Source organism: Vibrio sp. 10N.286.52.C3, from assembly GCF_041468865.1.
Taxonomy (GTDB): Bacteria; Pseudomonadota; Gammaproteobacteria; order Enterobacterales; family Vibrionaceae; genus Vibrio; species Vibrio crassostreae_C.
The window spans coordinates 1-172601 of record NZ_JBFRJM010000054.1 but is presented as its reverse complement, the minus strand read 5'-3'; the positions used below and the strand labels follow the sequence as shown (position 1 = coordinate 172601).

At 44.8% G+C, this 172601-nt stretch carries 145 protein-coding genes, 1 other RNA gene, 5 pseudogenes and 1 riboswitch; of the genes and pseudogenes, 98 read left to right on the top strand and 53 right to left on the bottom strand.

Annotated elements, in window-relative coordinates; translation table 11 throughout:
- The first annotated feature begins 114 nt into the window (after nucleotides 1-114).
- Nucleotides 115-954 carry a penicillin-insensitive murein endopeptidase gene (gene mepA, locus AB4138_RS17685; protein ID WP_372307037.1) on the top strand — a complete coding sequence of 280 codons (840 nt, stop codon included), beginning with the start codon at nucleotides 115-117 and terminating at the stop codon, nucleotides 952-954.
- A 273-nt stretch (nucleotides 955-1227) separates the two neighbouring features.
- Nucleotides 1228-1536 (top strand): hypothetical protein, encoded by a 309-nt coding sequence (locus tag AB4138_RS17680; protein ID WP_017062536.1) that lies wholly within the window; start codon nucleotides 1228-1230, stop codon nucleotides 1534-1536.
- Between the two features lie 42 nt (nucleotides 1537-1578).
- Here the strand turns inward: AB4138_RS17680 and AB4138_RS17675 are convergent, their stop codons facing one another.
- From AB4138_RS17675 to rdgC, 3 genes are all read right to left on the bottom strand, one after another.
- Complete coding sequence (locus AB4138_RS17675) at nucleotides 1579-1833, bottom strand: YfhL family 4Fe-4S dicluster ferredoxin (RefSeq protein WP_004735061.1); 255 nt, start codon at nucleotides 1831-1833, stop codon at nucleotides 1579-1581.
- Nucleotides 1834-1867: 34 nt separating this feature from the next.
- Nucleotides 1868-3271 (bottom strand): tRNA 5-hydroxyuridine modification protein YegQ, encoded by a 1404-nt coding sequence (gene yegQ, locus AB4138_RS17670; RefSeq protein ID WP_372307033.1) that lies wholly within the window; start codon nucleotides 3269-3271, stop codon nucleotides 1868-1870.
- Nucleotides 3272-3477: 206 nt separating this feature from the next.
- Nucleotides 3478-4392, bottom strand: a complete 915-nt coding sequence (gene rdgC, locus AB4138_RS17665; RefSeq protein WP_372307030.1) for a recombination-associated protein RdgC — start codon at nucleotides 4390-4392, stop codon at nucleotides 3478-3480.
- Nucleotides 4393-4586: 194 nt separating this feature from the next.
- Between rdgC and phoB the strand changes: the two genes are divergently transcribed.
- The 3 genes from phoB to AB4138_RS17650 are packed head-to-tail and all read left to right on the top strand — an operon-like array spanning nucleotide 4587 to nucleotide 7582.
- On the top strand, nucleotides 4587-5276 hold the full coding sequence (gene phoB, locus AB4138_RS17660) for a phosphate regulon transcriptional regulator PhoB (protein WP_004735064.1): 690 nt from the start codon (nucleotides 4587-4589) through the stop codon (nucleotides 5274-5276).
- 33 nt (nucleotides 5277-5309) lie between these two features.
- Complete coding sequence (phoR, locus tag AB4138_RS17655) at nucleotides 5310-6608, top strand: phosphate regulon sensor histidine kinase PhoR (RefSeq protein ID WP_004740365.1); 1299 nt, start codon at nucleotides 5310-5312, stop codon at nucleotides 6606-6608.
- Between the two features lie 17 nt (nucleotides 6609-6625).
- Nucleotides 6626-7582 carry a PstS family phosphate ABC transporter substrate-binding protein gene (locus AB4138_RS17650; protein WP_008223911.1) on the top strand — a complete coding sequence of 319 codons (957 nt, stop codon included), beginning with the start codon at nucleotides 6626-6628 and terminating at the stop codon, nucleotides 7580-7582.
- A 77-nt stretch (nucleotides 7583-7659) separates the two neighbouring features.
- Here AB4138_RS17650 and ppx read toward each other — a convergent pair whose 3' ends face one another.
- Together ppx and ppk1 are read right to left on the bottom strand one after the other, a co-directional pair.
- Nucleotides 7660-9171, bottom strand: coding sequence for an exopolyphosphatase (gene ppx, locus AB4138_RS17645; RefSeq protein ID WP_372307028.1), 1512 nt, complete (start codon nucleotides 9169-9171; stop codon nucleotides 7660-7662).
- Nucleotides 9162-11258, bottom strand: coding sequence for a polyphosphate kinase 1 (gene ppk1, locus AB4138_RS17640; RefSeq protein ID WP_372307025.1), 2097 nt, complete (start codon nucleotides 11256-11258; stop codon nucleotides 9162-9164). The genes ppx and ppk1 overlap by 10 nt, the downstream gene beginning before the upstream one ends.
- A gap of 200 nt (nucleotides 11259-11458) precedes the next feature.
- Here ppk1 and AB4138_RS17635 point away from each other — a divergent pair, with 200 nt between their 5' ends.
- From AB4138_RS17635 to phoU, 4 genes are all read left to right on the top strand, one after another.
- Complete coding sequence (locus AB4138_RS17635) at nucleotides 11459-13675, top strand: ABC transporter permease subunit (protein WP_372307021.1); 2217 nt, start codon at nucleotides 11459-11461, stop codon at nucleotides 13673-13675.
- Nucleotides 13676-13786: 111 nt separating this feature from the next.
- Nucleotides 13787-15496, top strand: a complete 1710-nt coding sequence (gene pstA / locus AB4138_RS17630) for a phosphate ABC transporter permease PstA (protein WP_372307043.1) — start codon at nucleotides 13787-13789, stop codon at nucleotides 15494-15496.
- Nucleotides 15497-16315: a phosphate ABC transporter ATP-binding protein PstB gene (pstB, locus tag AB4138_RS17625; RefSeq protein ID WP_009848269.1), complete on the top strand. Its 819-nt coding sequence runs from the start codon at nucleotides 15497-15499 to the stop codon at nucleotides 16313-16315.
- 74 nt (nucleotides 16316-16389) lie between these two features.
- Entirely contained in the window at nucleotides 16390-17088 is a 699-nt protein-coding gene (phoU, locus tag AB4138_RS17620; protein WP_372307018.1) for a phosphate signaling complex protein PhoU, read from the top strand.
- A 9-nt stretch (nucleotides 17089-17097) separates the two neighbouring features.
- Here phoU and AB4138_RS17615 read toward each other — a convergent pair.
- From AB4138_RS17615 to AB4138_RS17605, 3 genes and pseudogenes are all read right to left on the bottom strand, one after another.
- Nucleotides 17098-17361: pseudogene (locus tag AB4138_RS17615) on the bottom strand (hypothetical protein); the annotation flags it as partial.
- Nucleotides 17362-17507: 146 nt separating this feature from the next.
- A complete protein-coding gene (locus AB4138_RS17610) occupies nucleotides 17508-18251 on the bottom strand; it encodes a copper homeostasis protein CutC (RefSeq protein ID WP_017062527.1) in 744 nt (247 codons plus the stop codon).
- Between the two features lie 311 nt (nucleotides 18252-18562).
- Entirely contained in the window at nucleotides 18563-19171 is a 609-nt protein-coding gene (locus tag AB4138_RS17605) for a peroxiredoxin C (protein ID WP_017062526.1), read from the bottom strand.
- 210 nt (nucleotides 19172-19381) lie between these two features.
- Between AB4138_RS17605 and AB4138_RS17600 the strand changes: the two genes are divergently transcribed.
- Nucleotides 19382-20287, top strand: coding sequence for a hydrogen peroxide-inducible genes activator (locus tag AB4138_RS17600; RefSeq protein WP_017062525.1), 906 nt, complete (start codon nucleotides 19382-19384; stop codon nucleotides 20285-20287).
- Nucleotides 20288-20356: 69 nt separating this feature from the next.
- Here AB4138_RS17600 and AB4138_RS17595 read toward each other — a convergent pair whose 3' ends face one another.
- Entirely contained in the window at nucleotides 20357-20803 is a 447-nt protein-coding gene (locus AB4138_RS17595) for a CBS domain-containing protein (protein ID WP_017062524.1), read from the bottom strand.
- A gap of 334 nt (nucleotides 20804-21137) precedes the next feature.
- Here AB4138_RS17595 and queA point away from each other — a divergent pair, with 334 nt between their 5' ends.
- The 5 genes from queA (at nucleotide 21138) to secF (ending at nucleotide 26802) form a co-directional block, all read left to right on the top strand.
- Nucleotides 21138-22190 (top strand): tRNA preQ1(34) S-adenosylmethionine ribosyltransferase-isomerase QueA, encoded by a 1053-nt coding sequence (queA, locus tag AB4138_RS17590; RefSeq protein WP_017062523.1) that lies wholly within the window; start codon nucleotides 21138-21140, stop codon nucleotides 22188-22190.
- A 195-nt stretch (nucleotides 22191-22385) separates the two neighbouring features.
- Nucleotides 22386-23522 carry a tRNA guanosine(34) transglycosylase Tgt gene (gene tgt / locus AB4138_RS17585; RefSeq protein WP_017056177.1) on the top strand — a complete coding sequence of 379 codons (1137 nt, stop codon included), beginning with the start codon at nucleotides 22386-22388 and terminating at the stop codon, nucleotides 23520-23522.
- Between the two features lie 111 nt (nucleotides 23523-23633).
- Nucleotides 23634-23963, top strand: coding sequence for a preprotein translocase subunit YajC (yajC, locus tag AB4138_RS17580; RefSeq protein ID WP_010440492.1), 330 nt, complete (start codon nucleotides 23634-23636; stop codon nucleotides 23961-23963).
- 20 nt (nucleotides 23964-23983) lie between these two features.
- Nucleotides 23984-25840, top strand: a complete 1857-nt coding sequence (secD, locus tag AB4138_RS17575) for a protein translocase subunit SecD (RefSeq protein WP_080582261.1) — start codon at nucleotides 23984-23986, stop codon at nucleotides 25838-25840.
- 14 nt (nucleotides 25841-25854) lie between these two features.
- On the top strand, nucleotides 25855-26802 hold the full coding sequence (secF, locus tag AB4138_RS17570) for a protein translocase subunit SecF (protein WP_017062837.1): 948 nt from the start codon (nucleotides 25855-25857) through the stop codon (nucleotides 26800-26802).
- Nucleotides 26803-27083: 281 nt separating this feature from the next.
- Here the strand turns inward: secF and suhB are convergent, their stop codons facing one another.
- Nucleotides 27084-27887 (bottom strand): inositol-1-monophosphatase, encoded by an 804-nt coding sequence (gene suhB, locus AB4138_RS17565; RefSeq protein WP_017062836.1) that lies wholly within the window; start codon nucleotides 27885-27887, stop codon nucleotides 27084-27086.
- 181 nt (nucleotides 27888-28068) lie between these two features.
- On the opposite strand from suhB, the gene trmJ reads away from it, so the two are divergent.
- The 34 genes and pseudogenes from trmJ to ureG all read left to right on the top strand — a co-directional run bounded on the left by trmJ (nucleotide 28069) and on the right by ureG (nucleotide 60418).
- Complete coding sequence (gene trmJ, locus AB4138_RS17560; RefSeq protein ID WP_017062835.1) at nucleotides 28069-28797, top strand: tRNA (cytosine(32)/uridine(32)-2'-O)-methyltransferase TrmJ; 729 nt, start codon at nucleotides 28069-28071, stop codon at nucleotides 28795-28797.
- Between the two features lie 116 nt (nucleotides 28798-28913).
- Nucleotides 28914-29435, top strand: a complete 522-nt coding sequence (gene iscR / locus AB4138_RS17555) for a Fe-S cluster assembly transcriptional regulator IscR (RefSeq protein ID WP_010440512.1) — start codon at nucleotides 28914-28916, stop codon at nucleotides 29433-29435.
- Nucleotides 29436-29462: 27 nt separating this feature from the next.
- Nucleotides 29463-30677 (top strand): IscS subfamily cysteine desulfurase, encoded by a 1215-nt coding sequence (locus AB4138_RS17550; RefSeq protein WP_010440514.1) that lies wholly within the window; start codon nucleotides 29463-29465, stop codon nucleotides 30675-30677.
- 33 nt (nucleotides 30678-30710) lie between these two features.
- A complete protein-coding gene (iscU, locus tag AB4138_RS17545) occupies nucleotides 30711-31088 on the top strand; it encodes a Fe-S cluster assembly scaffold IscU (RefSeq protein WP_004735094.1) in 378 nt (125 codons plus the stop codon).
- 98 nt (nucleotides 31089-31186) lie between these two features.
- A complete protein-coding gene (gene iscA / locus AB4138_RS17540) occupies nucleotides 31187-31510 on the top strand; it encodes an iron-sulfur cluster assembly protein IscA (protein WP_010440519.1) in 324 nt (107 codons plus the stop codon).
- Nucleotides 31511-31594: 84 nt separating this feature from the next.
- Nucleotides 31595-32110 (top strand): co-chaperone HscB, encoded by a 516-nt coding sequence (gene hscB, locus AB4138_RS17535; protein WP_372307015.1) that lies wholly within the window; start codon nucleotides 31595-31597, stop codon nucleotides 32108-32110.
- A gap of 22 nt (nucleotides 32111-32132) precedes the next feature.
- A complete protein-coding gene (hscA, locus tag AB4138_RS17530; RefSeq protein ID WP_017062518.1) occupies nucleotides 32133-33983 on the top strand; it encodes a Fe-S protein assembly chaperone HscA in 1851 nt (616 codons plus the stop codon).
- 20 nt (nucleotides 33984-34003) lie between these two features.
- Nucleotides 34004-34342, top strand: a complete 339-nt coding sequence (gene fdx, locus AB4138_RS17525; protein ID WP_010440525.1) for an ISC system 2Fe-2S type ferredoxin — start codon at nucleotides 34004-34006, stop codon at nucleotides 34340-34342.
- 134 nt (nucleotides 34343-34476) lie between these two features.
- On the top strand, nucleotides 34477-34677 hold the full coding sequence (gene iscX, locus AB4138_RS17520; protein WP_004740335.1) for a Fe-S cluster assembly protein IscX: 201 nt from the start codon (nucleotides 34477-34479) through the stop codon (nucleotides 34675-34677).
- 206 nt (nucleotides 34678-34883) lie between these two features.
- Nucleotides 34884-36179 (top strand): aminopeptidase PepB, encoded by a 1296-nt coding sequence (gene pepB, locus AB4138_RS17515; protein ID WP_017062517.1) that lies wholly within the window; start codon nucleotides 34884-34886, stop codon nucleotides 36177-36179.
- Between the two features lie 106 nt (nucleotides 36180-36285).
- Nucleotides 36286-36720, top strand: coding sequence for a nucleoside-diphosphate kinase (ndk, locus tag AB4138_RS17510; protein WP_016797173.1), 435 nt, complete (start codon nucleotides 36286-36288; stop codon nucleotides 36718-36720).
- Nucleotides 36721-37161: 441 nt separating this feature from the next.
- The gene (locus AB4138_RS17505) at nucleotides 37162-38304 is read left to right on the top strand and encodes a bifunctional tRNA (adenosine(37)-C2)-methyltransferase TrmG/ribosomal RNA large subunit methyltransferase RlmN (protein WP_017062516.1); all 1143 of its coding nucleotides are present in this window, start codon (nucleotides 37162-37164) and stop codon (nucleotides 38302-38304) included.
- 440 nt (nucleotides 38305-38744) lie between these two features.
- The gene (gene rodZ / locus AB4138_RS17500) at nucleotides 38745-39701 is read left to right on the top strand and encodes a cytoskeleton protein RodZ (RefSeq protein ID WP_372307013.1); all 957 of its coding nucleotides are present in this window, start codon (nucleotides 38745-38747) and stop codon (nucleotides 39699-39701) included.
- A 7-nt stretch (nucleotides 39702-39708) separates the two neighbouring features.
- Nucleotides 39709-40830 (top strand): flavodoxin-dependent (E)-4-hydroxy-3-methylbut-2-enyl-diphosphate synthase, encoded by a 1122-nt coding sequence (ispG, locus tag AB4138_RS17495; RefSeq protein WP_009848294.1) that lies wholly within the window; start codon nucleotides 39709-39711, stop codon nucleotides 40828-40830.
- Nucleotides 40831-40900: 70 nt separating this feature from the next.
- Nucleotides 40901-42169: a histidine--tRNA ligase gene (gene hisS / locus AB4138_RS17490; RefSeq protein ID WP_372307010.1), complete on the top strand. Its 1269-nt coding sequence runs from the start codon at nucleotides 40901-40903 to the stop codon at nucleotides 42167-42169.
- Nucleotides 42170-42248: 79 nt separating this feature from the next.
- The gene (locus AB4138_RS17485) at nucleotides 42249-42863 is read left to right on the top strand and encodes a YfgM family protein (protein ID WP_017062513.1); all 615 of its coding nucleotides are present in this window, start codon (nucleotides 42249-42251) and stop codon (nucleotides 42861-42863) included.
- A 10-nt stretch (nucleotides 42864-42873) separates the two neighbouring features.
- The gene (bamB, locus tag AB4138_RS17480) at nucleotides 42874-44034 is read left to right on the top strand and encodes an outer membrane protein assembly factor BamB (protein WP_017062512.1); all 1161 of its coding nucleotides are present in this window, start codon (nucleotides 42874-42876) and stop codon (nucleotides 44032-44034) included.
- Nucleotides 44035-44192: 158 nt separating this feature from the next.
- Nucleotides 44193-45674 carry a ribosome biogenesis GTPase Der gene (der, locus tag AB4138_RS17475; protein ID WP_017062511.1) on the top strand — a complete coding sequence of 494 codons (1482 nt, stop codon included), beginning with the start codon at nucleotides 44193-44195 and terminating at the stop codon, nucleotides 45672-45674.
- 131 nt (nucleotides 45675-45805) lie between these two features.
- Complete coding sequence (locus AB4138_RS17470; protein ID WP_372307007.1) at nucleotides 45806-46708, top strand: alanyl-tRNA editing protein; 903 nt, start codon at nucleotides 45806-45808, stop codon at nucleotides 46706-46708.
- 289 nt (nucleotides 46709-46997) lie between these two features.
- Nucleotides 46998-47938, top strand: a pseudogene (locus AB4138_RS17465) (sensor domain-containing diguanylate cyclase).
- A gap of 84 nt (nucleotides 47939-48022) precedes the next feature.
- Complete coding sequence (locus tag AB4138_RS17460) at nucleotides 48023-48250, top strand: zinc ribbon domain-containing protein (RefSeq protein ID WP_017056199.1); 228 nt, start codon at nucleotides 48023-48025, stop codon at nucleotides 48248-48250.
- A 294-nt stretch (nucleotides 48251-48544) separates the two neighbouring features.
- Nucleotides 48545-49831, top strand: a complete 1287-nt coding sequence (gene urtA, locus AB4138_RS17455; RefSeq protein ID WP_004735113.1) for an urea ABC transporter substrate-binding protein — start codon at nucleotides 48545-48547, stop codon at nucleotides 49829-49831.
- 160 nt (nucleotides 49832-49991) lie between these two features.
- Nucleotides 49992-51620, top strand: coding sequence for an urea ABC transporter permease subunit UrtB (gene urtB, locus AB4138_RS17450; RefSeq protein ID WP_372307003.1), 1629 nt, complete (start codon nucleotides 49992-49994; stop codon nucleotides 51618-51620).
- A gap of 10 nt (nucleotides 51621-51630) precedes the next feature.
- Entirely contained in the window at nucleotides 51631-52803 is a 1173-nt protein-coding gene (urtC, locus tag AB4138_RS17445; RefSeq protein ID WP_017062507.1) for an urea ABC transporter permease subunit UrtC, read from the top strand.
- Entirely contained in the window at nucleotides 52800-53642 is an 843-nt protein-coding gene (gene urtD, locus AB4138_RS17440; RefSeq protein ID WP_017062506.1) for an urea ABC transporter ATP-binding protein UrtD, read from the top strand. The genes urtC and urtD overlap by 4 nt, the downstream gene beginning before the upstream one ends.
- Nucleotide 53643: 1 nt before the next feature.
- A complete protein-coding gene (urtE, locus tag AB4138_RS17435; RefSeq protein WP_008222775.1) occupies nucleotides 53644-54339 on the top strand; it encodes an urea ABC transporter ATP-binding subunit UrtE in 696 nt (231 codons plus the stop codon).
- A complete protein-coding gene (locus AB4138_RS17430; protein ID WP_372050940.1) occupies nucleotides 54336-55283 on the top strand; it encodes an urease accessory protein UreD in 948 nt (315 codons plus the stop codon). Before urtE ends, AB4138_RS17430 begins: the two co-directional genes overlap by 4 nt.
- Nucleotides 55284-55416: 133 nt before the next feature.
- Nucleotides 55417-55719, top strand: coding sequence for an urease subunit gamma (gene ureA, locus AB4138_RS17425; RefSeq protein ID WP_004735119.1), 303 nt, complete (start codon nucleotides 55417-55419; stop codon nucleotides 55717-55719).
- An 11-nt stretch (nucleotides 55720-55730) separates the two neighbouring features.
- A complete protein-coding gene (locus tag AB4138_RS17420) occupies nucleotides 55731-56066 on the top strand; it encodes an urease subunit beta (protein ID WP_017062503.1) in 336 nt (111 codons plus the stop codon).
- A 39-nt stretch (nucleotides 56067-56105) separates the two neighbouring features.
- A complete protein-coding gene (gene ureC, locus AB4138_RS17415) occupies nucleotides 56106-57809 on the top strand; it encodes an urease subunit alpha (protein ID WP_372136391.1) in 1704 nt (567 codons plus the stop codon).
- 77 nt (nucleotides 57810-57886) lie between these two features.
- Nucleotides 57887-58339, top strand: a complete 453-nt coding sequence (gene ureE / locus AB4138_RS17410; protein WP_048614367.1) for an urease accessory protein UreE — start codon at nucleotides 57887-57889, stop codon at nucleotides 58337-58339.
- Between the two features lie 74 nt (nucleotides 58340-58413).
- On the top strand, nucleotides 58414-59010 hold the full coding sequence (locus AB4138_RS17405) for a HupE/UreJ family protein (protein WP_372307000.1): 597 nt from the start codon (nucleotides 58414-58416) through the stop codon (nucleotides 59008-59010).
- Nucleotides 59011-59052: 42 nt separating this feature from the next.
- Nucleotides 59053-59733, top strand: a complete 681-nt coding sequence (locus AB4138_RS17400) for an urease accessory protein UreF (protein WP_065584651.1) — start codon at nucleotides 59053-59055, stop codon at nucleotides 59731-59733.
- 46 nt (nucleotides 59734-59779) lie between these two features.
- Nucleotides 59780-60418, top strand: coding sequence for an urease accessory protein UreG (ureG, locus tag AB4138_RS17395; RefSeq protein WP_372306997.1), 639 nt, complete (start codon nucleotides 59780-59782; stop codon nucleotides 60416-60418).
- Nucleotides 60419-60511: 93 nt separating this feature from the next.
- On the opposite strand, the gene xseA is transcribed toward ureG, so the two are convergent.
- Nucleotides 60512-61858, bottom strand: a complete 1347-nt coding sequence (xseA, locus tag AB4138_RS17390; RefSeq protein ID WP_065584650.1) for an exodeoxyribonuclease VII large subunit — start codon at nucleotides 61856-61858, stop codon at nucleotides 60512-60514.
- Between the two features lie 244 nt (nucleotides 61859-62102).
- On the opposite strand from xseA, the gene guaB reads away from it, so the two are divergent.
- The 5 genes from guaB (at nucleotide 62103) to AB4138_RS17365 (ending at nucleotide 70470) form a co-directional block, all read left to right on the top strand.
- Nucleotides 62103-63566 carry an IMP dehydrogenase gene (gene guaB, locus AB4138_RS17385; RefSeq protein ID WP_017062496.1) on the top strand — a complete coding sequence of 488 codons (1464 nt, stop codon included), beginning with the start codon at nucleotides 62103-62105 and terminating at the stop codon, nucleotides 63564-63566.
- Between the two features lie 378 nt (nucleotides 63567-63944).
- A complete protein-coding gene (gene guaA / locus AB4138_RS17380) occupies nucleotides 63945-65498 on the top strand; it encodes a glutamine-hydrolyzing GMP synthase (RefSeq protein ID WP_017059729.1) in 1554 nt (517 codons plus the stop codon).
- Nucleotides 65499-65822: 324 nt separating this feature from the next.
- Entirely contained in the window at nucleotides 65823-67520 is a 1698-nt protein-coding gene (locus tag AB4138_RS17375) for a glycoside hydrolase family 19 protein (RefSeq protein WP_372306995.1), read from the top strand.
- A 274-nt stretch (nucleotides 67521-67794) separates the two neighbouring features.
- Entirely contained in the window at nucleotides 67795-69345 is a 1551-nt protein-coding gene (locus tag AB4138_RS17370) for a Na+/H+ antiporter NhaC family protein (protein WP_372306992.1), read from the top strand.
- A 531-nt stretch (nucleotides 69346-69876) separates the two neighbouring features.
- On the top strand, nucleotides 69877-70470 hold the full coding sequence (locus tag AB4138_RS17365; protein ID WP_010440610.1) for an acetate uptake transporter: 594 nt from the start codon (nucleotides 69877-69879) through the stop codon (nucleotides 70468-70470).
- A 145-nt stretch (nucleotides 70471-70615) separates the two neighbouring features.
- Here the strand turns inward: AB4138_RS17365 and AB4138_RS17360 are convergent, their stop codons facing one another.
- The 4 genes from AB4138_RS17360 to AB4138_RS17345 all read right to left on the bottom strand — a co-directional run bounded on the left by AB4138_RS17360 (nucleotide 70616) and on the right by AB4138_RS17345 (nucleotide 76055).
- Nucleotides 70616-72163: a sodium:alanine symporter family protein gene (locus AB4138_RS17360; protein ID WP_048669206.1), complete on the bottom strand. Its 1548-nt coding sequence runs from the start codon at nucleotides 72161-72163 to the stop codon at nucleotides 70616-70618.
- Between the two features lie 471 nt (nucleotides 72164-72634).
- Nucleotides 72635-74005 (bottom strand): MBL fold metallo-hydrolase, encoded by a 1371-nt coding sequence (locus tag AB4138_RS17355; RefSeq protein WP_372306990.1) that lies wholly within the window; start codon nucleotides 74003-74005, stop codon nucleotides 72635-72637.
- Between the two features lie 147 nt (nucleotides 74006-74152).
- Nucleotides 74153-74920 (bottom strand): 1-acylglycerol-3-phosphate O-acyltransferase, encoded by a 768-nt coding sequence (locus tag AB4138_RS17350; protein WP_065584647.1) that lies wholly within the window; start codon nucleotides 74918-74920, stop codon nucleotides 74153-74155.
- Between the two features lie 196 nt (nucleotides 74921-75116).
- Nucleotides 75117-76055: a hypothetical protein gene (locus AB4138_RS17345; protein ID WP_136974081.1), complete on the bottom strand. Its 939-nt coding sequence runs from the start codon at nucleotides 76053-76055 to the stop codon at nucleotides 75117-75119.
- A gap of 270 nt (nucleotides 76056-76325) precedes the next feature.
- Here AB4138_RS17345 and AB4138_RS17340 point away from each other — a divergent pair, with 270 nt between their 5' ends.
- The 4 genes from AB4138_RS17340 to AB4138_RS17325 all read left to right on the top strand — a co-directional run bounded on the left by AB4138_RS17340 (nucleotide 76326) and on the right by AB4138_RS17325 (nucleotide 81902).
- On the top strand, nucleotides 76326-78038 hold the full coding sequence (locus AB4138_RS17340) for a class I SAM-dependent methyltransferase (protein ID WP_372306987.1): 1713 nt from the start codon (nucleotides 76326-76328) through the stop codon (nucleotides 78036-78038).
- A 58-nt stretch (nucleotides 78039-78096) separates the two neighbouring features.
- A complete protein-coding gene (locus AB4138_RS17335; RefSeq protein WP_372306984.1) occupies nucleotides 78097-78825 on the top strand; it encodes a DUF429 domain-containing protein in 729 nt (242 codons plus the stop codon).
- Nucleotides 78826-78906: 81 nt separating this feature from the next.
- Nucleotides 78907-79716 (top strand): M15 family metallopeptidase, encoded by an 810-nt coding sequence (locus tag AB4138_RS17330; RefSeq protein WP_136979526.1) that lies wholly within the window; start codon nucleotides 78907-78909, stop codon nucleotides 79714-79716.
- A gap of 305 nt (nucleotides 79717-80021) precedes the next feature.
- Complete coding sequence (locus tag AB4138_RS17325; RefSeq protein ID WP_372306980.1) at nucleotides 80022-81902, top strand: ATP-dependent zinc protease; 1881 nt, start codon at nucleotides 80022-80024, stop codon at nucleotides 81900-81902.
- Nucleotides 81903-82026: 124 nt separating this feature from the next.
- Here the strand turns inward: AB4138_RS17325 and AB4138_RS17320 are convergent, their stop codons facing one another.
- The 5 genes and pseudogenes from AB4138_RS17320 to AB4138_RS17300 form a co-directional block, all read right to left on the bottom strand.
- Nucleotides 82027-83343, bottom strand: a complete 1317-nt coding sequence (locus AB4138_RS17320; protein WP_048658807.1) for a type II toxin-antitoxin system HipA family toxin — start codon at nucleotides 83341-83343, stop codon at nucleotides 82027-82029.
- Nucleotides 83343-83591 carry a type II toxin-antitoxin system antitoxin HipB gene (gene hipB / locus AB4138_RS17315; RefSeq protein ID WP_171732553.1) on the bottom strand — a complete coding sequence of 83 codons (249 nt, stop codon included), beginning with the start codon at nucleotides 83589-83591 and terminating at the stop codon, nucleotides 83343-83345. Before hipB ends, AB4138_RS17320 begins: the two co-directional genes overlap by 1 nt.
- A gap of 1045 nt (nucleotides 83592-84636) precedes the next feature.
- Nucleotides 84637-84879 (bottom strand): hypothetical protein, encoded by a 243-nt coding sequence (locus AB4138_RS17310; protein ID WP_372306976.1) that lies wholly within the window; start codon nucleotides 84877-84879, stop codon nucleotides 84637-84639.
- Between the two features lie 85 nt (nucleotides 84880-84964).
- Nucleotides 84965-85321, bottom strand: a complete 357-nt coding sequence (locus AB4138_RS17305; RefSeq protein ID WP_372306973.1) for a hypothetical protein — start codon at nucleotides 85319-85321, stop codon at nucleotides 84965-84967.
- Between the two features lie 193 nt (nucleotides 85322-85514).
- Nucleotides 85515-85674 (bottom strand): annotated as a pseudogene (locus AB4138_RS17300) (IS5/IS1182 family transposase); the annotation flags it as partial.
- A 7-nt stretch (nucleotides 85675-85681) separates the two neighbouring features.
- On the opposite strand from AB4138_RS17300, the pseudogene AB4138_RS17295 reads away from it, so the two are divergent.
- Nucleotides 85682-86353: pseudogene (locus AB4138_RS17295) on the top strand (tryptophan--tRNA ligase); the annotation flags it as partial.
- Nucleotides 86354-86697: 344 nt separating this feature from the next.
- Here AB4138_RS17295 and AB4138_RS17290 read toward each other — a convergent pair.
- Nucleotides 86698-87165, bottom strand: a complete 468-nt coding sequence (locus AB4138_RS17290) for a hypothetical protein (RefSeq protein WP_372306971.1) — start codon at nucleotides 87163-87165, stop codon at nucleotides 86698-86700.
- A 56-nt stretch (nucleotides 87166-87221) separates the two neighbouring features.
- Between AB4138_RS17290 and AB4138_RS17285 the strand changes: the two genes are divergently transcribed.
- Nucleotides 87222-87458, top strand: coding sequence for a helix-turn-helix domain-containing protein (locus tag AB4138_RS17285; RefSeq protein WP_372187501.1), 237 nt, complete (start codon nucleotides 87222-87224; stop codon nucleotides 87456-87458).
- A gap of 220 nt (nucleotides 87459-87678) precedes the next feature.
- Here AB4138_RS17285 and AB4138_RS17280 read toward each other — a convergent pair whose 3' ends face one another.
- The 6 genes from AB4138_RS17280 to smpB all read right to left on the bottom strand — a co-directional run bounded on the left by AB4138_RS17280 (nucleotide 87679) and on the right by smpB (nucleotide 92062).
- Nucleotides 87679-88467: a hypothetical protein gene (locus tag AB4138_RS17280; RefSeq protein WP_372306968.1), complete on the bottom strand. Its 789-nt coding sequence runs from the start codon at nucleotides 88465-88467 to the stop codon at nucleotides 87679-87681.
- A gap of 290 nt (nucleotides 88468-88757) precedes the next feature.
- Nucleotides 88758-88964, bottom strand: a complete 207-nt coding sequence (locus AB4138_RS17275) for an AlpA family transcriptional regulator (protein ID WP_102326965.1) — start codon at nucleotides 88962-88964, stop codon at nucleotides 88758-88760.
- An 84-nt stretch (nucleotides 88965-89048) separates the two neighbouring features.
- On the bottom strand, nucleotides 89049-89717 hold the full coding sequence (locus tag AB4138_RS17270) for a hypothetical protein (RefSeq protein WP_372306965.1): 669 nt from the start codon (nucleotides 89715-89717) through the stop codon (nucleotides 89049-89051).
- Entirely contained in the window at nucleotides 89710-90957 is a 1248-nt protein-coding gene (locus AB4138_RS17265; RefSeq protein ID WP_372306962.1) for an integrase domain-containing protein, read from the bottom strand. The genes AB4138_RS17270 and AB4138_RS17265 overlap by 8 nt, the downstream gene beginning before the upstream one ends.
- A 186-nt stretch (nucleotides 90958-91143) precedes the next feature.
- Nucleotides 91144-91510, bottom strand: a transfer-messenger RNA (tmRNA) gene (ssrA, locus tag AB4138_RS17260).
- 66 nt (nucleotides 91511-91576) lie between these two features.
- The gene (gene smpB / locus AB4138_RS17255) at nucleotides 91577-92062 is read right to left on the bottom strand and encodes an SsrA-binding protein SmpB (RefSeq protein WP_004735156.1); all 486 of its coding nucleotides are present in this window, start codon (nucleotides 92060-92062) and stop codon (nucleotides 91577-91579) included.
- A 119-nt stretch (nucleotides 92063-92181) separates the two neighbouring features.
- Here smpB and AB4138_RS17250 point away from each other — a divergent pair, with 119 nt between their 5' ends.
- Together AB4138_RS17250 and AB4138_RS17245 are read left to right on the top strand one after the other, a co-directional pair.
- Nucleotides 92182-92610: an SRPBCC family protein gene (locus tag AB4138_RS17250; RefSeq protein WP_010438915.1), complete on the top strand. Its 429-nt coding sequence runs from the start codon at nucleotides 92182-92184 to the stop codon at nucleotides 92608-92610.
- A gap of 3 nt (nucleotides 92611-92613) precedes the next feature.
- On the top strand, nucleotides 92614-92922 hold the full coding sequence (locus AB4138_RS17245; RefSeq protein WP_016796754.1) for an RnfH family protein: 309 nt from the start codon (nucleotides 92614-92616) through the stop codon (nucleotides 92920-92922).
- A 178-nt stretch (nucleotides 92923-93100) separates the two neighbouring features.
- Here the strand turns inward: AB4138_RS17245 and bamE are convergent, their stop codons facing one another.
- The 3 genes from bamE to nadK form a co-directional block, all read right to left on the bottom strand.
- Nucleotides 93101-93460: an outer membrane protein assembly factor BamE gene (gene bamE / locus AB4138_RS17240; RefSeq protein WP_010438918.1), complete on the bottom strand. Its 360-nt coding sequence runs from the start codon at nucleotides 93458-93460 to the stop codon at nucleotides 93101-93103.
- A gap of 167 nt (nucleotides 93461-93627) precedes the next feature.
- Nucleotides 93628-95292 carry a DNA repair protein RecN gene (recN, locus tag AB4138_RS17235; RefSeq protein WP_372306959.1) on the bottom strand — a complete coding sequence of 555 codons (1665 nt, stop codon included), beginning with the start codon at nucleotides 95290-95292 and terminating at the stop codon, nucleotides 93628-93630.
- Nucleotides 95293-95584: 292 nt separating this feature from the next.
- Nucleotides 95585-96469 carry an NAD(+) kinase gene (gene nadK / locus AB4138_RS17230; protein ID WP_017066747.1) on the bottom strand — a complete coding sequence of 295 codons (885 nt, stop codon included), beginning with the start codon at nucleotides 96467-96469 and terminating at the stop codon, nucleotides 95585-95587.
- Between the two features lie 143 nt (nucleotides 96470-96612).
- On the opposite strand from nadK, the gene grpE reads away from it, so the two are divergent.
- The 5 genes from grpE (at nucleotide 96613) to dnaJ (ending at nucleotide 103894) form a co-directional block, all read left to right on the top strand.
- Entirely contained in the window at nucleotides 96613-97194 is a 582-nt protein-coding gene (gene grpE, locus AB4138_RS17225) for a nucleotide exchange factor GrpE (protein WP_017069543.1), read from the top strand.
- 388 nt (nucleotides 97195-97582) lie between these two features.
- Nucleotides 97583-98857, top strand: coding sequence for a dicarboxylate/amino acid:cation symporter (locus AB4138_RS17220; protein ID WP_371722135.1), 1275 nt, complete (start codon nucleotides 97583-97585; stop codon nucleotides 98855-98857).
- Between the two features lie 258 nt (nucleotides 98858-99115).
- Nucleotides 99116-100153 (top strand): polysaccharide lyase family 7 protein, encoded by a 1038-nt coding sequence (locus tag AB4138_RS17215; protein ID WP_372306956.1) that lies wholly within the window; start codon nucleotides 99116-99118, stop codon nucleotides 100151-100153.
- Nucleotides 100154-100542: 389 nt separating this feature from the next.
- Nucleotides 100543-102456 (top strand): molecular chaperone DnaK, encoded by a 1914-nt coding sequence (gene dnaK / locus AB4138_RS17210; protein WP_019823919.1) that lies wholly within the window; start codon nucleotides 100543-100545, stop codon nucleotides 102454-102456.
- A gap of 289 nt (nucleotides 102457-102745) precedes the next feature.
- Nucleotides 102746-103894, top strand: a complete 1149-nt coding sequence (gene dnaJ / locus AB4138_RS17205) for a molecular chaperone DnaJ (protein ID WP_048608049.1) — start codon at nucleotides 102746-102748, stop codon at nucleotides 103892-103894.
- Between the two features lie 186 nt (nucleotides 103895-104080).
- Here the strand turns inward: dnaJ and AB4138_RS17200 are convergent, their stop codons facing one another.
- A complete protein-coding gene (locus tag AB4138_RS17200) occupies nucleotides 104081-104512 on the bottom strand; it encodes a type IV pilin protein (protein WP_372307040.1) in 432 nt (143 codons plus the stop codon).
- Between the two features lie 102 nt (nucleotides 104513-104614).
- Between AB4138_RS17200 and AB4138_RS17195 the strand changes: the two genes are divergently transcribed.
- The 7 genes from AB4138_RS17195 (at nucleotide 104615) to tadA (ending at nucleotide 111575) form a co-directional block, all read left to right on the top strand.
- The gene (locus AB4138_RS17195; RefSeq protein WP_372306952.1) at nucleotides 104615-105163 is read left to right on the top strand and encodes a Tfp pilus assembly protein FimT/FimU; all 549 of its coding nucleotides are present in this window, start codon (nucleotides 104615-104617) and stop codon (nucleotides 105161-105163) included.
- Entirely contained in the window at nucleotides 105147-105773 is a 627-nt protein-coding gene (locus AB4138_RS17190) for a PilW family protein (protein WP_029236419.1), read from the top strand. The genes AB4138_RS17195 and AB4138_RS17190 overlap by 17 nt, the downstream gene beginning before the upstream one ends.
- Nucleotides 105770-107080, top strand: coding sequence for a hypothetical protein (locus AB4138_RS17185; RefSeq protein ID WP_017059873.1), 1311 nt, complete (start codon nucleotides 105770-105772; stop codon nucleotides 107078-107080). The genes AB4138_RS17190 and AB4138_RS17185 overlap by 4 nt, the downstream gene beginning before the upstream one ends.
- Complete coding sequence (locus AB4138_RS17180) at nucleotides 107070-107519, top strand: prepilin-type N-terminal cleavage/methylation domain-containing protein (protein ID WP_017059874.1); 450 nt, start codon at nucleotides 107070-107072, stop codon at nucleotides 107517-107519. The genes AB4138_RS17185 and AB4138_RS17180 overlap by 11 nt, the downstream gene beginning before the upstream one ends.
- Before the next feature lie 298 nt (nucleotides 107520-107817).
- Complete coding sequence (locus tag AB4138_RS17175) at nucleotides 107818-109380, top strand: AbgT family transporter (RefSeq protein ID WP_136982763.1); 1563 nt, start codon at nucleotides 107818-107820, stop codon at nucleotides 109378-109380.
- A 214-nt stretch (nucleotides 109381-109594) separates the two neighbouring features.
- A complete protein-coding gene (locus tag AB4138_RS17170; RefSeq protein ID WP_017059876.1) occupies nucleotides 109595-110884 on the top strand; it encodes a hemolysin family protein in 1290 nt (429 codons plus the stop codon).
- 85 nt (nucleotides 110885-110969) lie between these two features.
- Nucleotides 110970-111575 (top strand): tRNA adenosine(34) deaminase TadA, encoded by a 606-nt coding sequence (tadA, locus tag AB4138_RS17165; RefSeq protein ID WP_032545688.1) that lies wholly within the window; start codon nucleotides 110970-110972, stop codon nucleotides 111573-111575.
- Between the two features lie 61 nt (nucleotides 111576-111636).
- Here tadA and AB4138_RS17160 read toward each other — a convergent pair whose 3' ends face one another.
- Complete coding sequence (locus tag AB4138_RS17160; RefSeq protein ID WP_017059878.1) at nucleotides 111637-111768, bottom strand: hypothetical protein; 132 nt, start codon at nucleotides 111766-111768, stop codon at nucleotides 111637-111639.
- 316 nt (nucleotides 111769-112084) lie between these two features.
- Nucleotides 112085-113653: a membrane-bound lytic murein transglycosylase MltF gene (gene mltF / locus AB4138_RS17155; RefSeq protein WP_371725091.1), complete on the bottom strand. Its 1569-nt coding sequence runs from the start codon at nucleotides 113651-113653 to the stop codon at nucleotides 112085-112087.
- 329 nt (nucleotides 113654-113982) lie between these two features.
- On the opposite strand from mltF, the gene purL reads away from it, so the two are divergent.
- Nucleotides 113983-117891 carry a phosphoribosylformylglycinamidine synthase gene (purL, locus tag AB4138_RS17150; RefSeq protein ID WP_017068539.1) on the top strand — a complete coding sequence of 1303 codons (3909 nt, stop codon included), beginning with the start codon at nucleotides 113983-113985 and terminating at the stop codon, nucleotides 117889-117891.
- 372 nt (nucleotides 117892-118263) lie between these two features.
- On the opposite strand, the gene AB4138_RS17145 is transcribed toward purL, so the two are convergent.
- From AB4138_RS17145 to dapD, 4 genes are all read right to left on the bottom strand, one after another.
- Entirely contained in the window at nucleotides 118264-121368 is a 3105-nt protein-coding gene (locus AB4138_RS17145) for an efflux RND transporter permease subunit (protein ID WP_372306949.1), read from the bottom strand.
- Nucleotides 121365-122687, bottom strand: a complete 1323-nt coding sequence (locus AB4138_RS17140) for an efflux RND transporter periplasmic adaptor subunit (protein WP_032545691.1) — start codon at nucleotides 122685-122687, stop codon at nucleotides 121365-121367. The genes AB4138_RS17145 and AB4138_RS17140 overlap by 4 nt, the downstream gene beginning before the upstream one ends.
- A 124-nt stretch (nucleotides 122688-122811) precedes the next feature.
- Nucleotides 122812-123162: an EF-hand domain-containing protein gene (locus AB4138_RS17135; protein ID WP_372306947.1), complete on the bottom strand. Its 351-nt coding sequence runs from the start codon at nucleotides 123160-123162 to the stop codon at nucleotides 122812-122814.
- A 516-nt stretch (nucleotides 123163-123678) separates the two neighbouring features.
- On the bottom strand, nucleotides 123679-124710 hold the full coding sequence (gene dapD, locus AB4138_RS17130) for a 2,3,4,5-tetrahydropyridine-2,6-dicarboxylate N-succinyltransferase (RefSeq protein ID WP_017059885.1): 1032 nt from the start codon (nucleotides 124708-124710) through the stop codon (nucleotides 123679-123681).
- A 505-nt stretch (nucleotides 124711-125215) separates the two neighbouring features.
- Between dapD and ushA the strand changes: the two genes are divergently transcribed.
- Nucleotides 125216-126916: a bifunctional UDP-sugar hydrolase/5'-nucleotidase UshA gene (gene ushA / locus AB4138_RS17125; protein WP_017064205.1), complete on the top strand. Its 1701-nt coding sequence runs from the start codon at nucleotides 125216-125218 to the stop codon at nucleotides 126914-126916.
- Nucleotides 126917-127000: 84 nt separating this feature from the next.
- Here ushA and AB4138_RS17120 read toward each other — a convergent pair.
- From AB4138_RS17120 to AB4138_RS17100, 5 genes and pseudogenes are all read right to left on the bottom strand, one after another.
- Nucleotides 127001-127633: pseudogene (locus AB4138_RS17120) on the bottom strand (MarC family protein).
- A gap of 228 nt (nucleotides 127634-127861) precedes the next feature.
- On the bottom strand, nucleotides 127862-128851 hold the full coding sequence (locus AB4138_RS17115; protein WP_372306944.1) for a GGGtGRT protein: 990 nt from the start codon (nucleotides 128849-128851) through the stop codon (nucleotides 127862-127864).
- A gap of 25 nt (nucleotides 128852-128876) precedes the next feature.
- Nucleotides 128877-129569 (bottom strand): iron-sulfur cluster assembly scaffold protein, encoded by a 693-nt coding sequence (locus AB4138_RS17110; protein ID WP_017071044.1) that lies wholly within the window; start codon nucleotides 129567-129569, stop codon nucleotides 128877-128879.
- A gap of 194 nt (nucleotides 129570-129763) precedes the next feature.
- A riboswitch (Fluoride riboswitch) is annotated at nucleotides 129764-129848 on the bottom strand.
- Between the two features lie 155 nt (nucleotides 129849-130003).
- On the bottom strand, nucleotides 130004-130297 hold the full coding sequence (locus AB4138_RS17105; RefSeq protein ID WP_008223840.1) for a YebG family protein: 294 nt from the start codon (nucleotides 130295-130297) through the stop codon (nucleotides 130004-130006).
- 88 nt (nucleotides 130298-130385) lie between these two features.
- Complete coding sequence (locus AB4138_RS17100; protein ID WP_017059889.1) at nucleotides 130386-131282, bottom strand: LysR family transcriptional regulator; 897 nt, start codon at nucleotides 131280-131282, stop codon at nucleotides 130386-130388.
- A gap of 208 nt (nucleotides 131283-131490) precedes the next feature.
- Between AB4138_RS17100 and AB4138_RS17095 the strand changes: the two genes are divergently transcribed.
- From AB4138_RS17095 to recD, 4 genes are all read left to right on the top strand, one after another.
- Nucleotides 131491-132441: a TDT family transporter gene (locus tag AB4138_RS17095; protein WP_017071043.1), complete on the top strand. Its 951-nt coding sequence runs from the start codon at nucleotides 131491-131493 to the stop codon at nucleotides 132439-132441.
- A 127-nt stretch (nucleotides 132442-132568) separates the two neighbouring features.
- Nucleotides 132569-136063, top strand: a complete 3495-nt coding sequence (recC, locus tag AB4138_RS17090) for an exodeoxyribonuclease V subunit gamma (RefSeq protein WP_372306941.1) — start codon at nucleotides 132569-132571, stop codon at nucleotides 136061-136063.
- A gap of 409 nt (nucleotides 136064-136472) precedes the next feature.
- Nucleotides 136473-140147: an exodeoxyribonuclease V subunit beta gene (gene recB, locus AB4138_RS17085; protein WP_372306938.1), complete on the top strand. Its 3675-nt coding sequence runs from the start codon at nucleotides 136473-136475 to the stop codon at nucleotides 140145-140147.
- Complete coding sequence (gene recD / locus AB4138_RS17080) at nucleotides 140147-142357, top strand: exodeoxyribonuclease V subunit alpha (protein WP_372111445.1); 2211 nt, start codon at nucleotides 140147-140149, stop codon at nucleotides 142355-142357. The genes recB and recD overlap by 1 nt, the downstream gene beginning before the upstream one ends.
- Before the next feature lie 81 nt (nucleotides 142358-142438).
- On the opposite strand, the gene AB4138_RS17075 is transcribed toward recD, so the two are convergent.
- Nucleotides 142439-142630: a hypothetical protein gene (locus AB4138_RS17075; protein ID WP_046224581.1), complete on the bottom strand. Its 192-nt coding sequence runs from the start codon at nucleotides 142628-142630 to the stop codon at nucleotides 142439-142441.
- A gap of 283 nt (nucleotides 142631-142913) precedes the next feature.
- Complete coding sequence (gene argA / locus AB4138_RS17070) at nucleotides 142914-144251, bottom strand: amino-acid N-acetyltransferase (protein WP_017064194.1); 1338 nt, start codon at nucleotides 144249-144251, stop codon at nucleotides 142914-142916.
- A 161-nt stretch (nucleotides 144252-144412) separates the two neighbouring features.
- On the opposite strand from argA, the gene AB4138_RS17065 reads away from it, so the two are divergent.
- From AB4138_RS17065 to csdE, 4 genes are all read left to right on the top strand, one after another.
- A complete protein-coding gene (locus AB4138_RS17065) occupies nucleotides 144413-144886 on the top strand; it encodes a DUF2850 domain-containing protein (protein WP_017064193.1) in 474 nt (157 codons plus the stop codon).
- Nucleotides 144887-144967: 81 nt separating this feature from the next.
- A complete protein-coding gene (gene mltA / locus AB4138_RS17060; RefSeq protein WP_017064192.1) occupies nucleotides 144968-146080 on the top strand; it encodes a murein transglycosylase A in 1113 nt (370 codons plus the stop codon).
- A 113-nt stretch (nucleotides 146081-146193) separates the two neighbouring features.
- Nucleotides 146194-147003: a tRNA cyclic N6-threonylcarbamoyladenosine(37) synthase TcdA gene (gene tcdA, locus AB4138_RS17055; protein WP_017065783.1), complete on the top strand. Its 810-nt coding sequence runs from the start codon at nucleotides 146194-146196 to the stop codon at nucleotides 147001-147003.
- A gap of 37 nt (nucleotides 147004-147040) precedes the next feature.
- Nucleotides 147041-147469: a cysteine desulfurase sulfur acceptor subunit CsdE gene (gene csdE, locus AB4138_RS17050; protein ID WP_372306934.1), complete on the top strand. Its 429-nt coding sequence runs from the start codon at nucleotides 147041-147043 to the stop codon at nucleotides 147467-147469.
- Between the two features lie 69 nt (nucleotides 147470-147538).
- On the opposite strand, the gene csdA is transcribed toward csdE, so the two are convergent.
- The 3 genes from csdA to AB4138_RS17035 form a co-directional block, all read right to left on the bottom strand.
- Nucleotides 147539-148750: a cysteine desulfurase CsdA gene (gene csdA, locus AB4138_RS17045; protein WP_372126774.1), complete on the bottom strand. Its 1212-nt coding sequence runs from the start codon at nucleotides 148748-148750 to the stop codon at nucleotides 147539-147541.
- Nucleotides 148751-148809: 59 nt separating this feature from the next.
- Nucleotides 148810-149730, bottom strand: a complete 921-nt coding sequence (panE, locus tag AB4138_RS17040; RefSeq protein ID WP_372306931.1) for a 2-dehydropantoate 2-reductase — start codon at nucleotides 149728-149730, stop codon at nucleotides 148810-148812.
- 110 nt (nucleotides 149731-149840) lie between these two features.
- A complete protein-coding gene (locus AB4138_RS17035; RefSeq protein ID WP_372050946.1) occupies nucleotides 149841-150575 on the bottom strand; it encodes an outer membrane protein OmpK in 735 nt (244 codons plus the stop codon).
- 705 nt (nucleotides 150576-151280) lie between these two features.
- Between AB4138_RS17035 and AB4138_RS17030 the strand changes: the two genes are divergently transcribed.
- A complete protein-coding gene (locus AB4138_RS17030; protein ID WP_372133001.1) occupies nucleotides 151281-152627 on the top strand; it encodes a DUF4397 domain-containing protein in 1347 nt (448 codons plus the stop codon).
- 66 nt (nucleotides 152628-152693) lie between these two features.
- Here the strand turns inward: AB4138_RS17030 and AB4138_RS17025 are convergent, their stop codons facing one another.
- From AB4138_RS17025 to AB4138_RS17010, 4 genes are all read right to left on the bottom strand, one after another.
- Nucleotides 152694-154052: an AmpG family muropeptide MFS transporter gene (locus tag AB4138_RS17025; RefSeq protein WP_372131412.1), complete on the bottom strand. Its 1359-nt coding sequence runs from the start codon at nucleotides 154050-154052 to the stop codon at nucleotides 152694-152696.
- 53 nt (nucleotides 154053-154105) lie between these two features.
- Nucleotides 154106-154654: a peptidylprolyl isomerase gene (locus AB4138_RS17020; RefSeq protein WP_017059906.1), complete on the bottom strand. Its 549-nt coding sequence runs from the start codon at nucleotides 154652-154654 to the stop codon at nucleotides 154106-154108.
- Complete coding sequence (locus tag AB4138_RS17015) at nucleotides 154654-155223, bottom strand: YajG family lipoprotein (protein ID WP_017059907.1); 570 nt, start codon at nucleotides 155221-155223, stop codon at nucleotides 154654-154656. Before AB4138_RS17015 ends, AB4138_RS17020 begins: the two co-directional genes overlap by 1 nt.
- A gap of 66 nt (nucleotides 155224-155289) precedes the next feature.
- Nucleotides 155290-156441, bottom strand: coding sequence for a methyltransferase (locus tag AB4138_RS17010; RefSeq protein ID WP_017068516.1), 1152 nt, complete (start codon nucleotides 156439-156441; stop codon nucleotides 155290-155292).
- Between the two features lie 174 nt (nucleotides 156442-156615).
- Between AB4138_RS17010 and bolA the strand changes: the two genes are divergently transcribed.
- From bolA to nqrM, 9 genes are all read left to right on the top strand, one after another.
- Nucleotides 156616-156924, top strand: coding sequence for a transcriptional regulator BolA (gene bolA / locus AB4138_RS17005; protein ID WP_004737616.1), 309 nt, complete (start codon nucleotides 156616-156618; stop codon nucleotides 156922-156924).
- Between the two features lie 521 nt (nucleotides 156925-157445).
- On the top strand, nucleotides 157446-158786 hold the full coding sequence (locus AB4138_RS17000; protein WP_032545690.1) for a Na(+)-translocating NADH-quinone reductase subunit A: 1341 nt from the start codon (nucleotides 157446-157448) through the stop codon (nucleotides 158784-158786).
- A gap of 5 nt (nucleotides 158787-158791) precedes the next feature.
- Nucleotides 158792-160036 carry an NADH:ubiquinone reductase (Na(+)-transporting) subunit B gene (locus AB4138_RS16995; protein ID WP_010439046.1) on the top strand — a complete coding sequence of 415 codons (1245 nt, stop codon included), beginning with the start codon at nucleotides 158792-158794 and terminating at the stop codon, nucleotides 160034-160036.
- Nucleotides 160026-160793, top strand: coding sequence for a Na(+)-translocating NADH-quinone reductase subunit C (locus AB4138_RS16990; protein WP_004735209.1), 768 nt, complete (start codon nucleotides 160026-160028; stop codon nucleotides 160791-160793). Before AB4138_RS16995 ends, AB4138_RS16990 begins: the two co-directional genes overlap by 11 nt.
- The gene (locus tag AB4138_RS16985) at nucleotides 160793-161425 is read left to right on the top strand and encodes an NADH:ubiquinone reductase (Na(+)-transporting) subunit D (protein ID WP_008223083.1); all 633 of its coding nucleotides are present in this window, start codon (nucleotides 160793-160795) and stop codon (nucleotides 161423-161425) included. The genes AB4138_RS16990 and AB4138_RS16985 overlap by 1 nt, the downstream gene beginning before the upstream one ends.
- Nucleotides 161426-161432: 7 nt before the next feature.
- Nucleotides 161433-162029, top strand: a complete 597-nt coding sequence (gene nqrE, locus AB4138_RS16980; RefSeq protein WP_009848375.1) for an NADH:ubiquinone reductase (Na(+)-transporting) subunit E — start codon at nucleotides 161433-161435, stop codon at nucleotides 162027-162029.
- 29 nt (nucleotides 162030-162058) lie between these two features.
- A complete protein-coding gene (nqrF, locus tag AB4138_RS16975; protein ID WP_017059912.1) occupies nucleotides 162059-163285 on the top strand; it encodes an NADH:ubiquinone reductase (Na(+)-transporting) subunit F in 1227 nt (408 codons plus the stop codon).
- Between the two features lie 174 nt (nucleotides 163286-163459).
- The gene (locus AB4138_RS16970) at nucleotides 163460-164464 is read left to right on the top strand and encodes an FAD:protein FMN transferase (protein WP_017059913.1); all 1005 of its coding nucleotides are present in this window, start codon (nucleotides 163460-163462) and stop codon (nucleotides 164462-164464) included.
- Between the two features lie 16 nt (nucleotides 164465-164480).
- Nucleotides 164481-164735: a (Na+)-NQR maturation NqrM gene (gene nqrM, locus AB4138_RS16965; protein ID WP_009848378.1), complete on the top strand. Its 255-nt coding sequence runs from the start codon at nucleotides 164481-164483 to the stop codon at nucleotides 164733-164735.
- A 135-nt stretch (nucleotides 164736-164870) separates the two neighbouring features.
- Here the strand turns inward: nqrM and AB4138_RS16960 are convergent, their stop codons facing one another.
- Nucleotides 164871-166109, bottom strand: coding sequence for a response regulator (locus AB4138_RS16960; RefSeq protein ID WP_102333772.1), 1239 nt, complete (start codon nucleotides 166107-166109; stop codon nucleotides 164871-164873).
- A 162-nt stretch (nucleotides 166110-166271) separates the two neighbouring features.
- Here AB4138_RS16960 and dinB point away from each other — a divergent pair, with 162 nt between their 5' ends.
- Nucleotides 166272-167348, top strand: a complete 1077-nt coding sequence (gene dinB / locus AB4138_RS16955; RefSeq protein WP_029235195.1) for a DNA polymerase IV — start codon at nucleotides 166272-166274, stop codon at nucleotides 167346-167348.
- 64 nt (nucleotides 167349-167412) lie between these two features.
- On the opposite strand, the gene AB4138_RS16950 is transcribed toward dinB, so the two are convergent.
- The gene (locus tag AB4138_RS16950) at nucleotides 167413-169347 is read right to left on the bottom strand and encodes an ATP-dependent DNA helicase RecQ (protein ID WP_017059916.1); all 1935 of its coding nucleotides are present in this window, start codon (nucleotides 169345-169347) and stop codon (nucleotides 167413-167415) included.
- Nucleotides 169348-169492: 145 nt separating this feature from the next.
- Between AB4138_RS16950 and AB4138_RS16945 the strand changes: the two genes are divergently transcribed.
- From AB4138_RS16945 to AB4138_RS16935, 3 genes are all read left to right on the top strand, one after another.
- Nucleotides 169493-169966, top strand: coding sequence for a GreA/GreB family elongation factor (locus AB4138_RS16945; RefSeq protein WP_372306927.1), 474 nt, complete (start codon nucleotides 169493-169495; stop codon nucleotides 169964-169966).
- An 84-nt stretch (nucleotides 169967-170050) separates the two neighbouring features.
- Nucleotides 170051-170845 (top strand): YggN family protein, encoded by a 795-nt coding sequence (locus tag AB4138_RS16940; RefSeq protein ID WP_372306923.1) that lies wholly within the window; start codon nucleotides 170051-170053, stop codon nucleotides 170843-170845.
- A 289-nt stretch (nucleotides 170846-171134) separates the two neighbouring features.
- Nucleotides 171135-172496 (top strand): sodium-dependent transporter, encoded by a 1362-nt coding sequence (locus AB4138_RS16935; protein WP_017059919.1) that lies wholly within the window; start codon nucleotides 171135-171137, stop codon nucleotides 172494-172496.
- Nucleotides 172497-172601 lie beyond the last annotated feature (105 nt).

Here is a 172601-nt window from a genome sequence, read left to right as displayed (position 1 = left end):
TTTTACTTTAATTGGTATAATTCACTAGCTACCACCAAAAACTTAAGTACGATATGCACCTAATCCTAAATGGCGACTAATATAATGAGTAAGCGTCAGTAATTTGGGATTATTATGAGGTTCTTTTTTGCACTGGTTGTATTCTTTTGTTCATTTTCTCTATCAGCAACTTCGTGGGAAAAAGAGAGTCACCCTACTAAAAACTCACCCTCATCAATTGGAAGCTATGCTAATGGCTGTCTAGACGGCGCGCAGGCCTTGCCAATTAATGGGTTGGGGTATCAGATTATTCGCCCCCAAAGAGAGCGCTACTATGGCCATACAGAAGCTATTAAGTTTATTGAGAGGTTAGGTGTCACGACCAGCGAGAAACTCAATACTAATTTATTGATCGGTGATATTTCTCTTCCTAGAGGAGGGCGCTTTTCTTCGGGTCATTCAAGTCATCAAACAGGGTTAGATATCGATATATGGTTAAGGTTAACCAGTAAGAGGTTGTCAGAGAACGAGTTAGCTGTGCCTAAACCTGTGAGCGTTGTGGATCTTACTAACTACAAATTGCGTGAATCGAATTGGACCGATGATCATTTTCAAGTTATTCGCTATGCAGCGAAAGATGAAAAAGTGGTGCGTATTTTTGTTCATCCAGTCATTAAGCAAACCCTTTGTGAACAAGAAAAATCTGAAATTAATGATAGAGCTTGGTTAGGTAAAATAAGACCTTGGTGGGGACATCATTCCCACTTTCACGTTCGTTTAAAGTGTCCTGAAGGCAGCTTAAACTGCATAGCTCAAGCGAGCCCTCCTCAAGGTGATGGTTGTGGAGACGAACTTGCAAGTTGGGCTCCGCAGACTGTTCCAGTTCCACCTCCTAAAAAAGTAGCGAAAACTAAGAAAAAGAAAAAAGTTAAAGTGATGCCAAGTCAATGTTTGGCCTTGATATCTAAGAAGTAATCCTGTTTATCGAGGCTTTTTGCAGTGGTACTGCCACTGGTTTTTTCGACTCTAAAACTGGAGAAATATCACACTTTTGTCTAGAGTTTATAAACACGAGATTAAGAACATCGTTTGATATTAATAAAAGCAATAACGGTATCAGCAAGGGCGATGGCGAATTTGACAAGGTTTGGTCAGGGATTGAGTGTTTTGGGGTGAAAGATGCGGCTTATATGCAGTATGCGAAATCAGAGTCTGATACCCGTCGATAGATAATTCAAGGATAAGACTATGACTATGATTTGTGCGAAGGAATTTTCAGAATGGTTAAGACATAGGTTCAACGCTGAAAGCTCGGGTATTTCAATTTCAAGAGATGACATCAATCAGCTAACAGGCAGACAACGTTTAGATCCTAGTTTCGTAAATGATGTTCACTATGAATTGATGCAGTATGGAATGGCATTTGTGACCGATACCAGCAGGGAAAACTTTTATCTTGTTCCGATAGCTCAATCAATAAACTGGCGAGAACGACTCGAATATCAATTTGAAAAAGAGCTCTTCTGCAATATTTATCCAATCGGAAAATCAGGATGAAAAAAAAGGTTCAACTTATGGTTAAGTTGAACCTTTCTTCTTTTAGGTCAAGCCTTGAATGATAACAAACTTCTCAAGTAGCTCATCATCAGTTTCAATATGGTTTGGGTCAGTGATGATGCATTTTGTAATCGGACACACTGACTGGCATGTTGGCTTTTCATAGTGACCTTTACACTCTGTACATAAATCAGGATCGATCTCGAAGATGCTGTCGCCCATAGTGATTGCACCATTTGGGCATTCAGGATCACACATATCGCAGTTTATGCACTTGTCAGTAATTAACAGAGCCATTATTTTCTTCTCAAGTAAGTCGCTTAAGTAAAAATTATTTGCCTGATGCGTTACGTGTATCTTGGCCTTCGCTCAAGTTACGCATCAGCAAGCCGTACTCTAGATCTAGATCTGCTGGTACAGGAATAAATACAAAGTGACCGTTACCTTTCGCATCGTCGACCGCTTCAGATTTACGGTTTTCCATAACTTCCAGTTTGAAAACAACGTTACCTTTCGGTGTCATCATTTCTAAGCTGTCGCCTACTAGAAACTTGTTCTTCACTTCTACTTCCGCTAGGTCGCCACGGCGCTTACCTGTGAACTCACCAACAAACTGTTGAGTGTCAGAGATAGAGTAACCGTACTCGTAGTTTTGGTAAGTATCGTGAGTATGACGACGTAAGAAGCCTTCAGTGTAACCGCGGTGAGCTAGGCTCTCTAGTGTACCCATTAGGCTTTCATCGAATGGTTTGCTTGCCACTGCATCGTCAATAGCTTTACGGTAAACCTGAGCAGTACGTGCACAGTAGTAGAAAGACTTAGTACGACCTTCGATCTTCAGAGAGTGAACACCCATCTTCGTTAGGCGCTCAACGTGTTGGATTGCACGAAGGTCTTTTGAGTTCATGATGTAAGTACCATGTTCATCTTCAAACGCTGCCATTTTCTCTTCTGGCTTGTGTGATTCAGAAAGCAGAACCACTTCGTCTGTTGGTTTACCAAGACCTAGTGTGTTGTCTGGACGTTCATCTTGAACTTCAACTTCTTGAATAGCGACACCAGTTGGATTAGCTTCAACGATCTGACCGTTTTCGTCTTCTTTCGCTGCTTCAGTTTTGTATTCCCAGCGGCACGCGTTGGTGCAAGTACCTTGGTTTGGATCGCGCTTGTTCATGTAACCAGAAAGCAGACAACGGCCTGAGTAAGCCATGCAAAGTGCACCGTGAACAAAGATCTCTAGCTCTGTTTCTGGGCAGTGTTCGCGAATCTCTTCGATCTCTTCAAGCGATAGCTCACGAGATAGGATTACACGCTCAACACCTTGGGTTGACCAGAACTTAACGGTCGCCCAGTTTACTGCGTTTGCTTGAACCGAAAGGTGGATTGGCATTTCAGGGAATGCTTCACGAACCATCATGATAAGACCAGGATCTGACATGATAAGCGCGTCAGGGCCCATATCTACAACTGGTTTAAGGTCGCGAATGAATGTTTTTAACTTAGAGTTGTGCGGCTGAATGTTACATACAACATATAACTTTTTGCCTTGAGCATGAGCTTCATCGATACCGATTTGTAGGTTTTCGTGATTGAACTCGTTGTTACGAACACGAAGGCTGTAACGTGGCTGGCCTGCGTATACTGCATCTGCGCCGTAGGCGAATGCGTAACGCATGTTTTTAAGGCTTCCTGCCGGTGATAATAGTTCAGGTACAAATGGTTTTTGTGTAGTCATTGCTTCGTTCTCTAATCTGATCTCAAGTCAGGTTGATACCACCAAGTGATATCAAAGGGGCGCAAATTTTACGCTAAAATGAGTTTGGTTGATAGCCCTAAAGATAGCAATGACATTAACAAGAGGGCAGAGAGGTAGATATAAGCGAGAACTTAGTGAGAAATAAGCTCAGATACCCTTAGCACCTGAGCTTATAGTTTGACTGATTAAGCGTTAGGTTGAGTTAACCCGCCTAATGATTCAAATAGGTTCGGAAGGAAAACACTGAACTCACCGCATAGGAGTGAGAAGTCTGCATCAAAACGCGCAGCTTGATCTTCACGAGGAATATCGTCGTTTTCGTCTTTGAGATCATCACTGAATTTTAGGCGTTTGATGCTGCCATCTTCTGCAAGAATGAACTCAATACGGTCTTGCCAGTTGATAAGAAGTTTCGTCACCATCTTATTGGCTTCGATGTGGTTTTTAATCTCATCCGCTTCTAGTTCTTGTTTCTTAACTCGAACAATACCGCCGTCTTCTTGAATAGATTTTAGTTCTGCTTCATCAAGCATAGTGATACCTTGAGGTGTATCACCTGATTTCACCCACTCCGTCAGTGTTGTTTCAATCGCTTGCTCTGGAATAGCAGGCACTACTGGCAGGCTACCCATTGTCTTACGTAGTAATGCCAATACATCTTCTGCTTTTTTGTAGCTGCTCGCATCAACCACAATGAAACCTTCTTTTGGCATGATCAGCGCGTAAGTGAAGTTGCTGCGGCTGAATGCTCGAGGAAGTAGATCAATGATGATGTCTTCTTTTAGGCTGTCTTTCTCTTTCTTTTTCAGAGGGGTACCAGACTCTGCCTCAAGCGTTTCTACTTTTGCGTTCAATGATTCTTTGATCACAGAAGCGGGTAGCATTTTCTCTTCTTTCTTTGCACAGATAAGAATGCGGTTTTCTGATACGTGCGTCATCATATCGCCATGTCTACCCATTGCGTGTACCCAACCAAACTTCTGTTTGTCTTGGCTACCACAAGGAGTAAAGCGGAATTCTTCAAGTTGTTTCTCTAGCTGATCTGCGTTGAAATCAATATCACGGTTGAAGCGATAGACTAGGCAATTTTTAAACCACATAAATTTTTCTCATACCTTTTTAGAAGTGCTTCATGATATGAGATCTAATTCGATTTGTCCCTAGCTCTGTATCAAAAGTTATAAAGTGAAATGTTTGAGACAGTTATATGAAAATTTGTTTTCAAAGGTCACAAAAGTGTCATAATTAACTCAGATAATGCAATGCGTTGATTAAATACAAAGGCTATTCAATTATGTCGAGAAGGATTCTGGTCGTTGAAGATGAAGCACCTATTCGTGAGATGCTGTGCTTCGTGCTTGAACAAAAAGGCTACCAAGCAGTAGAGGCTGAAGATTACGATACAGCGGTAAACAAGCTATGTGAACCTTTCCCAGATCTAGTATTACTAGATTGGATGCTACCTGGTGGTAGCGGGATAAACTTTATCAAGCACATGAAGCGTGAAGAGTTAACTCGCAACATCCCAGTGGTGATGCTAACAGCTCGTGGTGAAGAAGAAGATAAGGTTCGCGGTTTAGAAGTTGGCGCTGACGACTACATTACCAAACCGTTTTCGCCAAAAGAGCTTGTTGCTCGCCTTAAAGCGGTGATTCGTCGTGTAACACCAACGGCATTGGAAGATGTGATTGATGTACAGGGCCTTAAATTAGACCCAGTATCACACCGCGTGACCGCAAGTGAAGGTCCAGTTGATATGGGACCAACAGAATTCAAAATGCTGCATTTCTTTATGACGCACCAAGAGCGTGTATACAGCCGAGAGCAGCTGCTTAACAACGTTTGGGGTACCAATGTTTACGTTGAAGACCGAACGGTTGATGTACATATTCGACGCCTGCGTAAAGCACTTGAATCTGCAGGTCACGACAAGCTAATCCAAACGGTTCGCGGCGCTGGCTACCGTTTTTCTACAAAGGCTTAATGTGGCTTCGCTGCCCAGTTTACGGAGTCCTGAATGGTTGAAAAGTTAACCTGGAAAAAGCTGGCTTGGGAGCTGGCTTTTTTTTACGCACCATGGGTTTTAGTCGGATGGATATTCGGTTACCTACCTTGGTTGCTGCTGGCTGCTACGGTATTGCAGCTCGGCTGGCATCTACACAACCAAATGCGTTTGTCCGCATGGCTGTGGGATGAGAAGCGTCTAACTCCACCTTCAGGCTCTGGGAACTGGGAATCTCTGTTTAACGGTATTTATCGTATGCAGCAGAGACAGCGTCGCAAACGTAAAGAACTGACCAACCTTATCCGCCGTTTCCGTAACGGTGCAGAATCGCTTCCCGATGCCGTTGTGGTATTTCGCGGTGAAGGCAATATCGTTTGGTGTAACAAGCTAGCTCAGTATTTGCTGGGCTTTCGTTGGCCAGATGATTCAGGTCAACCGATCTCGAATTTGATTCGTACTCCAGATTTTATTAAGTACCTTAATAAGCAAGATTTCTCTGAGCCATTAGAGATGCCTTCTCCATTGAATGTGGAGCGTATGCTCGAGCTGCGTATTGTGCCGTATACCGAGGGTGAACACCTGATGGTGGTACGTGATGTGACCCAGCTTAAGCAGTTAGAAGGCATGCGCCGTAACTTCTTCGCTAACGTTTCTCATGAATTGCGTACGCCGATGACCGTCCTTCAAGGTTACCTTGAAATGACCGAAGATCCAGACATGATCGTTGGCCCAATGTGGACCAAGGCGCATGGCGTAATGACTGAGCAGCTCAATCGAATGAACAGTTTGGTTAATCAACTACTCACGCTTTCGAAAATTGAAGCGGCGCCAATGCATGAGTTGGATGAAGTGGTCAACGTTCCGGCGATGCTTGAGGTTCTTGAGAAAGAAGCGGCGAGCCTTAGCGGTGAGCGCGAACATAAGCTTGAGTTTGATATCGATAAGAGCCTACGAGTTCTTGCCGATGAAGACCAATTGAGAAGTGCGATATCGAATTTGGTTTATAACGCGGTTAAATACACACCCGCAGGTGCAACGGTCAAAGTGCGTTGGTATCAAACCAGCCAAGGCGCGTGCTTAGATGTGTCAGATACTGGTGATGGTATTGAGCCTCAACACTTACATCGACTCACAGAGCGCTTCTATCGTGTAGATAAAGCCCGCTCTCGTGATACCGGTGGTAGTGGTCTTGGATTAGCGATTGTAAAGCATGCGCTTAGCCACCACGATTCACATCTCGAAATTCAAAGTGAAGTGGGCGTCGGCAGTCGTTTCCATTTCACGTTGCCAAACCGATTGACTGTGTCATGAGTGACTTAATACGCAGGATGCGTTTGCCAATTGGTTCACTGTTAGCGATGGTATTGGCGTGTCCAAGCTTCGCTGAGCAGAGTGTTGAGTCATTGCCTGATTATTCCAAAGTTCCTGGTATCTCTGGAAGCTTGTTATCGGTCGGGTCTGATACTTTGGCTGGGATGACGACATTGTGGGTAGAGGAGTTTAAATCCTACTACCCGAATGTGAACGCTCAGGTCCAAGCATCGGGCTCTTCTACTGCGCCTCCTGCATTGACGGAAGGGACTGCTCACCTTGGTCCTATGAGCCGACCAATGCGTTTACGTGAAGTGGAAGCCTTTGAAAGAGAGCATGGTTATAAGCCAACTGCATTACGAGTCGCTATTGACGCAATCGGGCTGTTTGTCCACCGAGATAATCCTATTGAAGGGCTTAACTTTCGTCAGATTGATGGCATTTTTTCTGAGACATTACGCTGCGGAGCAACAAGGCCCCTCAATAACTGGCAAGATCTCGGAATCGATCAGCCATGGGCGAAACATCGATTCCAATTGTTCGGTCGCAATTCTGTATCGGGGACTTATGGATACTTCAAACAGAATGCACTGTGCGGCGGTGACTTTAAAAATCGTGTGAATGAGCAACCTGGTTCGGCTTCAGTCGTTCAGTCGGTCGCTTCATCCATCAGTGGGATTGGCTACTCGGGCATTGGCTACCGCGTAGCAGGTGTTAAGCTGATTCCTATTGCAGAGCACGGCTCTAATTATGTTGAGCCTACGCGTGAGAATATCTTGAGTGGTGATTACCCTCTATCTCGTTTTCTCTATGTGTATGTGAATAAGCATCCGGATAAACCACTTTCTCCGGTTGAGAGAGAGTTCCTTACTTTTGTATTCTCAAAGCAGGGACAAGAGCTTGTAGAAAAAGATGGTTATTTAGCGATACCGTCTGAGTTCGCAGAGCAAGAATTGGCAAAAGTCGGGCTCTAATTCAGGCTGCGATAAACTTAGATAAGAAACGTATGAACAGCTTGCGCGTCGCAGGCTGTTTTAATTTTGACTGTTCGTTATTTTAGCTTTAACGACCATCCTGCATTTTGCCAACGTTGTTGCTCTTCTCTGAGCTCATAATCAAGCAGTTGGTTTTGGGCCAACCAATCGCTGTTAGTTCCTTTCAATTCCCAGTTATCCTGTTGTTCAATCGTTAGAGTCGCGTCTGGGGCCAGTGCTTGATTTCGCTGACGGTTGAGTAAGATAGCGAGTCTCAATATACGAATCAGCAGGGTGACTTGTTGCTGAGTAAACAGAGAAAGTTCCGGCAAATCTTGTAGTTTGAGCGCTTTTCTTTGATAGCGAACCAATGCTGATATAAGGCGTTGTTGCTCAGTATTAAAGCCTGGCATTGTCGTATGCTTAAGCAGATAAGCCGAATGGCGGTGATAGCCTTGGAATGCAATGCTTTGTCCTACCTCATGAAGTACTGCAGCCCAACCAAGCAGATCATACAGCTCATTAGTGACCGCAGTTGTCACTTGAGGCTGTACTTGTTTCAGCAATGAAAGAGCGAGCACTTTCACTTTCTCGCCATGAGTTACGTCTACATGGTATCGAGAGACGAGCGTTTCGGCAGTTCTTGTTCGAATATCAATATCTTTAAACCTATCCTCCATGTCATAAAGAACGCCTTCTCTCAGGGCACCATCAGAAAAATGTAACTCCTTGATGTCTAGCGTATCCATTGCTGCTGAAAGAATGGTGACGCCTGCAGCAAACACAGGCTTTCTCTCATCACTTAAGCCTGAAAGATTTACGGTGTTGGATGATGAAAACTCACATAAGTGATTCTTTAAATAGGACAGGCGTTGGGGCGTAATGAGACCATCGGTGAACCCTAAGCCAATGAGTACTTCTTTTATTGATTTCGTGGTACCAGATGAGCCAAAAGCGATTTCCCAAGGGGCTTTTGTGTATTCTTTAATCAATGGCATCAATAGACGAGTAGCTGCGGTATAAGCATCTGAGAAGTGTCGCGAAGTTAGCCCTTCGTCAGCAAAGAAACGTTGAGTGAAGTTGACGCATCCCATCGGTAAACTGCGCATAATTAGAGGAGTAAAGCCTTGTCCGGCGACGAGTTCCGTACTCCCTCCACCGATATCAATAACCAACTTAGATTCAGAAGCGGTTTGAGTGTGTTCTGCTCCGTTATAGATTATTCGAGCTTCTTCTTGACCGGAAATGATCTCTATTGGAAAAGGAAACAGTGGCTTGGCTTGCTCTAAGAAGTCTTTAGCGTTTTTGGCTTTTCTTAGGGTATGAGTCGCAACAACTCTGACATCATCAAGCTCAAAATCCGCTAGTCGTTCTGCGAACACCTTGAGGCATTCTAGGCCTCGCTCGATAGCGCTTTCGGATAGGAAGTTACGTTCATCCAATCCATCACCTAATCTCACTTTCTGTTTGTGTCTGCTGACTAATTGCAGGTGTTGATCGAATACTCGGGCAACCACCATGTGGAAGCTGTTCGAACCTAAGTCGATAGCGGCAATACATCGAGAATGTTCGTTATCAATTAGCGGCATGATTTCTTCTCTTGTTTGTACTTCTTGCGAGTAAGTTTCTCCATACGTTTAATATAGTGGTAAGTGGAGAGTTGTGACGTTGGGTAATCAAGTGGGGTTGCTGGTGGTTGTATGTAAGGGTTGCTCATCGATTGGTCTAACACTCGAGCTTTGTTGCCGTCTTCAAAATGAAACTCGGTGATATCGATAATGGTTTGCTTGATCTTTGGATCTAAAATTGGGGCAGCAACCTCGATGCGGTGATCAAAGTTTCGAGTCATCCAGTCAGCAGAGGAGATATAGACTTTCGGCTTTCCAGCATTACCAAATATCATCACTCTCGGATGTTCGAGAAAACGATCGACCACACTGACAATCTCAATATGGTCACTGATGTTGGGTATGCCAGAGACAAGGGAGCACATACCACGAATGACCATTCTTACTTTTACATTGGCTTGGCTAGCCTGATAGAGCTTTTCGATGATCTCTCGATCGACCAAGTTGTTGAGTTTTAGAGTGATGCTTGCAGGTTTACCTTCTATCGCGTTTTGTATTTCATTATCTATCAATTGGTACAGACGTTTTCTAGTATTCTTTGGTGACACAATCAGTTGCTTGAACTGGGACTTTTGATAAGGGTTTTCAATATACTTAAAGACTTGTCTCACCTCTTGAGTCAAATCTTCATTCGCAGTGAGCAGAGAAAAATCGGTATACACGCGCGCTGTAACTTCATGGAAGTTGCCAGTGCCAATATGGGCATAATGCTCGGTATGCTTGCCTTCTTTTCGTTTGATGAGCAGCAACTTGGAATGGATCTTCAAACTTGGGATGCCATGGATGACTTTTACACCCGCTTCTTGAAGTTTCTTGGTCCATTGAATGTTGGCTTGCTCATCAAAGCGTGCTTGCAGCTCGACAACCACAGTGACCTTTTTGCCATTGTGCGCCGCATCGATGATCGAGCTGAGGAGTTTTGAGCCTTCCGCAACACGGTAAACGTTTATTTTGATGGAGGTTACCTTCGGGTCAAAGGAAGCCTGCCTAACCAGTTCAGTGATGTGACTAAAGGTGTGATAAGGATAATGCAGTAAGATGTCGCGAGCTTTGATCGCTTCGAAATAGTTTGGGTAATGGCTGAAATGCACGCACTTAATCGCGGGTAGAGGACGATTAACTAAATCACGTCGGTTAAGGCTTGGGAACTCAGAGAAATGTTTGAAGTTATGATAGCGACCACCTGCGATGACACTGTCATAGTCAGACAGTTTAAGTCTGACTTGTAAGAAGTTGAGCATTTCAGTTGGCATTTCAGATTCATAGATCAGACGTATCGGCAGTGCCGTTAAGCGCTGTTCTAAACCTAAAGACATCGATTCTAATAGGTTATTTTCATTGTCCTCTTGCAGATCATAATCGGCATCACGTGTCATTTTTATCGCAAAACAACGCAATGAGTCATACTCAAAGAATCCTTTAAGTAAGTCATCCAAACAAAATCGAACTATATTATCTAACAAGATCAAAGTTGTACGCTGCGAACCCGAAGTTTCCGGTAACTTAACAAATCGAGGGAGTGCTTCTGATGGGATTTCGAGTAAGACATATTGAGATGATGCATCACGCTCGATGTCGATGGCTAAGTAACTTTGTTCATCTTTGAGAATATTAAGTAACTGGCTATCTTCGTTCAAGAGAATCGGAGTTAAGTGTGGCAGCACTTTTTTCTTAAAGTACTTTTTTATCCAGCCACTTTGTTCTTCGCTGATTTGTTGTTCGTTGACCAGAAAAATACGATTGCGTACCAATTCCAATAGCAAGTCGTTATACAGTTCATGGAATTGAGCATCGAGCTTGCTTGCTTTGCTCTGCATTTTAGTCAGTAGGCTTTTCGGCGAGTTGGAGGTTAGCTGTGGATCTTGAAGTAAGATCTTTCGCTTCACATCAGCAAATCGGACTTTGTAAAACTCATCGAGGTTTTTCGAGTAAATACCTAAAAAACGAACTCTTTCGATTAAGGGGACTGACTTATCTGCCGCTTCTTGGAGCACTCTTTCGTTGAAGGATAACCAGCTAAGTTCTTTTGTGACATAGTCTTTTTCCATCGAGATGAGAATCCTTGAGTACTGGCTATAGAGCTGATTACTTTAAATTAGAATGGCAAAATTCACAAAATCTATGATCTTACTTTAAGAAATATGGCTAACAAACTTGTTATTAGTTTCAGTTGTTTAACGTAACTTGTAATATAATTGTCATCTAACGTACATATTATGTCAGTAGCTAAAAAAAGGTAGATAAACAGATGGCATCAGCCCAATTTTCATTGAAAGAGCGCGACAAAAAAAGATGGTTGAAAGATCGTCTCGTCCGTTTTTCGGTGACATGTGGCGCGGTCAGTGTTCTAGCTGCCCTAGTATTGATCTTTGTTTACTTGGCGATGGTCATTTTACCGGTATTTTCTGATACTGGTTTAGAGACAGACCAAGCTGTAAAGACCGTTGCCGTAGAAAAACCTATCGTCTTATCGGTTGATGAATACGGTCAGCATGCATTTACTATCGAAAAATCTGGTTTGGTACAGTTTTGGGATTTAGAGTCTCAAAATACACACTCTTACTTTGAGCGTGATGTTGTAGCCAACCCCATCGCCTTTTCTCGAAACACCCCATCTGAAAACTGGTTTGCCTTTGCCGACAGCGCAAGCAATCTTACTTTTTTCTATCCTGAGTATAGTGCGCCTGTGCTGAAAAAGGGCAGCGAAGCCGAACCTAAAATTGAGCAAATCACTCTCCCTGAACCGTTTTTAAATGATGAACCCTCAAATGGGGCGACGATCGACAAATTCGCATTCTCTAAAAATGGACGTGGGATTACGGTTGCCGCGCAGTTAAGTGACCAACGAGTCTTGGTTAAGTGGTATCAGAGTGACCTTACTGGTCAGTATGTTTTTCAGAAGAGCCAATGGCTATCGGATAAGTTGGGCTTGCAGCAGCAACTGCTTGTCACACCTGATGGGCAAACCTTATACCTACGAGCACAATCGGATTTGGTTGTTTTGAAACTATCAGATAACGGTTTTGATGTTCGTGAAGTGATTGATCTTAGCTTAAATGATGCGAAGCATTCCGTGAAAAGCATCGATTTATTGTCTGGCGCATACTCGTTGTTGGTTACGCATGAGGACGGACAGGTTTCTCAATGGTTCGATGTACTCAAAGATGAAAAGCGTAGCCTGACCCATATTCGAGACTTCCAACTTGCTGAACAAGTGCAATTTATTCTTCCTGATACTTATAGAAAGGGTTTTTATAGCTTCTATAAGAACGGCACATTACAAAGCCACTATACGACCAGTGAAAAGCTGTCGTTGTTTGAACGCGCATTTGATAAATCACCACAACTAGCCGCTATGTCTGCCAATGAACTGCATCTGGCAACGTTGATTGATGGCATCATCAGTGTGGCTAAAGTCGACAATGAATACCCACAAATCTCATTCTCCTCGCTTTGGCAAAAGGTCTGGTATGAAAGTTACCCTGAGCCGCAATACGTTTGGCAATCAACATCGGCGAATGATGACTTTGAAGAGAAATTCAGTTTAGTACCTATCACATTCGGTACTATCAAAGCCGCTCTGTTTGCGATGATGTTTGCCGTGCCGGTTGCTGTGCTCGGAGCTATTCACACCGCTTATTTTATGTCTCCACGCATGCGAAGAGTGGTGAAGCCTTCGATAGAGCTGATGGAAGCTCTTCCAACCGTGATCATCGGATTTTTGGCTGGGCTTTGGTTTGCTCCAATCGTTGAAACACATTTAACGGCTGTCTTCTCATTAATGATGCTATTACCACTGAGCACACTGTTGACTGGACTTGTTTGGTTCTGTTTACCGAAGAGGGTAACGGGTCGCTTCTCTAACGGTTGGCATGCTCTGATATTGATTCCGGTATTGGTGATTACAGTGGTTGCGGTGTTTGCTGGTGGAAACAACATTGAAGCCTTGTTATTTGGTGGTGATATTCGTACCTTCTTGGCTAGCTATGGTATCGACTTTGACCAACGCAATGCGCTAGTGGTTGGTTTTGCTATGGGCTTTGCGGTCATCCCAACGATTTTCACTATTGCTGAAGATGCTATTTTCTCTGTACCTAAACATTTGTCTGATGGGTCATTAGCGTTGGGTGCGACGGCGTGGCAGACGCTTATTTATGTGGTGCTATTGACGGCGAGTCCAGGTATCTTTTCTGCGGTTATGATGGGCCTAGGGCGAGCAGTTGGTGAAACCATGATCGTCTTGATGGCGACAGGTAACACCCCAATTCTTGACTGGAATGTTTTGGAAGGGATGAGAACTTTATCGGCAACGATTGCTGTTGAGCTGCCAGAATCAGAAGTGGGTGGTTCTCATTTCCGCTTGCTGTTCTTGGCTGCACTCTTGCTGTTTATCTTTACATTCGCGGTGAACTCAGTTGCTGAGTGGGTTAGACAAAGACTGAGAGATAAATATCGTGCGCTGTAGTTTTAAAGGTTTGCCTCAATGTGTATCAATGGCTTTTAGTGGCTTGACTAGCGTGTCTCTTGATCTTTGCAGCTCCTTGATTTCAGAACGCCAAGAGCAAGGTCGATCATGATGAATAAACTGAAGTCATTATTATCTTGGGTTAAATCGGGCTCTCCGTGGATATGGCTTACGGGCGGGGCGGTGAGCATCAGTATGCTTTCTGTTCTTGGCCTAATGCTGCTGATTGGTTGGAAGGGCTTAACCTATTTTTGGCCCGCACCTTTGTATCAATGGCAAGTCGACTCCAAAGACCTATCGTTAGTGGTCGATCTTGACGAAACGGTATCAAAGCAAGATGTATTGATTGGCCAGTTGTATGAACGTAAATACATCCCGATAGAGCAAGTTCCACAAGTACACGACCTCTTGTCGCCTCAAAATTTGTCGACGGGACTAATTCAGCGCTTAAGTATCAAAGTCGCCAACAGAGAACTGTACCCTGCGGATTTTGTTTCCATTCTGGATGTCAATTTACGTGAACCAACAACGCCGCTTGATTGGATTGTGATTGAACGAAGTCGAGGTGGTTATTTCTTTGGTAAGCCTGTGGGTTTTAAAACCGCTTCTGGCACCTTTAATTCGAACATAGACCAAAAGCTCGAACAAGGCTTGGCGTTCGCTGATACGTTACGTAAAGAAACGTCGCGTGTTGTGAACCAAGAAATCCGCAATATCAGTTGGCAATTGGAAAATCTGCGCTTAGAAAAACGTAAGCTTGAACTCAATGAGTCAGTGAGCGATGAATACCTTAAAACCTATACTCAAACTAAACTGGAATTAAATAGCCAGTTAGCGGAAGCAGAAGTAAAGCTTGAGCATCTTAGAACACAGCTCAATGTTGAAAGCTTGTTGGTGGAAGATATGACAGGAGAGCAGGTTGAAATTTCGCTCAGTCATATCTTGGATTATTGGTACCCAAATAATATGTCTTATCTTGAAAAGGTTGGGCATTGGGGCAAACAAGTTTGGAAGTTCTTATCAGAGAACCCACGAGACTCAAACTCTGAAGGTGGGGTGTTTCCTGCAATTTTCGGCACTGTGCTGCTAGTTATTCTCATGTCGATCGTAGTGATGCCACTTGGTGTAGTTGCTGCGATATATCTTCATGAATATGCAAGAAACAACGCATTAACACGTTTGATTCGTATTGCCGTGATTAACTTAGCGGGTGTGCCGTCGATTGTGTATGGCGTATTCGGCTTAGGATTCTTTGTGTATACCATCGGTGGCTCAATCGATTCTTTGTTTTACGCAGAGCGATTACCCGCTCCGACATTTGGTACACCGGGCCTATTATGGTCTGCTCTGACCTTAGCGGTATTAACATTACCCGTTGTTATTGTAACTACGGAAGAGGGCTTAACGCGTATTCCTAGTTCGGTGAGGCACGGTTCATTAGCGCTTGGGGCTACTCAATTTGAGACGCTTTGGCGCATTGTTTTACCGATGGCAAGCCCAGCGATTATCACTGGTTTAATTTTGGCAATCGCGAGAGCCGCGGGGGAAGTTGCACCACTTATGCTGGTGGGTGTTGTTAAATTGGCATCTAGCTTGCCAGTCGATGGTCAGTTTCCGTATTTACACTTAGATAGAAAGTTCATGCATTTAGGCTTTCATATCTATGATGTTGGTTTTCAAACCTCTAATATCGAAGCGGCACGACCTTTAGTGTATGCGACTTCATTTTTATTGGTTACGGTGATTGTTGGGTTGAACTTAACAGCCATCAATATCCGTAATAACTTGCGTGAAAAATACCGAACCTTAGGACAAGATTAGATGTTCTCGATTAATGAAACCTTGGGTTACCAAGCACCACTTGATGTTCACAATCTGAAGGATGAGCAAATTGCTATCTCGATCGAAGGGCTAAATCTTTACTATAAAGAGAGCCAAGCACTTGATGATATCTCGATGCAGATCCCGAAGGGGCAGGTGACGGCGTTTATCGGCCCTTCTGGGTGTGGTAAGTCGACTCTGCTGCGCTGCATTAATCGCATGAACGATCTTGTTGAAGGCTGTAAGGTTTCCGGGAAAGTGAAGCTTCATGGCAAGAACGTCTATCACCCTAAGGTGGATGTTGCGACCTTACGACGCCGTGTGGGTATGGTATTCCAGCGTCCAAACCCTTTTCCTAAATCTATCTATGAGAATGTGGTTTATGGCTTGAGGCTACAAGGCGTTAGCAACAGCCGAGACCTTGATGATGCGGTTGAACGCTCTCTGCGCGCTGCTGCGTTATGGGATGAAGTGAAAGATCGGTTGCATGAGAATGCTTTTGGTTTATCTGGCGGTCAACAGCAGCGTTTGGTTATCGCTCGTGCGGTTGCGATTGAGCCTGAAGTGCTGTTGTTAGATGAGCCGACATCGGCACTCGATCCGATTTCTACTTTGACGATTGAAGAGTTGATCAACGATCTCAAAACGCAATACACAGTGGTGATTGTTACCCACAACATGCAACAAGCCGCGCGTGTAAGTGACCATACTGCCTTTATTCATATGGGAAAATTGATCGAGTACTCAGATACGGACTCAATTTTTACGTCTCCATTGAAAAACCAGACGGAAGACTACATTACTGGTAGATATGGCTAACCTCTCCAAAGGTGTCATCTAGAGCTAAGTCACTCTACAAAAATGGCTTTCTTCATTTCTTTCAAGGAGCAAGTATGCATTTCGGTCGCCACATTTCAGGGCAATTCAATGTCGAGTTAGAATCGATCCGTACTCATGTATTGACCATGGGCGGGTTAGTGGAGCAACAACTCTCGTTTGCAATGCAGGCGCTTCATAAAGACGATGTTGAATTGGCCAAAAAAGTGATTCGTGATGACCATAAAGTGAATACGATGGAAGTGTCGATTGATGAGGCGTGTACTCGAATCATTGCAAAGCGTCAGCCAACAGCGAAGGATCTGCGTTTGATTATGGCGATCATCAAAACGATTACCGATCTGGAACGTATTGGTGATGTTGCCTCTAAAATTGCTCAAGGTGCGATAGAGATCCCTTCAACCAAAGAGCAGAAATTCCACGTATCTTTAGAGCCTCTTTGCCGTCAGGCAATCACCATGCTTCACCAAGTATTAGATGCTTTTGCTCGTATGGATGTTGATGCAGCAGCAGAAGTTCACAAGCTTGATGATAAGTTGGATGCGGAGTACGAGGCCGTTATTCGTCAGTTAATGACCTATATGATGGAAGATCCTAAGAACATTCCTAATATTTTGCAGGTGATGTGGTCTGCTCGTGCGATTGAGCGAGTTGGAGATCGTTGCCAAAATATCTGCGAATACATTATTTATTTTGTGAAGGGTAAAGATGTACGTCACCTAGGCGATCAAAGCCTTGATGACGCACTCAAATAGAGCTTATCTTTAGAAGCTAATTATTGCACCAAGATTGAAATTGACCGTTGTGTCGTAAGGCACAAAGGTTTTGTTGTGATCAAAAATATTCATATCAACACCAGCACGTAATCCAAGCATTGGTGTCGCTTGGTAAACGTAGGCCCCGCCTAGGCTTATACCATGTGTTGTTTTCTCTTCTACTTCGCCTGAGCGCGTTTTCGTACCGTCATAACTTGCCACGCCAATTTCAGCCTGAAAGCCGTGGATTTGGTTTCTTCCAAACATGTTTTGCTTCGTAACAGGTTTAAATCAAGAGAGCTGAATAAGTCTTTAGCCATATCTATCCATGAAAATTTTCTGCGCTATTAAATCTAATATACGTCAGTCAGTTAGATTAGTCAGCGAGGTTCTCTGGATTTATGCTGGCGACTATTGCCCTAAGCGGTGAGGGCGGCTCTCACATCAGATATCTTACTCGCATCTGTCACAGGGATCTGATAATCATCAATATTATCACTGCCCATTTGAGCACTTGAGTTGTTTTCCATTAGACTCGGCCTTGTCGATTTACCTGAAAGGTGAAGAGCAGGTACTTGGGTAGCGCTTTGAATCATTTTGGCATTCGCAGCGTTAACGCCAGCCCCCGCCATGATATCAATTCGTCCATCGGCTTGTTTGACCATTGCAGCCAATACATCGATACCTTGCTCAGCATTAGCAGCAAGCCCTGATGTCAGGACTCTTTCGCATCCAAGTGTAATGATTTGTTCTAATGCTGCTTGGAAATCAGAGCTTTGATCGATGGCTCTGTGGAAGGTAATCCCAAGCTTTAACGAGTGCGCTTTGTCAGCCAGTTGTTGCATCTTTGGCATATCAATACTTCCGTTCGGCGCTAACACACCAAGTACGACCCCATCCAATCCTGCATTTGCGCAAGCTTCAATATCTTCAAGCATACAGAGCATATCGTCGTTATCGAAAATGAAGTCGCCTTGTCTTGGGCGTATCATAGCGTAGACCGGAACCGACGAAACTATTGCCGCTTGTTTCATCATTCCGAAGCTTGGAGTTAATCCGCCAAGTGCTAATGAAGAGCAAAGCTCAATTCGATTCGCGCCACCAGATAGTGCGGTATGAAGAGATTCTAAGTTATCGATACAGACTTCAATTTCGGTGTTCATCGTGTTTATCCGTTCAAAAAGATACTGATGAAATAATAGCAATCTAGGTGTGATTCTGAATAGATGGGGATAAGGGAAAATAGAGGTAAAGTTTAGGTTTATCGCTACCTCAATTATCTATTACAAGAGTCAGTCTAGGGGAGCGAGGAGGGGGAAAACAAAAAGCCCGAAGCGTTAACTTCGGGCTTTTAATAGGACTTTACTTCTTAACTGATTGGCGGTGCGCTTTGCGCTATTAGCTTATGCTTTATGTCTCTTTAAAGAGAATCTTCCAACCATTAACCCGCGTTGAGTTCGGGCTTAAGAGGTAATTACTTGCTTAGGTCGTCAGCGTGCTCAGATAGGAATGCTGCAACACCTTTTGGAGATGCGTCCATACCTGATTTGCCTTCTTCCCATTGTGCAGGACAAACTTCACCGTTCTTCTCGTGGAAGTTTAGTGCGTCTACCATGCGTAGCATTTCGTCGATGTTACGACCTAGTGGAAGATCGTTAACTACTTGGTGACGTACAAGACCGTCAGCGTCGATTAGGAAAGAACCACGGAAAGCAACGCCTGCTTCTGGGTGCTCGACATCGTATGCTTTGCAGATCTCGTGCTTAACGTCAGCAATTAGAGGGTATTTAACTTGACCAATACCGCCATCAGCGATAGCAGTGTTACGCCATGCGTTGTGAGAGAATTGAGAATCGATAGAAACACCGATTACTTCAACGCCTTTAGCTTGGAAATCTTCAAGACGGTTGTCGAAAGCGATTAGCTCTGAAGGACAAACGAAAGTGAAGTCTAGTGGGTAGAAGAAAACTACAGCTTTCTTACCTTTAGTGAATTCTGCGAAGTTGAAGTTATCAACGATCTCACCGTTACCTAGAACAGCTGCTGCAGTAAAGTCAGGGGCTTGACGACCTACTAGTACCATTTTGGAATCTCCTAAAAAATTAGTTGGCCCAACACATCTTTGTTTGGGCTCCGTTTCTACGGGACAAACTATAGTACAATCGGTACTATAGAAAAAAGCGAATTAAATAGATTAAGTTAATCGAAAAAAGCGATAAGCTTATTCTTTGTCCTGTCCTTAGGTCGAATGACCTTTACCTAACTTATCCTACTCATATTACAAAGTAATTTCATGAATAAATGGCCAAGTCTTAAGCAACTTCACTATCTTGTTACTCTTCACGAAACTCGTCATTTCAGTGATGCCGCAGATCGCTGTTTCGTCAGTCAATCTACGCTAAGTAAAGGCATTCAAAACCTAGAAGAGCTGATTGGTTGCCCGCTTTATGAGAAGAAAGATAAAAAGAGCCCGCTAGTTTTCACGCAAGCAGGTGAGCTGGTGGTCAAGCACGGTCGAGAGCTACTAGCGAAAGGACAAGATCTCGTAGAGCTTGGAAACCTATGTAACGGGGATGCGATGCAAGGGCAGCTGCGAGTCGGGTGTATTCCTACTATAGCGCCGTTCCTTTTGTGCGATTTGGTACAGGAAGCCAACCAGCGCTTTCCACAATTAAATTTGCTGTTACGTGAAGACACAACGACCAACCTATTGGCTGCGCTGCGTCATGGAGACTTAGATGTGCTGATTCTGGCTTTGCCTGTCGATATCGACAATATGGAAAGCCAAGTTGTTGGGCAAGACCCTTTCCGGATGGTGATCAGTCGCAATCAAGCTGATGGTATTCGCGTTCCGATTAAATACGATGACCTGCCAGACGAATCTGTATTTTTGTTGGAGAACGAGCATTGCTTAACCGAGCATGCTGTGTCGGCTTGTAAGTTAACGGATAAAGAGAAGATCAACCCGTTCACTGCGACGAGCCTTCACACATTGGTGCAAATGGTGGCCAATGGTTTAGGAACCACCTTTATTCCGCAAATGGCGATCGACCACGGTTTATTGGAAAACCAGAATCTCGTTGTGATCGATCCTCCTGGTCAGCAGGCCTACCGAGATATTGGCCTTGTCTGGCGACCAAGCTCTTCGCGTCGTGAGACATTCCATCAATTAGCGGATGTGGTATCTGAGCTTCTATAATAATCCGCTGCGACAACAATCCCTCTGAGCGGCTGAATTGGCCGCTCTTCTTTATATCAATTCCGAGCGTTACTCTACTTCTGCTTCTTCTGGCTCTACTTCTTCTTGCAGCTCCAGTAAATTGATCGCTATCGTGACAAAATCGCTGTCTGTAATAATGCCTACTAGTTCGTGGTTTTCTACGACAGGTAAACAGCCCACTTTATGTTTCTGCATGTAGATAGCCGATTCTTTTAATCCTGCACGCGGCTCTACCGACATAACACTTTTGTGCATGATGTCGTTGAGGGGAGTAGCAAGAGTAAAAGATTGAGCTTGTGGGATGTTTTGTAGGCTGGATTCTTGAGCGGCGAGAACGTCTCGTTGTGTGACGACACCTAGTAGTTGCCTGTCGGAATCGACGACCGGAATATGGCGGATATCAAGTGCTTCCATCATGTGCTTAGCATCGGCCAGTGAGTGTGAGCGCAATAGGGTATGAGGGTTGCGAGTCATCATATCTTCAACCTTGATCATACGAACCTCCTTCTTTTTTATTTGTTGCTATTACTATAGTTTTTTATCCAAAAAATAACTGAGATCTGACGCATTCTTGGGTGAGTTTTATGCAACTAATTCTTTAGCTTGAGGAGGTGAATCAGTCGCATTATTTTACGCCTCTTTACAATAATCCAGTGCTGTAAACCTTGCTATTGCGGCTCGTGTGCCTATACTAGCCCACTGCGAAATTTTTAGTCGTGTTTGCGATGTGTTTCTGGTAACGATTGACTTACCGTAACGATTATCCAGCAACTACGATTTATGATTCGTCAACGGCACAAATCTCATCAACTAAGACAAGACTAGACACATGCAAGTTTCAGATTTTCACTTTGACCTACCAGATGAACTCATTGCTCGCTACCCTCAAGAGGAGCGTACAGCAAGCCGCCTGCTTAAATTAGATGGCAACAGCGGTAACCTAGCTGATGGTTCGTTTAAAGACGTTTTAGACTTGGTTGAGCCAGGCGATCTTGTTGTTTTCAATAACACTCGAGTGATTCCAGCTCGTGTATTTGGTCGCAAGGCATCAGGCGGTAAGCTTGAAGTGCTGGTTGAACGTATGCTTGATGAGAAAAGCATTCTTGCGCATGTTCGTTGTTCTAAATCACCGAAGCCGGGTACCAAGTTGTTCCTTGGTGAGAACGATGAATATGAAGCTGAAATGGTGGCGCGTCACGATGCGTTATTCGAAATCCATTTCACATCTGATCAAAGCGTTTTAGAGATTCTTAACAGTGTTGGTCACATGCCACTGCCTCCTTACATCGATCGTCCTGATGAAGATGCAGATAAAGAGCGCTACCAGACGGTCTATAATGAAAAGCCGGGTGCGGTTGCAGCGCCAACAGCAGGCCTTCACTTTGATGACAAGCTAATGGCTGACATGAAAGAAAAAGGTGTTGAGTTTGCTTACGTGACGCTTCATGTTGGTGCTGGTACGTTCCAGCCAGTAAAAGTTGATAATATTAACGATCACCACATGCATGCTGAGTACGTTGAAGTGCCGCAAGAAGTGGTTGACGCCGTAGCTGCAGCAAAAGCCCGTGGCGGCCGTATTATTGCTGTTGGTACAACATCAGTACGCTCACTAGAAAGTGCAGCTCAAGATGCATTGAAGAAAGGCACTGAGCTCGTTCCTTTCTTTGGTGATACAGAAATCTTCATCTTCCCTGGCTATGAATACCAGTTGGTGGATTGCTTGATTACCAACTTCCACTTGCCAGAATCAACACTGATTATGTTGGTGAGTGCATTTGCAGGTTACGACAACGTGATGGGCGCATACGATCACGCAGTGAAGAGCGAATATCGTTTCTTCAGCTACGGTGATGCCATGTTCATCAATAAGAAAACAAGCTAATTTAAGCTAGTTATAAACGATATACATTAGAATTTACGGGTGCTAGCAGTAAGCTAGGAGTCGGGCAGGGTGTCTGTCTAATCTCTCGCAAGGAATACGCGACCGCTCCTCATAGAACCCACTAGACTGAACTTTTGTTTGGCCTAAGGTTCTGAATTAACAGTCAGATTGTTTCTCTGGCATATTGGAGGCTTCGTGAAATTAAAATACGAACTTAAAAAAACTAATAGCGGCGCACGTCGTGGTCAACTTCAGTTTGAACGCGGTACCGTTGAAACCCCAGCATTCATGCCTGTAGGTACTTACGGTACTGTTAAAGGTATGACACCTGAAGAAGTAAAAGACACAGGTGCTGAAATCCTATTAGGTAACACATTCCACCTATGGCTACGTCCTGGTCAAGAAATCATGAAAATGCACGGTGACCTGCACGATTTCATGAACTGGCACGGTCCTATCCTGACTGATTCAGGCGGCTTTCAAGTATTCAGCCTAGGTGCAATGCGTAAAATCACTGAAGAGGGTGTTCATTTCCGTAACCCTGTAAACGGTGACAAGATCTTCATGGACGCTGAGAAGTCTATGGAAATCCAAAAAGATTTAGGTTCAGACATCGTAATGATCTTCGATGAGTGTACGCCTTATCCTGCGACACACAAAGAAGCAAAAGACTCAATGGAGATGTCTCTTCGTTGGGCTGAGCGTTCACGTAACCACTTCGACAAACTTGAAAACCCGAACTCACTGTTCGGTATCGTTCAAGGTGGCGTGTACGAAGACCTTCGTGATGTATCCGTTAAAGGCCTAACAGAAATTGGTTTTGACGGTTACGCAGTAGGTGGCCTAGCAGTAGGCGAACCAAAAGAAGATATGCACCGCATTCTTGAGCACACATGTCCTCAACTGCCAGAAGATAAGCCACGTTACCTAATGGGCGTAGGCAAACCGGAAGACTTGGTTGAAGGTGTTCGTCGCGGTATCGACATGTTTGACTGTGTAATGCCAACGCGAAATGCACGTAACGGCCACCTGTTTGTGACTGAAGGTGTGATCAAGATCCGTAATGCGAAGCATAAAACCGATACAACACCACTAGATTCAGAGTGTGACTGTTACACTTGTAAGAACTACAGCAAGTCGTACTTACACCATTTGGATCGTTGTAACGAAATCCTAGGTGCTCGACTGAACACGATTCATAACCTGCGTTTCTACCAACGAGTAATGTCAGACATTCGTCAGTCTATCGATGAAGACCGCTTTGAAGAGTTCGTTGCAGAGTTCTACGCAAGAATGGGGCGTGAAGTGCCACCACTAGGTAAAGAATCTTAGTATTTCTTTTTTGCGAGCCCTATCTCTCTTCCGAGTGATGGGGCTTGAAAATAAAGGGATGCAACCCAATTAGACAAACAATTACGAAAATATAAATAGAGGATGTTTTAAATGTTTATTTCTCAAGCTCACGCAGCAGCAGAAGGTGCACCAGCAGGCGGCGGTTTCGAAATGCTTATCATGCTAGGTATGTTCGCTGTGATCTTCTACTTCATGATCTACCGTCCACAAGCTAAGCGTGTTAAAGAGCACAAGAACCTTATGTCTTCTATGGGCAAAGGCGATGAAGTTCTTACAAGCGGCGGCCTAATCGGCAAGATCACTAAGATTGCAGAAGACAGCGACTACGTTGCTATCGAACTGAATGCAAACAACGAAGTAGTTATCAAGAAAGACTTCGTTACAGCAGTGCTACCAAAAGGTACTCTGAAATCTCTATAAACAGCTAGAGGATCCTCGCTGTGCTAAACCGTTACCCGTTATGGAAGTACCTGATGGTGGTGTTTACTATCGCCATCGCTGCGTTGTACGCACTTCCGAATATATACGGTGAAGATCCGGCAGTTCAAGTTACAGGGGCGCGCGGCGCCTCTGTAGATATGTCTACGCTGGATGCTGTCACCAATGCTCTTGAAGCTGAAAACCTTTCTACTAAATCCGTTGCTCTAGAAAACGGTTCCATTCTTGTTCGCTTTAACGATACAGACTCTCAAATCAGTGCCCGTGATGTCATCACTGAAGCATTAGATGAAGATGTAATCGTTGCTTTAAACTTAGCGGCTTCAACTCCTGATTGGCTTGAATCTATTGGTGCTGCACCAATGAAGCTTGGTCTTGACCTACGTGGTGGTGTTCACTTCTTGATGGAAGTGGATATGGACGCTGCGATGCAAAAGCTGGTTGGCCAACAAGAAGAAGCGTTCCGTAGTGAACTTCGTGAAGAGAAAATCCGTTACCGTGCAATTCGCCCGTCTGGTAAAGATGCGGTTGAAGTGATTCTACGTAACGCCGAGCAACTTGCTGAAGCTAAATCGCTACTGCAATCTAAGCACCAAGACATGACGTTTGTAGATTCTGAATCTAATGGTCGTTTTTCTTTGGTTGCTAGCTTCACAGAGACTCGTCTTCAAGAAATCCGCAACTATGCGGTAGAGCAAAACATTACCATTCTACGTAACCGTGTTAACGAACTTGGTGTTGCTGAACCTTTGGTTCAACGTCAAGGCTCTAGCCGTATCGTAGTGGAATTGCCTGGTGTTCAAGACACGGCTCGCGCTAAAGAAATTCTTGGTGCTACCGCGACGCTTGAGTTCCGTGAAGTGGATAGCAGTGCTGACTTAGCCGCTGCCGCTTCTGGTCGTGCCCCTGCGGGTAGCGAAATCAAGCAAGATCGTGATGGTCGTCCTGTGGTACTTAAGAAGCGCGTTATTCTAGGCGGCTCAAGTATTACTGATGCAAGCTCAAGTGTTGATGAATATGGTCGTCCTCAAGTTAACATCTCGCTAGACAGCGAAGGTGGTAGCAAGATGTCTGCATTCTCTCGTCAGAATATCGGTAAGCTAATGGCAACGGTATTTGCAGAGTACAAAGACAGCGGTCGTAAAACACCGGAAGGTCGAGTTATCTTGAGTAAGCACGAAGAAGTGATTAACCAAGCGACGATTCAATCTGCGCTAGGCCGTAACTTCCGTATTACTGGTATCGATTCAACGGCTGAAGCTCATAACTTGGCACTTCTACTGCGTGCTGGTGCATTGATTGCGCCTATCTCGATTGTAGAAGAACGTACCATTGGTCCATCTATGGGTCAGCAAAACATCGATATGGGTATCATGGCGATGGTTTGGGGTATGGCTGCTGTAATGCTGTTTACGCTGCTCTACTACCGTAGCTTTGGTCTGATTGCGAACGTTGCGCTAATGGCTAACTTGGTGTTGATTATCGGTGTTATGTCGATGATTCCGGGGGCTACCATGACCCTACCGGGTATTGCCGGTATCGTATTAACGGTCGGTATGGCGGTTGATGCGAACGTTCTAATCTTTGAGCGTATACGTGAAGAGCTTCGAGATGGACGCAGTCCACAACAAGCGATTCACCAAGGTTACGCGAACGCATTCAGCACAATCGCCGATGCCAACATCACCACACTACTAACAGCAATCATTCTATTTGCTGTGGGTACGGGTGCTATCAAAGGCTTCGCGGTAACGCTGTCTATCGGTATCTTGACTTCAATGTTTACAGCTATTGTCGGAACACGTTGTATCGTGAACCTGATGTATGGCGGCAAACGCGTTAAAAAACTGTCGATCTAAGGCTAGGAATTAATATGTTTCAGATTCTAAAAGCAGACAAAATGATCGACTTTATGCGTTGGTCAAAGGTTGCCTTTGTTTTTTCTATCTTGATGATTGGTACTGCTATCTTCACCCTAACAACGAAATCGTTGAACTGGGGTCTAGATTTTACTGGCGGTACTCTGATTGAAGTTGGTTTTGAACAACCGGCACACCTTCCTGATATTCGTAGTGCACTAGAAGCCGAAGGCTTTGGTGATGCAACGGTACAGAACTTCGGTTCAGCTCGTGATGTGATGGTTCGTTTACGTCCACGTGATGGCGTAGCGGGCGAAACTCTTGGTAACCAAATCCTTTCTGCTATTGAGAATGGTACTGGTGAGCAAGTTGAAATGCGTCGTATCGAGTTCGTTGGTCCTAACGTGGGTGACGAATTAACAGAAGCGGGTGGCCTTGCTATTCTAGTTTCTCTTATCTGTATCTTGATCTACGTATCAGTGCGATTTGAATGGCGTTTGGCTGCGGGTGCAGTATTAGCACTGGCGCACGACGTTATCATCACTCTGGGTGTGTTTTCTCTAATGCAAATTGAGGTCGACCTTACCATCGTAGCAGCCTTGCTAACGGTCGTCGGTTACTCCCTCAACGATACCATTGTTGTATTCGACCGTATCCGTGAGAACTTCCGTAAGATGCGTAAGGGTGAAGCACCTGAAGTACTGAACAGCTCAATCACACAAACATTGAGCCGTACATTGATCACTTCTGGTACCACGTTATTCGTAGTTATCGCACTGTTCGTTCAGGGCGGCGCTATGATTCACGGCTTCGCGACTGCACTTCTACTGGGTATTACGGTTGGTACTTACTCTTCTATCTACGTTGCATCTGCACTGGCTATGAAGTTAGGTATTACGCGTGAACACCTAATGCCACCACAAGTGGACAAAGAAGGTGAAGAGTTTGACGAGATGCCTTAGGCCTTGGCTTAATAAGTTTCGCTAAACCAAAAAAACCGCTAGGCAACTAGCGGTTTTTTTACGTCTGTTTATTGTCGATAAGATCAACGTAACTTATCGGCAAGTTGAGTTGAATATACTGTCACTAAGAGCACCATTTTCGTATTTCGTATTTCGTATTTCGTATTTCGTATTTCGTATTTCGTATCTCAAATCGCAGATACAAAAAAGCCTCGCTATCTAGCGAGGCTTTGGAGTTTTTATGCGCCCTTAAAACAGAGAGCTTTAACGTAAGGTCTGAATTATTTCAGCATACCTTCGTTAGCGTTCTCACGAACGTGCTTAAGAATAGACTTAACACCACGTGCGCTTGAAGCAACAACATTACCAGAAGTCATGTAATCAGTACCGCCAGCGAAGTCAGTCATGATAGCACCAGCTTCACGAGCGATTAGGTCACCAGCTGCTAGATCCCATGGCTTAAGGCCTAGTTCTAGGTAACCATCAACACGGCCAGCTGCTAGGTAACATAGGTCAAGAGCAGGAGAACCTGTACGACGGAAATCAGCACAGTCGATGAATAGACCAGAGATGATCTTCATGAAAGATTCAGAGTGTTGTTTTTGCTTGAATGGGAAACCAGTCGCTAGAACAGTACCTTGAAGGTCTTTTAGTTGAGTAACACGCATACGAGCGTTGTTAAGTTGAGCGCCAGCGCCACGTTGAGCTGTGAATAGCTCGTTTAGCATTGGGTCATAAACACAAGCAACTTCTGTACGACCGTTCATGCGAACAGCGATAGATACAGAGAAGTGAGGGAAACCTTTTACAAAGTTGTTGGTGCCATCCAGTGGGTCAACGATCCATTGTACATCAGAGTCTTTACCTTCAGTCAGGCCTTTCTCTTCAGAAATAATGCTGTGCTCTGGGTAAGATGCTTTGATTGTCTCAATGATCATGTACTCAGCTTCTTGAGCAATGTTAGTAACGTAATCGTTGTTACCTTTTAGAGACGATTCGATCTTATCAGTTGTTTCTAGAGATTTAGCAATATGGTTGCCAGCTTTACGCGCAGCGCGTATCGCAATGTTTAGCATTGGATGCATATGGTTTTTCCCACAAGATGTTAAAGAACAATTTAAAGCGGCGGCGAGTATACCAAAGTTTTACCAAAAGGGAAGTGGTTATTTTTTGAACTCTTGGTTTCACATTACGCGAAGGGTCTGACCATTTTACTTTGCTATGTGTTAATATCTCGCGATTATTTTTAAAGTGGTGTCATATAGCATGTTAGACAATGTAAAAGTCGTTCTGGTTGGTACGTCTCATTCGGGAAATATCGGATCAGCAGCTCGCGCAATGAAAGTGATGGGTTTGAGTCAATTAGTTCTTGTAGACCCTCAATGTGAAGTTGACGAGCAGACCTTAGCACTGGCTGCGGGTGCAGGTGACATCGCAGAAAACGCGACCATCGTTTCTACATTAGACGAAGCCGTAAAAGACTGTGGTTTAGTGGTTGGTTCGAGTGCACGTTCACGTACGCTTGAATGGCCAATGCTTGAGCCTCGTGAGTGTGGACAAAAGTTTGCGATTGAAGGTCAAAAGCACCCAGTCGCATTAGTGTTCGGCCGTGAACGTACTGGCTTGACTAACGATGAGCTTCAGAAGTGCCACTTCCATGTATGTATCCCAGCTAACCCTGAATACAGCTCGCTAAACCTAGCAATGGCAGTGCAGACTCTGAGCTACGAAGTGCGTGTAGCTCACCTTGATATGGTCGCTAGCCAATATCAGCCACAGCAACAAGATGAGTACCCTCGTCACGAAGAACTAGAAATGTTCTATGAGCACCTTGAAAAAGTGATCATTGATACCCAATTTATCTCTAAGGATAAGCCAGGTCAGGTGATGAATAAACTACGTCGTCTGTTCAGTCGAGCTCGTCCAGAGTTGCAAGAGATCAACACTCTACGCGGCATTTTGACTTCAATTGAGAAGAGCAAAAACGACAAATAAAAACCACACAAACCCTAAGGGTGAATACTTGACTAAAATAGTCAACTAAATACTTGACCAATTTAGTCGGGTATGGGAAGATTCCAACCACATAAACAATGTGGATTCGGTGTGATATGAAACTTACATCTAAAGGAAGATATGCGGTAACAGCTATGCTAGATGTAGCACTGCATTCGCAAAAAAGCCCAGTTCCTCTGGCTGATATTTCAGAGCGACAGGGCATCTCATTATCTTACTTAGAACAGCTATTTTCTAAGTTACGTAAAGCTGGCTTAGTTGCTAGTGTTCGTGGTCCTGGCGGTGGTTACCGTTTAGGTGCTGAAGCGAGCGACATCGCTGTCGGAACTGTAATTGCTGCAGTAGACGAATCAGTTGATGCAACTAAGTGTCACGGTCGAGCAGATTGCCAAGGTGGTAGTCGTTGTTTAACTCACACTCTTTGGCGTGATTTAAGCTCCCGAATCAGCAGCTTCTTAAATGACATTACGCTCGGTGAGCTAATGAAAGATAACGAAGTTTTAGAGATTTCTGATCGTCAAGATATCGATCTTGCGGTTAATAATGGTTTTGCACATAAAAATACGAGCACTACAACGATTAGTGCAGCACCTCACGGTGTTAATGCCCGCTCTTAGCGGTCAGTTTTTACATTGGAGTAGAAAATGAAACTGCCTATTTACTTTGACTATTCAGCTACATGCCCAGTCGATCCACGTGTTGCTGAAAAAATGGTTCAGTGCATGACGATGGACGGTAACTTCGGTAACCCTGCATCTCGTTCACACCGTTACGGCTGGCAGGCAGAAGAATCAGTAGATAATGCTCGTGAGCAAATTGCCGATCTACTAAATGCAGACCCACGTGAGATTGTTTTCACGTCAGGTGCTACAGAGTCAGACAACCTTGCTATCAAAGGTGCAGCGCACTTTTACGAGAAGAAAGGTAAGCACGTAATCACGTGTAAAACAGAACATAAAGCGGTTCTTGATCCATGTCGCCAACTAGAGCGTGAAGGTTTTGAGGTGACTTACCTTGAGCCTGAAGCAAACGGCATCATTGATTTAGACAAGCTACAAGCAGCAATGCGTGAAGATACGGTTCTTGTTTCTATCATGCACGTAAACAACGAGATTGGTGTAATCCAAGATATCTCTGCAATCGGCGAATTATGTCGTTCACGCAAGATCATCTTCCACGTTGATGCGGCTCAGTCTGCGGGTAAAATCCCACTAGATGTAAAAGAGATGAAAGTTGACCTTATCTCTCTTTCTGCACACAAAGCATACGGCCCTAAAGGCATTGGTGCTTTGTACGTTCGTCGTAAGCCACGTATTCGTCTTGAAGCACAGATGCACGGTGGAGGTCACGAACGTGGTTTCCGTTCTGGTACGCTTGCTACTCACCAAATCGTGGGTATGGGTGAAGCTTTTGCTGTCGCTAAACAAGACATGCAGAAAGATTATGACCACGCACTAGCACTTCGCGAGCGTCTATTGAAAGGGGTTCAAGATCTAGAAGCAGTAACGGTAAATGGCGACTTAGATCAACGTGTACCACATAACCTAAACGTGAGCTTTGCTTTCGTTGAAGGTGAATCTCTGCTTATGTCTTTAAAAGACTTAGCGGTATCATCAGGTTCTGCATGTACATCAGCGAGTCTTGAGCCTTCATACGTTTTACGCGCTCTTGGCTTAAACGATGAACTGGCACACAGCTCAGTACGTTTTTCATTCGGCCGTTTCACTACGGAAGAAGAAATCGACTACGCGATTGCACAAATCCGTGTAGCAGTAAATAAATTACGCGACATGTCTCCTCTATGGGATATGTATAAAGAAGGGATTGATTTGAACACTGTTGAGTGGGCTCATCACTAATCTCACGGAAATAGAGGATTCGAGGTAACTATCATGGCATATAGCGAAAAAGTAATTGATCACTACGAAAACCCACGTAACGTAGGTTCGTTTGATAAAGAAGATCCAAGTGTAGGTAGCGGCATGGTTGGCGCACCAGCTTGTGGTGACGTAATGAAACTGCAAATCAAAGTATCTGCAGAAGGTATTATTGAAGACGCAAAATTCAAGACTTACGGTTGCGGTAGCGCAATCGCTTCTAGCTCATTAGTCACTGAGTGGGTTAAAGGTAAAAGTATTGATGAAGCAGCTGCTATTAAAAACTCTGAAATCGCAGAAGAGCTAGAGTTGCCACCAGTGAAAGTTCACTGTTCAATTCTTGCTGAAGATGCAATCAAAGCAGCGGTTGCGGATTACAAAAAGAAGCACTAATCGTTTCTACAACGTAATCACTTCAAAAAAGTAATATTTGGGAGCACCCTTTGTGCTCCCCCTGAGTTCTCAATTTATATAAAACACAAGGTTGTAGTATGGCCATCACCATGACAGATACGGCAGCAAGCCGAGTTCAAGCTTTCCTAGATAACCGAGGTAAAGGTATCGGGTTGCGCTTAGCGGTAAAAACTACTGGCTGTTCGGGTATGGCGTATGTACTGGAATTCGTTGACGAGCTCAACGAAGAAGACGAAGTGTTCGAGCATTCAGGTGTTAAGGTCATCATTGATCCAAAGAGCCTAGTTTACCTAGACGGTACTGAGCTTGATTACGTAAAAGAAGGCCTAAACGAAGGTTTTGAATTCAACAACCCTAACGCGAAAGGCGAATGTGGTTGTGGTGAGAGCTTCAATGTATAAACGCCTCAATCGTTGAGCGTTTATAATGAGCGAAGAATAAAATTAGGCTCTAAGTAAAGAGCCTAAACTTAGGACCACCGTTACATGAATCATTTCGAATTATTTGGGCTACCACTTCAGTTTCAACTGGATGGTAGCCTTCTTTCTTCTCAGTTTAGAGATCTGCAACGCCAATTCCACCCTGATAAATTTGCCACGGCTTCTGAGCGAGATCGCTTGCTGGCTGTGCAAAAAGCTGCGCAAATCAATGATGCGTACCAGGTGTTGAAAAATCCAGTCAGCCGCGCTGAATACCTGTTAGTTCAACATGGTGAGGATATTCGTGGTGAGCAGCAGACTATGCAAGATCCTATGTTCCTGATGGAGCAAATGGAATTGCGTGAAGAGCTGGAAGATATCGCCGACAGTTCTAATCCTGAAGATGCTTTGTTTGCATTTGAAGGAAAGGTTAGCAAAATGTATAAACAACAATTAAGCGCTATCCAACAAGAACTCGACAGCGAAGCTTGGTTAGAAGCTGCAGACCGAGTAAGAAAGCTTAAGTTTATTGCAAAATTAAAGAATGAAATCGAGTTAGTTGAAGATCGTTTGATCGGCTAGTTCGTATAACAAGGACACATCCATGGCACTACTTCAGATTGCAGAACCAGGGCAAAGCGCCGCTCCTCACCAGCACAAGCTTGCAGTGGGTATTGATTTAGGTACAACAAACTCATTGGTTGCGTCAGTGCGCAGTGGTGAGGCAAGCACGCTTGTTGATCAACAAGGTCGCAGTATTCTCCCTTCCGTTGTTCACTATCAGTCAGAGTCGTACACCACTGGTGATGAAGCGCGTGTAAATGCACAAACTGATCCTAAAAATACCATTATCTCAGTTAAGCGATTAATCGGTCGTTCACTGTCAGATATTCAACAGCGATACCCATCTCTGCCATATCAGTTTGAAGAAAGTGATAATGGCCTGCCTGTGATTAACACAGCGCAAGGAAATAAGAACCCAATTCAAGTATCTGCAGATATTCTTCGTGCACTCGGTCAACGTGCTGAGTCGACGTTAGGTGGTGAATTGGCTGGTGCCGTGATTACTGTCCCTGCGTACTTTGATGATGCACAACGTGCAGGTACCAAAGACGCAGCGCAACTTGCTGGTCTTCATGTGTTACGTCTTCTTAATGAACCCACTGCAGCTGCGATTGCTTATGGCTTGGATTCAGGTAAAGAAGGGGTAATCGCTGTTTATGACTTAGGCGGTGGTACGTTTGATATCTCTATCCTACGCCTGTCTAAAGGTGTCTTCGAAGTTTTAGCAACCGGTGGTGACTCTGCATTAGGCGGCGATGACTTTGACCATTTAATTGCGGATCATTTCCAAGAGCAAATGGGCTTGTTAGAGCTGACAGCAGAGCAGAACCGTATTCTTCTAGACGCAGCAACAGAAGCGAAGATTGGCTTATCTGAAGCTGAAAGCGTTAATGTTGAAGCACTAGGTTGGTCTGGCTCTTTAACTCGTGAAGAGTTCGAAGAGATCATCAAACCGCTCGTTAAGAAAACGCTGCTTTCGTGCCGCCGAGCACTGAAAGATGCGGAAGTTGACGCGGATGAAGTACTAGAAGTCGTGATGGTAGGTGGTTCAACTCGTACCTTACTTGTTCGTGAAATGGTCGGTGGCTTCTTTGGTCGTACTCCATTAACCAGTATTAACCCTGATGAAGTGGTTGCGATTGGCGCATCGATTCAAGCGGATATCTTAGTTGGCAACAAGCCTGACTCTGAGATGCTGCTATTGGATGTTATCCCTCTGTCACTGGGTATCGAAACCATGGGTGGCTTAGTCGAAAAGATCATCCCTCGTAATACCACGATCCCAGTTGCTCGTGCACAAGAGTTTACCACGTTCAAAGACGGTCAAACTGCAATGACAGTACACACCGTGCAAGGCGAGCGTGAGATGGTTGATGACTGTCGTTCACTGGCTCGATTTGCTCTGAAAGGCATCCCGCCGATGACTGCAGGTGCTGCTCATATTCGTGTTACTTACCAAGTGGATGCTGATGGCCTGCTATCGGTTACCGCAATGGAGAAGAGCACTGGCGTTCAAGCTGAAATCCAAGTTAAGCCTTCTTACGGTCTAAGCGACAACGAAGTGGCTAGCATGCTGAAAGATTCGATGACGTTTGCAAAAGAAGACATGCAAGCGCGTGCTCTTGCTGAGCAACGCGTAGAAGCGGATCGCGTTATCGAAGGCCTTATCGCTGCAATGCAAGCCGACGGTGACGAGCTACTTGATGAGCAAGGCAAACAACAACTTGTTCAAGCGATTGAAGCACTGATTGAAGTGCGTAATGGCGACAACGCTGATGCTATTGAACTAGAAATTAAGAATACCGACAAAGCGAGCCAAGACTTTGCTTCTCGTCGTATGGATAAATCAATTCGTGCTGCACTGTCAGGTCAGTCAGTCGATAATATTTAATAGTTAGAGAATAGATAAACATGCCAAAGATTATTGTTTTACCTCACGAAGATCTATGTCCAGAAGGCGCTGTTTTAGAAGCAAAAACTGGTGAGACGGTTCTTGATGTTGCACTGAAGGCCGGTATTGGTATTGAACACGCATGTGAGAAATCGTGCGCATGTACAACATGTCACGTTGTGATTCGTGAAGGTTTTGATTCTTTAGAAGAGAGTGATGATCTAGAAGACGACATGCTAGATAAAGCATGGGGCTTAGAGATGGAATCTCGCTTGGGTTGCCAAGCTAAAGTGGCTGATACGGATCTTGTTGTAGAGATTCCAAAGTACACGTTGAACCTGGCTTCTGAAGACCATTAAGAACCTGTTCTCAGTCATGGCTAATACAGCGATGACTGAGAGAGTTATTGCTTAGACAAACATACTAAGAAAACTGGCCTAGAATATAGATCATAAAGGTGACCAAGCGTCGCTGATAAATATAAGGAAGTGTTATGAGCTTGAAGTGGATTGATTCGCGAGATATCGCAATTGAGCTATGTGATTTGTACCCTGATACTGATCCTAAAACGGTACGTTTTACCGATCTGCATCAATGGGTGCTAGACCTTGAAGAGTTCGACGACGAGCCTAACCACTCGAATGAGAAAATCTTAGAGGCTATTATTTTGTGCTGGATGGATGAGATGGATTAATCCTCTTGTCTAATGATTTGGTCGCGGGTTGGTATCAGTCCAATATAAAACGCAGCCAAGTTAACAATTCTTACTAAAAAAAGCGGACCTTATGGTCCGTTTTTTTATCAAAATGACATTTTCCTCCTACATAATGCTAACATCAGTGAGCTAATAAAAAATAATCAGAATCACACTCTCGAAGTGGTTCATGACAAGGAGAAATCATGTCTACACAGATGTCAGTATTTTTAAGTCAAGAAGCTGCCCAGCCTCAGTGGGGAGCAAGAGCTATTTTATCGTTCTCAGAAGCGGGAGCGACAATTCACATTGGTGAAGGCCACGATCTAGGCGCAGTTCAACGTGCGGGTCGTACGCTTGACGGACAAGGTATCGCATTCGTTTCACTTCGTGGTGAAGGTTGGGATCTAGAAAGCGTTTGGGCTTTCTACCAAGGCTACCGTGGACCAAAGAAAAAGAATGCATTGGAATGGGATGCACTTTCAGAAGCCGATCAAACTGAGCTTGAAGCTCGTATTCGCGCAACTGACTGGACGCGTGACATTATCAACAAAACCGCTGAAGAAGTGGCACCTCGTCAACTTGCGACAATGGCTGCAGAATACATCAAGTCAGTGGCACCAGCGGGCACTGTTAAAGCGAAGATTGTTAAAGACAAGGATCTACTAACCGAAGGTTGGGAAGGCATCTACGCGGTAGGTCGTGGCTCTGAGCGTACATCAGCAATGCTGCAACTGGACTTCAACCCAACAGGCGATGAAAACGCACCTGTATTTGCCTGTTTAGTCGGTAAAGGTATTACGTTCGATTCGGGCGGTTACAGTATCAAGCCAGGCCAATTCATGACAGCGATGAAAGCTGACATGGGTGGCGCAGCAACGATTACTGGTGGTTTAGGTCTTGCGATTGAACGCGGTCTTAACAAGCGCATCAAGCTTATTCTATGTTGCGCAGAGAACATGATCTCTGGTCGCGCATTGAAGCTTGGCGATATCATTACCTACAAAAACGGTAAAACAGTTGAGATCATGAACACTGATGCGGAAGGTCGCTTAGTGCTAGCTGATGGCCTGATGTACGCAAGTGCACAAAGCCCTGAGCTGATCATCGACTGTGCAACGCTAACAGGCGCGGCTAAAAACGCATTAGGTAACGACTACCACGCACTATTAAGCTTCGATGATGAGTTGTCTCACCAAGCGCTAACAGCGGCAAACCAAGAGAAAGAAGGCTTATGGCCACTGCCTCTTGCTGATTTCCACCGTGGTATGTTGCCTTCAAACTTTGCTGATCTTTCAAACATCAGCACAGGCGATTACACACCGGGTGCAAGTACAGCAGCGGCATTCCTTTCTTACTTTGTAGATGATTACAAAAAAGGTTGGATTCATATGGATTGCGCGGGTACTTACCGTAAGTCAGCAAGTGACAAGTGGGCGGCAGGCGCAACGGGTATGGGCGTTCGCACACTGGCTCGTCTTCTTATCGACCAAGCAAAATAATAATAAGGGTGAGCGGTATTTTGTGCCGCTCATTCATAAAGCTCAGATCGAAAGATCTCAGCAATTTCAGTATTTAATAACAAAAAAATGAAGTGAAGGAATCCCTATGGCTCTAGAAAGAACGTTCTCAATTGTTAAGCCGGATGCAGTTAAGCGTAACCTTGTTGGTGAAATCTACCACCGTATCGAAAAAGCAGGCCTAGAAATTATTGCTGCTAAAATGGTTCGTCTTACTGAAGAGCAAGCGAGTGGCTTCTACGCTGAACATGAAGGCAAAGAGTTCTTCCCAGCTCTTAAAGAGTTTATGACTTCTGGTCCTATCATGGTTCAAGTGCTTGAAGGCGAAAACGCTATCGCTCGTTACCGTGAACTTATGGGTAAAACAAACCCAGAAGAAGCGGCATGCGGTACTATCCGTGCTGACTACGCAATCAGCATGCGTTACAACTCAGTTCACGGCAGCGACAGCCCTGAGTCTGCAGCTCGCGAAATCGAATTCTTCTTCCCAGAATCTGAAATTTGCCCACGCCCAGCTCAATAATCGGCACTGCAAATTATTCTAAAGGCTTCACCTCGGTGAGGCCTTGTTTGTAAGTGGATTTTACGCTCTCGGTAATCAATTTAGTCGTCATTCTCGAAAGCGACGAAGGAGCGTAATCGGGAATCTGTTTTTGTTATTGGAGATTCCAGATACTTCGTTCCTCAGTTCTGGAATGACGGGGAACTTTGGAGCAACCATCTCGTGGTAAATATTATCGAGCAATTGGTGATTATTTACGTCATTCCCGAAAGCGACGAAGGAGTGTAATCGGGAATCTTTGTTTAAATTGGGTAATCTCAGGCCGATAAATACAATTGTTCAAATTTTAATCGCTTAAGTTTGAATGTCTTAATAAACACAGGGTTTTACAATGCTTGTTGAAGTTGCGTAAAGCCTGTACAATTCGCGCCCTTAATTATTGTTCCGTCATTGAGAGGCATCATGACCACAGCTAAAGTCAATCTACTCGATTTTGATCGTAAAGGTCTTCGTAAATTTTTCACAGAAGAACTGAATGAGAAAGCGTTTCGAGCAGAGCAAGTGATGAAGTGGATTTATCACTTCGGTGTCGATGACTTCGAACAAATGAATAACATCAACAAAAAGTTACGTGAGAAACTTCAACGTCGCTGTGAGATTGTTGCACCTGTTGTTTCTGAAGCTCAACACTCTTCAGATGGCACAATTAAATGGGCGATGAGCGTTGGCGACCAAGACGTTGAAACGGTATACATCCCAGATGGTGACCGTGCGACGCTATGTGTATCTTCACAGGTTGGTTGTGCACTTGAATGTAAGTTCTGTTCTACAGCTCAACAAGGCTTCAACCGTAACCTAAAAGTTTCAGAGATTGTTGGCCAAATCTGGCGTGCATCTCGCGAAATCGGCCTAGAAAAAGAAACCGGTCGTCGTCCAATTACTAACGTTGTAATGATGGGTATGGGCGAGCCTCTATTGAACATGAAGAACCTAATGCCATCATTAGAAATCATGCTTGATGATCTAGGTTTCGCACTGTCTAAGCGTCGTGTAACCGTATCAACTTCTGGTGTTGTTTCTGGCCTTGACCAAATGACAGACAACATCGATGTCGCATTGGCTATTTCTCTACATGCGCCAAACGATGCACTACGTAGCCAAATCATGCCGATCAACGACCGTTGGGATATCCAAGACTTCCTAGCATCTGTTCGTCGTTACATTGCATCTTCAAATGCTAACCGCGGTAAAGTAACGGTTGAGTACGTGTTATTGGATCATGTGAATGATGATATGGACCACGCACGTGAACTTGCTGAGCTAATGAAAGAGACGCCTTGTAAGATCAACTTGATTCCATTCAACCCTTACCCGGGGTCGCCTTATAAGAAGCCAAGCAACTCTCGTATTGATCGCTTCCAAAAAACGCTGATGGAATACAACTACACAGTAACCGTTCGTAAGACTCGTGGTGATGATATTGATGCCGCGTGTGGTCAGTTAGTCGGTGATGTGATTGATAGAACCAAGCGTACTAAAATGCTTAAAGCAGCCTCTGAAGCGAACTTGATTGCCGGTGGTGTGATTGAAGTAAAAGCGGTATAAAACGCGATTAGAACCTAAACAAGCCAGAAGTCTTACTTCTGGCTTGTTGCTTTTCTGGGGTGCAGTTTTTGATTTTTTGGACTTCTTGCCCACGCTTTCTTACATTTTTCGTCAAATTTTGGACAAAACCATGAGCTGACGGTAAATTTTGTTTAAAGTGTTTTTGCCTTGTAATGGCATTAGCTTATGATTAACTAATCTTAAATTAATTTAAGTGCTCGCTTGCTACTGATCATCAATATGTCTATTTAGGTTGGCTACTTGATAAACTAGCTTCCTGAGAAGGTCATCCATAATAAATGAATGATGTTCGCCTTTAAGGGTTGATGATTTAGATAGCAGGAAAAATTCCACATAACGTGGGTTGTTAGATTGAGCTTAAACGACAATAAGAAAACGCTCTCCTCAACCTGCGATAATACTTTAGAAGTTCACTCTCTATGAACACAGAACAAGATACACAAGCGCAAGAAAACGTAGCTCCAGCTTTGGAAGCGGGAACGCTGCTTAAGAACAAACGAGAATCTCTTGGTTTAACGCAAAAGCAGATTTCTGATCGCTTGAAACTTCGCGTTACTCTGATCCAACAAATTGAAGAAAACCAATTCGAGTCAGATCAAGTGGCGACGTTTATGCGTGGCTATATTCGTTCATACGCGAAATACGTCAATCTTGACGAAAAAGTCGTATTGAGTGCGCTGCATCATGCCGGTGATGCTCAGCATCAAGAGCAAGAAATGTTGAGCTTTTCTCGTAAGACCAAAACCGAGAAGCACAACAGCCGTATTATGATCCTGACTTGGAGTATTTTTGCGGTCATTGCGGGTATCTCCTCACTTTGGTGGTGGCAGAACCAACAACAAGACACCCTATCTCAATCTTTAGCGAATACTGAAAGCTCAGAAGAGCTAGCGGTAGAAGAATCACTTGCCCCTGAATTCACCTCTTTAGAAGTGATTGAAGCTGAACAAAACGAAGCGGGTGCTTCTGTTGTTGAAGGTACTGAAGGCCTTGCTGCAATAAGCGATGCGGAAGATACTTCAGGTGCTGTTATTCCAGCTGACGAAACTCCTGCACAGCAAGCAACAGAGACTGAACCAACTGCTGAAGTTACTGCTAATGCAGAAGCGGTTGAAGCTAGCACGGCTCCTGAAGCTGTGGCTAACGAGCTAGTGATGCAGTTCACCGCTGATTGCTGGATCCAAGTAAAAGATGCAACGGGTAAAACCTTGTCGACTGGCATCAAAAAAGCAGGTCAGTCGTTAAATCTATCAGGAACTGCGCCATATAAAGTGATTCTAGGTGCGCCAGAAGGCGTATCAATGACATTTGCAAGTGAACCTGTCGACCTTTCTGGGTATACTTCAGGCAAAGTAGCTAGAATAACCTTACCTTAGAGTTAATATGCAACACGAATCTCCTATTATTCGTCGCAAATCAACCCGTATTTATGTGGGTGATGTGCCGATCGGTGATGGTGCACCAATTGCTGTGCAATCCATGACCAACACAAGAACAACAGATGTAGCCGCGACCGTTGCTCAAATTAGAGCTCTGGAAAAAGTTGGCGCTGATATCGTTCGCGTATCTGTACCGACTATGGATGCCGCTGAAGCCTTTAAGCTAATCAAGCAGCAGGTCTCTGTTCCTTTGGTTGCTGATATTCACTTCGACTACCGTATCGCACTTAAAGTGGCGGAATACGGCGTTGACTGTCTGCGTATCAACCCAGGTAACATCGGTAACGAAAGCCGTATCCGCTCAGTTGTTGATTGTGCACGTGATATGAATATTCCGATTCGTATTGGTGTTAACGGCGGTTCTCTTGAGAAAGAGATCCAAGAGAAATACACAGAACCTACAGCAGAAGCGCTTGTTGAATCAGCAATGCGTCACGTAGATATCCTAGACCGTCTGAACTTTGATCAATTCAAAGTCAGCGTTAAGGCGTCTGATGTATTCCTTGCTGTCGGTTCTTACCGTTTGCTGGCTAAGCAGATTGATCAACCTCTCCACCTTGGTATTACCGAAGCGGGTGGTGCGCGTGCAGGCTCTGTGAAGTCAGCGGTAGGTTTAGGTATGCTTCTTTCTGAAGGTATCGGCGATACGCTGCGTATATCGCTAGCGGCTGATCCGGTTGAAGAGATCAAAGTTGGCTTTGATATTCTTAAATCTTTGCGCATTCGTTCGCGTGGCATCAACTTCATTGCGTGTCCGAGCTGTTCTCGTCAAGAGTTCGATGTTATTAACACCGTTAATGCCCTTGAAGAGCGCCTAGAAGACGTGATCACTCCAATGGACGTATCTATCATCGGTTGTGTGGTTAACGGCCCTGGTGAAGCTGAAGTGTCTCACTTAGGTTTAGCTGGTAGTGCACGTAAGAGTGCCTTCTACGAAGATGGTAAGCGTCAGAAAGAGCGCTTCGACAACGATGACCTTGTCGACAAACTTGAAGCTAAGATTCGTGCAAAAGCGTCAGTGCTTGATAAAGCAAATCGCATTGATGTAGAAAACTTAGAAGATTAATACAACGCGATGGGGTGTGATTGTCTATTCGCACTAACACCTGGTCGTGAGAAATTACGGAATAAATACTGTGGCTAAAAATATTCAAGCAATTCGAGGCATGAACGACTGCCTTCCAACTCAATCACCACTGTGGCAGAAAGTAGAAAGCGCAGTTAAAAACGTGGTGAGTGCATACGGTTACAACGAAGTACGTATGCCTATCGTTGAAGAAACAAACCTATTTAGCCGTGCAGTTGGTGAAGAGACAGACGTTGTTTCTAAAGAGATGTACACCTTTGACGACCGCAATGGCGATAGCCTAACGCTGCGTCCAGAAGGCACAGCAGGTTGTGTTCGTTCATGTATTCAAAACAGCCTTATCAACCGTGATGAACAGCGCCTATGGTACATGGGCCCTATGTTCCGTCACGAGCGTCCTCAAAAAGGTCGTTACCGTCAATTCCACCAATGTGGTGTTGAAGTGTTTGGCCTAGACGGTCCAGACGTTGACGCAGAACTTATCATGATGACAGCACGTCTATGGCGTGAGCTAGGCATCGACAAGCACGTTCGCCTAGAGCTGAACTCAATCGGTTCTCAAGAAGATCGCGTTAGCTACCGCACTGCGTTAGTGGCTTTCCTTGAGCAACATATTGATGTGCTTGACGAAGACTGCAAACGTCGCATGCACACTAACCCTCTACGTGTACTTGATACTAAGAACCCTGATGTTCAAGCTATCTTAGGTGACGCACCTCGACTATCTGAATATCTAGGTGAAGAATCGAAGCAACATTTTGCTGGTTTGTGTGAACTTCTTGACGCTGTTGGTATCGAATACCAAGTTAATGAGCGTCTAGTACGTGGCCTAGATTACTACAACCGCACCGTATTTGAGTGGATCACAGACAGCCTTGGTGCTCAAGGTACAGTATGTGGCGGCGGTCGTTACGATGGTCTTGTTGAGCAACTAGGCGGCAAAGCAACAAATGCAGTTGGCTTCGCAATGGGTCTAGAGCGTCTGGTTCTGATGATGGAAACGCTAGAGCTAACAGAAGTTCGTCGTAGCGTTGATGTATACGTAGTTGCTGCTGGCGAAGGTACTATGATCGCGGGCATGCAGTTAGCGAATCAGTTACGCGACACCGTTGAAGGCGTGCGTGTAATGAACCACTTCGGTGGTGGTAACTTCAAGAAGCAATTCAAACGTGCTGACAAAGTAGGTGCTGTTGTGGCGCTGGTACTTGGTGAGAACGAAGTTGCTGGCAATACAGTTGTGTTAAAAGATCTGGTTGGCGGCGAGCAAGAAACCGTGTCTCAAACGGAAGTTGCAGAGAAAGTTGCTGCGCTAATCTAATTAGCCATTGAGCAAACGCTCATAATGAATACTAACGTCAGCACTATGCTGGCGTTTAAAGAATTAAAGAGGACAGGAAGTGGAACTTTACGATAGCGAAGAGCAACAAGTTGAAGCCATTAAAGATTGGTGGAAAGAGAACGGTAAAGCCGTAATCTTTGGTGCGGTTATTGGTTTAGGTGGTCTATTTGGCTGGCGCTATTACCAAGATTCAGTAGTTGAAGCGCGTGAAGCAGCTTCAGAAAGCTACACCTCTGTAATTTCAGCTCTTGATGTTAAGGGTGTTGATGCTCAATCTGATATTCAAGCTTTCATCGACGCAAACAAAGATGCTGAGTACTCAGTACTTGCTGCTATGCAACTAGCAAAAGTACAAGTACAAGCAGGCGATCTAGCGGCGGCACTTGAACAGCTCGAGTGGGCAAAATCGGCAACTAAGGACGCGGCACTTGCGCCACTACTTACTTACCGTGTTGCACGTATTAAAGCTGAGCAAGGTGAATTTGACGCAGCACTGACTGATCTTGCTGCTATGACAGACGAATCTTGGAAAGGCCGTGTTGCTGAACTGCGTGGTGATATCTCACTTCGTAAAGGCGACACAGACGCAGCATACAGTGCTTACACAGAAGCACAGCAAGCTGTTGACGCTAGCCAAACGCTTCAAATCAAACTTGACGACCTAGCTAAATAAGGCGCTTTGAATGAAGAAGATGTTTCCAAAAGCGGCGTTGTGTGCGATTGCTCTTGGCCTACTAGCTGGCTGTGCGGGTGAAGAAGACACCGTAATCATGGCTCCAGTCCCAACGGTAAACAGCGAGTTCACTCCTAGTCAGGAATGGTCTACGTCGGTTGGTGATGGTGTTGGTCACTACTTTTCAAAACTAACGCCAGAATTGGCTTACGACAAAGTGTTTGTTGCAAGCCGTGAAGGTATGGTTAAAGCGCTTGATCCTGATACAGGTAAAGCGCTGTGGAAAGTCGATCTTGAGAAAGACGTATTGGCTCGTTTATCGGGTGGCTTAACGGCGGCTTACGGTAAAGTTTTTGTTGGTTCTGAAAATGGCGAAGTGATCGCACTGGAAGAATCGACCGGTGAAGAGCTGTGGCGTGTATCAGTCAATGGCGAGGTGCTTGCATCCCCAGCAACTGATAGCAACATGGTCATTGTTCATACCAGTCGCGGTATGTTGATCGCGTTAGATCAAGCAAGCGGTGAACAAAAATGGACCATCAGTACGGAAGTACCAAGCCTAACACTGCGTGGCGATAGCTCGCCTGTTGCAGTTTCTGGTGGTGTATTCTGGGGTACAGCAAATGGTCGTCTAGCTGCGGCTATCGTTGATCGTGGTCAGCTTATTTGGCAACAGCCAGTAGGCACACCAAAAGGTGCAACGGAAATTGATCGTTTGGTTGATGTTGATGCATCTCCAATTGTTCTTGGTGGCACCCTGTATACCGTAGGTATCAATGGTCAGCTGATTGCTATCGACCTTCGTTCTGGTAAGCCAATTTGGAAACGTAACTACTCATCAGCGATTGATTTAGCAAGTGATGGTAGCCGTTTGTTCGTTGTTACCGACAAAGACCATGTGGTTGCGGTTGATGCGCGTAGTGGTACTGAACTGTGGAGCACTCCATTGTTAGAAAACCGCTTACTGACAGCACCTGCTATTATTAATGGTTATGTAGTCGTGGGTGATACTGAAGGTTATCTGCACTGGTTGGATCGTTCATCGGGTGAGTTTGTTGCTCAACAGCTTGTCGATGATAGCGGCTTTGCGGTTGCACCAATTGAACTGCCTGAAGGCTACTTAGTGACGACTCGCAATGGCGATGTAAAGAAACTAACGATTAGCCAATAAAAGCGTGATATAATTCACAGTCGGCTCCTGGTTGGTAACAGCCAGGAGCCGTTTTGTTGTTAAAAATTAATAAACCGTGTGGTTATAGGTAAGAGTTTAAACTTGCGAACAAGTGCTTACCTATAACTACATTTAGAGAAGAAATTGTAGAGGTTGTTATGGTACCTGTTGTTGCTCTAGTAGGGCGTCCGAACGTAGGTAAATCTACGTTATTTAACCGATTGACTCGAACTCGTGATGCATTGGTTGCGGATTTCCCTGGCTTAACGCGTGACCGTAAATACGGTCATGCTCATTTTAGCGAGCATGACTTTATTGTTATTGACACTGGCGGTATCGACGGTACTGAAGAAGGTGTTGAAACTAAAATGGCTGAACAGTCGCTAGCGGCGATTGATGAAGCTGATGTCGTTCTATTTATGGTAGATGGCCGTGCGGGTCTAACACCTTCAGACGTGGCGATTGCTAAGCACCTACGTCAACTAGAAAAGCCTTCAATGCTAGTAGTAAACAAGGTTGACGGTATCGACCCTGATGCTGCAAGTGCTGACTTCTGGCAACTAGGTGTAGAAGACATGTACCAAATCGCTGCGGCGCATGGTCGTGGTGTTACTGCACTTATTGACCTTGCTCTTAACCCATTCGCAGAAGCGCTAAAAGCTGAGAATGGCGAAGTAAGCGACTTAACTGAGTTTGAAGACGAAGAAGAAGAGCAGGTTGAATTTACAGAAGAAGAAGCTGAAGCAGAATTCAAGCGTCTTCAAGATCAACCGATCAAACTAGCGATCATTGGCCGTCCTAACGTAGGTAAATCAACGCTAACGAACCGTATTCTTGGTGAAGAGCGTGTGGTTGTTTACGATATGCCAGGTACGACTCGTGACTCTATCTACATCCCAATGCAGCGTGACGAGCGTGAATACGTTCTAATCGATACTGCGGGTGTTCGTCGTCGTAAAAACATCAACGAAACGGTAGAGAAGTTCTCAGTGGTTAAAACACTGAAAGCGATTGAAGATGCTAACGTTGTATTGCTGCTTATCGATGCTCGCGAAAACATCTCTGATCAAGATCTAAGCTTGCTAGGCTTTGCGTTGAACGCTGGTCGTTCAATTGTTATTGCCGTAAACAAGTGGGATGGCCTAGATAACGACGTTAAAGAACGCGTTAAGAAAGAGCTAGACCGTCGCTTAGGCTTCGTTGATTTCGCACGTATTCACTTTATCTCTGCACTTCACGGTACAGGTGTTGGTCACTTGTTTGAGTCTGTACAAGAAGCTTACAAGTCAGCGACTACTCGTGTTGGTACTTCTGTGCTAACTCGTATCATGAAGATGGCGACTGATGATCACCAACCGCCTATGGTTCGTGGCCGTCGTGTGAAACTGAAATACGCGCACGCTGGTGGCTACAACCCACCGATTATCGTTATCCACGGCAACCAAGTTCGTAACTTGCCAGATTCATACAAACGATTCTTGATGAACTACTACCGTCGTTCACTAGAAATCATGGGTACACCTATTCGCATTCAATTCCAGAACAGCGAGAACCCATTTGAAGCTAAGACTAACAAGCTGACAATTTCTCAAGAACGTAAACGTAAACGTATGATGAGCATGGTTAAAGGTCGTAAGTAAACCTTTCCAATAGATTTGATACCCGAGCCTGTCTCGGGTATTTTTTTAAGCAAAATTCACGTTAAGCCATAACAATACGTTTTTATCATCATGGCTCAACGAATCAGACTAGATTCCAGAAGAAGAACGATATGACTACTAGCGATTTGATTACACCTGTGTCAGCAATCACACCAACCATCACTCAATTTTGTCATCAGGCTTGGCAGCTCAATGCTAAAGCGCAGTACGTTGAAAGCGATGACAACAAAACTTACCTGATCACCGACGTGACACCCTTCCACCCAGTGAGTCACATTTGGCCAGATCACCCTGCAGACCAAGGCTTTGTGAGTGTTGGTGACGTGCTATATCCAGTTGAAGACTGCCTTGTTGGTGCTATAGAACAATCTACTGGCAAGCTTCATATCGCAGCAGATATCCCTGTTAAGCGTGATACGGAAGGGTGGGCGTTTGTTGTTGTCCACCAGCTACCTACATCTGCTTCTATGATTAAGGTTAACGACGAAGTCGTGTTGTCGGTTGATAAAGAGTACCAAGCCAGTTTGAGCCGTGGTCACAGTGCTGGTCACATCGCTTTCCTAGCCTTGAATAAAGTATTGGCTGAAAGCTACTGGCGTAAAGATGCGGACAGAAAAGATCCGCTTGGCAGTTACGACTTCAATAGCTACGCACAAGTGACGAGCTTTGTGACTCCAGAGCTGTGTACCGATAAGTATCGCTTAGGCAAAACCCTGAAGAAGCGTGGTTTGAACGTTGCAGATATGCTAGCAAGTCTTGATGACATCGAAGCTGATATCAACCAAATGATTGCGGGCTGGTTTGCAGAGCCGACGCCAGTTGCAATGCGACTGGAAGGCGAAGCATTAACAGACTCTCGCTATTGGGAATGGCAGTTGGATGCCGACACTTTAGTGTCTATTCCGTGTGGTGGTACTCACATTGAGAACACCTCAGAACTTAAGGCATTATCCGTTAAGTTAACCCAGTTAGATGACCAGCATATTGAAATGCTGACGCATGTAATTCGATGATCTAGACTACAGATCGAAATGGCTTGTGCTGTTTGTTTTGTTTTTGCATGTCACTTTTAATATAAATAACTGTTTAAAATTGAAATGCAGCACATGTAACTTATGCTTTCGGTGTGTGGTGATATAAATATTCTTTTTGGGGTAGATCGCTGATCAAAATAGATAAAGCGAAAGATCAACCTATGATCTTCGATTGTGTGTCGTACTAATTTAGTGTGCTATTATTAACCAATAACAAGCTTGCATAAGAACAAGCTGTACCCGATTACACAATTGAAAGCCTTAGTGAATGGAACAACAATTTTTATTAGAAGGTCATCGAGCCGTCAATAGTTTGCTGCGGAAGCTTGCGCTTGGGATGGATCGCAAAGATTTAAATCACAAGATTATTCAGCTTACCGAGCAGCGCATGGCTTCAATTTTACTGCTCAACTCAGAGTCTAAACGTTACACCTTGAGTATGCCCCAAACCTGCCTGATTTTTACAATCAACAGATTGAAGGGATAGGAATTGGTGCGGGGATAGGCTCTTGTGGCGAGGCAGCTGCGCTTAAGAAAGCAGTGATGGTCTCCAACATAAATGCACACCCAAACTGGGCACCTTTTCTGGTCTTAACCAATCAAGCGAATTTACATGCCTGTTGGTCGGTCCCCATTATCTCGTCACGCGGTAATGTGTTGGTTACCTTCGCTATTTATAGCCAGTACATCTCTGAACCACATGAATTTGAGCTCGAGATCTTAGAGCTACTGGCTTCCCTGTATTCGGTAGCACTAGAGAAGTTTGAGCTGGAGAACCAGCTAAACTTTTTCGCTAATCGAGATTCTTTAACCCATTGCTTGAATCGTCGCGCATTGTTTAATGAAGCGGAGAAAGTGTTGGCCAAGCGATGCTTTTCTGAAAAGGTGATGGCGTGTTTGTTTGTTGATGTCGATAAGTTCAAATCGATAAATGATACCTATGGCCACAGTTTCGGTGACGATGTGCTGTTGGCGGTTGCCGAAGTTCTTGATGAGGCAACCACAGCATGTGCCAAGATAGGCCGTTATGGTGGCGATGAGTTTGTGGTGTTCTCTTGCTTTGATGATCAAGAAAGCGTTGTTAGCTTCTACCACAGCTTAGAGAAAGCACTGCAACAAGCGCTTTATATCAATGATGTGCAGTTCTCAGTGAGTGTTGGGTTGTCTTGTGACAAAGATCCTCAAGGATTAGACCAGTTGATCGCATAAGCTGATAAGAACATGTACCAAATCAAGCAAGCGAAGTCTCAGCGGTAGTAGATTGTAAAAATAGTAGTGAATTAGGAAATGCTAATGAGTGAAAATATCTGCCCTAAGTGCCAGTCTGAGCTAGCTTGGGATGGCAAGTATCATTGTGAAAGTTGTCAGGCTCACTTTACTAAAGTTGGGTTTTGCCCTGAGTGCAGCAGCCAACTTGAGAAGCTTCAAGCCTGTGGTGCGGCGAGCTATTTTTGCAACGGTGATTGCAACGAGTTGAAATCAAAGTCGAGAGTAAAATTCGAATTTCAACCTGCGGAATAGCCTTAAACTACATGGTTTGAACGACCATCGGTGATGTTATACCAGAGACTCAATACTAAAGTGTTGGGTCTTTTTTGTATCTGAAGAACAGGAATGTGTCATCTTGGTTCATTCCCACCGTCACTGCACCAGTATGAAACATAGTTACATGATTGCTATGCACTCTATTGGTGTGAGTTTCTTTTAAATTCTATTAATACAATTACTTATAAACAATTTCGTTGGTTTATAAGTTTGGCACTCTTCTTGTAACTCTGTAATTGAATAACAAAAATACAATTATGGAGTAATATCATGAACAAGGTGTTCAATTTATCGCTAGCTGCACTGTGTACAACACTTTCATTTTCTTCTGCAACAGTGTTTGCTGCTGATGAGACCATCAAGGTCGGTGTTCTACACTCACTCTCTGGCACCATGGCGATCAGTGAGACAACGCTAAAAGATACCGTGCTAATGCTCATCGAAGAGCAGAACAAAAAGGGTGGTTTGCTTGGTAAGAAGCTAGAGCCTGTCGTGGTTGACCCTGCGTCAAACTGGCCGCTATTTGCTGAGAAAGCGCGTGAGCTTATCGAAAAAGAGAAAGTGGATGTGGTGTTCGGTGGTTGGACGTCGGTATCACGTAAATCCATGCTACCTGTCTTTGAAGAACTCAACAGCATCCTTTTCTACCCAGTACAGTATGAAGGTGAAGAGTCTTCTAAAAACGTTTTCTACACCGGTGCCGCGCCAAACCAACAAGCGATCCCAGCAGTGGATTACTTGATGGAAGAGCTTGAAGTCGAGCGCTGGGTACTTGCAGGTACCGATTACGTTTATCCACGTACAACCAATAAGATCTTAGAAGCCTACCTAAAAGATAAAGGTGTCGCAGAAGAAGACATCATGATCAACTACACGCCATTTGGTCACTCTGATTGGCAATCTATCGTTTCAGACATCAAAAAGTTCGGTGAAGCTGGCAAGAAAACCGCTGTGGTTTCTACTGTAAACGGCGATGCGAACGTACCTTTCTATAAAGAGCTAGGCGCTCAAGGCATTTCATCTGAAGACATCCCAGTTATTGCATTCTCTGTTGGTGAAGAAGAACTGTCAGGCATGGACACAGAACCATTGGTTGGTCATCTAGCTGCATGGAACTACTTCATGAGTGTTGATACTGAAGCTAATGAAGAGTTCGTTGAAACGTGGCAGTCGTTCATCAAGAGTGAAAAGCGTGTCACCAATGACCCAATGGAAGCGCACTATGTTGGCTTCAATATGTGGGCTCAAGCGGTCACTAATGCGGGCACAACCGATCCTGAATCTGTGCAAGATGCCTTGATTGGCGTGTCTGTACCTAACCTTTCTGGCGGCTACTCTACCATGCTGCCAAACCACCACATTACTAAACCAGTCCTGATCGGTGAAATCCAAGACGATGGTCAATTCGATATCGTTTGGGAAACCACTGGACTAGTGGCGGGTGATGCTTGGTCGAGTTACTTACCTGAATCGGCAAAACTGTTCTCTAGCTGGTCGAAGCCATTCTCATGTGGTGCGTTTAACGTCGAAACGAAGAAGTGTTCTGGCGGTAACTAGATCGTCAATTAAGGAATATTGAGCCTTCCGGTTTGGGAAGAACGCGTCTGTTTAACGGGCGAAGCGAATGGAAGGCTCATCGTTTCAGGTAACAACCACTATCCACACATCCTCCAAGTAAAAATAACAATATCTAACTTGGTTGGTTAAGGAAGCAGGGATGAAAAACGTATTAAACGTATTTAAAGTGCTGTTGCTCATGGCAGTCAGTGCTCAGTTGGCTTTTGCTGGAATAACGGATGAAGCTAGCTTTACCAAGGCGCTAGTTGGTAAGAAAACATCGGATAAAGAATTAGCTATCGATTGGGTGATTGAGACGCAAACGGGAGACGTGTCGAAAGCTATTTTAGATGGCTGGTTAAACGGAAACCTTTACTACTTCAATGAGAAACAGAGCGAGCAGTACAAACAGCTCTACCTCATTCAAAGTATCAAAACAGCGACGTCAGCTCAGTCAGTATGGGATGATTCAACGCTTAATATCGAGAATGCGAGACAGTTTAAAAAGGTTCGTGTGAATAACAAACTTCGCGGGATATTACGCGGGGAAATAGCCTCGATTGGACTGAACAGCGGCAACCCTGATGTGCGTTATAAGGCGGTTTTGGATTTGTTAGGAACCAAAGACGCTGACATTATCGAACGACTAACTGAACTCAGAGCCAATGAATCAGATGGCAAAGTAGCTGAGCTAATGGATTTGTCGTTAGCGATTGCCACTTCTCTTAATAACAGTGCCACCATTGAAGATCGTGTGGCTTCAATTGAACGAGTTGGTGACTTCAAACACTCGGTGGTTCTGAAAACACTGAATCAACTGTTAAACACTGAGCAAGATCCAAGCATTACCGCTGCAGCAGAACGTGCGATGGATAGCTATCAACAAAGCCAAGCACTCTATTCGGGTGTAGAAACCGTATTCTTCGGTTTGAGCTTAGGCTCGGTATTGGTACTGGCAGGCATTGGCTTAGCGATTACCTTTGGTGTGATGGGCGTTATCAACATGGCTCATGGCGAGCTGATCATGATTGGCGCTTACACCACCTACGTATTGCAGTTGTTGATGCCGAATCATATTGGCCTAGCGCTGATACTTTCCATTCCAGCGGCATTCATTGTTTCTGGCTTAGTGGGCATTGCGATTGAGCGAAGTGTGATTCGTCATCTTTATGGTCGCCCATTGGAAACCTTACTCGCGACCTTTGGTATTAGCTTAATCTTGCAGCAGGCTGTTCGTTCTATTTTCTCTCCTTTGAACCGCTCAGTGAGCACGCCTGAATGGATGTCTGGAGCACTTCAATTAAACCCAATGTTGTCCCTGACCTACAACCGCCTTTACATCATTCTCTTCTGTGGTTTGGTGTTTATGGGCTTATTAATGGTTCTGAAAAAGACACCACTAGGTTTGCAGGTTCGTGCGGTTTCTCAAAACCGTGGCATGGCTCGTGCGATGGGTATTCGTTCAGAGCGAGTTGATGCGATGACCTTCGGTTTAGGCTCTGGCGTTGCGGGTGTTGCAGGCGTGGCACTGTCTCAACTGACCAACGTTGGCCCTAATATGGGACAGGCGTACATCATCGACTCATTCATGGTGGTGGTATTCGGCGGTGTTGGCAACCTATGGGGCACGCTAGTCGCAGGCTTAAGCCTTGGTCTGTTCAATAAAATTTTAGAACCATGGGCTGGTGCGGTTCTCGCCAAGATTTTGGTACTGGTTTTCATCATTCTATTTATTCAAAAACGCCCACGCGGACTCTTCCCGCAACGTGGTCGTGCGGCTGAAGGTTAAGGACAACATCATGCAGTCAAAATCATTTGTACTTTCGGCAATGCGTGGTGACAAAGGTGGCCAACTGACCATCCTTGCCATTCTAGCGGCCGTTATTCTTATCCCACTGGCTAACACCATGTTACCAAGTGGGCACCCGCTCCATGTAGAGACTTTTACTATCTCGCTGATGGGCAAATATCTGAGCTACGCAATGTTGGCGTTGGCGCTCGATCTGGTGTGGGGCTATCTCGGAATCTTGAGCCTTGGCCACGGTGCTTTCTTTGCGCTTGGTGGTTATGCGATGGGCATGTACTTGATGCGTCAGATTGGTGACCGTGGGGTTTATGGTGATCCAGTCTTACCAGATTTCATGGTGTTCCTTGATTGGTCTGCGTTGCCGTGGTTCTGGCAGGGCTTTGACCAGTTCTGGTTTGCTTGCCTGATGGTGGTGCTAGTGCCGGGCGCATTGGCTTACTTGTTCGGTTATTTAGCTTTCCGCTCTCGTGTGTCCGGGGTGTATCTTTCTATCATGACTCAGGCATTAACTTACGCATTGATGCTGGCATTTTTCCGCAACGAAATGGGCTTTGGTGGCAACAACGGACTGACGGATTTCAAAGACATCATCGGTCTGAGTTTGCAGAGTGATGCGGTCAAGATAGGTCTGTTTGTCGCGACTGGTATTGCGCTTATTCTCAGCTACATAGCTTGTCGCATGGTGGTGACCAGTCGATTAGGTCGTGTGGCATTAGCGATTCGTGATACGGAATCACGCACTCGCTTTATGGGCTATGACGTCGATGGCATCAAGCTGTGGGTCTTCGTTCTTTCTGCGGTTATCGCCGGTATTGCCGGGGCTTTATATGTCCCTCAAGTGGGTATTATCAATCCGGGAGAATTTGCTCCTCTTAACTCGATTGAGATTGTGGTTTGGGTAGCCTTAGGCGGTCGTGCCACTCTGTTTGGTGCCATTGTCGGTGCATTGATCATCAACTACGCCAAGAGTTGGTTTACGGTTGAGTTCCCGGAGGTGTGGCTGTTTGCTCTGGGTGGACTATTCGTACTCTCAACCATGTACTTCCCACAAGGTGTGATTGGCTTTGTCAGTGAAAAGTGGCAGCAGCTGCGCAAGGCATCAAATGGGAAAAACCAAGATAAAGATAAGGATGATCAGCACAAGGCCAAGGAGGTGATCGCATGACCACATTTAATAGCGTAAAGGAATCGGTTCAGGCGTTCACTCGTCGAGACGAAGTCTTTGATTACCTCAAACCCGATATTCATCCTGCCATCGATACTCGACATAACGTGCTGTTGTATGTCGAAGGCGTCAACAAAAGCTTCGATGGTTTCCAAGCGATAAACGACCTCAACCTCTACATCAAAGAGGGAGAGCTACGCTGTATCATAGGTCCTAATGGCGCAGGTAAAACCACCATGATGGACATTATCACAGGTAAAACTAAGCCAGACACCGGCGAGGTGTGGTTGGGTTCTAACATCAACTTATTGAAGATGAACGAAGCCGAAATCGCCAATGCAGGCGTTGGGCGTAAATTCCAAAAACCGACCGTGATTGAGTGTTTAACTGTGTGGCAGAACCTTGAATTAGCCATGGCCGGTGACCGCTCAGTGTGGGCGACGTTCACCGCTGTGATGTCTGGTGAACAGAAAGACAAATTGACCTCGGTACTTGAGCTGATTCATTTAAAAGACGAAGCGGCGAATTTGGCAGGTAACCTGTCTCACGGACAAAAGCAGTGGTTAGAGATCGGCATGCTATTGATGCAAAACCCTAAGCTGTTGCTGGTGGATGAACCCGTGGCAGGTATGACTCACCAAGAAATGGACCGCACCTCTGAACTTCTTAACTCGCTAGCAGGTAAGCACTCGGTGGTTGTAGTTGAACACGATATGGATTTCGTTCGTTCGATTGCTAGCCACGTCACCGTGCTTCATCAAGGTCACGTGCTGGCAGAAGGCACCATGGATCAAGTGCAGGCTCACCCTGAAGTTAAACAAGTTTATCTCGGAGAATAGGATGTTAGAGGTTAAATCAGTTAATCAATATTACGGTGAGAGCCACACGCTGTGGGATTTGGATATGCAGATCCCAGAAGGTAAATGCACGGTGCTAATGGGGCGAAATGGTGTCGGTAAAACCACCTTACTGCAATGCATTATGGGGTTGGTGAAGGTTGAAAGCGGTGACATCTCCTTATCGGGTGAGTCACTTTTGAAAACCGATGCCGAGGACCGTCCACGCCAAGGGATCGGCTATGTACCGCAAGGTCGCCAGATCTTCCCAATGCTCACTGTTCAAGAAAATCTAGAGGTCGGTTTACCGATTCGTAAAAAGGGTGACCGCAAGATCCCTGAATTCATCTTCGATATTTTCCCAGTGTTAAAAGAGATGCTACATCGTCGCGGTGGTGATTTATCGGGTGGCCAGCAGCAACAGCTAGCGATTGGGCGTGCGCTGGTGGTGAATCCAAAGCTATTGATCTTGGATGAGCCGACGGAGGGTATTCAACCCAATATTGTGCAAGAGATTGGCGACATCATTCGCATGCTCAACGAGAAAATGGGACTCACGGTGTTGTTGGTTGAGCAGAAGTTGCCATTTGCGAGAAAGGTCGGTGACCGCTTCTGTATTCTCGACCGTGGGCGTCAGGTGGCTGAAGGTGAAATGACAGGGCTCGATGAGTCCTTGATTAAGGAGTATCTAACCGTATGAATTCTCTCTTTTCTCCGAATGAAGTAAGCAAGGCTTCTTTAGTAGAAGCTTTATCTCTGAATGAAACCATCGAACAAGATATTCGAGATGGTTGGCAAGCAAGCCTAAATCTCACTTTTGTCGACCGCGGTGATAAAACCGTATTAAAGAATCGTCAGCAGTCTGGTCCGCTTGCGGTGCAACGCCCCCTGTATCCTGATGGGGAAACGTGTCACACCTACTTACTCCATCCCCCCGGCGGAGTGGTAGGTGGTGACACTCTCAATATTAACGTGAATCTTGAGCACGGTGCTCACGCGTTGATTACCACACCCGGTGCGACCAAGTTTTATCGCTCAAACAACAAGTACGCCAAGCAGAAGCAGACCCTACGAGTGAAGAAAGATGCACGCTTGGAATGGATGCCGCAAGAGAACATCTTTTTCCCCAATGCACACGTTCGTTTAGATACTGAAATTCGCCTAGAAAAGGGCGCACAGTTTTGGGGTTGGGAGATGCACTGTTTTGGACGCCCTGCACAGAATGAGGGATTCGAGCATGGTCATCTCGTTGGGAAAACAGAAATCTATCTTGATAATCAAAGGCTTCTGACTGAAGGCTTTAATTTTCATGGTGGCGATAAGTTAATGATAAATATGGGGTTACTTGATTATTCAATGATGGGTACCTTTTATCTCACCTCAAATGAGAAGCAAGATTTAGAGTTGGTACAGAGCTTGCTCTTATCTATTACACAGCAAGCTTCACAGCAATCAGTTACATCAAAAACGTCGAGTGAACCCACATTAATATTGGGTGCGACACAGATAGAAGGATTGATTGTGGTGCGAGCCTTGGGTTATTGGAGTGAAGACATCCTCCAGGCCTTTGGTCAGATATGGCAAGCAACTCGCTCTCATTTATGTGGTACGACTCCTGATTTACCAAGGATTTGGGCGACTTAGCGATTAGCCCTATTTGTACCGAGGGCGACTTCCGGCCCTCGGTACATTTTTTCAAGCTTGCTGTGATTGAATCCCACTTACTGCTCATGCGTTTCTGAGCACTAAGAAAACAACACTAACAGCGGGCAGCTAAATGGAATTAACACCAAGAGAAAAAGATAAGCTACTTATCTTCTGCGCAGGAATGCTGGCACAGCAGCGTAAACAGAAAGGCTTAAAACTCAACTACCCAGAATCTATCGCACTGATCAGCAGTGCCATTCTCGAAGGTGCCCGCGAGGGTAAAACCGTTTCAGAATTAATGGATTTTGGACGCACACTTCTTACTGTCGATGACGTTATGGAGGGGATCCCTTCCATGATCCCTGATGTACAAGTCGAAGCCACTTTTCCTGATGGCACCAAGCTGGTGACCGTTCATGAACCTATCGTGTAGGGAGAAGTAATATGGCTGGTTCCACAAAACAATACTCAGGATTCGTTCCCGGAAAAGTAGAAACCGCACCGGGTGACATCACTCTCAATGAAGGCCGAGACACAACGTCCGTTAAGGTGCAAAACATTGGCGATCGTCCTGTCCAAATTGGCTCTCATTACCACTTCTATGAAGCAAACCCTTCGCTGATCTTTAACCGAGAAGTCACTAAAGGCTTTCGACTCAATATTCCTGCGGGTACTGCAACCCGCTTTGAGCCGGGTCAGTCGCGTAGCGTCGAGTTAGTGCGTTACGCCGGTAAGTTAGAGATCTATGGCTTCCAAGGAAAGGTGATGGGCAAGCTCTAAGCGCTCCCACGGAATAATGAAAATAACAAAGGATTGAACATGGCGACGATATCCAGACAGGCTTATGCCGAAATGTTTGGGCCAACAGTCGGTGACCGAGTGCGTCTTGCTGACACTGATTTATGGCTAGAAGTTGAAAAAGATTACACCGTATACGGCGACGAAGTGAAATTCGGCGGCGGCAAAGTTATCCGTGATGGACAAGGGCAAAGCCAACGTCCAAGTGCCGAAACTCCAGATTTGGTGATCACTAACGCGATTGTGTTGGATTACTGGGGCATCGTAAAAGCCGATGTCGCAGTCAAAGATGGTCGAGTTCAGGCATTGGGCAAAGCGGGCAACCCAGATGTTCAACCGGGCGTTGATATTGTGATTGGCCCAGGCACGGAAATTTTAGCCGGCGAAGGTTCAATCCTGACTGCTGGTGGCATTGATTCACACATCCACTTTATCTGCCCGCAACAGATTGAAGAAGCATTGGCGTCGGGTGTGACAACCATGATTGGCGGTGGCACTGGGCCAAACACAGGAACTAACGCGACCACATGTACACCGGGGCCTTGGAACATGCACCGCATGTTGGAATCACTCGATCAATTCCCAATGAACTTTGGTTTGTTAGGTAAAGGCAATGCAAGTCAGCCAGAAGCTCTACGCGAACAAGTCGCAGCAGGTGCAGTCGGTTTGAAGTTGCACGAAGACTGGGGAACAACCCCCGCTTCAATCGATACCTGCTTAAGTGTTGCTGACGAGATGGACGTACAAGTTGCGATTCATACCGACACTCTGAATGAATCTGGTTTTGTTGAATCGACACTTGGCGCAATCGGCGACCGCGTGATTCATACCTATCACACCGAAGGTGCGGGCGGTGGTCACGCTCCTGATATTATTCGTGCTGCAGGTGAACCGAATGTTCTGCCTTCTTCGACTAACCCAACACGACCTTACACCATAAACACCGTCGATGAGCATTTGGACATGTTGATGGTATGTCACCACCTTTCCCCGTCTATTGCTGAAGATGTGGCGTTCGCCGAGTCGCGTATTCGTCGTGAAACCATTGCCGCTGAAGACATTCTTCATGATTTAGGTGCGTTTTCTATGATCGCTTCGGATTCTCAAGCTATGGGACGAGTAGGCGAGGTAGTAACACGTACTTGGCAAACCGCGCACAAGATGAAAGTTCAGCGCGGTAGCTTAAAAGAAGATTCAGACTACAGCGATAACTTCCGATTAAGACGCTATGTCGCTAAGTACACCATCAACCCAGCGATCACTCATGGTATGTCTCATGAAATCGGTTCTATCGAAGCAGGGAAATTAGCAGACTTAGTGTTGTGGAAGCCCGCTTTCTTTGGTGTGAAACCTAGTGTGATTTTGAAAGGCGGCATGATCGCCATGGCGCCGATGGGTGACCCAAATGCTTCAATCCCAACACCTCAGCCAGTCCATTACCGTTCAATGTTTGGTAGCTATGGCAAGGCATGTCAGAACACATCAATGTTGTTTGTTTCCAAAGAAGCCAAGGCGCAGAACATCGACAAGCAATTGGGTCTGCAGAGCTTGATTGGTGTTGTGAGCAACTGCCGAAACATCAGCAAAGCCGACATGAAGCTCAATGATTGGATGCCGAAGATTGAAGTCGACTCTCAGACGTACCAAGTGCGCGCCGATGGTGAACTACTCACGTGTGAGCCTGCTGAAGAGCTGCCAATGGCTCAGCGGTACTTTCTATTCTAAGCCTTTGACTAAAGAATCTTATTTTAGTGACCCTATTTTGAACGTTATAAATCTCACAAGGAGATTGAGGTAATAGCATGATTGAACTGACTCAACTGAATACTCAAATACAAAATGCACCGGACGGCTATTTGAGCCTGCCGATCGATAGTCGCATCAAAAGCCGCCTTAAGGTGATGCTAGATGACGGGCGCAATGCAGGGCTGTTTCTACCACGAGGTCATATCTTGCGTGGCGGCGAACAACTCTCAAGTGAATGTGGTTTAGTCGTAGAAGTGAAAGCGGCACCGGAAACTGTTTCGACTGTTTATTGTGAAGACCCACACTTGCTAACGCGAGTGGCGTATCACCTTGGCAACCGTCATGTTCCGCTGCAAGTGGAAGCGGGTTGGGTTCGTTACCAACACGACCATGTTTTGGATGAAATGGTTGAAGGCTTAGGCGCGAAGGTGACCACCGAGAAACAACCGTTTGAACCAGAAGGCGGCGCTTATGGCGGTCGCTCAGGTGGTCATCATCACCATCATTAATCGAGTCATTGATGGCTCACTAAACGATTTATATAACAACAAATATTAATAACTATAAACGCAAGGAACTCGCGATGAACTTTAAAACAGCTGCAGGCTTATGCACTTTCACAATAGCTTCTCTAACAACATCAACATTGGCTTTCGCTCACCCAGGACATGGAGCGCACTCAGTTCATGAGTCTCACTCATTTATGTCTGGCTTAACTCACCCTGTGACTGGCATGGATCACCTGATCATGTTGATCGCTTTTGGTCTGTTAATTGGCGCACTTTTATTCTCCACCAAGACAAAAGCCGCTCTGATTGGCGGCGGATTGGTGTCTTTGGTGGTAGGGCTTATCGCAGGCCAAGCCCTAGGCTTCTCTATGATTGTTGAACCTGCAATCATCGCTTCTCTATTCGTTGTCAGCTTATGTTTATGGCACGTGTTCTCACCATCGACTAAGCGAGTGAACAGTGTATTAGCGGCTTCGATTGCTATGTTGTTTTTCCATGGTTACGCACACGGCGTTGAAGCCGCGAGCAACCTGACTCAGTTCGCAACAGGCATGAGTATCAGTGCTTTGGCTCTGATGGTTATCGGTACTTTTGTTGGCCGCGCGGTTTACTCTAAATGGTTGTCAGTCGGCGTGGCTTCAGCAAGCGCACTATTGCTGTTAGGCGCGTAGGCTCTCGAACTTATTTGATTCTGGAAGACTGAGGGCACGATTATGACCACAACAGAAAATGTAGCCGTCTATCGTCTGTTTCAATTGATCAGTCCATCGTTGCCGATTGGTGGGTTCACTTATTCGCAAGGCTTAGAGTTAGCGGTTGAAGCGGGGTGGGTGACCGATCGCAACAGCATGGAACAGTGGCTTAATACCATCGTCAGTTCCAGTGTCGCAACTTTGGAATTACCTATCTTAGAGCGTCTTTATCACGCGCTAGAAAAGGGTGAAATCGATGAGATTGAGCATTGGTGTAACTACTTATACTCAAGCCGTGAAACCAGTGAATTGCGAGCGGAAGAAAAGCAGCGTGGGCATGCATTGAACACCTTGTTGAAGCGCTTGGATATCGATATTTCGCTGGTGGATTCTGTTGATAGTCATCCAAACCAATTGTTGGGCATGTGTATGGCGGCTCAGCATTGGGGTATTGATTTAGAGAGCCTCAAGCAGGGTTATTTATGGAGTTGGCTTGAAAACATCGTTACCGCAGGGGTCAAGTTAGTGCCTTTAGGTCAAACCGATGGTCAGTTGGCATTGATTAATATCACCAACACCTTTCCTGAGGTGATCGAAAAGGCCCGCACGATAGAAGATTGGATGATAGGCAGCTTTTCGCCTTCGATGGCATTAGCGAGTTCATTGCACGAAACACAATACACACGACTATTTCGTTCGTAGCGGTTAGCGCGAACGATGTAGCAAAAAGAATATAAGGAAGTAGACAATGGAAAGTTATAAGCAACCACTTCGAATTGGTATTGGCGGCCCGGTAGGGTCTGGTAAAACAGCGCTATTAGAAGTGCTTTGTAAAGCGATTCGCGACAAGCTCAATATCGCAGTGGTAACCAACGACATCTACACTCAAGAAGATGCCAAGATACTTACGCGAGCAGAGGCTCTAGAACCAGATCGTATTATTGGTGTTGAAACGGGTGGCTGTCCGCACACGGCGATCCGTGAAGATGCGTCGATGAACTTAGCTGCGGTAGAAGAGCTTGCCAAGCTGCATAAGAACCTCGATGTGGTATTCGTCGAAAGTGGCGGTGATAACTTGAGTGCGACGTTCAGCCCTGAATTAGCCGATCTTACCATCTACGTGATTGATGTAGCGGAGGGGGAGAAGATCCCACGTAAAGGTGGTCCGGGTATTACGCGTTCTGATCTGCTGGTTATCAATAAGATCGATTTAGCACCATATGTGGGTGCGTCACTTGAGGTGATGGAGCTAGACACACAACGCATGCGTCCAACCAAGCCATACGTGTTCACCAATCTCAAAGAGAGCCAAGGGCTAGACTTCATCATCAACTTTATTGTGACTGAAGGGATGCTAACCATGAAGGAGCCTTCTACTACTGAGTAGGGTTGGAATAGGTTAGTTTTTTGAAAGCGTTAGATACTAAAAAGCCCTGTCGATTATCGATAGGGCTTTCTGGTTTGAAACGTTAGGTCGAACTTAAAGCTCGCTCTTAGTCACTCTTGTGGTCACTTGCGACTCAATCACACCGTCTTCAACTTGAGTGGTGATCACTTCACCGACTTCGACATCGTTAATCGATGATACCGTCTTGCTCGATTCTGAATGAGTAATGCTGTAGCCACGCTTTAGGGTTGCCAGTGGACTAACGGTCTCTAACTTCTCTGCAGCCATAGCGAGCTGGTGGCGAGTGGTTAGTAATGTCTTGTCCATTGCATCCAATAGCTTTTGCTCTGAACGTTGCAGATGCAGTTTCTGTTCGCCAAGGCGTTTCACTGGCGAGTTCAATTGAAGCTGGTGCTGTTTACGTTCAACACGCTGTGCATGCTGTTTTAGGTATTGAGTCATACCACGACGCAAACGCATATCTAGGTCATCAAGCTGCTGACTCTGCTTTTGAAGTTGGTAGCTAGGGTGTTGCTTCTCTAAGCGGTATTTCAACGTTTGAGTTGATTGCGCCTGTTTGATTAACACATGACGAATCGCACTGACTAAGCGAGCACGTTTAGACGCGAAAGCTTGTTCTTTATGACTGTTATCACGGCTAACCAATTCTGCGGCAGCTGATGGCGTTGGGGCACGCATATCGGCAACGAAATCAGCGATAGTGACATCCACTTCGTGGCCAACGGCGCTGATAATCGGGATTTGGCTTGCTGCGATTGTGCGAGCTACGATCTCGTTATTGAAGCACCATAGGTCTTCCAGTGAGCCGCCACCACGGCCGACGATTAACACATCACATTCATTGCGTTCGTTAGCGCGTCCAATCGCTTGGGCAATCTGAATCGCCGCCTCTTCGCCTTGAACCATGGTCGGGTAAACCACAACCGGTAGCGAAGGATCGCGCCTTTTTAGTACATCAAGAATATCAAACAGCGCTGCACCGGTTTTAGATGTGATAACGCCAACACGTTTTGGGTGTTCAGGAAGAGCTTGCTTACTTGATTGAGCAAACAGTCCTTCTGCGGCAAGGTTCATCTTCAGCTTTTCAAATTCTTGCTGAAGTTTACCGTCACCCTCTGGCTGCATGCTTTCGATGATCAGTTGGTAGTCACCGCGTGGCTCGTAAAGAGATAGGCGAGCTTTGACTAAAACTTGATTGCCGTTCTGAGGCTTAAAGGTCACACGGCGGTTATTGCCACGAAACATGGCGCATTTAACTTGAGCGCGAGAGTCTTTTAGCGTGAGGTACCAGTGACCAGAGACAGGTGCAGAGAAGTTTGAGATTTCACCAACGAGCCAGACTATTCCCATTTCGTTTTCTAATAGGAGACGAACCTCTGAGTTGAGGCGAGAAACAGTAAAGATGTTTGGATTAGTCATAGAAGCACTATCTTTCCTTGAAGGAAGGTCTTTCTTGGAATCTCACAGGGCGTGAGTATGGAAGATAGCGGCAATATAATACATAGCAAGGGGGTAAATGCAAATTAAAAATACAAAAATGTGTAGCCAAGCGATTTCGCCGTGCGTATAATCCGTCTGCAATATCAAATCCAAATCACTTTATTATGCGAAACGATAAAGTTGGGTTTACTCCTTTTAACACCTTTGTTGTGAGATATTGCAAATGCTACGAATCGCAAAAGAAGCTTTAACTTTTGATGACGTTTTACTCGTCCCAGCACACTCAACCGTTCTTCCGAACACAGCTGATCTTCGCACTCAGTTAACGAAAAACATTTCTTTAAACATCCCAATGATCTCTGCATCGATGGATACTGTTACGGAAGCACGCCTAGCAATTGCCCTTGCGCAAGAAGGTGGTATTGGCTTTATTCATAAGAATATGTCAATCGAGCAGCAAGCTGAAATGGTTCGCCAGGTTAAAATTTACGAAGCTGGTGTGGTTTCTCACCCAGTAACTGTAAGCCCTGACGCGACAATCGCTGATGTTGTAGCCCTTACTCAAAAACACGGCTTCGCCGGTTTCCCTGTTGTTACTGAAACAAACGAATTGGTTGGTATCATTACTGGCCGTGACGTTCGCTTTGTTACTGACCTTTCTAAGAAAGTTGATGTAGTAATGACGCCTAAAGCTCGCCTTGCTTCTGTTAAAGAAGGTGCAACTCGTGAAGAAGTTCAAGAGAAAATGCACGAAGCGCGTGTTGAAAAAGTTCTTGTTGTAAATGATGACTTCCAACTGACTGGAATGATCACTGCAAAAGATTTCCACAAAGCAGAACGTAAACCAAACGCATGTAAAGATGAGCGCGGCAGCCTACGTGTAGGTGCAGCTGTTGGTGCTGGCGCTGGTAACGAAGAGCGCGTTGCTGCTCTAGTTGAAGCTGGCGTAGACGTTCTACTTATCGACTCTTCACACGGTCACTCTGAAGGCGTACTTAACCGTATCCGCGAAACTCGCGCTGCATACCCTGATCTACAAATCATCGGTGGTAACGTAGCAACTGGCGCTGGTGCTCGTGCTCTTATCGAAGCTGGTGTTAGTGCGGTTAAAGTTGGTATCGGCCCAGGTTCAATCTGTACGACTCGTATCGTTACTGGTGTTGGTGTTCCTCAAGTAACAGCCATCGCAGACGCAGCGGAAGTGGCTAACGAATACGGTATTCCAGTAATCGCAGATGGCGGTATCCGCTTCTCTGGCGATATCTGTAAAGCTATCGTTGCTGGCGCATCTTGTGTGATGGTTGGTTCAATGTTCGCTGGTACTGAAGAAGCACCGGGTGAAGTTATCCTTTACAACGGTCGTTCTTACAAGTCTTACCGTGGTATGGGTTCTCTTGGCGCTATGTCTCAAGGCTCTTCTGACCGTTACTTCCAATCTGACAACGCTGCAGACAAGCTTGTTCCAGAAGGTATTGAAGGTCGTATCGCATACAAAGGTCGTCTAAAAGAGATCGTTCACCAACAGATGGGCGGTCTACGCTCAAGCATGGGCCTAACGGGTTCTGCAACTGTTGAAGACATGCGTACTAAAGCTGAGTTTGTTCGTATCTCTGGTGCGGGCATGAAAGAATCTCACGTACACGATGTTCAAATCACGAAAGAAGCACCTAACTACCGTTTAGGTTAATAATACGTCCAAACGTTTGAATAATGTGCTGATTTAGTCGGCACATTAATATACCAATCGTAGTAAATAACTGGTCATCCTAGCTTGTTAAAAACCTCGATAACTTCGTTAGAATTTTTGATTGTAGAATAACTACTTATCAGAACTCTTTGTCGAATAGAGCTGCCTCGTTCTCAGGCTTTTTTCCTACGCTATTCCTGAACACTTACTTACTGTGATTGGTATTATATCTACCGCCTGTTTTGTTAAAAGTCCGATTGTCTCAAAACACGTGGTTAAAGATATCTAACGAAAACGTTTGCTTTATTTCTTGAAGAGTTAATCAGAGGTGAGTAAACTCACCTCCGTTTTATCACATAGCCAATAAGACTGCTTACAATGACTAAAAATATTCATGACCAACGTATTCTAATTCTAGACTTCGGTTCTCAATACACACAGCTAGTAGCTCGTCGTATTCGTGAGATCGGTGTTTACTGTGAACTTTGGAGCTGGGACGTAGAAGAAGCGGATATTCGTGAATTCAATCCAGACGGCATCATCCTATCTGGTGGTCCTGAAAGTGTAACGGAGGAGAACTCTCCACGTGCACCTCAGTACGTATTTGATTCAGGTGTTCCTGTATTCGGTATCTGCTACGGCATGCAAACTATGGCTGAGCAACTTGGCGGTAAAGTAGCAACGTCTACTGAGCGCGAGTTCGGCTACGCAGCGGTACAAGTGACTGGCGAATCTGCACTTTTCGCTGACCTTGAGTCTACTCAAGATGTTTGGATGAGCCACGGCGACAAAGTAGTTGAGATTCCAGCTGATTTCACAAAGATCGCTGAAACAGACACTTGCCCATACGCTGCAATGGCAAACGAAGAGAAGAAGTACTTCGGTGTTCAATTCCACCCAGAAGTAACACACACTAAAAACGGCCTGAAAATGCTTGAGAACTTCGTTCTTAACGTATGTGGTTGTGAAGGTCTGTGGACTTCAGCTTCAATCATTGAAGATGCAGTTGCACGTATTAAAGAACAAGTAGGTGACGACGAAGTTATCCTTGGTCTTTCTGGTGGTGTTGATTCATCTGTAGTTGCGATGCTTGCTCACCGCGCTATCGGCGACAAACTAACATGTGTATTTGTTGATAACGGCCTTCTTCGTCTAAACGAAGCTGAGCAAGTTATGGATATGTTTGGTGACCAGTTCGGCCTAAACATCATCAAAGTCGATGCAGAAGATCGTTTCCTTAAAGCTCTGGAAGGCGAAGCTGAACCAGAAGCTAAGCGTAAAATCATCGGTCACGTATTCGTAGATATCTTCGATGAAGAGTCTAAGAAACTATCTAATGCTAAATGGCTTGCTCAGGGTACTATCTACCCAGACGTAATCGAGTCTGCAGCATCTAAGACAGGTAAAGCACACGTAATCAAATCTCACCACAACGTTGGTGGCCTTCCTGATGATATGGAAATGGGTCTTGTTGAACCTCTACGTGAGCTGTTTAAAGATGAAGTACGTAAGATCGGCCTTGAGCTTGGTCTTCCATACAACATGCTTTACCGCCACCCATTCCCGGGTCCTGGTCTAGGTGTTCGTGTTCTTGGCGAAATCAAGAAAGAGTACTGTGATCTACTGCGTCGCGCAGATGCTATTTTCATTGAAGAGCTTCACGCTGCTGACCTTTACCACAAAGTATCTCAAGCATTCACGGTATTCCTACCAGTACGTTCAGTTGGCGTAATGGGCGATGGCCGTAAGTACGATTGGGTTGTATCTCTACGTGCCGTAGAAACTATCGACTTCATGACTGCTCACTGGGCACACCTACCATACGACTTCCTAGGTAAGGTTTCTAACCGTATTATCAACGAAGTTAACGGCATTTCACGTGTTGTTTACGATATTTCTGGTAAGCCACCAGCAACTATCGAGTGGGAATAATCTCTTAGAGATTTAACCAGCTTTGATTAAGATCTTAAGCCTCGAACTCAGTTCGGGGCTTTTTTCTTTTCGATTGATTATATTGATTCATTACATTAAAGGCTTATGAGCAATACCTCGAAATCAAATGAACAATAACTAGAAACCAAATGAGTTGGAAACTAGATATCAGCTCAAGAAACCATGAGACGCTTTGTTGTGCTGAGCCATGTATCAAAAAGATCACTCGCACTTTTTATAAATTCACACAGCTACAGCTAGGCCATTCCACATGTGAAGCATACTCTTTGATGGACTTATTAAGGACAGATAAGAGAATCCATCATGTTAAAAATCAAATATTTGGCGACAGTACTGGGCTGCACATTAGCAGCGCAAAGTCATGCGTCTTTGAACATTCAACCTGATCCGCAAAACCCGAATGGTTACCTTGTTGAAAAGTCGGCTCTACAAGCTGCTGAACAAGCGAAAACATCCGATCCTATGTATGCGATCTGGTCACAGGCCCTTCAAACTCGCCCGAATACAATCGTTGAAGCGATTGAACCCGGTTCCCCCTCGAATCCTGAAAACATAAAGCGTGTAGAGCGCGTGTTCCCTCAATCTGAATGGGACTTCCTCACTCAGATGGCAGCGCCAGAATACACCTACACTCGCTTCTTACGTGCGATCGGTAAATTCCCAGCGTTCTGTGGAGAGTACACCGATGGCCGTGACTCCGATGCCATCTGTAAGAAATCCATCATCACGGCCTTTGCTCACTTTTCACAAGAGACGGGTGGGCACATCGCGATAGGCAACACCTCTGATAATCCATTAGCTCTAGAAGAGTGGCAGCAAGCGCTGGTGCATGTTCGCGAAATGGGTTGGTCTGAAGGCCAAGAAGGTTACACCACAGGTTGTGGTCAGAATGATTGGCAGAATGCCCGTTGGCCATGTGCTGCGGGGCAGGGTTACTTCGGACGTGGTGCTAAACAGCTTTCTTACCATTTTAATTACGGCGCGTTCTCTGAAGTGATGTTCGATGGCGATGCGACGGTGCTTCTCAACAATCCGGGCTTAGTGGCGGATTCTTGGTTGAACTTAGCGTCTGCTATCTGGTTCTTTTTAACACCACAAGCGCCTAAACCGGCAATGCTGCATGTAATTGACCGAACATGGACACCATCTCAACGTGAATTGGATGCGGGTATTGGCTATGGCTTTGGTACCACAATCAACGTGATCAATGGTGGTATTGAATGTGGCGAGCAGAACAAAGACAAAGGCCAACCCGTTAACCGTATTCGTTACTGGGAAGGGTTAGCCGCGCACTATCAGATTCCTGTAGAAGCCGATGAAGCCAATACATGTTGGCAGCAAACGCCTTACGGAAGCTTGAATCTCAACGGAGCAACGGATGTGTTGTACACCAACTGGGATGGTAACTGGAAATACTACGCAGACCGCCCAGAAGGGTATTCATTTGAGTGTGAGCTAGTGGGCTTTCAAACTGCTTATTCCGCACTGGTGGCTGGCGATTACGAGAAGTGTGTGACCAACTTTTATGGTTCTCATGCGAGTTGGCCTGAAGTGAAAGTGGTCGATAAGCTGGATCCGGTAGATCCTGGTACTGATCCGGGTGGTAATGGTTGGAGTGCGACCAAGGTTTACAACGCGGGTGACCAAGTGACTCACAACGGTGCAACCTATGAAGCGAAATGGTGGACACAAGGGGATGACCCTACCAATGGCGGCCCTTGGAAATTGATTGCTGGAGAGCCAGCACCACCGGTAGTGACAGATCCATCGCCTGTTGATCCTGCTCCGGTAGACCCAACACCAGTTGAACCGCCAGTTACCGAGTCACCTGTCGTTGTTGACCCATCTGTGTTTATCACGTGGCAAGCGGGCGTTAGCCAAGTGAGTAATGGCGACAAAGTGACGCATAACGGCAAGTGCTTCGTGGCTAAAAACGGCCCAGGTGTTTGGGAAAGCCCAGTTCAATCGAATTGGTTCTGGGATGAAATCAGCTGTAATTGATAGTCTGAATACTGAAGAGGTGGCCTAAGTTACGAGCTCAGTAGTACGACCATAGCGATATAAATAATCAAAAGCCGAAAGTTTCTACTTTCGGCTTTTTTCCGTTTCGAACTTGGCTATTTAAGCAGGGTGATTGGTCTATTTGGCTATGTTGAAGCGCATTTAAAGACTAATTATCCAGTTAGAGGATAAAGTTCTGTACAAATGATGTTTGTGAATTTATATTCAAATTTAATTTATATTTATTCTTTTATTTTAGGGTTAAGGTGTACCTATGGAACAGACAGATATCACGTCACTCATCCCCATTGTGATTACTTTGGTGTTGTCATTGGCGACAAGGAATGTGGTGATAGGCCTTTTTGCTGGTGTGCTGAGTGGTGTTGCAATGCTGACTGGCATGTTTAGCGAACTTAACCCGCTTGATACGTTTGGTACCATGGTTAAAGGTTACCTAGTCCCTCAGCTTACAGATAGCTACAACGCTGGCGTGATTATGCTGTTGGTGTTCATCGGTGGTTTTGTCGCTTTGATGGAAAAGTCGGGTGGTGGTGTTGCGTTTGCTAAGCGAGTGACGGAGTGGGTAAGCAACAAGTGCCAAGCTCAATTGTCTGCGTGGTTTGGAGGAATCGTGATATTTTTCTCTGACTTAGGTACTCCGTTGATTGTTGGTCCTGTCTTTCGCCCTCTTTTCGATAAACTGAAACTTTCTAGACAGAAGTTGGCATTCATCATCGACTCTACATCATCACCCGTCGCGATCCTTATCCCTTTTATCGGGTGGGGCGTGTATATCATGAGCCTGATTCAGAAAGAGTTTACGGCGTTGAATGTCAATATGTCTGATTGGGATGCGTTCATCGGTGCGATTCCTTTTCAGTTCTACGCATTCCTCGCGATTTTCATCGTTCCGCTCGTGTCCGTTAAAGGTTTAGATTTTGGGCCAATGGCAAAAGCTGAGCGTGATTGCCAGGCGGGAATTAACTCTGGCGTGAATAACGAATCACTAAATCCGTTCTCGCATAAAAATGCAAAGGCATCTTTTGTCTGGGCACCATTGTTAGTGATGCTGGTGGTGTTGTGTGCCATGCTGGTACCACAAGGTTTCCCGTTCCAAAAGGTCGCAGGTTCATCATTTAGAGCGGCGTTATCATCGGCTTATTTCTTTGCGGCGATTACATTAATTTCGTTAATGGCTTACTACGGTGTAAGAAAGTTGTCTGATGGTGTTTCTGTGTACTTAAAAGGCATGGGAAACATGATGCCAGTCGCGATCATCTTGGTATTGGCTTGGGCATTAAGCACCGTTGGTAAAGAGTTGGGTGCGGCAGCTTATATTGCTGAGCAAGCACAGAGCGGCTTTCCATATTGGTTAGTACCTGCGGTCGCGTTTTTATTATCGGCTATCATTTCATTCGCAACGGGATCGTCGTGGGGAACCTTCGCGATAATGATGCCATTGGTTATTCCAACCGCGATTGCGATAGATGCTCCCCTTCTCGTCGCAATTGGCGCTGTGTTGTCTGGTGGCTTGTTTGGTGACCATTGCTCACCGATTTCTGAAACCACGATTCTTTCTTCAACCGGGGCAGGGTGTGATCAGTTTGAACACTTTAAGACGCAGCTTCCTTACGCATTGATGAACGGCTCTATTGCTCTGATTAGTTTTGTAGTCGCAGGCTTTACGGGAAGTGCATTGGTTGTGTTAGGTGCTCTTGTTGCTCAGTTGATTGTCGTGACGTTGTTAGCCAAGCGCGATGCGAGTAAAAACGCTTCTTCAGACGTTCAATCTCAAGTGTCTGAGTCTAAAGCTCAACAAGCATAATTTAAGATAACAGGTGAGTGAGTAGATACGGGATGCGAGTAAACGAGTAACGAAAAGCTCGCCATCTGTTGCCTACGTTTGCTATTAAGGGGGCGCTTACTCAAATCTAAAGACTCTTTTCGCATCCCCATCTCGTTTATCGTACCTAAAAAAAACTCGTCATTCCCCACAGTAAGTAACGAACGTGACAGAGGGCTCTTGTGTGCCGCAAGTGCTCATATCGAAGAGTAGATTCCAGATATCCCGTCCCTCGATTCTAGAGTGACGTAGCACCAGGCTTTGTCTCATGGCCTCAACACTTACCTCACTCGTCATTCCTTACAGTGAGGAACGAACGTGATAGGGAACCTGTTTATTGATAGTTTCGGTGAATTGAATAGATTCATTATGAAACCTATTTTCCATAAGATCATTTACACAATCTTAGTTTTCGATAACTGGATTACCTAGTTGTACGGTTTATAGATTAAAATTTTCTGATAATTTTTATCGCTTTTTTTTAATCAACCACTTTAATAAGGTAAATTCGCAATGTCGACCAAACTAGCTAACCCAGCGCCACTAGGCTTAATGGGTTTCGGTATGACCACTATTCTTCTTAATATCCACAACGCAGGTTTCTTTCCAATCGATTCAATGATTCTTGCTATGGGTATTTTTTACGGTGGTTTGAGCCAAGTTATCGTGGGCACAATGTGTTTCAAACGTGGTGACACGTTCGGTACAACTGCGTTTACTTCTTACGGCCTATTCTGGTTGTCTTTGGTTGGTTTAATCGTGATGCCTTACATGGGCCTACCTGCAAGCCCTGCAGCATTCATGGGTTGGTACCTACTACTATGGGGCATCTTCACAGGCTTCATGTTCATCGGCTCTCTATGCTACCCAGTGGCGAAGCAAGTAGTATTCGGTTCACTAACTATCTTGTTCTTCCTACTTGCAGCTCGTGATTTCACTGGCAGCGAACTAATCGGCACTATCGCTGGTTTTGAAGGTATCTTCTGTGGCGCTTCAGCTATCTACTTTGCAATGGCACAAGTAATCAACAACGAATACGGCCGCACAGTACTGCCTATCGGTGAGAAGAAAGCGCCTCAAATGGCAACACAAGAAATCGCTGCTTAATACTCTAACTCGGGAACAGTTAGTTTGTTATAAGCCATTTATTGGTTATGAATAAAACAAAAGGGGTTAGCCGAAATAGCTAACCCCTTTTTTATGCGTTATTAATAGCACTATTTGTTAAAGCGATCTATTTGCTAAGGAAAGCTTAAGCTGAAGGTTGCTCTACAGGTTTAGTGTCTGCAGCTTCTGCTTCTGGAGACTTGCCTGTTTTACGCTTGTACTTCTCTTCCCAGTAAGTTGCACCTTTAATGCCTAGTTTTACAGGGTTGAATGTGTACTCAGTTACGCCTTGTTTCTGCTGTTCTTCGTAGTCAGCTAGAGCTTTAAGCGCAGGCTTAGACATGAAGAAGATGATCAGAATACCAACGATGTTTAACCATGCCATCAAGCCAACACCAACATCACCCATTGCCCATGCAAGGTTCGCTGTTTTAACTGTGCCATAGAAAACGGCAGTGATAAGAACAAGCTTAAGTACGAACATCATGCCAGGGATCTTGATGGTACGACGTAGGTAAGCAATATTCGTTTCTGCAATGTAGTAGTAAGCAAGAATCGTTGTAAATGCGAAGAAGAACAGAGCAAATGCGATGAATGGCTTACCAATGCCTGGTAGTGCACTTTCAATAGCAAGCTGTGTAAATACAGGACCATTCGCACCAACGTTTGCTGCTAGGTTCTGAACAAGGAATACACCCTCAGCACCGCCGTGAACGTTGTAAGCACCAGTGATGATGATCATGAACGCTGTAGCTGAACATACTAGAAGTGTATCGATGTAGATAGAGAACGCTTGTACTAAACCTTGCTGAGCTGGGTGATCAACACTTGCAGCCGCTGCCGCGTGAGGACCAGTACCTTGACCTGCTTCGTTTGAGTAAACACCACGCTTAACACCCCAACCAATTGCAGCACCGAAGCCTGCCATAGGTGTGAATGCATCACCAACAATCATTGCGAAAACAGTTGGCACTTGGCTGATGTTTAGCAGAATGATAACGAACGCGATGATGATGTAAGCCAATGCCATGAAAGGAACAACGATCTGTGTGAAGTTCGCAATACGTTTAACACCACCAAAGATGATGAAAGCAAGGATGATAGCAACAACAGTACCGGTGAAAATTTTAGCGAAACTGAATGTACCGACAGCTGTTTCAATCATGTCACCTGAACCAAATGCAGCTTCTACAGCATTACCAATACTGTTTGACTGAACACCTGGAAGCAAAATACCACATGCAAAAATAGTCGCGATTGCGAAGATCCATGCGTACCACTTCTGACCCATTGCTTTTTCAATGTAGTAAGCCGGACCACCACGGAACTGGCCTTCGTCTTCTTCTTTGTAGATTTGCGCTAGCGTAGATTCTGCATAAGCAGTCGCGGCGCCAAAGAAGGCTACAACCCACATCCAGAATACTGCACCTGGGCCACCGAAACCGATAGCGGCAGCAACACCAGCAATGTTACCTGTACCTACACGGCCAGATAGCGAAACGGCTAGAGCTTGGAAAGACGAGATGCCTTTTGATGAGCTTTTACCCGATAGTAGCAAGCGCCACATTTCAAAGAAGTGACGGATTTGAACAAATCGAGTCATGATGGAGTAGAACAAACCTGCACCTAAACATAGGTAGATAAGTACTGGGCTCCAGATTATTCCATTCAAAAAATCAACGAATGACTGCATGAGTATTTTCCCTGTTAGTTTTGCTTATGATTGTTTTTCGAACAACACAATACTTCACTTGTAACCCGAGTGTTAAATTATTTAACTGCCTATTAGGATTACTGTGACATAAAGCATGTTACAGGGGGGAGGTTGTTAACGCTTAGTGCTAATTTGATAATCGTTCCATTAAAATTGATATGCAATTAGTTGTTTTTAGTGTCGGTTTGTAAAGTGAATAAATAGTGATTAATACAAATTTTCGAAACTCACAATATGTGTCAGAAGGGAAAATAGAAGAAAAATGAGAGGAAACGTTGTTCAGTACTAATGACTGTTAACACATTACGACGGTAAAGACGCAAGAATATATCACCGATATAGTGAAATTAGGCAGGTTTAAGGGGAGGTATTATTTAAAATGTCAGTAGTGATTTTTAGAACTTTCCGTAAGGATTACCGCAATCAGAAATCGTGAATCAATCGCCTGTTTTAAACGACTTTAAATCCTTTTCCAACCAAAGCTTGAGCGAACTCAGACTGAGTGTTTGGATCTCCGTGAATCAAATGTACCTCTTTGGGTGGCACGGTTATTTCTTCTATAAATCGATTGAGATCATCTTTATCAGCATGAGCAGAGTAGCCAGACATACTATGGATCTGAGCCTTCACCTCAACGTGTTGGTTATCGATGGAAACCTGTTTTTCTCCTTGTTGTAGCTCTCGCCCGAGCGTTCCGTGAGCTTGATAGCCTGCTAAAATCACATCGGTTCGTTTATCGGGAAGTAAGGTGGATAAGTAGTTCATTATCCTGCCGCCCTGACACATTCCAGAAGCTGCGACCACAATTGCGGGTTCACCTGTCGACTTGAGGCGGTTAACGATTTTCTTGTGCATTCTATGCCCATCAACAGTAATGCATTGCTCAAAAGCGAGTGGGTGACGTTTCAGTTCAAGGCGCTGCTTTGCTTCTTGTCCCCACAACTCTTTAAAGCGTCGGTAGGATCGCGTTACTTTATCTGCCATAGGTGAGTCGAGAATAATAGGAATATCGCCGCTGAGTTGATGCTCAAAGATCAGATTTTCGATATCAAACAGCAGTTCTTGTGTTCTGCCGATGCTAAAAGCCGGAATTAAAATAACGCCACCATCAAGCAGCGAACGATCAATGATCGCCTTCAAGCGCTCCGATCTCGTTGCAATATCGTCATGTTTACTGGTGCCGTAAGTTGATTCGATAAATAGGTAATCGGCTTGTCGTGGTGGCTTAGGATCTGGCAGTAGTGGTGTGTTACTTGGGCCTAAATCGCCAGAGAAGACTACCACCTCTTGGTTGGGTAACTTAATCTCGATATAGGCAGAACCTAAGATGTGCCCCGCAGGTTGAAAGCGAGCATACAGAGTATTTGGCCTATCATGATCCTTTCCGTTGTTTTGCTGTTTAGACGTGATTGGAAACCATTCCCCGTAAGGCTTGGGAGCAATTAACGAATGAATCTTTTTGAGTATCAGCTTCGACTGTTTATTGCTGAGTCCTTGCAGCTTTAAGCCATCCTCAATCATTAAAGGGGCAAGTTCAGCGGTGGCTTGCGTGCAATAAATCGGTTGGTTAAACCCACTGGCGAGTAACCAAGGTAATCGGCCAATATGATCAATGTGAGTATGGGTCAGCAGCAGAGCGTTGAGGTGGGATGTTTCAAATTCAATATCAAGAGGGCGTGCATCTTCTCCTTGAAGCTTTTTACCTTGAAGATCTAAACCTTGAAAAAGGCCACAATCGATGAGCACCGCTTGGCCTGAATCTCTTAGCTCGTGACAAGATCCTGTGACAGTATGTTTGCCGCCATGGTGAATCACTTCCATCGTTTACTCCCATTGCTCTATAAAGCCGTTAACGCCTGTTTTTATTTTGCGGATAAGCGCCAGCAAGTAAAACAAGAACAATGAGAGTTGCGATCGTTGAGTGTCTTTTTAAGTAACTGAGCGATGACTCAGTGGTTTCGTTGCGAGTTAGTTCGTAGAAGAACGATCTGAATCCAACTCTGTTTTTTGCTGCGCCTCTAAACGAGCCACTTCGGCATCAAGCTCTGCTATTTTCTCTGCCATGAGTGCGTGACAGCGATTGGCCAACTCTCTCGCATCGCTAAGCTTGTATCCGGATACATCGATAGGTTCCAACATCTCGGTGATCACAATGCCATTATTGGCACGATTAAAGTCGATCTTATTGTGCGTGGTGCTGGTACACATCGGGGTGATAGGCACACCAGCTTCGATTGCCATTCGGAAAGCGCCCGTTTTGAATGGCAATAGTCCACGCCCTTTACTACGGGTTCCTTCCGGGTAAACCCAAACAGACAGATCTCTCTGATGAATCGCTTCCGCCACTTGCTTGATGGTATCGCGTGCTTTGGACTTATCTTCGCGGTTAATCATGATGTTACCGGTGATCCAATACAGCAGGCCAAAGAAAGGCACGTACAACAAATCGCGCTTGCCCAATGAAACGGTGCGTGGTCTTAGCATTCCTGGATCGGTCACAAAATCCAATATGCTTTGGTGGTTAGAGATGTAGACGCTGTTTTCTGGTGTCGGGGCATTGTCTAGGCCGCGTTGCACCAGTTTTACACCGATGATCTTTTGGAGTTGGTTGAACCAACGACAGAAAACGTACACATGCTTGGGGTTCTTGGGGCTAAACAAGCAGTAAACAAAAGCACATAGAGTGGTGAAAATAATAAACACCGTAGCCAAAATAATACGAAGAACAGCAAGCACAATTCACTCCTTACTCACCGCAGATGGCAGTGATTAAATAGTTTTAGATGCTTGAAGTTTTCACTCTATTTAACCGAATTGCAACAATTAACTGTTATAGGGTTCTGTTTTTAGATCTTTATATAAAACAATGACTAACAATGGGTGTTTGACACGATTATCGAGCTTACACGTGTTCACCAGTAGCGAGGCATGTTCACCAATACTGTTTATTTGGATCCAACTCTTCTACCCATTCAGGATCTTGACGCGACTCTAAATAGAGTTGTAGGCCGTTATAGGACATGAAAGCTGCAGGGCCGCCGAGGTGCTCGAAATAGTCAAAATACTCATCTTCGAGAGCACAAAGGTGGGCTAAATCTTTAACCTTGTTAGCCAGCGCCCACTGAATGGCAAATACAGGCGCTATTGAGCCTGAAATATTCACCTCTTCGACGTTTGGGTTAAACATTGAATTAGCTTGCTCAAGCAGTATCTCTTCTTGTTCAGACTCTTGTTGTAGTACCTCTTCGACGATCTCCGAGCGCTTGGTATTAGAGACATTCTTGTTCAGCTTGGTGATTCGCAGTGCGTAGCTAAACCTTTCTGATGAAACGATGTCGACAAGCTGCGACAACAGCTCTTTGTCTACGCCTGCTGCCTTGGTGAAATAGTCGATACATGAATTGATTGAGGCATAACGAGTACCGTCAAACTCAAAGCCACTGGTTTCGTCGTATACCTCAAGTGGGATGTCATCAACCGACAAAGGCCAGCCTTTATAATCGACGCGTTGTTTGGCGATTTGATACATCTTCCAAGCGCTGCGCCCAAACCCACCGAGCGTCGAACCCGAGAAATCAGAATCAATAAGCTCTTGCTCCGTCCAGTTCTCGCCGATGCCAAGGTGCTTAGCGTACTTGTCTATCAGAGTGTGTTTTATCTGATCGCGCACTGACCAAATTGAGGTTAGATTCTTTGAATAGTTAATTCTCGCACACTCATTACAAGCCGGCAGTGCTATCGGTGAATGGCCTATCTTGGCAACAGCCTGCGCTGTCTTAGGGAATTCAACAAGGTTACTGGAAGGTTCACCACAAAACCAACAGGTGTGGCGCAGGTTGAACGGGGTGTCTATGTGTGAGTATGTGTTCATTAGTCTTTATCGGCTAGGTGCTTGAGGCGAGTTAATCATCTTCAAACAATTATCTCTGTTCGCACGTCAGCTTGCACCTTGTTTGTTTTTGTTTTTCTGACGAGATCAATTCGAGGTGTGACTAGCCTGATGAACTCATTAGGTGGATATTGATATAAAACAGTCACTAACGATAAATGCTGATTGGTGTGGCTGAACTTACATGAGCTGCTAGCAATCGCCTAAGCTCCCCATTACTATTGAGATAGACTCCTTACTCCAATAGCGCATATGTCCTCATCGATTCCTTTTTACGATAAAAATGCTCACACACTTTGCCAGCAGTACAACTCAGTGACCTTCGAGACGGTGCATAAAAACTGGCAAGCTTATTGGCCTTTAGTGGGCGATAAAGTACTCGATGTCGGTGCTGGATGCGGTCGTGATGCGCTATGGATGCACAAGGCCGGATCTGATGTTATTGCGATAGAACCAAGTGCTTCATTACGCGAACAAGGCTCGAAATATACAGGCCCAAGTGTTACCTGGATTGATGATTCACTTCCCTCGCTTAGCCGCACTGAAAACCTCGGAATGCGTTTTGACTTGATATTGGTCAGTGCGGTTTGGATGCATCTCGCTCCGTCTCATCGAGAGCGCGCATTTAGAAAGTTGTCTAACTTGCTAGCTCCAAATGGCAAGTTGGTGATCACTCTGCGTCATGGGGAGTTTCAAGACAGTCGACAAGGCTATGAAGTCTCGGTTGAAGAGCTCGAGCGTTTATCAAAAAACAGCGCCTTGTTGGTTCGTCATGTTGATGATAGCCAAGATACATTGAACCGCAGTGAGGTGTGGTGGCAAACCGTGGTGATGACACTACCAGACGATGGCTCCGGTGACTTGAACAAGGTGCGCCACATTATTGTGAATGACAACAAGTCGGCCACATACAAGTTGGCTTTGTTGAGAACTCTACTGAGAATTGCTGATGCGCATTCAGGCGCTGTGATTGATCGAACTGATGGGAAAATTTCTCTACCAGTGGGCTTGGTTGCTCTGTATTGGGTTAGGCAGTTTAAGCGACTGATTGATATCGACATAGAAGGCGCTGGGATTCAGCAAAATAGCAACACAACGAAGGGACTTGGGTTTGTAAGAGAGGATGGTTGGAATAAACTCAAACACTTAAGTGCTGATGATCTAGCGATAGGCGCTATGTTTCTCGGCGATGAAGCCAAGGCTCTACAAAAGCTATTTTCACAAACGATCAGCACCATTAAATCAGGACCTGTGACTTTCATTTATCAAGGCTCGAAAGACAACCGACTATTCGATATATACCCACCTCACAAACGACGGAAGAGCCGAGAATCACTGGTCATTGATAGTGAGTTCTTAGAAAGTTTTGGTTATTTTACTCTCGATGAAAGCCTGTGGGAGTGCTTTAGAATCTACCACTCGTGGATTGAACCGCTGGTGGTGAATCAATGGGTCATGGAGATGCAGCGTTTCGAGTTGAACCGACAGCGAAGCATTTCACTACAGACTTATCACGACTGCTTGGTATGGATCGATCAAAACCATGATACTCGCGATGTGCGTAAACGTGTCGAGCAACTTAGATCTGATCGTGCCGACATTGTCAGCGTGTGGAGTGGAAAATCATTAAAAAATGAGTATCACGTTGATCACTGTTTGCCTTTCGCTTACTGGCCAAACAACGATAAGTGGAACCTCTTTCCTACTACAAGCAAAGAGAACTTAAGTAAAAGTGATAAAGTTCCTACGGCTGAAAAGCTGCGCTCGTCTAAGTCGAGGATTCTAGAGTGGTGGCAACTCGCTTGGAACGATTCGGCTCATTTTGAACAACAATTCTTTTCAGAAGCCGCGCTTTCGTTACCTAACATCCCTGCGCAGTGTCGAGACTTTGAAGAGGTGTTCGATGCAATGGGCTTGCAGGTACGTGGTGTAAAAAGCAGACTGCTGATTAGTGAGTGGCACTGATCATTAAGTGGGCTAGTTATCCCAAATAACCCTCAACAAACTAATCATCGAGAACATAATGAAATACATCGGAATTGATGGCTGCAAGTCGGGTTGGATCGCTTGGATTGTCTCTGACAATGAGATACCTGCGTTTAAAGTGGTAAACACCCTCGATGAGCTAGCGAGTGATCTTATCGGTTCAACGGCGCTTATCGATATGCCTATTGGTTTTAGTGATGCAAAAACTCCAGATCGCTTGTGTGACAAAGCAGCAAGGCGTTTTCTAACCAGCAAACGTGGTTCTTCGGTGTTTCCGGTTCCGTGTCGTGAGGCGGTTTACCAAACCGATTACATTGCGGCGTGCAGTGCCAATGTGGAGCAGCTTGATAAGAAGTTTTCTAAACAGACTTGGGGAATTGTGCCCAAGATTCGCGAGCTTGATGAGCTCATTGAAACTCATCCCAATCTTTCTATCAGGGAATCACATCCTGAAGTGGTGTTTGCAGCTTTGAAAGGCGAGCCGCTGACGTTTTCAAAACGAATGCCAGAAGGCAAAGAAGAACGGCTTTCTATTATTCAGCAACTCGCCCCTCAATGGTGTGACGGCTTGTCGTTGGCCATTTCAAACACTAAACGTAAAGACGTCGCGATAGACGATATTTACGATGCGTTCGTACTTATGTTGGTTGCCTATTACGCTCCGCAATTATCGACCTTACCTGAGCCTTCTGATGTTGGTGGAGAAGCGGATGTCGACCAGAATGGACGAATTCGAGAGATTGTCTATTGGGATAAAACGCGCTAACAAAGCGGGCGCTCAACTTGGCTTAATATGTTATTTTCCAACTCTGCTACTTTTCACTCTTACTATTTTTGAGTCTTTGATATGAAACGTTTTATTGTCGGCTTGCTGGCCACTGTGCTCAGTGCAGTGAGTTATGCCCAAGTCGCTCCTATATCTCAATGGCAATGCGACATGATGAAAAAGAACAATGTCTTGAGTAGTGGTGCGCCCGTTGGTTGTGAGCGACTATCCAAAGTGGATTTCGATTTCATTAGTTTCAAAGGGGAAACGCAACAGGGCAATATGATCGTGCTTGATGTTATTGCGCCTGCTGTTGAACAAATCTTTTCAGAGCTCAAACAGCGCAATTTTCCTCTTCATTCCGCTCGCCTAATGCGTGAATTCAGAGGTGATGATAGCGCCTCAATGGATGCGAACAACAGCAGCGCCTTTAACGCTCGTCCTATTACAGGCGGAGGAGGTTGGTCGAAACATGCCTATGGTGTGGCAATCGACATCAACCCAGTTCAAAACCCTTTCTTAGAGTTTGATAGCAACGGAAGAATCACGGTAAAGCCTTCACAATCTGCGACTCGTTATGTGAACCGTACTCGTTTTCGTGCTCGTGATGAAATTGAACGCCGCGGCATGGCTGAAGATGTGGTGGAGCTGTTTGCCCATCACGGATTTATGATCTGGGGAGGGGATTGGAATAGCCCAATCGATACTCAGCATTTTGAGGTTGGATCAAGAAAGTTCGTTAACCAACTGCTCTCTAAACCACAACCTGAAGCCGAGGTGTTATTTGAGCGCTACGTCAAATCTTATCGACAGTGCTATCTCAAAAATAAAGGTGAGGACGCAGAAAAAGCTCGCGCTATCTGTGCAAAGAAAACAGTCGGGACTTTTTAGTGCTATGTTTATCTAGAACCGTTTGTGTTTTAGCAAGTTAAACTCGCTTCAGGTGTGTTTTGAATAGCTAAGGTCAGCGCTCGTCGTTGGCCTTTTTTGTATTCATTTCTTCAATAGAACACCGAGCATTGAAAAGGTTATTGGGTATCCATTAGTCAATAATCGATAAGCGAATGCAGCGCAAAGTCATCGGTTTGTCATTTAAAAACTCATAGCGTTAACGTTATGTGAGAACCATTGCTGGTGGGGGAATTCTTCGCGCAAACGCCAGTATTATTAGTGAACTGATCACAACGGACCAACTAATGAAAAAGATACCTTTGGCTCTAACTCTTTTAAGCACTCTACTTTTTTCACAATACACTTTGGCTACTGACACTTCACCTACCACTCAAAATCCCACTTACGAACTCGATGGTAAGTCGGTATTAGGTCGCACTGAGAACGTGTACCTATCTAGCGTTCAAGGGCTAAAAGACGTTCCTTTCATTGGTAAAATTGATACCGGTGCGGAAACCACTTCTATGCATGCTGAAGACATTCATGTGAAGAGCTCTAATCCCGATTACCAAAATCTCAAAGACCAAGAGTTGATGGCGGCGTTAACCGAAGACCTGTTGAACAATTCCGATGTTGATTACGATGATTGGGATGGCAGTACCTTTGCGAAATATGAGGCTGTGGTGTCTTTTAAGGTTCAAAACCCGCGGACGGGAGACATGGTATTAATCGAAGCGCCTTTAGAGCGTGTCAGCATGATACGCAGCCGCACCAGCAGCACGCCTTTGCTTCGCCCTACCGTAAAAATGTCGCTCACCATTGCAGACCAAGAGCTAAAAACCGACGTTAACCTGACCGACAGAAGCCACTTCTCTGCGCCAGTGCTGATTGGTAAAACCTTCCTTGCGGATAACGCGCTGGTGTTTGCAGGTTATGACTATTTACAAGAGCAAGAGAACGCGACCGTTGTTGGCCGAAAAGAGGTGGTGTCTATCTCTGGAATGGCGATGAACGCGACCTTCTCATTAAAAAATCGCTACAGCATTCTTCATGCAAAAGACATCGATATAGATAAGAAGAACAGTGAAGTGACGTTTGATATGTTCGACAACGACGGCAAGCAAAAAGAGATGACATTGCCGTTGGTTCGTATGTTAAGCGTGAGCGGTAAGAAGAGACCTTTGGTGTATGTGCCTGTTCAACTCGATGAAAACACGACTAAAGACGTTCTGGTGTACCTAAGTGAGCGCTCGAGTAGTGAGTCGCAGTTGAGATTTGGAACCAACACCGCCAGCGAACTCTTCATGATTGACACCAGTGCTGAGAATATTTTATTAGAAGGTTCAGAGAACTTTAGTGATGTGGCTGAGTCTGGTGAGCCTATGATTATCTCGCCGGAAGAGGACATCACCCTAGATGACTTCCCGCTTAAGGCTGTGGCTTCTTTCACTGTCAATACACCTTTGCTGAAGGTCGACAGTTTTGAAATGACAGGTAAAGGCAAAGATGCTTCCGTTGAATTTTATCTTACGGATGTAAATGGTGAGAAGCAGAAGGTGACCAAGCCAATTATTAAGAAGCTTAAAGTCGGGGATGATACTCGCCCTGTTGTAAGTGGTGAGTTTGCGGTGTCTGGAAAAGTGCGTACGCAAGAGTTCGCCATCGACGTGCTCAATACAAATGAGAAAGAAGCGTACTTTATTTTAGGCAAGAAGATGGCAAAAGAGGGCGTTTACGTTAATACGCGTTCTGATTACCTTCTGAAAGCCGAACCACTGTTTAAAGTTGGGCATATTGAAGTAGTAGAAGTGAACGGCATGAAGTTCCCGGCCAAGCTCGACACTGGCGCGGATGTAAGCTCAATGAACGCAGTCAACATCAAACGATTTAAGAAAGATGGCCAAGACATGGTGAGCTTTACTTATCAAAACAACCAAGGCGATAAGCAAGATTTCACCAAGCCAGTGATTGATGTAATGCGCATTAAAGCTAAGAAAGGCGAGAAGGTGAACATTCGCCCAGTGGTAGAAATGAAGGTTAAGTTGGGTGACTTAGAGAAAGAGGTGAGGGTAAACCTTCAAGATCGCTCTCGCTTTGAATACAGCATGATTCTAGGTAAAAACTTCTTAAAGCACGGCGCAGTAGTGAGTAGCGATGAAGATTACTTGTTAGGTGATGTGGAGTAACCCCTAACTAAGTTTGTAATAGAACCGTTCCAAACAGCCACACATTTCAGTATTGGGATGTGTGGCTGTTTGTTGAGAGCTCTATAAAGTACATCAAGTTCTATCTTCTCTAGAGGGGAATGATCTAGTTCTTGCTCAAATTCAATTTGTTAAGCATGGCAATAGAGTTATCAAAGATAGCTTCGGTTATGTGTTTTGGGAAACCTTCAGGCAAGCGTGCGGCGAGGCGCTCAATTGCTTTGGGTAATTCAGTTTGCATGTCATCCAATATGCTTTGCATGCTATCAGAATTAAAGCCAACTGAATGGGCTGTATCAAGAAAGTGGCGAGAGTAGATCTTGCTTATTTGGTACTTCTTACCACGACTTGCTTTTAATCCCATTGCTAACTTTAATTTTCTTATGTTTAGTCCTTTTTTCCCCGTGATAGGGTAAGCAGACAAAATGTCATAAAATGGTGTTAAGCGATAACTACCTTGCTTTTCAATAAATATTGAATAGTTCTTTGCATGCCCATCAATAGCGCCTATAGCCCATTGGAAAACTTGAAACTTCATGAAGTTATATCTGTCTTCCAGTGCATTGGATGAGCCTTCAAGTAGCTTCATAATATCGGCGATTCCGGGGCCTCCATCACTTTCGTATTTTATCGATGAAGGGATTCCTTTGGCTTGACAGATATCTTCCTGAGGAAGGCGCAGTAGGTGTGTACGATCCTTAATCCAACGTCTATCAAAACGCTCAACAGCAATGGCTTTATAATTATGGGTTGTGATGATCTCGACGGTCGGAACATCAAACCCCAACTCTCTAGCTAACTCAATACAGATGAACTCATTCTCGACACTTTCAGTCAGATCTAGAATAGATGTGGGCTGCTTAATCTCACCAATAGGTAGCTTAATGATATGGCTTGTAGGTGTATTCCCTTTAGGCAAACACCAATCTCCGTTCAACCTTAGCAATGCTGTTTTTTCTTGAGCGCCAGCAACCGATATTCGGAAATCATCTTCTTCCTTAATCATACCTAATGGAATATTGGAATGATGGGCTGCTAAGATTTTTTCAAGCCGAGATTCGTCAAGAAGTTCGTATGACAGTTTGTTCTCGATATAGGGTTGACTTGGAGGGAGCAGAGCAATGGCACCAACGCTGTCTTTGCCAATTTCTTTCAGAAGATCAAAAGGTTGATTTGAAGCCGTTTGATAGCGTGCAACAATCCTATTACGTATAGCAATATTGTCTGGTAGCAGGTTGTCAAAGTAGTTGATAACGGCATCAGAAGTTATCGTAGGTATTTGTAGTTTAAGGGATAAAGATAATGGGCGAGATTTGTCGTTACTGAGCCAAGACTCATTATATTTAAATTCGTGAGAGCCATTGTTTTGCTTTGTGAGAGTACCGACCAACTCACCATTCATGTAGGCATTAAGTTGTTGCATTACCAATCTTCCTCATCAACAGTGCTTTGACTATTTTTTGCATCTTTGGGTTCGATTTTAAGGGTGAGCTCTAATGCTTGGATAAGCTTGAACATTGTTGAAATAGTTGCCTTTTCTGGTCTATTTTCAAAGTTCGAAATGGTTGCTTGTTTTATCCCTACTTTTTTTGCCAGCTCAGACTGAGTCCACCTATTCTTTTGGCGTATTAGCAGTAAAGTATTGGCTAATTGTTGTGGGCTATAAATCACAAGTTGTCACTCCTTACTATGATGTTTTATCCCCATTAGAGGATATTGGTCGTGCTATCCCAACAAAGGGATATATGTAACTTTATACCTTGTAGGGGATATTGCAAGTTATATACCTTGTAGAGGATAAAGTAGGATTATCAAAGCCTTTAGCTTAAAGAGGTATTGCAAGAAGGTGGATGCCAGCCTTTGTTAGACTTGTCGCTAAGTTCTTTTGCGATTGGCGATTATCCATGCGGGTAAGGTGAGGTGATAGTTACACGTAAGTAGATCAAATATGCCACACAAGAGATAATTAGAAATACTGACTTTGAAGCGCAACGAGATGGTTCTAAACTAAAGTTATGGCAATCAAAAGCACTTACACTGTGCATCACCCTGTGAGTGAAAACACAGGTGATTAAGAAATAAATAATGGTAACGCAAGGTATTAGCATCATCCAAGTTGGATGTGTGGAGGCTACGTTTGATTTATTTACGGCTTTTGAAGGTGTGTTGAAAGCGAAAGTGCAAGGTGGCGCGTTTAGTATCTGCTTTTAGTACTAATAGCATAATTAATGATTATAAATACAAAAAGGGCGATAACTCAGTGAGTTACCGCCCTTTCCAAACGTTTGGTGGGCTGGCGTAAGTTGAATTTAATCTTTAACTTAATGATTTATATTGATTAAGCTTTTATTGTTTTTATTTTGGAATACCATTTGGAATACCATTTGGAATACCATTTGGAATACCATTTGGAATACTAAGTGTTTTTGTGATCTTGAAATTGCGCAATGTCTAAAAAGTTGTGCTGAAAGGTAATTGGACAAAACCGAGTCAGCGCCTTACCTAAATTAGTATTTAATGGATTATCTTCGGTATCACAAAACCTTTAGCCTAGAGTCAAATTTACTCATCCACTACACAATGCTAAGTTTGTGCTCAACAAGCTTAGAGAGGGCATGCTGAGCCATCGTCCTACTTTATGGTCGCAGTGGTAGCCCTTTCAGCTGGCTTGTTGCATAGCGACAAGCCAGTTGGATAAGAGCTTTAACTGAGCATTTTATCGCTCCGCTTTTACGGCAAGATAAATACCTGTCCCATAAAAAGGTAGCCCTGTAAACAGCATTGCAAAAAAACCATTACGAAGGCAGTAAAGGTATAAGTCATTTAACCATATTTGGTCTGTGTTTCCTGACATGTAAATCCTTTTTAGCAAACCACCAATTTCTTCAGTAGCCCAATAACCAAATCCTAGTCCTGTTATAGTTCCAAGTATCAACCAAAACCATCCAAATGTACTCATAAAAATCTTCCTATCTATCTAATTATACCGCTGCTAAAACCATCAACGTTAAGATTGATGGTTTTGAATTTGGTGTTCGGCGTAGTTATAAAATTGATTCTAAGCTGGCAGTTTTATAGCTCTTAATTAGTTTTGAGTTATTATTCCACTCAAAAACCGTATCTTCATTGATATTTTTTTGACCAGGGAGTGGTGGGATAAACACATAGTGATAACGCCATACTTCTACTGTTCCAAACATTTCCTTTTTGCTTGGATAACCAAACTCAGAAATTATTTCATCCTTTGTGGTATTTGGCGTGTATTTGCTCAGTTGTTGCTCAGTAATTTCTACACCTGTTGTGTATGAGAGTGAGTTCGTTATCGAGCTAACGGCAGTCGATTCACAACCTGTCACGCCAAGAGCTAATACAGCTATAAAGGCCGTAAGCGGCTTTTTCATTCTATATCTCCAATTTATCAATTAATAAAAGTAATGCGATTGTTTACTTTGTGTAACATTGAAGTGTTAATTTTGTCATTTACAGGCGGCATAGTAAATAACTTTTATCCATCAATAACCTACATAAATACTGACAAACCTCGGCTTTGTTGCGTAATTAAATTTAGAGATAGAGCTCCATTCCGTATGCTTTTTAGACAATACGACAAATTTCAGGTATTCCTAACCCAAAAAGCTTGTTCAACGCGTAAGTTTCACCAACCTATGGCCTTTTAATTTCTTAAGCTTAATTATCCCCCTAGCAACTGTTTAACTCGATACATTGCCGTTTCTGAGAGTGAGTGTCTGTTGTATTCCCCGGTGAAAAGCGAGATTCAAAATAAAGGTTTTGAGCGTTCAATTCCTGCTGGGTTTTTGACATACCCTATTTCTCAGGCAGCAGATATTTCGGCTTTCAATGCCACTCTCGTTCCTGTTGGGGATGATCAGTTACCTATGCTTGAACAAACTAATGAAATTGTGAGGAAAGTTAACTCACTCGCGGGAAAAACGGTTCTTAATGAATGCCGTCCCCTCTTAAGTAAAGCCTCACGGCTTCCTAGTACGGACGGGAAAAACAAGATGTCCAAAACGATGGGAAATGCTATCAACCTTGGCTCATCAGAGAAGGAGATCAGCGTTGCTGTAAAATCAATGTATACCGACCCGAATCACTTGAAGATTGAGGATTCAGGTTGTGTTGAAGGAAACGTTGTTTTTACGTATCTCGATGCATTTCACTCAGATAAGAACTATGTCGGCCAATTGAAAGAGCATTATCAACGTGGCGGTCTTGGTGATGGAACTACAAAAAAAATACTGGAGGAGTGTTTGCAGGACATGCTTCGCCCTATAAGAGAAAGAAGAGCGGAATATCTAAATGATAAAGCCCAACTCGTTGATATCTTGGCGAAAGGAAGCCAAGTATCTAGGGAGAAAACTGAAAAGGTACTTTTTGATGTCAAAGATATATTTGGACTGAATATTCTCTGAATAGTTTATGCAATTCCCGCCACTGTAGGAAATCAGCGTGTTTTGAAAGGTTTTGGGAGTTTCTGAGCAGCGCTGTTCCGCATGCTCTCATAACTACAAGTATCGCAAACTCAGCAGTGAGATCCGTTGCTGAGTAATCGCACTAAGGTAGAAAGGGGCAGAGACGTTTTAGATAGAAGATTCTAAAGTGAAGAAAGGTGCTTCATGAAAGCAATCATTAGTGCGCTATGACATAGCTTGTAATGGCTTTCCCTATATATTCTATGAGTACATGATATTAAACAAAGGCTAGCAAGCTACTTGTCTAGCCTTTGTTGTGGTTCAATAATAGCTTGCTAGTCAAGTTAAAAGCTCATTTGTTTTTTTGACATCGTTTTAATTGTTTCTGGCTTGAGAAATCCAGATGGCTTTCGACTAGTACAGATAATCTCACTTGTTGAGACTGTGCCTACATATATGACCCCTTTATCGTCAATCATTGCCGCTATCAATCCTGCTGAGGAGATTGCTTTTGCGTTTGGTTCAGCTGCTACCTTTAGTGAGTCCCCTCTATACTCTATTATAATGTCCCCATCCTTATAGAAGCCAGTCGCCCAACTATTGTCACTTGGTGTTCGACCTTTCGTGATTTGTTTGTAATCTCCACCCATATTTTTCATTACAGATAATCTAGTAAAATGGTACAGACTTAAGCATGCTCCATACTCCTCGAACTTATTTTTTAGTTCCTGTTTCTTTGCGTTCTCATCAAAAGCTCCACCAGCGCACCCCGTGAGCACTATTACAGCTGTCAAAAATAATAATTTTCTCATTGTAAACTCCCGTACCTAATTTGGGTACATTGTAGTTTGTTCCTAATATCGGAACAATGAAAAAAACAATTCACTCTGCTGATTATCAAAAGCTAATTCATTGGTTAAAAGATGAAAGGCTAAAACAGAAACTATCAATGAGAGAGCTTGCTGCAAGGCTAGGCTGCCCTCATTCATTCATTGGCAAGATTGAACAAGGAGAAAGGCGATTAGATATAATTGAGTATTTATCCTACTGTGAAGCGTTAACTATCTCCCCACATTCTGGATTAGATCTGATTCTTAACAAGTAATTTATGCCCCCCATTTAGGCTCCAGTTAAGATATAAAAGAGGGATATAGGAATGAGACTTTGAGCGAATAGTTTTTGAACTAGAGAATTGAGTTCTAACCCTTGTGACACCTGAATCTCTCAATGGGATGACTATACGGAAACATATTAAACCTACCCATTTAACTGGGAGCTAAGCAAGCTCAAATCGACCATAGCTTTCAGCAAGAGCTCTCAGAGTCTCATTTATTCTCTGATGCTGATTTATTTAACCTAGAACCACTGAAAGCAATTTTACGTTTTGATAACAAGCTTTGTTTATCTCGCTTTGGCTTGGTCGCAACTTTCGCTTGGTAGCTGGTATGCTCGAAAAAATCACAGTAATCACCCCAGCACTTAACTAGACGAATCCGCTCTAGGCGTTCTATATCGTTCTCCCCAAACCATGCCTTAAACGGTAATCGCTTGAGTGCGTTTCGGATCTTTCTCTTTATCGAGCCACTTTCTTTGTGAGCCCATGGGCTGGCGTCAAACATGATCGTAATGTGGTAGTGCTTGCCGTTGGCGGTGACTTCTTCACACCCTCGCCAGATGCACGGTGTGATTTTTATGCTTTGAAGCTGGCGGTTAATCGGCTTGATAACCTCGCTCATGGTTTTGAGTCGGTGCTCTTTAACTGTCTTTGATCTTATGGTGAGCATAATGCCTACTGGTAGCCTAAAGCTCTCTAGTAGTGGCTCAAACGTATTACTAAGCCTTTTAAGCTCACTAGTAAAACAAGCTCTAGGGCTGCCGTCTAAGCCGCTTGTGAGTATCGGTAAATACTTACCTGATACAGGGCTTTTGAATGTGGTTTGTATGGTTTGGCTAGGCTTGGATTTCGCTAGCTTCCGTTGAGTGGCTTTGTTGTTGGGTAGGTGGCAGGTGATCTCTGCTAATACGCTTGAATGCTTGCGCAGTGCTTCAATGCTCCAAACGTTCTGCCCTTGTTTAGCCTTGGTTGGCTTGGGTAGAGATCCATCTTTGCTCATTCGTTTGATTGTGCTCTGGGATACGTGGAGCAATTGGCTTAAACATTTGGTGGTGAGCATAATCAGCCAATAGAGCCCCATTGCAGGGGCTTTGTCCTTTATTTTTCAAATAGCTTTTGGGCGTTCTGAATATCTTCGGGTGAGCGGGTGGCTACTGCTAGTTTTAGTGCCTCTAGTATCTTTTCCCCTCGGTACTGTCTGGGATAGATTGTTGGTGGTTCAATTCTAAGTAGGTAGCACTGGTTAAGCACACTGGCGAATTTATTGTCAGAAAGTAGGGCTTTCACTGGCTATTCTCCTTTCGATACGAGGGATTCTAACCACTGGTTTATTTCATATGCTCGCCAGCCTACTGCACGTTCACCGAGCATAATTTGTTTGGGAAAAGTTCCCGCATTTATGCGTCGATAGATCGTTGGGCGTGAGAGCCCCGTTAAACGGATTACTTCTGGAAGTCTGAGAATTGATAGCGGGGTAAAGCGATCTGCATTTGACATGTGGTGTCTCCATTGATTAAGAGACACCATTAAAGATCATAAGGTATTAGTGCTCACGGACAGAACTTAAACAATAAAAATTGCTTAGTTGTCCTTGAATGTATCGGCTTTTATTTCGAGTCGTGCAAGCATCCTTTGAATAGAGTTTGGTTCAGCCCTCCCATCGTGCATTATCCAACTAATAAACTCGATAAAACTATTGCTTGGGAGCTTTTCATTTGCCTTAACATCAAGTGTCCCGTGAGTGTTTAACCACCAGCAAACCAGCATAAGTGTTAGGTCTAAGTCCTTTTTATGCTTTTTGGTTTGGTTGTTTATTTGGTCGATGGGTACTGTTTTAATTATGTGGCTGTCCGCAGGGATAGGCATATCTTGGATATTACAAACCCATTGAGTATTACCGCTGTCATAACGTAGCTTAACGACTTCATAAGTTGCTAGCGGCAGTGCTGCATCAAGACCATGCTCTAGTGCCGAGCTTAGCATTGCTAGAGGTGCGATAGCAGCTTGATAGCTTTCTTCTGCCATATGACGAATAGGGCTTAGCGTGTCGACTTGAAAGTGATTTAATGATTGCTCAAGTGTTCTGATGTCTTTGTCTACGTCATTTTTCCTGTCTAGCAACTGCTGAACAATATCAAGACGAGGTTTGCGTGATGCTTCAAGGGATAGTTTTACCATTTGGGAGTCAGCGCTATACCATCCGAACTGCTCATACTCTTGAAAAAACGATTTAGGTAAAGTGCTATTCATTGCAAACAACCTTAAGTGATTTATAACCAGTGATAGACAACGTGCCTTGTGATGCTTGGATAATATGCTCGCTCCACCATTGCATCATTGGGCGTCTGCGCTCTAAATAGTCGGTGCGGTTGTATGCTCGTCTCACTTCGTTTTTATCAACGTGGGCGAGGGCTGCTTCGACCAAATCAGAATCATACCCTTGCTCGTTAAGTGTGGTACTGGCAATAGAACGCAAGCCGTGACTTACTAAGCGCCCAGCAAAGCCCATGCGCTTCAGGGCAGCATTTGCTGTTTGGCTGTTGGTTGGCTTTTTCGGATCACGGTCAGCAGGAAATACATAGTCACGATGTCCGCTGATCGATTTCATAGATTCCAAGAGCGCTAACATTTGAGGCGTTAGTGGGATGGAGTGCTCTTTGCGCTTTTTCATACGCTCCGCAGGAATCACCCACTGATTATTCTCAAAGTCGATTTCTTCCCATCGTGTGCCTGCCGCTTCATTAGGGCGAGTCATTGTGTGCAGTTGCCACTCAATCAGCGAGCGAGTGGTGCGCTTAATACTGGCGTTGGCTATTGCTGCCATTAGTTCAGGTAGCTCAGCAGGTGCTAAGGCTTTCATGTTTTCTTTCTTTGGCTTTTTAAAAGCAGCTCGAATACCTGAAAGTGGGTTTGCTGGTGCGAGCCCACAATTGACGGAGTAGTCCATCACTTCGTTAAGCCTTTGAGTGACACGCTTTACGGTTTCTAAGCTTCCTTTTGCTTCTACTGGGCGAAGCAACTCTATCACCATTGGAGCGGTAACTTGGGTAACTGGTGTTTTAGCGAGTGTTGGGAATACATACAGCTCAAGAGAACGCCAAATATCTTTAGCGTAGTCTGCAGTCACATCATTACGCTTTATATCGAACCAGTCCGAGGCAACATTAAACAGAGTGTGCTCAACAATAGCGGCTTGCTCCTTTACTGACTCGTTTCGATGTTCTTTCGGATCAATTCCCTGCGCTAGTAGCTCTTTTGCTTCTAAAGCTATTTTTCGAGCATTGGCAAGGGTGAGGCTAGGGTAAGTCCCTAATCCTAGGTTAATGCGTTTCTTGGTTATCGGGTGGTAGTAATTGAGATTCCATTGAGTCGTCCCATTTTTTCTCACTCGAAACTGCAATCCATCGCCATCTGATAGGACGTAGTCTTTATCTTTGGGCTTTGCCGCTTTTAGTTCTTTGTCAGTAAGACGAGTTGTTTTACGAGCCATATACACCCCTAGAATTGCTGTTTAGTATTCCAATATAACGAGTTGTTGCTTGGAATACTAACTGGAATACTAAGAGATTGAGAGGGCTTGATATGTAATGAAATGCTACGAGAAGGGTAAAGTGTTGATATATAAAGGCTTTAGATGCAAAAACGGGACATCCTGAGATGTCCCGTTCCAAACGTTTGGTGGAGCTGGCGGGAGTTGAACCCGCGTCCAAAAATCATTCATCATTGGTACTACATGCTTAGTCGATCTTTAATTTCACCAGCAACCTGCGAACCGACACGCTAGTTAAAGGCTAACCTGAATTATAATTCGCGCTTTTCCTCTCAGGTGGGAGAAGCCACGCTAGCTAGTTTGGGTTTGATCTCTTATTGGTCCCCGTCTTACGAGCGGAAGCTAGGGTAAGAGAGCTCTGAGCAGGTTATTAAGCTGCTAGTGCGTAGTTTTCGTCGTTTGCGACTATTTTTTTGCGGCTTTTAACGTGGCCAACCGCCCCACGGCATGCACCTCAGACTTCAAAATTCCTGTCGAATCCTAAATCAGCCCCAAGTGTTATTTGCATATTACCAGAAAAGCTTACCCTGTCTAGCACTGTGCGTTTAAGTGCTTAAAATTAACGCAAATTACTCTTCATAATTCGTGCTTTATCTCTCGCCCAATCTTTTTCTTTCATATCAGTACGTTTATCGTGCAGCTTTTTACCTTTCGCAACGCCAACTTTAATCTTCGCCCAAGAGCGAGACCAGTAAAGTGCGGTTGCGACAAGTGTCATGCCTTCACGGTTAATACGACCGATAAGGTTGTCGAGTTCTTTTCTCGACATAAGGAGTTTACGAATACGTGTTGGGTTCGCCACGATATGAGTACTCGCTTGAGTTAGCGGAGTAATCGTCATACCACTGATGAATGCTTCGCCATCTCGGATGTATACGTAGCTTTCTGCGATATTGGTTTTGCCTTCACGTAGGGATTTTACTTCCCAGCCTTGTAGCTCAAGCCCCGCTTCTATCTCATCATCGATGAAATATTCGTGGCGAGCTTTCTTATTAAGCGCAATGGTATTACTACCGGCTTTTGATTTTGATTTATTCTTTGCCATAATGGCCTCATTATACGGAATGCGCCCTAGATGGGGAATCCTTTTTATTTGCGCTCTGGCCCAATACAATTAAAATTGCAGTTTGTGTTAATGTAACGCTGTCTTTAACAGGAGTCTATATGCCAAAGGTTACTCGTTCAGCATTAGTGTCTTTTAGTGCCGACCAGATGTTCAGCTTGGTCAATGATGTTGCTCGTTATCCTGAGTTTTTGCCAGGATGTTCTGGTTCTCGTGTGATCGAATCTTCAGATTCCGCGATGGTGGCTTCGGTTGATGTCTCTAAAGCTGGTATCAGTAAAACATTCACTACGTCGAATCGAATGGCGGATGGTGCTGAAATTTTAATGGAGCTGGTAGATGGCCCGTTTAAGAAGCTGGAGGGGGGCTGGTATTTCACTCCTCTAGACGACCAAGCATGTAAGGTTGAACTTAAACTAGAGTTTGAATTTTCTAGTCGAATGATTGAAATGGCATTTGGCAAGATTTTCAATGAACTGACAAGCAATATGGTCAGTGCTTTTACTCAACGAGCGAAACAGGTTTACTAAGCCATGACTATTGAATCAGATATGATCCACGTAGAAGTTGTGTTTGCGCTTCCACATGAGCAGCGTGTATTTACCTTAGTGGTAAATAAGAACGCGACCGTTGAAGAGATTATTGCGCAGTCTGGTGTTTTAGAGTTGTATCCAGAAATCGACTTGGCGAAAAATAAAGTTGGCGTATACAGCCGCAACGTTAAGTTAGATGCAACCGTTCGAGATAAAGATCGTATCGAAATTTATCGAGCACTGTTAGCCGATCCAAAAGAAATTCGCCGTAAGCGTGCTGAACAAGCGAAAGCGGCGGCTAAATCGTAATACCAAACAAATTTGAATGATAAAGAAGCTCGCATTAGCGAGCTTTTTTTCATCTGTTTGTTAGACAATACAGTCTACAGTCTACAGTCTCATTTGTTAGCAGATATTAAAAAGCCTGCTCATATGAGCAGGCTTTTGCGATTCTTGCTTTTGACTGGAAAGCTTTGTTAGTTGAAAGCTAGCGAAGGCTTTCGAAGAATTCATCACTGGCTTCAAAATCACCATTGATCGTCACTAAGGTGCCCGTTGCATCAAAGTTAACAACAAGATTTTTTTGAATCGAGTCTTCATGGCCTTTTGTGTGGTGGTAAATGTAGTACCACGTATCTGGGTAGCCATTTTCGATAAGCATAGGTGAGCCCATAACGTAACGAACTTGTGTTTTTGTCATGCCAAACTTGAGCTGATCGACAGCTTCCTGTTCAACATAGTTACCCTGATTGATGTCAATTCGATAAACCAACTTCTCTAATAGAGAGCAACCGGTCAACATTGTTAGTGCAAGTGGAACTGCAACTAACCACTTTTTAATTCGCATAGTTTGAGATCTTTCTTCGCTAAAATACTGCCTGATAATAAACAAGCTCCAGCAAGAAGTAAAAAGCTCCTTGCGCTTTGAGCTTGTTATGACTGGCAATTTTGAATTAAGTTGCAAAATTGCCAAGAATTTTCGGTAAATTATCAGAAAGTTGCCGAATATGTAACCTAAGCTGCGATTAATAACTCTTTTGCGTTGGCAAGCGTCGATTCGGTAATCTGGCTGCCACCAAGCAGTCGAGCAAGCTCTGAAACGCGTTGTTGCTCATCAAGCGTGTGCATTTGAGTCTCGGTTTTACCTGATTTAGTGTTCTTCGCTACAAAAAGTTGTTGGTGACCGCAACCGGCAACTTGAGGTAAGTGAGTCACGCACATAACTTGTGTCGATTCGCCCAGCTTACGTAGCATTTTTCCGACAACCGCAGCGGTTGGTCCACTGATACCCACATCGACTTCATCGAAAATCAGGCTTGGTGTATCCACTTTTTGCGCTGTGATCACCTGAATCGCTAATGAGATTCGTGATAACTCACCACCAGAGGCCACTTTCGCAATCGGCTGCATCGGTTGGCCTGGGTTGGTCGAAACAATGAAGGTCACGTTATCCATACCCAATGGAGAAGGGTGTGTGTTGGTGTTGTTCACTTCAATGGCAAACTGCGCTTTTTCCATGCTCAGTTCGTGCATGCTTTGCGTGATCAGCTTGTTGAGCTCTTTTGCGTAACGAGTTCGAGATTTATGAAGCTTCTCTGATTTAGCAACGAACGATTGGTATTGGTTTTCCACCTCGTTTGCCAGTTCTTCTAATTTTTCATCAGAGCAATCAAGCGCTTCAACTTGTTGTAGTAAGTCTTGATGGTGCTTATACAGCTCTTCAGGTAACACGTGGTGTTTACGAGACATCGACATTACTTTAGAGAAACGCTCCTCAACGTAAGCCATACGACCGGGATCAACATCAATGCTGTCTAGGTATGTTCTTAACTCGTTGTTGGTTTCTTCAATCTGAATAATGGCTTCGGAAAGCAAGTTTGGTAACTCGGCTAATCTTTCATCTAGCTCAGCTAGCTGAATTAAGGAGTTATTGGCCGATTGCAGAATACCAAGCGCATTAACTTCTTCGCCTTCATAAATAAGCTCGATAGCTTGCTGACAGGTTGTGGCCAGTTCTCCGCTATTGGAGAGGCGCTTATGCTCTTGTTCGAGGTCTTCATATTCTTCCTCCCCAATAGACAGCTCATTTAACTCTTTGATTTGGTATTCAAGAAGTTGTTTTTGAGCTTGGTTTTTCTGGCTATTCTCACGTAACTCTTTTAAGTGGTTATCCGCTTGTCGCCATGCTTGGTAAGCATTACGTGTCGATTTCAATAGGTTCAAGTGGCCTGCGTATTGATCAAGCATGGCCATTTGATAATCGCTTTTCATCAACTGGTGATGCGCGTGTTGACCATGGATGTTGATCAACAGTTGTCCAAGTGATTTCAATTGCGAAAGAGGGACAGGGCTACCGTTGATGAATGCACGAGAACGACCTTCTTTTGAGATGGTTCTGCGCAGGATGCACTCACTGCCATCAAGCAATTCGTTGTCTTCTAACCAGCGGGTTGCATGCAGATTGTTCTCAAGTAAAAAAGCGGCACTGACTTCGGTTTTTTCTTCACCTTGTCGAACCATTCCTGCATCGGATCTTCCCCCAAGACATAAGCCTAAAGCATCGATAGCGATAGATTTACCCGCACCAGTTTCCCCGGTGATTGTTGTCATGCCTTTAGATAGTTCTAGCTGTAAAGACTTAACAATAGCGAAATTATTAACACTTAAATGAGCCAGCATTTTTATTTACCTGTATAACTGAACAATACTGTATATAAGTTCAGTATATACTGTTTCTTTATACAGTAAAGTCGACAGGTGAAAATTTTTTGCGACCGTTATCAGAATTGAGGTTGTTCGTAGATCACTGAAACCGCTATAGATTCCCAACTCAGTCGTTCCTCCCTCTTGGGAGTGGAGGTATAAGGAACTGCAGAGAAGCTAGAGCCGACGGGCTTTTACTGGCAATAAAAAGGCTGACGAATGTCGTCAGCCTTTCAAATTTTCGGTTACCACTGGAGCGTTTATTCTTTTAGAACAGCTTACTCGACCAACCTAGTTTGTTACGTAGAACATGGTAGTAGTTGTAGTCTTTAGGATGGATCAACTTAAGTACATTCGGGCTTTGGTAAATGTGGATCTCATCGCCAGGAGAAACCGGTAGCGAGATTTGACCATCACAGCTCACTTCCTGAGTTCCACGGTTATCAGGCGATACGATCAGCTTGATACGACGCTTGCCATCCACCACAAGTGGGCGGCTTGAAAGGGTGTGCGGGAACATTGGCACGAGTGAGATAGCATTTAGGCTTGATGACAGGATAGGGCCGCCGCCAGAAAGCGAGTAGGCGGTAGAACCTGTCGGTGTTGAGACGATTAAGCCATCAGAGCGCTGTGAGAAGGCGAAGCTGTCATCGATATATACTTCGAACTCGATCATGTGAGCAACTTGGCCGGGGTGCAGTACAGCCTCATTAAGGGCTGCATTGTGGCTTTTTATCTGGCCGTGACGATGAATTTCCGTTTCAAGTAAGAAGCGCTCTTCTTCCATGAACTCGCCTTTGAGTACATCAGTAAGCGCACTCTGGAAGTTTTCAGGGTTGAGATCGGTTAGGAAACCAAGATTGCCTCGGTTAACACCAATCACTGAAATGTCGAAACGTGACAAGATTCTAGCGGCACCGAGCATATTTCCGTCACCACCGACCACAATAGCGAGATCGGCGCGTTTACCTAATTCAATCAGGCTAGAAAAATGTTCTTTTGGGATGTCGTCCAAAATAGTGGCGAGTCTGTCATCAACAAACACTTGATAACCCTCAGCACTTAACCACTGATAGAGCTCTCTATGAGTCTGAATTGCTTGCTGATCTCGAGGTTTACCGATAATGGCGATGACTTCAAATGGCTTTTTCATAACGTTTCCAAACGAATTAGGCTTGAATCAAAATTCTTCATCCCCATAATAAAGGCAAGTTGAACGTCTATGCGAGTGTTTTATATCAATTTGGGGCGCAAACACGCCTGTCACTTGCATTGAAAACGAATTCTGGAGATATCATGAGCAACGAAGAAAACAAAGTAACCGAAGCAGAGCTAGATCAGATCATCGCTGAAGCTGAGAAAGTTGAAGAAGCTGAACTGAATGAAGACGCTGCTGATGAGCAGGAAGCAAAAATCGCTCAACTGGAAGCTGCACTGCTTTCTAGCGAATCTAAAGTGAAAGAGCAGCAAGATTCTGTTCTTCGCGCGAAAGCTGAAGTTGAAAACATGCGTCGCCGTAGCGAACAAGAAATTGATAAAGCGCGTAAATTCGCTTTGAACAAGTTTGCTGAAGGTCTGCTTCCTGTAATCGACAACCTAGAGCGTGCAATGCAAGCGGCAGACGCTGAAAACGAAGTGGTTAAGCCACTGTATGAAGGTGTTGAGCTAACGCACAAAACGTTCGTAGACACAGTTGCTAAGTTTGGTCTTAAAGAGATCAACCCTGAAGGTGAAGCGTTCAACCCTGAATTCCACCAAGCGATGTCTATTCAAGAAAGCCCAGATCACGAATCGAACACGGTTATGTTTGTGATGCAAAAAGGCTACGAACTAAACGGTCGTGTGGTTCGCCCAGCGATGGTTATGGTTGCTAAGTAATGACGAATTACGTTGCCAAGTGATTGACTAGTGCATTGACTGAGTTAGTCGCAGCGACAAAATAAATCACTGGTTTGCGTAAAATAAAAAGAGAGGTATAGGCCTCTCTTTTTTTGTGCCTATAACTTGAGAGTCTACGTAAATAAGCATCAAAACCGCATTAAGAATGTCGTTCTTTGTATTTCATTCAGATCAGCGATTTAGAGTTTTGTGTTATGAAACTTGTTGTTATTGAGTAAATGTTTTGATGTCACATTTGTGATGTTTTTGTAAATAAATACTTTTAATTGTTATCTTTGTATGTAAAATCCACTGCCATATAGCGATTTTGGTCGCATATATAACTATAAAAGTACAAATTTCAAACACAACAAACTGGAGAAGAACGATGGATAAATCGCTCTCAAGTAAAATTTTTGTAGGCTTGTTCGCCGGTCTACTTATTGGTACTGCTATTCAGTACCTATTCAGCGGTATTGCTATTTTTGATACGTATCTACTTGGCGCTGCCGAAGGTGCTGGTGGTATGTTCGTATCTCTTATCAAATTGCTTGTAGTTCCTCTTGTTTACGTATCTATTGTTTGCGGTATTGTTGAGCTAAAAGATATTCGTTCATTTGGTCGTCTTGGTGGTAAAACCTTTGGTCTTTACATTATTAACACCATCATCGCGATTTCAGCAGCGCTAACGATTGGTCTTATTTTCCAACCAGGTGCAGGTGCGAACCTTGCGGGTACGGTTTCTGAGACAATTGCGCTTACAACAACTGAAACACCAGACATCTTCTCTCTTGTTGTTAACATCGTTCCTAGCAACCCTGTAGAAGCGTTCGCAAGCGGCGACATGCTACAAATCATCTTCATGGCAATTTTGACAGGTCTTGCTATTCAAGCGCTTGATTCTCGTGGTGGCCCAGCTATCAAGACATTCAAGATGGCTAACGAAATCATGATGAAGCTTATCGGCCTAGTAATGAGCTTGGCGCCTTACGGTGTATTTGCTCTGATGATTCAACTGGGCGCAACACTGGATGCAGACACGCTAATGTCAGTTGCTGGCTATGTGGCGCTTGTGGTTGCAATGCTTGTGTTCTGGATTTTCTTCTTCTATCCAATGATGGTTGGTTCATTCACTGGTATTTCTCCAAAGCAGTTCCTACGTGCAACTCGTGAGCAAGTTCTATTCTCACTATCTACAGCAAGTTCGAATGCAACAATCCCAGTAACAATGCGTACTCTTACTGACAAACTAAACGTATCTAAGTCAGTAGCAGGTTTCGGTGTACCACTAGGTGCAACAATGAACATGTCTGGTGTATCTATCTACATCGCACTAGCAACTATGTTCGTAGCAAACGCGTTTGGTCAGCCAATCAACACTGCTGATATCTTCACTCTTGGTCTAACTATCCTGCTACTGTCTATCGGTGCTGGTGGTGTTCCTGGTGGCGGTGTTGTGATGGTAGGTGTTCTATTGCACCAACTAGGTTTACCACCAGAAGGTCTAGCGATTGTTGCTGCTGTTGACCGTATCTGTGACATGTTCTGTACTTCTTCAAACGTAGTGGGTGACACAGCGGTGAACACTATCGTTGCTAAATCTGAAAACGAAATTGGCGTTGAAGCTAACGAAGAAGCTGAGCTGCAAAAAGCAGAAGTTTAATTCTTAATTAAGACTCAATAACTGCGAAGCCCCGCTCAACCAGAGCGGGGCTTTTTTATTTCTGCTGTTGGGTACTTTGGGCTGTCTGCTGCTGAGTTAAAAGAGGGGGCTATGTTGGTGCGAAGTCTCATTTTTTCTTTTTACTCGCGCTGAATGGGTCATCAGTTTTCAATATTTAATATAGATCACATATAATAATACAATATTATTTTATTGTTCTGGCAACCTACATTATGACGACATAAAGGAAACCAAATAATGAAGTTGTCTTACCTAAGCTTACTGACTGCTAGCCTCTTAGCGGCTCCCGCTCTTGCTTCTAATCACGATATTGGTCAACAGTTCAATCTTGATCCAGCAAAAGCGCCTGCACAAAACTTCGATTTATCTAAATGGAAAATTAACCTACCGGAGCTAACGACAGAAGGCTCTAGAAAAGGCAAAACATTGGAGATCGGTAAGCAAGAGTTGTCGAATGTAGACACACCTTACGTTCATCCTAAATGGTTCTACACTGATGCCGAATCTGGCGCGATGGTGTTTGTGGCTCCGAATACAGCACCAACGACACCAAACAGTAAGAATACGCGCAGTGAGCTAAGAGCGATGCTGGCAGACAGCTACTCGGCGCCGAGCAACAATTTCGTGATTTCAAGCCATGAGAATGCAGAAGAGTTTGGTTCTATCGGTGGTCAAATGACGGCAACACTTTCTGTTGATCAGGTGAGTACCAGCGGTAGCTACAAAAAAACAGGCGCATTCTCGGTAGTGATCGGCCAAATTCATGGTTCAGACAATGAGCCACTGAAAATTGTTTACCGCAAGTTGCCAGAACATGAGCATGGTTCGTTAACGTGGAACTATGAGTTAAACCCGCCGACAGAGATGAAAAACGCGAAGGATGAAAACGGAAAGAAACTTCGTAAAGACATTCGCCATGATGTATTTGGTCAATACAATCTGAAAAAAGGCAGCTCGGACCCTGCTGATGGCATCAAGCTAGGTGAAGTGTTCTCATACGATGTGAATATCAAAGATAACATCATGCACTTAACCTTTACTAAGAATCCAAACTCAGCCGATCCTATTGTGAAGACGTATGATGTTGATTTGGCTAAGGGTAAGTATCAGGGGCATGATATCGACCTTGGTTATGGACAGGACTGGATGTACTTCAAGGCGGGCGCATACAATCAATGCAACACTAAGAAGTCGAGCTCAGCCTGTGAATGGCGTGGTATGGAAGCGGGTGATTACACTCAAGCGAGCTTCTACCAGTTAGTGCTCAACCAATAATATGGCTGAATCAGTCACCATTTGAACAATATTTAACTGATTAATATCTATTTGAAAAAGACCTTCCACATGAAGGTCTTTTTTTATGGCATCTGGAATAGGGTTGAGGTTTCAATGTGGCGACAAATGCGAGAGTTTCTCAACATTGGAGCCTTAATTGGCAAGGGATCGGTCACTTTTTACCTTTATGTAAAAAGATACGGGAAAAAATAGATTTTTTTTACTTATTCCCTTGAAAACCAGTTTGCAGCCCTTATCTATGGTGCATACGAAAGCAAATTACATTTGCACTTAAATTTTGTGTATTAGGGTTGAATCCCTGATTACCGCCCCCCACATATGTGGGTATAGCAAAAAACTAATATAGATTATATTTCGGAGATAGCCTGATGGGTCGAATCATTGGTATTGATTTAGGTACTACTAACTCTTGTGTTGCTGTTTTAGACGGCGACAAACCACGCGTACTAGAAAATGCTGAAGGCGAACGCACAACAGCATCGGTAATCGCATACACTGACGGCGAGACGCTAGTTGGTCAACCTGCGAAACGTCAAGCAGTTACTAACCCTCAAAACACGCTATACGCAATTAAGCGTCTAATCGGTCGTCGTTTTGAAGATGAAGAAGTTCAACGCGATATCGAAATCATGCCTTTCAACATTGTTAAGGCTGACAACGGTGATGCATGGGTTGAAGCGCAAGGCCAAAAAATGGCTGCTCCTCAAGTATCTGCTGAAGTTCTTAAGAAAATGAAGAAAACAGCTGAAGACTTCCTAGGCGAAGAAGTAACTGGCGCAGTAGTAACTGTTCCTGCTTACTTCAACGATGCTCAACGTCAAGCAACGAAAGATGCTGGCCGTATCGCTGGTCTAGATGTTAAACGTATCATCAACGAACCAACTGCTGCTGCTCTAGCTTACGGCCTAGACAAGCAAGGTGGTGATCGCACTATCGCTGTATACGACCTTGGTGGTGGTACATTCGATATCTCTATCATCGAAATCGATGAAGTAGAAGGCGAGAAGACTTTCGAAGTTCTTTCAACTAACGGTGACACTCACCTTGGTGGTGAAGATTTCGATAACCGCATGATCAACTACCTAGTAGATGAGTTCAAGAAAGAGCAAGGTATCGACCTTAAAGCTGATCCACTAGCAATGCAGCGTGTTAAAGAAGCAGCAGAAAAAGCGAAAATCGAGCTTTCTTCTACTACTCAAACTGACGTAAACCTACCTTACGTTACTGCTGATGCGACTGGTCCTAAGCACATGAACATCAAAGTGACTCGTGCGAAGCTTGAGTCTCTAGTTGAAGACCTAGTTCAACGTTCTCTTGAGCCACTAAAAGTTGCTCTAGCGGATGCTGACCTATCTGTAGGCGAAATCACTGACGTTATCCTAGTTGGTGGTCAAACTCGTATGCCTATGGTTCAAGCTAAAGTAACTGAATTCTTCGGTAAAGAGCCACGTAAAGACGTGAACCCTGACGAAGCTGTTGCAATGGGTGCTGCTGTTCAAGGTGGTGTACTAGCTGGTGACGTTAAAGACGTTCTACTACTAGACGTTACTCCTCTATCTTTCGGTATCGAAACGATGGGCGGCGTGATGACTAAGCTTATCGAGAAAAACACAACTATCCCTACTAAAGCGGATCAAGTGTTCTCTACAGCTGAAGACAACCAAAACGCAGTAACTATCCACGTTCTTCAAGGTGAGCGTAAGCAAGCGACTTACAACAAGTCTCTTGGTCAGTTCAACCTAGAAGGTATCCAACCAGCACCACGTGGCATGCCACAAATCGAAGTAACATTCGACCTAGATGCTGATGGTATCCTGAACGTATCTGCTAAAGATAAAGCGACGGGTAAAGAGCAGAAGATCACTATCCAAGCATCAGGCGGCCTGTCTGAGGAAGAGATCGAAGCAATGGTACAAGAAGCAGAAGCTAACAAAGAAGCGGACAAAAAGTTCGAAGAGCTAGTAACTGCACGTAACCAAGCTGACCAAATGATTCACGGGACTAAGAAGCAAGTAGAAGAAGCTGGTGAAGCTCTACCTGCAGACGAGAAAGCTAAAATCGAAGCGGCTATCACGGCACTAGAAGAAGTTAAGTCTGGTAACGACAAAGAAGCTATCGACGCTAAAGTTCAAGAACTTATGCAAGCAGCTCAAAAGCTAATGGAAATTGCTCAACAGAAAGCTCAAGCTGAACAAGCTGGTGCTGACGCTGGTGAACAACCTAAGCAAGACGACGATGTTGTTGATGCTGAGTTTGAAGAAGTTAAAGACGACAAAAAGTAATTTTTCGTCGCTATAACACGTGATTTCTACGTCGAAGGTACTCACTTACATCCGTAAGCTCCGTGCCTTCTCCTTGAACTAACGTGTTTTAGCTTAGAAAAGTCGTTTTTCGATTTCTAAATATACGGGCGTCAGAGGTAACTCTCACGCCCGTAAATTTGTATTTAGACTTGTCGATCTAGATAATAGCTTTATTCGGCGTTTCAGCCGGCAGAACTTTTATCTAGATTGATACACAGACTACTGAAGTGATCATTCGGTAGTAGCAATTATTTTGGTGACCTAGAACATGTCAAAACGTGATTTTTACGAAGTATTAGGCGTAAGCCGCGATGCATCAGAGCGCGATATTAAAAAAGCGTACAAACGCTTAGCGATGAAATTCCACCCGGACCGTAACCAGGGTGACGAGACCGCAGCAGATAAGTTTAAAGAAGTAAAAGTAGCGTACGAGATCCTAACTGACTCTCAAAAGAAAGCAGCTTACGACCAATACGGCCACGCAGCTTTTGAACAAGGCGGCATGGGCGGCGGCGGCGGTTTCGGCGGCGGTGGCCAAGGTGACTTCGGCGATATCTTCGGTGACGTATTTGGCGACATCTTCGGCGGCGGTCGTCGTGGTGGCGGTCAACAGCGTGCACAACGTGGTTCAGATCTACGTTACAACATGGAACTTTCTCTAGAAGAAGCGGTTCGTGGTGTTTCTAAAGAAATCGAAGTACCAACACTTGTAGAGTGTGATACGTGTGACGGCAGCGGCGCGAAAGCGGGTTCTTCTGCACAAACGTGTGGCACTTGTCATGGCCACGGCCAAGTACAAATGCGCCAAGGTTTCTTTGCGGTTCAACAGACTTGTCCTACTTGTAACGGTAAAGGCAAGATCATCAAAGACCCATGTAACTCATGTCATGGTCAAGGTCGCAAACAGAAGACGAAAACACTTAACGTTAAGATCCCTGCTGGTGTTGATACTGGCGATCGTATTCGTCTATCAGGCGAAGGCGAAGCGGGAGAGCAAGGCGCTCCAGCTGGCGATCTGTACGTACAAGTACACGTAAAAGAACACAACATCTTTGAGCGTGACGGCAACAACCTTTACTGTGAGGTTCCAGTAAGCTTCTCAATGGCTGCTTTAGGCGGTGAAGTTGAAGTTCCAACACTGGATGGTCGTGTAAACCTTAAAGTGCCAGAAGAAACACAAACGGGCCGTATGTTCCGTATGCGTGGCAAAGGCGTGAAAGGCGTTCGTGGCGGCGGTGTGGGTGACCTAATCGTTAAGCTAGTGGTTGAGACTCCAGTTAAGCTAAGCTCTCGCCAAAAAGAACTACTGCGTGAATTCGAAGAAACATGTTGTGGTGAAGCGGCAAGCAAGCATAAGCCAAAGTCTGAAGGTTTCTTTAGCGGCGTTAAAAACTTCTTCGATGACCTAACTAAGTAATCAATTTATTGATGTCTTAGGTTATTGATGCCTTGAGTTTTTAATGATTTAAGTTATTGATAAAGTTGGAAAAGCCTGCTCGTTTAGCAGGCTTTTTTGTATCTGTAGATCAGGGGAAAAGAAGCTCGAGAAGAAAGAGTCGAGATTTATCAGATAAATTCTAGAGCCCTTTGGTGGTTGCTCTTGTTACTTCCAACACGTTTCTGGCTCCGAAATGCCCGAGTGGTGCAATTCCAACTTATCGGTATTCGAGTCAAAACATTCATCATTTACTTGCTGCGAAAGCGGTTCCGCTTGAATTGAATAGGTGGTGCTACTCGCAGAGATCGCTAGCGTGTATCGGCTAGTATCGGTATCGCAAAACAAGCATGTCCCTCCTGAAATAATATTCTCCGCTGCCGACGCATAGTTCCCTGTGTATAGAGTTTCTATCTCCAGTTGCATCTTGGTTAAGTCGGCCATCGCTGTAACTCGATGTGCCTTGATAACATGGTTGGTATAACTTGGATACGCAATGGCGCCGAGTATCCCCACGATGGCAACCACAATCAATAACTCGATCAATGTCATCCCTTTTACGCGCGTGTTGTTGCTGTTGCATTTATTTTTTCGAATCATCACGAGGACTTCCTTTTCACTTATCTGGCTATTTTTCCTTAGTGTTAGCATGTGCGCAAGGTTGAGTACGGTTGCTCAAGTTATTACATAGGAATTTGGGAAATGACTCGCGGGTTTACGCTATTAGAGCTGCTGATTACTGTAGTGGTGCTTTCAGTGCTACTGGCTGCGGCTGCCCCTAGTTTTAGTTCTTTGTTGGCTTCTTCTAAACTGCAGCGCTTAGCCCCTGAGGTTCATAGTTTTCTTATTACTGCCCGATCAGAAGCGGTCACTCGTAACCAAGAGCTTTATGTTTTGTTCTTGGTTTCAGGTGCCTTAGGTGGAACCGAAAGTTCTGATGGTGATTGGGATATGGTGTTGAGCAGTTCAACATTTTACGTTTCTGATAATGTACTTATGCATCTTGAAGGTTCGGCATATAGAGGTATAAAAGTAGACTTTAATTTCTCCAATAGTACTTCAATTGCGATCGATAACGTCAGGGGACGTTTTCGGGACGGTAATGTTTCACTCGCCTCCACGAATGCGCTGTCGGATGTACTTTCAATCATCGCATCGAAAACGACAGGGCGGATCCGAATTTGCAGCAGTGACCCAAACAGCGATGGGCGCAATAGCATAGGTCATTATGGTTATGAGATCTGTGGCTAGGAGTGTTCAAGGTAGTACCTTGGTCGAAATGTTAGTGGCCTCTGTGATCGGTGTGATTGTTATCGGTACTATCGGCTCGGTATTTGTTACCAACCAACGTTTGAGTTCAGAAAAGAGCTTGGAGCTGCTCTTATCTCAGAACCTATTCGCTACTACTCAAATGATGAAAGAGGAGCTCTGGCGAGCCGGTTATGATGCAGACTCTGGACAATCAGTGAAGCTATCGGGCGCTGCCAATACGATTTATACCTTTCAATCCAGTGCCAGTGAATCTTACGTTGGTTTTGTTTATCGACAAAACAGCGCATCTTCGGCCTATCGAAACATTGTCTATCAATTTAAGGGTAATAAGCTGAACTATTGCCAAGAAGAATCTTCTTATTTATTAGATATCACTCAGATTACGTCATCTGGTTTGGGAGCAATGACATGTGAAAGTTTGTTTTTCGAAAAGCAAATAGAAGTAGAACTTTTTTTGGTTTCTGTAACTGAGTTATCTAACAGTCTGGCAACCTCGCAAAGAGTCGATATCGCTCTAGAAGCTTCTCTTGTGAATGCAGATGAAAGTCAGAGAGTAGTGACTTCAGTGGTACAAAGGAATTGGCAATGATGCGATTAAAGCAAAATGGAGCGGTAACACTACTTCTAGTCAGTATTCTATTGATTGGTGTGCTGATCGTTTCTCTTGGTAGCTTTAAAACCACTTTTTACCAAATAAAGCGTGCTCAAAACGAGGTTCAAGCTCGCAAAGAACATTGGACCGCCGAGGGGGGATTGGAGTGTGGTCTAAGCGTTATTATTGAAAACAGCAGTACCGCGATCCCAGGTGATCTCCTGGATTCCTGTAGCAACAAGCTTTCTTCATTAGATAAATCATCCGATAACGCTAATATCCTTGTCTCAACCGCCAACAGAACATCGATTAATAAAGAAATTCGATTTTCTAATGATTCGGGTTTGGGGGCCATACAAGCAATATCGGCTCTCGAAATTATTTCCGAGGACATCATGGATATCGACCCTGAACTCAGTGAAACCAGTAACAACGGTGTATATGAGTGTGTGGCAGTTCGGTTTTTCGACTCTGTTATACACACCAAAGGTACAGGGGGGAGCTTAACCACCGTTTCTAATCCTGAGAATGCACCTGCAGATTTTAGCGCTTGTAAAGATGCGGTAACTGACTTGAGTGAGAGTGCAACGATTACCGCATCGGGTAGTGATCCTAGCGGTGCTTTTATGAGTGATTACGTTCATGACACCAATCTAAATGGTTTCGAAAACTACTTCGGGGTAAAGAAAACAACGGACAATATCAACGCCCTTAAAAGTAATGAATATGAGGTAATAAACCTATTAGAGACGGATTCTCACGGGAATACCGTGCATGTAGATTTCGATTCAAACACAAATAAATACGTGGGCAAGGAGTGCAGTACTCGAATCAATGATGCCTTTTCAGCTGGTAAAACTAAGGTGTGGGTCATTGGGGACTGTGTAGTTTGGCACCCAGCCATTAATATTGTGGATAGTGCAGGAACGATCACACCACGATCTTTAGTGGTCGAAAATGGGATTTTCGCAAATGGAAACGCCAGTGTACTTGATGGTGCTTTTTATCACTTGAATGACATGAGTGTCTTCAAGGACGCTTCAGGTGCTGAAAACAACACGGACTTTCTTGCTGATAGTTGGGATAAGTTACCAGCAACGATGGATTACTCTTTATTGGTTAAAGAAAATAGTACCTATATAGCTAACGCTTCCTTCTTCCCTAAAGGAGGCATATTTTTGGATTCAATCGGGGGGCTTTCTACGATTAAAGGCTCGATGAATCTAGATTATCGAGGAGAATACAACCCGCATGATGAACCTGTCGAAATACAGTGGAAAAAGGGCTCATGGAGTGATTTCTAACCAGCGTGGTTTTAGTTTACTTGAAGTACTTATCTCTTTTCTACTGGTGGGCGTGGCCGCGTTAGGCATGGTCAAGCTGCAGACCTACACTGAGCAGAAAGCCGACTATGCGATTCAGAGTATCGAAGCGCTGCATTTTGCAGAAAGGCAGATGGAGTATTATCGAACTCGGGCGTCTAATGCGAGTGGGGCGGTAGGTTTAATTCCTTTTTCGGAACTAAATCAGGCGAGTCATTGTCTCAACACAGCAAGTTCAGATCCTTTATCCGGTTTGTCGGGGTCTGCCTATGCCATGACTTGTGAAGTGACTAATGCAAACGGTGCTCTGTCTAGCGCATTAAAAAGCATTACTGTCACAATTGCATGGCAAGATCGTATGAACCACGCACAAAGTATTTACCTCGAAACTATGCTCTCCAAATACAGTGAGTTTGATTGACCCTCAAGCAAACGTTTACTGCATGCCAAGGCTCATGCTACCCCTTTTACTGATAATTTTCACTCCTCGGACATTGTTTACGTGCTAGTTAAAACTCTGTATATGGAATGGTGTTTTTTATGTTTTTATATTGTTGTGGTTGTATGGTATTTTTGCAAAATATGTCTCCATTTATGGAAAATTAGGTGGAATCTTGTGCTTTTTAACAACGACTTTAATAGAATATGTGCTGTACCAATAGGCCGTGGTCAAAACTTATATTAGGCCTAAACAAAACAACATCACATATGGAGTTACAATGAGTAACCAAGCCGTAAAAAAAGCACCATCGACTGAGAAGATCAGTGGTATGGACCGCTTTCTAAACTTCATTGAACGCGCCGGCAACAAAATTCCAGATCCAGCAATCCTGTTCTTCTGGGCTCTAGTTATTGTATGGGTAGCATCTGCACTTTTATCGAATCTTTCATTCGACTTAATCAACCCTCAAACGGGTGCTGCTCTTGAAGTAAACAACCTACTAACTGGTGAAGCGCTTGCTAGCTTCCTAGCGAATATGGTTACCACGTTCACAGGCTTCGCACCTCTAGGCATCGTACTTGTTGCTATGCTAGGTGTTGGCGTTGCAGACTCTTCAGGCTTCATTACGACTGGCCTTAAGAAGATGCTTAACTTCACGCCAGCTAAGCTACTAACGCCGATGCTAATCTTGGTTGCTATCGTGTCTCACACAGCAGCTGATGCAGGTTACGTTCTAGTAATCCCTCTTGGCGGTATCATCTTCCACGCTGCGGGTCGTCACCCTCTAGCGGGTATTGCAGCAGCGTTTGCTGGTGTATCAGGTGGTTTCTCAGCGAACTTTATCCCTTCAGGTATTGATCCGCTACTAGCTGGTTTTACTCAAACAGCGGCAAACGTTCTTGACCCTGCATATGTGATCAACCCTCTAGCGAACATCTTCTTTACTGGTTTGTCTTCAATTCTAATTGTGGCAATTGGTTGGTACGTTACAGAGAAAATTATCGAGCCTCGTCTTGCTAATACGCCTGTAGATGAAGATGCAGAACAAGCACCTGATCTAGGTACGTTCACAGCGATTGAATCTAAAGCATTCAAATTCGCTGGTTGGGCAATGGTTGCAGGTATTGGTCTGCTTATCGCAGCTTTGGTTCCTGAAAACTCAGCACTTCGTTCACCTGAAGGCGAATTAACGGCGTTCTCAGCACCAGTAATGAAGTCTATCGTTCCTCTGATCTTCATCCTGTTTATTATTCCGGGTATCGTCTACGGCCGTGTAGCGGGTACATTCAAGAATAGTAATGATGTTATCAAAGCAATGTCTGAGACGATGGCAACGATGGGCGCATACATTGTAATGTCGTTCTTCTGTGCTCAGTTCCTATCTGCATTCGCTCAATCAAACATCGGTACTATGCTGGCACTTTACGGTGCTGAAGGCTTGAAAGCGATGGACCTTCCAGGTGAAGCAACGGTTGTTGGTATGATTCTACTAACGGCTGCAGTTAACCTTCTTGTTGGTTCTGCTTCAGCTAAGTGGGCACTGATTGGTCCTATCCTAGTTCCAATGCTAATGGTTGTGGGTATCTCTCCTGAGCTATCTCAAGCGGCTTACCGTGTAGGTGACTCAGTGTCTAACATCATCTCTCCACTAATGGTGTTCTTCCCACTGGTTGTTGTTTACTGTCAGCGCTACGTTAAGTCGACAGGTATCGGTACTCTAGCTTCTCTAATGATGCCATTCTCGATTGCGATGTTAATCGGTTGGTCTATCTTCTTGCTAGCTTACTGGGCTCTTGGTATCCCACTAGGTATCCAAGCACCTTACACTTACACAATGTAAGATTGAACTAAGCAAAACTAAGCTTTATTCATTGCTAAGCCCGCACCGAAATGTGCGGGCTTTTTTTCGCTATTTTTTCCGTTTTTTATATCCAAGGTTTTTATATCCAAAACTTTCTATATCCAAAACTTTTTATATTCAAAATAAAGGCACTCAGCTTATACTCCGGATTACGGCTAATTGTTGGCCGGTAAATTTAGGAAATCCAAGCCACATGAAAATTCTGCTTTTAGTAGGGTTAATTGTTTTAAATGGTCTGTTTGCCATGTCTGAGATTGCATTGGTAGCAGCAAAAAATAGTCGGCTGAAACGCTTAGCCGAAAAACACCGCTCCGCTCAGGTTGCTCTTGATCTCAAAGAAAACCCAACCCGCTTCCTCTCTACAATCCAAATCGGTATCACGGTAATCGGCCTACTCAGCGGGATTGTGGGTGAGGCGACGCTATCGGCTCCACTAGCCGTTCAACTTGAACTGTGGGGACTAGACCCAACACAAGCGAACATCTTGTCTACTGCGGTTGTGGTGGTAGGTATTACTTATTTCGCTATCGTTGTCGGTGAGTTGGTACCAAAGCGTTTTGCTCAGTCTCAAGCTGAAAACATTGCTGTGTTAGTCGCGCTGCCAATCTTCTGGTTATCTAAAATCGCGACGCCGTTTGTGTTTGCGCTGTCGGCTTCAACGGAAGGTATTCTTAAGTTGATGGGCCGAGGCGGTGAAGAAGATAGCGTTACCGAAGATGATATCCATGCACTTGTGAAAGAGGGCTCAGAATCGGGTGTGATTGAACGCGGCGAACAAGAGATGATTCGTAATATCTTGCAGCTTGATGATCGTCTTGTGAGCTCATTGATGACTCCGCGTCGAGACATCGACTTTCTGGATGTCGACCAACCCGTTGAGCAGATATTAAAGAAACTGCGTTCATCAAAACACAGTGTGTTTCCATTGTGCCAAGATCACCTCAATAAAGTGGTGGGTACAGTGTCAGCCAAAGCCTTGCTGAATCAGGCGGGCAATCTAAGCATTCAAGTGATCATGGGGCTGTCTCGCTCGCCGATCTATGTTCCAGAATCGATGAAAGCTCTGCGTCTACTTGGCTACTTTAAAGAGTCGGGCACCGAGATGGCATTCATTGTCGACGAGTATGGCGATGTTCAAGGTCTTGTGACTCATTACGATATTCTTGAGGCGATTGCTGGCGAGCTATCGAATAATCCGAACGATCTTTGGACCGAGCAAGTGGAAGACGGTTTGTTGGTGGATGGATTGATTCCTATCAGTGAACTGAAGAACCGTTTAGAGCTATCGGATTTTGAGGGCGAAAGCGAGAGCTTCCAAACATTGAATGGCCTTGTGACTTGGTTAATCGGGCGCTTACCGGATGCAGGCGAAGTTGTTCAATACCAGCAGTGGCAGTTTGAAATTATCTCTGTTGAGAATAACCGTATTGTGAGCATCAAAGCGACGCCAATAGCCGGTGACACAGAAGACGCTAATAGCTAACAGTTCGACCAACCAGCAAGCGGCAATGGTTCATTGTCTCTTGTTGTCTTAACCTCTTTATTGTTCATTATCACGAAGATTAGGTATGCTTCACCGCATACCTATTTTCGTTTTTATCCTTTGTTTTCTGGAGTTCCCTTTGTCAGACCATCAATTCACCCCTCAAGATGAAATCTTCATGCGACGCGCCATTGAGGTAGCTAAGCAAGCAGAGAGCGAGGGAGAGGTTCCAGTGGGTGCGGTATTAGTGAAAGATGGGCAGATTATCTCTGAAGGATGGAACCGTTCGATTGGCAGCCACGATGCAACGGCACACGCAGAAATTGAAACCTTGCGTAAAGCCGGTCAAACCTTAGAAAACTATCGGCTACTCGATACCACTTTATATGTCACGCTAGAGCCTTGCCCAATGTGCGCAGGCGCGTTGCTACACAGCCGAGTAAAGCGCATTGTGTTTGGTGCTCCAGACTTAAAAGCGGGCGCTGCAGGTACAGTATTGAACTTGTTTGAAAGCCAAGCCTCATACCACTATGCCGACGTTGAACATGGTTTGTTAGAGGAAGAGTGCCGTGAGCAATTACAAGCGTTTTTCAAGCGTCGTAGAAAAGAGATAAAAGAGAAGCGAAAGCAAGAACGTCTGTTGGAAGAGCAGCGTTTAGAAGCAGAGATGAAGGCTGGCAATAAGAAATAGCAGCGTACTTTCGGCACTCTCTATCGCAAGAGTGCCAAGCAAACTGACTGAGTAACTACATTTACTCAGCAATCATCTGCATGAAAGCGCGATTGCGCCAAATGATCTTCTTCTTATTATTTGAAAGCATACGCTTACGACGGTTTGCAGCAACGGTCTTATCAAGGCGTTTCGATTTCAGTTTCTTCATCATTTCAATGATTTCCTATTTGTCGTCTGACTTTTTAGTTTGGACTAACGATTTAATTATAGTGTTATTCGTTTGTTTGGCCTGTCGCACGCTTGGCTTAAATAGAAGAGCAGTTCTAGTCTAAAGCCAGCATTGCAGTGCAACAGAGCATAATCTTGATTGTGTTGTGCCGTTATAAGGTTCGATTGTTACTGCAATATGACACTCTAGATCTCATCATCATTTTCTTGCCTGCTTCCCTTATCCCTTAGTGACGAAAGAAGAGTCGAAAAAAGACAATAAAAAAGAGCAATGCTAGATGGCATTGCTCTTTTGGGTTTTACTGTGAAGGCTCAGAACTGCTTACTGTCGACTGAGCTGCGCTGATACTCGATTCAGCACCTGAGGTTTCTAAAGGTGGGATCACCACCAAACCTTCAAGGGTCGCTTCTTGTTCTTTATTGCGCTTATTTACATGGCCAATAATGCTTTGGTAATAACGGCGAATGTTTTCAACGTAGTTTCTCGCTTCATCACCACGCGCATACCCATATCGAGTTTGGCTGTAGTACTTCTTCTGTCTTAACAGAGGCAGTCTGTCTTTCACATCGCCCCAAGCATCGGGATCGCCACCTTGTGCCTTCGTGAGGCGACGCGCGTCCATCATGTGCCCGTAACCGACATTGTATGAAGCAAGTGCAAACCAGATCTTTTCGTGTTGAGTGATTGAATCTGGTACTCGGTTCACGATACGACGCAGGTACTCAACACCGCCTTGTACCGACTGGTTCGGGTCGAGACGGTTGGTTACCCCAACACTCTTCGCGGTGGGCAGTGTCAACATCATCATGCCACGAACACCCGTTGGTGAGCGCGCAACAGGGTTCCAGTGTGATTCTTGGTAGGCCAAAGCGGCAATCAAGCGCCAATCAAATTCTTGAGAGTACCTTTGAAATAGCGGCGACCATTTTGGCAACTTGCTGTCCAGTGCGCGGATAAAGGCACGAGTATCAACGTAGTCAAAAGTGCCGATGTGGCCGATGTATTTCTCTTCTAGTGAAGCCAGTTCACCAGACTGTTTTAGGTTACCGAAGAACTCAATCAGCAAAGCATACAGGCTTTCATCTTCCGATCTATTTAGGTACCAAGAGATAGGTTGGTCTTCTGTCAGCTCAAATGCCAAGGCAACATCTGGGTACAAACGTTGCGCCAGTGATAGCTCGATAGAGTCGGCCACTGTGAATAAACGTTCGCCTGTTGATACTTCTTTTAGCAGGTCATTGATGTCTGCATTGCCAACCGCGTCATAGATGAAGTCATCGTGCGTTTTCTGCAGCAGTTTGAGTGTTGGTTCAAAGTGTGAGTCTTTCACCACAACCAAAGATGGCGTTAATGTGTCAGTAGACGCCGCCTCTTCTGATTCAGTTTGTGCTTTAACAAAGTCAACCTGACGCTCATTCTCGAAATTGATCAGTTGTTCAAGGTTTCTCGGTCGCCACTGGCCTTTTTTGTATACGACCTGTTGGCTTACGTAGTAATAAGCAGGTGCGGCGCGATAAGCTCGTGTCAGTTTGTTGTTTTGCGTTAAGCCGGTCGCGATAAGATCGATTTCGCCTTTCTGCAGTGCAGGGAACAAGCCAGACAAACGGTAAGCGGGTTTAACCTCAAGCTTTACACCAAGCTCCTGCGCAAATTCACGAGCTAATTCGTAATCCAAGCCAGCAGGACCATCAGGACCGATGTAATAAGAGAGTTGGTTATTTAGGGTGCCGACACGAAGAACGCCACGATCTCGTATCTGCTCAAGGACACTTTTAGGTTCAGATTCAATCTGGCATCCAGCCAACCCAAATAGGGCGATGGCGAGCAGAAGGAACTTAGACGAAAAGATGAGCGTAAATTTAGGCATCAAAATGAAATCTCGAAAAGTGGAAGCTCCTTTATACCAAACCCCGCAAGGCTGGCAAAGCAGGTTTAATTAAACAGTTGTAAAAGTGGTGATAAATGCAGCAAAAGTACCATTTACGCAGAAAGATAAAAAAAATCACGCAAACGGTTGCTTTTGGTGTTACGTCACAAAAAGAAATGCTTTATAATGCGCTCGCATTGAAGAGGTGGGATCGGCATAGGTTTTTAAACCTTCGGGAATAGCTTCGAAGAAAACAGTTAGGTTTTTCCTTTAACCCACTGAATTTATTCCAATACTACCTTAATCAACTGCATAAGAGACGTAAGCACATGAGAATTTTGCGTGGCTCCCCAGCTCTATCTGAGTTTCGTGTTAACAAGCTTTTAGAGCTTTGTCGTGAATTAAGCTTACCTGTAACAGGTATTTACGCTGAGTTTGCCCACTTTGCTGATCTAACGGCAGACCTAGATGAGTCTGAAGTTGAGAAGCTAGAAAAGCTACTGACTTACGGTCCAACGATTGAAGAGCATGAACCTGAAGGTTTACTGCTGCTTGCAACGCCACGCCCAGGCACTATCTCGCCTTGGTCTTCAAAATCAACAGATATCGCACACAACTGCGGACTGGCTAAAGTGTCACGTCTAGAGCGCGGTACTGCTTTCTACATTGAAACCTCTGCTGAACTTTCTGAACTTCAACTTGTTGAGCTGAAAGCAATCCTGCACGACCGTATGATGGAAGTGGTTTTCACTGACTTCGAATCAGCGGCGGCACTATTTACCGTTGCTGAGCCTGCTCCTTATGCGGAAGTTGACCTACTAACTGGTGGACGTAAAGCGCTTGAAAAAGCAAACGTTACCCTAGGTCTTGCACTTGCAGAAGATGAGATTGATTACCTTCTTGAAAGCTTCACTGAGAAGCTAGGTCGTAACCCGACGGACATCGAGCTAATGATGTTTGCACAAGCGAACTCAGAGCACTGTCGTCATAAGATCTTTAACGCTGATTGGACTATCGATGGCGTTAAGCAAGAAAAATCATTGTTCAAGATGATTAAGAACACCTTTGAAACGACACCAGAACATGTTCTGTCTGCTTATAAAGATAACGCAGCGGTAATGACAGGTTCTGAAGTTGGTCGTTTCTTCCCAGATCCAGAAACTCGCCAGTACAGCTACCACCAAGAAAAAACACACATCTTGATGAAAGTTGAAACGCACAACCACCCAACGGCAATCTCACCGTGGCCAGGCGCATCGACAGGTTCAGGCGGTGAAATCCGTGATGAAGGCGCAACCGGTATTGGTGGTAAGCCAAAAGCGGGTCTTGTTGCTTTCTCTGTATCTAACCTTAAGATCCCGAACTTCGTTCAACCTTGGGAAACTGACTTTGGTAAGCCAAGCCGTATCGTTACTGCTCTGGATATCATGCTTGAAGGTCCTCTTGGTGGCGCGGCATTCAACAACGAATTTGGTCGTCCAAACCTACTTGGCTACTTCCGTACTTACGAAGAGAAAGTAAACTCTCACGCAGGTGAAGAAGTGCGTGGTTACCACAAACCAATCATGCTAGCTGGTGGTCTTGGCAACATCCGTGATGAGCACGTTCAGAAGAAAGAGATCCCGGTAGGTGCAAGCCTAATCGTTCTAGGTGGTCCTGCGATGAACATCGGCCTTGGCGGCGGTGCGGCATCTTCAATGGATTCTGGTTCTTCTTCTGAAGATCTTGATTTCGCTTCTGTACAACGTGAAAACCCAGAGATGGAGCGTCGTTGTCAGGAAGTTATCGACCGTTGTTGGCAGCTTGGTGATGCGAACCCAATCGCATTTATCCACGATGTGGGCGCGGGCGGTATCTCGAATGCTCTTCCTGAGCTAGTCGACGATGGCGAGCGTGGCGGTATCTTTAATCTACGTGACGTGCCAAACGATGAGCCGGGCATGAGCCCACTTGAGATCTGGTGTAACGAATCTCAAGAGCGTTATGTAATGGCGGTTGCTGATAAAGACATGGCAACGTTCGACGCGATTTGTAAGCGTGAACGTGCACCGTACGCAGTGGTTGGTAAAGCAACTGAAGAACGTGATCTGAAATTAGAAGATTCACACTTCGACAACACGCCAATCGACATGCCAATGGACATCCTATTAGGTAAAACACCTAAGATGCACCGTGACGCGAAAACGCTAAAAGCTAACAACCCTGCGATTGACCGTTCTGGCATCGAGATGAACGAAGCGGTTGACCGTGTTCTTCGCTTGCCAACAGTCGCTGAGAAAACATTCCTTATCACCATCGGTGACCGCTCGGTAACAGGCCTTGTAGCTCGTGACCAAATGGTTGGTCCATGGCAGGTTCCTGTTGCTAACTGCGCAGTAACAGCGGCAAGCTACGACTCTTACCACGGTGAGGCTATGTCTCTTGGTGAGCGTACGCCAGTGGCACTTCTAGACTTCGGCGCATCGGCTCGTCTAGCGGTTGGTGAAGCAATTACTAACATCGCAGCGACCAACATCGGCGATATCAAACACATTAAACTGTCGGCTAACTGGATGTCTCCAGCAGGTCACCCAGGTGAAGATGCAGGCCTTTACGAAGCGGTTAAAGCGGTTGGTGAAGAACTATGTCCAGCTCTGGGTCTAACTATCCCAGTGGGTAAAGACTCAATGTCGATGAAGACTAAGTGGGAAGAGAATGGCGAGCAGAAAGAAGTAACGTCTCCGCTATCTCTTGTTATCACTGCGTTTGCACGTGTTGAAGATGTTCGTAAGACGATTACTCCTCAGCTTCGCACTGACAAAGGTAATACAAGCCTAGTTCTTATCGACCTAGGTAACGGCAAAAACCGTATGGGTGCAACAGCACTTGCACAGGTTTACAAGCAGCTTGGTGACAAGCCAGCAGACGTAGACAACGCAGCGCAACTAAAAGGTTTCTACGAAGGCGTTCAAGCACTTGTAGCGAACGACCAAGTTGTCGCTTACCACGATAAAGGCGATGGTGGTCTATTCGTAACGCTAGCAGAAATGGCATTCGCAGGTCACTGTGGTGTTAATGCAAACATTGAAGCGTTAGGTGAAGACACGCTAGCAGCACTGTTCAACGAAGAGCTAGGTGCAGTAATCCAAGTCCGTAACGACGACCTAGACGCAGTACTTTCTACTCTTGCAGCTAACGGTCTAGAAGCATGTTCTCATGTGATTGGCAGCGTTGTTGGTGAAGGGGAAGCATCAGATGAACTAGTGATTAAGTCTGGCGAGTCTGTAGTGATTGAACGTAACCGTACTGAACTACGTACTATCTGGGCTGAGACAACGCACAAGATGCAAGGTCTGCGTGATAACCCAGTATGTGCTGACCAAGAACATGAAGCGAAGAAAGACAACTCGGACCCAGGTCTGAACGTGAAACTGAGCTTTGACGTAAACGAAGACATCGCAGCACCGTTCATCAACACAGGTGCTAAGCCTAAGATGGCGATTCTACGTGAGCAGGGTGTTAACTCTCACGTTGAAATGGCAGCAGCATTCGACCGTGCAGGCTTCGAAGCAACTGATATTCACATGAGCGACATCCTAACAGGTCAAGCGGTACTAGAAGAATACAACGGCCTTGTGGCATGTGGTGGCTTCTCTTACGGTGATGTACTAGGTGCTGGTGAAGGTTGGGCGAAGTCGGTTTTGTTTAATGACTCTACTCGTGACCAGTTTGAAAACTTCTTCAAGCGTGAAGATACCTTCTCTCTAGGTGTGTGTAACGGTTGTCAGATGCTGTCGAATCTACGTGAACTTATCCCAGGTGCGGAGTACTGGCCACGTTTCGTTCGCAACGAATCTGAGCGCTTTGAAGCACGTTTCAGCCTAGTAGAAGTTCAGAAGTCAGATTCTGTATTCTTCAACGGCATGGAAGGTTCTCGTATGCCAATCGCTGTTTCTCACGGTGAAGGCCGCGTAGAAGTACGTGATAACGACCACCTAAACGCGATTGAAAACTCAGGTACGGTTGCTCTACGTTACGTTGATAACAACGGTAACCAAACGCAGCAATACCCGAATAACCCGAATGGTTCGCCAAACGCTATCACAGGTTTAACAACGACTGACGGCCGCGTGACAATTATGATGCCTCACCCAGAGCGTGTATTCCGTACGGTTGCAAACTCTTGGTCTCCGGAAGGTTGGGGCGAGAATGGCGCTTGGATGCGTATGTTCCAAAACGCACGTAAGAACGTGGGTTAATTGAAAACGATTTAAACAGTGTTATCGGGACAATAACCACAAGCGCAGATCGAAAGGTCTGCGCTTTTTTTGGTGGTGAGTGTGGTGTAGGGAGCACCGTATAGTGGATGTGTGTATAACAAACTTTTGGACAGAAATGAGTTTTGGAAAATCAAACATTAGCAAATGACTAATAACTTCAGGTATGACAAATAACTAAACCTGATAGAAAAACTGCCACCAAAGAGCAAAAGACAAGACCTGACCCTATTGTTTTTTGTACGCAAAAAAACAGCAGTCAGTGATAGGGTTTAATCGCCAAATAAATTCTACGCAAACTACCATTTTCATGCCGGGCTAAATGACATGGTTCAGCATGCACTCCCAAGGGCCTCAAAGGTAAGATTGAGCACCTTCTGCCCATTTGGTCAGCTTTAAATCGTCCAAAATAAGCAGCACGCAAGGCACAACAATTGACGCTAGTAACGTAGCCGAGACTAAGCCAAACGCAATACTGGCAATTAACGGGATCAGAAATTGCGCTTGCGTACTGGTTTCGGTTAACAGTGGAAGCAATCCTGCAAATGTGGTTAACGAGGTGATAAATATCGCTCTAAATCGGTCACGTACCGCCTCTCGACAAGCGTCTATCAAGCGCTCGCCTTGGGCGATATTCTTCTTAATAAAATTGACCAACAGAATGTTATCGTTAACGACGATACCCGCTAAGGTAGCAAAGCCAACCAAGCTTGGAATAGTCAAATCGAACCCCATGCCCAAGTGCCCCCATACCACACCAATCCAGCCCATAGGGATTGCCAGCAGCACAGCAATCGGTTGAGTGTAGCTTTGTAACAGGAACACTAAAATAAGATAAATCCCCACCACGCCAAGAGCAAAGAAGGTCGCCAGCGAGGAGCCCGTATCTGAGCTTTCTTTATCCTGACCTTGCGAGGTGAAGGTGATGTCTGGGAATTTGTGTTGAGTTTGCGAGACAAATTCGCTATTGAACTGCAGCATGATTTCACGCGCATTGGCAACCCGCGTATCGATATTGCCTTGCACAACCACAGTGTTCATCCCATTAATGCGGTGAATTCGCGAGAAGGCTTGTTTTCTGTCAAACGTCGCAACACTTGATAATGGAACTAGGGTTCCATTGCCTGCCGTCACCATCAAGTTATTCAACTCATACAGGCTAGCTTGGTGCGTAAACTCATCCAGTCTCACACTAATATCCACCAGCTCGCCTTGTTGGAAAACCGTCAGATCAGTACTGCCTTTTACCGCGCTGCGCAGCGTTTGAGCAATGTTGGAAGCATTAACTCCCATCACGCCAGCTTCATCTTTAAGGTTAACGTGAAATTCGGTTCTGCCCTCACGCAGATCGCTGGAGAGGTTATAGACACCGTCAAATCCCTTCAACCATTTCACCAGCGAGCGGCTGACTTGATTGAGCTCTTGTAACGACTCACCCTGAACCCGAATATCAATGCCATTGCCAGCAATGCCCCGTTCTTTATCGGTAAACTTGAGTGAAACCACATCCGCCGTAGGGCCTACTTTTTGTTTCCAATCTTGGATCAGATCTTTAATGCTCTGCTGCCTAAATTGCGCTGGCAATAGATCGGCACTGACGGTTGCCATATGCGGCCCCGACTCATTAGCATCAGCATTTGAGTTGAACATGATCGTGGTGCTCGCGACCAAAGGTTTTGAGCTTGGGTATTTCTCTGCGTATTCTTGGTTGAGTTCATCAAGCGCGTTTGAAACCTTCTCCACCACCGCCTCTGTCTGGCTCAGTAAACTGCCTTGAGGGAGCAAGATACGCGCCTGCAGCACATCACTTTCCAAGGCAGGCATGGCTTTGAATTTCAGCCAACCTGACGAAATGGAAGCGGTTGAAATCATCACCACCATCACCAATATCCCTACTGAAAGATAAGGTGCATTCATCGCCTTGACACTCACTGGCACAAAGAATCTGTCTCTGATGTTTTCAAAACCGGCAATGAACTTGTCCCGTATAGGATTAGAGCGAGATTCAGTATGGCTATGTGCCAAATGAGACGGCAAGATCAAGAAAGCTTCTATCAGACTAACAAGCAAGGTAATCAATAACACGATGGGAATATAGCGTAGTACTTCGCCCATCTTGCCTGTGAGAAACATCAGCGGCCCTATCACCATGATGGTGGTAGCAAACGATGCAATCACACCTGGGAAGACTTGTTTGGTACCTTCAACTGCAGCGTCAAACGCGGGTAGCCCTTGTTGCCTCTTGGCAGCGATGTTTTCTGCAATGATCAACGAGTCGTCCATTAGCAGACCAATCGCGACAATCAGCCCGACCAGCGTCATCATATTCAGGGTATAACCGAGAAGTTGTATCGCAAAAATGGCGCCAAGGAATGAAACCGGCAGCCCCATGGTGACCCAAAAGCTAAAGCGAATATTAAAAAACGCCCACAACATCAAAAATGCCAGTGCTAATCCCTGTGCGCCATTGCTGGTGAGGATTCTCAGACGCTCAATAATATTGGTGCTGGAATCTTGGGTGATGGTTAAAGCGACGCCTTCAGGGGCTCTCGCCTGTTCTTTTTCAACGATGCTGACGATCGCATCTTTGACCGTTAAGGTATCTTGAAATTGCGTTTTGGACACCTGAAGCAAAGCGGCACGCTGACCATTGAACAGGATTTGATTTTCATCGCTAGTGAACTTCTGCTGAATAACGGCAACATCACCGAGGCGAACCTGAGTCCCCGTCTCACTGGATTTAATCACGATATTTTCGAAGTCTTTGACGTTGCTGCCTAAGTGGTCGAAGCGGACGCTGATCTCTTCCAAGTCATTACTAAATACGCCAGCAGGAGTGCTGATACTTTGCTGTTGTACTAGATTGGACAAGTCGGACACACTCAGGCCGTACTGCTGCAACTTCCACTGCGATACGCGAATTTCTATTTCTTGATCCGCAAAACCGCTCACGGTCACCTGAGCGATCAATGGGCTCTCTTTTAACTTGTGCTTAATTTGTTGGGCATAGAGATATAAGTCCCTATCTGACATATTGCCGGTAATCGCGACACTGGCCACCGTTGCCACTCGGTCCAGTTTCGACACCGTGATCTGCTCAACTCGATCCGGAAAATCACTGATGGCGTTAACCTGCTGTTGAATATCGCTGGTTAAAGTGTCAATGTCTTCATCATCGCCGATTTCCACATTGGCGATGACCAAACTCTCTCGGGCATCACAGCTTAACTCTTTAATTCCACTCAGCTTATCGAGAGAATCTTCCAACGGGTAACACACTTCTTCCATCATCTCAAAAGGTGACGCGCCCGGATAAACGATCCGAACCTCAATATTTTTGGTCGGCGTCAACGGAAAAGTGTCTTTCTGCAGTTTGGGCAAGGCAAAAGCCCCTAACAGCAGTACCGCCATCATCAGGACATTGGCGCCAGTGGTGTGCCGAGCAAAAAAAGCGATCATAATTTGCCCTCTTTCTGAATCGCGTTTAGGGCTTTAAATCCGCTCTGCGTATCCAACCAAAGGCCGATTTTCTCATCCGGTTGCGGTTGTAAAGCCATCCCCTCAACGGCGGGTGAAAGTTTACTTAGCACAACCACATCACCGAATTCCACGCCAGATTTGATCACCGCAACCTGCCCTTGGACGAAATCTATCCTGACAGGTTTGCTTTTCAGTTTACCTTCAGAGACAGTGTAAACTTTACCATCATGGATGGCGTTTATCGGTAGCAAGACTTGTTGCTCCATCATTGGTGCTTTAATCGTGACTTTAACGAAAGTCCCACGAATAAGTGGTGGCTTCTCCCCGGGAATGGCTTGCTGATAGGGCTGATTTACTTGTGCAACCAGGCTTTGGCTTTGAGTCTGAGCATCGATTTCACCGCCGGAGCGGCTGATCTCGGCAGGCCAAGTAATTACTTTATCGCCTGCTTGGAGCTCGACTGTCGCGCTCAAGTTGCTATGAACATCTTCGTCAAGCGAGTCAAAGCGATTGGAATTTCTTAGCGGACGCATTTTACCAAGCGGAAACTGCGCGCGAACCTCAACGGCATCGATGTCATCCGCTTTGAGCAGCAATTCCCCCTTGTTGACATACTCGGCGAGTCCAACCAAGGTTTCGACAATGCGAATATCAAATGGGGCTTTAATTACGGTTTGTTCGAGATCTCGGTTTGCAAGTGCTAGTTCCGTTTGCAAAACCTTTTGCTGCGCTTGATTAATTGCCAGTTGGTTTTTCTGTGTCTGGAGCTGTTGCTGGCTGCTGAGCAAGTCTTTGGTCGCGCGGTCTTTCTCTGTTTTGGAGATATGCCCGGTTTCACTCAATTTGATTGAGCGGGCATATTCTGACTGTTGTACCTCAAACTCTTTCTCTGCAATCTTGAGCGAATCGATAATGGTCTGATTTGTTAGCATTAGCACTTCAAGCTCAGCTTGCAAACGGGCAATAGTAAGTTGATAAGCGGTGGGGTCAATTCTAAGGAGTTCGCTGTCTTTGCGGATAATAGCGCCCGTTTTGTATTGCTCAGAAACCCACACAACCGCGCCGTCAAGTTCAGACTGTGCCTGCCAGTCTTGAACAGACTCGGTATGTCCATATCCGATGGCAGAAGGTTGGATATTTCGCGGCTCGACTTTCAACACCCGAACCACCTTTTTAGCAGCCGTATTACTCGCATTAGGCGGTTCAGCCTTCATCCCTGGTGCGATCACCAATAACGCGATGCCCAACAAAACAGGAGGAACAAACAGAGCCCTTTGTAACCAGCTATACCTAGTCATAGCGATTCCCTTACTATATATTAGCTTTTCCTTAAGCAAAAGGTAGCACACCAACATAAGCGGATTTGCTTCCTTGATCTCAAAATAAGTCAGGCCTCAAAAATGGAGGCCTGATTGAATTGAGCTACTGATTGTTTTTGCCTTTGCCCATGGTATTTTTGGGGTTCACCATGCCTTGATGAGCATTAAACTCTTGTTGAGAGATAGCGCTATCCGCGTTGCTATCTAACGAAGCAAAACTGTGGCTTTGATTGATATTTTTCAACGTACGTCCCTCTTCTGCTCGCTGGGCAATACGTTCTGAGCGTGCTTGATTGAACTCGGCTTCGGTTATCTTGCCATCACCATCGAGATCAAACTGTGAAAATACTGGGCGTGACATATTGTTATTCATGCCTTTATTCATTCCACCAGCCATTGCTCCGAAGGCAATAACGATACCGAGTAACGCGATTATCGTGCTTTTGATTTTCATGACGTTTTCCTTCTCTTTGTTTCACTACTTAAGAATATACTAATGTAAGTAAGATAACGTCATGTGATGTAAAGGTATGTAAAGATGGCTAAGTAGATATCGATTTATGTTCTTATCGGTTTGTAAGCGCAGCGCAACAGAAATTATGAAACTTCTGCCGCTAGTACTCTGGTAAGAGTACAGGCATAGCTATGTCCAAATGGTTTTCAAATTATCCCAAACTTTCAGCCACCGAAACCGAAACCGAAAAGCCAATGATATAAAATCCCTAGTTTCGAAAAATATGGCGATTTTTAGACATTCAGAGTGTTTTCGAACTTTTGCCCAGCAGTTTGCCTTGCAAATATCCAACAGACAAGGGATTACTTTTAGTAGGGCAAATACATGTTAACATTCTGTTAACTCTGACTGGTAATGGGGCAATAATGATTCCCAGAACATACAAAAAAGCCGCTGGATTGAACCCCAGCGGCTTATTATTTTCTAGCATCTAGCATCTAGCATCTAGTGCTTAGATTAGTTGTTGCTGTGCAGCTCGCTGTTTAGCTCAACCGCAGACTTGTTCGCTAGGCACTCGATTTGGCCTGTGATTGAGTTGCGACGGAACAGAAGATCAGACACGCCAGCAAGATCGCGAGCTTTAATGATTTCTACTTCATTGCCTTCTTTATCTAGCATGCGAACCTTAGTACCCGCAGTCACGTAAAGACCAGACTCAACTGTACAACGGTCACCCATAGGGAAGCCAAGACCCGCGTTTGCGCCTAGTAGGCAGTTTTCGCCGATAGAGATAACCATCGTACCGCCACCAGACAGAGTACCCATGATAGAAGCGCCGCCGCCGATGTCTGAACCGTTACCTACAACAACACCCGCAGAGATACGACCTTCAACCATGCTCACGCCAGTTGTACCAGCATTGAAGTTGATGAAACCTTCGTGCATTACTGTTGTGCCTTCGCCTACGTGTGCGCCAAGACGAACACGAGAAGTGTCAGCAATACGAATACCTGTTGGTACTACGTAGTCCACCATTTTAGGGAACTTGTCTACGCAATCTACAGACAGAGCACGACCTGCAAGGCGAGCTTCGATTTGACGCTCAGCCAGCTCAGGTAGGTCGATAGGGCCTTCGTTTGTCCATGCGATGTTGTGCAGTAGACCGAAGATGCCGTCCAGTACCGTACCGTGTGGTTGTACTAGGCGGTTAGAGATAAGTTGTAGCTTTAGGAAGCCTTCAGCAACTGATGCTGGCTTCTCGTCAGTAGCAAGAACAACAAGAACAAGTGGCTGTTCAGACGCTGCCGCTTTTTCTGCGAAAGATGCGTTAGCTGCATCATCGTTTGCTGCGAATGCTTTCGCCAGTTCTGCGCTTTGTGCAGCAGAGATTTCGATAGCTTGGTTGCCTTCAGCGTAACCTGACACTTCAGCTACAGCTGCTACAAGAGCGTCGCTTGGGTTTAGAAGCGGGTTAGGGAAGAACGCTTCAATGATTTTATTGTCGCGATTTTTGGTTGCCGTACCGAAGGCTAGTGAAAAATAAGCCATGTTGAATCTCCATGTGTTGAGTCTTGATTTTGCTATTCCAAAACAACGGCTCGAATAACAAGCGCTGCCGTTAGCAAAGTTAATTTAATTGCGTTCATCATAAAGAGAGCGCCCTCGTTATGAAAGGGCGTATCGGGATAAAGTCTGTAAAATGATATTGCTTGTCTTTTGAGAGATAGTTTTCATTATCCGGATATTATACCTCGCTCTTAAATATGGGCGTTCTTACTTAAGTAGCGCGGTGCCATTTCATTTCCATGCCTGACACTTATCTTTAGTCCATCCTCTTGTTAGCCGTATCAATAGAGTGAGTCACACTTTCTTTATAAATTCATGTTTATTATCAGAATTATTCGACTTCTGTTGATTAATCGCTTGTGCCTACAGTTAGGGTAAATACTCAACTTTCCAGACATGTAATTAAGAGAACGATCACTAAAACCCTGCAAGATGTCAGTATATTGCCTGCCACAACGACATTAAAACGATTAATAAAGGATCTTCTATGAATTTTACTAAGTCTTTACTGGTGTTATCTATCGGCGTAGCGATGGTTGGTTGTGGCTCGGACAGTGACGATATCGCAGTGACATGTGACACTGCCGCTTCTTGTACCAAGTTTACTGTTTTACATACCAACGATAACCATGGTCGCTTCTGGGAAAATAGTAAGGGTGAGTATGGAATGGCGGCTCGTAAGACGTTGATTGATAGTATTCGTGCGGAAGTGACTCAAAACGGTGGTGAGACGATCCTACTGTCCGGTGGTGACATTAATACTGGTGTTCCAGAGTCTGATATGCAGGATGCGATACCAGATTTTGTTGGCATGAACCTTCTTGGTTACGATGCGATGGCATTAGGTAACCATGAATTCGACAACACCTTGGATGTGCTTGAGATGCAATCTGAGCTAGCTGACTTCCCGATGCTTGCGGCGAATATTTATATCAAAGATGGAGACACAGTTACTGATGAACGCCTTTTCTCTCCATATAAAGTATTCACCATTAATGGTTTAAAGATTGCTGTTATTGGCCTGACAACCAAAGATACGGCTAAATTAGTTAATCCTGACAACGTCGCGACAATTCACTTTGCCGACCCACAAGTTGAAATCAAAAAAGCCATAAAAGAAATAGAGGCCAATGAAACGGTTGACCTGATTTTTGCTACCACGCATATGGGGCATTACGCAGATGGTCAGCATGGTAGTGAAGCGCCTGGCGATGTATTGCTTGCTCGCTCTCTAGAAGAAGGTCAGCTAGATGCAATTATTGGTGGACACTCTCAAAACCCTGTTTGTATGGAAGGCAATGAATACGCCGACTTCAACCCAGGGGATGACTGCAAACCTGATCAGCAAAATGGTACCTACATCATGCAAGCTCACGAGTGGGGTAAGTATGTAGGCAGAGCTGACTTTGAGTTTTATGACGGCAAACTGCATTTAGCGAAGTACGATCTGGTTCCTGTGAACCTAAAAGAGAAGGATGAAAACGGTGATTATCAGTTTATTCAATCTGAAATAAAGCCTGATGCAGCTGTAAAAGCTACTCTCTACCCATATCAACAACAAGGGCAAGATCTCCTCGATGTCATCATCTCAAAGACAGATGCAAAACTGGAAGGTGATCGTGATGTTGTTCGTTCAGAACAAACTAATCTTGGTCACTTGTTAGGAGAAGCATACCGCACTTATGAATTGGTGAATGCTGACTTTGGTGTAATGAACTCTGGTGGTGTCCGTGACTCAATTGCGGCAGGAGACATTGCTTATCGTGATGTACTGACGGTTCAACCTTTCGGGAACTTCGTGACTAAAGCAACGATGACAGGTGCTGAAGTAAAAGCGTATTTGGACGTTGTTGCGACGAAGACTGCAGGATCCGGCGCTTATGCCCAACTCGACAATATCAGCTTAACGGTTGACTGCGATTTGAGTGATGTGACCATTCGAGACATCAATGGCAAAGGTTTTGATTTAGCAGACACTTACACGTTCTCCGTGATCAGTTTCAGTGCGGCTGGTGGTGATGACTACCCAGTAATTGACGTTGAATCGACACAGTTAACGGATGCCTCGGTACTGCGCGAATTCTTTGTTAAGAACCCTGATGTCACTGCAGCGAATTACGCACCAGCGGATGGTGATCTAATCTACATGAGTAAAGGTTTAGAAGTAAAAGGCTGCCCTGCGAACTAATTTATAATTCGTAAACAAAAGCGCCAAAGAAAATAGCCAGCGAATCGCTGGCTATTTTTGTATCAGAAATTTGTTGTTCTGAGCTTAAACAAACAGTGCCTTATAAGCTTGCTCAATCCCTTCAATCAACATCTGCATACCGATTACCGCGAGTATCAACCCCATCATTCGAGTAATCACGTTCAGTGCGCTTGGTCCAACGGCTTTAACGAAGCGCTCGCCAAATACAAACAATACGTAGGTTAAGGCGCATAGTAGGCCAAAGGCGACGATGGTTTCGTAGATGCCTTCGGTGCTGGCAAAGTTCATCGCGGTGGCAATGGTGCCCGGTCCGGCTAATATTGGCATTGCCAGTGGCGAGACGGCGATACTGAGCGCCGCATCTTGTTGAGCGTCTGAGTTGACCTTCTCTTTTGCTTTAGAGTGTGTTGAGTCACCTTGCAGCATATGAAAGCCAATCAAGAACACGAGGATCCCGCCGGTGATACGAAGCGCGTAAAGCGTGATACCAAAGAGGTCGAAGATGAGTTTACCCGAGACAGCAAAGGTGCTGACGATGATGAAGGCGATGAACACTGAGCGGAAAGCGATAGACTTGACCGTTTCCCTATCATTATCACCTGTTAATCAAAGAAAGATCGGTGTGTTGGCGATAGGGTTCATGATGGCAAAAAAGCCCATGAACACGGTAATGGTATGAATGATGAGCTCTTTCATATTATTCCTTTGAAAATATGTAGTTAAATACGACAGCAGAATGTATTTAATCTTAGATACAAATAATTATTAGAAATAGATAGTAGAGCAAGTGTGAATAAAAAACAGCCAGCATAAGGCTGGCTGTTTGGTTTTAGTGATAGGTGTAGAGTTTTAGTCGTCCGTTATTGCTTGATTCTCAACTAACAGACTCTACATAACAGGCAGATTGTGGGACTCACTTTGTCGTTATGCGTGTTGAGATTCACTCACTGCCACAGCCAATGCAACCGTCGCTCCGACCATTGGGTTGTTGCCCATGCCGATGAAGCCCATCATCGCCACGTGAGCAGGAACTGAAGAGCTACCTGCGAACTGAGCATCAGCGTGCATTCTGCCCATGGTATCGGTCATGCCGTAAGACGCTGGGCCTGCTGCTACGTTATCTGGGTGCAATGTTCGACCTGTACCGCCACCTGAAGCAACTGAGAAGTATGGCAAACCTTGGCGAGTGCGTTCTGCTTTGTAGATACCAGCAACAGGGTGTTGGAAGCGTGTTGGGTTGGTTGAGTTACCCGTGATACTCACATCCACTTCTTCTCTGTGCATGATCGCTACACCTTCACGTACATCATCAGCGCCGTAACACAAGATCTCGCCACGAGGGCCTTGTGAGAAGCGGCGACGTTCTGTTTCAACTAGCTCACCCGTTTGGTAATCAAATTGAGTGCGAACATAAGTAAAGCCATTGATGCGAGAGATTAGGTAAGCGGCATCTTTACCTAGACCGTTCAAGATAACTTTCAATGGTGTTTTGCGTGATTTGTTCACGTTCAGTGCAATCTTGATCGCACCTTCTGCAGCAGCAAAAGACTCATGGCCTGCAAGGAAAGCAAAGCAGTGGCTCTCTTCATTGAGAAGGCGAGCAGCCAGTGCGCCATGGCCGATACCGACTTGGCGTTGCTCCGCAACACTGCCGGGTTTTGTGAATGCTTGAAGGCCTTCACCAATGATATTCGCTGCTTGTTCTGCGTTGTTCGCTTTACGGAACAGAGCCAATGCTGCACCAAGAGTGTAAGCGTCAGCTGCGCTTTCAAATGCGATAGGTTGAGTGTCCATCACTAATGCTTTTGGATCGACATTGTGTGATAAACAGTATTGGTTTGCTTGCTCTAAAGAGTCGAAGTTCATTTCTGCCAATACGAGAGTTACTGATTCATTAAATTGAGTGTTCATCATATCTTTCCTCTTTTATTGGCAAAAATTATTGTTGACGTGGGTTAATGGTGGTCACGGCTTCGTCGAAGCGACCATAAGTCCCTGTCGCAAGGTCAGCAGCTTCGTTCGCTGGTACGCCTTGGTTAATCGCCTTCATCATTTTGCCGAGGTTGAGATATTCATAGCCAATCACTTCGCTGTGATCATCAAGTGCAAGCTTGGTTACGTAACCTTCTGCAAGCTCTAGGTAACGAACGCCTTTTGCTGCGGTTGAGTAGCTGGTGCCAACTTGGCTGCGCTGTGTTTGACCTAAGTCTTCTAGTGCTGCGCCGATCTCTAGGCCACCTTCAGAGAAAGCCGACTGAGTTCGACCGTAAACAAACTGCAGGAAGATTTCGCGCATCGCTACGTTGATCGCGTCACATACTAAGTCAGTATTCAGCGCTTCTAGAATGGTTTTTCCGGTGAGGATTTCCGCAGCCATCGCGGCAGATTGAGTCATACCTGAACAACCAATCGTTTCGATTAATGCTTCTTCGATGATGCCGTTTTTTACGTTAAGAGTCAGTTTTGCAGCACCTTGTTGTGGTGCACAAGTGCCAACACCGTGGCTTAAGCCAGAAATAGCGATGACATCTTTTGGGCTAACCATTGCGCCTTCAACTGGAATTGGAGCTGAATTGTGAAGATCACCCCTTTGAATAGGGCACATTGATTGAATTTCTGAAGAGTAGTGCATAATGTTTTCTCACTTATAGAGCCATTTAAGGCCTAGGGCGTTGAGAAAACAGGACGTGTTGGAAGAGGTGCGGCTAATTCACTACAGATCTTGAGTATCGATAATCCAAAGGTGTCATGGAACTTGGTCTTAATAGACTAAGTCCATTTCAAAATGGAGGAATAGCGATACGTCCAACAGTATTACCTGTTTTCGATTCTGTAGGAGTCATTAGCACTGTTCGGAAAGAACGGGCGGTTGAAGCAAAAGCTTAGGTGGAACCCCATCACCTGATGGCTATAGATTAGATCTTCCTCACACTTTCATGCAAGCGAATGTTTAGAGCGATTTCGACTATAAACAAGCTTCATTATATTTCGATAAGTATAAAAAAACGCCAATAACGAACTCTGATTAGAGGCGTCATTGACGTTTTTTAGAAAGGTATCAGCTAGTTAAGCTGCATCTTCTTCTGCGTCTTCAACAGCTTCAAGCTTCTTAGCTTTTTTCGGAGCTGGCTTACGCTTAGCACCTAATGCGTAAAGAACTTCTTCTTTGTTCTTCGCTAGGTACATTGCAAGTTCTTCTTGCTTGCCTTCATCTTCAACTAAATCGCTTTTGCCTAACAGTTCAAAAAGCTCATCAGCCATATCCAGCATTTTGTCGTATGCGTCAGCTTCGGCTTTAGAGGTAAAAGTCATTTTCTCTTCTCCGTTGCGTTCCACCACGTACTTGACGATAACAGCCATGGTTAATCCTCTAAGTTTGATAAATTTTACTGGCTTTTTATACAGTTTCTGATGTTAAAAGTCCAGTTGGAGCCCGTACTATGCGGCCTCAATCTTGATGTGCCGCCCAGTCTTCACAATAACTCATGAAAGATTTCAGCAGTGGGCTTTGATATTTGTCTTTATGGACCAGCATCCAGAATCGGCGTTTCATATCAAGTGGCACATTAAGCGCTTTTACTCGGCCTGAATCGATCGCTCGCTGAGCAGCTAAACGAGACAAACAGGCAAAGCCAAGACCGGCAGAAACAGAGTTGATGATTGCTTCTGTGGTGTTGAGTTCAAAAGATTCATACCAATGTTCGATGCGCGGTGCGACGGCACGAAGGAAAAACTCGCGAGTCCCTGAGCCTGATTCACGTAAAATCCAATGGCTGTCTTCTAAATCGCTTAAAATCACTTTTTCTTTGGCAACGAGAGGATGTTGATTACTAACAATAATGCACATTTCATCGCTGCTAAACTGACTCGAAATGAGTTCAGGGTGTAATGTTTTTCCTTCAATTAGCGCGATATCCAGTTCATAATCCACCAACTTTTGGCAGATCAGTGCACTGTTTGAAATGAACAAGCTTTGATCCTGATGTTGAGTTCGTTCGCGAAAGCCTGACAAAATAAACGGTGCGACCTGATTACCAATCGTGTCACTCGCGCCGACCTTTAGATTGCCACTTAAAGGCTGATCATCACGGAACAAAACATCAATACCAGCAGCACGATGTAATATTTCATCCGCCAATGGAAGTAACTTATGTCCCTCTTGGTTGAGAATTAATCGGTTGTTGACCCGGTCAAATAGAGAGTGGCCGAGTTGTTTCTCCATTTCGCCTAGTGCCATGCTGACCGCAGCTTTAGACAGAAACAGAGCCTCAGAGGCAGCAGTCAATGTCGAGTGCTGAGTAATAGTGACGAACACTTTGAGCTGTTTTATTGAAATATTAGCCATCAGATTCCTAGTTTTACTCTGCTGGTGAAAATGGATTCTGTTCAGTATTGATGAACACTTGTTATATATAATTGGATATTGTTTAACGAAGCGCAAGCGTATTATGGCTTCAACAAGCTGATGAGTTCACAAGTTTAGTGAATTAGGTTTAAGAGAGGCTGACATGATTCAACGTATTAAATATAGATTAACAGGAGCTCCAACTCCCATGGCAGGGTTAGCACTCGCAATTGCAAGCTTAGGCTGGTGTTGGGATGGTGTTCTAGTCGCACAAGGTATCTTACACACACCGGGTTTGGTGCAGTGGATCAGTGCTGGCATTGCGGCGGTATTACTTCTTGTTTTAGCTGTGAAATTTTTGATTCATGGTCACCTATTGCGTGAAGATCTTGCTCACCCTGTTGTCGGCAGTGTGGTACCAACATTTGCAATGGGGTGCATGGTGGTGTCAGCGTCTTTGGCGCCAATCTCTCAATTCTTACAAGAAGCTATGTGGTTGGCTTCTGTGGCTTTGCATGTTGTGTTTCTAACGAGCTTTTTGTACCACAGAGCTAAAAACTTTGAGATTCACCACATGGTGCCAAGCTGGTTTGTGCCACCGATCGGTATTATCGTCGCTGACGTCTCTTTCTCAGGTAATCCAGTTTTAGAGCCAGTAGCTAACGCGACTTTGGTATTCGGCTTATTGGTTTACGCAGTAATGCTACCAATCATGGTTTACCGTTTGATCTTCTCTCACGAAGTGCCAGATGCTGCAAAACCAACGATTGCGATTATGGCAGCACCGGCAAGCCTATCTTTGGCGGGTTACTTAACCGTTACTGCTAACCCTTCACCTGTGATCATTGGTTTACTATTTGGTATTGCAGTGTTGATGACGTTCATTATCTATATGGCGTTTTTCAAACTACTTCGTCTTCCATTTAGCCCTGGTTATGCAGCGTTTACCTTCCCAATCGTGATTGGTGCAACAGCCTTGTTCAAACTGGCTGCGTGGATGCAAGCACAAGGTATTGAAGCGCATTACATCAATCAAGTGTTTGGCCTAGCGTATCTAGAATTGATTGTGGCAACGTTTGTAGTGGGTTATGTGGCGGTTCGTTATTACATGAATTACAAACCTCACCGTGTTCTAAGCGCGGTAGGCAGTAGATTGTAAGAAGCAATAGTTCAAAAGATAAACGGAGCTTAAGTTTTCAGTATTTCATAAGCTTATATTCCTAATCCAAACTCGGCACTTATGCTAATCTGGCTTTATATTGTGGCAAGATTAGCGTGAGTGCACTTTGTTTACTGTTTACCATTCCAATAAAGTCGATACTTTAAAAATCCTTCTCGTTCATTTAATCAAAAGTGATCCTTTAGCCAACCCTTTCGAAAAAGAGCAGATCTTGGTTCAGAGCCCAGGTATGTCTCAATGGCTTAAGATGGAACTCGCCAAAGAGTTTGGTGTAGCAGCAAATATAGACTTTCCTCTTCCAGCAACCTTCATTTGGGATATGTTTACCCAAGTGCTTCCTGATGTACCTAAACGCAGTGCTTTTAACAAGGAAGCGATGACATGGAAGCTGATGAGTTTGTTACCCGCTAAGCTTGACCACCCTGATTTTTTACCTCTACAACGCTACCTTGAAAACGACGAAGATGATTCGAAGTTGTACCAATTGGCAGAGAAAATTGCCGACATCTTCGATGGTTACTTGGTGTATCGACCGGAGTGGATGGCGATGTGGGAAGCGGGAGAGCCCGTTGCCGAGTTAATTGATGATGGGGGGCAACAAGAACATCCTTGGCAGCCAATTTTGTGGAAGACACTCTATGAGCAAACCCTGTCTCAAGACCAATCGAAGTATCACCGTGGTAACTTGTATCACGACTTTATTGAAGCGTTAGCCAATCAACAAGGTCAGCTACAACACTTACCTAAGCGCCTGTTTGTGTTTGGTATCTCTTCGCTGCCTCCTCGTTATATGGACGCGTTGAAAGCACTTGGTGAGCAGATTGATGTTCATTTGATGTTTACCAACCCTTGCCAACATTATTGGGGCGATATTCGCGATCGTAAATACTTGGCAAGAGTTGAAGCGCAGCGTCGTAAGCAGTTTGCGTTGGTTGATGGTTTACCTCAGCTAGAAGGTGAAGTATCACCTTTGAAAGATGGCATTGAAGCCAACGTTGAAGATGAACTGCATACTAGCCAAGCTGTCGGTAATAGCTTGTTGGCGTCTATGGGTAAATTGGGCAGAGATAACCTGTTTTTGCTATCTCAATCAGACAGTGAAGAGCACGAGTTCTTTATTGATGTAGAGAGAGACAGCCTGCTCCATCAATTGCAAGCCGATATTCTCCAGCTAGAAGAACATCAAGTTGATCACATCTTAGATTCCAGCAATCATAAACAGGTGGTTGAGCTTGGCGATCGTTCACTGACTGTACATGCGTGTCACAGCCCAATGCGTGAGGTGGAAGTTCTTCATGACCAGCTATTGGCGATGTTTGATGCCGACCCGACCCTGAAACCACGCGATATCATCGTGATGGTGTCTGACATTAATGCTTATAGCCCAGCGATTCAGGCGGTATTTGGTAATGCTCCGGGTGAGCGTTATATCCCTTACTCGATCTCTGATAGAACTGCAGACCAAGAAAGCCCAATTCTGACCGCTTTCATGCAATTGGTCGCGCTACCGAACACGCGCTGTTTAGCCTCTGAGTTGCTAGAGCTGTTAGAAATTCCTGCGATGATGGCACGCTTTGGTATTGACGAGTTTCAATTCGAGCAAGCCAAGCAATGGGTTGAAGAGGCGGGCATTCGTTGGGGGGTTGATGCTTCAACTGCAACAGAATTTGATCTACCTGAGACTGAGCAAAATACCTGGCTATTTGGTATTCAGCGTATGTTACTGGGCTATGCGATGTCAGACTCTGCGGGCTTGTTTGAAACTGAACATTCTCCGATTGCGGCTTATAACGAAGTTCAGGGTATTAACGCCGAACTTGCGGGTAAGTTAGCGCACTTTATTGACCGTATCGCTCATTACCGCCAACGACTAACTGAAACCCAATCAATCGATATGTGGCGTGAAACCTTGCTGCAAATGATTGATGATTTTTTTGCGGTTGAGCTGGAAGGTGAGGTGGTGCTTAAGTCGATTCGTGATGCACTTTCACAACTGAATGAACAGCTTGATGATGCCTTGTATGAGCAAGAGTTGTCGCCGAGTATCATCTATCAGTACTTAAATAATAAACTGTCGGGCGCCCGTATAAGTCAGCGTTTCTTAGCGGGACAAGTTAACTTTTGTACCTTGATGCCGATGCGTTCTATTCCGTTCAAAACCGTCTGTTTGTTAGGCATGAATGATGGGGTTTACCCTCGCTCAATGCCGCCAGAAGGTTTTGACCTGATGAACGGGCGCACTCGACCTGGTGATCGTTCTCGTCGTGATGATGACCGTTATCTATTCCTAGAAGCAATGCTGTCAGCACAAGAGTGTTTATACATCAGCTATGTCGGCCGTTCGATTCAAGATAATACTGAGCGAGTACCGTCGGTATTGGTTTCTGAGTTGATTGAGTACTGCCACCAGAACTACTGCCTAAGTGCAGATCAAGCGTTACCAAGTGATGATTCTGGTATCAAACTGACTCAAGCAATCAGCTTTGAACACACCATGACACCATTTAGCCCAGCAGCCTTTACGCAAGGTGATGCAGGTCATGTATTGAGCTACGCCAAAGAATGGCTTCCTGCGGCAAATCGTTCTGGTGAGCGCAGTGGTGAATTCAATCGCGCTTTGGATGACTATTTGCTTGGTGCGAGCTATCCGTTAGAACTCGATTTGGTTGAGCTACAGCGTTTCTGGCGTTTGCCGGTGCAATACTTCTTTAATCGCCGTCTAAAAGTCGTGTTTGAGCCACCGCTTCCGGTAATGGAAGACGACGAGCCGTTCGTGCTTAATGGCTTAGAAAGCTTCCAGCTTAAAGATGCGCTGCTGCAAGTGTTGCTGGACCACCCAGAAGGCGCAGACGAAGCGGTGCGACTGTTTGTCTCTGAGCAAAAAGCCCAAGGTCGATTACCGGTCGGCGCCTTCGGTGACATCGAATTTGAAACCAACCGTGTTCAAGCGGAAGACTTAGCCAAAGAGATTAGATTTGTGAGCGGATCACCGCAGCAAGATCTCGAAGTGAATATCGAGTTTGACGTGTTAGGCGAAGGTAAGCCTGTTCGCTTGATGGGGTGGTTAACTCAAAACTATCAATCAGGTCTAGTGCGTTTCCGTAGCGGCAAAATACGCTCTCAAGATTACTTGGCTGCGTGGATTGATCATCTATCCTGCGCTGTTATGGGACACGGAAAAACGACCCATATTATTGGCTATGACAGAAAAGAGGGCGTGGTTCACCAAACGCTACAACCTATCGGCGATGCGCAGCAAGCGAAGAGTATATTAGCTGAGTTAGTACGACTGTTTTATCAAGGTATGACTGCACCATTGCCATACTTCCCGAAAACGGCATTAGCTGGTGTTGAAGCGGGCTTTAGCCGTGGTAAGTGGGTCGATGATGAAGAAAAGTCACTCAAGAAAATGGCCGATACCTTTAATGACAGCTTCGCCTTCACGGGCGAGGGTAGAGATACCTACATCTCACGAATCTGGTCTAAATGGGACGATGAATTGGCTACTGAGTCGCGTATGTATTCAACGCTTGTGCTACAGGCGGCAAGGTTGGCTGCTGCCGATCTGGAAGATCTGGAAGATCTGGAAGATCAGGAGTAGGTGGCTGTGATCGACAAGATCAATAGCGAGTGCGCTGAATTAATGAAAGACAAAAGAGAGTCGCTGGTAAGCGTTTGGTACGCTTGCTTTCAAGATGAAGGGAATCAAGGTGAATAGAAGCAAGGTACAGGAAATAAAGTGGCCGCCAGTAAATCATTATTAGTGTAGGGCGTTCGCTGTACGGCCACAGGTCAGAGGGACCATTATTCTGTGGTTCAAAGTAACGCCGTAAAGTACAAAACTCGTACGCGCTCCTGAACTCGTGGGCGCATAGTAGCGAGGCGATCCGAATTGATCCGTGAGAGAGATCGCACTAACTATTAACAAATCAGCGTAGGACGTAAATTGAATGACGTTTTCCACGCTAGGTCACATTTGTAACAACATATTTATCAGAAGGCAGTAAGGCATGACGACCACAAGCAGTGTTCAGGTAATTGCTCCACAGACACTCAATACCATGACGTTTCCACTTCATGGCGCGCGTTTAATTGAAGCATCGGCGGGTACTGGTAAAACATTTACTATCGCTGGCTTGTACTTACGCTTACTGCTCGGACACGGCACGGCAGCACCAACAGGAGAGCTTACAGAAGCTACCCGACATCATGAGCCACTTACCGTAGATCAAATTCTGGTGGTGACTTTTACCGAAGCGGCAACCGCAGAGCTGCGAGATCGTATCCGTGCACGAATCCATGATGCACGCATTGCGTTTGCTCGCGGGCAAAGTGATGACCCAGTGATTGCGCCTCTGTTGCAAGAGATCGAAGACCACGCAGGCGCTGCGAAAACACTGCTCAATGCCGAAAGGCAAATGGATGAAGCGGCGGTCTACACCATTCACGGCTTCTGTCAGCGTATGTTGACTCAAAATGCCTTCGAGTCTGGAAGCCGCTTTGATAATGAATTTGTGACCGATGAAAGTCACCTAAAAGCGCAAGTGGTTGCTGACTACTGGCGTAAGCAGTTTTACCCGCTGCCGACTCAACTGGCTGGTGAGGTTCGTAATATTTGGGGTTCACCGGCTGCGTTATTAGCAGACGTAAATCGTTATCTGACAGGATCTCCGCTGAAATTGACGGTAGATGCGATGTCGGGCGACCTGCAAACTCTGCACAACCAAAACCTAGATAAAGTGAAGCAACTTAAAGCGCTATGGTGTGAATCCGAAGCGGACTTTTTGGCTTTGATCTCTGCTTCGGATGTGAACAAACGTAGCTACACTAAGAAATCTCTGCCGACATGGTTAGAAGCTGTGACAGCATGGGCGCAGAGCGACACTCATGATTACCAGTTTCCAGATAAACTAGAGAAGTTCTCACAAGCAACGTTAATTGAAAAAACACCAAAAGGCACCGCGCCTCAGCACGCGGTGTTTGAGGCTATTGAGAATTTCTTAAATTCTCCTGTAGATCTAAAAGCTCCATTGCTGGCGCATGCGATTACTCATTGTCGAACTATGCTCGCCAAGGCGAAACAGCAAAAGCAGTGGTTGTCGTTTGATGACCTACTGACCCAGTTATCTGCGTCGATCGATGTCGATGAGCAGTCACTGCTGGTGGAAAGGATTCGCACGCTCTACCCGGTGGCGATGATCGATGAATTTCAGGATACCGACCCACTGCAATACAGTATTTTTAGCCGAATCTATCTTGATAATCCGCAGTGCGGCTTGTTTATGATCGGTGACCCAAAGCAGGCGATTTATGGCTTCCGTGGCGCAGATATCTTTACCTATATCAAGGCGAGAAACCAAGTTAGTGCTCACTACACCTTAGGCACTAACTGGCGCTCAAGTGCCGATATGGTCAGTGCAGTAAACCAAGTGTTTATGAATTCGGACAGCCCGTTTATCTACGATCAAGACATTCCATTTTTGCCCGTTGCTGCCAGTCCATCGGCCGACAAACGCCAATGGGTGATGAACGGAGAAACTCAGCACGCACTGACCTTTTGGTTACAAGAAGCAGAAGATAAGCCACTACCTAAAGGCGAATATCACAAGGCAATGGCAGAAGCGACCGCGAGTCAAATTCAAACTATTCTGACCGCTTCTCAAAATCAACAAGCCTATTTTGATAACGGCAAAAAACAACATGCCGTGAATGCGGGTGATATTGCTGTTTTGGTTCGAACCGGTAGTGAAGGTCGTCTGATTAAGAACGCGTTGTCGGAACAAGGCATTGCGAGCGTGTATTTATCCAACCGAGACAGTGTGTTCACCAGCTTGGTCGCACAAGATATTCAACGTTTGTTGCAGGCGGTGCTGACACCTGAAAATGACCGAGCATTACGCGCCAGTTTAGCGTCGGAGTTGTTTGCTCTGGATGCCGCATCATTGGATGAACTCAACAACGATGAAGTGGTGTGGGAAAACGTCGTTAACGAGTTTAGAGAATATCGTAAGTTGTGGCTTCAGCGCGGCGTGTTGCCAATGCTTCGCAGCGTGATCAGTAAACGACATCTCGCGGAACGCTTACTGGAAGAAGAAAATGGTGAGCGCTCACTCACTGATTTAATGCACATTGGCGAATTGTTGCAACAAGCAAGACAAGAACTCGACAGTGACTATGGCTTGTTGCGTTGGCTAGCAGAAGCGATTTCCGATGCACAAAATGGTTTAGGTGGCAGTGACGACGACATTCAACGCCTTGAATCAGAAAGAAACTTGGTTCAAATCGTTACCATTCATAAATCGAAAGGCTTGGAATATGACCTTGTATTCCTCCCATTTGTCGCGAGTTACCGAGAAGCGAGCGAAGGCAAGTTCTACGACCATGACTCAGATACCACGGTACTTGATATTACGGGTAGCGATAGTGCCTTAGCGCAAGCCGACAAAGAGCGATTGGCGGAAGACTTACGTTTGATTTACGTGGCGCTGACTCGTGCTGTTTATGGATGTTTTATTGGCATGGCACCGCTACGTAAAGGGCGTTCAACCAAAGAGCCGACCGGCGTGCACTTGAGTGCCATGGGCTATTTGGTTCAAAACGGACAAGAGCAAGGCATCGCCGAGTTGCATCAAGCTCTATCGGCTATTGAGGGTAAGAATTCCAGTGTGCTGTTAGCCGAAACACCTACCGCTCACGAACAAATTTTTGTGCAAACAGAGCAAGTGAGTGACGACTTACAGGCCAGTGAACTTAAGGCTTCAATTGACCGAGCTTGGCGTATCACCAGTTACTCGGGGCTTGTCAAACAGGGCAGTCACGGTGCGAGTCATGACGCGACCATTGAGGTGTCTGGTTTTGATATTGACTCGGCTGATGAGCAGGATGAGTCTGAGTTGATTGAGCCTGAACGCTCTATCTTTACGTTCCCTCGTGGTGCTCGCCCAGGTACTTTCTTACACACCTTGTTTGAGGAGGTTGAATTTACCGAGCCAGCAACCAGTGAACATAACACGCAAGTAATCACTCACTTATTAGAATCAGAGCAATATGAATTAGAGTGGCTACCTGTGCTTCAGCAACTGGTCGATACAGTGCTGAACACCGCATTAGACGGCAAGAACTTAAAGCTAAGCGAGAAAGACTCGACGCAACGTTTAGTTGAGATGGAATTCTTACTGCCGATCGAAGTATTGGCTGCATCTGAACTGAATCAAACCATTCAATATCACGATCCATTGTCAGCCAAAGCGGGCGATCTAGGTTTCCAAACCGTGCAAGGTATGTTGAAAGGCTTCATCGATTTGGTGTTTGAGCACCAAGGTAAATACTATGTACTCGACTGGAAATCGAATCACTTAGGAGATGATGTTGCTGTCTACCATGGCGAGGCATTGAAATCGGCGATGGCCGACCATCGCTATGATTTGCAATATCAAATCTATGCATTGGCGTTGCACCGTTTCTTACGCAGCCGCGTTGCCAATTACAGCTACGAACAACATTTTGGTGGCGTGTACTACTTGTTCTTACGAGGAATGGACGGCCAATCTCAGCAAGGTATTTTCTCGGCGAAACCAACACTGGCTTTACTTGATGAAATGGATCAATTGATTGACGGTAAAGTGATAGACAGACGTTCGGCACAATTGAATGACGATGAAACTGGACAGATGGGGCTTTTATAATGACAACAACGACCACTAATACCGGCATAGATACTGCGAACACAGCAAAGCCAGTTTCACTTATTCCTGAGCAACTGATGGATGTACTCCAGTTTCTTGCGGATAAGGGTTCTATTCGTCAGTTGGATTATCAATTTGCCCGTTTTCTTGCTCAGCAAGCCACGAGCTACCCTCAAGAGATCGGCTTTCTCGCGGGGGTAGTGAGCCATGAATTAGGCAAAGGACACATTTGTACTCAGCTTATACAGCAGCATACGACAGGCCCTGAACTAGCGGCAGATCTTGCTCAGTTACTTGGGTTATACGGTGAAACTGCACTGCAATTGAACCAAAAACTGTTGGGTATTGATTGGGTGGCTGTGCTTCAATCATCAAACTTAGTGGGAACGACCAACGATTGTGTTAAGCCTCTAATGTTCGATGGGCAGCGTGTCTATTTACAGCGTTATTGGAACTACGAAGTTGTGTTGGCTGAGACCTTAAACCGTTTAAGTAAGCCGGTAGAGTTCAATACTGAGCAGAAAAAAGCGCTGACTGAAACGCTCAATCTGCTTTTTGCACGTAGCTATCATTTTCTGTTTAACGCCTTAGCCAAGGCTGAAGCAAGCCAACAAACGTCTCAGGTATTACGTCAACAATTGGTGTGTGACCATCTTGATATTGTGAATGAGCAGGCTTTAGATTGGGGATCAATCGACCAAGCGATTGTACAAGCTAAGCAGGTAACGGACTTAGATGTGTTGGACGACTTGGTGCCGTTATCGGCATGTTTGAACTGGCAAAAAGTGGCAGCCGCGGTGGCGCTGAGTCGTCGCTTTGCGGTGATTTCCGGTGGGCCGGGTACCGGTAAAACGACCACAGTAACCAAATTACTGTCGGCGATGATCGAGCAATCGCTCAGCCAAGGTAAAACGCCAACGATTAAGCTAGTGGCACCAACGGGTAAAGCGGCGGCGCGTTTAACCGAGTCGATTGGTAAAGCGATTGAGCAGCTGCCATTAGCGCCTGAAGTGAAGGCCAACATACCAACTGAATCGAGCACGTTACATCGATTACTCGGCGCGATTCCTAACCGTGCTGAGTTTAGACATAACCGACGCAATCCACTCCACCTTGATATCTTGGTAGTGGATGAAGCTTCAATGGTTGATCTGTCGATGATGTATAAGCTGGTGGATGCACTTCCTGAGCACGCAAGGCTCATCTTATTGGGTGATAAAGACCAACTCGCTTCAGTAGAGGCAGGTGCTGTGCTCGGTGATATCTGTTCATTCAACTCTGCAGGGTACAGCACAGCGCAAGGCAATTTGATTGCAGAGATGACAGGTTTTGATGCGATAGCTAAACCAAGACAAGACAAAGCTGGAGCGGTGAATCCGCCTGCGATTGCGGATAGCTTGTGTATGCTGCAGAAGAGTTATCGTTTCGATGCGCGCTCCGGTATCGGTCAGCTGGCAAAAGCAATCAATAATGGTTCTGCGAATCAAGTAGACCAAGTGTTTGCCAAAGATTTTGGCGATATCGAAAACCACCCTCTGTCGAGTGACAGCTATAACCTGATGCTGCGTACTTTGGTTAACGAGTATGGTGCGTACCTCAATAGAATGAATGTGCCGTTGGAAGAGTTAGAAACTCAAGAAGCGAGAGCGAAATCGGTACTCGATTTGTTCAGCCAATGCCGACTGTTGTGTTCCATTCGTGAAGGGGATTTTGGTGTTAAAGGCCTCAACCACAGAATTGAAAGAGCACTGGCCGCAAGGCGTTTGGTGAGCCCTCATAATGATGAGCTGTGGTATCACGGACGTCCTGTTATGGTGACGCGAAATGATCATGGCTTGGGTTTGTACAATGGTGATATTGGTATCTGTATGCTTGAGGCGGGTTCTAGTCAACCTGACTTAACCCCTCGTTTGAAGGTCTATTTTGAGTTGCCCGATGGCAGCGTAAAAGCTGTGCTACCAAGCCGAGTGCCCGATCATGAAACGGCTTATGCAATGACAATACACAAATCTCAGGGTAGTGAATTTGATCTGACCTTAATGATCTTGCCGCCAGATTTCAGCCCTATTTTAACGCGAGAGCTTATCTATACAGGTATTACACGTGCGAAGAAACGACTGATGATGTTCAGCGATACAAATGTGTTGAAGCGTGGGATTAAGGTGAAAACAGAGCGAGTGAGTGGTTTAGGCAGTCGCTTAACGAATTAGTCGTTATGGACGGCTAGAGAAGGTTTTGAACTTAGGGCTAGATAAACACAAAGCAACCATCCTTGGTTGCTTTGAGCGTTATTAGGAATCAGAGCCTAAAAACGCTCGAGTAAACGATATGTGGTTTATCTTGTACTTTGCTTGGCAATTCAAAATAAACTCTTTTAGATTCTCGCTAACAGGGAACACGCAGTGTACGTCTAGCCCTTCTAAGAATTGGTTATCAGCCATATCCCAAAAACTTTGCAGCGAGTTACAAACAATGGTTCTCATATCAATATTGCTCTTTTTGCTGTTTATATTAACGAGCAGAGCTAATGTTAGCGTGCTGGCCGTCAACGGGTATAGCAATCCGTGCAGTGACCACCTCAATGAGTTCGACATGACTATCGAGATGGCAATTCCAATAAAAACATTTGTTAAGATTATTAAAGCGTCTAAATTCTATACAATTATACGTGTGAGTGAAAGTGCATAGTTAATAAATCTCATATAGAAAACGATTACATTTGCAATTATTTTTCCTTTGAAGTGAGATTTTAGTCCAAAACTTTATTTACACATTTAACGCTAAGATTTTTGAGTTACGTTGATAGTTGTACAGCCCCTGTTTTTCCATCGGTAGCTCATCAACTCCGATCTCGTAAAACCCTTGTTCACGGAACCAATGCAGGCTATGTGTGGTTAAAACGAAAATTTGGTCGATATCACGAGACTTCGATTGATGACGCATGTAGTCCAGTAATATTTGCCCGCGGTTGCCATCACGATAATCAGGATGAATCGCCACACACGCCATCTCTGCCATGTGATCTTCCGGATACGCATATAGTGCAGCGCAACCAATAATCAGTCCGTCTTTTTCGATAATGGTAAATCGGTGGATTTCTTGCTCTAGCTGTTCTCGAGAGCGGCGCACTAAGATGCCTTGTTCTTCAAGAGGGCGAATAAGGTCAAAGATGCCGCCAATATCGTCGATCTGAGCTTGTCTTACTTGCTCGGCACTAGCCATGACCACTTGGGTTCCAATACCGTCAAAAGAGAACAACTCTTGGATTAATGCGCCATCTACCTTGTAGCTGATTAGATGACAACGAGGCACACCAGCTCGACAAGCGGAGATCGCTCCTTTCAAGAAGCGCAGTGTTCCTGTGCTCATGTCTTCGGCAGGATTTTGAGATTCCGTTAATCGTTCCAGAATTTGCTTGGCATCTTTAGGGAAGAGTTCGGCGAGCACGTTACCGCGTTCATCTGTTACCCCTTGTTCGGAGCAGAAGCCAATCAGCTTGTCGGCCTTTAGACGAATAGCAACTTGGGTAGCGACCTCTTCAGAAAGTAGGTTAAAGCTTTCGCCTGTCACGGAGCTGGCAATAGGGCCAAGCAGTACAATTGAACCTTGGTCAAGCGTGCGATTGATCCCTTCGATATCGATTCGACGAATACGCCCGCTGTGGCAATAATCCGTACCGTCATCCACGCCAAGCGGTTGAGCCGTAATGAAGTTGCCACTCATAACATTGAGTTGAGTGCCTGCCATCGGCGTGTTGTTTAAGCTCATTGAGAGGCGTGCGGTGATGGCAAGTTGAAGCTGTCCAGCAGCCTGCATAGCGACGCCCAAAGAATATTCATCAGTGACCCTAATATTCTTGTGATAAGGCGTATGGCAATCTTGCTTGGCAAGCAATTGGTTGATCTGCGGTCTTGCCCCGTGAACGAGAACAATCTTTACTCCAAGGCTGTGGAGCAAGGCTATATCACTAATAATGTTACCAAAGTTCCTGTCGGCAACGGCTTCGCCTCCCAGCATAATGACCATGGTTTTGCCACGGTGAGCATTTACGTAAGGGGTTGATTGTCTGAAACCTTTTACTAGCGCTGTACTTCTTAATTTCACAGAACAAGTCCATTTTGTTTATTTATTCGATAATTTAGCATTTAAATTCAAATGTAAACAACACCTTTTTGGAATAAAGCGCAAACTATTCTTATCTAGGCTTCAATATATAAACTGTCTCAGTGTAGAATGCGCATAGCATCCTTATGAGTAGTCACCGAATGCAACAAGCTCCAGCAACAAAGAACAAAATCGATGAGATAACCAAAGGTCTCTACAGCGAAGCTGATCAGCGCAATCAATCTAAGTTGAAGCGTAAGATCATTGAACGTTGTTTAATGGTTCTAGCCTTAGTGGGTTCGTTTGCGGTGGTTTCTTTGTTCGGCGATGTGCTTTCCCGAGTGCAAAATGCGGCGACGCCCGACAATCTGATATACGGCACTTGGATAGAGCAAGATGTTGCACATTATGCGACCGATGAGTTTGTTCTGAATGCTAATGGTGTGTCAGTTCGTGGGTCTGTTGTTTCGACGAGCTTTGACTTTGATGGAAACTACTTTGAATACAAGGCGGGTGATAAAACCTATCGCTTCCGCATGACCAATTCTGACAATACAGAAATGGTGCTCGATTCTGACAGTCACTACAATCCCATCTTCCGCCTTAAGGGCCATATCGATAACTCCGTCCGATAGGTTATCTTCTTGTAAACTCTTACAATCTAAGATTGTGTTATCTGACTGTTTTTGTCATCCTCGATGCATAGAATTTTTAGGATGACTCTTGTGATTAAAAAATGGCTTCCCCTTGTCGCTGCCTCTTTGTTATTTGGCTGTGCTCAACCCACTGATCTTGCTCAGCAACACCTTGATGACGAATTTCCTCGCACCTTGAATAAGGTCGATCAGGTTGAATCCAATAAACCAAGAGACTACACCGCATTTGCAGAACAAGCTGAGATGGTGGTTTCTAAATCCCCTTCGATGGCTAAAATCTATGAGCCGCTTTATCAACAACTCAATGAGTGGGCGATGTTGAGTGGAGATCCAAGCGAGCTAGCGAATTTTGGCGTTCAAACCGCTCAACTAGGTGGTGGTGATAAACAAGGCAATGTTTTGTTCACGGGCTACTTTTCTCCTGTGATGGAGCTGCGCCACGAAGCGAATGAAGAATATCGTTACCCTGTTTACGGGCTTCCTGAGTGTGGTAAAGAGTGTCCAACACGCCAAGAGATTTACAACGGCGCACTAGAAGGTCAGGGCCTTGAGTTAGGTTACTCAGCAAACCGTATCGACCCATTTATGATGGAAGTACAGGGCAGTGGATTTGTACACTTCGGTGATGATGACACGCTGCAGTATTTCGCCTACGCGGGTAAGAACAATAAAGCTTATGTGAGCATTGGCCGTGTTCTGATTGAACGAGGCTTAGTTCCACGCGAAAAAATGTCGCTAAAAGCAATCAAAGAGTGGGTATTGGCAAACGATCCTGAAGTGGTCAAAGAGCTGCTTGAGCAAAACCCATCTTTCGTGTTTTTTGAAGCGAGAGACGACCTATCTGTGATGGGTAGCGCGGGCATTCCTCTATTGCCTATGGCGGCGGTTGCGGGCGATCGCTCTATCTTGCCTATGGGGACGCCGATTCTTGCTGAGGTTCCACTACTGAATGCTGATGGTACTTGGAGCGGCGCTCATCAACTAAGACTGCTATTGGTTTTGGATACGGGCGGCGCGGTTAAGCAAAACCATTTGGACCTTTACCACGGCATGGGCCCTCGAGCGGGTACAGAAGCGGGCCATTACAAGCATTTTGGTCGTGTGTGGAAGCTCGGTTTAGATGGCAGCGCAACTGAAGCGCCTTGGGCTTTGCCTCCTGAAAAGGTTGAGTAAGCTACAATAAAATAGGGCATTGAAAGCGAATCGCTAATCCCCTAGACTTTTTATTCAAGAGTGCGTATAAAACGCACTCTTTTCTTTTTCTCAGAAATAAATTGGCGGCAACAATGCGTGAATTGACCACTCCAGCTTCAGAAAACTATGACCAACGATTTGGTGGCACCCGTCGCCTATATGGCAATAGTGAAGTCGACATACTTAGAGCAGCACACGTGTGTGTGATCGGTATTGGCGGTGTAGGTTCATGGGCGGTTGAAGCGCTTGCTCGTACTGGTTTAGGTGAGCTGACTTTGATCGATATGGATGATGTGTGTGTGACCAACATCAACCGTCAGATCCACGCAATGTCGGGTAACGTTGGTAAAAGCAAAATTGAAGTGATGGCAGAGCGCGTTAAGCTGATTAACCCTGAGTGTAAAGTTAACTTGGTTGACGACTTCATCGGCCCAGACAATCAGGCTGAATACCTGTCGAAAGAGTTCGACTTTGTGTTAGATGCGATTGATAGCATGAAAGCTAAGGCTTCACTGTTGGCATATTGTCGTAGCAACAAAATTAAGGTGATCACCACTGGTGGTGCGGGTGGTCAAATCGATCCGACTCAAATCAAAGTGGCTGATCTGACGAAGACGATTCAAGATCCGCTCGCGAAGAAGCTAAAAGATACCCTTCGTCGTCATCATAATTTCCCTAAGAATCCAGCACGTAAGTTTGGTATCGATTGTGTGTTCTCAACTGAACAGCTGAAATACCCTCAAGCTGACGGCAGTGTCTGTGCTGCGAAAGCGACAGCAGAAGGTCCAAAACGTATGGATTGTGCGACGGGTTTTGGTGCGGCAACAGTTGTAACGGCGACGTTTGGTTTTGTAGCTGTTTCGCGTATCGTTGAAAAGCTGATTCAAAAGCACGCTAAGTAACGTCTTTTACTCAATTAACAATCGACTGGATATTAAAATGACCACATTCCCAAGCTCTCCATTCGGCACTGAAATTACCAGTGATGATATCGTCGCGAAGATGCAGACATTCAGCGGCTGGGAAGACCGTTATCGCCAAGTGATTCAATGGGGTAAGAAACTGCCAACGATGCCTGATGAACTGAAAAGTGAGCAGGTGATGGTCTCTGGCTGTGAAAGCCAAGTGTGGTTGGTTTCTCAAAATATCGACGGTGTTTGGCACTTTTATGCTGATTCTGATGCTCGTATTGTGCGCGGTCTGATTGCATTAGTGATGGCTGCGTATGATGGAAAAACATCAGAGCAGGTTCAAGCGTTCGATATTGATGGTTACTTTGAACAAATCGGTCTAATTACCCACCTTAGCCCATCTCGCGGTAATGGATTAAAAGCGATTGTTGCTCAAATCCAAGAGCTAAGTGCTTAATATCTCCTTGATACACAGAAGCAAAAAGGGTTGACGTTAAACGCCAACCCTAAGTAATTTCGCTACTCCCTAAAGCATATCAACGGCTTTTTCTATTGCCGCGATGAGTTTTTCAACATCCTCCATGGTGTTGTAAATACCAAATGAAATTCGAACCGTTCCTTTCACATTAAGTGCATCCATTAATGGGTGAGCACAATGATGTCCTGCACGTACTGCGATACCTTGCTGATCCAGTAGAGTCGCTATATCTTGATGGTGAACACCATCCATCACAAAAGTAATCACACTTGCGTTAGGTTGATACCCTAAAATCTGAATGTCATCCAGTTTACTGAGCGCAAGATAAGTCTCGTGTTGTAGTTGGTGGATATGATTTTCGACATCTTGTTGTACAAAACCACTTAACCATTCTATTGCGGTGCTTAGTGCTATGGCCCCTGCCACATTTGGCGTGCCCGCTTCGAATTTGCCAGGCAGTTCTGAAAAAGTAGTGCCAGAGAAAGAGACGCGCTCGACCATTTTGCCACCGCCATGCCAAGGTGGCATCGCTTTGAGCAATTCAAGCTTGCCGTAAAGCACACCGATACCCGCAGGGGCATAGAGCTTGTGACCTGAGAAAACGTAGAAATCTGCACCTAAAGCAGCAACATCAACTGACTCATGAACGATGCCTTGCGCACCATCGACCACAACAATCGCATTCATCTTGTGTGCTTTTTCTATGACGGCTTCAATCGGCTGACGAGAACCCGTCACGTTGGTTATCTGAGCTAATGCAACAATCTTGGTTCGTTCATTTAAAAGCGTATCAAACGCGACTAGGTCAAATTCACAATCCGATGTCATCGGTACTTTAACGACTTTAGCCCCGGTTTGTTCTGCCACAATTTGCCAAGGCACGATGTTGGCGTGATGCTCCATTTCGCTGACTAAGATCTCATCGCCGGGCTTAAGGGTGCTTCTGGCGTAGGTTTGAGCGATAAGATTAAGCGCTTCGGTAGCACCGCGAGTCCAGATGATCTCTTTTGAAGACGAAGCACCAATAAACTGGGCGACCTTGTCTCTAGCGGCTTCAAATTGACTGGTAGCATGGGCAGTTAAGCTATGGCTACCACGGTGCACATTGGCATTCTGCTTCGAGTAATATTGGCTAATGGCATCAATAACCACCTGAGGCTTCTGTGTCGTCGCCGCGCTGTCTAAGTAAATCAACGGTTGTTGATTGATGGTTTGGGATAGCGCAGGAAACTGCTCTCGGATGTGATTGATATCAAACATCTGTTCTTACCTAAATCTTGAAAGTGGGTGCTAGCATTATGCTGAGCGGTCTTGTTATTTTATCGCGACTTGTTAAGCGTTGCTGACGAATATTCATGATCCCAGCGCTTTTCTTGCTCTTTGACTTGAGCAAACAGCTTTTGGTTAACAGGAACTTCTATCTGATGTTTAAGCGCTGTTTTTATTAGGTGTCCAGTGATGAAGTCGATCTCTGTCTTGCGTTGGTAAAACATATCCTGCTTCATGGATGAGTTGTTCTGCGCCGTGGCTTGGATGACCTGCTTGACACTTGCTTCTAATCCGTCGAATGAACAAGCGATCTCTTCGGCCTGCATAACTTGTGTGAGCTCTTCAACGATAGAACTTAAAATACCCTCAAACCTTTGGTCTGCAAGTTCACCATTCTTGATTTGTTCCAACCCAGTAAGTGGATTGATAGCACAATTGATGGCGAGTTTAGCCCAAAGCGCGGTTTCTATTTGTGGGTTCCAACTCACAGTGGGGAGAGCATCATCCAATACATCAACCAAAAACGTGCACTGTTGACCCGTTTGGTTAAAAGCACCCAACTGGGTTTGTCCTATTCCTGTATGAGATACACTATTACGATCAGGTTTGAATGCTGCTTGGGTCGTGGTTGCCAATACTATCGGGTGAGCATTAATTTGAGTGGCAATGTTGTCGACCGCGCCCATTCCGTTATGCATGAACATGAGAATGGTGTCAGAGTCGAGATATTGAAGTAACGGAGTGGTGGCTTCTTCTACTTGCCAAGCCTTGACCGTGAAAATAACCAAGTCACTCGCTGATAGCTTTTCGATATTGTTGTTACTGAAGGAAAGGGAAGCTTGTCCATCAAGTGATAAGTCAATTGAGTTATCAGTGGAACGACTCCACAAAGAGACATTATGACCAGCTTGAAGTAGTTTTATTGCCCATAAAGAGCCGATGGCCCCTGGCCCAACAATAGTGATGTTCACAGCAATACCGAGATAAGAAAGTGATGCTGCAAGGATAGCGAGGCATTAAATGAAAGCAATAAAAAATGGCACCCGAGGGTGCCATTTAGGAAACTTTCTTAGAAGTTCAATTAGAACTTGTAAGTAGCTGCTACGTAATGAGCAAAGCCAGAAGTTTTGCCAGCTAAACCGCCATCTTTAAGGCCGTATACGTCGTTGTAAGCTTTTAGACCGTAACCTAGAGCAAAACGATCGCTATGCCAGTAAAGACCGTTGTACATTTGACCACCATGAGAAGAGTTCAATGCAGCGAAATCATCGTTAACACCAAATTGGTAATCAATGTAACCTTGATAAGATACAAATGAACCATTTTCGAAGAAGTAGAATGGTTTGAACCAGTTAGCTGAAATTTGGTAACCATTCCAGTCTTTAGCGTTTAGATCGTACATACCGTATAGGTTTAGACCAACTTTACCTAACCATGGCACTTCTACATCAGAACCAAGACCAATGAATGTTTGGTAAAGAGGCTCATTGGACTTAACTACAGGATTACCGTCTTGGTCTAATTCAGTAGTCTCGAAAGAGTACTCAGCGCCGCCATTGATTACAGTTTGGTTCGCGATGTATAGCTCTTTTACTGGGCCAAAAGACAGGTCTTTACCTGTAAGGCCATCTAGAGACATACGAGGTGCAAATTTTGCAAAGATACGGTCAGAACCAGCTTTGTCACTGCTGTCATTATTTAGAACATTAAAGAAATCAACGTAACCATATAATTCCCAAATTCCTGAACGGCCACCAAACTCCATTTCAATGTAGTCGTGTGAAGATTCACCTGGTAGCTCGTCGAATGCGCCCATTAGGTTGAACTGCATCCATTTGTAATCGTTCTTGTGAGTATCGCCGTCAGTATAGTCAGCTGCCATTACTGGAGCAGATGCTGCTGCAAGTAGGCCAAGAGTTAAAAGTGATTTACGCATAATGGAACTCTCTATGTTTAAAATAAGTAACCCGCTAATCCGTGCGTGTTTGTATGTCCGAATGCCGAGCATAATAGCGATTTTGCTCTCAAATAAAAGTGAGACAGAGTGAAAACTATAATTATTATAGTGAGCTTGATCACACTAACGATCTAAATGATGGAACTTTAATGTATCAATGCATCTTGATGCACTTCTAATTCTATTGATTTTGTGAAATTGGATTATTTTGTAGATAAATTGGTGAATAACCGCTCTAAGCAAACGATTCTACTAAATAGAGTGATATGCATATCAAAATCAACAGTATTCTTTTCTAAGCGTTTTCTCTTAAAAAATGACTCATTCAAACCACCTCTTAATCTCGTCTTTGATCTATTTTTGACCAACAGCGTAGTGGAGTTGGAATCAATTGATGGACAACTCATGTGATGACTGCCTAGGGATTTGAACCTAGCTACTTTTTGAATCACGGAGAATTAAAGACAGTTCACTGCACTAGATTTTGAAATACTTTTTAAAGATTAGTTATTGGACTAATCATTTGTGTGACGAACTGGTCTAACTTTTTTGGAGAGAAGACCGATGAAATATTCACCTATACTCGCTGTAGCGATATCAGCCCTTTTCATTGTTGGGTGTGATGATGACGATGAACCAACAACTCAACTACAAGCTGTACATGCATCGCCAGATGCGCCTTTAGCTAACGTTTTAGTCAATAGCCAGGCTCGTTGGAGCGGTGTCGATTATGCTCAGGCATCCGGATACGCCTCAGTAGATCAAGGACAGACAACTCTTCAAGTCGATGTTCAACTCCCAGGTGACGCTGTTGCTACTGTTATTTCTCCAAGCCAATTCGATTTAAGCGGTGAATTAGATTACACCGTGATGGTTGTAGGCGACGCCGATGGATTCAACAATCCTGTAGAGGCTTTGGTTGTTACTCGCCCTGCTGCAGGAACGGCAACAAGTTCAAGCCTAGATGTGCAAGTAGTACACGCGGCAACAGGTGTTGGCGATGTAAATCTGTATGTCACTGGTCCTAGTGATCCATTGGGCGCTCCGCTTGGTACTCTCGGTTATAAGGACTTTACTGACGTACTCAATATCCCAGAAGGGCAATACCGAGTGAGATTAGAAACCGTGAGCGGTAGTGCTATTGCTTTTGACTCTGGAGAAATCACTCTTTCTGGCGGTAGCGAGCTAACTATTGCAGCGGTACCAAGAGCTGACTCAAACAGTGTATCTCCGGTGAAGTTGATGGTGATGGACGGTAGTGGATCATCGTTAATATACGACATGGCAGAAACTGCCGAAGTAAGAGTCGGGCATTTGGTCGATGGCGCACCAGCTGTAGATGTATTTGTTAATTCTGCTAAGTTTGCTCCTCTTGATGGTTTAATGTTTAAAGAAATTCGCGGTTTCTTAGATTTAGCAGCAGACAGTTATGATATTGATATATACGAAACGGGAACGACGTCTCCGTCATTTATTGATGTTGATGGATTAGCTGTATTTGCTGGCATGGATTACAGCATCTATGCGGTAGGGACAGTAAGTCCACTGAATTTGGAACCTTTGGTTGTTCCTGAAAACCGTCGTCCGGTTGCGACCAGTGCGGTGTTAAACATTACCCACGCCGCTGCTAACCCAATTGCGGCATCGGTGGATATCTACTTAACAGAAAACGCGGGGATCTCTGGTAGCACTCCGGCGCTAAGTGATGTGAAATTCAGAGATTATGCGAATGGCATTTATGTTGCGGCGGGGTCTTACTTTGTGACGATTACTGTAGCGGGTCAGCCGTCAGTTGTGGCTATCGACTCTGCGCCCGCAACCTTAGCTGATGGTGTGGTGTATCAAGTCGTGGCGATTGATGATTCGATGGGTACGGGTTTTAACCTAATTGTCAGTGAAACAACAGACTAGATCTGAAGACAGAACGTAGAAGAGGGTAGATCAATGCTACCCTCTTCTTATTTGTTTTCTTTGACTCTATTCTTGGTTAGTTTTGGCTTTCTCTAATAAATCCGTGAAAAAGTGGCGTAACGAGTAGAGCATGATCAAACTTGGAATCACCATAAGTGCGGTCAGTATAAAGAAGGTTGACCAATCATTGAGGTAATCGACCAATTCACCACTAAATGAAGCCAGTGTTGTTCGACCGAAGTTACCCAAGGATGCGAGTAATGCATATTGGGTTGCAGAGAAGGCCTGCCCGGTTAATAGTGTTAAGAAAGAGACAAACGCTACGGTTGAAAACGCAGTTGTAAAGTTATCGACAATGATGGTTGCCAAGAACAAGGTTTCACTCGGGCCAGTGTGAGCGATCCACGCAAACATTAGATTACTGGCCGCCATTGCCACACCGCCGATCATCAGTCCGCGTACAATACCGAATTTCACATTGAAGACACTGCCTACCAAAGTGAAGAATATCGTCGCACCCCAACCAATTAACTTGGAGTAGTGGCCGATTTGTTCATTGCTAAAGCCGATCTCTTTATAGAAGGGAATCGACATTCTGCCTAAGAAGGCCTCACCTATCTTAAACAGGAATACGAACAGCAGTAGGGTGATGGCAACTTGAACTCCGTTTCGTTTGAAGAAGTCATAAAACGGTTCTAACACGGTAACACTGAACCAAGCCACGACTTTCGAACCGACAACCTTATTGTGGCGTTGCTGAGCCTGTTCTTGCAGGGCTTCGCGTTGTGTATTTGGCTCTCCGACAAAAAGAGTAAACAGCATTAGTACGATAACGACGCCTGCCATTCCGTAATACACGCCATTCCAACCGATTGAGTCTGCGTTAATAAAGGCAAGGTAGCCTGGTAGAGAATACCCCGTCCACCAACCAATTACGGCCATTGCAGAAGCTTGCGGCAGTTTTGATGCTTCGGATTTTGGGAAGGTATCAATACGAAATGCATCAATCGCGATGTCTTGCGTGGCTGAGGCAATGGCAATAGCGAGCGCCAACATTGAAGTAAACGCCAAGTTCTCTGCGGGATTGACGCCTGCGATGAATAAGGTACCGATTAAAACAATGGATTGGCAGAAAAAGATCCAACTGCGTCGCTGGCCGAGTATTGCGTGAAGCACCGGCAGTTTTACTCGGTCTACCAATGGTGCCCATAGAAAGTTAATCGCATACACGGCAAACACACTGCCAAAGTAGCCGATGGCAGCACGCGTTAAACCTGCATCTTTTAGCCAACCAGACATATTGGATCCAATAAGAACCCATGGGAAGCCACTCGAACAGCCGAGCATAAACACCCAAAGTAGGCGTTTATCTAGGTAGCTGCGGAAAGTCTGCATCCAAGAAAGAGAGGGAGTGCCTGATGACATAGGGCGTCCTTGTGTAGAAAAACGCCCTTAAGAAATAAGGGCGTTAGATTGGATTACTTAAGAAGGGTCACTTTAGTGATGACGATTGGGTCAACTGGTATGTCTGACATGCGGCCCATTCGCTTGGTTGGAATCGTTGCCATCTTTTGAACAACATCAAAACCTTCAGTTACTTTGCCGAATACAGCGTAGCCTGGGTTGCTACCTTTTGCGTTCAAGAAGTCATTATCAGAGAAGTTAATGAAGAACTGACGAGTTGCAGAATCTGGCGCATTAGTACGAGCCATCGCGATTGTTGCTGTATCGTTCTTCAAGCCATTGCTGCCTTCATTCTTGATAGGAGCGTAAGTTGCTTGTTGATTCATCTCTTGATCGAAGCCGCCACCTTGAGCCATAAAGCCAGGAATAACACGGTGGAAGATAGTGCCTTCGTAGCTGCCGTCAGCAACGTATTTTAGGAAGTTCTCCGCACTAACCGGTGCTTGTTCTTGGTTAAGCTCAATAGTGAAGTCGCCTAATGTTGTTTCCACGTTTACTTTAGGACCAGCCCAAACGCTCACGCTCACTAGCATTAATGCGATAGAAGATAAAATACGACCCATTAGAAACGTTCCTTCATGTAAGTTTGTAGCTCTTGGTCGTTAGCGATCTCAGTAAGAACCAAGTTGATCACGTCATTAAGAACCATAGAGATGTCGTCGTTAGATGCACTCAATGCACCAGTGCGTGTTGCAGTGCCGTTGAATGTTTTAACTAGTTTGCCTTCAGGCGTTTCAGCGGTAACTTCAAGCGTTACTTTACCGTCCATTTTGTTTTCCATAATGGTGTGCTCTACGGTAACGAGTGCTTCTTGAATCTCTAAAACAATCGAGTTTTCACTGTTTACGCTCGCACGAAAACCTTGAGACTCTAACTGCTGTGCAACAGCATTTTCTAGAGAAATACGCATGTTTTGCTTAGCGTGAATTGGCTGAATGTTTGAACGGCCACTATCAACCAATGCAACATATTGAGCGGCACGAACATCTTTACTGGTTAGTGTGTATGTTTTGCCTTGTACAAGGTTGCTTGAGCTTAGTGAAGCTTCTGGCATTACATTGATCTGTTCTTGCTGAGGGGCTGAACATGCTGTCAAAGCCATAATAGAAGCAGCCAAAATCAGTTTTTTCATTCCTTTATCCTTTCTAAATTCACACCAGAAGCTCGGTATCTTAAATTCTTGTGAAGTCGTTTCTGCTTATTTATTAAAATTCGCAGGTTCTCTTGTTGCTTGTAATATCTCAAATTTTTGGTTTAGTTCAAGCGTTTCAACGTTAGCTTCACCAAATAGTCTTGCTAGTTTGACATCGTATCCGAGGTGTCGGTTGCCAATAACAATTAATTTGCCTCCATTGCTTAGAACATGCTTTGCATCACAGAACATTTGCCACGCAATGTGATCCGTAATCGCTTGTTGCTGATGGAATGGAGGATTACACATCACTAAGTAGGTGCTGTTTTTCTTGAAGCCATCTAAACAGTTGTTGGCGATGAACTGGAAGTTGCCTTCTTCACCAAGGTTATCTTTGACGTTTTGGCGCGCCGATTCCACCGCCATAAAGCTTTCATCCACACAGGTGATACGGGCTTGTGGGTTCAATTGCCCTGCTTTTACACTCAATACACCGTTGCCACAACCAAGATCGATGATATGACGTAGCTCAGGATCTTGAGGGATGTGCTCTAGCATATAGCGAGCGCCTTGATCGAGTGCTTCCCCTGAGTAAACATTTGGTAAATTTTTCAGGCGGATATCTTCACCGTCTACATCCCATTCAACAAAAGGCTCTACCGTTTGAATTGGCTGGCAGTTTGGAGATGAGAAGACTAAGCGGTGTTTTTTCTTCGCTAGTGATGTTTTGGTTTCGCCTAGGTATTTTTCGAACAGGTTAAGCGTAGAGGTGTGAATCTCTTTTACCTTGTTGACGCCGATCACTTGGCAGCCTTCAGGCAATGCTTGGCGTAGCTGACTCAATTGCCAGATTAGGTGACGATTTGTTTTTGGCAGCTGCATGATCACAAGATCGATACCGTGTGGGATATCATCCATCGTGTTCAAGAAGTTCACTCGGTTACTTTGATTGCGCTGCAAGTTTTTCAGGGCACCACGGTGAGAGATAAATGAGTCGCTCATCATAGTGACATCATGATCTTTCGAGAACCAAGCGGATAGGGCACCGAAGCTGTCGTTCATGATCAGGATGTGTTTGCCAGGTTCGAGGTTCATCTCTTCAACATGACTGATCAGGTATTCGTCGCCCGCATCCCAAGCTTGAAGGGTTTCATTTGAACGTTTCGGGAAACGATGTAAGGTTAAAGTTCTATCGTGAAGGGTAAGTTCGGTTTTCATTGCTTGAGATACTTATGTAAGAAATAACAAAGATATTGTCTCAAATGCGGCCTGAACAAGATAGATAAAACTCAACCAAACCTATGCCATTCGCTATTAAATACTCGGACACTCGACCTATTAGGGTTTATACTCACCCCACGGATAATGCCAATACGTTATAAAGGAATCACAATGATCCAAGAAGTTATCGAAACAAAATTGCACAATGAGTTTTCACCAAGTCATTTAAACGTGATCAATGAGAGCTATATGCACAATGTTCCGGCCGGTTCTGAGAGTCATTTTAAAGTGATTGTTGTCAGCGATGCGTTTGAAGGTTTACGCCTTATTGCTCGTCATCGAGCGGTAAATAAAGCTCTTTCAGAAGAGCTTGCGAACAATATTCACGCACTGTCCATTCACACTTATACAAAAGATGAATGGTTGAAGCAGCTAGATAACGTGCCAGATAGCCCAATGTGTATGGGCGGTGGGAAATAGTAGAGTAATCGAATATAGAAGAGGTGGCGATGCCACCTTTTTTGTTGCCAAATACATCTGTTTTTCGTTGTTATATCACTCAAACTGATGGTAAATCGAGCGGTTGAAAATACCCACAACGAGTAGTGTTTTTATTAACAGTGTTTCAACATAACTCGAAAAATATGAGTTTGTGACAGAGTATTAACCTCTTGTTTAAAACACGATTCAAAAGCCATTTTATCTGTGCGGCTCGTCAAATTTATACATATTTTAGAGTCCATATGCTTCAAATCTCACCAAATATAGGCCGTATTCAAGTTATTGGTCATGGCATCAAGTTGTCAAAAAATGCTAGAATACGGCACCTGATAAATCTCACATAATCTTTGTGGTGAATTTATTAATGTAATGTTGCGATTTTGGTATCTCAAATTTACCAAAACCGGACACTGTAATGTCGTGTCTAAGGGCGATTTTAAAACGTCCTGAATTTACGCAATTAAAAGAATCTTTTTCCCGATAAAGTAGTGCAAGTGCGTATGATTACAATAAAGAAGGGTTTGGATCTTCCTATCGCAGGAACTCCATCCCAGGTGATTAATGATGGTAAGTCCATCACTAAAGTCGCCTTGCTTGGCGAAGAGTACGTTGGTATGCGTCCTACGATGCATGCTCGCGTTGGTGATGAAGTGAAGAAAGGCCAAGTTCTTTTTGCAGATAAAAAGAACCCAGGTGTTGTATTTACTTCTCCAGCAAGCGGTAAAGTTATTGAAGTGAACCGTGGTGCTAAGCGTGTTCTTCAATCAGTAGTGATTGAAGTAGCAGGCAATGAGCAAATCACGTTCAATAGCTATGAAGCTAACCAACTAGCAAGTCTTGACCGTGAAACGGTTAAAGCTCAGTTAGTTGAGTCTGGCGCATGGACCGCTTTGCGAACTCGTCCGTTCAGCAAGGTTCCAGCAGTTGATTCTGAAACTCAGGCTATTTTCGTTACTGCTATGGATACTAATCCGCTAGCAGCTGAGCCAGAATTAATCATTAACGAGCAGTCTGATGCTTTCGTTGCTGGTTTAGATCTTCTTTCAACTCTGACTAACGGTAAAGTGTACGTTTGTAAAAAAGGTACTAGCTTACCTCGTTCAGCTCAGTCTAACGTTGAAGAACATGTTTTTGATGGCCCACACCCTGCAGGTCTTGCAGGCACGCATATGCATTACCTATACCCGGTAAATGCACAAAATGTAGCGTGGAGCATTAACTACCAAGACGTTATCGCATTCGGTAAGTTGTTCCTTACTGGTGAGATTTACTCTGAGCGTGTTGTTTCTCTGGCTGGTCCAGTAGTTAATAACCCACGCCTAGTTCGTACTCAAATTGGTGCTAGCCTTGAAGAGTTGACGGACAGCGAGTTGATGCCAGGTGAAGTTCGCCTGATCTCAGGTTCAGTATTATCTGGTGTTCACGCTTCAGGTCCACATGCTTACCTTGGCCGTTACCATCAACAGGTTTCGGTTCTTCGTGAAGGTCGTGATAAAGAGCTATTTGGCTGGGCTATGCCTGGTAAGAACAAGTTCTCTGTTACTCGTTCATTCCTTGGTCACGTGTTTAAAGGTCAGTTGTTCAACATGACAACGACAACAAACGGTAGTGATCGCTCTATGGTTCCAATTGGTAACTACGAGAAAGTAATGCCATTAGATATGGAGCCTACTTTGCTGCTTCGCGATCTATGTGCTGGCGACGTTGATAGTGCACAAGCACTTGGTGCGCTAGAGCTAGATGAAGAAGATTTAGCACTGTGTACCTTTGTATGTCCTGGTAAGTACGAGTACGGTCAGTTACTTCGTGAATGCCTAGATACAATTGTGAAGGAAGGGTAATTTTCATGGGCCTTAAAAAGTTTATTGAAGACATCGAGCATCATTTTGAACCAGGTGGTAAACACGAAACGTGGTTTGCGCTTTACGAAGCTGCAGCAACACTTTTCTACACACCAGGTACAGTTACAAAGAAAAGCTCGCATGTCCGTGATAGCGTTGACTTAAAACGTATCATGATCATGGTTTGGCTTGCGGTATTCCCAGCAATGTTCTGGGGTATGTACAACGCAGGTGGTCAAGCTATTGCAGCACTAAACCACATGTATTCAGGTGCAGAACTAGTTTCTATCATTGATGGTAACTGGCACTACTGGCTAACCGAAATGCTTGGAGCCTCCTTAGGAGCCGATGCAGGTTGGGGCAGTAAGATGCTCTTGGGTGCGACTTACTTCTTACCTATCTACGCGACGGTCTTTATCGTTGGTGGTTTCTGGGAAGTACTGTTCTGTATGGTGCGTAAGCACGAAGTTAACGAAGGTTTCTTTGTTACTTCTATCTTGTTCGCGCTTATTGTTCCGCCAACACTTCCTCTATGGCAAGCTGCACTAGGTATTACCTTCGGTGTTGTTGTTGCTAAAGAGATTTTTGGTGGTACGGGTCGTAACTTCCTAAACCCTGCACTTGCTGGCCGTGCGTTCCTATTCTTTGCATACCCTGCTCAGATTTCTGGTGACGTAGTTTGGACTGCAGCTGATGGTTTCTCTGGTGCAACAGCGCTTAGCCAATGGGCTCAAGGCGGTGGTAGCGCGCTAATGAACACGGTATCTGGTGAGACGATCACTTGGATGGACGCATTCATTGGTAACATTCCAGGTTCTATCGGTGAAGTATCAACGCTTGCACTTATGATCGGTGCTGCAATGATCGTATACATGGGCATTGCTTCATGGCGCATCATTGCTGGTGTTATGATCGGTATGATTGCTGTATCAACATTGTTTAATGTGATCGGTTCTGACACTAACGCAATGTTCAGCATGCCTTGGCACTGGCACCTAGTTCTAGGTGGCTTCGCATTTGGTATGTTCTTCATGGCAACAGACCCTGTATCAGCGTCATTTACCAATGGTGGTAAGTGGTGGTACGGCATCCTAATCGGCGCAATGTGTGTAATGATTCGTGTAGTTAACCCTGCATACCCAGAAGGCATGATGCTTGCGATCCTATTCGCAAACCTATTTGCTCCTCTGTTTGACCACGTTGTAATCGAGAAGAACATTAAGCGGAGACTAGCGCGCTATGGCAAGTAATAACGATAGCATTAAAAAGACGCTGTTTGTTGTTATCGCATTGAGCTTAGTGTGCTCAATCATCGTTTCAACAGCTGCAGTTGTTCTTAAACCTAAGCAACAAGCTAACGCAGTTCTGGATCAGCAAACTAAGATCCTTGAAGTTGCGGGCATTGAACTTGCGGGTAATATTCCAGCACTGTACGCAGAGAACATTGAACCTCGTCTAGTTGATTTCGCTACTGGCGATTTCGTTGACGGCGACGCTGCTGCATACGACCAACGTAAAGCGGCAAAAGATCCAGCTCAGTCAATCAAGCTTTCAGCTGAAGATGACATCGCTAAGATCATTCGTCGTGCTAATACGGGTACTGTATACCTAGTGAAAGATGGCGCTGAAACTTCTAAAGTTATCATCCCTGTTCACGGTAACGGTCTATGGTCAATGATGTACGCATTCGTTGCGGTAGAAACCGATGGCAACACAGTTTCTGGTATCACTTACTACGAGCAAGGTGAAACTCCTGGACTTGGTGGTGAAGTTGAGAACCCAACTTGGCGTGCTCAATTCGTTGGTAAGAAATTATTCGACGAAAACCACAAACCTGCTATTCAGGTTGTTAAAGGTGGCGCTCCTCAAGGTTCTGAGCACGGTGTAGATGGCCTTTCTGGTGCAACACTGACTAGCGTTGGTGTTCAACATACATTTGACTTCTGGTTAGGTGATATGGGCTTTGGTCCGTTCCTAGCAAAAGTTCGTGACGGAGGTCTGAACTAATGTCTAGTGCAAAAGAAATTAAAAAGAGCATCTTAGCGCCGGTGTTGGACAACAACCCAATTGCGCTACAGGTTCTTGGTGTGTGTTCTGCTCTTGCGGTAACCACTAAGCTAGAAACAGCATTTGTTATGACTATCGCGGTAATGTTCGTTACTGCTCTGTCTAACTTCTTCGTTTCTTTGATCCGTAACCACATTCCTAACAGTGTGCGTATCATCGTTCAGATGGCAATTATCGCATCACTAGTAATCGTGGTAGACCAAGTGCTTAAAGCATACCTATACGATATCTCTAAGCAGCTATCTGTATTCGTAGGCCTAATCATTACTAACTGTATTGTAATGGGTCGTGCTGAAGCATTCGCAATGAAGTCTGCGCCAATCCCATCTCTAATCGATGGTCTTGGTAACGGTCTTGGTTACGGTTTCGTTCTTATCACTGTTGGTTTCTTCCGTGAGCTTCTAGGCTCTGGCAAACTATTTGGTATGGAAGTACTACCTCTAGTGAGCAACGGTGGTTGGTATCAGCCAAACGGCTTGATGCTTCTAGCACCTTCTGCATTCTTCCTAATTGGTTTCTTGATTTGGGCAATTCGTGTGTTCAAACCAGAACAAGTAGAAGCGAAGGGGTAAGGTAGTCATGGAACATTATATTAGTCTGCTAGTTAAATCGATTTTCATCGAAAACATGGCGCTTTCTTTCTTCCTAGGTATGTGTACATTCCTAGCGGTATCTAAGAAAGTTAAAACTTCTTTTGGTCTTGGTGTTGCGGTAGTTGTAGTACTTACAATCGCTGTTCCTGTAAACAACCTTGTTTACACACACATCCTGAAAGAAAACGCGCTTGTTGAAGGTGTCGATTTAAGTTTCCTTAACTTCATCGCATTCATCGGTGTTATCGCGGCACTTGTACAAATCCTAGAGATGGTTCTAGACCGTTTCTTCCCACCTTTGTACAACGCACTAGGTATCTTCCTTCCACTGATCACAGTTAACTGTGCAATCTTTGGTGGTGTATCTTTCATGGTAACTCGTGACTACAACTTTGCTGAATCTGTTGTTTACGGCTTCGGTTCTGGTGTGGGTTGGATGTTAGCTATCGTTGCTCTTGCGGGTATCCGTGAGAAGATGAAGTACTCTGACGTACCTCCAGGTCTTCGTGGCCTTGGTATCACGTTCATTACTGTTGGTCTGATGGCGTTAGGCTTTATGTCTTTCTCTGGTGTTCAACTGTAGGGTAAGCACCCAGTAATAAGGAATAACAAATGTTTAGTATTATTCTTGGCGTAGCGATGTTTACCATTATTGTACTGGCTCTAGTACTAGTGATTCTTTTCGCTAAGTCTAAGTTAGTACCATCAGGTGACATCACTATTTCAGTTAACGGCGACCCTGAAAAGGCGATCGTTACTCAACCTGGTAGCAAGCTACTTGGTGCCCTGGCTGGCGCTGGTATCTTCGTATCTTCTGCTTGTGGTGGCGGTGGCTCTTGTGGTCAGTGTCGTGTAAAAGTTAAGTCTGGTGGTGGCGACATCCTTCCAACTGAACTTGATCACATCACAAAAGGTGAAGCTCGCGAAGGCGAACGTCTTGCATGTCAAGTTGCTATGAAAACTGACATGGAGATTGAACTAGACGAAGATATCTTTGGTGTTAAAAAGTGGGAATGTACTGTTATCTCGAATAACAACGAAGCTACTTTCATCAAAGAACTTGCTCTAGCGATCCCTGAAGGTGAAGAAGTTCCGTTCCGCGCGGGTGGTTACATTCAGATTGAAGCTGAACCACATCACGTGAAATACGCAGATTACGATATTCCTGAGGAATACCGTGGTGACTGGGATAAGTTCAACTTGTTCCGTTATGAGTCTATCGTTAAAGAGCATTCGATCCGTGCTTACTCTATGGCTTCATACCCAGAAGAGAAAGGCATCATCAAGCTTAACGTGCGTATCGCAACTCCGCCGCCAAACAACCCTGACGTAGCTCCTGGTGTTATGTCTTCATACATCTGGTCTCTTAAAGAAGGCGACAAATGTACTATTTCTGGTCCATTTGGTGAGTTCTTTGCTAAAGACACAGACAATGAAATGGTATTCATCGGTGGTGGTGCAGGTATGGCGCCTATGCGTTCTCATATCTTCGACCAACTTAAGCGTCTTAAGTCTACTCGTAAGATGTCTTACTGGTATGGCGCGCGTTCTAAGCGTGAGATGTTCTACATTGAAGATTTCGATGGCCTAGCGGCTGCAAACGAAAACTTCGTGTGGCACTGTGCACTGTCTGATCCTCAACCAGAGGACAACTGGGACGGTTACACTGGTTTCATCCACAACGTACTGTACGAAAACTACCTGAAGGATCACGAAGCTCCTGAAGATTGTGAGTACTACATGTGTGGTCCACCGATGATGAACGCTGCTGTTATCGGCATGCTGAAAGATCTTGGTGTAGAAGATGAAAACATCCTACTAGATGACTTCGGTGGTTAATCCACTTAAGTGATTGATATTATGGCTGACTCCTACGAGTCAGCCATTTGTTTTTCTAAGACAGCTTTTGACAACATACTGGCTTATATAAGAAAGAGTAAGGCATTCAAAATACCTATTTTTTACTCTTATTTTTCCTTATATAAATCCTCAACATTAGACAGGAGTAAGCAAGTGAGAATTTGGCTTGTTGCATTAACTTCTTTGATTTTTCTTGCGGGCTGTGAGCAGTCAAGAGAGCAAGTGCATTTGAGTGGCCCAACGATGGGCACGAGTTACAATATTAAATACATCAATGGTGATGAATTTCCTGAGTCTAATGAAGTTCATACAGAGATCGATCGTCTACTTGAAGAAGTAAACGACCAGATGTCGACTTACCGTGAAGATTCCGAATTAAGCCGTTTCAATCAGCATAAAGGTGCGGATGCGTTCGAAGTATCTGAGCAAACAGCGACGGTTGTGAAAGAAGCGATTCGTTTGAACGGTCTTACTGAAGGAGCTCTGGATGTAACGGTTGGTCCGTTAGTTAACTTATGGGGTTTTGGTCCTGAAGCTCGTCCTGAAGTTGTGCCATCAGATGAAGAGCTGGCGGCTCGCAAGGCTAAGATTGGTATCCATCATCTTAGTGTTGAAGGCAACATGTTGAAGAAAGACCTACCTAACCTGTATGTCGATCTATCCACGATTGCAAAAGGTTGGGGTGTTGACGTCGTCGCTGACTACCTTGATTCTATCGGTATTCACAACTACATGGTTGAAGTCGGTGGCGAAATTCGTCTGAAAGGTTTAAACCGTGAGAACGTGGGCTGGCGTATCGCGATTGAGAAACCAAGCGTTGATGAGCGTAATATCCAAGAGATCATCGAGCCGGGTGATATGGCTATCGCAACCTCTGGTGATTACCGTAACTATTTTGAACGTGATGGTGTTCGTTACTCACACATCATCAACCCTGAAACAGGAAAGCCTCTTCACCATAAAGTGGTTTCTGTGACTGTTTTAAACCCGTCTTCAATGACTGCAGACGGCTTATCTACGGGCCTTATGGTCTTAGGTGAGGAAAAAGGAATGGAAGTCGCAAACCAACATAACATCCCAGTGTTCATGGTGGTAAAAACAGCAGATGGCTTTAAAGAAATTGCTTCTGAAGCATTTAAGCCATACTTAGGTAAATAAGGTAAGCGAGATAATTATGAATACATTTCTGATTACATTTGGTGTTTTTCTTGCAGTAATCGCAGCGATGTCAATTGGCTACATTATCCAAAAGAAAGTTGTGAAAGGTAGCTGTGGCGGTTTGGGTGCTGTTGGTATTGATAAAGTATGTAACTGCCCTGAACCTTGTGACGCGCGTAAGAAGCGTGAAGCACGTGAAGCTTACCGTGAAGAGAAGCTGGCTGAGCGTCAACAAAAAGAAGCGGCTTGGAGTAAAGACCGTATCGCTTAATTGGTGACAGTCATAGGGGATAGAGTTATCTATGCCCTCAAATTGAAAAGCTCAAGATTATCGTCTTGAGCTTTTTTAGTTTTGAGGTCTAGCAATTAATCTTGGTATACCAAAAATGGAAACAGAGGCGAATGACTATTGTTCGATTTGCATGCTGTTACGCGCAAACACTAGTTGGTTTCTACCTTGCTCTTTTGCCGTATAAAGAAGCTCATCAGCGGCTTTGATCTGCTCATCTAGCTTCGCGTCTAAATCGGTTACGCCGATACTGATACTGACCTTGATTCTTTGAGAGTCATGCTCAACAACATGGCTTTCAATGGCTTCTCTCATGGACTCTAAGTTGTCAACAAAGCTCTCAAACGAACCACACGACTGAATACAAAATTCTTCGCCACCGAAGCGTACAGCAACATCATCTTTAAAATGGTCTTTGATGATCTTGCCGACTTCCACGAGGACTGCATCACCACCATCGTGACCGTAGGTGTCGTTCACTTTCTTGAAGAAGTCGATATCCATCATGGCTATACTGCGCTGCTCACAACCTTTACATGTTTGATTGAACAGGTAACGACGGTTCCATAAGCCAGTAAGAGCATCCTCGTTGGCATGTCGAAATAGCTCGTTGGCCGCTTCTTTCATATCAAGCAGTTGATGGATACGGCAAAAAAATTCTTCTTGGTTAAAAGGCTTGTAAAGGAAGTCGTTAGCCCCCGCTTTAAGGAATCGAGCTGTCATGGTGCGATCATCGCTGCCTGATAACCCTAGAATAGCCAACTGGTTTCTGTCGTGATCGCGTCGTATCTCACGGATCATCGCTATACCGTCTTTCTTCGGCATATCATGGTCTGTAACAACGAACGTAATATCGGGATCGTTATGAAGGAGCTTTAATGCTTGTTCGCCATCTTCGGCTTGGATAGTTTGGATATATTGGTGTTCTAGAAGTTGAGCTATGTAACGGCGAACGACCGCTGAATCATCGACAACCAATGCTTTGTGATGGCGATTATTCGAAATTCTTTGAACCAGGGGAAGTAGGTAGCTTACTGATGACATACTGTCTTTAAGTATGTAATCGATAACGCCTTTGGCTAGGACTTGCTCTCGCAGTTGATTGTCGAACATCCCGGTCAGGACAATGATTTTCTGTTGATAGCCTAAGACGAGATCAATGATCTCGCCGTCTTGGCCGTCAGGTAAACAGTAGTCGAGGACTGCACACAAGAAATCCGTTTCTTGCTCTAAGATCGCTTTGGCTTCTTCTACAGATTCCGCCAACGCAACTTCATAGCCATCGTTCTTAAATTGTTGGTAAAGATAGTTTCTGAATGCGCGACTATCCTCTACCACTAGTATTTTTTCACTCAAAAGCTATCCCTACTTATAGACTAAATACTCCTAACAATACTATCAGAATAGTGGGCGGCGAATGAAGTGAAACCTGTTGAGCTGGACTCCAGATCATTTTAAATCTGAGAATAATTGATTATACTGTTCATAGATACAGTTGTAAGGTTGAGTTATTTCCAAATGTGCAGTTCGGACCAAGAGAAAGTCAGAAAAATAATCCATGTCGATATGGATTGTTTTTACGCGGCTGTAGAAATGCGTGATAACCCTGCTTACCGAAATCGCCCGTTAGCTGTTGGTGGGCATGAAAAGCAACGCGGCGTTTTGAGCACCTGTAATTATGAAGCCCGCAAGTTTGGTGTTCGCTCTGCAATGCCTACCGGAAAGGCCCTACAGCTTTGTCCTAATCTATTGGTTGTGCCGGGAAGAATGTCGGTCTATGTCGAGATATCTAAAAAGATCCGTGAAATCTTCTCTCGATACACATCAATCATTGAACCACTTTCCTTGGATGAAGCTTTCCTTGATGTCACCGATTCTAAGCGGTGTCACGGTTCAGCAACACTTATTGCCGAGTCTATTCGCCGTGATATTTGGAACGAACTGAACCTGACAGCTTCTGCAGGAATTGCACCGATTAAATTCTTGGCGAAAGTGGCCTCAGATCTGAATAAGCCCAATGGTCAGTTTGTTATCCCTCCACAAGACGTGCAATCAGTGATCGATGAGCTACCACTTGAAAAGATTCCCGGTGTCGGCAAAGTGAGCATAGAAAAGCTGCACCAAGCGGGTTTCTTTACTTGTAAGGATATCAAAGAGTCTGACTATCGAGACCTGCTACTCAAGTTTGGCCGTCAAGGTGCATCACTCTGGAAGCGCAGTCATGGCATTGATGATCGAGAAGTTATCATCGAGCGCGAGCGAAAATCGGTAGGTGTAGAGCGCACCTTTACCCAAAACATTTCAAGCTACGCAGAATGTTGGCAGGTAATCGAAGATAAGCTATTTCCTGAACTCGAGACTCGCTTAGAAAAGGCTAGCCCAAGCAAAGCGATCATCAAGCAGGGCATTAAGCTCAAGTTCGCCGACTTTCAACAAACCACGATTGAACACATCCATGCCTCTCTCGATCGTGAACACTTCAAAGAGCTGCTTAGTGAAATACTGAAAAGACAACAGGGGCGAGAAATACGCCTGCTTGGTTTAAGCGTAATGCTGCAACCTAAAGACCAAATGCGTCAGTTGAGCTTCTTTTAAAGATAATGAGTGAGATGAATACCGACTACGCTTCATAGCCTAGTCGGTTTTTTATAAGTAAGAATTACCTAGGAAGTTGTTTTACTCGCGCTAAGGTATCACTGAACGGTTGCTGCTCTAGCTTGCCGTAACCGACCATTTTACTGGCTTTGAGTTTGGTTGAAAGCGGGGTGGCGATTCCACATAAGAAGCGAGTAATTGCCTCGTCGGTAATCAGTTGTTGGCTAGCCGAAATAAACTCATGTATCCATGTCATCACCGTCTCATCATCGATAGGTTCAACATCAACGGTTGGTAAGATTGCCACTTCTCCTCGACATACAGAGCAGTGACCGCAGTTTGTTGGTGCTTTATCATCGGCAAAATAACTCGCAAGGCGTGAGCTTAGGCAAGTATCCGCCTCAAAGAAATTCAGCATTTGGTTAAGGCGGTTTATCTCGCTGTTTTCTTTTGCTTTAAACAACTCAGTTAGACGCTCTGACAGTTGCATCATATCTTCAGAAGTATTGTGGATCGCGTAGACATCGGTGATCTGCTTGCTTTCTAGTTCAATCCAACCTTGTTCATTGAAGTAGTCGATAGCCGCAATCACACGCTGACGATCGGCTTGGAAGTGTGTCCAAAGCGCATCGAAGTCGACTTGGCACCACACTCTTGCTTGAGGAGAGCATTGGAAAATCGCTTCGACAAATTGACGACGTTCACTTTGAAATTGCTCTGTGATCTGCTGTTTCGGACGAATGAACTTAAATTTGTAGTCTGCGAAGTAGCTGTACTTGGGCTCAATCACACCTTCAATTTCGAGATACACCAGTAGTGTTTTTAGCGGTAACTGACGAATGTTGGATTCACGTGATAGTTGATTAAGCATGATCTCCCATTGATTCGAGCCAGAAGCGCCAATGTTTTGATTTTCGTAGATCTCTTTTAATACCGCTTGGATCGATATGTTGTCTGGCGTATCACCAAAAACGAAGTTCTCGAGTGTGCTTAAACCGTGTTTGTTAGCCAGTAAAATACATTCAGACGCTTGCCCATCTCGACCAGCTCTGCCGATCTCTTGTGAGTAGTTTTCGATCGATTTTGGTAAGTCAAAGTGAATCACTCGGCGAATGTTGGACTTATCCACGCCCATACCAAACGCGATAGTTGCGACGATACAGCTCACGTCATCATTCATGAATTGGTGTTGAATAGCATCTCTATTTTCAGGCTTAAGACCCGCATGGTAAGCCACTGCATTAACGCCAGCATTCCGAAGCTGCTGAGCCACCATCTCTGCCGTTTGTTGAAGGGTGACATAAACAATAGTCGGAGCGAGAGAAGCTTGGTTAACCACATTGCACAAGGTTTCTAGCTTACTGGTTTGTTCACAAGGTTGAATCGACAGATCGAGATTTTGACGATAGAAACCCGTAACCACAACGCGCTCCTCATCAATTTCAAACTTTGACTTCATATCTTGGATAACCGCTGTAGTCGCAGTGGCTGTCAGTAGTAGAACCTGAGGAATATTGAGCTGTTTTTGGTATTGAGGAAGCTTCAGGTAGTCGGGTCTGAAGTTGTGTCCCCATTCTGAAATACAGTGCGCTTCATCGACCACAAGCAGTGAGATCGACACTTGGGAGATAAACTGACGAAAGCGTTCGTTCTTCAAGCGCTCGACGGAGATCATGAGGATCTTGGTGTCACCGTTACGCACTGACTGCATAACCTGTTGTGTGGTTTGTCGGTCTTGGCTTGATTCGATTGCCGCTGCGCTAATGCCTTTACTGTGCAGGAAAGCGAGTTGGTCTTTCATCAAGGCTAACAGTGGCGATATCACCAAGGTTAAGTGCGGTAACTCTAATGCTGGTAATTGATAGCACAGCGATTTACCTGAACCTGTCGGGAATATCGCGGCAGTCGAGTGACCAGATAGAACGTTATCAATGACTTGCTTTTGCCCATTGCGCAGTGAGTCGAATCCGAATACTTGTTTTAGCTTCTGCTCAATCATTTATGTTCTACCTGAGTTATTAAGTGTCGTATTGATGCTAAAGCGGGCGCCCATTCATGATAGCGTCGCTTGATGAATCAAATGTCTTGCACCTGATTGTACCTAATTCTATTCTGTAGCTCCTATAGAAAAGCACCCCAATAGTATGAATAAGTCTGAGCTTCGCCAAATAATCATAGAGCAACTTGAATCCCGATTACGTATCGCACAATCTGCTACTCAACGCGCTATTGATGCTGCGACAGATGAAGAGACAGTGCCTGAACATAAGTACGATACATTGGCATTAGAAGCTTCGTATCTTGCTCATGGCCAAGCCGTAAGAGTGCAAGAGTGTGAAGACGACATTCAGTGTTATCGTAACTTAGTGTTGCGCGACAGTGAGCGAATTACGGTGAGCAGCTACGTTGTGGTCATTGACGAGCATGATCAATATAAACACTTTTTTATGGGGCCGAGAGTCGGCGGACTTTCTGTCACGTGGAATGAGAATGAGATTGCCATCGTGACGGAAAATGCACCTTTTGGCCAGGCTCTAATGGGTAAAGAAGTCGGTGATGAAATTGAGTTTAAGGTCGCAGATAAACAGTTTTGCTATGAAGTAATATCTATCGACTAACTGAGTAACGTATATAAAACGTTTCTCTGACAAAGAAGCATATACCAAGGGTATAGTAATCGGTCAGATTGATGAGAGGATGTTATGAAAAACAATGTATTTATGAAAAACAAAATATTTATTAAAAACAATGTATTAATTGCATCGTTAACAGCGGCGATCTCTGTTGTGAGCCTGCCAACATTTGCGGCTCAATGTCGAGTTGATTTGAAGAATGAGTTGCGAATCGATGACCAAAAAGTCGAAATTCATCAGGTGAATGGTGATACGGCCGTTTTTGATGATAACAACGACCTCTATATTCATGGTGAGAAGGTTGAGCTTGATGCCGACCAACAAGCGGCGATTGAGAAATATCGCGAAAACATGAGTGAGTACTTACCTCGAGCGAAACAAATGGCCAACGATAGCTTAGCGTTAGCCAATGACGTGATTGATGATATCGCGGCTAGCCTGGATTCACCTGAGTCATTTGATAATGTAAAAGAATCAATGAAAACCTACTTTGCAGAACTGGAAGCGCGTTATTACAAAGATGGCGAATTAGTGTTGCCTGCAGAAAGCTTTGATTCGATGGCCAATGGCTGGTCTGAAGATTTCGAGAAGGCGAAAGAAATCTTTAACCAAGAATTTATCTCTAGCGCTTTTAATGCGATGTCAGAAAAAATGAAACAAGACGGTGGCCTAAACCTGACTGAACTGGCTGACAGTATGGCTGAATTAAAGCTGAAAGTTGAAGAGCGAATGAAAGAACACTCTCAACAAGTACAGGAGGAAGCGAATGAGTTCTGTGATTCACTTGATGAGATGGCAGAACAAGAGCAAGAACTGCATGAAATCATTCCGAACTTAAAAGATTACCAAGTCTTCACAATTTAATTCGAGTCTAGTGATGAATAGTAAGAGCACCGGTCGGTGCTCTTTTTGTTTGTATAAATGGAACCACACGGCGAGTATTTATCTCAATTCAATCCATTTCCTTCTTAAGCCTACTGCTTCGCTTTGTTGCTTATAATTGAACGATAAGACTGGTTTTTTGTTAATTTTGTTGTTCTAAATAGCGCATTGATTGTAAAAATCAGAGAATTGTTCATTTATTGGTTGTGCCTATCATTGCTTTTTATTACTGTACTTCTCAACTAGTTCACTGATTTTTAATGCGGGCGATATGGACCAACAATCTTCCTCTTCAAGAGAGCACTTTAGCTCTCGTTTAGGTTTTATTTTAGCAGCGGCTGGTGCAGCGGTTGGCTTGGGTAATATTTGGGGTTTCCCGACTCAAGTTGCTAGCAACGGTGGTGGCGCTTTCCTTTTAGTCTATTTGATCATGATCTTCGTGGTTGCTTTCCCTATGTTGGTGGTTGAGATGGCTATAGGCCGTCACGGCCAAGCAAACCCAGTTGATAGCATGCGATCTTTGACGACAAACCCTTTGGGTAAGAAAGTCGGTGAGTTTGTCGGTTGGGTTGGACTGAGTGTACCAAGCGCAGTGTTGGCGTTTTACAGTATTGTTGGTGGCTGGTTGATCTGTTTCCTAATTGGTGCGGTCGCGGATCTTATCGGCCTAGAAGCGATTGCTGATTGGTTTAAGGGCTTCAGTGTTGAGCGCAACGTATTTGGTACCGTCGCGTTCTATGTACTGACTATCTTGATTGTGCAGGGCGGTGTTAAGCAAGGCATCGAGAAATGGTCGACTCGTTTGATGCCTGCGCTGTTTGTTTTATTTGGCTTATTGTTTGTTTACATCATGACGCAATCTGGCGCGATGGAAGGCCTAAAACATTACCTTATTCCAGACTTTGAGAAAGTGTGGGATAGAAAACTGATTCTGGCGGCAATGGGACAGGGGTTCTTCTCACTCACTATTGGCGGTTGCTCGATGTTGGTTTATGGCTCTTACTTAAGCAAGAAAGAGAACCTACCAAAAATGGCGATGAACGTAACTCTGGTGGATACTGCTGTCGCTTTTATTGCTGGATTAGTGGTGATGCCAGCAATGTTTGTTGCGATGCAAAAAGGCGTTCAAATCTACGCTGAAGACGGCTCACTATTAAGCTCTGACACTCTAGTATTCACGGTTTTGCCGTTGATGTTTGATAGTTTAGGTGTGCTTGGACAGATCTTTGCGATTGTGTTCTTTTTACTACTAACGATTGCTGCACTGACTTCTTCGATTTCGATGCTTGAAGGCCCGGTTGCGCTAGTGAGTGAGCGTTTCAATACTAGACGAACGCCAACAAGCTGGGTGATTGGTGGTGCTATCGCGCTGTTTAGTGTGGTGATTGTTTACAACTTTGCTGCGATGTTTGGCATGGTAGCGATGATTGCAACTCAGTATCTTCAACCAGTCGCTGCACTGATGTTCTGTGTGTTTGGTGGTTGGGTATGGAGCCGAGCTTCAAAAGTGAAAGAGCTTGAACAAGGCAGTCCTGATTTTCAACTTGGTTGGTTTGGTAAGGTTTGGCCAATGTATGTGAAGTTTGTGTGCCCAATTTTGGTAGCAACGGTTATCTGGGCATCTTTCGGTTAATGCAGAACCCTATCTGGGCTTTTTGAAATTACCTCCTCTGAACTTGAAATATTAAGCACAAAGCCACTCATAAAGAGTGGCTTTGTTGTTTGTGCGCCGAGCATG

Coding starts and splice junctions, on each gene's coding strand:
- ushA (WP_017064205.1), top strand. CDS start 125,216: ATGAATTTTACTAAGTCTTTACTGGTGTTATCTATCGGCGTAGCGATG.
- yajC (WP_010440492.1), top strand. CDS start 23,634: ATGTTTATTTCTCAAGCTCACGCAGCAGCAGAAGGTGCACCAGCAGGC.
- AB4138_RS17365 (WP_010440610.1), top strand. CDS start 69,877: ATGTCGACCAAACTAGCTAACCCAGCGCCACTAGGCTTAATGGGTTTC.
- AB4138_RS17215 (WP_372306956.1), top strand. CDS start 99,116: ATGAAGTTGTCTTACCTAAGCTTACTGACTGCTAGCCTCTTAGCGGCT.
- phoB (WP_004735064.1), top strand. CDS start 4,587: ATGTCGAGAAGGATTCTGGTCGTTGAAGATGAAGCACCTATTCGTGAG.
- urtE (WP_008222775.1), top strand. CDS start 53,644: ATGTTAGAGGTTAAATCAGTTAATCAATATTACGGTGAGAGCCACACG.
- AB4138_RS17370 (WP_372306992.1), top strand. CDS start 67,795: ATGGAACAGACAGATATCACGTCACTCATCCCCATTGTGATTACTTTG.
- AB4138_RS17400 (WP_065584651.1), top strand. CDS start 59,053: ATGACCACAACAGAAAATGTAGCCGTCTATCGTCTGTTTCAATTGATC.
- ispG (WP_009848294.1), top strand. CDS start 39,709: ATGCAACACGAATCTCCTATTATTCGTCGCAAATCAACCCGTATTTAT.
- guaB (WP_017062496.1), top strand. CDS start 62,103: ATGCTACGAATCGCAAAAGAAGCTTTAACTTTTGATGACGTTTTACTC.
- AB4138_RS17280 (WP_372306968.1), bottom strand. CDS start 88,467: ATGAGCAAAGATGGATCTCTACCCAAGCCAACCAAGGCTAAACAAGGG.
- ndk (WP_016797173.1), top strand. CDS start 36,286: ATGGCTCTAGAAAGAACGTTCTCAATTGTTAAGCCGGATGCAGTTAAG.
- AB4138_RS17460 (WP_017056199.1), top strand. CDS start 48,023: ATGAGTGAAAATATCTGCCCTAAGTGCCAGTCTGAGCTAGCTTGGGAT.
- AB4138_RS17075 (WP_046224581.1), bottom strand. CDS start 142,630: ATGAGAACCATTGTTTGTAACTCGCTGCAAAGTTTTTGGGATATGGCT.
- ppx (WP_372307028.1), bottom strand. CDS start 9,171: ATGCCGCTAATTGATAACGAACATTCTCGATGTATTGCCGCTATCGAC.
- pepB (WP_017062517.1), top strand. CDS start 34,884: ATGTCTACACAGATGTCAGTATTTTTAAGTCAAGAAGCTGCCCAGCCT.
- AB4138_RS17190 (WP_029236419.1), top strand. CDS start 105,147: ATGAGATCTGTGGCTAGGAGTGTTCAAGGTAGTACCTTGGTCGAAATG.
- AB4138_RS17305 (WP_372306973.1), bottom strand. CDS start 85,321: ATGAAAAAGCCGCTTACGGCCTTTATAGCTGTATTAGCTCTTGGCGTG.
- AB4138_RS17335 (WP_372306984.1), top strand. CDS start 78,097: ATGAAATACATCGGAATTGATGGCTGCAAGTCGGGTTGGATCGCTTGG.
- AB4138_RS17135 (WP_372306947.1), bottom strand. CDS start 123,162: ATGAAAATCAAAAGCACGATAATCGCGTTACTCGGTATCGTTATTGCC.
- xseA (WP_065584650.1), bottom strand. CDS start 61,858: ATGACTAATCCAAACATCTTTACTGTTTCTCGCCTCAACTCAGAGGTT.
- phoU (WP_372307018.1), top strand. CDS start 16,390: ATGCATTTCGGTCGCCACATTTCAGGGCAATTCAATGTCGAGTTAGAA.
- AB4138_RS16990 (WP_004735209.1), top strand. CDS start 160,026: ATGGCAAGTAATAACGATAGCATTAAAAAGACGCTGTTTGTTGTTATC.
- ureA (WP_004735119.1), top strand. CDS start 55,417: ATGGAATTAACACCAAGAGAAAAAGATAAGCTACTTATCTTCTGCGCA.
- queA (WP_017062523.1), top strand. CDS start 21,138: ATGCAAGTTTCAGATTTTCACTTTGACCTACCAGATGAACTCATTGCT.
- AB4138_RS17635 (WP_372307021.1), top strand. CDS start 11,459: ATGGCATCAGCCCAATTTTCATTGAAAGAGCGCGACAAAAAAAGATGG.
- AB4138_RS17000 (WP_032545690.1), top strand. CDS start 157,446: ATGATTACAATAAAGAAGGGTTTGGATCTTCCTATCGCAGGAACTCCA.
- ureC (WP_372136391.1), top strand. CDS start 56,106: ATGGCGACGATATCCAGACAGGCTTATGCCGAAATGTTTGGGCCAACA.
- AB4138_RS17420 (WP_017062503.1), top strand. CDS start 55,731: ATGGCTGGTTCCACAAAACAATACTCAGGATTCGTTCCCGGAAAAGTA.
- suhB (WP_017062836.1), bottom strand. CDS start 27,887: ATGCATCCAATGCTAAACATTGCGATACGCGCTGCGCGTAAAGCTGGC.
- AB4138_RS17110 (WP_017071044.1), bottom strand. CDS start 129,569: ATGCACTACTCTTCAGAAATTCAATCAATGTGCCCTATTCAAAGGGGT.
- hscA (WP_017062518.1), top strand. CDS start 32,133: ATGGCACTACTTCAGATTGCAGAACCAGGGCAAAGCGCCGCTCCTCAC.
- pstA (WP_372307043.1), top strand. CDS start 13,787: ATGAATAAACTGAAGTCATTATTATCTTGGGTTAAATCGGGCTCTCCG.
- urtD (WP_017062506.1), top strand. CDS start 52,800: ATGACCACATTTAATAGCGTAAAGGAATCGGTTCAGGCGTTCACTCGT.
- AB4138_RS17220 (WP_371722135.1), top strand. CDS start 97,583: ATGGATAAATCGCTCTCAAGTAAAATTTTTGTAGGCTTGTTCGCCGGT.
- iscR (WP_010440512.1), top strand. CDS start 28,914: ATGAAACTTACATCTAAAGGAAGATATGCGGTAACAGCTATGCTAGAT.
- AB4138_RS17610 (WP_017062527.1), bottom strand. CDS start 18,251: ATGAACACCGAAATTGAAGTCTGTATCGATAACTTAGAATCTCTTCAT.
- AB4138_RS17430 (WP_372050940.1), top strand. CDS start 54,336: ATGAATTCTCTCTTTTCTCCGAATGAAGTAAGCAAGGCTTCTTTAGTA.
- AB4138_RS16995 (WP_010439046.1), top strand. CDS start 158,792: ATGGGCCTTAAAAAGTTTATTGAAGACATCGAGCATCATTTTGAACCA.
- AB4138_RS17145 (WP_372306949.1), bottom strand. CDS start 121,368: ATGATCGCTTTTTTTGCTCGGCACACCACTGGCGCCAATGTCCTGATG.
- AB4138_RS17355 (WP_372306990.1), bottom strand. CDS start 74,005: ATGGAAGTGATTCACCATGGCGGCAAACATACTGTCACAGGATCTTGT.
- AB4138_RS17595 (WP_017062524.1), bottom strand. CDS start 20,803: ATGATCAAGGTTGAAGATATGATGACTCGCAACCCTCATACCCTATTG.
- urtC (WP_017062507.1), top strand. CDS start 51,631: ATGCAGTCAAAATCATTTGTACTTTCGGCAATGCGTGGTGACAAAGGT.
- AB4138_RS17405 (WP_372307000.1), top strand. CDS start 58,414: ATGAACTTTAAAACAGCTGCAGGCTTATGCACTTTCACAATAGCTTCT.
- iscU (WP_004735094.1), top strand. CDS start 30,711: ATGGCATATAGCGAAAAAGTAATTGATCACTACGAAAACCCACGTAAC.
- fdx (WP_010440525.1), top strand. CDS start 34,004: ATGCCAAAGATTATTGTTTTACCTCACGAAGATCTATGTCCAGAAGGC.
- AB4138_RS17175 (WP_136982763.1), top strand. CDS start 107,818: ATGAGTAACCAAGCCGTAAAAAAAGCACCATCGACTGAGAAGATCAGT.
- recB (WP_372306938.1), top strand. CDS start 136,473: ATGACGACCACAAGCAGTGTTCAGGTAATTGCTCCACAGACACTCAAT.
- der (WP_017062511.1), top strand. CDS start 44,193: ATGGTACCTGTTGTTGCTCTAGTAGGGCGTCCGAACGTAGGTAAATCT.
- nadK (WP_017066747.1), bottom strand. CDS start 96,469: ATGAAAAAGCCATTTGAAGTCATCGCCATTATCGGTAAACCTCGAGAT.
- ureG (WP_372306997.1), top strand. CDS start 59,780: ATGGAAAGTTATAAGCAACCACTTCGAATTGGTATTGGCGGCCCGGTA.
- csdE (WP_372306934.1), top strand. CDS start 147,041: ATGACCACATTCCCAAGCTCTCCATTCGGCACTGAAATTACCAGTGAT.
- AB4138_RS17330 (WP_136979526.1), top strand. CDS start 78,907: ATGAAACGTTTTATTGTCGGCTTGCTGGCCACTGTGCTCAGTGCAGTG.
- csdA (WP_372126774.1), bottom strand. CDS start 148,750: ATGTTTGATATCAATCACATCCGAGAGCAGTTTCCTGCGCTATCCCAA.
- yegQ (WP_372307033.1), bottom strand. CDS start 3,271: ATGACTACACAAAAACCATTTGTACCTGAACTATTATCACCGGCAGGA.
- AB4138_RS17160 (WP_017059878.1), bottom strand. CDS start 111,768: ATGATGAAGAAACTGAAATCGAAACGCCTTGATAAGACCGTTGCTGCA.
- tcdA (WP_017065783.1), top strand. CDS start 146,194: ATGCGTGAATTGACCACTCCAGCTTCAGAAAACTATGACCAACGATTT.
- ureE (WP_048614367.1), top strand. CDS start 57,887: ATGATTGAACTGACTCAACTGAATACTCAAATACAAAATGCACCGGAC.
- hscB (WP_372307015.1), top strand. CDS start 31,595: ATGAATCATTTCGAATTATTTGGGCTACCACTTCAGTTTCAACTGGAT.
- AB4138_RS17095 (WP_017071043.1), top strand. CDS start 131,491: ATGGCAGGGTTAGCACTCGCAATTGCAAGCTTAGGCTGGTGTTGGGAT.
- AB4138_RS16945 (WP_372306927.1), top strand. CDS start 169,493: ATGAATAAGTCTGAGCTTCGCCAAATAATCATAGAGCAACTTGAATCC.
- AB4138_RS17195 (WP_372306952.1), top strand. CDS start 104,615: ATGACTCGCGGGTTTACGCTATTAGAGCTGCTGATTACTGTAGTGGTG.
- phoR (WP_004740365.1), top strand. CDS start 5,310: ATGGTTGAAAAGTTAACCTGGAAAAAGCTGGCTTGGGAGCTGGCTTTT.
- secF (WP_017062837.1), top strand. CDS start 25,855: ATGTTTCAGATTCTAAAAGCAGACAAAATGATCGACTTTATGCGTTGG.
- mltA (WP_017064192.1), top strand. CDS start 144,968: ATGACTCTTGTGATTAAAAAATGGCTTCCCCTTGTCGCTGCCTCTTTG.
- AB4138_RS17605 (WP_017062526.1), bottom strand. CDS start 19,171: ATGGTACTAGTAGGTCGTCAAGCCCCTGACTTTACTGCAGCAGCTGTT.
- AB4138_RS17025 (WP_372131412.1), bottom strand. CDS start 154,052: ATGTCATCAGGCACTCCCTCTCTTTCTTGGATGCAGACTTTCCGCAGC.
- AB4138_RS17065 (WP_017064193.1), top strand. CDS start 144,413: ATGCAACAAGCTCCAGCAACAAAGAACAAAATCGATGAGATAACCAAA.
- nqrE (WP_009848375.1), top strand. CDS start 161,433: ATGGAACATTATATTAGTCTGCTAGTTAAATCGATTTTCATCGAAAAC.
- AB4138_RS17375 (WP_372306995.1), top strand. CDS start 65,823: ATGTTAAAAATCAAATATTTGGCGACAGTACTGGGCTGCACATTAGCA.
- AB4138_RS17170 (WP_017059876.1), top strand. CDS start 109,595: ATGAAAATTCTGCTTTTAGTAGGGTTAATTGTTTTAAATGGTCTGTTT.
- smpB (WP_004735156.1), bottom strand. CDS start 92,062: ATGGCAAAGAATAAATCAAAATCAAAAGCCGGTAGTAATACCATTGCG.
- AB4138_RS17505 (WP_017062516.1), top strand. CDS start 37,162: ATGACCACAGCTAAAGTCAATCTACTCGATTTTGATCGTAAAGGTCTT.
- AB4138_RS17200 (WP_372307040.1), bottom strand. CDS start 104,512: ATGATTCGAAAAAATAAATGCAACAGCAACAACACGCGCGTAAAAGGG.
- mltF (WP_371725091.1), bottom strand. CDS start 113,653: ATGCCTAAATTTACGCTCATCTTTTCGTCTAAGTTCCTTCTGCTCGCC.
- AB4138_RS17310 (WP_372306976.1), bottom strand. CDS start 84,879: ATGAGTACATTTGGATGGTTTTGGTTGATACTTGGAACTATAACAGGA.
- dapD (WP_017059885.1), bottom strand. CDS start 124,710: ATGGCTTATTTTTCACTAGCCTTCGGTACGGCAACCAAAAATCGCGAC.
- AB4138_RS17275 (WP_102326965.1), bottom strand. CDS start 88,964: ATGTCAAATGCAGATCGCTTTACCCCGCTATCAATTCTCAGACTTCCA.
- AB4138_RS17100 (WP_017059889.1), bottom strand. CDS start 131,282: ATGGCTAATATTTCAATAAAACAGCTCAAAGTGTTCGTCACTATTACT.
- AB4138_RS17030 (WP_372133001.1), top strand. CDS start 151,281: ATGAAATATTCACCTATACTCGCTGTAGCGATATCAGCCCTTTTCATT.
- bolA (WP_004737616.1), top strand. CDS start 156,616: ATGATCCAAGAAGTTATCGAAACAAAATTGCACAATGAGTTTTCACCA.
- AB4138_RS17115 (WP_372306944.1), bottom strand. CDS start 128,851: ATGATGAACACTCAATTTAATGAATCAGTAACTCTCGTATTGGCAGAA.
- recD (WP_372111445.1), top strand. CDS start 140,147: ATGACAACAACGACCACTAATACCGGCATAGATACTGCGAACACAGCA.
- AB4138_RS16935 (WP_017059919.1), top strand. CDS start 171,135: ATGGACCAACAATCTTCCTCTTCAAGAGAGCACTTTAGCTCTCGTTTA.
- bamE (WP_010438918.1), bottom strand. CDS start 93,460: ATGCGAATTAAAAAGTGGTTAGTTGCAGTTCCACTTGCACTAACAATG.
- pstB (WP_009848269.1), top strand. CDS start 15,497: ATGTTCTCGATTAATGAAACCTTGGGTTACCAAGCACCACTTGATGTT.
- iscX (WP_004740335.1), top strand. CDS start 34,477: ATGAGCTTGAAGTGGATTGATTCGCGAGATATCGCAATTGAGCTATGT.
- AB4138_RS16940 (WP_372306923.1), top strand. CDS start 170,051: ATGAAAAACAATGTATTTATGAAAAACAAAATATTTATTAAAAACAAT.
- AB4138_RS17600 (WP_017062525.1), top strand. CDS start 19,382: ATGAATAAATGGCCAAGTCTTAAGCAACTTCACTATCTTGTTACTCTT.
- AB4138_RS17265 (WP_372306962.1), bottom strand. CDS start 90,957: ATGGCTCGTAAAACAACTCGTCTTACTGACAAAGAACTAAAAGCGGCA.
- AB4138_RS17680 (WP_017062536.1), top strand. CDS start 1,228: ATGACTATGATTTGTGCGAAGGAATTTTCAGAATGGTTAAGACATAGG.
- ppk1 (WP_372307025.1), bottom strand. CDS start 11,258: ATGGAAAAAGACTATGTCACAAAAGAACTTAGCTGGTTATCCTTCAAC.
- recN (WP_372306959.1), bottom strand. CDS start 95,292: ATGCTGGCTCATTTAAGTGTTAATAATTTCGCTATTGTTAAGTCTTTA.
- AB4138_RS17675 (WP_004735061.1), bottom strand. CDS start 1,833: ATGGCTCTGTTAATTACTGACAAGTGCATAAACTGCGATATGTGTGAT.
- AB4138_RS17290 (WP_372306971.1), bottom strand. CDS start 87,165: ATGAGAAAATTATTATTTTTGACAGCTGTAATAGTGCTCACGGGGTGC.
- AB4138_RS17550 (WP_010440514.1), top strand. CDS start 29,463: ATGAAACTGCCTATTTACTTTGACTATTCAGCTACATGCCCAGTCGAT.
- nqrM (WP_009848378.1), top strand. CDS start 164,481: ATGAATACATTTCTGATTACATTTGGTGTTTTTCTTGCAGTAATCGCA.
- AB4138_RS17140 (WP_032545691.1), bottom strand. CDS start 122,687: ATGACTAGGTATAGCTGGTTACAAAGGGCTCTGTTTGTTCCTCCTGTT.
- AB4138_RS17185 (WP_017059873.1), top strand. CDS start 105,770: ATGATGCGATTAAAGCAAAATGGAGCGGTAACACTACTTCTAGTCAGT.
- AB4138_RS17285 (WP_372187501.1), top strand. CDS start 87,222: ATGAAAAAAACAATTCACTCTGCTGATTATCAAAAGCTAATTCATTGG.
- AB4138_RS17320 (WP_048658807.1), bottom strand. CDS start 83,343: ATGCAACAACTTAATGCCTACATGAATGGTGAGTTGGTCGGTACTCTC.
- urtB (WP_372307003.1), top strand. CDS start 49,992: ATGAAAAACGTATTAAACGTATTTAAAGTGCTGTTGCTCATGGCAGTC.
- mepA (WP_372307037.1), top strand. CDS start 115: ATGAGGTTCTTTTTTGCACTGGTTGTATTCTTTTGTTCATTTTCTCTA.
- AB4138_RS17010 (WP_017068516.1), bottom strand. CDS start 156,441: ATGAAAACCGAACTTACCCTTCACGATAGAACTTTAACCTTACATCGT.
- AB4138_RS17340 (WP_372306987.1), top strand. CDS start 76,326: ATGTCCTCATCGATTCCTTTTTACGATAAAAATGCTCACACACTTTGC.
- AB4138_RS17250 (WP_010438915.1), top strand. CDS start 92,182: ATGCCAAAGGTTACTCGTTCAGCATTAGTGTCTTTTAGTGCCGACCAG.
- AB4138_RS17020 (WP_017059906.1), bottom strand. CDS start 154,654: ATGGGTCGTATTTTATCTTCTATCGCATTAATGCTAGTGAGCGTGAGC.
- rdgC (WP_372307030.1), bottom strand. CDS start 4,392: ATGTGGTTTAAAAATTGCCTAGTCTATCGCTTCAACCGTGATATTGAT.
- AB4138_RS17105 (WP_008223840.1), bottom strand. CDS start 130,297: ATGGCTGTTATCGTCAAGTACGTGGTGGAACGCAACGGAGAAGAGAAA.
- dnaK (WP_019823919.1), top strand. CDS start 100,543: ATGGGTCGAATCATTGGTATTGATTTAGGTACTACTAACTCTTGTGTT.
- dinB (WP_029235195.1), top strand. CDS start 166,272: ATGTGCAGTTCGGACCAAGAGAAAGTCAGAAAAATAATCCATGTCGAT.
- AB4138_RS17360 (WP_048669206.1), bottom strand. CDS start 72,163: ATGCAGTCATTCGTTGATTTTTTGAATGGAATAATCTGGAGCCCAGTA.
- trmJ (WP_017062835.1), top strand. CDS start 28,069: ATGTTAGACAATGTAAAAGTCGTTCTGGTTGGTACGTCTCATTCGGGA.
- grpE (WP_017069543.1), top strand. CDS start 96,613: ATGAGCAACGAAGAAAACAAAGTAACCGAAGCAGAGCTAGATCAGATC.
- AB4138_RS17345 (WP_136974081.1), bottom strand. CDS start 76,055: ATGAACACATACTCACACATAGACACCCCGTTCAACCTGCGCCACACC.
- tadA (WP_032545688.1), top strand. CDS start 110,970: ATGCTTCACCGCATACCTATTTTCGTTTTTATCCTTTGTTTTCTGGAG.
- AB4138_RS17270 (WP_372306965.1), bottom strand. CDS start 89,717: ATGAATAGCACTTTACCTAAATCGTTTTTTCAAGAGTATGAGCAGTTC.
- urtA (WP_004735113.1), top strand. CDS start 48,545: ATGAACAAGGTGTTCAATTTATCGCTAGCTGCACTGTGTACAACACTT.
- AB4138_RS17650 (WP_008223911.1), top strand. CDS start 6,626: ATGCGTTTGCCAATTGGTTCACTGTTAGCGATGGTATTGGCGTGTCCA.
- AB4138_RS17035 (WP_372050946.1), bottom strand. CDS start 150,575: ATGGGCGCATTCGACGAGCTACCAGGTGAATCTTCACACGACTACATT.
- purL (WP_017068539.1), top strand. CDS start 113,983: ATGAGAATTTTGCGTGGCTCCCCAGCTCTATCTGAGTTTCGTGTTAAC.
- AB4138_RS17015 (WP_017059907.1), bottom strand. CDS start 155,223: ATGAAAAAACTGATTTTGGCTGCTTCTATTATGGCTTTGACAGCATGT.
- guaA (WP_017059729.1), top strand. CDS start 63,945: ATGACTAAAAATATTCATGACCAACGTATTCTAATTCTAGACTTCGGT.
- bamB (WP_017062512.1), top strand. CDS start 42,874: ATGAAGAAGATGTTTCCAAAAGCGGCGTTGTGTGCGATTGCTCTTGGC.
- AB4138_RS17245 (WP_016796754.1), top strand. CDS start 92,614: ATGACTATTGAATCAGATATGATCCACGTAGAAGTTGTGTTTGCGCTT.
- AB4138_RS17325 (WP_372306980.1), top strand. CDS start 80,022: ATGAAAAAGATACCTTTGGCTCTAACTCTTTTAAGCACTCTACTTTTT.
- nqrF (WP_017059912.1), top strand. CDS start 162,059: ATGTTTAGTATTATTCTTGGCGTAGCGATGTTTACCATTATTGTACTG.
- AB4138_RS16985 (WP_008223083.1), top strand. CDS start 160,793: ATGTCTAGTGCAAAAGAAATTAAAAAGAGCATCTTAGCGCCGGTGTTG.
- dnaJ (WP_048608049.1), top strand. CDS start 102,746: ATGTCAAAACGTGATTTTTACGAAGTATTAGGCGTAAGCCGCGATGCA.
- AB4138_RS16950 (WP_017059916.1), bottom strand. CDS start 169,347: ATGATTGAGCAGAAGCTAAAACAAGTATTCGGATTCGACTCACTGCGC.
- rodZ (WP_372307013.1), top strand. CDS start 38,745: ATGAACACAGAACAAGATACACAAGCGCAAGAAAACGTAGCTCCAGCT.
- iscA (WP_010440519.1), top strand. CDS start 31,187: ATGGCCATCACCATGACAGATACGGCAGCAAGCCGAGTTCAAGCTTTC.
- AB4138_RS17470 (WP_372307007.1), top strand. CDS start 45,806: ATGACTACTAGCGATTTGATTACACCTGTGTCAGCAATCACACCAACC.